Source organism: Aquibacillus halophilus (assembly GCF_009649745.1).
Taxonomy (GTDB): Bacteria; Bacillota; Bacilli; order Bacillales; family Amphibacillaceae; genus Aquibacillus; species Aquibacillus halophilus.
Window position 1 is genome coordinate 115,344 of record NZ_WJNG01000001.1, and the last position, 184,614, is coordinate 299,957.

General features: G+C 34.9%; 162 protein-coding genes, 3 pseudogenes and 1 riboswitch (1 of these 166 cut by a window edge). Of the genes and pseudogenes, 48 read left to right on the forward strand and 117 right to left on the reverse strand.

Annotated features, from left to right (window positions below; translation table 11 throughout):
• The 4 genes from GH741_RS00505 to GH741_RS00520 all read right to left on the reverse strand — a co-directional run.
• A protein-coding gene (locus GH741_RS00505) for a Gfo/Idh/MocA family protein (RefSeq protein ID WP_153734820.1) crosses the window boundary here: on the reverse strand, positions 1-108 show its 5' end (the start). It extends 999 nt beyond the left edge of the window; only the first 108 of its 1,107 coding nucleotides appear in the window; it begins with the start codon at positions 106-108; its stop codon lies off the left edge, out of view.
• Between the two features lie 113 nt (positions 109-221).
• Positions 222-1,418 carry a sugar ABC transporter substrate-binding protein gene (locus GH741_RS00510; RefSeq protein ID WP_153734821.1) on the reverse strand — a complete coding sequence of 399 codons (1,197 nt, stop codon included), beginning with the start codon at positions 1,416-1,418 and terminating at the stop codon, positions 222-224.
• A 39-nt stretch (positions 1,419-1,457) separates the two neighbouring features.
• On the reverse strand, positions 1,458-2,435 hold the full coding sequence (locus tag GH741_RS00515; protein ID WP_153734822.1) for an ABC transporter permease: 978 nt from the start codon (positions 2,433-2,435) through the stop codon (positions 1,458-1,460).
• Entirely contained in the window at positions 2,435-3,934 is a 1,500-nt protein-coding gene (locus GH741_RS00520) for a sugar ABC transporter ATP-binding protein (RefSeq protein WP_153734823.1), read from the reverse strand. The genes GH741_RS00515 and GH741_RS00520 overlap by 1 nt, the downstream gene beginning before the upstream one ends.
• A gap of 579 nt (positions 3,935-4,513) precedes the next feature.
• Here GH741_RS00520 and GH741_RS00525 point away from each other — a divergent pair.
• A complete protein-coding gene (locus tag GH741_RS00525; RefSeq protein ID WP_153734824.1) occupies positions 4,514-5,692 on the forward strand; it encodes an AraC family transcriptional regulator in 1,179 nt (392 codons plus the stop codon).
• Positions 5,693-5,970: 278 nt separating this feature from the next.
• Here the strand turns inward: GH741_RS00525 and GH741_RS00530 are convergent, their stop codons facing one another.
• The 11 genes from GH741_RS00530 to GH741_RS00575 form a co-directional block, all read right to left on the reverse strand.
• On the reverse strand, positions 5,971-6,897 hold the full coding sequence (locus GH741_RS00530) for an alpha/beta hydrolase (RefSeq protein ID WP_153734825.1): 927 nt from the start codon (positions 6,895-6,897) through the stop codon (positions 5,971-5,973).
• Between the two features lie 197 nt (positions 6,898-7,094).
• Positions 7,095-9,320, reverse strand: a complete 2,226-nt coding sequence (locus GH741_RS00535; protein WP_240795358.1) for a sensor domain-containing protein — start codon at positions 9,318-9,320, stop codon at positions 7,095-7,097.
• Between the two features lie 560 nt (positions 9,321-9,880).
• Positions 9,881-10,735 (reverse strand): MurR/RpiR family transcriptional regulator, encoded by an 855-nt coding sequence (locus GH741_RS00540; protein WP_153734826.1) that lies wholly within the window; start codon positions 10,733-10,735, stop codon positions 9,881-9,883.
• A 17-nt stretch (positions 10,736-10,752) separates the two neighbouring features.
• Positions 10,753-11,634 carry an ROK family protein gene (locus GH741_RS00545; RefSeq protein WP_153734827.1) on the reverse strand — a complete coding sequence of 294 codons (882 nt, stop codon included), beginning with the start codon at positions 11,632-11,634 and terminating at the stop codon, positions 10,753-10,755.
• A 5-nt stretch (positions 11,635-11,639) separates the two neighbouring features.
• Positions 11,640-12,347, reverse strand: a complete 708-nt coding sequence (locus GH741_RS00550) for an N-acetylmannosamine-6-phosphate 2-epimerase (RefSeq protein ID WP_153734828.1) — start codon at positions 12,345-12,347, stop codon at positions 11,640-11,642.
• 22 nt (positions 12,348-12,369) lie between these two features.
• On the reverse strand, positions 12,370-13,212 hold the full coding sequence (locus GH741_RS00555; protein WP_153734976.1) for a carbohydrate ABC transporter permease: 843 nt from the start codon (positions 13,210-13,212) through the stop codon (positions 12,370-12,372).
• A gap of 11 nt (positions 13,213-13,223) precedes the next feature.
• Positions 13,224-14,078 (reverse strand): carbohydrate ABC transporter permease, encoded by an 855-nt coding sequence (locus tag GH741_RS00560; RefSeq protein ID WP_240795359.1) that lies wholly within the window; start codon positions 14,076-14,078, stop codon positions 13,224-13,226.
• Positions 14,079-14,170: 92 nt separating this feature from the next.
• Positions 14,171-15,604, reverse strand: a complete 1,434-nt coding sequence (locus GH741_RS00565; protein WP_153734830.1) for an ABC transporter substrate-binding protein — start codon at positions 15,602-15,604, stop codon at positions 14,171-14,173.
• A gap of 46 nt (positions 15,605-15,650) precedes the next feature.
• Entirely contained in the window at positions 15,651-15,806 is a 156-nt protein-coding gene (locus GH741_RS21725) for a hypothetical protein (RefSeq protein WP_205677296.1), read from the reverse strand.
• 10 nt (positions 15,807-15,816) lie between these two features.
• Positions 15,817-16,944, reverse strand: coding sequence for a Gfo/Idh/MocA family protein (locus GH741_RS00570; protein WP_153734831.1), 1,128 nt, complete (start codon positions 16,942-16,944; stop codon positions 15,817-15,819).
• A 98-nt stretch (positions 16,945-17,042) separates the two neighbouring features.
• Entirely contained in the window at positions 17,043-17,960 is a 918-nt protein-coding gene (locus GH741_RS00575; protein WP_153734832.1) for a dihydrodipicolinate synthase family protein, read from the reverse strand.
• 711 nt (positions 17,961-18,671) lie between these two features.
• On the opposite strand from GH741_RS00575, the gene GH741_RS00580 reads away from it, so the two are divergent.
• Positions 18,672-18,899, forward strand: coding sequence for a DUF4190 domain-containing protein (locus tag GH741_RS00580; RefSeq protein WP_153734833.1), 228 nt, complete (start codon positions 18,672-18,674; stop codon positions 18,897-18,899).
• A 314-nt stretch (positions 18,900-19,213) separates the two neighbouring features.
• On the opposite strand, the gene GH741_RS00585 is transcribed toward GH741_RS00580, so the two are convergent.
• The 7 genes from GH741_RS00585 to GH741_RS00615 form a co-directional block, all read right to left on the reverse strand.
• On the reverse strand, positions 19,214-19,948 hold the full coding sequence (locus GH741_RS00585; RefSeq protein ID WP_153734834.1) for a CBS domain-containing protein: 735 nt from the start codon (positions 19,946-19,948) through the stop codon (positions 19,214-19,216).
• A gap of 94 nt (positions 19,949-20,042) precedes the next feature.
• Positions 20,043-21,968, reverse strand: coding sequence for an NAD-binding protein (locus tag GH741_RS00590; RefSeq protein ID WP_153734835.1), 1,926 nt, complete (start codon positions 21,966-21,968; stop codon positions 20,043-20,045).
• A 147-nt stretch (positions 21,969-22,115) separates the two neighbouring features.
• Positions 22,116-22,865 (reverse strand): SH3 domain-containing protein, encoded by a 750-nt coding sequence (locus GH741_RS00595; protein WP_153734836.1) that lies wholly within the window; start codon positions 22,863-22,865, stop codon positions 22,116-22,118.
• 2 nt (positions 22,866-22,867) lie between these two features.
• Complete coding sequence (locus GH741_RS00600; RefSeq protein WP_153734837.1) at positions 22,868-23,851, reverse strand: hypothetical protein; 984 nt, start codon at positions 23,849-23,851, stop codon at positions 22,868-22,870.
• A gap of 12 nt (positions 23,852-23,863) precedes the next feature.
• A complete protein-coding gene (locus GH741_RS00605) occupies positions 23,864-25,966 on the reverse strand; it encodes a hypothetical protein (protein ID WP_153734838.1) in 2,103 nt (700 codons plus the stop codon).
• A gap of 20 nt (positions 25,967-25,986) precedes the next feature.
• On the reverse strand, positions 25,987-26,934 hold the full coding sequence (locus GH741_RS00610; RefSeq protein ID WP_170287521.1) for a toll/interleukin-1 receptor domain-containing protein: 948 nt from the start codon (positions 26,932-26,934) through the stop codon (positions 25,987-25,989).
• A 527-nt stretch (positions 26,935-27,461) separates the two neighbouring features.
• Positions 27,462-28,061: a hypothetical protein gene (locus GH741_RS00615; protein ID WP_153734840.1), complete on the reverse strand. Its 600-nt coding sequence runs from the start codon at positions 28,059-28,061 to the stop codon at positions 27,462-27,464.
• A 123-nt stretch (positions 28,062-28,184) separates the two neighbouring features.
• On the opposite strand from GH741_RS00615, the gene GH741_RS00620 reads away from it, so the two are divergent.
• Positions 28,185-29,012, forward strand: a complete 828-nt coding sequence (locus GH741_RS00620; RefSeq protein ID WP_153734841.1) for a Cof-type HAD-IIB family hydrolase — start codon at positions 28,185-28,187, stop codon at positions 29,010-29,012.
• 263 nt (positions 29,013-29,275) lie between these two features.
• Here GH741_RS00620 and dat read toward each other — a convergent pair whose 3' ends face one another.
• The 4 genes from dat to GH741_RS00640 form a co-directional block, all read right to left on the reverse strand.
• Positions 29,276-30,130, reverse strand: a complete 855-nt coding sequence (gene dat, locus GH741_RS00625; protein ID WP_153734842.1) for a D-amino-acid transaminase — start codon at positions 30,128-30,130, stop codon at positions 29,276-29,278.
• 217 nt (positions 30,131-30,347) lie between these two features.
• Complete coding sequence (locus tag GH741_RS00630) at positions 30,348-31,307, reverse strand: 2-hydroxyacid dehydrogenase (protein ID WP_153734843.1); 960 nt, start codon at positions 31,305-31,307, stop codon at positions 30,348-30,350.
• 99 nt (positions 31,308-31,406) lie between these two features.
• Positions 31,407-32,552: an N-acetylglucosamine-6-phosphate deacetylase gene (gene nagA / locus GH741_RS00635; RefSeq protein WP_153734844.1), complete on the reverse strand. Its 1,146-nt coding sequence runs from the start codon at positions 32,550-32,552 to the stop codon at positions 31,407-31,409.
• A 130-nt stretch (positions 32,553-32,682) separates the two neighbouring features.
• Positions 32,683-33,798 (reverse strand): GNAT family N-acetyltransferase, encoded by a 1,116-nt coding sequence (locus tag GH741_RS00640; protein ID WP_153734845.1) that lies wholly within the window; start codon positions 33,796-33,798, stop codon positions 32,683-32,685.
• A gap of 430 nt (positions 33,799-34,228) precedes the next feature.
• On the opposite strand from GH741_RS00640, the gene GH741_RS00645 reads away from it, so the two are divergent.
• A complete protein-coding gene (locus tag GH741_RS00645) occupies positions 34,229-34,420 on the forward strand; it encodes a hypothetical protein (RefSeq protein WP_153734846.1) in 192 nt (63 codons plus the stop codon).
• A 3-nt stretch (positions 34,421-34,423) separates the two neighbouring features.
• Here GH741_RS00645 and GH741_RS00650 read toward each other — a convergent pair whose 3' ends face one another.
• On the reverse strand, positions 34,424-35,224 hold the full coding sequence (locus tag GH741_RS00650) for a serine/threonine protein kinase (RefSeq protein ID WP_153734847.1): 801 nt from the start codon (positions 35,222-35,224) through the stop codon (positions 34,424-34,426).
• Positions 35,225-35,472: 248 nt separating this feature from the next.
• Here GH741_RS00650 and GH741_RS22055 point away from each other — a divergent pair, with 248 nt between their 5' ends.
• The 9 genes and pseudogenes from GH741_RS22055 (at position 35,473) to GH741_RS00695 (ending at position 41,165) form a co-directional block, all read left to right on the forward strand.
• Entirely contained in the window at positions 35,473-35,604 is a 132-nt protein-coding gene (locus GH741_RS22055) for a hypothetical protein (protein WP_276608204.1), read from the forward strand.
• A gap of 3 nt (positions 35,605-35,607) precedes the next feature.
• Positions 35,608-36,360, forward strand: a complete 753-nt coding sequence (locus GH741_RS00660; RefSeq protein WP_153734848.1) for an RQC-minor-1 family DNA-binding protein — start codon at positions 35,608-35,610, stop codon at positions 36,358-36,360.
• Positions 36,361-36,377: 17 nt separating this feature from the next.
• Entirely contained in the window at positions 36,378-37,214 is an 837-nt protein-coding gene (locus tag GH741_RS21520) for a DUF6398 domain-containing protein (RefSeq protein WP_170287522.1), read from the forward strand.
• 237 nt (positions 37,215-37,451) lie between these two features.
• Positions 37,452-37,787: pseudogene (locus GH741_RS00670) on the forward strand (RsiV family protein); the annotation flags it as partial.
• Positions 37,788-38,257: 470 nt separating this feature from the next.
• Entirely contained in the window at positions 38,258-38,458 is a 201-nt protein-coding gene (locus tag GH741_RS00675) for a hypothetical protein (protein ID WP_205677297.1), read from the forward strand.
• A gap of 166 nt (positions 38,459-38,624) precedes the next feature.
• Positions 38,625-38,825 carry a hypothetical protein gene (locus tag GH741_RS00680; RefSeq protein WP_153734851.1) on the forward strand — a complete coding sequence of 67 codons (201 nt, stop codon included), beginning with the start codon at positions 38,625-38,627 and terminating at the stop codon, positions 38,823-38,825.
• A 371-nt stretch (positions 38,826-39,196) separates the two neighbouring features.
• Positions 39,197-39,601 (forward strand): hypothetical protein, encoded by a 405-nt coding sequence (locus tag GH741_RS00685; RefSeq protein WP_153734852.1) that lies wholly within the window; start codon positions 39,197-39,199, stop codon positions 39,599-39,601.
• Between the two features lie 92 nt (positions 39,602-39,693).
• Positions 39,694-40,110: a hypothetical protein gene (locus GH741_RS00690; RefSeq protein ID WP_153734853.1), complete on the forward strand. Its 417-nt coding sequence runs from the start codon at positions 39,694-39,696 to the stop codon at positions 40,108-40,110.
• 407 nt (positions 40,111-40,517) lie between these two features.
• Positions 40,518-41,165 carry a glycosyltransferase gene (locus tag GH741_RS00695; protein ID WP_153734854.1) on the forward strand — a complete coding sequence of 216 codons (648 nt, stop codon included), beginning with the start codon at positions 40,518-40,520 and terminating at the stop codon, positions 41,163-41,165.
• Between the two features lie 287 nt (positions 41,166-41,452).
• Here GH741_RS00695 and rpoN read toward each other — a convergent pair whose 3' ends face one another.
• The 12 genes from rpoN to GH741_RS00755 form a co-directional block, all read right to left on the reverse strand.
• Positions 41,453-42,805 (reverse strand): RNA polymerase factor sigma-54, encoded by a 1,353-nt coding sequence (gene rpoN, locus GH741_RS00700; RefSeq protein ID WP_153734855.1) that lies wholly within the window; start codon positions 42,803-42,805, stop codon positions 41,453-41,455.
• 194 nt (positions 42,806-42,999) lie between these two features.
• Positions 43,000-43,872 (reverse strand): aminotransferase class IV, encoded by an 873-nt coding sequence (locus GH741_RS00705; protein WP_153734856.1) that lies wholly within the window; start codon positions 43,870-43,872, stop codon positions 43,000-43,002.
• Position 43,873: 1 nt separating this feature from the next.
• Complete coding sequence (locus GH741_RS00710) at positions 43,874-44,770, reverse strand: acetamidase/formamidase family protein (RefSeq protein WP_153734857.1); 897 nt, start codon at positions 44,768-44,770, stop codon at positions 43,874-43,876.
• A complete protein-coding gene (locus GH741_RS00715) occupies positions 44,767-45,735 on the reverse strand; it encodes a branched-chain amino acid ABC transporter permease (RefSeq protein WP_153734858.1) in 969 nt (322 codons plus the stop codon). The genes GH741_RS00710 and GH741_RS00715 overlap by 4 nt, the downstream gene beginning before the upstream one ends.
• Positions 45,723-46,613 carry a branched-chain amino acid ABC transporter permease gene (locus tag GH741_RS00720; RefSeq protein WP_153734859.1) on the reverse strand — a complete coding sequence of 297 codons (891 nt, stop codon included), beginning with the start codon at positions 46,611-46,613 and terminating at the stop codon, positions 45,723-45,725. Before GH741_RS00720 ends, GH741_RS00715 begins: the two co-directional genes overlap by 13 nt.
• Positions 46,614-46,628: 15 nt before the next feature.
• The gene (locus tag GH741_RS00725) at positions 46,629-47,339 is read right to left on the reverse strand and encodes an ABC transporter ATP-binding protein (protein WP_153734860.1); all 711 of its coding nucleotides are present in this window, start codon (positions 47,337-47,339) and stop codon (positions 46,629-46,631) included.
• Between the two features lie 16 nt (positions 47,340-47,355).
• A complete protein-coding gene (locus GH741_RS00730; protein ID WP_153734977.1) occupies positions 47,356-48,057 on the reverse strand; it encodes an ABC transporter ATP-binding protein in 702 nt (233 codons plus the stop codon).
• 53 nt (positions 48,058-48,110) lie between these two features.
• Positions 48,111-49,346, reverse strand: a complete 1,236-nt coding sequence (locus GH741_RS00735) for an ABC transporter substrate-binding protein (protein ID WP_153734861.1) — start codon at positions 49,344-49,346, stop codon at positions 48,111-48,113.
• Between the two features lie 191 nt (positions 49,347-49,537).
• On the reverse strand, positions 49,538-50,947 hold the full coding sequence (locus GH741_RS00740; protein WP_153734862.1) for a sigma-54 interaction domain-containing protein: 1,410 nt from the start codon (positions 50,945-50,947) through the stop codon (positions 49,538-49,540).
• 324 nt (positions 50,948-51,271) lie between these two features.
• The gene (locus GH741_RS00745; protein ID WP_153734863.1) at positions 51,272-51,508 is read right to left on the reverse strand and encodes a hypothetical protein; all 237 of its coding nucleotides are present in this window, start codon (positions 51,506-51,508) and stop codon (positions 51,272-51,274) included.
• Positions 51,509-51,605: 97 nt separating this feature from the next.
• Complete coding sequence (locus tag GH741_RS00750) at positions 51,606-59,378, reverse strand: leucine-rich repeat domain-containing protein (RefSeq protein ID WP_153734864.1); 7,773 nt, start codon at positions 59,376-59,378, stop codon at positions 51,606-51,608.
• Between the two features lie 589 nt (positions 59,379-59,967).
• Positions 59,968-62,037, reverse strand: a complete 2,070-nt coding sequence (locus GH741_RS00755; RefSeq protein ID WP_153734865.1) for a S8 family serine peptidase — start codon at positions 62,035-62,037, stop codon at positions 59,968-59,970.
• 455 nt (positions 62,038-62,492) lie between these two features.
• Here GH741_RS00755 and GH741_RS00760 point away from each other — a divergent pair, with 455 nt between their 5' ends.
• A complete protein-coding gene (locus GH741_RS00760) occupies positions 62,493-65,309 on the forward strand; it encodes a C39 family peptidase (protein WP_153734866.1) in 2,817 nt (938 codons plus the stop codon).
• A gap of 262 nt (positions 65,310-65,571) precedes the next feature.
• Positions 65,572-68,394, forward strand: a complete 2,823-nt coding sequence (locus GH741_RS00765) for an N-acetylmuramoyl-L-alanine amidase (RefSeq protein WP_170287523.1) — start codon at positions 65,572-65,574, stop codon at positions 68,392-68,394.
• Between the two features lie 245 nt (positions 68,395-68,639).
• Here GH741_RS00765 and GH741_RS00770 read toward each other — a convergent pair whose 3' ends face one another.
• On the reverse strand, positions 68,640-70,043 hold the full coding sequence (locus GH741_RS00770; RefSeq protein ID WP_153734868.1) for an L-cystine transporter: 1,404 nt from the start codon (positions 70,041-70,043) through the stop codon (positions 68,640-68,642).
• A gap of 471 nt (positions 70,044-70,514) precedes the next feature.
• Here GH741_RS00770 and GH741_RS00775 point away from each other — a divergent pair, with 471 nt between their 5' ends.
• Positions 70,515-70,715: a cold-shock protein gene (locus GH741_RS00775; RefSeq protein WP_153734978.1), complete on the forward strand. Its 201-nt coding sequence runs from the start codon at positions 70,515-70,517 to the stop codon at positions 70,713-70,715.
• 412 nt (positions 70,716-71,127) lie between these two features.
• On the opposite strand, the gene GH741_RS00780 is transcribed toward GH741_RS00775, so the two are convergent.
• The 7 genes from GH741_RS00780 to GH741_RS00810 all read right to left on the reverse strand — a co-directional run bounded on the left by GH741_RS00780 (position 71,128) and on the right by GH741_RS00810 (position 79,816).
• Positions 71,128-71,325 carry a magnesium chelatase domain-containing protein gene (locus tag GH741_RS00780; protein WP_153734869.1) on the reverse strand — a complete coding sequence of 66 codons (198 nt, stop codon included), beginning with the start codon at positions 71,323-71,325 and terminating at the stop codon, positions 71,128-71,130.
• A gap of 457 nt (positions 71,326-71,782) precedes the next feature.
• Positions 71,783-73,399, reverse strand: coding sequence for a hypothetical protein (locus tag GH741_RS00785; RefSeq protein ID WP_153734870.1), 1,617 nt, complete (start codon positions 73,397-73,399; stop codon positions 71,783-71,785).
• Between the two features lie 919 nt (positions 73,400-74,318).
• Positions 74,319-76,499, reverse strand: coding sequence for a choice-of-anchor J domain-containing protein (locus tag GH741_RS00790; protein WP_153734871.1), 2,181 nt, complete (start codon positions 76,497-76,499; stop codon positions 74,319-74,321).
• A 477-nt stretch (positions 76,500-76,976) separates the two neighbouring features.
• Positions 76,977-77,189 carry a hypothetical protein gene (locus tag GH741_RS00795; RefSeq protein WP_170287524.1) on the reverse strand — a complete coding sequence of 71 codons (213 nt, stop codon included), beginning with the start codon at positions 77,187-77,189 and terminating at the stop codon, positions 76,977-76,979.
• 109 nt (positions 77,190-77,298) lie between these two features.
• On the reverse strand, positions 77,299-77,607 hold the full coding sequence (locus GH741_RS00800; protein ID WP_153734873.1) for a hypothetical protein: 309 nt from the start codon (positions 77,605-77,607) through the stop codon (positions 77,299-77,301).
• A gap of 678 nt (positions 77,608-78,285) precedes the next feature.
• Complete coding sequence (locus GH741_RS00805; RefSeq protein WP_153734874.1) at positions 78,286-78,639, reverse strand: transposase; 354 nt, start codon at positions 78,637-78,639, stop codon at positions 78,286-78,288.
• Positions 78,640-78,643: 4 nt separating this feature from the next.
• The gene (locus GH741_RS00810; RefSeq protein WP_240795360.1) at positions 78,644-79,816 is read right to left on the reverse strand and encodes a YifB family Mg chelatase-like AAA ATPase; all 1,173 of its coding nucleotides are present in this window, start codon (positions 79,814-79,816) and stop codon (positions 78,644-78,646) included.
• A 213-nt stretch (positions 79,817-80,029) separates the two neighbouring features.
• Between GH741_RS00810 and istA the strand changes: the two genes are divergently transcribed.
• The 6 genes and pseudogenes from istA to GH741_RS00830 form a co-directional block, all read left to right on the forward strand.
• Positions 80,030-80,995 (forward strand): IS21 family transposase, encoded by a 966-nt coding sequence (istA, locus tag GH741_RS00815; RefSeq protein ID WP_338079181.1) that lies wholly within the window; start codon positions 80,030-80,032, stop codon positions 80,993-80,995.
• The gene (locus tag GH741_RS22375; RefSeq protein WP_420809378.1) at positions 80,988-81,236 is read left to right on the forward strand and encodes a Mu transposase domain-containing protein; all 249 of its coding nucleotides are present in this window, start codon (positions 80,988-80,990) and stop codon (positions 81,234-81,236) included. The genes istA and GH741_RS22375 overlap by 8 nt, the downstream gene beginning before the upstream one ends.
• Entirely contained in the window at positions 81,193-81,393 is a 201-nt protein-coding gene (locus tag GH741_RS21805; RefSeq protein WP_240795361.1) for a hypothetical protein, read from the forward strand. Before GH741_RS22375 ends, GH741_RS21805 begins: the two co-directional genes overlap by 44 nt.
• 1 nt (position 81,394) lies before the next feature.
• Entirely contained in the window at positions 81,395-82,162 is a 768-nt protein-coding gene (gene istB, locus GH741_RS00820) for an IS21-like element helper ATPase IstB (RefSeq protein ID WP_153734875.1), read from the forward strand.
• Positions 82,163-82,473: 311 nt separating this feature from the next.
• The gene (locus tag GH741_RS22380) at positions 82,474-82,680 is read left to right on the forward strand and encodes a helix-turn-helix domain-containing protein (RefSeq protein WP_153734876.1); all 207 of its coding nucleotides are present in this window, start codon (positions 82,474-82,476) and stop codon (positions 82,678-82,680) included.
• Between the two features lie 15 nt (positions 82,681-82,695).
• Positions 82,696-83,226 (forward strand): annotated as a pseudogene (locus GH741_RS00830) (IS3 family transposase); the annotation flags it as partial.
• Positions 83,227-83,297: 71 nt separating this feature from the next.
• Here the strand turns inward: GH741_RS00830 and GH741_RS00835 are convergent.
• From GH741_RS00835 to GH741_RS00995, 33 genes and pseudogenes are all read right to left on the reverse strand, one after another.
• Positions 83,298-83,414, reverse strand: a pseudogene (locus GH741_RS00835) (sugar phosphate nucleotidyltransferase); the annotation flags it as partial.
• Positions 83,415-83,479: 65 nt separating this feature from the next.
• Positions 83,480-84,889, reverse strand: coding sequence for a lipopolysaccharide biosynthesis protein (locus GH741_RS00840; protein WP_153734878.1), 1,410 nt, complete (start codon positions 84,887-84,889; stop codon positions 83,480-83,482).
• Between the two features lie 341 nt (positions 84,890-85,230).
• Complete coding sequence (locus GH741_RS00845) at positions 85,231-85,956, reverse strand: SDR family NAD(P)-dependent oxidoreductase (protein WP_153734879.1); 726 nt, start codon at positions 85,954-85,956, stop codon at positions 85,231-85,233.
• On the reverse strand, positions 85,953-87,200 hold the full coding sequence (locus GH741_RS00850; RefSeq protein WP_153734880.1) for an ANL family adenylate-forming protein: 1,248 nt from the start codon (positions 87,198-87,200) through the stop codon (positions 85,953-85,955). Before GH741_RS00850 ends, GH741_RS00845 begins: the two co-directional genes overlap by 4 nt.
• 1 nt (position 87,201) lies before the next feature.
• Positions 87,202-87,429 (reverse strand): acyl carrier protein, encoded by a 228-nt coding sequence (locus GH741_RS00855; protein WP_153734881.1) that lies wholly within the window; start codon positions 87,427-87,429, stop codon positions 87,202-87,204.
• A 40-nt stretch (positions 87,430-87,469) separates the two neighbouring features.
• Complete coding sequence (locus tag GH741_RS00860) at positions 87,470-88,108, reverse strand: acetyltransferase (protein WP_153734882.1); 639 nt, start codon at positions 88,106-88,108, stop codon at positions 87,470-87,472.
• Positions 88,109-88,453: 345 nt separating this feature from the next.
• Positions 88,454-89,143, reverse strand: a complete 690-nt coding sequence (locus GH741_RS00865; protein WP_153734883.1) for an acylneuraminate cytidylyltransferase family protein — start codon at positions 89,141-89,143, stop codon at positions 88,454-88,456.
• A gap of 25 nt (positions 89,144-89,168) precedes the next feature.
• On the reverse strand, positions 89,169-90,218 hold the full coding sequence (locus tag GH741_RS00870) for an N-acetylneuraminate synthase family protein (RefSeq protein ID WP_153734884.1): 1,050 nt from the start codon (positions 90,216-90,218) through the stop codon (positions 89,169-89,171).
• On the reverse strand, positions 90,211-91,074 hold the full coding sequence (locus GH741_RS00875; RefSeq protein ID WP_153734885.1) for a glycosyltransferase: 864 nt from the start codon (positions 91,072-91,074) through the stop codon (positions 90,211-90,213). The genes GH741_RS00870 and GH741_RS00875 overlap by 8 nt, the downstream gene beginning before the upstream one ends.
• A gap of 169 nt (positions 91,075-91,243) precedes the next feature.
• Positions 91,244-92,314, reverse strand: coding sequence for a nucleotidyltransferase family protein (locus GH741_RS00880; protein ID WP_153734886.1), 1,071 nt, complete (start codon positions 92,312-92,314; stop codon positions 91,244-91,246).
• Positions 92,307-93,497 carry a LegC family aminotransferase gene (locus GH741_RS00885; protein ID WP_153734887.1) on the reverse strand — a complete coding sequence of 397 codons (1,191 nt, stop codon included), beginning with the start codon at positions 93,495-93,497 and terminating at the stop codon, positions 92,307-92,309. Before GH741_RS00885 ends, GH741_RS00880 begins: the two co-directional genes overlap by 8 nt.
• An 11-nt stretch (positions 93,498-93,508) precedes the next feature.
• Positions 93,509-94,489, reverse strand: a complete 981-nt coding sequence (locus GH741_RS00890) for an NAD-dependent 4,6-dehydratase LegB (RefSeq protein ID WP_153734888.1) — start codon at positions 94,487-94,489, stop codon at positions 93,509-93,511.
• Between the two features lie 81 nt (positions 94,490-94,570).
• Positions 94,571-96,157: a hypothetical protein gene (locus tag GH741_RS00895; RefSeq protein ID WP_153734889.1), complete on the reverse strand. Its 1,587-nt coding sequence runs from the start codon at positions 96,155-96,157 to the stop codon at positions 94,571-94,573.
• A 50-nt stretch (positions 96,158-96,207) separates the two neighbouring features.
• On the reverse strand, positions 96,208-96,918 hold the full coding sequence (locus GH741_RS00900; protein WP_153734890.1) for a DapH/DapD/GlmU-related protein: 711 nt from the start codon (positions 96,916-96,918) through the stop codon (positions 96,208-96,210).
• Positions 96,919-97,029: 111 nt separating this feature from the next.
• Positions 97,030-97,914 carry a glycosyltransferase gene (locus GH741_RS00905; RefSeq protein ID WP_205677298.1) on the reverse strand — a complete coding sequence of 295 codons (885 nt, stop codon included), beginning with the start codon at positions 97,912-97,914 and terminating at the stop codon, positions 97,030-97,032.
• 14 nt (positions 97,915-97,928) lie between these two features.
• Positions 97,929-99,032 (reverse strand): glycosyltransferase WbsX family protein, encoded by a 1,104-nt coding sequence (locus GH741_RS00910; protein WP_153734892.1) that lies wholly within the window; start codon positions 99,030-99,032, stop codon positions 97,929-97,931.
• Between the two features lie 28 nt (positions 99,033-99,060).
• Positions 99,061-100,281, reverse strand: a complete 1,221-nt coding sequence (locus GH741_RS00915) for an O-antigen ligase family protein (RefSeq protein ID WP_153734893.1) — start codon at positions 100,279-100,281, stop codon at positions 99,061-99,063.
• A gap of 68 nt (positions 100,282-100,349) precedes the next feature.
• Complete coding sequence (locus GH741_RS00920) at positions 100,350-101,366, reverse strand: glycosyltransferase (RefSeq protein ID WP_153734894.1); 1,017 nt, start codon at positions 101,364-101,366, stop codon at positions 100,350-100,352.
• A gap of 433 nt (positions 101,367-101,799) precedes the next feature.
• Positions 101,800-102,927: a non-hydrolyzing UDP-N-acetylglucosamine 2-epimerase gene (gene wecB, locus GH741_RS00925; protein WP_338079187.1), complete on the reverse strand. Its 1,128-nt coding sequence runs from the start codon at positions 102,925-102,927 to the stop codon at positions 101,800-101,802.
• Between the two features lie 19 nt (positions 102,928-102,946).
• On the reverse strand, positions 102,947-103,816 hold the full coding sequence (locus GH741_RS00930) for an SDR family oxidoreductase (RefSeq protein WP_240795362.1): 870 nt from the start codon (positions 103,814-103,816) through the stop codon (positions 102,947-102,949).
• The gene (locus tag GH741_RS00935; protein ID WP_153734896.1) at positions 103,795-104,823 is read right to left on the reverse strand and encodes a polysaccharide biosynthesis protein; all 1,029 of its coding nucleotides are present in this window, start codon (positions 104,821-104,823) and stop codon (positions 103,795-103,797) included. The genes GH741_RS00930 and GH741_RS00935 overlap by 22 nt, the downstream gene beginning before the upstream one ends.
• A gap of 24 nt (positions 104,824-104,847) precedes the next feature.
• Positions 104,848-106,065 carry a glycosyltransferase family 4 protein gene (locus GH741_RS00940; RefSeq protein ID WP_153734897.1) on the reverse strand — a complete coding sequence of 406 codons (1,218 nt, stop codon included), beginning with the start codon at positions 106,063-106,065 and terminating at the stop codon, positions 104,848-104,850.
• A complete protein-coding gene (locus GH741_RS00945; protein ID WP_153734898.1) occupies positions 106,062-106,943 on the reverse strand; it encodes an NAD-dependent epimerase/dehydratase family protein in 882 nt (293 codons plus the stop codon). Before GH741_RS00945 ends, GH741_RS00940 begins: the two co-directional genes overlap by 4 nt.
• Positions 106,940-107,563, reverse strand: a complete 624-nt coding sequence (locus GH741_RS00950) for a sugar transferase (RefSeq protein ID WP_153734899.1) — start codon at positions 107,561-107,563, stop codon at positions 106,940-106,942. Before GH741_RS00950 ends, GH741_RS00945 begins: the two co-directional genes overlap by 4 nt.
• A gap of 817 nt (positions 107,564-108,380) precedes the next feature.
• Positions 108,381-108,476, reverse strand: a complete 96-nt coding sequence (locus GH741_RS22385; RefSeq protein ID WP_153734900.1) for a prepilin-type N-terminal cleavage/methylation domain-containing protein — start codon at positions 108,474-108,476, stop codon at positions 108,381-108,383.
• A gap of 103 nt (positions 108,477-108,579) precedes the next feature.
• Entirely contained in the window at positions 108,580-108,735 is a 156-nt protein-coding gene (locus GH741_RS21730; RefSeq protein WP_153734901.1) for a hypothetical protein, read from the reverse strand.
• Between the two features lie 191 nt (positions 108,736-108,926).
• Positions 108,927-110,756 (reverse strand): polysaccharide biosynthesis protein, encoded by a 1,830-nt coding sequence (locus GH741_RS00965; RefSeq protein ID WP_153734902.1) that lies wholly within the window; start codon positions 110,754-110,756, stop codon positions 108,927-108,929.
• A gap of 51 nt (positions 110,757-110,807) precedes the next feature.
• Positions 110,808-111,686: a UTP--glucose-1-phosphate uridylyltransferase GalU gene (gene galU / locus GH741_RS00970; RefSeq protein ID WP_153734903.1), complete on the reverse strand. Its 879-nt coding sequence runs from the start codon at positions 111,684-111,686 to the stop codon at positions 110,808-110,810.
• Between the two features lie 363 nt (positions 111,687-112,049).
• Positions 112,050-112,817, reverse strand: a complete 768-nt coding sequence (locus GH741_RS00975; RefSeq protein WP_153734904.1) for a tyrosine-protein phosphatase — start codon at positions 112,815-112,817, stop codon at positions 112,050-112,052.
• Positions 112,818-112,987: 170 nt separating this feature from the next.
• Entirely contained in the window at positions 112,988-113,749 is a 762-nt protein-coding gene (locus GH741_RS00980) for a tyrosine-protein phosphatase (protein ID WP_153734905.1), read from the reverse strand.
• A 240-nt stretch (positions 113,750-113,989) separates the two neighbouring features.
• Complete coding sequence (locus tag GH741_RS00985; RefSeq protein ID WP_153734906.1) at positions 113,990-114,685, reverse strand: CpsD/CapB family tyrosine-protein kinase; 696 nt, start codon at positions 114,683-114,685, stop codon at positions 113,990-113,992.
• Positions 114,660-115,412 (reverse strand): YveK family protein, encoded by a 753-nt coding sequence (locus GH741_RS00990; protein ID WP_153734907.1) that lies wholly within the window; start codon positions 115,410-115,412, stop codon positions 114,660-114,662. The genes GH741_RS00985 and GH741_RS00990 overlap by 26 nt, the downstream gene beginning before the upstream one ends.
• A gap of 412 nt (positions 115,413-115,824) precedes the next feature.
• Positions 115,825-115,910, reverse strand: a riboswitch (cyclic di-GMP riboswitch).
• Between the two features lie 321 nt (positions 115,911-116,231).
• Entirely contained in the window at positions 116,232-116,867 is a 636-nt protein-coding gene (locus tag GH741_RS00995) for a GntR family transcriptional regulator (protein ID WP_153734908.1), read from the reverse strand.
• A 236-nt stretch (positions 116,868-117,103) separates the two neighbouring features.
• On the opposite strand from GH741_RS00995, the gene GH741_RS01000 reads away from it, so the two are divergent.
• The 9 genes from GH741_RS01000 (at position 117,104) to GH741_RS01040 (ending at position 127,687) form a co-directional block, all read left to right on the forward strand.
• The gene (locus tag GH741_RS01000; RefSeq protein ID WP_153734909.1) at positions 117,104-117,922 is read left to right on the forward strand and encodes an aspartate/glutamate racemase family protein; all 819 of its coding nucleotides are present in this window, start codon (positions 117,104-117,106) and stop codon (positions 117,920-117,922) included.
• A gap of 69 nt (positions 117,923-117,991) precedes the next feature.
• Complete coding sequence (locus GH741_RS01005) at positions 117,992-119,248, forward strand: ribulose-bisphosphate carboxylase large subunit family protein (RefSeq protein ID WP_153734910.1); 1,257 nt, start codon at positions 117,992-117,994, stop codon at positions 119,246-119,248.
• 14 nt (positions 119,249-119,262) lie between these two features.
• The gene (locus tag GH741_RS01010) at positions 119,263-120,630 is read left to right on the forward strand and encodes a four-carbon acid sugar kinase family protein (RefSeq protein WP_153734911.1); all 1,368 of its coding nucleotides are present in this window, start codon (positions 119,263-119,265) and stop codon (positions 120,628-120,630) included.
• A 92-nt stretch (positions 120,631-120,722) separates the two neighbouring features.
• Positions 120,723-121,793: a TRAP transporter substrate-binding protein gene (locus GH741_RS01015; RefSeq protein WP_240795371.1), complete on the forward strand. Its 1,071-nt coding sequence runs from the start codon at positions 120,723-120,725 to the stop codon at positions 121,791-121,793.
• 79 nt (positions 121,794-121,872) lie between these two features.
• Entirely contained in the window at positions 121,873-122,376 is a 504-nt protein-coding gene (locus GH741_RS01020) for a TRAP transporter small permease (protein ID WP_153734913.1), read from the forward strand.
• Positions 122,373-123,650, forward strand: a complete 1,278-nt coding sequence (locus GH741_RS01025; RefSeq protein WP_153734914.1) for a TRAP transporter large permease — start codon at positions 122,373-122,375, stop codon at positions 123,648-123,650. The genes GH741_RS01020 and GH741_RS01025 overlap by 4 nt, the downstream gene beginning before the upstream one ends.
• A gap of 463 nt (positions 123,651-124,113) precedes the next feature.
• Positions 124,114-125,529 (forward strand): glycolate oxidase subunit GlcD, encoded by a 1,416-nt coding sequence (gene glcD, locus GH741_RS01030; RefSeq protein WP_153734915.1) that lies wholly within the window; start codon positions 124,114-124,116, stop codon positions 125,527-125,529.
• Entirely contained in the window at positions 125,526-126,863 is a 1,338-nt protein-coding gene (locus GH741_RS01035) for a (Fe-S)-binding protein (RefSeq protein ID WP_153734916.1), read from the forward strand. Before glcD ends, GH741_RS01035 begins: the two co-directional genes overlap by 4 nt.
• A 398-nt stretch (positions 126,864-127,261) precedes the next feature.
• A complete protein-coding gene (locus GH741_RS01040) occupies positions 127,262-127,687 on the forward strand; it encodes a hypothetical protein (protein ID WP_153734917.1) in 426 nt (141 codons plus the stop codon).
• A gap of 50 nt (positions 127,688-127,737) precedes the next feature.
• Here GH741_RS01040 and GH741_RS01045 read toward each other — a convergent pair whose 3' ends face one another.
• Positions 127,738-128,877 (reverse strand): CdaR family transcriptional regulator, encoded by a 1,140-nt coding sequence (locus tag GH741_RS01045; protein WP_153734918.1) that lies wholly within the window; start codon positions 128,875-128,877, stop codon positions 127,738-127,740.
• Between the two features lie 252 nt (positions 128,878-129,129).
• On the opposite strand from GH741_RS01045, the gene GH741_RS01050 reads away from it, so the two are divergent.
• Positions 129,130-129,375 carry a hypothetical protein gene (locus GH741_RS01050; protein ID WP_153734919.1) on the forward strand — a complete coding sequence of 82 codons (246 nt, stop codon included), beginning with the start codon at positions 129,130-129,132 and terminating at the stop codon, positions 129,373-129,375.
• A gap of 253 nt (positions 129,376-129,628) precedes the next feature.
• On the opposite strand, the gene GH741_RS01055 is transcribed toward GH741_RS01050, so the two are convergent.
• The 6 genes from GH741_RS01055 to GH741_RS01080 form a co-directional block, all read right to left on the reverse strand.
• Positions 129,629-130,057, reverse strand: a complete 429-nt coding sequence (locus GH741_RS01055) for a DinB family protein (protein WP_338079182.1) — start codon at positions 130,055-130,057, stop codon at positions 129,629-129,631.
• Positions 130,058-130,322: 265 nt separating this feature from the next.
• Positions 130,323-130,895: a DJ-1/PfpI family protein gene (locus tag GH741_RS01060; RefSeq protein ID WP_153734920.1), complete on the reverse strand. Its 573-nt coding sequence runs from the start codon at positions 130,893-130,895 to the stop codon at positions 130,323-130,325.
• 444 nt (positions 130,896-131,339) lie between these two features.
• The gene (locus GH741_RS01065) at positions 131,340-131,477 is read right to left on the reverse strand and encodes a hypothetical protein (protein WP_153734921.1); all 138 of its coding nucleotides are present in this window, start codon (positions 131,475-131,477) and stop codon (positions 131,340-131,342) included.
• Positions 131,478-131,988: 511 nt separating this feature from the next.
• Positions 131,989-132,495, reverse strand: coding sequence for an acyltransferase (locus GH741_RS01070; protein ID WP_153734922.1), 507 nt, complete (start codon positions 132,493-132,495; stop codon positions 131,989-131,991).
• A gap of 168 nt (positions 132,496-132,663) precedes the next feature.
• Positions 132,664-132,840, reverse strand: coding sequence for a hypothetical protein (locus GH741_RS01075; protein WP_153734923.1), 177 nt, complete (start codon positions 132,838-132,840; stop codon positions 132,664-132,666).
• A 271-nt stretch (positions 132,841-133,111) separates the two neighbouring features.
• Positions 133,112-133,432: a hypothetical protein gene (locus tag GH741_RS01080; protein ID WP_153734924.1), complete on the reverse strand. Its 321-nt coding sequence runs from the start codon at positions 133,430-133,432 to the stop codon at positions 133,112-133,114.
• A 237-nt stretch (positions 133,433-133,669) separates the two neighbouring features.
• Here GH741_RS01080 and GH741_RS01085 point away from each other — a divergent pair, with 237 nt between their 5' ends.
• Entirely contained in the window at positions 133,670-134,077 is a 408-nt protein-coding gene (locus tag GH741_RS01085) for a hypothetical protein (protein WP_153734925.1), read from the forward strand.
• 289 nt (positions 134,078-134,366) lie between these two features.
• On the opposite strand, the gene GH741_RS01090 is transcribed toward GH741_RS01085, so the two are convergent.
• From GH741_RS01090 to nagA (GH741_RS01125), 8 genes are all read right to left on the reverse strand, one after another.
• Positions 134,367-135,224, reverse strand: a complete 858-nt coding sequence (locus GH741_RS01090; RefSeq protein ID WP_153734926.1) for a glycerophosphodiester phosphodiesterase family protein — start codon at positions 135,222-135,224, stop codon at positions 134,367-134,369.
• Between the two features lie 795 nt (positions 135,225-136,019).
• The gene (locus GH741_RS22390) at positions 136,020-136,124 is read right to left on the reverse strand and encodes a nuclease-related domain-containing protein (protein ID WP_153734927.1); all 105 of its coding nucleotides are present in this window, start codon (positions 136,122-136,124) and stop codon (positions 136,020-136,022) included.
• Between the two features lie 205 nt (positions 136,125-136,329).
• Positions 136,330-137,217 carry an MORN repeat-containing protein gene (locus GH741_RS01100; RefSeq protein ID WP_153734928.1) on the reverse strand — a complete coding sequence of 296 codons (888 nt, stop codon included), beginning with the start codon at positions 137,215-137,217 and terminating at the stop codon, positions 136,330-136,332.
• A gap of 67 nt (positions 137,218-137,284) precedes the next feature.
• Positions 137,285-137,788 (reverse strand): hypothetical protein, encoded by a 504-nt coding sequence (locus tag GH741_RS01105; protein WP_153734929.1) that lies wholly within the window; start codon positions 137,786-137,788, stop codon positions 137,285-137,287.
• Between the two features lie 638 nt (positions 137,789-138,426).
• Complete coding sequence (gene murQ, locus GH741_RS01110; RefSeq protein WP_153734930.1) at positions 138,427-139,329, reverse strand: N-acetylmuramic acid 6-phosphate etherase; 903 nt, start codon at positions 139,327-139,329, stop codon at positions 138,427-138,429.
• 22 nt (positions 139,330-139,351) lie between these two features.
• Positions 139,352-140,077, reverse strand: a complete 726-nt coding sequence (locus GH741_RS01115) for a GntR family transcriptional regulator (protein WP_153734931.1) — start codon at positions 140,075-140,077, stop codon at positions 139,352-139,354.
• A gap of 37 nt (positions 140,078-140,114) precedes the next feature.
• A complete protein-coding gene (gene nagB / locus GH741_RS01120) occupies positions 140,115-140,864 on the reverse strand; it encodes a glucosamine-6-phosphate deaminase (protein WP_153734932.1) in 750 nt (249 codons plus the stop codon).
• Positions 140,861-142,054: an N-acetylglucosamine-6-phosphate deacetylase gene (nagA, locus tag GH741_RS01125; RefSeq protein WP_153734933.1), complete on the reverse strand. Its 1,194-nt coding sequence runs from the start codon at positions 142,052-142,054 to the stop codon at positions 140,861-140,863. The genes nagB and nagA (GH741_RS01125) overlap by 4 nt, the downstream gene beginning before the upstream one ends.
• Before the next feature lie 354 nt (positions 142,055-142,408).
• Between nagA (GH741_RS01125) and nagE the strand changes: the two genes are divergently transcribed.
• Both nagE and GH741_RS01135 read left to right on the forward strand, forming a co-directional pair.
• A complete protein-coding gene (gene nagE / locus GH741_RS01130; RefSeq protein ID WP_153734934.1) occupies positions 142,409-143,860 on the forward strand; it encodes an N-acetylglucosamine-specific PTS transporter subunit IIBC in 1,452 nt (483 codons plus the stop codon).
• 116 nt (positions 143,861-143,976) lie between these two features.
• Positions 143,977-144,891 carry a DUF7916 family protein gene (locus tag GH741_RS01135; protein ID WP_153734935.1) on the forward strand — a complete coding sequence of 305 codons (915 nt, stop codon included), beginning with the start codon at positions 143,977-143,979 and terminating at the stop codon, positions 144,889-144,891.
• Between the two features lie 91 nt (positions 144,892-144,982).
• On the opposite strand, the gene GH741_RS01140 is transcribed toward GH741_RS01135, so the two are convergent.
• Positions 144,983-145,546: a nitroreductase family protein gene (locus GH741_RS01140; RefSeq protein WP_153734936.1), complete on the reverse strand. Its 564-nt coding sequence runs from the start codon at positions 145,544-145,546 to the stop codon at positions 144,983-144,985.
• A gap of 190 nt (positions 145,547-145,736) precedes the next feature.
• Here GH741_RS01140 and GH741_RS01145 point away from each other — a divergent pair, with 190 nt between their 5' ends.
• The 4 genes from GH741_RS01145 (at position 145,737) to GH741_RS01160 (ending at position 150,927) form a co-directional block, all read left to right on the forward strand.
• Entirely contained in the window at positions 145,737-146,819 is a 1,083-nt protein-coding gene (locus GH741_RS01145; protein ID WP_338079184.1) for a C40 family peptidase, read from the forward strand.
• A gap of 373 nt (positions 146,820-147,192) precedes the next feature.
• On the forward strand, positions 147,193-148,497 hold the full coding sequence (locus GH741_RS22245) for an O-antigen ligase family protein (RefSeq protein ID WP_153734937.1): 1,305 nt from the start codon (positions 147,193-147,195) through the stop codon (positions 148,495-148,497).
• 142 nt (positions 148,498-148,639) lie between these two features.
• Positions 148,640-149,605 (forward strand): nuclease-related domain-containing protein, encoded by a 966-nt coding sequence (locus tag GH741_RS01155; protein WP_153734938.1) that lies wholly within the window; start codon positions 148,640-148,642, stop codon positions 149,603-149,605.
• Positions 149,606-149,988: 383 nt separating this feature from the next.
• Positions 149,989-150,927 (forward strand): LysM peptidoglycan-binding domain-containing protein, encoded by a 939-nt coding sequence (locus GH741_RS01160; RefSeq protein ID WP_153734939.1) that lies wholly within the window; start codon positions 149,989-149,991, stop codon positions 150,925-150,927.
• Positions 150,928-150,979: 52 nt separating this feature from the next.
• On the opposite strand, the gene GH741_RS01165 is transcribed toward GH741_RS01160, so the two are convergent.
• Both GH741_RS01165 and GH741_RS01170 read right to left on the reverse strand, forming a co-directional pair.
• On the reverse strand, positions 150,980-154,762 hold the full coding sequence (locus GH741_RS01165; RefSeq protein ID WP_153734940.1) for a helix-turn-helix transcriptional regulator: 3,783 nt from the start codon (positions 154,760-154,762) through the stop codon (positions 150,980-150,982).
• A gap of 212 nt (positions 154,763-154,974) precedes the next feature.
• Entirely contained in the window at positions 154,975-155,109 is a 135-nt protein-coding gene (locus GH741_RS01170; protein ID WP_153734941.1) for an anti-repressor SinI family protein, read from the reverse strand.
• A 363-nt stretch (positions 155,110-155,472) separates the two neighbouring features.
• On the opposite strand from GH741_RS01170, the gene GH741_RS01175 reads away from it, so the two are divergent.
• Positions 155,473-155,628 (forward strand): DUF1540 domain-containing protein, encoded by a 156-nt coding sequence (locus GH741_RS01175; RefSeq protein WP_153734942.1) that lies wholly within the window; start codon positions 155,473-155,475, stop codon positions 155,626-155,628.
• Positions 155,629-155,699: 71 nt separating this feature from the next.
• On the opposite strand, the gene GH741_RS01180 is transcribed toward GH741_RS01175, so the two are convergent.
• Positions 155,700-155,987, reverse strand: a complete 288-nt coding sequence (locus tag GH741_RS01180) for a DNA-binding protein (RefSeq protein ID WP_153734943.1) — start codon at positions 155,985-155,987, stop codon at positions 155,700-155,702.
• A gap of 148 nt (positions 155,988-156,135) precedes the next feature.
• Here GH741_RS01180 and GH741_RS01185 point away from each other — a divergent pair, with 148 nt between their 5' ends.
• The 4 genes from GH741_RS01185 to GH741_RS01200 all read left to right on the forward strand — a co-directional run bounded on the left by GH741_RS01185 (position 156,136) and on the right by GH741_RS01200 (position 159,357).
• Complete coding sequence (locus GH741_RS01185; protein WP_153734944.1) at positions 156,136-156,495, forward strand: hypothetical protein; 360 nt, start codon at positions 156,136-156,138, stop codon at positions 156,493-156,495.
• Between the two features lie 109 nt (positions 156,496-156,604).
• On the forward strand, positions 156,605-157,552 hold the full coding sequence (corA, locus tag GH741_RS01190) for a magnesium/cobalt transporter CorA (RefSeq protein ID WP_153734945.1): 948 nt from the start codon (positions 156,605-156,607) through the stop codon (positions 157,550-157,552).
• Positions 157,553-157,660: 108 nt separating this feature from the next.
• Positions 157,661-157,858, forward strand: coding sequence for a hypothetical protein (locus GH741_RS01195; protein WP_153734946.1), 198 nt, complete (start codon positions 157,661-157,663; stop codon positions 157,856-157,858).
• A gap of 473 nt (positions 157,859-158,331) precedes the next feature.
• On the forward strand, positions 158,332-159,357 hold the full coding sequence (locus GH741_RS01200; protein ID WP_153734947.1) for an LCP family protein: 1,026 nt from the start codon (positions 158,332-158,334) through the stop codon (positions 159,355-159,357).
• Positions 159,358-159,404: 47 nt separating this feature from the next.
• On the opposite strand, the gene GH741_RS01205 is transcribed toward GH741_RS01200, so the two are convergent.
• From GH741_RS01205 to GH741_RS01235, 7 genes are all read right to left on the reverse strand, one after another.
• Positions 159,405-160,154 carry a WecB/TagA/CpsF family glycosyltransferase gene (locus tag GH741_RS01205; protein ID WP_240795363.1) on the reverse strand — a complete coding sequence of 250 codons (750 nt, stop codon included), beginning with the start codon at positions 160,152-160,154 and terminating at the stop codon, positions 159,405-159,407.
• Between the two features lie 166 nt (positions 160,155-160,320).
• Positions 160,321-161,097: a teichoic acids export ABC transporter ATP-binding subunit TagH gene (tagH, locus tag GH741_RS01210; RefSeq protein WP_153734949.1), complete on the reverse strand. Its 777-nt coding sequence runs from the start codon at positions 161,095-161,097 to the stop codon at positions 160,321-160,323.
• An 18-nt stretch (positions 161,098-161,115) separates the two neighbouring features.
• On the reverse strand, positions 161,116-161,937 hold the full coding sequence (locus tag GH741_RS01215; RefSeq protein WP_153734950.1) for an ABC transporter permease: 822 nt from the start codon (positions 161,935-161,937) through the stop codon (positions 161,116-161,118).
• A gap of 104 nt (positions 161,938-162,041) precedes the next feature.
• A complete protein-coding gene (locus tag GH741_RS01220; RefSeq protein WP_170287526.1) occupies positions 162,042-163,208 on the reverse strand; it encodes a CDP-glycerol glycerophosphotransferase family protein in 1,167 nt (388 codons plus the stop codon).
• Between the two features lie 62 nt (positions 163,209-163,270).
• Entirely contained in the window at positions 163,271-164,554 is a 1,284-nt protein-coding gene (locus tag GH741_RS01225) for a CDP-glycerol glycerophosphotransferase family protein (protein ID WP_153734952.1), read from the reverse strand.
• A 42-nt stretch (positions 164,555-164,596) separates the two neighbouring features.
• Positions 164,597-165,328: an SDR family NAD(P)-dependent oxidoreductase gene (locus tag GH741_RS01230; RefSeq protein WP_240795364.1), complete on the reverse strand. Its 732-nt coding sequence runs from the start codon at positions 165,326-165,328 to the stop codon at positions 164,597-164,599.
• The gene (locus GH741_RS01235) at positions 165,312-166,016 is read right to left on the reverse strand and encodes an IspD/TarI family cytidylyltransferase (RefSeq protein ID WP_240795365.1); all 705 of its coding nucleotides are present in this window, start codon (positions 166,014-166,016) and stop codon (positions 165,312-165,314) included. Before GH741_RS01235 ends, GH741_RS01230 begins: the two co-directional genes overlap by 17 nt.
• A 300-nt stretch (positions 166,017-166,316) precedes the next feature.
• Here GH741_RS01235 and tagD point away from each other — a divergent pair, with 300 nt between their 5' ends.
• Positions 166,317-166,715 (forward strand): glycerol-3-phosphate cytidylyltransferase, encoded by a 399-nt coding sequence (tagD, locus tag GH741_RS01240; RefSeq protein ID WP_153734954.1) that lies wholly within the window; start codon positions 166,317-166,319, stop codon positions 166,713-166,715.
• The gene (locus GH741_RS01245; RefSeq protein ID WP_153734983.1) at positions 166,708-167,892 is read left to right on the forward strand and encodes a CDP-glycerol glycerophosphotransferase family protein; all 1,185 of its coding nucleotides are present in this window, start codon (positions 166,708-166,710) and stop codon (positions 167,890-167,892) included. The genes tagD and GH741_RS01245 overlap by 8 nt, the downstream gene beginning before the upstream one ends.
• 206 nt (positions 167,893-168,098) lie before the next feature.
• On the opposite strand, the gene GH741_RS01250 is transcribed toward GH741_RS01245, so the two are convergent.
• The 5 genes from GH741_RS01250 to rfbA all read right to left on the reverse strand — a co-directional run bounded on the left by GH741_RS01250 (position 168,099) and on the right by rfbA (position 172,989).
• Complete coding sequence (locus GH741_RS01250) at positions 168,099-169,265, reverse strand: nucleotide sugar dehydrogenase (RefSeq protein WP_153734955.1); 1,167 nt, start codon at positions 169,263-169,265, stop codon at positions 168,099-168,101.
• Between the two features lie 385 nt (positions 169,266-169,650).
• Positions 169,651-170,673: a dTDP-glucose 4,6-dehydratase gene (gene rfbB, locus GH741_RS01255; protein WP_153734956.1), complete on the reverse strand. Its 1,023-nt coding sequence runs from the start codon at positions 170,671-170,673 to the stop codon at positions 169,651-169,653.
• Position 170,674: 1 nt separating this feature from the next.
• Entirely contained in the window at positions 170,675-171,529 is an 855-nt protein-coding gene (gene rfbD / locus GH741_RS01260; RefSeq protein ID WP_153734957.1) for a dTDP-4-dehydrorhamnose reductase, read from the reverse strand.
• Between the two features lie 4 nt (positions 171,530-171,533).
• The gene (rfbC, locus tag GH741_RS01265) at positions 171,534-172,094 is read right to left on the reverse strand and encodes a dTDP-4-dehydrorhamnose 3,5-epimerase (RefSeq protein WP_153734958.1); all 561 of its coding nucleotides are present in this window, start codon (positions 172,092-172,094) and stop codon (positions 171,534-171,536) included.
• 16 nt (positions 172,095-172,110) lie between these two features.
• A complete protein-coding gene (rfbA, locus tag GH741_RS01270; RefSeq protein ID WP_338079188.1) occupies positions 172,111-172,989 on the reverse strand; it encodes a glucose-1-phosphate thymidylyltransferase RfbA in 879 nt (292 codons plus the stop codon).
• A gap of 453 nt (positions 172,990-173,442) precedes the next feature.
• On the opposite strand from rfbA, the gene GH741_RS01275 reads away from it, so the two are divergent.
• Together GH741_RS01275 and GH741_RS01280 are read left to right on the forward strand one after the other, a co-directional pair.
• Entirely contained in the window at positions 173,443-174,387 is a 945-nt protein-coding gene (locus GH741_RS01275) for a glycosyltransferase family 2 protein (RefSeq protein ID WP_153734960.1), read from the forward strand.
• A gap of 16 nt (positions 174,388-174,403) precedes the next feature.
• On the forward strand, positions 174,404-175,501 hold the full coding sequence (locus GH741_RS01280; protein WP_153734961.1) for a glycosyltransferase family 4 protein: 1,098 nt from the start codon (positions 174,404-174,406) through the stop codon (positions 175,499-175,501).
• A 22-nt stretch (positions 175,502-175,523) separates the two neighbouring features.
• Here the strand turns inward: GH741_RS01280 and GH741_RS01285 are convergent, their stop codons facing one another.
• The 6 genes from GH741_RS01285 to GH741_RS01310 form a co-directional block, all read right to left on the reverse strand.
• Entirely contained in the window at positions 175,524-176,888 is a 1,365-nt protein-coding gene (locus GH741_RS01285) for a sugar phosphate nucleotidyltransferase (RefSeq protein ID WP_153734962.1), read from the reverse strand.
• A 308-nt stretch (positions 176,889-177,196) separates the two neighbouring features.
• Complete coding sequence (locus GH741_RS01290) at positions 177,197-178,258, reverse strand: glycosyltransferase family 4 protein (protein ID WP_153734963.1); 1,062 nt, start codon at positions 178,256-178,258, stop codon at positions 177,197-177,199.
• Positions 178,259-178,531: 273 nt separating this feature from the next.
• The gene (locus GH741_RS01295; protein ID WP_153734964.1) at positions 178,532-179,659 is read right to left on the reverse strand and encodes a glycosyltransferase; all 1,128 of its coding nucleotides are present in this window, start codon (positions 179,657-179,659) and stop codon (positions 178,532-178,534) included.
• Positions 179,652-180,593 (reverse strand): NAD-dependent epimerase/dehydratase family protein, encoded by a 942-nt coding sequence (locus GH741_RS01300; protein ID WP_170287527.1) that lies wholly within the window; start codon positions 180,591-180,593, stop codon positions 179,652-179,654. Before GH741_RS01300 ends, GH741_RS01295 begins: the two co-directional genes overlap by 8 nt.
• A 49-nt stretch (positions 180,594-180,642) precedes the next feature.
• Positions 180,643-181,530 carry a glycosyltransferase family 2 protein gene (locus GH741_RS01305; RefSeq protein ID WP_153734966.1) on the reverse strand — a complete coding sequence of 296 codons (888 nt, stop codon included), beginning with the start codon at positions 181,528-181,530 and terminating at the stop codon, positions 180,643-180,645.
• Positions 181,531-181,821: 291 nt separating this feature from the next.
• Positions 181,822-184,614, reverse strand: a 2,793-nt coding sequence (locus GH741_RS01310) for a PA14 domain-containing protein (protein WP_153734967.1), incomplete at its 5' end; no start/stop codon positions are given.

Consider the following 184,614-nt stretch of genomic DNA (forward strand, 5'->3'; position numbering starts at 1 on the left):
ACGTTGGCATATGGCTACGATTTCAGCATCCGGATGATCTTTATATATTGGAATAAATTCTGCACCAAAACCTAACCCCACAATAGCAACTTTTACTTTTTTCCCCATATCAAAACTCTCCTTCTATTCAATGTTGTAATTTTAAAGGGCCATACCCCTTTAATAAATTATGAAATTCACAATTAGGTATGGCCACTTTTTAAATGAAAGTTATTTTTATCTTAATTACTCTTAGCACCATTTAAATCCAATTGACCACTCCAATCAGGATCGGATGCACCTGCTTCTTCCATTGTGCTAATATCAATGCCTGTTTCATTATTTTTTGCCATTTCTAGATATTTTTCAGTCTCTAACCAAGGTCTGATGTCTGGTGAATCTGCAGTTTCCTCGGTTACAGGTACTGCTACATTTTTCAAGAAAACTGGATAGTCTTCACCAGCAAGATTCGCTTTAACTTGCTGGAACGCTATTTGAGCCTCTGTTGTTGGTGGGATTGAATAAGTCGCCTCTATAACACCATCAGCAACCTGTTTAACAGTTCCTTCCTGACCATTAATTGTGTAAATAGGATAATCTTTTCCAGTTGGTTGGATTGCTTTAAGAACACCATCCTTCATTGCTTCATTCATAACGAATACAAAGTCAAAATCTCCACCAGTCTTTGTAATCGCATCCTGCATTACTGTGTTAGCTTCGTCTGTCATCCATCCACCTGTTTGGTTAAAGACTACATTTTCTTCAAATACTTGTTCAGGTGTTTTATCCCATTCTTCTGCTAGTTGCTCTAAGAAGCCCAATCTGTGAAGTTCTCCGATACCCTGGCCATAAGCACCTTCGATCAATATAATCTTTGAGTCGGGTCCATGTTCCGCAGCTGCCAATTCTGCTATCCCTGCTCCACTTTCATACCAAGGACCGGATACACTACCATCAGGTACTCCTTCTCCATTTGGGTCTGGAAGTGCAGTGACGAAAAAGATCGGTACACCTGCTTCATTTGCTATCGCTGCTGCTTTTGAACCTGTTGACGAGTTTACCGTAGTAAGAACAATGGCATCTACACCTTTTGCAATCATATCTTGAACATTATTAATCTCATTTTTAGGGTCATAATCCGATGTTGTTTTAGTAACTTCCCAGCCATTTTCCTCAGCTAGGCCTTGAAAAACTTCAAAACCTTTTTGATAAAAGATATCTGATCCTGCTAATACGTATCCAACCTCCGTTGAATCATCGCTTTCCCCTGAATCTTCTGTTGTAGCCTCTGAATCTGTTCCACCTTCATTCGTACTACTTTCTGATCCGTCTGTACCATTTGAACTAGAAGTGTCTTCAGTCTCTCCTCCACCACAACCAGCTACAACTAAAGCAAGAGTGACAACCATTAAAAGTAAAATTAACAACTTTCTCTTCATACAATATCTCCCCTTTTTAATTAGTACAGCTATATATAATCAAGCGTTCTTTGAACGCAAGCTGTTAACAAGAACAGCAGCAATAATAATGCCACCTGTAACAATGTACTGAACGAAGGCTGAAACTCCCACAACATTCAGTGAGTTGGAAATGATTCCAATCCATACAGCACCCAAAAATGTACCTATAATATTTCCTTTTCCTCCGGATAAAGCTGTTCCACCAACTACGGCGGCTGCTATTGCATCTAACTCCAATCCCGTACCGAGATATGGGTTTCCAACTTCATTTCTTGACAGCATTATGATGGAAGCGAGCGCTACCAATAAACCGTTGATTCCATACACTAGTAATTTGAAATTTTTCACATTTATCCCGGCTAAAAATGCGGCTTCTGGATTATCACCTACGGCATAAAGCCTGCGACCAAATCGGGAATAACGAAAGATAAACCAGAATAGTATGTACACAGCAATCATAATGAAGATCATTAATGGAAAATTAAAAAATCTTATACTAGTCGCAAATCCCATTTCTCCCATGATTGGGAATTCTGCTCCATTCGTTGTGATAAGTGCTAACCCTTTATAAGCAATCATCATCCCTAACGTAACAATGAAAGGTTCTAGATCTGTCCTCGAAATAATAAATCCTACAAACAAATTCCCCGCCACACAAATTACAATGGCTGAAAGGATGGCAACAAATACAGAACCACCATTGTAAATGACAAAGGCCATGAAACAAGCTGCAAGTGAAAGTAAGTTACCTACAGACAGATCGATGCCCCCTGAAACCATAACCAGACACATACCAACAGCTAAGATAGCTGGAACAACCAACTGTTGTAGAACGACACTAAAGTTGTATTGAGTTGCAAAGTTTGGAGCAATCATAGAAATTACAACTATATAAAGGATTAATCCTGTTAACAAATACGTATTATCATTTTTTAATATTTTCTTTCCAATTGGAATTTTATTAATTTCTGCTTTATTTACCTGTAGTTCACTCATTAAACAGTACCCCCTAGCGCATATGATAAAATAGTCTCAGAATTTATTTTATCTTTGTCTATTTCAGCTGACTTTTTTCCTTTGTTCATGATAATAACCCGATCACTCATTGCTATTACTTCAGGCATATCGGACGATATCATGATAATCGCTTTTCCTTGGTTGCATAATTCAACCATAAGTTGATAAATTTCCTCTTTTGCTCCAATATCTACACCCCTCGTAGGCTCGTCAAAAATAAAAATATCCCCCTCTGCATAAAACCATTTGGATAAAATTACTTTTTGCTGATTTCCACCAGATAGAAATCTAACCTTTTGATCGGGTCCAGTACATTTTGTTTTAAGTTTGTCAATATACTCAGAACTCACTGAATCCTCTTTTTTTGGATCCATTATTTTAGTATCATTCTTTGATGAATGAACAAGAATAGTATTTAAAGATATCGATTGATTAAGAAACAGGCCGGATAGTTGTCGATCCTCAGTAATCATACACATGCCCGCCTTAATGGCATCTTTAGGTGTCTTAAAATTTGTCTTCTTTCCGTTAATTAGAATTTCACCGGATGTTAATTTTTTTCTAGCAAATAACAGCTCTGCTAGTTCAGTCCGTCCAGCGCCTACTAAACCGGCAAACCCAACAATTTCTCCTTTTCTAAGATTAAAAGAAACATCTTCTACACCAGGACCGGACACGTGATTCACTTCCATAACTACTTCTCCAATATCCACAGTATCTCGCTTATACATCATGGATGTGTCACGGCCGACCATATCTTTTATGATGGACGACTGATTTATCTCGTCCTTTTTATATGTTCTAATCTTTTCACCATCACGTATAACAGTAACCCTGTCGGCTATTCTAAACACTTCCTCAAGATGGTGGGAAATGTATAGCACTCCAATCCCCTGACTCTTTAAAAATCCGACAATATTTAATAACTGTTCAATTTCATGTATTCCAAAAGATGCCGTTGGTTCATCCATAATCATTATTTTGGCTTTACCAACAAAAGCTTTTGCAATTTGCACAAATTTCTGTTGTGCAGTACCAAGCTCCCTAACTGGACTTGATGGGTCAATAGTGTCAACACCAATTTCATGTAATACATCAAGAGATTGTTTATACATTTCTTCTCGATCAACGACTCCACGCTTCACAATCTCTTTTCCAACAAATAGATTCTCCATTACAGTCAGATTTTGCATAAGTGTATGCTCTTGATAAATGGTTTGCACACCTAGCTTCATGGCTATGGAAGGATTATATTTGTCATCCACTTCTTCACCATTGATTACAACTTTTCCACCGTCAGGCAGATGTGCACCAGATAGTATTTTAATAAAAGTTGATTTCCCTGCACCATTTTCTCCACAAAGACAATGTACTTCACCTTCATATATATCAAAATCAAAATCTGAAAATACGGTTACTCCTGAAAAAGATTTAGATACACCCTCTATATTTAATAGCCTTTTTGATTCAGCAACCAATTTCCTACCCCCCTGATTACGATAAAAATATTTAGAACATAAAAAACACTAAGCGCTTACATTTTTTTATTAAAGTTAAACCCAACCCCTTTCAATTTAGTTGTGTAATTTAAAAGCCGATATAAAGCGCTTCCAAAAATCTAACGAAAATCCTTGTTTTTAAATCGTTAATATACTTTTTAGACTTTTCTGCTTGTTTAAGTGAAGTATAGTACAGCAATCTGACCGAAACCATGTAATATTACGCAAACATTCTTTCATATTTCACACGGACTATGTTTTCGTCCTATAAACAATACAAAGATTATTTTTCGTGAAACTGACCGACCTTTGATAAAAAATCCTGTTAACATCCCAATAGAATAGATTTCATCGTTAACCCCCTTGTCCTAAATATATGCTATAATTTTGGTATAAATTAGGCGATTCCTAAAATTTTTAAAATTAAAAATTATTACAACTAAATTCGGCAAGCTATTTTTTTTTCCATACTTTCAAATTGACTAAAATTCAAATAAACCCTACTGAGGATGGATACTTAATGAATAAAACAATTGTGTTAGTTAGGAAGGTTTTTCTATGACGATTCCTCAAGAAGGTAGTAAGTTTAACCAAAGGAAACAGGTTGCTCTCATTATTGAAACTTCTAATGAATATGCTAGGGGAATTCTACGAGGGGTACGTAAATATATTCGAGAAAATTCAAATTGGTCCATTTTCATAGAAGAATACAGCAGAGATAACACCTCTGATTTCACTTGGCTTAAACAATGGGATGGAGACGGAATTTTAGCTCGAATCGAAAATAAACGAATAGCCAAAAGTGTAAATAATACGGGGTTACCGATTGTTGATTTAAGCGCTTTTAGATTACTACCGAAAATTCCATTCGTAGAAACAGATGATTATTCTATTGTAAAGTTAGCTAGTGAACATTTTTTAGAAAGAGGTTTTAGAAACTTTGCTTTTATCGGAAATTCCCGTTTTAACTGGTCTAAAAATCGTCATCATCATTTCTGTAATTTCACTAAAGAATTTGGGTTTCCTTTTTTTGATTACGATTTATTTTTATCACAACACGATTCCCGAATTGACGAAAGGGATGAGTTGGTGAAGTGGCTTCTATCACTTCCTAGACCCATTGCTATTATGGCAGCTTATGACAATATTGGATTACAAATTCTCGAGGCATGTCGATTTGCAAAAATTGCAGTTCCGGAAGAGGTTGCAGTAATTGGAGTTGATAACGATACATTAATTACAGAACTTTCTGATCCTCCTTTATCGAGCATCACACCTAATACAATTAAAACTGGTTATAATGCTGCATTAATCCTTGAGCAATTAATGAATGGTACAGAGATAAAACAAATTGAAAACCTTATTGAGCCTGTAGGAATTGCCACAAGACAATCATCGGATGTTCTTGCAATAGATGATCCACTCGTGGCTAAAGCTTTACATTATATTAGGGATAATGCTTTTAATAATATAAAGGTAAATGATCTATTAAAAGTAACCCCTTTGTCTAGAAGAGCACTAGAACATCGCTTTATTAAATACATTGGAAGAACACCACATGAAGAAATTACTGTTATTAAGATTAAAAAAGTTAAAGAACTTCTATTAGAAACAGATTTAACCATCGCTAACATTGGGGAAATTGCTAATTTTTCTAACACAGAATACCTAAGTGTACTCTTCAAAAAAGAAACCGGACTAACTCCCAGTGAATACCGAAAAAAAAACAAAACATAGGGACGGTTCTTTTGCTTCCTTCTCTAACTTTCGACAAGTCCAAAAAAGTTGTTGGATTAAGTGTCGAGTACTTGTTTATCAGGTTTTACAGTAATTTCTTATATGATGTATCCGTGAATTCAATTACGAAGCTCACTATTTCGAGAGGCTTTAAATCTATTAATAGTAGTTAACCAAATCTTATTAGAATAAATTCACTATCATCAAAAAATGACTGTCTCATTTAATGAGACAGTCATTTTTTGATGCAAAGGACGCAAAAGAACCGTCCCTATGCATCACTTTGAGAATGCTTTCTTTAACGCTGTTACTGCTTGTTGGGTTGCTTCTTTTGCTTTGTCTATTGTCTCTGTCATTGTGAAAAAGCCATGGATCATGCCTTTGTATCTTGTAAACACCACAGGTACACCGGCTTCTTTAAGACGTTTTGCATAGGCTTCTCCTTCATCGCGTAATGGATCATATTCTGCTGTGATCACCAATGTTGGCGGCAAACTATTCAAATCATCTGCTTGCAGTGGTGAAGCATAAGGGTGATTTCCCTCATCCTTATTATGAAGATAATGATTCCAGTACCAAATCATGCTATCCCTTGTTAACATATAACCCGTTGCATTTTCATGGTATGAATTCGAATCAAAATTATAATTTACGATAGGATAGATTAATAGTTGATATGATAGTATTGGACCAGCTTTATCTCTCGCCATCATAGCAACTACTGCAGCGAGATTGCCACCCGCACTATCACCACCAACAGCTAAACAATTTGGATTTACTTCGATGGACGATGCATTGTCTGCTACCCACCTGGTGGTTGCGTAAGCATCATTGACCGCGGCAGGAAATTTATGCTCTGGTGCCAGGCGGTAGTCAACTGATATAACCACACAATTTACTCCATTAGTTAAAAGACGGCAAGAAGTATCAGAAGAGTTTAAATCACCAAGTACCCAGCCACCACCATGAAAGTAAATTAAGGCAGGAAAAGGGCCTTGACCATGTGGCGTGTAAATTCGAACAGGTATCTCACCATCCGGACCTGGAATAGTTCGATCCTCCACTCTTCCAACTTCAGGTTTTTCTAATGGATGGTTTGTACCGGCAATTTTTCGTGCTTTCTCAGGTGAAAGCTCACTTTTTGGTGGATTGTTCGCTTTCTTTATTTGATCTAATACCAGTTTTGCTTGCGGATCAAGTGTCATAATATATTATCCTCCCACACTAGATACGAATTGAAAAATTTCAAAAGAAAGGATAATTACCTCAATTCAAATAAAATTAATGAATTATCCCATATTTAATCTCTTCTGTATTATCATACTTGTTAAACCTTTTACGACTCGTTCGTGTTCATAAAGATAGCAATACCGATATCCCATTTCCCTATATCTGAAAATTATTATTTGAGATTAATGGGGTTAATGGAGACAAAAGAACCGTCCCTATGAGTCGTGCTGGCGGATGCAAAAGAACCGTCCCCACGTGTTGTTTCAAATTTATGCAATTCGGCTGGTAGTGGTCGGCTGAAGTAATAGCCTTGTCCGTCGTCGCACTGTTCTTCTTTAAGAAATGTTAATTGGCCCTCCTCTTCTATTCCCTCTGCAATTACTCCCATATTTAATTTATGGGCTAGTGCAATAATAGTAGAAGTAATGGCCTTTCCATTTAAATCACTGCCTATATCATTAATAAAGCTACGATCAATTTTAACCCGGTCAAAGGCAAATTGTCGTAAGTAACTTAAAGAAGTATAACCGGTTCCAAAGTCATCAATTGCGATAGAGACACCAATTGCTTTTAGTTTCAGAAAACTATCTTTAAGAGCTTCATTATCTTCCATAAGAATACTTTCCGTTACTTCAAGTTCTAGCCATTTTGGATCAAGTCCAGTTTCAGCCAGTATTTCTGCTACGGTTTCAACAAAACTATGATGTTGTAGTTGAATGGTAGATATGTTTACGGCTATTTTAAATGGAGGATGGCCCAAATCCTGCCATTTTTTGTTTTGGGAACATGCTGTATGAAGGACCCATTTCCCAATCGAGACAATCTGCCCACTTTCCTCAGAAATGGAAATAAAATCGTCTGGAGATACAAGCCCAAATTTTGGATGATTCCAACGGATTAAAGCCTCCATCGTATTAAACTCGCCTGTTTTCAAGTTTACTATCGGTTGATAGTGTAGCATGAATTCCAGGTTACTTATGGCTGATTTTAAATCTCTTTCAATTGTTAATTTATAGTCAGTATTTAAGTCTAGTTCTTTTGAGTAGACCGTATAATTGTTTTTTCCATACCTTTTTGTATAATACATTGCCGTATCAGCATTTTTAATTATTTCCTCCGCACTGTCCACTTGTCTATCACCGAATGCAATGCCAATACTCGCCGAAACAGATACAGAGTGTCCCAAAATATTAAATGGTACTACAATTGCTTCATTTAATCTTTCAGCTAACATTATCGCTTCTTCCTCGTTCGTGTTGGGTAGAAGTATTGCAAATTCGTCACCGGCAAACCTTCCGATTGTATCTGTCTTACGTAGATTTTCTTTTAATCGTTTAGCAACGCTTTTCAGAAAATCATCCCCGATATGGTGCCCTAAGGAGTCATTTATAAATTTAAAACGATCTAAATCTAAAAAAAGAACTGCATAGGGATAATCATTTCCTTTTGAAAATTCAAAGACTTGTTCGAGTCGATCCTCAAATAGATTTCGGTTTGGCAAATTAGTTAATGGATCATAAAAAGCTAAATCTTCAATCTGAGTTCTATATTCAACTTTTTCAGTAATATCTTTGGCAATGCCATAGGCGCCAACTATCTCCCCTTCTACCTTCATCGGAAAACTTGCAATGTTAATATTTCTTGTTTTTCCATCTTTACGCGCAATAGTTATATCATAGTTACTTGGAATACCATTAATTGCTCCTTCAAAATTTTTAATCGCAAGGGGTAAGTCCTCCGAAAGAATTAATGGGGTAAATGACATTTCCAACAATTCATCGTTTGAATATCCGGTTATATCAACACACGCCGGATTCGCGTCAGTAAACTTACCTTCTAAATCTATTGTGAAAATGGCATCAGGATTATGGTAAAAGAGTGATTTAAATCGTTCTCTGTTCTCTTTTAATTTAATTTGAGAAATAACCTCTTCTGTCACATCAATAACCGTTCCCGTTAAGACTTTTTTTCCATTTATTACAGTTGTTGAGGAATGGATTTCAACATAAATAAGGCTCCCATCTTTTTTAAAAGCTCTTATCCGGTACCGATTAGTGGGATTCTTGCCTTCCATTCTTTCTTTCATGTTATTATGTACAATCGATAAGTCGTCAGGGTGGATGATACTTTCTAACGTCACTCTTCCAGAAGTTAAATCCTCTTCCTCATAGTCTACAAGATTGCAAAAACTAGTGTTTACATACGAGTAGGAAGAGTCCTCTATTATATACATGCTTACAGGTGCGTTATGAATCATAGATTGAAAGACTTCCTTATAAAAGGTTAAATCCTTCATATTAACCCTATCTTCTTCATTCATTAGTCTATCTATGTCATCTCGTAACGATTTTATTTTAAAAGTAGGTCTATCATTTTTAATAGTTTCGAATTGAGTCATTATTTATTACCTCCGTGGGGGTCATTTAACTATACAGTTTAATTTTTATAGGTGGCTTATGTTAATCAGAGACACTCCTTCCAATAATCAGAGATATTTCCGACAAAAATTACCAAAATTCAACAATTATAATTATACACCATGGAGCGATTCTTTTGTATCATAGGTGTATCATAGGGACGGTTCTCTTGCTTCCTTTCTTTGTCGATTAATGCTTATTTATTTTCACTTGCCAATTGACCAAATACGGCTGGACAACCATGTTCGTAGTTTGCTAATTTGGTTATTCACTAAAAAAAACTGAAGACATAAAAAAAAAAACCAACCGTGGGAGAGCCAGTTAAGAAAGTTAAAGTAAAGTAAACGAACCAAAGCCCGCACAATTATTCAAATAGAAAGCAAGAGGAAATACCCTACTGTTTTAAACAACAGAAGCAACAGTCCTCCTAAACAAACCTAGAAAGAAAAAAAGAAGCAACCTTCTTTTATCAAACTATAAGATGAGGACGGTTATCTGCTTCATAACTCAGAAAAATGGAAGCAAAAGAACCGTCCCTCTGTTACAGCAACTTTTCAATTACAGATTTTGCGGTAAGCTCGCTATTAACGATTGATTCTTTGGTTGTCCGTTTGAAATATTCTACATAAAGGACATCCAATAAGTACAACTGAGATATTTTAGCGGTAATACTTCCGCCTTGGAGCGGTCCTTCGTTGGCGCCACTTATTAACGTTATATCTGAGTAATTAGTTAGTGGTGATTTCGCGAACCTTGTAATGGAGATGATTGGTACTCCTCTTTCTTTTGCAACTTTTGCAATTTCTATTGTATCTTTAGTAGATCCTGAGTAGGAGATAATTACTGCTACTTCATTCTTACTCATTAATGAAGCAGTCATGATTTGAAGGTGGGTATCTATCGAACATTCAGTCTTATTCGTTATTCTCATGAATTTATTTTTTGCTTCCATTGCAGTTAACATCGAAGAACCAACACCGTAAAAGTGAATTTTTTCGGCATTGATCATCGTATCAATAGCTTTTGACAAATCCTTAGAATTAATAAGATTACGAGTCTCAGATAAAGCATCAACAGTTGATGATAAAATCTTTGAAGCAAGTTCGTCAATTGTATCTTGCATTGTAATTTCGCTTGATAGTTGCGGTGTTTCATCTTGCAGTGTTAAGCTATGAGCAATTGATATTTTAAACTCCTGATACCCTTTAAGGTCCATCGATCTACAAAACCTAAAAACACTAGTATCACCAACTTGACAGGCATCAGCCAAGTCAGTAATAGACATGTAAATCACTTTCTTTTTATTTTCGACAACAAATTTCGCCACTTTCTTTTCCGTATTCGTTAATGACTGAAACCTTGATTTAATTAATGTGAAAATATCTACATTAGTCATTTGCGTACTCCTTCCATCTATCCTGATAAATGAAGCGATATGGCACCCATTACTCCAGCTTTATTTCCCAGAGAAGCATTTATTATCTTGATTTCTGAAAAACTCTCAATGATTAGTTGTTTAACTCTAAAACTTACCATATTAACTATTTCCTTTCTTTCCATAATCCCACCACCAATAATAATTGCATGGGGATTAAAAGCATGAATTAAAGATATAAGTCCTATTGCTATTTCATTGATCCAATCTTCAACAACCTTTTCTAACATACTATTTCCTTGATTATAGTGATCAATAATAATTCTACCGTTATGATACAAGCCGTTAACTTCTATTGATTTTTTCACCAAAGCTGTCACAGATGCATACATTTCATAACATCCACTACCACCACAAACGCAAGGTAATCCGGAAGGGTGAGTTATTATATGACCAAATTCACCAGCAATCCTGTTTGACCCGTGATATAGTTTAGAGTCCATTACAATCGCACCACCAACCCCTGTTCCATAAGTTAAACATAGAAAATCGGTAAAATCTTTACCACTACCATAATTTTTTTCACCTAGCGCAGCAGCCTTCACATCATTCTCAACTTCAACGGGGACATGGAATCTCGACTCTAAAATTTGCTTAAGTTTCGTGCCTGTATAGTTTGGTATGTTTTCATTGGCATAGGTGATTTCACCCTTAAGATTATCTACTTGACCGGCAGTACTAATACCAATCGCATCAAAATCACTAAATTCTGAAATTATCTTAATTAGCTTCTCGACTAAGTACTTTCCACCTTTTTTACTTTCAGAATCATATTCTTTAAAAAATTCTATAACACCTTTTTCATTGGATATACAAAGTTTTATCGAAGTTCCACCAATATCTACCCCTACTAGTTTCATTGGATTCATCCTTTATGGCTATACTCTTTTATTACTTCAGAGAATCGTTTAGTTATTTCCATCGGTCTTGTAATAGCAGTTCCTACGACAGCAGCATGAACACCTACATTAAACATCGAAGTTAATTCCTCAGGAGTAGAAATTCCACCTTCTGCAATAATTGGAATAGGTATATCTTCGACGATTCGCTTGGCTAATTCCACATCTGGTAACCTTTTTCCTTTTGTAGATTCGGTATAGCCACTTAAAGTCGTACCGATACAGTCGAAACCTAATTCATATGCTTTCATTGCTTCTTCATATGTAGAGCAATCAGCCATAAACAATTGCTCTTTATATTTCTCTCTAATCATCGGAAAAATTTCACATATTGTCGTTTTATCAGGACGAGTCCTATCCGTGGCATCGATAGCTATAATTTCGACACCTTCATGATACAAAGCATCAATTTCTTTCATTGTTGGAGTAATGATAACACCAGAATCCTCATATACTCTCTTAATTATGCCAATTATAGGTAAATTTACAACCTTTTTTATTTCACTTATGTCTTCTACACTATTAGCTCTTATCCCTTTTGCTCCACCAAGCATTGCAGCATACGCCATCCGCCCCATAATAAAAGAGCTATGGAGTGGTTCTTCGGGCAGGGCCTGACAAGATACAATCAGTTGACCCTTTATATTCGCGAATAAATTTTCTTTCGTTTCCATAAAATCATCCCCAAGATCTAAATTATCCTTTTTCTGCACCAATTGTTATTCCGCTGGTGAAGTAGCGTTGAAAAACTATGAAGATTACTAACATTGGTATTGCAGCTACTGTTGCGCCAGCCATTTTGTACGCAAAGTTTGGATTTAAGTCTTGCATTAAGGTAGCTATTCCTACATTTAATGTCTTGACATGTTCTTCTTGCCCAATAACAAGTTGCCACAAATAGTCATTCCATACTTGAACGAAAAACAAGATAAATAACGCACCAATACCTGGTTTTACAATTGGAAGCATTATTTTAAAGAAAGTCCTTAGTTCACTTGCTCCATCCATCCTTGCAGATTCACGTAAAGAATCTGGGATACTATCAAAAAAACCTTTTAGTAGGAAAACTCCAAAAGCAGTTGCCACATTCGGCCAGATCATTCCATTTAACGAATTGACCATTCCTAAATCCTGAACAACTCTGTATAAAGGAACAATCATTACCTCTTTGGGTATCATTAAACTTGATATAAAAATAATAAAAATTAAATTTCTCCCTTTAAATTCCAACTTTGAGAAGGCATATGCGGCAAGAGAACTAACAATCACCAATGCAACTGTTGATACAAGAGATACAATAATACTATTAATCGCCCACCTAAATGCCGGCTGGTTACTAAACACATCAATATAATTACCATAATTAAATGTTTTCGGAATCCAATCCGGAGGCATTTTCACTACTGCTGCACTATTTTTAAAAGAACTGGTTATAAGCCAAAACAAAGGAAACAGACTTAATAAAGCAAAAAATATTACTAAAGCATTTGCTATTAGATCAAATTTTTCTAATTTGCGTTTATTTTTTCGTTTAAACATCTCTTTCACCTCTATTCCTTCTTCAACATTGATCTAAGCTGTGGGATTGCTAAGAATAATGCAATGACAAACATAATTACACCGACAGCTGAGGCTATTCCCAACTGATTGTATTTAAATGCGTTATTATAAAGGAAATACATCAGTGTTGTTGAAGCATTATTTGGGCCACCTCCGGTTAGGAGTTGGATAACTACGAATATCTTTAAAACAGCAATGATATTAATTATTATTATATATAAAGTAGTAGGCTTAACTAATGGAATTAATATCTTAAATATTACGTCTTTCCGGCTAGCTCCATCAATTTCAGCAGCTTCAAATAATTCCCTAGGAACACCAATCATTGATGCAATATATAGAATTATCGCCTGACCAACGTTGGTAGCAAATGTAACAAATATAATCACTGGTAGTACTAAATCTTTATTACCAAGAAAGTTTACCGCTGGCATTTCTAATTCTCTCATTACATAGGGTATAAGTCCGTTAGCTGGATTTAGCAAAAAACTCCATATCATACTCATTACAACCATGGACACCATCACAGGGATATAATAGCTCCCTCTAATGAAGGATACATATTTAGCATTTTTATCAAAGATGGCTGAGGAAACAAATATAGCAAATATTACTGTTAGAGCGACAATAGCAACTACGAAAATAACTGTATTAATTGTTGATTTAACAAATACAGGATCGCTAAACAACGCTTTATAATTGTCGAGTCCAACAAAAGTTGTCTCTTGATAGCTTATCTTAAATAAACTTAACCTTATCCCTTCAAAAATTGGATAGACAAGAAATACTATAAAAAAGAAGAGTTGAGGCGCTATAAAGAGATATCCTGTTATGTTTCTCTTCAAGGCGTATGGATTCACTTTCATAAACACACCCTTTTCCTTTCTAATATTCAGAGCCCCTAGTTTCGGGGCCTGAACGTATTATTAGTTGTTTTTTATTCACTATAAATAACAGAATCTTCTTTCGAGCTTTCAATTACTTCATTACCTTTTGCCTGATAATCCTCCACCACTTGTTCAGGAGTCTTCCCGCCGGTGTATAGAGCTTGTAGCTCAGGATATAGGACCTGTCTCAATTCGTTATATCCTGGTACGTTACCAGTAAAGCTAAACATATATTGGGCATTTTCATCATAGGCGGCAAACAATGGATTCTCATCCTTAAATTCTTCAGCTACGGAACTTCGTACTGGAACGCCATTTTTTGAAGCTTTCACTAACTCAGGATCAGAAGAGTAAAACTTAACAAAATCCTTACTTACCTTAATTCTTGTTTCATCACCTGTGTCAAATACAGCTGAACCTGTCACATAAGTGAAAGTTAACGGATCTCCGCTTTCAGATGGAATATTAGCTAGTCTTGCATCAAATTCAGGTGCATCGCCACTTTCCATAGCTGCTAGAGTATTGTTATATAAAACGGAGTTAGTAAAACTTATACCGAGTTGTTGATTTTGGAACATTGCATTTACGTCATTAGATGAAACGGATTCAGCACCAGGGTTTGTCAATCCCGAATCATAGATATCTTTCAACCATGCTGCAGCTTCAGCCCCGTTCTCATCACCAAGAATTATTTGACCGTTCTCATCAAAGAATTCATTACCGAACATTCTAAGGTATGCTAGGTTCCATGTATCACCTTGGTTATTCAAAGCATATAATCCCATTGGGTATGCATTTGAGTATTTATCGGTTGGAACATCTTCTTTAAGTGTGTTTAAAATTGTTTCAAACTCATCTAATTCCCACGTTTTTATCTCTTCTTCACCACCAACATAGTCTTCCAAGCCTGCATCCTTGAACATATCAGAGTTGTATACTAGTGTACCCGGCATATGTGAGAATGGATAGAAGTAAATATCATCTCCAAATGTTACTGTGTCCCAGTAATTAGAGGCTATATCACTTTTTGCTTCATCATCAACAATGTCGTTCAATGGTACTAAAGCACCTCTATGGGCATAGTCACCCATTGCAAATACACTTTCATAAAAAATATCTGGAGGTGTTCCACCATTTAAATTAACATTTAACATTTCATCTCTTTGTTCAGCTGCGATAACCTCAACATTTACTGTTACATCGTATTCTTCATACTGTGCCGCAAATTTTTCTGCTGCATGATTAAAGAAACTATCATAATCTGCTCCATCTTCTGAGGAATCTAAAACACCTTTCCACTGAGGGGTCAACCACAAAGATATTTCTACTTTCTCTTTACTTGATTCTTCAGATGATTCTGTTGTGTCAGATGGCTCTGTTGAATCTGTTGTTCCTTCAGAACTACTTCCTTCTTCACTACAAGCTCCAAGAATAAAAAGAACTAGAGCAAATCCCAAAACAATTAATAACCGCTTCCTTAACATCCTAATCCCTCCTGTTTTTATCAACCTTTACTATTTGAAGATGGACTTAATAGCCCATGGACTTCTGTACCAAATAATGCTCAAGTGTAGCAATCGATAACTTTTTTTCTGTCATTAATAAAAATAGCGGGGTTAATGGCATATTATCAAGATGGTTTCCTATTGAATTAATTTGTGTTCCTTCCCCCGACTGGAGTTGCAAAATCTTGTATTCAAATTACGGTAGTTTGAGCGACTTTTTCTATAATTTCATCGACATTTACTTTTCTATCTTCGTTCAGCGATAAAGTTAATGCATCAGCTGTTGCAACTGCAGCTCTAGCAGCTGTACCATCTAGTAATGGAATAAATTCTTCATCTACTTCTGAACCTTGTAATACATTGTGAAAATAATTTAATTCTTTTTTCATTATCGTATCTAACCACATAGGAATCTTCGTTTTTGGATCCCCATACATAATGCCACCTTCAAGGCCTTGATAGATCCTTCTTCTATCCTCGTCCTCCACTTCCGAAGCATGTAGTAAAATTCGTTCTTCTCCATCGGTGGTTTTGACTATTACATTGACGTTTTTAAGATCTATTAAAATAGCTCCCTTGGTCCCTTGAATTTTGACGTAATGTTCTCCCAACCTAAACGCTGAACCATATTGGATAGTCGCAAACTTGTTTTTCTCAAACTCTAATGAAACAAGTAATAAATCATTTTCATCACCAAATTTTTCTCCTTGGTGGGCAACATTTCCACCTACCATGCACACTCTAGTGGCCGGCCCCATTATAAATTGAATAAAGTCTAATTCATGGATATGGTGATATAAGTGACCACCAGATAATTCCTTTTTCTTTTTCCAACTCACATGTTCCTGAGCATCTTCCCAGCCAGTTCGTTCAGCATGACAGAAAAGAATGTCTCCTATTTTCCCATCATTAATTATTCGCTTCGCTTTACGTACACCATCCATAAAGTTCATGACATGCCCAGCCATAAAGACCAAATCATTTTTTTTTGTAATTTTAATCATTTGATCGCAGTCTTGGTAGGAAAGTGCAATCGGCTTTTCACAAAAAACATGCTTGTTATATTTCGCAGCATACAATACTGGTTCTTTATGGTAAGCATTTGGAGATGCTATAATCACTGCGTCAATATCTTCTCGTTTACATAAGGAATCTATATCCATTTCCTGCTCACAATTAAGTTCTCTTACAATTTCTTCAGCGTTATTTGGATCATAGACTGCAACTACCTTTCCACCTGGAACATCATCATGGATAATTTTTGCAAGTCCATAACCAAAGTAACCGCTTCCAATTACACCGTAGTTTATTCCCCTCATCCGCATTTCTCCTTTAGCTTGAAGGATAGTATTTAAGCTACTAAAACTAGCATTCTATTTAATGTTTTAATAATTGGTATGTAACTAATTCAATGAACTCAACTACTAAAATTTAATATAGCTTGATTAATGTTGTCCCTGATTTCCTCGATTTTTGCTAAATCATCTTCTATTACTGGAGACATTGGCTCTCTTACACTTCCAACATTAACTCCTTGTATTTTAAGTATTTGTTTTATAACTGCGTACATCGAACCATTGAGTGAATTTAAAGCAATAATAATGTTATTAATCTCTCTTTGAACTGCTCTAGAATCTGCAAAGCGGCCAGTTGAGACATATTCCTCAGCTATTAAAAATAATTCAGGCATTACTGCATATGTTCCGCCTATCCCTGCATCAGCTCCAATCAACCTACCCGAAACGTATTGTTCATCAGGACCGTTGAAAACGATAACATTATTGCCACCGATAGTTTTAAATCTTTCAATATCTAGCGCAGGCATCGAAGAATTTTTGACACCGATTACTTTCTTGTTTTCTAATAATCTTTCAAATAGATTGATAGATAAGTTATATCCTGTTGTTTGCGGAATGTTGTAAATGATAAACGGCAGTTCCGTTGAATCGATGATTTTCGTCCAATAGGTATATATAGAGCTTTCTGGAAGCTTATAATAAATTGGCGGTATAGCTGACAACGCATCATAACCTAATTCACTTGCGTATTTCGCTAATGCCACACTGTCTTTTGTTGACGGTGCACCTACATGTGCGATTAATGTGAGTTTCCCCTTCATTTTCTCAGCAACATACTTTAATGTTCTTTTTCTTTCTTCAATACTTTGATAAATGCATTCCCCAGAGCTCCCACCTACATATAAGCCTTTCACTCCCTTTTCATATAAATAGACTGCTAAGTTTTTTGTTCTTTCCTCTGACACTCCATCATTTTCATCATAGCAAGCATAAAAAGCTGGTATTACACCTTTATATTTATTTAGGTTTTCGTTCATAAAACCACCCCTTTTCAACTATTCAAATTTTTAATCAATTACTAATATAACAAAATATTACCACAAGATTATTTTTATGTAAATAATTTCTTTTATTTTTTTATTTTATGAAAAAAATATCCACTATTATTTCTTTGTGTTCTTCTAGGTATTTATTTCACAACAAACTAAAGATCACTATTAGGTTTCAAGGGGTTTCAAAAAGACAATTAAGAACAAACGAATAGGTTTAATTCCATTGTATAAAGTAGATAGATAGTCACAGTATTTAATTCATTATCGAAAATAGGAGTTCGTTGTTGTTTATCCTTTTTGGGTACTTGATACCAAATCCTTAGAACGGTTGATGGACTATATAAAGGGGGGGAATTGATATTTGATGATGCAGAGAATATTCTGGGAAAGATAAAATATAGGTAGGGGCCTCTATAATAAAAACTTCATCCACATATAGATAAATTTGCGGAGACACCATGTAATAAACTACTTTCGCTAGATTTACTAAGTAAGGAATACTTTGATTCCTTACTATTTTATAGAAAAGGAAAAATGCTCGGGCAATCCTGCCTCCATTACAATATGTAAACTACTATTTATTAATTAACCTATTTTTGCGCAAGATAATCTTGATCAATTTGCTGGAAACTACATCAAATTAGAAAAATCGTGGCATATAAAACTTATTTAGAAGGATTTTATAGGAGGGAATTCATGAGTGCAAATAACGATCAGCCCAAAAATGGTATTGCAGTGATTTCAGTTGTATTAGGAGCTACTTCATTTTTTACAAATCCCTTTTACCTAATTAGTATAATTGCGATTGTATTGGGATTCATAGCACTGAACAAAATAAAACAAACCAATGAAGCAGGCAAAGGAATAGCAATTACCGGCATTATCTTAGGATTTGCTAATGCATTATTGGTTATTTTAATTTAATGGAAGGTTTTTCAAAGAAAGGGATGGTAATTCATTTAAGGATAAATAACTTTTTCTGATTCTAGTTATTTAAGTACTTCATTTTCTATAAATCAGGATGTTCATTATAGTTCGGAGTTAGAGCTTGATACGAAAAAAACCCTAGTGGTTTGGTTTGTGGTCACACAAAACCATTAGGGGTTTTTCATGGTTAGACCTAGGGTTGACTCAAGTGTTCCATTTTTTCGCTTATCTCGAGATACTGGCCTACTCTGTTCAGGCATAACTATCATAAGGAAATGATAGAAAAAGAAGCAAAAGAACCGTCCCCATGTTCAAGTAGCGATTAAAGATAATGAGGAATGTTCGATTTGCACTAAATCCCATGTTGTAACAATTCCGATTGGTTTTTCACTATCTTTTCCGTTTTCCGTTATTAAAACGGCTTCTAGTTTTCTATTTTGGTTAAAATATTCTTCAAATAAGCTTTCTAACTCAAATATGTTTGTTGTTCTTTTAACGAAATGAACATTGTGTTCCATCTCAACCTTTAATATATCTGAAGCAATTGTCCCTTCAATAATAGCAAGACCTTCTTTTGAATTCTTAGAAAGCCATCGGGCAATTCCACCCTCTGTTAATAGGCCTTGAAAGCCTCCTTCGTCATAGATTGGAAATTGTGAGAATCCAGTCTCCTCTAGTTTGTCTAAGATTTCCTTTAATTCCGTACTAACACGAAAGGAATCAACCTGCCTTGAGGCAACAGATAACGCTAACGGAGGTTTGGTTAAGTTTTTATGAATACTTTCAATATCCTCGACAACATCTAAATGAGGTTCAGCTATGTATTTGATAGGGTCTAATTTATAATGCACAAGAGAGTTTCTTAGCTTAGCATACTGCTTTAATAATAGATAAAAAGGTTTAACGTGAGAGTATTTATCATTCGCTAAATTTAAAACATGGATAAAATTTTCATTTTTGCTATTCACTAAACTTTTTAATTGGTAATGAATTTGATTAAATGCCACTTCAAATCTTATCGATAAAGCATTAGATTGATTGTTCATTTTGAGTCCCCCTTATTTATATCCTTAAACGGGACAGAGAACTAGGCACATTCCTCCCCCACTTCAAGCAAAAAGCGGGACATGAAACCTGTCCCTATGTCCCACGGACTAGGCCGATTTTTTGTGCTTCGTAGTATAGGTTTAATTTTTCGATGTTATCTCGGTCATATTCTTTATAAGGTTCGTTGGCTCTTTCAGAAACGTCGTCTAATTCATCCCAAGAAACGAGACAGTTATGTAGTTTCTTAGCATCTATTACTGGATTTTCCGGATCAAAATCGACATTTTTATGCCAGCCTCTTAGATAGTAAAATGAGTTCCAGCGTTCATGCTCAACCTCTGCTAACGCTTCGACGTACGGTTTAATGTGGGCTTGATAATCGTCATTCTTCAAAATGTTCTTGTTTACATCATCTAATGGAACCTTGTTTAATCCAAGATGCATTAGTTTTGTATCATTGTGTAACATTTGATATCTACTAGATTCTTTCTTTAATGCGGAAAGTTGATCCCAGTCTTTTTGAGGCGTTAAGTTTTCATCTGTTCGTTTCTGTTGATAATTTTCATGTGCTTTTTTAGCATTTTTATAAAGCTTATCATCTAAAATGTACTCACTAGTTAACACTTCATGATAGAAAGGATACCGTTTCACGGAGCGGTATTCACCGCCTTGAGTGTCTAGCCACTCACTGACTAATTGGTCTTCCTTCATTTTTATATATATAGGTATGTCAGTGTACTTTTCAGGTAAGTCTAAACCTTCAATCATATCTAAAAAATCATCCTTTAACGAAATGAAAACATGTGTGATTTCCTGAAGTAACTCATCTGACAAATCCATTAAAAATTGACTATCCAAATTAAAGGACTTGAACGAAACATCAGCAAATTGGTCGTAGCGTTTTGCCAGTTGATCCCATTCTTTTTTTACTTTTTCCACGTCCCGGTCCAGCACGGTAATTCTAATTGTATTTCTTGTCAAAAAATGAGTTAGATGTAAGGCATGGTAAGCAATACGTTGATTTACTTTTCCAAACCCGACAAACAATAAATGCAGTCCTTTTCCTTCGACAGAATTGAGTTGCTTTTCGTAACCTTTATACAGAGGGTTCGAATCAAGGTGATTTTCAGCGATTAAATGATAGAGATTAAAGGTTCTTGGTTTAAAGAGGTTTAATTCATCATCATTATCAACTTCCGATGCTATTTTTTCAAATACTTTTTCTGATTTTGGATGTTCTATATGAACCACTGTATGCAAAAGCTTTTTCAAGTGATGTTCCTTTACAAAATTCTTTAGAGCAATAAGTGCATCTAAATTTTTAGCATCATCATCATGAAAAAAGACTGCATAGTTTGCATTTTTAATATTCGTTTTTTTATATATACCATCATCGTAATAATTACTTATGTAATATGGAATTCTTAAGTCTTGTAGAGTCGTACGCTGCTCCATAGTTAACTCCTTCGCAACTACAGCAACAGAATGTTTATCCGACAAGTTTTTTACTAATGTAGCCGACCTTTGATTATAACCAAACAAGATAATATGATCTTTTGTAAAGAAGCGTATCCTGAAACGCAAAATGGATTGGCCAAAGTACCGAAAAGCAATCATACTAACAGTCGAAACTGTATACAATCCTGCTGTCCATCTTGCTACTTCAATGGAAAGCGGTAATGCAACCAATCTACTTGGCGGATTTCCAATAACAGGATCTACATCTAACAAAAATAAACGAAAGGTCGAATACACTGCATTTTGAAGAGGGTAATTATCTACTTCCGTTAAAAAACCATATAGACCTGATATAAATGCGACAATAAATAAGATAGTTTGAAAGATGTATTGTTTTAAAAATGTATAAAGCGGTAAGCTTGCCAGTAACAATCCTAAAAGAATAACTAGGTAGGTTAATGTATGCAAATCAACCTGATTATAAAGTTCTACAAAGATAAAACTAGTAAGAACAATAATTAATACGATATGTACCGTTTTAAACAAATTCCATTTTTTCATTTGCAAAGCTCCTCTACCAACCCCATTATCTACCACTTAACGATTATATGTTCACTCCTACCGTTGTTCCTAGTTACGACTGAATGAATGTAATAAAATAGTACTATCTATCCATGTTTAGGTAATTAATAAGTAAAAAAATCATTACTATTGATGCCTTTCAACAATTTTATTACTTACCCAACCTTTTTTGCCGTTCTTCAACTCCACGTAAAGCCAGGTTATATCCTCAACCTGTTGTTCCTGATTTAAGTAAGTCGCTTGTTCACCAACCCCCAAGATTTCAAGGTCTTTTGCATCTAAGGAAGGCTTTTCTCGTATATAAACACCATCATAACCTTCTCTCAACGAAACCTTTACATTGCCCTCTTGGTTCTTCTCTTCTTTGGCACTAGTTGTTGCAGGTGTTTCCGTTAAAGAATGGCCGACAACCCAACCCTCAACGTCATCCCATTTTTTTGAAACTTCCAGTTGTGGTTGGGAATAATATAGAAATGGAAATCCTATAATGATGATTATTGCCACCCACTTATAAGTTTTTTTGAATTTTGTCTTAAATTTTGGTTTTTCTGCGACCAACCTTTTCAAACGAGTCGTTCCTTCTGTAGTCAAATCCATAATAGATTCCATAATATTTATTATTCCTGGGATACCTTTATCTCTCTTCCTCCTGCTTTTCATCCATAGGTTAAGAAACCAGCCATTAAAGTTAACCCATTGATTTAACAGAAATGAAATTAGATGAATAAGAGTTTTAATAATAAATGGAATAACTTTAATTAAAATATATCGGATGATAAACACAACCAAAAATAAAAATAAAACTTGGCGAATATATATAGGAACACCTAAAAGATGTTTCCATACATCAAATACGAGGTCATTAATTATCTCCATACTCAATTACCTTCTGTTGATTCTAAATTTTTAAGCTTCTCATTCAAGCGATCTTTGTTCGACGCAATTTTTTCTGGATTAGGTTCATCAATCTCTTTTTCCTTTTCATACCCAACACTATTTAGCAAAATCAGCTTTTCTTTAATCTCCTCAGGACTATCACCTTTATTAATTGAGCCATAGATAAAATCTTTAAGTGAATCTTGATGCTTTTGCTCGCGTTGTTCAGCTTTGTCTTTTCTATCTTGCAATTGTTGATGAATCTCTTCCAAGATAGCAGTAAGTTTGTCGTCATCCCGGAAAACTGTCTTGGCACCTAGGTATCCAGAGTCTCTATACACACCCGTAACATAATCAAGTTCCTTTAGTTTTTGTTCTCTTTCTAGTTCAATAAGCGTACTTTGACTTTCCATTTCTTTTGTTTTGTAGGCGGTAGTTTTATGTAGCGAATCATAAGACTTCAATTCTTGCTTTCTTTCCTCACTTGAGCTTACGAATGACGTTATGTCGGTTATTTCGATTCCTCTGTTTTCTAGTTTACTAGTTAAAGAATCATCATGGACAAGATCATTAAGTTGATCTTCCAACCCTAGCAATTGATAAACCGAATATCTTCTTGTTATCTTATTAATAAAAAGCTCCATGTCATTCTCTATTTTAAGTTGTGGGTCACTCAATTGAGCTTCTATAATTCTTTTTGGCTCAATAATTCGAAAACTAATATTCAGCTTGATTCTAATTTGTTCAACTTCATTTTCACTCGGGTATTCTTTCTCGAACCCAAAATCCTCGATGCCCATATTGACACAGTAAACGGTATGATAATTCCCATGTCTTATTTCTGATTTTGTTATATGATCACCATTTTTTATGACTAGTAGTTCATTCTTTCTATTCTCGTAGACTAGCGCCTTACTTTTACTAGACACAGGTGGCTTTTCAAAGACTCCTAACTTAGCGGGACTTTCCGATAAAATAAGTTTCATACATAATCACTCCTAATTAAGAATATTTTTAGCTATCGCAATCGCATGTTTTTGTTTCGAAGAAGTGATAACTCTATCAAAAATAGAAATAAGATACTCTTCGATTGGAAGATCAGACTCAACTAATAAAACCAAAAAGAAATATTCGATATATCCTTTTATCTCTGGTTCTTCATCAACTAAACGAAACCATTTCTCCAACACGTTTAACATCCGTTTACGAGTTTTACCTCGTATTATTGCTTGCTCCGTTAATTTTGTTATTGAACATCTAATTAATTCTTTGTTTTTCGAAATATTTGTAATCATTTTTGAATCTAAACTTTCCATAAAAGAAACAAAAATATGTAATGAATCAAGTACATCAAATTCATTTTTTTTATGTTCAATCCACCATTCATTCAAATAAATTAAATTCTTAAAATATATATCTTCCTCATTCCCATATTGAAACAAAAATTCCAGGCTATTATAGGTAACATCTCTGATAAATCTTTTGTCATTATACGTATAAATATCCTTCAGATCCAATAACGCCTGATGAAGCAGATTAATTCCAATTGGAGAACCATAGGCAACTGCAGCGGTCCACTTTAAATTAAAGTTTTTATTTTTGGCCCAAGAATGAACCAATTTCCCTATCTGAGCAATATGCTCTTTGTAGAAGCTTAAATAAGATAAAATTAACCCAGCTGTCAATCTATAATTTAAATTATCACTTTTGGCCCACGGTTCAATTAGTTCTCCGCGTAAAAAGTAAAAATCAGCCTCACTCTGACACATGTATGCAACAGCTTCCGCAAGACGCTCATTAACGGAAAGGGAATCCCCATCAGCAACTTCTTTAATCCAATTAAAAATGGCTTGATGCTCGTCGGGGTAGTTATTCCAAACATGATAAAGGACAGCTTCTACATTATCTGGATTTTTAAACTTTATATGTCGCGTCTTCGTGATACCATGATGCGTATTAATAGCAGCCTCAAATTCCTCTGCTTGTATTTCAGCTAACAGCTTTTCTTTATTATATTTAAATGGTGAAAGTAAGGAATTAGATCCATCTCCTATTAAATGCGATCGTAAGTGTTTAGCGGCTTCGCTTACAAGTTCATAGCTTTGTTCATTAAATACCGCTAACGCGATCTTAAAGGTAATCAAGTTAAAATCATCTTGATGTTGAAACCAGTCTTGAATTCGCTTTTGAACATTTTGCTTAAATGAGTGAAATACATCATCAAACGTTGCTTCGCCATTTATTACTGCAGATAGCTTTTCAGTGACTGTCTCTACATCACGCACTCTAATGTTACTAGTGGCCAGAAACTCCTTAAATTCATCTAGTTCTAGTATCTCTGTCATCTTTAATAACTGCTTTGGCAGTAAATCTTGTAAAAAAATATGATTTTCTACAACTTTAATCATATCTCTTGGACCTTGGGCAAAGACAGCTAGATGTTCTAAACTGTTATTTGAGATTTGACCAGTATTCTGTGTAATAATTAAATAGCTATTCGTCTCCTTCAATTTCTGCAAGATGATTTTTAAGGAAAACTCATCTAACTGATTCATGCTTCCTGTATCAAAATTATCAATTATGTAACCTGTATCCTGATTAAACGAAACGTCGATTAATTCTTTAGTGGTTATAGATGGATAAATTTGATAGATATTCTGGACTAAATTATGTAAGAGGGCAAGGCCCGTAGTGTACTTTCCAATATGTTGCGAATGGTGTATGTATAAGGCATGGTGTTGCTGCAATAGTTGAGTCATGTGGTCATAGCTTACATCAGCTTCATAAACTGCATTTATTCGAGTTAATTCTTCTGATTGAACCTCAAATAGTTGAAAGTCATCTGCCCCAATAGACACATTTCCGCTTGAGGTAAACGGAGCATTTATCGATCCTTTAAAATGATTAATAATTACGTTTTTATGGGAAAACTCTTTGAAAGTCTTTAAATCTTCCTCTAATTCTTCCTTTACTTTCTCACTATCCTCTTCAAGATCACTTGGTTTTTCATCTGGTATCTCTAAATCTTCTGGATTTGTAGAAACTGGATTCTCATCATCTTGTTTCGGCTCATCATCTGTAGTTATCTTTTCCTCATCCAATCTGACTCCTCCTCACATGCCTATTTCTTATGATTGTTTACGTTGCCCGTGATAGAAAAAGGTGCATTAACATCGCCATTAATAGTACTGTCTATTTTGGTGTAGTTGACTACTGATGTTTTTTTGTTGGATGGACTATTGTGACGGGTCTCTACTTTGCTTTCACTTTTCTCACTAGACTTTCTTTCATACCAATCTGTAATTCGCAAAAGATGATTCTGATATTTTGAAAGTTTACTAGAAGAAGAATCGTCCTCACTGCTTTGGACAAATGATAGTAAATCATATAAGGATACAGCAATTCGCTTATCTGGAACAGATGAAAAATAATTTTCATTTAGCATCTCTTCCATTTTCTCAGTAGTGATCTGCTGTTTCTTATATTCACCAAAGGAAGAGAAAATGTCAGTTAAAAACTGAAATGTTAACTCCTTAGCTTGATTCACTTTTCCATCCTCCAAGAACTTTGATATTTCACTAGCCTCTTGTTTGATTTCTATACTTAAGTCGTGATTGGACTTATCTAATTCCTTACGCAAGGAATCTCCGACTGGTAAGGACAGTACGTGTTGAACTTTTCTCATCAATTGATTAATCATCTCTTCCCGTGGCTCCGTTAGCGCCTCGAGCCAATGAAATCTTTTAACGTAATAATACATATCATCGGATAAATCTGTACCTTCAATCCTAAAAGGTATAATTACTTTACCCTCATTAGAAGCTACTTCTACTTCATTTAGCACATTATGGGATTGATTGGAAAAACTGGAGAGAACTAAAACAACTACTTTTGTTTCTTTTAAACCTTTTACAATTTCAGATGAATAAGACAGCCCAGGCGTTAAATCGGTAAGACCGCTCCGACGACCAGCATACCAACACTTTATCCCATTTTCTTCAAAAATGTGACAAATAGCATCTGCAACAGTTGAATCCTTGCTGGAATAACTAATAAATACATCATGCATGCTATTCATTCCTTTCCAAAAGTAGCATAAAATAAATCTAAGTTCTTCGACACGGTTTGACAAAGATTATTTTATATCACATCAAATGAATTCCTAAAATTTAAAATTCACTTATAATTATAAACCAAAATGGGATAAAAATGGATAATTAATTCATTTTTGTATAAATATGCATCAAATTTTTTTATAATTTTACATTGGAAATAATACTACACCTTATATTTATCTAATCTCTGATTATCTAACAGAAATGTAGAAAGAAACATGGCGAAATTGGTCGAAAGAACTGGTCAGAACGATTGAATTAGCTACAACTATTAAGTTACAAAATGCATCAAAAGAAATGAGAATAAAAAGTTATTATGGGGGACGACCTACGAGTTTTTAGGATAATTTAGGAGCAAGTAACTCGATTGGTAGCATAAATAACAAATAAAAGATTGTCTAGGCATATAACAGGTAGATTACCTCCAATAAAACGTAAAAACTATAGAGTAGACTCTGAATAAGCCTAACCTATAGTTCTTTTATTCAATAGAAAAATAGGCACCTCTAACGGTGTTTGGGTAATTCGGCGTTCTAGGCGTATGGATGACATATGTTTTTCTATTCTCTTTTTGATCTATTGATGCCATTATATGTTTGGGAAACCCCTCGATTTGCTCTCTAACGATATGTGCTGTGCCACCTTTTTTTTCTAAATCACTACGTTTATCCCATAATGCTAGTAGAATATCACTGGTCAGAGCTATATAGGCTCCAATGGAGTAATATGCATCATTTCTTGTTTCTGTCGCTTTTACAATGTCTGGTGTAAACACTTTTTCCGCTTGCAGACATAAGCTTTCAAATTCCATAATGGATGTTTCAGTTTCAAAGTCCCGGGTATAGTCTTCTTTTGCTAATGGTAGCGGGACAATTAATTTAGCACCATGAGCAAGTGCAGATTTAGCAACAAGTCGATCGGCACCTTCCGCAAGTGGACTTTTAACTATTATTATATGATTGGGATATTCCTTCTTTATATTTTCGAAAAAGAGATTCACCTCTGAAGCTACATTTGAAACAAGAGAAGAAGTTATATCTCTATGCCCCGTAACACCAATGGTAATGGTTTTTGTTTTCATTCTCTAGTTCCTTTCTCTGGTTAATTAAATTCAACTTACCATAGGGACGGTTCTTTTGCTTCCTTTACCTTACAGTCTCTAGTATAATTAAAAGCTATTATGACAACAAGAGAGGATCTAACTATGGCATACAAAATGATTGTATTAGACTTAGATGATACGTTGCTTCGTGATGACCACTCAATTTCTGATCGTACTAAGGAAGCTTTAATGAAAGCGCAGGAAAAAGGGGTAAAAGTAGTGCTTGCATCTGGAAGACCTACTTTTGGTATGAATTCAATTGCTGACGAGCTTTGTTTAGCTCAAAACGAGAGCTTTATTCTCTCCTTTAATGGTGGAAAAATTATCAACTGTCAATCTAATCAGGACATCTTTAGTAGTACGTTACCGGTTAAGGCTGTACACAGGCTGTATGAATTAAGCCGTCGTGAAGGGGTTTTTATCCACACTTATGTAGGGGAAGAAATTATTACAGAGGATGAAAATCCATTTACAACAATCGAGGCAGATATTACCGGATTACCAATAAAACTAGTTAACAATTTTGTTGAGGGCGTTACTGAACCAGTTGTTAAAGCTTTGATGGTTGGCGAGCCAGACAAGTTAAAGCTTGTCGAGTCAAAGCTCCAAGCTGAATTAGTTGAAGAGTTTAGTATCATGCGTTCGAAACCTTACTTTCTTGAGTTTACCGAAAAAGGTGTGACAAAAGGGACAAGCCTAAACCAGTTAATTCAGGCCTGTGGAATCAAACGAGAAGAAGTGATTGCTATTGGTGATAGTTACAATGACCAAGAGATGATTGAATTTGCCGGTCTTGGAGTAGCTATGGGAAATGCACCAGATGACATTAAAGAAATAGCTGATTTTGTCACAGACACCAATATGAATGATGGAGTGGCAAAGGTTGTTGAAGAATTTGTTTTTGGTAATCTAGTAGTAGTGGGTAGATGAGTGTCCTAGTTTACAAGTAGGTTTATTTCGGTCGGTCAGATCGCCATTTCAAATGATTAATATCATTTGACTCTAGCTACTTAAACCAAATTAATTTAAAGAATGTCTAACATTCATTTAGATTTTATAGAAACCGCTTAACAGTTCAATAGGATAGGTAAACAGATTAAGGAAGGTTTAAAGATTACCCTTCCTTTTTTCAGTCTAGAGGAAGTATGAATTGAGTAGCTACTCTCTTTACATGAGCCAGTCTTTTCTAGTTTTCATTCAAAGGACGCAAAAGAACCGTCCCTAAGTTTACAAAGTAAGTTATGCAATGTTTTCGTTGTTTCTCCTGGTTTTCCATTTCCAATCAATTGTTGGTTTACTGCGCGGATTGGGAGTATTTCAACGGATGTACTGGAAATAAATGCTTCATCTGCTTCTGATAAAAATTCGGGAGTGAATTTCTTTTCAATAGAGACAACATTTGCGCTTTCTGCTAATTTTAATATTGCTTCCCTTGTAATACCTGCTAGTATGTTACTAGTTAAAGGCGTTGTATATAATACTCCATTCTTCACAACGAACACATTGCTACTTGTTCCTTCAGTTACATACCCATCTTTAACTAAAATAGCTTCAAAATTACCACCCTTCGCAGCTTGATGTTTCGCTAATATATTAGGTAGTAAATTCAACGATTTTATATGACATCTTCCCCATCTCTCATCCTCTAATAATATCGTATCTATCCCTTCTTCATAGCTTTGTTTCGGAACTTTTCTAGAAGGCTTTACTGTTAAAGTAAATGAAGAAGAAACGTCTGGGAATGCATGATTTCGAGGTGCTATCCCTCTAGTTGCTTGGAAATAAACTTCTGCGTCCTTCAAACCTGATTTTTTAATAGATTCAATAACAATAGCCTTAATCTCACCTAATGAATATGGTAGCTTTATATCAATACCTGCTGCGCTTTTTTCAAGTCGATTAATATGCTCCTCAAGTAAAAAAGGAACAGAGTTATAGACTTTGACAAATTCATATACTCCATCACCAAATTGATGTCCACGTTCCTCAATTGGAATGACGGCTTGGTTAATCTCAATAAATTGCCCGTTAATAAACCCAATACTCAAAATTTTCTCCCCCTATATCCTACCTAATAACTTTTTCAAATGATCCGTATTCAAGGCCTATTGATCCCGCTACCGCTGTATTTGTAATTTGGCCACCCATTACATTTACACCTCTGCTAATGGCACTTTCATTTATTGCTTTTATCTTACTAAGTGGGATTCCATCAATCCATTGATGGACCTCTTATGGCGCATACACGCACGTACCGTCCCTACCTCATACTGGCGTTAATGGCTTCTTGCCTGTTAAAACTAGTGTTATGTTTTCGGCTGTTAATTCGGCCATTTTTAGTCTTGTTTTTTCACTAGCACTTCCGATGTGTGGGAGGGTGATGACATTAGGCAGACTTAAAAGAGGATGATCGGACGACACAGGTTCCTCCTCAAACACATCTAAACCTGCTCCCCAAATCGAGTGACTTCTCAACGCTTTATATAAGGCACGTTCATCAACAATTCCTCCACGAGCGGTATTAATAAGAATAGCTGATTCCTTCATAGTTTCTAATTCTTTTTCACCTATTAAATGATGGACTTCTGGATTATATGGAATCAGGATACAAATAAAATCTGAGTTTTTCAGGAGATCTTCCATCGTTGAATAGCTGATCCCTAATTCTTTTTCTATTTCTGGTTTACGAGATCGATTGCTATAAAACACATTCATATCAAATCCTTTAGCTCGTTTTGCAACAGCTTTACCTATTCGTCCCATTCCTATGATTCCAAGAGTCGACCCATAAATATCTCTTCCAGTTAATAACATCGGGGACCAAGTTTTCCACTTCCCCTCTTTTAGATATTCGGATGCCTCAACAATTCTTCTGGCAGTTGACATCAATAAAGCAAACGTTAAGTCTGCCGTCGTTTCTGTCAAAACATCTGGTGTATTTGTAACTATGATTCCTCTGTCAGTTGCTTCTTCGATGTCAATATTGTTGTAGCCAACAGCCATATTTGAAACGACCTTTAAATTCCTTGAATTATCGAACACTTCTGCATCAATTGTATCTGTTAACATGCTAATGATCCCATCAACATCTTTAGTTTCATTAAGCAAAACATCTCTAGGTACAGAGATGTCCTCTTCTTCCCACATATTTACATGACACGACAGTTTTATTTTGTTTACAATTGGATCCGGTAATTTTCTTGTTATGTATACTTTAGGTTTCAATTATTCAACCTCCTCATTAAAGTATTCACGGGGACGGTTCTCATGCGTCATTCCAGTCAGGGCCTTAACTTTAGTTCAAAAGGACGCAAAAGAACGTCCCTACGTAATTTGACCGTCTATCATTGTCCATTGTACGTTATACTCGGAATCTATCAATACCAGATCGGCGTCGGTTTGGTCTGATATTCTACCTTTATGGTTTAGCCCCAAAATAGTTGCAGGCGTTGTGGAAGCCATATAGACTGCATCAACGAGTGAGATACCGCTTTGAACTGTATTTTTTATTGCTTCATTCATTGTTACTGTACTAGAAGCAAGTGTGTCATCATCTAATCGCGCCACCCCATTCGTCACTGTTACTTGATGCCCTCCGAACTGATAGACACCGTCTCCCATATACATGGCCTGAAGTGCGTCGGTGATTAAAGCAACACCTTCTGGACCTTTTATCCGATGCATTAGCCGAACAATCGCTGGATGAAGGTGTACATTATCAACAATCGCTTGGAGACTAACGTGCGGTTCCTCAAAAGCTGCTACAACTAACCCTGGGTCTCTATGGTGGATTGGCCGCATCGCATTAAAACAATGGGTTACATGACTTGCTCCTGTAGCAAACGCCTCTTTCGCTTGATCATACGTTGCATCAGAGTGTGCTAGCGAAACGACAATACCTTGTTCTTTTAAAAAATGTACCATTTCCATCCCACCGGGCAACTCAGGTGCAATCGTAACCATCTTAATTAGACCATCCGCTTCTTTTAAAATTTGTTTCATTTCCTCTTTATTAGGATGACGTAAGTATTTTTCATTTTGCATTCCCTTTTTTTTAATATTAAGGTATGGGCCTTCTAAGTGGATACCAGCAATTTGGGCTCCAGGCTCTTTGCCAATCACCTTCTTCACGTTCTCAATCATTTTCATTAAGTCTTCTATAGAAGAAGTCACCGAGGTTACCAGAAATGATGTACATCCTGTCCTTGCACAGATACGCGAGACTTCTAAAATACTCTCTTCTGTACCATCCATCATATCGGATCCATTTGCACCATGTATATGTACATCAATCATTCCAGGTATTAACAGGTGACCGTCGCCATCAATTACTTGGTAATCATCAGGAATAGTTGGGCTTTCACCTTGTGCGATTTTAGTGATTTTCCCTTCTTCTATCCATATGCTTGACGGGGAGATGATTGCCGAAGGAGTAACAACTCGCGTATTTACAATTACCTTTTTGTCCATTTTTTTACCTCCAAAATTAATTCGCTCCAATAAAAAGATATAAAGACGCTTAACCTATATCCTGATCCTTTCCCTCTTGTATAGTTTTGATGGTTTTCAGAATCAACAGCAGCCTGATATTAACCTTATCCTATAAATAATTTAAACCAGCTGTATTTGGAAATGGAATAGGAAAAGCATTATTTGTTGCTTGTTGTAGCTTTACAACCGATTTATCTATTGCATCCACATTAAACAAGAATGAGATAAGCTCCTCTGGGCTCAGCGTTTCCGTTACTGTGGGTGTTATTACTTCCACGCAACCATTTTCATCAGTTTTAAAACGAACGTTGCCCTTAAATTTCTCTTTCACATACGGATAAATTTGTTGTAATAAACATTTAGCATCAATCACCTTGATTGTCCCTTGATTTTTCACTTTTTGATTTGGTAATGAACTGAGGTTTTCTAGTAGAACTTGATCTTGCCACGGGACCGGAACTTCGATTTCGTCTAGTTGATACGTTTCGACTGCATAAGCTAATAAACTCTCTAACTCATCAACTTCCCCAGCCCATTCAATTGCAATAGCAGTTCTATTTACTGATGAATGATGAGGAAGTCCAACTACTAGGAAACTACTAATCAATCCCTCACTCTTGTTAACTAGCACTTTATGACTTAACTTGATATTACTTGCGTATGCTTCAGCTTCAATTAGTTCAGAAAAATCCAGCAAACCTTGTTGATAGGCAACTTCTCGTTTTTCTGCTACCCTAACCATGCCCAGAAGATCAGACGTTTCCATTTCGCTAATATTTAAATCCTTTGACGGTATGTAACTGCTCCCTTTATATGTAAAACGCGTTAACTGCCCAAATGGAAAACAGCCCGCCTTTCGATATAATGTACGATCCCCAGAGACAAGCAGGAGAGACGCCTCTGTTTTTTGTAGAAACTCTGATATTTCCTCTAACATTTGACTCGCAATACCTTGCCCACGATAATCAATAGCTGTACAGACAGAGCCTAATGAATAAACGCTTATTTTAGCTTTTCCCAGGTTTATCACGGCTGGAAGAAGCCCCATAAAGGCAACTAACTTTCCATCAACAAATGCCCCAAATGAATGGTTAAGCATACTAGGTGTAAATATTTGTGGAAAAGCCGTTCCCATCGAAGTCCGTTCAGAATCACGAAATGTCTGATCGGATAGTCTAATAGCCGCTTCCATTTCTTCCTTTTTCAAATGCCTTACTTCGACCATAGTGTGTCTCCCCTTTTTCAGATGACCTGTTCATATTTGCTTCCTTGGTAGCTAAATTAATAATCTCGTATATTGAGGAATCTCTAATAGGATTTTTCCGTTTTGATCCCATTCATTACGAGGAATTTTCTAGTGAAAAAAAAACACCAACTTATATCACGGCAATATTCATATCAAGCTTCCACTAGCCGGTCAGATAAAACGATAAACAAAAAACAGAATTGATTGACTAACTGTTACTTCCCACCATAACAGACGCCTCAGTTTGCCTACAAGAACGTGGAAGAATGTTTAAAAAATATACTGCGTGGAAATTATTGAGTAGTAAGGAAACAAAGCTCTTGTTCAAAAAGGACGCAAAAGAACCGTCCCTTTGAAACTTTATCACCTTGAAATACGTATTCATATAATCATGAAGGGAGTTTTTTATATGTTTAATAAATTTTTAAAGAAATTGAAGCAATTCTCTGGTAGTAGTAGTAAGAAAAGGCATCGTAGTTATAAGCATAGTTCGAGTGGTCGCAAGCATAATCGCTTCAGTAGTAGTGATCGCCATAGACACTCTGGACATCAAGGAAGTCATCGGTATAAAAGAAAAGGATACGGTAGCAGCAGTAGTTAAGTCTCATTCTTCTAAACAGGCTATCGCATGATTAACATCACTCAATGCCGCTTTCGTATCTGAATAAGGTTGTCCAATACTTAATAATCTCTTAAGACAATAGGTTGTTCTGGGGTGAAGAGTTAGTTCTTCGGTCCATGAACGACCTTTCTTTACGTTAGCATCGAAATTAGAATAAAGCAGAAACAACAATAGGTCTCCTATATCAAAATAGTCTTCTCTAAGCAGACCAAGCTTTTCCTTTAGGTTATCTTTATTTATTTGCGTTGATTGGCGAAACAATTCGGCCAACCCAAAATCAATAATATAAGTTTGGTTGTTTTGAAGAATTACATTAGGTATTCTTACATCTCCATGGATCATTCCCATCGAGTGTACATAATCGACAATAGTTAATAAATCTCTTGTTAAAATTAACGATTCTCTTTCTGTAAAAGTGAGCTTATCTGCAAATAAAACATCTTCCAAATTTCGTCCTTCTATATATTCCATAGAGAAAAAGTGATATTTTCCATGCACAAAACGCTCATAAAAAGTTGGAATGTTCGGGTGATCTAGTTGTGCTAGTATTTGTGTCTCATGCTTGTATTGCTCATGCATTACTGTCTGCTTTTTACTCTTAGTCATTTGCTTTATTACACACATTTGTTCATTTTCTACGTTTTTACATAAATACGTCATTCCATAACTACCCATGCCTAACGCTAACTCAACCTGATATTTGTCAACTAACAGATCACCCTGCTTATACCGCCGGTCTGTTAGTAATCTATAAATCCGTCCAACCATCTTAAAAGCTCTCATCGATCTTTTCACCACTATTTCAATTACAATTTCTCTCTATTATACCTCAAAAAAGACGCAAAGGGACGGTTCTTTTGCCTCCAAAGGAGCAAAAGAACCGTCCCTTGCTTTCACATTTAATTTTATTTTATAATTTAAATAGATTGTTTTTATTCATGGGAAAAGGAAGGAATTAAAATGGGGAAAAAGTATAAGCCGGATTGGCAGAAGCTAAAAAATTTTGTCGATTAAACCAAGCTGATTAACAAATGGCGAAAGAACTTGGCATGCAGCCGAAAAGTTTAATTAAAAACATACCAGCCAAAAACGAACAATGGAAGGCACCAGTAAAAGTATGGCTTCGTGATTTGCATGAAAAAAAGTATGGCGAGGTGTTGTGATAAATGTCTACCAAAGCACCCCAGTTAACAGAAGCTGAGATTATGGCCATTCTTCGAGCATCCGATGAGATTATTATGGTGGGTGGAAGAACACTTCTAGCAAAAATACTGAAAGGATCACGGGAAAAAAAGATCCTACAATTAGAGTTAGACGAATGTCCTGCCTACGGTTATTTTAACGATTTTACTATCGCACAAATAACCGAAAAAATCGATTGGATGATTGATCATGATTTTCTAGAAACAGCATATAGCGGGAAACTTCCAATGATTGTGTTCACTGAGCGAGGTTGGAAGATTGAGGCTAATCAACGTGCAGATGAGCTACTTTTCGAGTGGGAGACGTACATAACAAAAAATGTTGCCAGCCCTGATATGAACTATTTAAAGGATCGAAATAGAGAGATGTTTTTTTTATTTATAGAAAAAATCAACGTAACAGGCGAGCAAAGGTATATTCCCTATCTCGAAGCATGGGAGAAAATTGATTATAAAAAAGTTAAAGCTAAAATCAGGGAAACAGTGGAAGCTCTACAAACAAGCAAACCGGTAGATCAAGAATTTATTATTACCCGTAATTTAGCTATTAATGAAGCATTACAAGGACAAGAACCACAAGATCTATTAATTAAATGTTGGGAATGTGGAGATAGATTTGTCTTTACTGTAGGTGAACAAAAGTTTTTTAAACAAAAGGGTTTTGTTCTGCCAAGAAGATGTCAAAACTGCCGTGACAAAGAGCGGTATTATTTATAATAAGAAGGATGGGGACAATGGCTAGCACAAAGGAAAAGGTAGAGGAGAAAAAATCACAATTACTGGAGCTTACACACGCTTTTAGCGATGAATTCTTAAATGAAGAATATGAAGAAATAATAGATAAATTGATCCTTAAAATGTCTAGAAAAAGAGAAGTTCCATTTTTAACGGGAAAAATTGAAATATGGGCAGCTGCAGTAATTCACGCATTAGGAACAATTAATTTTTTATTTGACAAAGACAACAAACCATATGTTTTGTCTTCACAGATCTGTGATTTTTTTGAAACAAAACAAAGTACCACTTCTCAAAAATCAAAAGTGATTAGAGACATGTTTAAAATGGGATACTTCGATAGTGATTTCTCTGTTTCAACTATACAACAGAATAATCCATTTAATCACCTAACAACAAGCAATGGGTTCGTCGTCCCTACTGAAATGGCAGCAGAACAACCTCTGACTGAATGGGAGTTGGAAATAGCCAAAATATTAGGTATTACAGATCTTGAGAAAAACAAATTTTATGATGAAGAAGAGCTGATAGATTGTTTAGAAGCAACACCGGAACGATTAACTATTTTCTATGATTATTTGCAAAGCAAAATGGAGTTCCCATTTTCAGCAACGTTAGAACAGGAAGTTGAGCCAAATAAAATCGTTGTTTATAATGTTGATTGTATTCGTTTAGACCAAGTAAAGCAATTAGATGAATATTATGGCATTCTAGTTAATGTTACCCAAGATGGAGAAAGAATCGCTATTGTTCCATTAGCAGAAATCTCCGTAGAAGAAGAGCACAATAACGCACCATTATTGGCATTGTATCACAATTGGTTTTGGACATACTAGGGACGGTTCTTTTGCTTCTTTCCTATCTAACAACAAGTTCTAAAAGCTTCCTTGAATAAAGTTAACTATTTATGTTGTCTTATTTCATAACCTTTCTTAAAGGGGCATTTGGCCTTCATTTCCAAATAGAATATCACTATTTTCGATTAGCTCTGGATCTATTAATAGTAGCTAATTAATTCCTAGTAGAATTAGACTAAATGATCGGAAGTTATGGTATAGGAACCCATTTATAGGATGACGTATATTAAATCTTTAACATTCGACCTACAAAACAGAACAAGGGTTGAACTTAAAGATTTATTCAGACCCGAAAGTAATTATATTAACCGAATTTCAACCTTGATTCGCGCGCAAATCGAGCAACGAGATATTCAGCTTCTCGGCACCTTCACATCCATCGAACCAAATCAAGACTTTTACATTGCTGACAAAGCTCTTGTTATCTATTTTGAGCTCTACGAAATAACTCCATATGTATTTGGATTCCCTATGTTTCCAATTTCCGTCTATGGATTACATGATATTATTGATGAAGATGGTCCGCTCGGTCGGATGGCTGTTAGTAATTAATTAGCCCAGTCAGATAGAAGTTGGAAATAATCTAATTTCCATAAAAATTCTTTTATATATTTCTTTAATAAATCTAACCCCAACTAATGGTATCCAATTGGGTAAAACCATTAGCTGGGGAGACGTCATTTGCTATCTTGCATTGCCTCGCGAGCCGGATTTTCCTTTTCCTCTTCTTTGCTCATCTGGTCTTTTCTTACTTGGATTCGTTGGAGTATAATTAGGCTTCTCGTCCTTATGAACAGACATGTAATATCCCTCCATCAGTTAGAATTGGCAATACCAATCCTTAATTTATCCAAACCAGATTAATTTTATGCTGGCTCATAAATACTTTCGTCCTTGTTTGTTCGATCTTCAGTTTTTTAGTGAGTAATATGCTGTCTTTCCAGTACAGAATCAGGATGGGCTGATTTTACTGGTAAATCTGTCGATATAGATTTACGATAGTAGTAATGGAAAAGAAACACATGATCAGCCAAAATCTCCCGGCAGTTTCTACGATGAAACTACTTGCTTTAGCTGGTTACACAAGGAAGTTAGGCAGCGACATTGATGATAGCGATCAAATAGTTAGTACAAAGGGTGGAGTTGCTACTCAAAAACAAGATACTAATCTAGCTTTTGTCTGTGGATTTCATACGGGTTTCCTGGTTATTCTCTATTGTTAGTGAAAGGGAAAATCTTGGATTAATTATCGATTACATCTGTTATGAGTTAAAGAATTAGTTCCACCTAAAATTATGATCAACTAAATAAGATTGTAAAGTTGCTAGCCATGCCCTGCAACTTTACAAAATAATAACGGCATACCAGTGGCTAAGAAAGGAAACTTAGATGAATCGTATAGTCAAGAACATAGGTATTATTGCTACAAGCAGTATATTGCTAGGATTAATTGGTTTTTCTATTGGTTATATTGGAGAAGATGAGCTGAAGGATTGGGTCGGAATCTTGTTTGGGGTCATTGGATTTGGAGTCGGATTTATCACTTCAATTGTTATACTAATCACTCGGTTTTTATTGAACAGTTGTTAAAAGCATTCCTGGCAAGGAAGCCTATCATTTATTGTCCTCTTATAAAGACCTGATCCGAACCTTTATAGTAGCTTAATAGTACCGGCTCTCTCCATGGCAGTAGTCACTATCAAAATTGAAAAGTCGATATAATCTATTTACTAAGAATAAGAATGTATCGGTACAAAAGTTAAAACTGCGTGCTCCTATCCTTACATAGTAACTTCAAACGGATACATACCAACATTTGTCTACGCACCTGAGCTTCCATATCCGTATCTGTTTATCTAACCTAATGCAAAATACTGATACGAAAATTTACGAGTCATTGGATCATTAAAGAGCCCCCATTATCGCTAAACCTATACAAACAAATTAGGAGGATGAATGTTATGAAAGAACTGATTTTAATAGATGACATAAGTTCGATTTCGGAAAGTGTTTTTTCTTTTAAATATAAAGGTAACGTTCTAAAAAAGGAACCTTTTACTTACAAGAAGAAGCGCGAAAAAGATGGAGAAAGTCCGTATCATTTAGATGCTGCTGATTTAGCAAAAGTTACTAAGTATTTTCCTCAAATTTTTCCCTATTCAAAGGATCGTCCCTATGGGAAATTAAAGTATCTTACAAAAAATCAGTACATTGATTTGATTAAGTATGAATTCTATCAACTAGCTCTAGACGGAAAGCTCACAAATCTTCTAGAGTGTGCTCATGACCAGACTTATACTAAATTTGATATCAATTGGGAGAAAAATAAACCAGTCAATAAGCCTTTATTTTATCAATTGTACTAAATCATTCCATCTAGACTTAGAACGTAATAGTAATTTATAACGTTGAAAATATGATAATACCATTTCTAACTTAACTGAGGGGGGGTTCTCTTATGAGTTTGATCAGTAAGACAAAAGATGATGTAATAAAATACAAGGATATGTTAAGAAACGAACAAAATCCAATTGAGAGAAAGAAAATAAAAGAACATTTAAAATTAATTAAAGAAATAAAGCGAAAAGGTATTCGCCAAAGTTCAATGAATCCTAAAATGATAGTAGCTAAGTTTTCCTACTGTACGTTCAGAGTCATTCATTTAAATGGGCTTCCTTATGTATCAAAGGGAGAAAAGATATTTTTTAATGTTGAAGAAGACCATTTATTATTTGCTGATAAAATTATCGTGAAATATAACAATATTTTAAAAGTCAATTTAGCAGAAAAACAAGGTTTTAGGCATAATACAACTGTATTATGTATTTTTTTCACTAATTCCCATGGAACTGATTCGAGTATTGAATTGAAATAACATACATCAATCCAACCCCAAGTAGTATATTTAGAAGTAAAATGAAAGATCTATATGACCTTAGTATGATAGATAATAGTTCAGTTAGAAACTAATAATAGACACCTCAGCTAATAATGGTGAGAGGATAGAAAAATACGAGCTTTGAACTGCACGAGTTTCAGTTGAAGGTACATACACAAAAGGAAGGTTCATCCTAGAAAATCCTATTTCATATATCCTATTTAATATGCGGGCCAGTTTTTGACCCTGATGGATGTGCCAACGCTATACGTTATAATGTATTTTGTGAAAAGAAAGTAATAAATAATTACACTATTACAGTAATAAGTTTGGGGAGTTAATTAAACAACTCAAATAGTTTTTTATATTCCCTTGGAAATTGTTACAAAAAGGTTGTGTCTCTCGTGTTTTATTCAATAATTATACCTGCATTCAATGAATCTAAATCTATTGCTAAAGTATTGAGAGCTCTAGTAGAGAGCTATCCTAATTCAGAAATCATAGTAGTTGATGATTACAGCACAGATGATACCGCTGAAGTGGTTGAAGATTTCTCCGAAGTTACATTAATTAAACAGCCCTATAATCAAGGGCCAATAATCGCACTTGCAACTGGCATTGCAGCTGCGTCAAATGATGTGGTCGTTACGATTGATGCTGATGGACAACACCCAATTGATTATATACCAAAACTTGTGGAACCTATTTTTACTGATCAAGCAGATATTGTTTTAGGAGTTCGCGAAAAACTACCTAGATTGGGAGAAAAAATAATAACTTTATTCTCAGGAGTAAGTGATGCAACTACAGGATTTAAAGCTATGAGGAAAACCTGTGTGGATGAGTATTACACAAATGACTTTGCTTATGGTGGGGTCTTTATATCTGTTTCAAAGAAACGTGGCTTTCGCGTACTGGAAGTTCCGGTTCCGATACAGCAAAGATTAGAAGGAGTTTCTACTCATTCCAATATTAAAATATTAACTAGATCATTTAAGTTCGTTTTGTGGAAGTTATTTAAAATGAGAAGCCTTGAAAGAATTTCAAATTAAAGGAGTGAAATCTCCAGTAATGTTGGAAACTCACTCCTTTTAATTATTCTAATATCAGTATCTTTTTTATTCAACAATCTCGAACTTTTCATCCTTTGTAAAAAAATCCTGTACAAACTTGTTTGACAAAATAAGATTTGACCAAATTTCCTTGTCATCTGATGGTTCATCGACACAATCAATTAAAGTGACGCAAAAGAACCGTCCCTGCATTATTTTTCAGACGACAAGCAGGTACAATGTTGCACCTGCTCTTTAAAATCCATACGGTTTAGTATGTTAAATATTTACTTCCACCTTTTTCTTTTAGAAGATGGTAATATTCCTAATTCTTCTCGGTATTTGGCAATCGTTCTTCGTGAGACATTGATATTTTCATTAGCAAAAATTATTGTTATCTTTTGGTCTGACAATGGTTTTTCCTTATTCTCCGTATTGATAATTTCCTCAAGCTTATCCTTTATGCTTTTGACAGATTTCATTCCACTCAGTGCCCCAAGGCCGTTCGTGAAGAAATACTTAAATTCGAAAATACCCATTGGTGTTTGGATATACTTGTTACTGGTTGCTCTACTAACCGTAGATTCATGCAAGGAAACAATTTTAGCAATATCATTTAATGTCATTGCTTTTAGTTCTGAAACACCATGCTCAAAGAAAGCAAATTGGTAATCCAAAATTGCTTTTGTTACCTCATACAATGTCGTCTTCCTATGTTCAACACCTCTTATTAATGTGACAGCATCATTCAGTTTCTCCTGTATATAGCGGTGAGCACCATTATCTTCTTCTACAAGAGCTTTATAATTGTAATTGATTGTTAAATCTGGAACTAAATAATCATTCACCTGAACTACATACCCGTTATGTTCTTTTTTAACTATTACATCTGGAATAATATAGTTAACCATTGATCTAGTAAAATCCTCACCAGGTCGAGGATTAAGCGTCTGTATGTAGTCAATCACTTCTTGAACTTCAGACATGGGAATAGAAAAAATAGCGCTGATCTTTTTATATTTTTTATTAGCTATGTCCTCTAAATAATTTTCGACTATTTCACAAGCAAGTCTGTGATGATTCTTTTTATGCCTCATTTGAATTAATAAGCAATCTTTAAGATTTTTAGCCCCTACACCGATTGGGTCAAAAGTTTGTAATAACTTAGCCATATTACCTACTTCAGCTACACTAACCCCTAGCATTAAAGCAGCTAAATTTTCATCTATTGTTAAATAACCATTTTCATTTAAGTTTCTAATTAAAAATTTAATAGTTTGCAATTCACTTTGAGTAATTGCGTCTATGAAAGAAATCTGTTCGATTAGATGCATTTCTAACGTAGTTTCATTAGATGAAGAAAGGATTTCAGCTATATCACCTGCACCAGTAGTTTTATTTCTATAAATTCCTTGCATCTCTCTCTTCCAACTAAACTCTGATTTTACATTATCTTGATAGGTACTTGAATCTGTTCTTTCTTCATATGTCTCAAGGAGAGGATTTTCGTAGATTTGTTGATTGAGAAAACCATTTAAATCGATAGCGGAATATTGAAGAATATTTATTGATTGGTATAATTCAGGAGTAAGTGCTAATTGAAGTTTCTGTTTTTGTTCTATTCTTAAGGCCATCTGCATAGCTCAATTCTCCCTTTCCCTAGTCTATCTATCATTAATAGTATTATATGCATAATACACCAACTAATGATACGATACATGTAGTTTGTGAGAAAATCTTACATCATTGAAGGTTAATTTATAATTTAATATGGACGTTTCCTTTGTTACAAGTCTTTCACTTGTAACAAAGGAAACGTCCATATTCATAAACCTTATACTTTATTAGTTCCCGCGCCACACTCTCTTATAACGTCCTCTTTATATAATCTATGAATTAAAGAAAAATTTTCGCCTAATTTACCGTTACCAATGATAAAATTATCTACTTGTGTTACCGGTATTAGTTCTTTTGTAGTACTCGTTATAAATATTTCATCTGCAACTTCTATATCTTCAATTGTTAATACTGTTTCAGATGTTAGTAATCCATTCTGACTTGCTAATGACAGCACCTTCTGCCTTGTAATACCATTAAGGATGCTTTGATCTGCTGGCGGAGTTTTTACTACTCCATCCTTAACTATAAATACATTCATTGCTGAACATTCTTTTATTTCAGCATCTCTTATAAGAAGTGCTTCATAACAACCTTTTCTCTTAGCCTTTTCTTTTGCTAAAACATTTGGCAAAAGACATGTAGATTTAATGAAACACTTTTTCCAGCGCTCGTCAGGGAAAGATTTTAACTTTACCCCTTGGTCTGGTGTGCTTATCACACCCTCATCTACTTTCCATATAGCCATTAGGTTTTGATGGGCATCTATTGGAAATTCATGGTTTCTAGATGCACTTCCTCTAGTAATTTGGAGATATATCGTCCCACTTTGCATTTGTAGCTTATCAATACCTTGAAGAACTAATTCCTCTAATTCCATCACATTTGGCGAGGCAAGCATGATACTCTCTGATGATATTAACAACCTTTGTAAATGCTCAATCAACGTATATGGCTTACCATTATATACTCTAATTACTTCATATACACTGTCACCGAACTGTAACCCCCGTTCTTCTAAAGGCATAACAGCATCATCTACTTTAATAAAATCACCATTGAAATAAGCAACTGATTTATTGATTGTCAAATCATCTTACCTCCTCAAGTCCACATGGAATTAGTTTTTTGGGTAAAACAAATTTAGCTGTTTTTAAAGGATTTACTACTTGACTGATTTTTAAATCCCCTTGGATACCAATTAATCTAATTATGTCATTGGATGCTAATTTCGGATTTTGTTTTCTTAACAGCAAAAACATGGATTCAGTAGCCAGTTCACAAGCCTCATCCATAGTCTTGGCAGATGCAATCGCATAGTAATTATCTTTATCTTCTAATACAGGCCAATCACTAAGTTTAGTTTTAATAACTTCCACTTTAATATGGACTCTTCCGCCAATTTCCACGCCACAGATAGGAACTTCCCCGTCACCCATTATTGCATGCAAGTCACCAATAGCAAGTTTTGCTCCTAATGTGAATACCGGCAAATAAATGACCGCCCCAGCAGTAATTTCCTTTGTATCCATGTTTCCACCATGTTTCCCTGGAGAAAATGTACTGATTTCTTCATCTAAGGCTACACCAATGACACCAATCATTGGCTTCAAGTCAAAACTATATTTATCATTATAAATTACTTTTTTATTTTTTATTTTTAGTTTCTTAACCTCTGGACGATCGACATACTTTTTTAATACCCCGACTCCCGGCCGAAGGTACATGGAACCCTCTTCTTCTAACTCCAATGACAATACTGAAATTTTCAAGGTATCCCCTGGTTCAGCACCATTTACATAAACTGGGCCGGTTGCAGGATTAACACCTTCTAGTTTAAAGTTTTTATCTATCGACTCTGATTTTAATTGATCCCTATAACTATCGTAAGTATGAAAAATTACTTCTTCTCCAGACTCGATAGTTTCAACTGTATCTGCATCTGGACGGAACGAATAGATGTGTTTTTCTCTAGGAATTACTTTCATTTTTGCACCTCTTTTTCCGTTGATGCACTAGTACTAACTTTCTTTTTCTTTCTATTGTGAAACTTGGTGATTAAACCTGCTATACCTTGTGGGGAAAAGCGTAACACTAAAATTAAAATTAACCCGAAAATCATTAAGTGATAGTTACCAAATTCTTTTACATACTCAGCAATTATTTCTAACGATAACCCACCGATAATTGGTCCAATAAATGTTCCTAATCCACCAATTACCGCCATTGAAATAACCATACCCATTTGAGTGATTGTTGTCATTTCTGGACTAACTAATTGGTTATAATGAGCTAAAAACCCGCCAGCCACACCGGCCATTGCAGATGAAATGGTGAAAACAATTATTTTATGACGAACAACCTTTACTCCCATGGCAGATGCCGCTATCTCATCCTCACGAATAGAACGTACAGTCAGTCCGAAATTTGAATAAACTAATCTATAGATTCCGAAGAATACCATTAAAACCACTAGACCAATTGCCGTGTAATAATAAGGAAGTTTAGAGGTTATATCTCCAAACAGTCCTGGCACACTAAGCCCCACTTTACCATTTGTCACTTTATATTCTAGGCTGATAACCAATCTAAATATCTCGGCAAATGCAATAGTTGTTAATGCTAAATAACTGTCCTTCATTCTTAAGGTTAATACTCCTAAAAATAACCCTACTAAACCAGCGACCACAGCACCGACTAGAATAGATAAAACTGGATGAATTCCTAAATGCACACTTATTAATCCAGATGTATATGCACCAGATGATGCCAATGCCATATGTGCGAAGGATACCTGTCCGGAATAACCCGCTAATAAATTCCAACTTGACGCCATCATAATAAAGAAACAAGCTAAAATTACAATATGCAAAGCATAATCATCAACAAACAGTGGAAGAAACAATGCAACGACGAGTAACACAGCTAAAATTCTTTTCTCTAGTTGTTCCATTGTGACCCTCCAAACAACCCTTTAGGTTTAACAAGTAATATTATAATCAACAGTAAAAAACTATAGCCGTCACGGTAACTAGGGGAAAGGAAAAATACTCCAAGACTTTCTACTATCCCAAGCAGTAACGACCCATAAATAGCACCTTTAATTGATCCCATTGATCCTAATATTATAATTACAAAAGATTTTATGGCTGGCACAACACCCATAATTGGGAAAACAAGAAAAACTGGCGCTAGAAGTGCTCCAGCAGCACCTGCCATTGCAGCCCCAAGACCAAAAGCAATACTACCAAGAGTCTTAGCATTTATTCCCATAATCGTACTAGCATCGCGATCTTGTGATAACGCTCTTAATGCCGTCCCAAGCCAAGTCTTATTAATAATAAACAATGTAGCAGCCATGAATATTATCGCTAATACTACGGCATAAATCCTTCCTGAACTTACGCTAAGCACTCCCAAGTCTAGTACACCACTTGCTAAAGGCTCAGGACTTTTTTGATATGGTCCAAAGACTACTAATGCACCGTTCATCAAGAAGATTGATAATCCAAAGGTTATCAATAATGCGTACTCATCTTTTCGTTCAACCTTATCTTCGTATATTGGAGTTAACAAAGCTTTCTCCATTAACATACCAATTATAAACACAACTGCGACTGCAGCAATTATACCAATTATCGGATGAAGGCCTAGCATCCGGCTAGCAATATATGAAATATATGCACCAAGCATATAAAATTCACCATGTGCAAAATTAATAACTTTCAATACACCAAAAATCAGTGTTAATCCCAACGCCATTAAAGCATAAATGAAACCGATAATTAATCCATTTGTTAGTTGTGCTAACAAAGGTACAAGAAAATCCATTTTTATCCCCCCGACTTAGAACTTTAACCAAGACTGGACAACCTCTTTTAAATTTGCCTCAACCTCAGATGCCTTGCTCTCTGATGATACACTTCCTTGTTCCAAAACATAGACATAATCTGAATAACCAATAGAGTCCCTGATATTTTGATCTACCATTAACAAAGTGATTCCATCGTCCTTTAGTCCATGTAAAATTTGATAAACCTCTTTTGCTATTTTTGGGGATAATCCAGCTGAAGGTTCGTCTATCAAAAGCATTTTAGGATTTGACATTAACATTCTAGCAATTTCGAGTGTTCTTTTTTGTCCCCCACTCATCAATCCAGCTTTTTCATTGCGTTTTTGCTTTAAAACATCGAACTTATCATACATAGCTTCTAGCTGTTGAGTAACCTTTTGTTTATCTTTCTTAAATGCCCAAGCACCCAATTTTAAATTTTCATTAATTGTAAGTTCCGGAAACACACTGACCCTCTGCAGCAAAAAGCTGATACCATGGTCTACTAGTTGATGTGAGGGCAAACTAGAAATGTCTTTTCCGTTATATTCTATTGATCCCTTTGAAGTCTTCACAAATCCAAAAATAGCTTTGAGTAAGGTCGACTTACCAGCGCCGTTTGGCCCAATTAATAGTGTTAAGTTATTCTCTCTAGCTTTTAGTGATAAATCATTTAGTATATTTATTTTTCCATAACCTGCATCTACATTTTTTACTTCTAACATGAGTGTTTATCCCCCTTTATCCAAGATACGCTTCTACAACTTTAGCATCTGAATGAACTTCTTCAGGATTACCGCTCATCAGTACCTCACCAGCTGCAATAGCAATCAACTTTGTACTAACTTCCATTATGGCGGGAATATTATGTTCAATAATGACAAAAGTTTTGCCTCGTCTATTTAATTCTAATAATGTATCGATAAATGTTTGAATCATATTGGGATGAAATCCTGCCGTTGGCTCATCTAACAATACTATTTTCGAATCCAGCATCATCGCCCGAATAAACTCTAGTAATCTCTGTTGACCAATTGATAGATTTTGCGCTTGTTCATTTTTTAAGTGTGTTAAATTAACTAGGTTTAACAACTCACTTGCCTGTTCTTCCATATCCTTTTTTGATTTTTTTAACTGTATGGCTGGGATCAACATATTTTCCCAAACTGTTAATCGTTTAAATAACCGTAAGTTTTGAAATGTTCTACCAATCCCAAGTCTTGCTCTATCTTCAAGAGGAATACTTGTAATATTCTTATCTTCGTACCAAATACTTCCCTTATCAGGTTTATGTATTCCGGTAATTGTATGAAGTAAGGTTGATTTCCCTGAACCATTGGGCCCGATAATACCAATAATCTCTTTAGGTTTAACTTCAAAATTTACATCTTTTAATGCCTGAGTCCCACCAAAGTGTTTAGACAAATTTTCTACCCTTAGCATACTTACCTCCTTAAGTTAGGAAAAGGTGGATTTCCCACCTTCCCCATATATCATTATTCTGGAATAACTATGTCACTTGTTGCTACGTTACTAGGGAAAACGATCTCTGCATCATCTGGAGCCTGATCGATTTCCGTATATTGCATGAACAATAAATCAGGTAACCAGTTATGATAGTCAGGCCCTTTTTCTAATGGGAAAGTAACTTCTCCACGTGTACCCATAAGTTTCGTTTCTTCTAATGCAGCAATGATTTCATCTGGGTCTGTGGAACCAGCTCTCTCAATAGCATCGGCTAAGATTAGAACAGTATCATAACCATGTAATGCTACGTAGGAAGGATTTCTATCAAATTCTTCTTTAAAAGCTTCCACCATTGGTTCAGTCAGATCTGTAAACTTTGCTTTTGGTGAATAAGGAGTTTGCCAGATTACATATTTAGATGCTTCACCAGTTGTTTCCCAAATTTCAGGATAAGCAGCATCAGCACCACCCATAAACATTGCAGTCTCTGCAGTTGGAGAAATACCTAATTCATGAGCTTGTTTAACTACCAAGTAAGCCCCAACACCAGTCATAATGTTTAGTAGAAGATCTGGTTCGTTATTTTCAGTTAATTCAAGTAATTGTGGTACATAATCTTTCGTTTCACGACTTACAATCGTACTATTGAATTTAATTCCCTTCTCTTCGAACTGTTGCTTCAGTAAATCAACATTACCAATACCCCAGTCACTGTCTTCGGCAATTATAGATATATTTTCATAACCAAACTCTTCGACAAATTCTACTATTCTTTTAGAGAACATCGTATTGTTTGGTGCAACACGAAATACTTGTTCGTATCCTTTTTCTGTTATCGCATCCGACCATGCTTCAGCTACAATAAACGGAACGTTGTTTCTTTTAGCTACTTCAATCTCGGCAAGTGCTGCAGAACTATGACCTTCACCTGCGATTGCTACAACATTTTCTTTTGTGATTAATTTTTCCATGGCAGATTGCCCTTTTTCCGGGGCACCTGAACTATCTTCAAAATATAATTCTAAATCTTTACCCAGAACGCCACCATCTGCATTGATTTCATCGATTGCTAACTGCATCGATTGTTGTAATTCTTCTCCGAGTTCCGGGCTACCTGGAGGGGTTAAAGGACCAATTCCACCAATTTTAATAACTTCCTCCGAAGATTCGCTACCGGTTCCTTCTGATGATGAATCCTCTGCAGAACAACCAACTATACCTACTAGCGTAAACATAAGTACCATAAAACCAAAAACTTTCTTCATAATATACCCCCTGATTTTTATTAAAAGAAAATAAATTTCCCTTGCTTATATACAAGCAATTATCATGCCAACTTTTCATAACATTAAATATTTTCGGAAAATTCAGTATCTAAAGGTAGTTAATTGGTTTTCAAATACATTTAAATATAAAAAAGGAAGTGAGTTATTCAAAATTGAATAACTCACTTCCTTTACTGAATAGAATACTTTTTAATTTTCCTACTAGCACTTGCCTGGCTAATACCCAGTACTTCAGCTATCTTTACAGTAGTACTATACTTTTTCAATGCCATTTGTACTAGTTGTCTTTCGGTTTCTTCAACCGCCTTTGGTAAATTAATAATATGATTTACTTTGATGTTAGGCGTATCTGAATCTATTGATTCGGATATTGATAACGGAATATGATCACTTGTTATGACGTCACCATTTGAGGTTACTACTAAACGCTCCACAAGGTTTTCTAATTCTCTAACATTACCTGGCCAATCATATTGTTCAAATATCTTATAACATTTCTCACTTAATTTCTTATTCAATAAATATTTTTGAGAAAAAATATCCATAAAATAACTTACCAATATTGAAATATCCTCTACCCTTTCCCTTAAAGAAGGAACTTCAATTGGAACTACAAAAATTCTATAATATAAATCTTCCCTAAAACTATTCTCAGCTACCATCTTTTTCAAATCTTTATTTGTTGCTGTAATTAAACGAATATCGATATCGATTGGTTTAGAACCACCAATACGAGTTATTTGCTTTTCCTGCAATACATTCAGTAATTTAACTTGGAGGTTGATTGGTAAGTCACCAATTTCATCTAAAAATAAAGTTCCGCCATTGGCTTTTTCAATTAACCCTAACTTACCTTTTTGGTCTGCTCCCGTGAAAGCACCTTTATTATAGCCAAAAAGTTCTGATTCAATTAGATTTTCTGGAATAGCACCACAATTAATGTGTACAAAATCTTTCTTATTCCGAAAACTATTTTCATGGATATATCTCGCTAAAACGCCTTTACCAACTCCTGATTCACCTAACAAGGTCACAGATGAATCCACTTTTGATAACCTCTTTGCTAAATCTACGGTTTGGGTCATAATTTCACTTCTGAATACTAGTGAAAGATGGGCTTCATTATTATTCTCTGTATATTTTTTGTTTATTTCTTCAAAGTACATAGAACCTAATTCTTTTACTGCTTTTAATTCATCAATTAATTTTTCTTCATTCGTAATATCGGTAGATACATTAACAACACCACTAAATTTTCCGGAGGCATCATAATATGGAAATCCCTCAACAAACAACTTACGATCATTAAAAGTATTTTGAAGTGTAGAAACTTTTTTCTTTGAACTAATAACTTGTTTGGTAATAGAAGGCTTGAAATATCCTAAATCATAAAACTCTTCGATGTTCTTCCCAATCATCTCCAAGGGGCTAATTCCGAAGAAATCTTCATAGTTATCAGAACAGTATAATGTCGTTCCCTCTTGGTCTGTAACATGAACAATGTCAAACATCGAATTGATAATAGATTTGAAATCCAGATATAATTCTTTGCCGTTAATTATAATATGATGTCGTTTCATAGTAACCCCTCTTTGTGGTGCGATATTATATCTAGTAATATATTATTTCTATTAAGGTTTGTTGTATAGTCAAATGCATGCAACACCTAAAATAAAACAGAAAGTCATCGTGATACCGTGCAGCTTAATGTCGACTAAAACAGTTTAAACACACGGGACAAATTCACGATGACTCATAAAAATTCTACCATCACTCCTTCAATTTATGCTAATATCAGTACCTCCTCCTTCAACAATCTTGTCCGCCAAAATAACGAACTAATCCAGCATGCTTGTCATCTGGTAGTTCATCGACATTCAAAAATGACGCAAAAGAACCGTCCCCTAGTTTTTTGCAACTTCTTTCTCAAGTGCTTGTACTTTTTTCTCTAATTTAGCTTTTTCGATTTTGAGTCTTCCGTTTTCTGCTTTTAGATCTTTAACTTGTTGTTGGTATTCCTCAGTTGTTGTTGTTTGTTCTGTATCTTTGGTAGTAGTTTCATTTTCATCAGATGAAGTGCAGCCTGATAATACAAGAAAACTAATAACAAATAGAATAACGATCCATTTTGTCTTTTTCATCTTTTTGCTCCTTTTACATAATCAATAATCTATTATATCAAAACATTAATACAGAGAATATCCCTCCTGTTTATAGACAAGAGGGATATTCTTGATTTTATAACTGTCTTCTTCTACTTAGAGCGTATAACAATATACCAGTTACTAGAAATAACATACTAATGAATAATAAATTAAACGTATTAGTAGCAGTATCTGGTAAGTCTCCTGATTTTGAAGAGTCTTCCTTTGATACTTCTTTGTTTGTATCTTGATCTTCAGTTTGTTCGTTATCTTCTTCTCCTACTGGGGTTTCTGTGTCCTCAGTAACTTCTTCCCCTACTGGAGTTTCAGTATCTTCGCTACCTTCTTCTCCCACTGGAGTTTCAGTTTCCTCGTTACCTTCTTCTCCCACTGGAGTTTCAGTTTCCTCACTACCTTCTTCTCCTACTGGAGTTTCGGTGTCCTCGCTACCTTCTTCTCCTGCTGGAGTTTCAATGTCCTCGGATCCTTCTTCTCCCGTCGGAGTTTCAGTTTCGTCTTGTGTTTCTTCATCTGTTTCCGCACTTAATGTCGTAAACACACTTTCAACAGAAGCTTCTAATGATTTGCCTGAATAGTCTTGGATACTTTGATCAATTACCACTTTATAAGTTTCGTTTGGATTTAGATCTGAAGCTGGATTCCAAACGATTGTTTGTGATAATTTTTTCGTTTGATCCTCTTCATAATATCCAGGTTTTCCTGGTGTTTGTTTATAGCCGTTGATACCTTCTAGCACAAATTGACCTTCAACTAGTTGATCATTGCTATTGTACACCTTAATTAAATCGTCAATAGTTGCTTCATTCATTAAACGGTCAAACTCTATTGTTACGGAACCATCTAAAGCAGCATCAGTTCCTCCATCTACTGGTGTAATAGAGTTTACTATTGGTTTAGCTATTCTAACTAATGGAACATTTAATTGTGTTTCTGCTGGTGGTACAACAACAGTTCTACTTGTATATGTTTCGTAATCAGCTTTGCTGAAGATAACACGCCAGTTTCCTTCAATAACATCCCAACCGTAACGTCCGTCTTCATCCGTTACTTGCGGGTTTATTTGGTTAAAGAATTCAGCATTCCATTGTTGCCATCTTGTGCCAACTTGCTGCTCAACAACAGCTGTCGCACCTTGTAGTCTGTTATCCATACTTCCTTCAAACACATATCCTGATGGGTCAATTAAGACGATAACTTCCATTAATGGAACGCGAATCACTTCTCCATTTACTGTGTAAGAAAGTTCTAGTAATTGTTCTCCATAAGAGCTCCAATCGCCAGGGATAATACCACCGTAGTTTTCCCCTTCTTTAGTTAACTCGTACTCTTCACCAAGGAAGTGAATAGCTGCGGAGTCAACCTCGCCAGTAAAACCAACAGTAATATCAATTGGTGTGAATTCCACAATAGCAGTCGTTACAATACCAGTGTTAGGGTTTATTGTAATGTTTTGGTTCCAACCAGCAGATATATTTACATCATTAAATTCTACAATGTCTGGTTGATAGTCTATTGTTACTGGTTTTGAATAGGATACATTTTCTCCTTGTGAAACCTTCGCAACTAATTGATGTGTACTATTTTCACCAATTGTAGTTGGTAAGGAAACATCTGCATACCACCATTTGCTGTTAGCAGTTGTTTCAGCTAACAATAAGTCACCATCATAAATTTTAACGGTTGCTCCTGGTTTCGCAGTTCCGTAAACATTGATGTCCGATTGCGCTGTTATTGCAGGCGCAGTTAACGAAACAGATAAAACATTTGTTGTCGCAGTATATGATTTTAGATTATCTTCTCCTAAAGAAAGATTCGCAGTAGAAATAATCGTTGACTGAGTTACTTCTTCACTAACGTTCACTTTAAAAGTGATTGTCCCTGCTTGTCCCACCTCTACGTTAGGAATTATAATATTTCCTCGATCTAATTGAACAACTTGGCCATTCAGTAGAACCGATTCTTCGTTTAATTCAACATTAGTAGGTAGATTAAAAGAAACCTCTACATTTTCTGCCGAACTATCGCCGTTATTTTTAAAATTCAGGCGATAATCTAACGTTTGACCAGGTACAACCGTCTGTTTAGCAGCGGTAAAACCGTTACCTTCTCCTACAAAGCTTCCTTCACCTTCTTGTTCAAGAATAATAGTGTAAGGATCTGCTATCGGAGTAACGTCCGTAACCTCTACATTAGGAAGATTATATGCTTCCGTTTCTATCCTGTATGTTCCATCTTCTACATTTCGAATTTTGAAGTAGCCCTCTGCATCAGTTCTTGCCCAAAGAGAGCTCCACTCCTCATTTTCTACAAATAGGTATACATTCACATTTTTAGCAGGACTTCCATCTTCTTTCAGAACCTTACCGTGAACATATTTTTCTGACAATAACTCGACAGTACCGAGATTAAATTCGTTATCCACAAATTCTTCAGCAGAAACCTCAATAGTTTTTGATTGGTAACCTTCCATTGATAATTCTACCATCAAATCTTCTGCTACAAGTCCATCGATAGTCAGGTCTTGTTCACTTGTTTGACCATACTCATATATGTTATTTCCACTTACATAGTAAGATACACCTACAAGTGGACTTCCTGAGTTATTTACAACATTACCAGTAATACTTGCCCCAGGGCTCATCGTTATCGTAATAACGTCACTATTTTCTTGAACTTCTACATTTGTTTGGTTATACGTAATGTAGCCAGGTGCACGTAGATTCAGTTGATACTTGTACTGGTCTGTAACAACGACATCTTCTAATAAATATTCGCCAGCTTCATTACTTTCATTCCATAGGTAATAATCACCAAACTCATAATTAAATGCATTCATGACATCGTAACTATAGAAAGATAGATCATTAATTTCTGTAACTGGTTCATCATTTTCATCTACAACTTTAATCGTTACATCTTTCGTCTCAGCTTCTAACTGATCAACAGTAATAGTGTATGCTTCTTGGTCACTTAAAATCGAGACTGTTTGTATCGTGTTTAAGTAACTATCTTCTCCGTACACAATAACCTCATAATCACCAACAGGTAATGTAACTGTTTCTGCTGAGTCATACCAGGATCTAAAGAAGCCATCCTCATCCGTCTGTCCATATAAATATACGTCTTGGTTATTTTCTCCTAGACCTTCAATTGAATATTCTAGTCCTCGATCAATAACTTGATTGTCTTTATCTTTTGCCTGTAATTTTACTTGTTTCACATCTTCTTGTGCATGTGCGGTTAGAACTTGATCACCCGCTGTAGCTATGACTACACCATCATCATTAACCGCATCAACATGAACGATATATTCCGTATTTGGATTTAGTAATTCATACGTGTAACTCTGCTCATCAGAAGATACAGTTTCAACCTTTTCACCATTGATATATAAATCAAAGTGGTCTACTGTAGTTGCATTATTCAACCACCATTCAATCTGTGCTGTAGTATCCGTCACAGATTCTACATACACATCTAAGGACGGTGCAATAACTTGATTATCATACGTTACATTTACACCAGCAGATTGTAATGTTTCAATTGCCTCTAATGATTGTGTGTTTTCAAAATCTAATGGCAAACCATTTAAAAATAGATCTGTTAAATTCGTTAATGTAGCTAAACTACTTACATCTTCGGATGGATTGTTAGCTAACCATAATGTTTCTAGGTTAGATAATCCAGCTAAAGGACTAACATCTGTAATATTATTTGTGTCTAAATCTAAATAGGTTAAGTTTTCAAGATTTGCAAGCGGACTAATATCAGAGATATTGTTCTCCCATAATATTAAGCTAGTTAAGGATGTTAATGACTCTAAAAGGCTAATATCCGAAATAGCATTATCATAGAAATCAATATTACTGAGATTAATAGCATGTTCTAGACCCGTTAAATCTTCAATACTATACCCTGATGCTGGCAAGGAGGTTAAATTTTCAAGATCACTCGTATAAAGTTCCCGATCATAAATACCTAATGCATCACCGATTGCTCTTTTAAGATTTTCATCATTAAAGGTCACCACTTCACCTGTAATTTCATCTGAATTACCAGTAAAACTAACCTCAATCGGTTGATTGATATGGTCTACCCCGTCGAGAACTTCAATCGTATAAGTCGGATCCAATAAATCACCCATAGGTGTATATATAAATAACTGATACTCACCTACTGGTAAATCAAACACAGTGTTGTCCTCAAAATTAGTCAGGAAACCCTCTTCATTCACATAACCGTTTTTCGAAACACTGACATTTGTTTGACTAATACCTTCTAAAAGAAATTCATGATAACCTTGATCAGAAGTTGGCATATCTAAAATTTGAACTTGTACTTCATTAGCAGTACCGACACCTTCTGTCCAAACTTCTGTCCAATCTCCCGCTGTATTATCATTAGGTAGATGGGCAAGAACTTCAATCGCATATCTAGTATTAGGTTCAAGCTCTGAAAATGTATAGGATGTTGTTTCTGAATCAACAAATACACTTTCACCATCTAAAATTAACTCGTACTCTTCTACAACTTCAACATAATCTGATACATACCAGTCTATCGATATGGAAGAGTCACTAATTTCAGCTATTGCAATGGATAGATCTTGTTCTTCATACCCATCATAATGCACGTTTACTCCCGCTTCCACTAGTGCTTCGGCAGTACTATAATCCGATATTGGATTATCAACTAGATACAATGTCTCAAGATTCGTTAAATCTATTAAAGGACTAATATCAACAATTTGGTTAAATTCCAAGTCTAAGTATCTCAAATTAGTCAAATTACTTAATGATGAAACATCTTCTATTTGATTGTCCCATAAGACTAATTCGTCTAAAGCAGTGAGCTCACTTAGAAGTGAAATATCAGTAATGTTATTTTTAAATAGATTTAGATTTACTAGATTAACAGCATTTTCTATGCCTGAAAGATCGTTAATTTGTCTTTCTGGTGCATTTAAAGTAGTAAGTTGTTCTAAATCCCCATTTGTTAGGTCTCTTAAATAGATCCCAAGTTCTTCACGTATGGCTTGTTCTAGATTAGAATCTGCTATTTCAACAACTTCTCCTAATACTTCACCGCCATTTGTTCTAACATTTAAATTTTTCACATCAGCTCTACCAAAAATATGTTTTGTTTCAAATCCAACTCTATACAAAGTATCTTTATCGAGAGAAGCAAAAGAATAAGAAGTCTGATCAGATTCTAGAATAACCTCTTCAACAACCTCGAAATTTTCACCATTATCAACATAAACATATAAATTAGAAGCTGAGGTGATTTCTGAATTTTCCCAAGTTAAGTCAAAAGAATTTTCAGTAACATTAGTTACATTCATCTCAAAAGGTTGAAATGATGACAATGCTTCTTCATCTAAAATTAAATTAATTGGGTTCTCCTCGTAATTGTTATCTTCCTGAATTTCAATTTCAAATTCTGCATAACGACTAAGACTCTCTTCATCATAGAATTTAATTTTATATGAACCAATAGGCAGCTGAAGTCCCATATGTTGACCCCACATTTCTAGTGAGCCTGCATAAACAGAACCAAATTCAACAAACGTACTATTTGTCTCATCCAAACCTTTAATTTGGAAAAGGTATCCATACTCAATAGGTTCTTGAGTTGGATCAACTAACTGGATTTGTACATCGACTAGTTCTTCTTCAATCCAACTCGTCTTTGTAGTAATTAATCTTCCATATAAGTTATCTGTATCTAAAGTTGGAGTTACTTCAATATCATACGACGTATAGGAGTCTAAGTTTGCAAACACATATTCTCTCGTATCCCCAGCTAAAGTATCTACTAGTTCACCATTTAATAGTACTTCGAAATCTTCAAAAGAATCTGAAGCATCCCACTGAATAGTTATTGAACTACTAGTAGAAGTTACGTCTACTAAATGTAAAAACTCATAATTATTATCATCAGGTGATTCTTCATAATAATAAACAGATACTCCCTGTGACTCTAAACTATAGATTGTTTCCTGGGTGTTTGATCCTTCACTCAAGTCTAAATCTAATTCATATAAATATAGTTCATTTAAGTTAGTAAGGGCATGTAAACTTGTAATATCTTGAACGCCCGTATAACTCAATATTAATGTGCTAAGATTTGTTAGATTGCTTAAAGGACTGATATCTTCTAACTGCGGATTATAGTCTATAGACAGATAAGATAAGTTTGGTAGACTACTTAACGGACTTACATCTGTAAATCTATTTTCCCACAATACGACACTTTCAAGATTTGTCAGGTTAGTTAATGGGGAGAGATCTTCAATATTGTTCCCTGAAAGATCGAGTCCAACTAGATTCGTTGCATATTCTAATCCTGACAAGTTTTCAATCCCTTGATCCGTTGCATGTAAGGTAGTTAAATCTTGTAAATCCTTACCTGTAAGTTCTCGATCATATACTGCTAAATGATCACGAACATTCTCTTCTAAAATTGGATCCTCGAATGAAATCACTTTAAAAATAGATGTATTAATAAATTCATAGTAATAGATAGATTCGTTATTATCATTATCTAAAAGAGAAATAGATATTTTTCCATCTCCGTTATTCGCTAATGCTTCTTTAAACTCACCTAATGTTACTTCACCCTCTAAATGAAAAAGATCATTGATTGAAATAGAGGCAAGTCCATTGTTAAACGTAATAATAGTATCTTGACCATTAAATGTAACCGTAGCTTTCGCTATATCATTAAAAGCTTCTATTGTGAGACCTGATACGATAGATTCATCATTTTCTAAAGGTGAGTCTATCGTCCATGCCGGATCAAGAAAATTAATAAAATCAAATTCAAAATATTTTTCTTGATTATAGGCACCACCAAATCCAGAACCTTCTATAGTCCACATAATATTTTCAACTATTGGTCCTTCTACTGCAGGTTCCGCTGGCTGTTCCGGTTCTGTTGGTTCTGTTGGTTCCACTGATCCATCGGTTGTATCACCTTCGTACAATGAGGTTCTCATAAACTCATAGTAATAGGTAGATACATTACCATCTTCACCTAACAGCTGAATCTTTATTTTTCCATCACCATTGTTAGCCAAAGCTTGTTTGAATTGAGCCAGTGTTGCATCTTCTTCCAAATCAAAAAGGCTCATAAGTGGTATAAATGCATTTCCATTTGTAAAGCCAAAATAGAAACTTTGACCATTATATGAAGCTGATCCCTCTAAAGCATCTATTGATGATTCGATAGAGAAACCTTCCACGTTAGCATTATTATCTTCCAAAGGAGAACCCTCATTAATTGGATCCATGAGATCCCCCATATCTAACAAGAAATAATCTTCTTGTTTAGGAGTTGCCATCGCTACACCACCAACTACAAGTCTGATGTTATCAACTAATGGCCCGTCTAAGTCAGGTGTCTCAGTCGGCTCAGATTCAACAGGTGGTTCCACTTCTCCTTCAGAAACCTCAAAGTCTGAAGTTGTTATGGTCACTTTATTACTTTCAATCTGTAAGTTACTTACTGTAACTCCAGCAGATTGATATGTATATGTAGTATTTGGTTCTACTTCAGTATCCAAATAACTGTACTGAACAAAATCGGAATCAAGTTGCTCTTTAGTAGGTTCAACGATAGAAGCTTCTCCGTTTTTCCATATGAAAAAATGAGAAAATTCCTCTCCAACCTCAGTTTCATTGATTATCCAAGTCAATTGGTTTGAAGCTTGTCCCTGTTCAACTTGTAAATTAATAGCTGTGACATCATCATTTTCCATAGCAATTGCACTCACAGGTGAAGCAATAACTGAAAAAAGTATCACAATGATAGATAAAATGTTAACGCATTTTCTAATACTCAAATTCTATATCCCCCTTTGTAATGTATAGTATAAAAGACTCCCTTTTGCCAGGAATAAAATACACATAAAAGCATTATAGCTCATTTTACCTAGTTAGTTAACAAAATTATACAAAAAATCCATTATTTTTACAAAATATGCGTAGGGACGGTTCTTTTGCGTCCGAAAACAGCAAAAAGGAAGAATGATAGTGGTTGCTTCACAGACCCGGACGCGTCTCATTAAATAACGGGCTCTTCACTCCACCATTCTCAATAAGCGAAGGTTCACTAGTTTTTATAATTGTTTAAGCCGAGTAGCATTGGGCGAAGGAGAACGATTCACACGTGGACAAATTGAAAGGATTGTTATTGTAAGAAGAATAGCTAGTAGAAGTTACGCCAAAACACGATATCTTTGAGAATTTTATAAATTAAATACTAAGTGGAGATTGTTGAGTAGGTTGGATATAATTCTCATGCTAAGAAGGACGCAAAAGAACCGTCCCTCAATTTCCACAAAGGCCGTTGAAAATCATTAGATTTTCAGCGGCCTCATTTATACCGGGATCATTTGGTTGCATCCTAGTGTCACTTTATTAGATTGTAGATCATCCTGGTGGTTGACCACCTTTTTTGACCAAGAGAATTTCTACTGCTTCTGCTCGTTTTGAGAGCCCTTGTGTTCCAGCGACTTTCCCATTTTTGGCCCAGTCTAACCACCCGAAGCTTTGGACGTGCATTCGGTAATAAACGTCATAATGATTTGCTATTGCTCCAGTTAAGTTTATTTTAATTGCTTCAACACGTTTGCTTTCTCCTGTTGTTCCACTTATTTCTCCATTAGAAACTGAACTTAACCAGCCATAGTCTTGAACATGTGTACTGTATGAAATGCCTCCATCGTATGGGGCACCTTTTAATGTGATGAGAATAGCTTCGACTCGTTTACTTTGTCCAGTTGTTCCACCTTTTTCGCCGTCAGCGACTGAATTTAACCAACCATAACTTTGTACATGGGCTGAATAAACAACAGAAGGACTTGATAAAAAATGCCTATCTGTTGATCCTGGTGGTTGACCACCTTTATCTACTAAGACAATCTGAACAGCTTCTAACCGCTTAGACAATCCCTCTGTGCCTGCAGGTTGACCATTTTTAGCCCAATCCAACCAACCAAAATTTTGAGAATGGACCCGATAATACACATCAAAATGCTCTGCCATTTCTTCAGTCAGTTTTAGCTTGATCGCTTCCATTCGCTTACTTTGACCAACAGTTCCTGAGACCTCTCCATTTACTACATCATTTGTCCACCCGTAGTCTTGTACATGTGTCGAATAAACGATGTCTCCACTATAACTGGTGTTTTTTAATTCGATTTTAATTGCTTCTAATCGTTTAGATTCTCCAGTAGTACCGCTCACCTCACCGTCGGCCACGAAATCCATCCAACCATAAGATTGAACATGTGTCGAATAACTTATAGATGGATTCACAATAGTTTCGGAAATAGGATGGTAATAAACGAATCCATAACCGTAGTAAGGATCTTGCCCAGGCACACCTAAATCTTTTGCGTTTAAACTAAGAAGCACCTTTAATTCACTATTTGTTGAATGTGGGTATTTTTCCTTCAAAAGAGCTAACATTCCCGTAACATGCGGAGTAGCTTGTGATGTTCCGCTTTGAGATGCATAAATCCCTTTGGTGAATGTACTAATAATATTTTCTCCAGGAGCTGAGAAATCGACTTCGTTCCCTGTAGAAGAAAAGTCACTTATGTTTAGTAGCTCGCTCACAGATGAAGCAGCAATAACATTTGTGAATTTTGCTGGATAATGCACGGAATTCTCTAACCCGTCATTACCACTAGCAGCCACAAGAATAATACCCTTATCATAGGCATCATTTATCATTTGTTCTAACAATTTACTATAACCAATGCTGCCTATGCTAAGGTTTAAGATATCCATTTCGTTTGCAATTGCCCAATCTAACCCCTCTAAAATATCTTGCAAATTGCCAGATCCTGTATTATCTAATATCTTTACAGCATATAGGTCAACATTAGGTGCCAACCCAACAACATCTATCCCATTGACAGTTGTAATCTCAGGCTGTGCAGCAATAATGCCAGAAACGTGTGTCCCATGTCCGTTATCATCTTCCCATGAATCAGTGTAATCAACGGTTGAAACACCACCTGCAATAGTTAACTCGTCATGGGTGGAGATACCTGTGTCAAGTACAGCTACCTTAACCCCATTTCCTGTATAACCTTGCTTCCAAGATTCTAGAATATTTGTTGCAAGAATGTTCCATTGAGTTGCTTCTGTAGTTTCACTCGTTGTTGCATTAAAAATCTCTACTTGTCCGGTTTCTATCATACTAAAGGGGATATTTTCCTCGATATAATCAATGTTAGAATTTGACTTTAACCTTACCAGTTCATCTTCTGTTGCTGATACGGCTATAGCTGGAACTGTTTTAAACTCGTAATTCACTTCTTTACTTCCTTCAATAACTATGTCTTTCCCCTTATCATTTTTATAAACAATTATGACATCTCTCTCTTGTAATCCTGATTCCTCTGCATACACATCTGGTAAATAGTTGTTGAAAAGAATAATGGTTAATAATGCAAGAAAAGCTAGAAAGATAGAATTTTTTCTTCTCATTCTATGTTCACACCCATCAGAATTTGTTGACTCATTAACTAGAGTTATGAGTTTACTAATCAATTGTTCTTTAAAATCTCGTTAAAAGTATTATATCGTATATTATATGTATTTTGTTGAGAATTGCCGAAAATACACATAGGTAGTTACTTAATATGATAAAGAAGTTCAATAGCGCTATTTGGAAAGCAAAAATACTAGATTACTAAAAGCTACGATTTAACCCTTATGAAGATTAGAACGGTGGGAAAATTCTGTCGAAAAATGGAGTTCAACCTGGATAGGCCTGGTTAATATGAACCTGTTTTTTTACAATTTTATGGTATTTCATTAAAAGTAAGTGAAATTTATTGTCGAATTTATGGTAATATTATAAAAGTTAATGCAAAATTTTACATAATTATACTTATTTTGTATTTTTTGCATTTACAAATAAGAACATAAGGATTGTGTCTATGAACAGAAAAATAATATTACTAACTGGGATGCTATTAATTGGGAGTTTTTTTCTAACAATAATAACTATTGTTGATGCGCAGGAAAATGGAGAATATTACCTCATTCACTATAATGGTGAAGAGCAACAAATTGTAATAAATGAAAAGGTAACTTTGATATTAACCGATTGGACAGATGAAACAAAAATATCTGTAAATGCTAATTTATTTGACACCAATTTGTCAGATCAAATGAATAATATAACATTAAACGTGTCCGATAATGTTAATGAATTGATCCATAATGAAGAAGAAAGTACATATTATAGATTAGTTGTTTCTGAAACATATAAAGTTGAAAAAATAAAATCTACTGAAGCAATTAATCAAGAAGAAAGTAGTAATGATGGGGATTCAGAAGAACCTTCTATAACTAACCCCTCTATTGTTTATTCTACACATGTTCAATCCTATGGCTGGATGGATTCTGTAGAAGATGGTGAAATGGCTGGAACTAGAGGCGAATCCAAGAGACTAGAGGCTATCAATATTGACTTGCAAAGTGGCCCATACACTGGAGGTTTAGTATATTCTACCCATGTAAAAGATTATGGTTGGTTAAATGAAGTCTCAAATGGAGAAATGTCAGGGACCCTTGGTGAAAGTAAGCGAATGGAAGCTATCAAAATAGATTTAACTGGTGAAATAGAAAACTACTACGATGTCTATTACCGTGTGCATACCCAAAACTTCGGATGGCTGGGCTGGACCAAAAATGGCATGAGAGCTGGTACAGAAGGATTATCAAAACGGATTGAAGCACTTGAGATTATTCTAGTAACAAAGGACGGACCTGCTCCTGGTTCTACGGATCAACCTTTTGTTGCAATCCCTTCTATTGTTTATTCAAGTCATGTTCAATCCTATGGCTGGATGGATAAAGTGAAGAATGGTCAAATTAGTGGAACGAAAGGTGAGTCAAAGCGCCTCGAAGCAATAAGGATTAACTTGGAGGATGGGCAGTATGCTGGGGAGTTGATTTATTCCACGCACGTGCAGGGTTATGGTTGGCTAAATGATGTAACCAATGGTGAAGTGTCCGGAACCCTTGGAGAAAGTAAACAAATGGAAGCTATTAAAATAAACTTGACCGGTGAAATGGCAAATCATTACGACGTGTATTATCGTGTACATTCACAAAATTATGGTTGGCTAGGTTGGGCGCGAAACGGAATGAAAGCAGGTACTGAGGGGTTATCAAAAAGGATTGAAGCACTTGAGATTGTTTTGGTGAAAAAAGGTAGAAGTGCGCCTGGTTCTATGGATCAATCTTTTGTTGCAAATCCTTCTATTGTTTATTCTAGCCACGTTCAATCCTATGGCTGGATGGATGAGGTGAAAAATGGAGAAATGACTGGAACGAAAGGCGAGTCAAAGCGGCTCGAAGCGATAAATATTAACTTGCAAGACGGGCAGTATACTGGGGGATTAGTTTATTCTACACACGTGCAAGATTATGGATGGTTAGATGATGTAACGAATGGAAAAGTGACCGGAACCCTTGGAGAAAGTAAAAGAATGGAAGCTATTAAAATAAACCTAACTGGTGAAATTGCGAAACATTACGATGTGTATTATCGTGTACATTCCCAGAATTATGGTTGGTTAGGTTGGGCACGAAATGGAATGGAAGCAGGTACAGAAGGATTATCTAAGCGGATTGAAGCGCTTGAAATTACTTTGGTAGAAAAAGGTAAAGCCGCACCTGGTTCCATGAATCAACCTTTTGTTGGAAATACATCTATTGTCTATTCTAGCCATGTTCAATCCTATGGCTGGATGGACGAAATGAAGAATGGGCAAATGAGCGGAACTAATGGTGAGTCTAAACGTCTAGAAGCTATAAAAATTAGCTTGAGGCAAGGGAAATATTCCGGAGGATTGGTCTACTCAACACATGTACAGGATTTTGGTTGGTTAAATGAAGTAACAGAAGACAATATATCTGGTAAAACCGGGCTAAACAAACGAATGGAAGCAATAAGGATAAACTTGACCGGAGAAGTAGCCAATCATTACGATGTGTATTATCGTGTACACTCCCAAAATTATGGTTGGTTAGGTTGGGCAAAGAATGGGATGAATGCTGGAACTGAAGGGTTATCAAAACGGATCGAAGCGATTGAAATCAAGTTAGTTTCGAAAGAGGAAGCAAGATTGTTCAGTGAAACTAAAGCAGCATTTAAGCGCCGGGCTAATCTGAAGATTGATGCACCGCTAATTCTTCAAAATCCATTATTACCAAGAGGTTGCGAGGTTACTAGTTTGGCTATGATGCTTCAGTATGCAGGTGTTAATGTTGATAAAATTCGATTAGCAGCAGAAGTCAAAAAGGTACCATTCCATGATGGTAGATATTATGGTCATCCCAATATCGGATTTGTCGGTAATATGTACACTTTTGATAAGCCGGGTCTAGGAGCCTTTCATTCTCCAATCGAAAACTTAGCAAAACAATATTTACCTGGTAGAATTATAAACCTAACCGGTCAATCATTTGATGCAGTTACTGCTCAAATAGACCAAGGAAAGCCCGTTTGGGTAATTGTTACATCTTGGTTCAGTTATGTTCCTGAAACCTATTGGAGCACATGGAACACCATTCACGGTGATGTTCGGATCACTTATAAAATGCACAGTGTCTTGGTAACTGGGTATGACAATGAGAATCTTTATATTAATGATCCATTCGGTGGTAAAAATAAACGTGTAAACAAGAAAAAGTTTATAGATGGCTGGAAACAGTATGGCAGTCAAGCTATCTCATATAATTAAGTCTATTAAACTATTTAGGTTTTTGAGATAGTGATTCTATATATAACACTGAGGAACCAGAAAAATTTTATTCTGGTTCCTTCTTTTACCTTTATTTACATAAAGGTATGAACTTTCACCTATTCATTTTTTGGAATATTGATTTTACCCATTTATCTATTGTCGAATTATGCTAGAATAAGACTATTAAATACATAGACATTTGGATTCTCTTAATCTCTTTTTTATGTATTAAAAATTCAATTTAGTGGGGATAATGACTATGCGTAGAAAAGTAATATTACTAATTGGTATATTGTTCATAGGATTTGTATTTCAATCAAAAGCAACTGTTGATGCTGTTGATCAAGAAAGTAATGACTATTATCTAATTCATTATAATGGTGAAGAACAAGAGATACTTGTTAGTGAGGATGTAGTTTTAAAATTAACTGGATGGACAGATGAATCTAAAACATCAGCTGATGCTGAGGTCCACTATACAGAGTCATTAAAGAATATTACGATGAATGTTACTGATAAAGTTAGTAAAGTGGAAACTATTAGTTATAGATTAGTAGCTTCAAACACATATAAAGTAGAAATTTTAAAGAATTCTGAGAAAGATAACCAAACCACTGATACTGAAAAATTAAACACTGATGAGACCAATCAATTAGTACAAAGTCAAAGTGAAGCGCCAATTCCATCCATAAATTATAATAGTTTTGTAGGTGGAATTGGTTGGCAAGAAGTAGTATCTAACGGTCAAACGTCTGGTATAGCAGGTAGTAACCTTAAGGCAATAAAAGTATCATTGGATCAAGCTCCTTACACTGGGGACGTAATTTATTCTACCTATGACCAAAGTCAAGGCTGGGCAAATTTGTTAACGGACGATCAAGTATCTGAAACAACGGAAGAAACTAATGAAATTGAAGCTATCAAAATAGATTTAAGTGGAGAGATAGCGAATTACTACGATGTTTATTACCGTGTTCTAACCAAGGATTTTGGGTGGTTAGGCTGGACAAAAAACGGGATGAAAGCCGGTTCTGAAAACTATCTGAACTTTATAGAAGCTATTGAAGTAGTTTTAGTAGCTGAGGGTGGGGTTGCACCAGGGTCCACAGATCGATCTTTTGTTTCTGGTCCATCAATTGTATATTCTAGTCATGTTCAATCGTACGGCTGGATGGATGAGATGAAGGATGGCCAGATGAGTGGAACAAAAGGCGAGTCGAAGCGCCTGGAAGCCATCAATATTAACTTACAAGACAGTCCATACTCCGGAGGTTTGGTGTACTCAACGCATGTGAAGGACTATGGTTGGTTAAATGAAGTAACAAATGGCGAAATGGCAGGAACCCTCGGAGAAAGTAAACGCATGGAAGCCATTAAAATCAACTTAACAGGCGAAATGGCTAATCATTATGATATTTATTATCGAGTACACGCTCAAAATTTCGGTTGGCTAGGCTGGGCTCAAAATGGGATGAAAGCTGGCACCGAAGGACTATCTAAACGAATTGAAGCAATTGAAGTCGTTTTGGTAGAAAAAGATGGACCTGCACCCGGGTCAATGGTTCAACCCTATGTTACGACTCCATCTGCTGTCTATTCCAGTCATGTTCAATCATACGGTTGGATGAGTGAGGTAATAGATGGGCAAATGAGTGGAACAAAAGGCCAATCGAAGCGTTTAGAAGCAGTTAAGATTAGCTTAAAAGATGGCCAATATGCCGGAGATATAGTTTATTCCACTCATGTCCAAGGTTACGGCTGGTTAAATGAAGTGCAAAATGGAGACGTTTCAGGAACTAACGGTGAAAGCAAACGAATGGAAGCTATCAAAATAGAATTAAGGGGTGAAATAGCTAATCATTATGATGTCTATTATCGAGTGCACGCCCAAAACTTTGGATGGTTAGGATGGGCTCGAAATGGAGCCAAAGCTGGCACCGCGGGATTATCAAAACGTCTTGAAGCAATAGAAGTCATCTTAATTAAAAAGGGTAAAGCTGCACCAGGCTCAATGAATTTACCTTATATCTCCAGTCCATCTATTGTCTATTCCAGCCATGTTCAATCCTATGGTTGGATGGATGAAATGAAAAATGGTCAAATGAGTGGAACAAAAGGTGAATCAAAGCGATTAGAAGCGATTAAAATTAACCTACAGGATGGCTTGTATTCTGGAGGTTTGGTTTATTCCACACATGTTCAAGGCTATGGCTGGTTAAATGAAGTGAAACCTGGCGAAGTCTCAGGAACTAACGGAGAAAGCAAACGAATGGAAGCTATCAAAATAGCATTAACCGGTGATATTGCAAATTATTATGATGTATATTATCGTGTACACGCTCAAAACTTTGGTTGGATGGGTTGGGCGAGAAACGGGATGAAAGCTGGGACCCAAGGGTTGTCTAAACGAATCGAAGCTGTTGAAATCAAGTTGGTTTCTAAAGGGAAAGGCGATCATGTCAGTCAACTAGAAGCATTTAAACGTGCCCCAACAGTATTTTTAGATCCTGGCCATGGAGGAAGAGACCCAGGAGCAGTTGCTGGTGGATATAACGAAAAGGACTTGAATTTACCTGTTTCCAAAAAAGTTAAATCTTTACTAGTTGCTAGAGGATATACTGTTCATATGTCACGTGAAAATGATACTTATTTATCCTTGTATGAGCGTGCTGAAATGGCTAACGAGTTAGAACTTGATATTTTTGTTAGTATTCATGCCAACTCAACTGGTACAGCATCAACATCGGTTCACGGTGTCGAATCTTTCTACTATAGAGTCAATCCGGACCACCCACCGAAAATCAATCATACTATGCATGACGATCCGGATAGAATGACGAAAAGTGTCGTACTTACAAACTTAGTTCATGATAGTATGCTAAGGAATACAGGTGCTTATAATCGTAGACTAGATGGACAAGCATTTGCAGTCTTACGTGAAACGGTTGTACCTGCAACTTTGATTGAAATGGGTTATATTAATAATTCTTCCGATCGACAGAAATTAATAACGAACTCTTATCAAGACAAATTAGCAAAATCAATAGCTGATGGAATAGATGATTATTTTGAAATATATTGAATAAAATAAGTTTATGAGATTTATATAAATAGGATTGCAATAGTTGTTATTGCAATCCTATTTTTTTGGCTTTTAGAAGCTAAACGAATAGAAATCACCTTTAACATAACTCCTTTCAAAAACTAATAATCTAACAAAATGAAGACCATTAATACTAAGATGAACTTAGTACTAACAGTCTTATAAAAAACATTAACGCACTTGTGAATCAAACTAATCAACAAAATGACGCAAAAGAACCGTCCCTAACTTGCTTCTGGTTCTACTTCTCTTTCGATTGCGTTGCGGTCATTGTATGTTTTTAAGTTTAGTTTTTTCATGATTCTTGATGTTAGTGTTCCTGATAGCATTGCACCATTTACGTTTAACGCGGTACGTCCCATATCAATTAATGGCTCGACAGAAATGAGTAACCCTGCTAATGCGACTGGTAGATTCATAGATGAAAGTACAATTAACGCTGCAAAGGTAGCACCACCACCGACACCAGCTACACCAAATGAAGTAATACCAATGATAAGAATTAATTGAACAATAAATCCAGGTGATAAAGGATCAATACCCTGTGATGGTGCAATCATTACTGCTAACATAGCAGGATAAATCCCGGCACAACCATTCTGTCCGATTGTTGCACCAAACGATGCTGACATGTTAGCAATTCCTTGGTTTACTCCTAAGCTATTCTTCTGTGCTTGAATATTAAGTGGAATGGTACCTGCACTTGAGCGAGATGTAAAAGCAAATCCTAATACTGGTAATACCTTACGTAGGAATGTTAATGGATTAAGTCCAAACAATCCAATTACGATTAAGTGGATAATAAACATAGCTAGTAACGCCACATAGGATGCCCCGACAAATTTACCGAGTTCAAGAATTCCAGCCACATCTGTGTTTGCTACTGTATTAGCCATTAGCCCCAAGATTCCATATGGTGTTAAGCGCAAAATCAGTGTCACAATTCTCATAACAATGGCATAGACAGCATTCACCCAATTAACGAATACTGCCGCTTGTTCTGGTTGTTTTCTCCGGACGCCAAGAACAGCAATTCCAACGATAATAGAAAAGATTACTACTGCAATCGTGGATGTAGCACGTTCACCTGTCATATCATGAAATGGATTAGACGGGACAAAACTTAAAATTTGTTGCGGTACTGTTAAATCTTCAACAGAACCTAATCGTTCCTCCAAAGCAAGTCCTCTATCACTTTCTGCTTGACCAGCTTCAATTTGACTAGCATCCAAATTAAAGATAGATGCAGCTGAAATACCAACAATTGCAGCAGCCATTGCGGTTGCCACCAAAATACCGATAATCCATGCCGTCATTTTTCCAAGTTCAGCAGATTTCTCTAAGTTAATAATCGACTGAATAATTGACACCATGATAAGTGGCATAACGATCATCATTAATAGACTGACATAACCTCTACCGACAATATTGAACCAGTCAGTCGTTGTACCAACGATTACTGAGTCAGCATTATATGCTAGTTGTAAAAATGTTCCTAGTAATATACCAAGACCTAAACCTGTGAATACACGTTTACTAAAAGAAACGTGCTTTTTTTGCATGTAAAAAAGAATACCAATAAGTGCGAGCATGATAACGATATTAATTAAAATAAATACATTATCCATTTTGTTTCTCCTCCTATCATTTTATGTAATTTTGTCAAACCCAACTTTCTTTATTCCATCAATCCTGATGAACTTACTAGGATTTAGATTATAATTATTTCTAGAATATGTCAATAATTAACTTTCAGAACAAGGATATATTTCTAAAAATAGCAATATTTCACGATATAAATTTAAAAGAGTGAGCTACTATCAAAACAATAACTCACACATTGATTGTTCTCTTGCCAGTGAGAAATATCTTAATCAGTAAGGACCTCTGCCCATTACCTCGATTCTCTCTTTATTAATATTTTTAATAAAGCTATCTATTTTCCCATTAAGTGGTATAATAGGGTTAACTTATTGATGTTCGGTTTAGCAAAACAAGATTTTTGTAATAACTTTCTAGTGATTATCATCGTCTTGAATTATTATCTTGAACCAAAAAGTAATAAACGTGCTATTAAGGCACATGGAGGATTTTTTCTTATGAATAAAGGTACAGTAAAATGGTTTAACGCAGACAAAGGTTTCGGTTTTATCGAGGTTGAAGGTGGAGAAGATGTATTCGTACATTTCTCAGCAATTCAAGGCGACGGTTTCAAATCATTAGATGAAGGTCAAGCAGTTACTTTTAACATCGAAGAAGGTAACCGTGGACAGCAAGCAGCAAATGTTGAAAAAGCATAAATAAACAGTAAAGCTCTTCTCATATGAGAAGAGCTTTTTACTTTTAGTTTGTTTAAGTAAAGACTCATAGGTGACTCATAGGGACGGTTCTTTTGTGTCATTTTAGTTTGTTTAAGCGAAACAACGATGGCTCGGTACTGAATGTGGTGGTTTGACACTCCCACACCTAAAGTTATATTTAGGTTAGATAAGCCTATCTATTAATAGGGAAAGTTATCTATCCATAGGAGATATAACATAGAAAAGCCTACCTTTTCCAAGCCAAAACCGTCGGTAACATTTAGTCGACACTTTTTATCATTCATCGAGTGACAGTACACCAAGAATACAACACAGCATCTGACGGGATTGGATCCTGAATATCTCCTGTTTCTTTCATCGCTCCGATTGCCATTGCCAAGAAGGTGATAGATTAAATTACTTTCTTATCAGGAATCTGACAATCACTCGAATACAAAGCCCTCATCATATGATTTTTCGATTCCTTTACAGATGCATCCGGTAACCCAACAATGCTCATCAACTCCACTTCGGGAATTAATTGCGCTTCCACTTGTACTTTATATCCTTCCATCCCTTTTAATCCTATACTATGAACAATTATTGCCAAAAAACTCTCCTCCTTCGGAAACTAGCAATACCAAAATTTAATATAATTTATCAAATCATTAACAAAGAGTCGAAACAAAAAATTAGAAATCACCTTTCACATAATTAAATTCTTTCAAAAACTAATAATCTAATACAAAAAGACCATTAACACTAAGATGACCCTAGTATTAACAGCCTATATAAATAATAATACCGAGTGGGGACCACTCGGCAATTGTAACTAAATGTTGAATGAAGAACGGTTAATCAAATATATGATGATTTGTTCAAGCAAGTAACCGCCTCAAAAAGAAGACGACCCATGTTCAAAACAGAAATTATTTTTTCCATGTATCTTTATGAAAAGTATAATTTATGGTTAGGAATGGTCTTTTTTGGCCTTAACTGTCCATTTTACTTATTTACATCAAGAAATACTATAAATATAAATTGAATTAAATTCAAAATAATTCACGTCATCTTGTTTCATTTTTGTTTGAGTTAGCACTTAGATCAAACATTTTTTTTGTAAGATCATGGTTAAGGTCAGGATGTTTTATAATCCAATTTCCCATCATTGGAAATTTTATTGCTTCTCTATATTTAGGGTTTATTTCTAGACATTGTGTAATATTTTTTATATATTGTGGAAGAATATTTTTTAGAAGGCTTGGGTCATTAATATCTGTTAGAAAATAGTGTTCTTCATCCAACAATCCAAATTGTTCCTCTGACAATAATACTGAAAAGCCTTCATAAGGAGTATTATCAAAAGATACCTTCTCATACCCTTTTAGTTTTACCATATGTAGCCCTTTTCCAGTCAATTGTTGCTCCACTATATTTTTAACAACCTCAATAGACAAATCACTTAATTCAAGTTGAAATAAATTTTGTTCATTTGCTCTAAGTAACCCCATTGATAACGATGCATTCCCTTTTGCGATAGTAAACACAAATGCTAAAATGTTTTTTTTAACCTCTTCCTTTTTCTTCTTAAGTTTAGTATGCCGACTTTTCAACTGGTGGCGATCTTGTCTTTCTTTATCTGTCCAATTCCTACTTCGCTTAATTCTATCTAGTTCTCCTAACTTTTGATAGATTTGTGCTTCTAGATCTAAATAGATGTCAAAAGATACCTCGTTCATATAATCATAGATTTGATTTGGAAGTCCATAAGACCTCGCTTCCTCTCTTAAATCAAATATTGTATCAAATAGATCATCCTCATCATCTAAAATGTAGCCATTTGAAGTTACTTTTAATGAGTAAGTTGCTGTAGGACTTTCATCTTTTAAAGAACTAATAAAGTTCTCAATAAGTTTCTTGGTTTCATCGTTATTATTTGTTATTGTCTCTTTTATGACTGAGCTTTGTTGTTTAAGATAATCTCTTGTTTTTTCCCCGTCTTCCTTAATCCTTGTTTCTAACTCCTTTAATATTTGATTATTTATTTTGTCAATTTCTTGTACTAAATTATCAATATATACTAATGATGAAGCTGTTATGTTTTCATACTGTTGACTTTGCAGTACTGACATTTGCGCCATGAATATGTTTCTGACTTCCTCATTATACTTAATTTCATAGGCTAAATATTTACTAACTAAATCAAAAATGTTTTGTTCGAACTTATCCCTAAATAGCAAAGAATCAACGGAAAAATGGTTAGGAAGGCTGTTAACAAGTAGTCTATTAGTCTCTTTTAACGAACTTTCTGTTGCTTTATCTGGTAAGATTAAGTAGCCTAAATGAGCAAAATCCATTGGAATATCATAATTATTTATATTTTCTAACCTTTTAATTTCTTTATTAATCATTATTATTTGGTCTTTATAAAAAGAGATAGAAAATTCATCGTCATATTCTAAAGAGTTCTCCTTCTCTTGAATACACTGATAATTCACCTCTTTAATAGCTTTTAGATAGGAACGAATAACACCTCTTTTCAGATGATGGTTTCTTAACCTATCTTCTTTTAAAGACTCTCCTTGATTTAGTCTATGTAGAATACTACGAAATTTCTCACTTTTTACTCCTGCTCCAATACTGTTTGCCGCTAAGCTTGAAAAAACACTTATTAAAAAAGACAAATTCTCACACTTCCCTTCCTCATTTTTTTGTAAACGCACTTTCCATCTTTATTAATATGAAATGAATTTTCTAGATTAACAAATATTAAAAACTAGTAAATGGAATATATTTCAAATTAATATCACCCTAATAACATGGCGTCACACCTAAAGTTCGACATGAACTGGTTTGTATCCTCCTAAATATGTAAATTATTTGAATTAGTAGTGATTTAGTACAATCTTTTATTTTCGGCTTACTTAAAAACACCCATGCATTTAGATTTTGTAATGAAGTTACGATTCTTAATGAGCAAGATGTAAGGTTGGATTGTAATACTAATCCTCAATTAAATCAATTGCGATAAATACTATTGCGGAACGGCAGAATAATTGGAGGACTTCTATTTGGGAAGAGCAACTTATTATCTCTTTTATTTTGTTAGAAGACACTTAAGAAAAAGGCACATATGTACCAAGTCACACAAGAAAAAGACCTAACCCTTTTAAACTTATGTTACTTCTCCTATTGGCACCTAATACCTAAGCCTTCAAAAACAGAATGAATAGTAATAACCAACCACCCTCACAAAATTCAGTTTCTATCGTAGTTTATCATATTCTACTTTTCATCCTATTTATCAACATTCGACATATTCGAGGGCGTCGCTGTGACCATACCTTACTTTCCATAGACAATATCCAGAATACAGAAAGTAGGTTTAATTGAGCTAAACTGTTAAGTCTTCTTTGTAAAAGTCTGTTTACTCTTATTTATTGTAAACTGTTGATTGTAGTTTAACGTTTACACCATTCCATTCTCCCTCCTTATATGACATAAGCCCTTTTACCAATTCCATTAAATATAAGATTGCAAAACTAGAACAAACAGTCGAAAGAACAAAAAGAAGCAAGGGGAAATCCCCTTGCCTCCTACTCTTTATTTACTTGGTCCTTTTTCTTTTAATATTACTTCATACGTAAAATCAACTGGAACCTTACTATCTGCCGGTGCAGCATAGGATGTAATCATATTATTCTTTCCATCTTGGAATAATTGCCTTAATGTTAATGCATCCTCTTCCGTTACGTTAAAAGGATTTACTGTGATGGCTCTATACTTTGTACCAGAACCTACTTCTCTTTCATTGATAAAAGTAACCGTATAGTTCACGTATTTACCCGTAATCTCTGCAAAAGAAGAAAATTCATCTACTGAGCTGCCATCGTGGCTATAGTTGATTTCAGGTATCTCAATATTATCGATGAACCAACCAGCATCATTATAGCCCCAGTCAGTCATGTATCGGAATGCGATTAACACCTTTTGACCAGCATATTCGCTTAAATCAAATGTTTCTGTTTGCCAGCCTTCATAATGACCAGTGAATCCTGGAAGATTTTCTTGGATTTTAGGGTAGCCTTCATCAACAATATCACTTCTTGTATTTTCATTTGCTAAGCTAGTCCACGTTTGTCCCCCGTCATTAGAAACTTGGACCACACCAAAGTCCCACTGTTCTTCAATATCAATATAGTTATCAAATTGAAGTGTTGCTGAATCTACTGCGCTAAGATCGGCTTCTACAACAATTTCGTTATCTGCCTCGTCTCCTTCATTGCCCCATAACACTTGATTGTCAGAGCCTAATGGATCAGCTACTGATTGCCAAGGAGTTGGTAGGAAATCGACACCATCAAATGAAATCGTTCTAAGCTTCTCATCAAAGTCTAATTCTTTAAAGTCCCCACCCCAAGCAGGAACACCTTCTTTTTCAAAAATTAATGCTTTTTCATAGTTGACTGTCATCCCTCGTTTCGTACCTTCATTGTCAACAGGTAGATCACGAAGGTCAATGCTATCAAAATCAAATACTCCACTAAAGTTACTATTATCACCATCAATGGCTAGTGCAGTAATAAAGTTTTGATAAATCTGTGTAAAGTCTAAAGAGGAGCCATGAGCTTTTAACACGTCATTAATACTTGCCATTCCTTGTTTTTCATTTAATGCTAAATCACGGATAAATTCACTTCCAAGCTTATCATACATATACAGAGTGAAAAGATATACCTGTCCATAATCTGCAATCGTCTCTGGACCAGTTTCTGCAGAATAATGATCATCCCAAGCAACTAATGAATTTTCCGGATGATCTAGGTAAAAGTTAATGGATCCAGTGCCATGTCCATAACCACCTAGGAACTCAGAGAATGTCGACATCCCTTCGTTAATCCATGTTTCCTCAGCACCATCATTGTCTGCATGAATAAGATGCTGTAATTCATGAATGGTCGTTGCAAAAAATGTATTTTCTAAACGAGTATCCCAACTATTTGTATCGATGGTAATGATATTTCTATCGATATAGTTTTCTAGTGTTTGCCAAAAGAATCCGGCAACAAAGAACGGATAAGTAGGATCATAATAACCTTCATCCTTAATATTATCTACGAGCATGATGACCTTGTCACTAGTCTCATAATAGCCTTCAGGGAAGTATCCCCAGTCTACAAGTGGTGAATGAGACCCATCTAGTGAATCAGGTTTACCAAAGAATTCTGTTGCCACAGGATACATATTACTATCAAACTCATCACGCAGCTTGTCTACCTGTTCTTGTGTTACCACATGAGCTGGGCGCGTATCTCCCTCTGGAAAGGATAAGTCATTTGCCACCCAAATCTCCACATTTTCTCCAACACTTCTAAGGGTAAACTCTTTAAAAGCTAAATCTCTATCAAGAAAAAACTTAGTTCCACCATCATATGCAAAATCACTGGAAGTAGATGATTCCTCAGTTCCCTGAGTTTCATCAGCATTTTGCTTTTTACCTTTTCCTGTCACCTTTTCTTTTCCATTGCCTTTCGTATTACTCTCTTGTCCAGTTATAAGTGCGGCTTGCTCCTTTATCTTCTCTTCAGCTTGTTGCTTAAAAGTTGGATCATTAGCTAAGCTGCGAAGTTGACCGTCAATGTCCACCCGATCCCCATAACGTTCGACATTCCAGCTCGAGGTAGTTTCTGCCTCTACCTCTATACTAGTAGTAAAAGCAGGCGCTAATAGAGCGACCGCCAACATACTAGCAGAAATAATAGGTAATATTTTTCTCTTCTTCAATACAATCTCTCCTTTCAATGCAAGATAATTTAATAGTACCATGTATAATTTTTGGAATAAACAAAATATTCTCGCGAAATTACGATAGATTCTTCCACTAAACTTTTCCTTATATGTCGATTACTAAAAGGAAAGATAAAAAATCCACAAACCTTTGTTTATATTTCAACAAATAAACACCTTATGTGAAATAAATAAATATAATGTCATTCGGGCGGTGTACCATATCATTCATTTTTACCTCTATTCACTTTTTCTTCTTACATAGCCATAAGGATCCACGGTGCCTTTCTCAACAATCTGATAGAAATATCAGATCGGAATTCTATCCTTTCCTTTTTCACCAGCTAGGGTCTGTAAGCCTACCCCTGTATGCTATCCTCCCACCATGGTTAAATTATCCGTTTTGTCTTTTTTGGGGGACCCATTTATAAAATGCATAAAAAAAACACCTCTTTTTCAGAAGTGCTGTGCAACCTATAGTGGATCTGTATCATGTTCACCAAAAAATATGTGTAGAGTAAAACCTGTTAAAGCAGAATAACAAGCATCAACCAATACCTTTTTATCCTTTTCAAGTACGTTATAAACCACTATGACATTGTTAATATACTCCCAATAATAACCATTGAATTCAAAATCACGGTAATCTACGACGTTATCAGCTTTTTCACGTGGTTTTACTGACAAAATACTTTTTGAATTTAGGAACACCATCTTGGGTTCAATCTTATAAGGTTTCATTTCAGCTAATTTCACTCTAGCTTTTTGTCCCTAGATTACTTCATAATGAAATTCTTTATCTATCACTGTTTATTTCATCAACTAATTTATTGAATTCCACCTCATCTCCACTATAATAAGAAAAATCACTATGTCTATTTTTCCTAGCTTCTCTTAATTGTTCCAAAACATCCTCATTGGAAAAAAACACTTTTGTCGTGTTCTTCTTCCGTTTCTCTGTTGATGCACTAAAAACATCAACCTCTTCAGATTCTGTAAGGGAAAGCTCGAATGTTTTATTTTCCGCTTTAAATTTATAAGTGTTTTCATCTACCTGGAATGCTTCATACACTTTTCCGTCGTCATTCTTTACAAATATCTTCATGAAGAACATCTCCTTCTCCTTACTATAATTCTTAGTTCTTCTGCTTCCTTACCTTTACGTGAATTATATATCTTCATTTTTTAACATAATACTAATTACATCCAAAATGCAACCGGCTGATCATTCAAACTTAATGCACGGCAGGGCATGACCCCAATGACCTCCATTTTGCCATCCAAGAATGTTGTCCCGAAATGGATCAAGTTTTTTGCTTCTTTTCTTTAAAGAAACGGCAAACAAATAAAATTCATCTGGAGACATTTTTCCGTATTCGATCACCCGTTCCTTGATATCTGTAATTTTCTAGCTTTCGCAATGTTGGAGAACCCTTCACTCCTCAGCCTGTGAACCTCGTTTTAGATCATCAGTTTTTCCATTCTCTGTTCCTCACGTCCCACAGACTATAAATCTAGTATATAGAAAATGAGCTTAATTGAGGTAAACTGTTGAATCTTATTTGTTGGAAACTGTTGATTCTATTTTAACGTTTACATTACTATTCTTATAGATTAACTCTCTCCTCGCCACTCGTCCCCCTCACGGAGAAAGTACCGACACTCGTCCACGGCATTGGTACGCTTACTGCCCCCGATATCTACGGCCTTTTGCATGGTCTATCAATCAATAAGTAATAGTCTATTAATAGGTTTAGGACTTCCGTGAACTTTGGAAGTCCTGTTATTCCTCCCTATCTACATACTCACAATAGGCCCGTTTCTTTTCTACCAGTGTGCCTGAAAAGTAATTGAGTAATACGTGTGGATTCATATATTGGCGGAAACCATAATTATTTGGTTGATAGAACTTGTAACTACTCCAAAGATGTTCTGTAGATCGGAGTTGCAAATGGAAATGGTTGGTCATGATGCAATAGGAGGCAAGCTCAAACGGATAACGGTCGAATACTTTCTGGAGGATATAGAAAAACGCTATAAAGTCACTGTCATCTCTAAATAAGGCATCTCGCCGATTTCCCCGACAAACAATATGATAATACGAGTTTGCTATCCATACTCGTTGCTTTCTTCCCATCCAATCACCTCACCATTGTCTTAGACTTATTTTCTTGATTCGTACATCTCATCGTCATGGCTTCCCATAAAGCTTCACTTGTTACCTTGCTCTCGTTTAAATCTGAAATGGTTAGGGCGATTCGACGGATTTTCATTTGGACTCTCGTGCTCCAATTGTATTTACTAGACCACTGTTGTAGCATCTTTTGTTGATCCAAATCTAGTTCACAGCTTTCCATGATCAACTCAGGAGATGCAATTGCATTGGTAATGTCACTCCCATATCTATCATATTGCTTTTGCCGAGCACTACTTACCCTGGTTCTTATAGATTGCGATGCTTCATTCTCCTCGTGTGACTTCCCATCCAGAGATTCAGACTGAAGATTGATTATGATATCCATCCGATCTTGAATCGGCCCAGAAACCCTATTCGAATAAGCTGTAATTTGTTTAGGTGTACAAGTACAATACAAATGCCGAGAACCTAAATTCCTACTGGGACATGGATTCATCGCACCTAACATAAGAAATCGAGCTGGATAGGTGACCGTTGATGCAGCTCGACTTATCGTCACTTTCCCTGTTTCAATCGGCTGCCTTAACATGTCTAGCGTTCGTTTTGGAAATTCTGCCATCTCGTCAAGAAATAATACCCCACAGTGGGCAAGTGATACTTCTCCTGGTTTTGGATTAGATCCACCACCTATAAGTGAGACCGCTGAGGATGAATGATGTGGATTTCGAAATGGAGCAAGATGATAATTTTGATTAATTAACCCAGACAGTTGATAGATACTCATCACTTCATACTGAGCATCCTGTGTCAGAAGAGGTAAGATTGAAGGGACTGTCTCAGCAAGTAAACTCCTGCCACAACCCGGTGGTCCTGACATTAAAACGTGGTGCCCTCCGGCAGCTGCAATTTCAAGGGCTTTTTTCTCTTTTCGATGCCCTATGATAGATTTAAAATCTTTATCATAAGTTATTATGGGTGGATAAGAAGCCACTGACATAGAAAATGAATCAAAAGAAAATGCTGTCAGTTGGCCAGAGAATGATTCAATAACATCACTTAAGGACCGAACAAATCGCAATTCAATTCCTTTCATCTGTTTCAGCGGAAAGTTATCTATCCATGGGAGATATAAAATAGAGAATCCTTCCTTTTGCGCAGCCAAAACCGCCGGTAACATACCATCGACACCTTTGATTGTTCCATCGAGTGACAGTACACCAAGAAATACAGCACCTGGCGGGATTGGATAATGAATATCTCCTGCTTGTAACTGCTAAACTAAAATGGACAGTTTTTGCTCGATAAAACTGAACACTTTCTGCTCGATTTTACCTCCAATCAGTTATTATTAGAAAGTATAAAAATAGCTGAGGGTTGGAGGATCAGGAAGGTGTTGAAATTAGAAGTGATTGTGGAAGTTCATCAATTGAAAAAGCAAGGTTTTAAAGTTGCTGCTATCGCTCGTAAATGCAATTTGTCGAGAACAACAGTTTATGAATATCTGGAAAGGGATTTTGAAGAAGCATGTAGGTGGGTAGATAATTTGAAGATAAGACAGAGAAAACTAGATCCTTTTCAACATCAAATATTAGGTTGGCTAAAGGAACATCCAGATTTATCAGCATCCCAAATTTCAGATTGGTTAGATGAGTGCTGCTCCTTTACCGAAGTTGATGACAGTACTGTTCGGGCTTATATCAGAGAATTACGGGAAAAATATCATATACCTAAAACAGTTACATTCCGGAATTACGAAGCAGTGGAAGAACTGCCAAAGGGAAAACAAATGCAAGTAGATTTTGGAGAAATAAAGATTAAAACGTTTGAAGGAAAATGGATAAAAATTTATGTAATTGCCTTTGTCCTTTCTCACTCACGTTATAAATATGCTGAGTGGCAGGAACGACCTTTTAATACTCGTGATGTTCTTCGTTGTTATGAAAATGCCTTTGAGTATTACGGAGGCAGGACAGACGAAATTGAATATGATCAAGATAAGTTGATGACTGTAAGTGAAAATGGAGGCGATATCATATATACGGAAGAGTTTCAAGCTTATAAACAGCAGAGAGGTTTTTTAATTTATCTATGTAAAGCAGCAGACCCAGAATCTAAAGGAAAAATTGAAAATGTTGTGAAATTCGTTAAGAACAATTTTGCGAAAAATCGAGTGTTTCATCAAATAGATAGTTGGAATGAACAGTGTCTAGCATGGCTTGAAAGAAAAGGAAACTACCAAGTTCACAATACAATAAAAAAGAGACCCTTCGAAGTGTTTGCCCTGGAAAAGCCAACTTACGAAAAATCTCCTCCCTACTCTCTTTCGAGAGTAACGTATAACAAGAACTGTGCATAAGGACAATATTATCAAATATAAATCGAATCGTTATTCGGTTCCACTTGGAACCTATAAGCCACATGGTGAGAATACGGTCTATGTTCGCATCGAAGAAGACGAAATTATTATCGAAAAGACACCTGGAGGTGTACCAATAGCTACTCATCCTCTTTCTAGGGGAAAAGGCCAGTTGATTAAAAATACACATCACTCTAGTGACAGATCAAAAGGAATTGGAGCGTATATGGAGTGCCAATGATTTTCATGATGTCGCAAAACATTTAGCAAGAACTCAAGAAGAGATTACTATTCTTCCATCTGATATTCCGACAATAGAAATGACCTCGATCCATTATAAAGATAAAGCATCTGTAAGAGAACTAGATGGATATCTTAAAATTTTAGGAGGCATGTAAGTTGGAATATTCAGTAGAGAGTTTACAAAGAAAGCTGCATCAACTAAGAATGTCAGAAACGTCAAAAGAACTTCCAGGTTTTTTAAGGAAAGCAGAATCCAACTCATGGACTTATCAGGAATTTCTTAGGGAATTACTTTCGTACGAAGAAAAGCGTCGTGAAGAAAAAATGATAGAAAAACACTTGAAGTGGGCAAAGTTCCCTTATCAAAAAGGTCTTGATGAATTTAATCTTAAAGAACTTCCATCGCTTAGTACGAGACAATTAAGACAACTCAAAGAGCTTACATGGTTGGAAGAGTCTTTCAATCTACTATTTTTGGGCCCACCTGGAGTGGGCAAAACGCATATTTCTATTGGCTTAGGATTAGAGGCAATCAATAAGGGACATCGCGTATCATTTGTATCTATGGGGGAATTAGTGCCTTTATTAAAAAGTGAGGACTTTCTTCGAAAGTCTCAACTACAGATGAAACGTATTAGAGAAGCTGATCTGGTCATAATTGATGATTTAATGTACATGGCGATGGACCAAAATGAGGCAAATTTATTTTTCCATCTTGTAAATCATCTTTATGAACGAAGTTCTATCATATTAACATCAAATAAAGGACCAGAGGAATGGGGAGAATTGTTAGGGGATCAAGGAATAACAACGGCGATTTTAGATCGCCTTCTCCACCGTTCTGAAGTCATCCATTTTGATGGATCAAGTCACAGAATTAAATATCGAGAGTCCCTTTTTCAAGCGAAAAGTGTTCAAAATTAATGAGCAGAAAGTGTTCAGAACTACTTGACGGTTACATCCCCTCATCGTGTAACTCCAATATCTTTTGATAATGGATCATAAAAAAATACCTCCATATAAAAAATGTCACACCCGAGGTGTGCCCATTAATTATACAAAGGTATAATATGGTAAATGAATGGCATTTACTGGTACATTCTTTGTCATTCGGTGGTAAAAACTATGTCAGAGGTGGTACATTTCAGTGGCCGTAATCACAATTCAAGGTTAAGTACACAATCACTTCTATTTTGTCTGCCCTAGAAGTGCCACGTTCTACATTTTATCGTTGGATGAATATCGGAATCACCTATCGGAATCCACATGAAGATCTCATTATAGAACTATGCAAAAAATACAAGTATCGATGTGGTCACCGTAATATTAAAAAGTTGTTGAAGCGCGATCATAAAATTGAATTACACCGAAATACAGTACAGAAAATCATGCAAAAACACAATGTACAGTGTAGAGTGAAACCAAAGCGAAAATGGAAATGACAAGGGGAATCTGAAGTAATAGCACCGAACATTCTACAACGTGACTTTACTGCTTCTAAACCAAATGAAAAATGGGTAACGGATATTACGTATATCCAATATGGGAGCGAAACCTTATATGTTTCATCTATTATGGACTTGTATAATAATGAAATCATTGCATATAAGCTGTATAACCATCAACAGACACCACTGGTGATTGATACGCTCGAAGAGGCATTAATTAATCGTCAATATCCAGAAGGTGTCATTCTTCATTCAGACCAGGGGAGTGTTTATACATCATATGCCTATCAGAATAACGCGAAGAAAAACCATTTTGTCAGCAGTATGTCAAGACGAGGAAATTGTTGGGATAATGCCGTAATTGAATCCTTTCATTCTAGTTTAAAGTCAGAGGAATTTCAGTATATTAAATTCAATTCTTTATCCAACTTTAATGTTGTTGAAAAAGTGGATGAATACATTAAACATTATAACAAGGAAAGAATTCAAGAAAAATTAGACTACCTTACGCCAAAAGAATTTGGCGTCGTGGCAGCCTAAAATAGGTGTTTTATATGTGTCTCATATCGCTATGTCAGTCCAATAATTACTCTTTTGGTTTAGCAGTTACATGAAAGTGGGTAGTATATCATCGGTTTGTCATAAACAGGTAATAATTGTTTACTAATTACCCTTGTTAAAGGATATAAACGCGTCCCACTTCCACCTGCTAAAACGATACCCTTCATATGGTAATTCACCTTTCTTTTTATAATTCTATTATTTACCTATTCTTAATTGTTTAAGTCACAAATTATCTTTTTAAAATTATATTTTTAATAGTATTACTTTTCCAAAAAACATACAGAGCTCCAATTAAAATTAATAATAATAGTAAATAGCGAAGCAACGCATTATCAAAAATAAGCGATATCCCTAATCCACTTAGAGTTGTAATAAGTAACGCTAAGAATATAAAAACGTTATTATATAACTTAACTTTCAATATTATTATTGTTGATAGATAGTGAAAAAGCATTAATCCAAAGTAACTTATCATTGTAGTATAAGCAGCAGCCATATATCCGTATTTTGGTATAAAAATAATATTTAATATTACATTAATGATAGATGCAATTATTGTTCCTACTGCAATTAATGATGTTTTCTTTAAATATAATTCAATATTTGAATAATGGGAATAAAGGAATTGACATAAAATACCAATAACGATTGGTGGTACAGCCCATTTACCATCTAGATAACTTTTAGTTCCTAAAATCATCAAAGCTTCGGGAGTAATAATTATACACCCAATCGCCATAAAGCAACCTAATATCACAAGTGGTTTTATTGCTTTATTTATTGCAGCAAACTCATTTAAATTAAACTTATCATAAAACCAAGGAAGCCACGCCTGATTAATTGCCCCTGTGACAATAAGCAATAATGAGGCATAAGAGTAAGCAAGGCTGTAGATACCAGTAGCTGTATCATCAATATATTCTCTGATCATTATTCTATCTGATTGGATAAGGATTATCATAGATAATGAGTGAGCTATCATTGGAACTGAAATTTTCAATGCATACTTCCAGTATTCTTTATTTATAAATGTGAATCCCTTTATTATGAACTTAAAATAAAAATATACACTTAAAACGAAAATAGGGATTAAAGTACCAAAGATTTTTCCATAATAACGATTTTCATCGAAAATACTAATCAATGAAATTGATAATACAACAGTTGAAACTGAAATGATTAATGATAATAAAATGTTCTGCTTATATTCATATTGGTACCGATAATAGCTTTGAGCATATGCTAAGGAAGGTGAGAAAATTAAAAATATAAACATTATATAGACCAATGGCTTATCAAAATTTAATGTGTTGGATACTGGTTCAATAAATATCATAACAAGAATAAATATAAGTCCTGCAAAAGAACTAGATAAAGTTTGTATGGAACAAATATAATTGTATAATCTATTAGAGTAATCAAGCTTTGCTCGCCCTAAGCTATAAACTAAACTTAACGTAACTAAAGCTGTTAGAATTTGTAGCCAAGAAGTAAATGTGTACGCAGTACCATAGTCAGAAGGTGACAACATTCTTGTGTAAATTGGAGTTGCTAATATAGAAATTGCTTGTATAAGTATACTCGATAATGTATACCATATACCTGCTTTAAATGCTTTTTCACTTATATTTTTGCTCATAATCTACCATCCACGATAATCAATATTCTTTATTTTCATACCCTCATCCTGTACCGAAATGCAATTGTAATTTCCACTTAATTCCTCTCAAAAAGAAAAAAATTTAGCAAACTCTACTACATTATCTCAAGCTTGATAATAATTTATTTATATAAATATAACTACGTAGTAATTTCGTTTTTACATTTTCAATAACGATTTTTACTAGAATAAAATATATGCGAATTTATATGCCCATTCCTAGAGATTTCCCAACTTATTGTATTTCAAAAGAATTTTTTAAAAATGATTACAATAATTTAAACAAAAGCACCGTAATATTAACCATAAAAATAGGTTTTCTATATAGTTCCATTATCAACATGAATTACTGTTCCTGTAATAGATCGTGATTTATCCGATAATAAAAACACTACAGAACTTGCAACACTCCCCACATCAGTCTCTTTTTTCATTGATGTTCTTTTATATATACGATCTTTCTGTTCATTTGAGAGAGATGCACTCATTGATGTTTCCATAAAACCTGGTACAACACAGTTTGAACGGATTCCTTTGCTTCCCCATTCTCTAGCTGTATTTTTAGAAAATGCCTCCATAGCACCTTTAGTTGCAGCATACATACTTAATCCTTTATAACCTGTATGCGCACTAACAGATGATATATGGACTATTGAACCTTCAATTTTATTAAGTAGCATATCTCTGATTGCATATTTAGTTAGATGCATTGATGAAAATACATTGACTTTAAACATACGCTCTAAGCTCTCAACATTTAAGTTAGATATAATATCATCATATGCTAATGCGGAGTTATTTACCAAACCATAAATTGGACCTATTTTACGTATGTGTTTTGTATAAAGTTCTTTTATATCCATAACTTTCTCCAAATCGAAAGATAGATGTTTAAATCTTTTTGGATACATATCTATTAATTCTAGGACTGATTGCTCATTAGATCGACTGATACCAATTACTCCATATTCACTATCTGACAATATCTGCTTAACAATTTCTTTACCAAGCCCTTTAGAATCACCTGTAACAATTATCCATTTCATTTTCTGACCTTCTTTCCCGTCCGAGTTCTAGGAATTTCTTCTATAAACTTTATTATTCTTGGAACCTTCCATTCTTGTAGATGTTTAGTTGCATATCTTTTTAAATTCTTTTTTAATTCCATTTCATCATAATTTTCATCTTTAACCACATCTACTACTAGTATTTCACCTGTTACTTTATTTTTTTTTGACTTAACTACTAAATCTATAACTCCCTCAACTTTAATTAACGTATTTTCCACTTCTAAAGGGTTTACTTTATATCCACCTACATTTACCACATCTGACTTCCTTGAAATAAAATTGAAGTGATTACTATCCAATTGATAAACAATGTCTCCCGTATTAAACCAATCACCCTCTAAAGTAAAAGAATCCGAATTACCCAATAAACTCTTATGAATTAACAATTCATTAGCTTCATTTATTCTAACAAAATCTCTAATAGATTCAGGTATTTCAAAATTTTCTCCATTAGCGACGAATAGGCTTCCAGCTTCTGTAGAAGCATAAATATTTCTAATTAATACATTGGGGAATATCATTTTAATTTTATTTTCCAAACTTGGATCGTACTTTTCTCCACCGAAGGTTACCCTTTTAACAGATTTGTATATATTACCTTGTAAATATGGAAAAACATTTCTGTAAAAAGTTGAGGTAGCAGATACATTCGTTATTTGATATTTCTGGATTAAATCCGATAAGTTTTTTTGTTGACCACTAAATGTATAGACTATAGTGTTTTGATTCAAAAGGGCTTGAAAAAACACCTGCAATCCAGCAATATGAGTAGGGTTATAAGCAAAAGCCCATACATTACATTTAAATCTTTCACCAATCTTTACATTTCTAGTTAATGTTTTCAGAGTATGGGTAACCTTTTTTGGTCTGCCAGTTGTACCTGATGTATATAAAGATAAAGACCAATCTTTTGACATTAAAATTTTATCTAGTAAGGAATTATAATCATCAATTTTCACTCTATTAGTTATATTCTCATAATTTGAGAATACTTTTGTGTCTACCCCTACCTCTTTAAGTTCTGTATCAGAAAAGTCACCATCTAATATTTCTATTGAATAATTATATATAAGGCTGTGAATAATTGATAAAAATATCCAATATGGATTATTATCATTGATATAAATATAGGGATTAAAATTTCCTTTTGTATTTATATCGTCAATTAACTGAGAATAAGTATACTCATTACCGGCACATATTAGAAATTTCTTATCCATATTACTTCCTTTCCAGCTTTTCAATTACTTCCCCAAATGTTGTTACAATTCCATCCTCAAAAATATCTACACCGAACTCATCTTCTAACCTTACAGTTAATTCTGCTAACATCAAAGAATCCAGGTTAAAATCATCACGTAAGGACATTGAAAGGTTAACATTATCAACCTTTTCTAACCCACTCTCTTCTAGCATTTCATTAATTATCATTGCTACTTTTCTAGTCATTTTACTTCCTCCTTAGTTAATAATAACCTCTATTTATATATTAGCCAAAAATCTTTTTTACCTTACCTGGAACACCATAAACAAAAGAATATGGTTTGGTATTATACATTGCAACTGAATTTGCACTAATTTTAGACTCTTTCCCTATATTTTTATGAGCAGTAATAGTTGAATGTGTTCCCATGAAAACTGCCTCTTCTAAAGTAGAGAAACCATTTACTGTTGCATAAGGTGATAATATGGAATATTTTCCAATTTTCGAATCATGACCCACCGATGAATAAAAGTTCATCATTACAAAGTCCCCAATTACAACATTGTCACTTACTGTTGCAAAGGGACCTATAACAACCCCTTCTCCAATTTTTGCAGTATTAAAGATAACTGCAGTTGGATGTATCAGAGTTAAGAATTTTGCACCTTTCTCTTTTAATATGGGAACTATTTCTTGTCTTTTTTCTATACTTCCAATAGCAAAAATAAATCGATCGTTTTCTTGAATCTCGTAAGTGTACTCATTTCCTAAGATATTTGCGTCAATATCAAAATTATCTAAATCACTTGGATTAGTTGAAAGAAAGCCTTTTATTTTATACTTGTCCTCAGAATATATACATTTTGTATATTGATATATCTCTCTTCCGAAGCCACCTGCTCCAACAATAACTACGTTATACATTTAGTAGTTCCTCCTGGTTATGTTTAAGTTATGTGAAAATTCACCTTAAGTACTTCTTCTATACCATCTTTAATCTTAATGAATAATTTTAGCTAGTCGACCTTTTTAAAATTTAAGAAAATTCTCTAATGAACTCTTAATTTAATACCTTATACTATTTAAATTAAAAGGAACATTTCACTTAATAATAATTAGTAGACTACAAACTAATACCATTTAGTTGTGTGAAAAAACATATCCTTTACTAAATATCAATGGAGCAAAAAAATACTTACTCGCATTAACATGCTTACAAATTCCTATCCTATTCAAGCCAATTAATATTCTCAAACTTTTGGCATATGCTTAGTAATTTTGACTTAATAATATTTCGGCTATCTTAAAATCAATGATAGTGTCAATATCAACTGAGAACTCTTTTTTCATAACATAAGGATATGTCCTGTCTGTATAATAGCTAGTTTGCTCTTTTAGAATACTATATTTTAATATAAAAATAGCACCATTAGGAATATAGGTCTTCTCAAATTCTTGTCTATTTAAGTTATTTTTACTATTTTCGATTAAATAGTCTACTAAAATACCTTGTTGATTGATTTTCTTATACCAATCTGGGGGATGCTCTGCTTCTGTGACTGAAATAACAGAATCAGCTCCCTTTTCATAATAAGTTTCTACTGCTTTATTAATATCATCAGTGCTCCTTAATGGCGATGTAGGTTGAAGTACTATAAAATTATCAATAGAACTTTCAGAATGCTTATTTAACTTTTCTATAGTGTAAAGGTATACATCACGAGCTTTTGCATTATCGCCAGCCAAGTTTTGGGGCCTTAAAAATGGTACCTCTGCACCGTACTTTTTTCCTATTTCAGCAATTTCTTTATCATCTGTAGATAAAATAATTCTATCTATATATTTAGATTCTCTTGCAGCCATTATTGTATAATATATTAAGGGTTTTCCGTTTAGTAACTTTACATTTTTTCGTGGTAAACCCTTAGATCCACCTCTTGCTGGAATAATTGCTATCAAAGTTCCCTACCCCTTTTTATTTTTCTTAGAAATCATTCATTTGAATAATTTCATCAAATTGGATATCTCTTTTTGCTCTTTTTCCGATTACAAAATCTTTATATTTTGGCTCAATACCTGTTCCTGGCCTTTTAAATTCAATATCTTGCTCAGTAATAATCTCCCCTTCTTTTATATTTCTTGTAGTTACGATACTTCTTCTGAACGCTGCTTTTTGTTCTGACGATTCGTTTACAGTCTTGTAATAACTTCCAAGCATTTTATATGCGCTTTTACAACCCTTTACCATTGTCTCTAATTCAACAGGATCAGCGGATACTTTATGGTCCCATCCTTCCATTTCCTTATCAAGTGTAAAGTGTTTCTCTATTACACAAGTTCCTTTTGATACGGATAGTATAGGAGCTGTTACTCCAATAGTATGGTCTGAATATCCTGTTGGTAAGGCATATAGGTCCCTTAACATATCAATATTGTTTAAATTAACCTCTTCATCCTTAGGTGGGTAAATCGATACACAATGTAATATTATTATTTGATCATTTCCTGCCGAAAGGATGGTATTTATTGCTTCATCTACTTCCGCAATAGTGCTCAAGCCAGTTGATAGAATTATCGGTTTTTTCTTTAATGCAATGTATTCCAAGAAAGGAAGATTATTCAAATCCATAGAAGCTACTTTTATAAAAGCAACATCTAATTCGTCAACCAAGAAATCAACTTCTTCCCTTGAAAAAGGAGTTGAGGAAAAGGTTACACCTACCTTATCACAATATTCTTTTAGTTTCTTTTGCTCTTCCATACCAATGCTATACGCTTCGATAATTGACTCAAGAGTATGGTCAGTTCTGCTTCTATAATCATCTGATAAAAAGTAATTATCTTCATAAACTTTTTTACTATTTATTGAATTTTTTGACCAGGATTGAAACTTGACAGCATCGACTCCTTTTTCGTTTGCAATATCAATCATCTTTTTAGCTAATTCAATATCACCATTATGATTAGCACCAATTTCTGCAATTATATATGGCTCTGAATAATTTTTAATCTCTTTCCCGTTAAATTTAATCATTCTTAAAACACTCCATTTTATTTAGATTTAACTTGCCCCACCAATAGTCATTTCCATGATCTATATAATCCATAATATTTAACTTCTTATTTTCAATATCTCTTTTTAACTTAATGTAATCTTTTAGTTTTTCACTATATATAATGTTTTTATTTTTTAATGCAAGGTAGTGTCTAATCTTAATCTCTAATTCTTTTGTAATATCCTCATAAGAATCATTACTTTTACCTGCGATATTAAGCTCATGTATCCTATAGAATGTTTTTCCACCAGTTATCTTTTTACCCTTTAATCCTAAATGTAATAACAAAGAATACATGTACCAATCAAAGACAGAATTTGTACAACCATTCAATTCATTAACTATATGTTTAGTAATATAGTTCAAGTTCAGCGCCGAGTTTGAAAGTCCAATATAGTTAGATTCTAAAATACAACCAATATCCTGAGTAATATCTGGTATTTTCGAAAAAAACTTTTTGGTTGAACCCATGTAATAAAGCTCATTATAAAAAAAGCAAAATTCGTTATCAAACTCTGCCACCATTGACGATATTCTATCTTCTGAAAAAACATCATCAAAATCCCCTAATATTAGTAAGTCGTAGTTCTCAACCTTTGCCTTCCGAATTAATTCAACTCTCAATTGGTGTGGTTTAAGTCCATTCATATTTTTAAAAATTTTAGGTTTAATTATTAAATTGTCATAAATATAACTTTCCTGTTCATTTGATAAGTTATCATTTAAGAGCAAAATATCAAAATCATTGTAGGTTTGATTATTAAGTGAACTTATATAATCTAAAACATAATCAAATCCTTCTTCATAGATAACCGTTCCAAAGGCGACTTTCATGTTTACAATACCACCTTATAAGGATTTCATACCATTTGTGCATTTGTTCAACCATAGGATCAACTATAACATTTTATTCTAGCACTATTATTTTAAGTTTTCGTTATAAATTAAAGTATTCTGAATAGTCACATTCGACATCCATATGAATATAAAAATATCCTTGTATCTATTGCTTATCCTCAATACCTAATTTCTTTATCATGTTTTCCATTTCATCGAATTGCCCCATATCTAACCATGAGTCTTCACTCACAGGATAGGTTCCTACTTTAAATCCTTTTTCAATACATAAATCTATGAGTTCTGTTATATGAAAGAACTCACTACCTGGGATATAATCAAGTAAGTCAGGTTCAACTATATACATGCCTGTGTTAATTAAATGTGTATATTCTGGTTTTTCACGTGTTTTATTAATAGTACCAGATTCGTCTAAATCAACAACTCCATATGGAATTTTAAAGTTTTTAAGTGAAGTAATCATGGTGATTTTATTTTCATTTTTTTGGTGATAGTTATAAATGTCAGAATAATTAGCATCTATTAATATATCACAATTGCTTACAAAAAAAGAAGTTTTTAAATGTTCACCCAAAAGTGATAAACTCCCTCCAGTTCCAAGAGGTTTTTCCTCTTCTATAAATTCAATATCGTATATTTTTTCAATATCTGCAAAGTAAGATTTAATCATATTCTTCTTATAATTCACAGTCATATAAAAATGCTTCACACCAAACTCAACAAACCGATTAATAATTCTTTCTACGATTGGCGTATCTCCAATTGGAACAAGAGGTTTTGGCAGTATTTTAGTATATGGATACAACCTAGTACCTTTTCCACCTGCCATTATAACCACTGGGATATCTATATCTCCATGCATTTTCAAAATACCATTTATGTTTTTATTCCAAAAAACTACATCTACAACCTTAAATTCATGGTCTACTACTGGGACTGCATCAATAAATTTGGACTTCATGATATCTAGAGCTTTCTTTTCCTCATCCCCAACACTCACCACTTTTGGACTAGTATTCATAATATAGGAAACTTCATCATTTAAATTTCCATTTTTTAGTATCCATCTTCTTACATCACCATCAGTGATTACTCCAATTAATCTGTCTTCCTCACTAGTTACGAGTAAGATTTTCTTCGAAGTGATATCCATTTGTTTAATTGCTTCAATTATTGACATGTTTTCTTTTATCATAACTTGACTAATATCAAACATTTTGATCACCCCTTTTATATAAAGAAGCTAGTTGTTTTACCACAGAATCAACATCTTGCTCACTAAGATTAGTACTACATGGCAAATTTAAAATGGACTCTAAATAGTGATTTGCTTTATCAATTTTATATGACTGATTCTTTTTATATGGCTTTTGTTCATGAATCAATCCCCAAATAGGTCGTGTTTGAATGCCTAACTTTTGTAATGAGATTAAAGCTTTATCTCTGGTCAATCCAAATACACTAGAATTTATTACTAATGAATAAAACCAAAAGTTTGGTCTTATCCCTTTATTGAATTCAAGTATTTCTATCCCGTTTAGGTGTTTTACTTTTTCTTTATATAAGTAATAATTTCTCTCTTTCACATTGATAAAATCTTCTAGTTGCTCAAGTTGAGCTAACCCGATTGCTGCTTGAACATTTGTCATTCGATAATTATAACCAACTTCATCATGTATATAGTGCAATCCATCATCTTTAGCCTGTGTAGATAAATATTTTGCTTTCGCAACTAAATTCTCATTAGTTCCAACAAGCATTCCACCGCCACCTGTTGTAATAATTTTGTTACCATTAAATGAATAAACACCAAAATCTCCAATAGTACCAGCATATTTATTTTTAAATTTGCCTTTAGTATAGAAACTGCCTAATGCTTCTGTAGAATCTTCAATTACTTTTAAATTATATTTTTTAGCTATTCCAATAACTCTTTCCATGTCTATTAAGTTTCCAAAAACATGGACTACGATTATTGCTTTTATTACATTGCCAGTTGCACTATTAATGAGTTTATTATTCTTAAATTCACATTCCTGCTCAATAAAATTTGATAATTTATTGAGGTCCATGTTTAAGGTATCATCACAATCCATAAAAACGGGCTCAGCACTACAATACTTTACCGGATTTACTGCTGCTATAAAAGTCAAAGTGGGAACAATAACCTCATCGCCATAGCCTACTTCACATAGCCTTAGCGCTAGATGTAACCCCGCCGTACCACTTTGACAAGACACAGCTTGTCCAACATTTAAATATTCTGCTATGCTTTTTTCAAACTTATCAATATGAGGTCCACCCGTTGATACCCATTCTGTTTCTATAGCCTGGGTTACATATTCTAATTCTCTTCCTTTTAAGTTTGGTACAGAAAGAGGGATGAAGTTTTTAATCATTTTTTCCCCTCCTAAATGTTGTAAATATCCGCTTTGTATTTATCTAAATTATGTTTAAAGAACTCAACTGTTTCAGCTAGGCCCTGTTGAAAAGTATACTGAGGTTTCCAATTCGTTAGACTCTTAATTTTTTCATTAGACCCGAGCAATCTATTCACTTCACTATTCTCTGGTCTTAACCTTTGTTCATCACAAATAATTCTTGCCTCTGGGTTAATTTGTTTAATTAGTTCCTCTGCAAGTTGACCTATTGATATCTCTTCTTGTGTAGCAATATTAATTTCTTCACCAATCGTATTTTCTGCCTTAGATATCTCAATAAATCCATTAACTGTGTCTTTCACAAAGTTAAAATCCCTCGTTGGAGTCAGTGATCCAAGCTCAATTTCCTTATTACCTGCCAGTAATTGAGTTATAATAGTTGGTATTACAGCCCTTGCAGACTGACGTGGACCATAAGTATTAAATGGTCTCACTATAGTTATCGGCATATTAAAGCTTCTATAAAAAGATTCAGCTAAACGATCTGCACCGATTTTCGTAGCAGAGTACGGTGACTGCCCTTGGTATGGGTGATTTTCATCAATCGGAACGTATTGAGCAGTTCCATAAACTTCTGATGTTGAAGTAATAAGTAATCTGGATATATCAAGATCCTTAGCCGCCTGTAATACGTTTAAAGTACCTTTGATGTTCGTATCAACATAAGTATCCGGAGAGTGATAGCTAAATGGTATTGCAATAAGGGCTGCGAGATGAAAAACATCATGTACTCCTTTCATTGATTCTTTCACACCATTTGGATCTCTTATATCTCCTGAAAAAACTTCTACCTCACTAATAATTTCTTTTGGAAGAGTGTCTAACCATCCCCAAGAATTGAATGAATTATAGTAGGCAAATGCTCTTACTCTATGGCCCTGCTTAACTAACTCTTCTGTCAAATGGCTGCCAATAAAACCGTCCGCACCTGTAATTAAAATATTCTTCATATTATTCTCCTTTAGTATATAAATCTTATTAACAAATTAATATTAAATTTCACATAGCTATTTAAACACTATATTGATGGTTTAGTATTTAAGGTATTGTTCATATGCTTTATTATAAAAGTCAAATAGCTTTTCTATTTCCTCTTTATATTCTTTTTTCAACTCTTTTTTGCCACTAATAATCTTGGTACCTTCATCCATTAAATATGGAATTCTAATTTTTGTACCTATATTTTTAATAGCTCTTTGGTATGCTGCACAAGAATGAATATTATCTATATTTCCATCTTCCAAATCTTTTAATAGTTTAGGTAACTCATTATATGATTTAATCCTATGAACAGTATTAATTAAACTAAAAGGAACATCTCCAAATATTAATGATTTTTTCCCCATTAAAGAAGCTTCGTATGCACTTGTACCGGTTATTGTAATTACTCCCTCTGACCTTTCTATCCAAGGTTTTGGATCGGTATAGTAATTTAACTGTACTAATTTTACGTTTGGGAACTCTTTTACCCTTTTATAAAACTTTAAACTTCTTTCACCTAACATTGCTTGGTGCTCCTTAACATATAATTTCCACCCAATAGGCAATGATTTAGAAACTTGTGCAATAACATTTAACTCATCAATATAATAAGGCGCTTTAACAAAAGTAGTAGATTCAGGTATTAAGTGCAAAGGCATGTATACATATTTATCGGTCTCTTTAGGGGTTTCAAAATATTTGTTAGGTCTAAATAATATTTGCTTTTTCATTTCAACTATTAAATAAAATAATAAGTATTTTATTGGGTTTGGATATATAATACTTTTTTTTCTCCTTAATTTAATATTTTTATTTGTAATATAAACATTCCAAAAGTATAACACTTTTCCTAGTAGCGTCTTCATCATTGCAAGTATATTACTTTGCTTATATTGACTTGTAATTGTGTTTGCAAACTCTTTCGACATTATAGTTGACTCTTCCCTTATATTCAGAACTTCCTTGTACTCATCAGACAATTTTTCCTGAGATAACTCTAAGCATTTGGAATATTCATCAATAAGAAACTTTTCATTTTTTAGTCCAAGACAAAAGGTTGGTATTTTATAATCTTTATACCTTGGGTAATTTATAGTAATATAGGGTATACTTCTTTTATAAGCAATTTCATTCAATATAGTTCTCATTAGCTCGGCATCATCTGAATCAAGTATTACATCTGGGGCGAATTCATCTAGGACATTAATAACTTTCTTATAGCTTAACTCTAACCAATACTTATTTTGCTCATCTGTAGAATAGTCAAAATAAATCCTATTATGATATTGCCTTGTAGTTAATTGGGAACTCGTCAATTGTAAATTTAAACTCTTAAAATTTGTATATTCTATTTCTATTTTTTTTAAAAACTCCATATCAATATTTGGTTTTTTATAATTTCCATTATATTCCTCACATAAATCTTCTAAACCAAACAAATCTACCTCAGTTAAATCTTCTTTGAATTTAAAAAAAGTATTCTCATTATAAATACTTTTTTTATAAAAACTTTCAATTGGATATACAAAAAAAGCACCAACAGTATTTCCTTCTTCAAGAAGCTTTTTTGCTATAAAATAAAGTGGTATAGAAAAACTTTCTTTACATATTAATAATACTTTTTTATTTTTAATCACTTTTTTTCCTCCATAATGTTAAAGAGCATTTTCTACCAAATTTAAGCTATCTATTTCTTAATCTCAATTGAATGAATATTAACTTTTTTTAAGTCAATATTAAATAAGTTTTGATTCTTTTTAAACTTTTCTTCACTCCACTCCCACCAAGTTAATTCTTCAAGAAAGTTAATTTCATCATTATTAAACCTTTTAGATTGAACTTTTGCAGGATTACCATATGCAATTGAGTATCTAGGAATGCTTTTAGTAACAACACTTCCACCACCAACTACTGATCCACGACCAATAGTTACACCAGGTAATATAAGTGTATTCGAACCAACCCAAACATCCTCTTCAATTATTACAGGCCCTTTCGTCTGTATGTCATTTAATACATCTTGTCCGAATATTTTATTATTAAAAAAACTACTGGAAATCCTATCGATTCGATGATTAAAATCAACAATACAAACATTTTGTCCTATTGATGAGAAACTTCCAATTTGAATTCCTTCTTCTAATGAATTTAAAATAGTTCCTGGGCCAGTAATTGAAACAAATCTACCTAGTGAAATTTCACCGTAACATCTTGCATCAGTTATTTTGCATCCTTCGTTCACACTGTTGAAACTACAAATAGAATTTAAAATTTTAACAGGATAAGTTGAATTTTTACTCCTATTTACTACTGAATAATTTACAGACGAATTGCTATCGACAACTATTCTTTTTTTATATTTTAATAACACATTTTTAATTGCTACTTTTAACCACATTTTATCTCCTTTAAGTGAAAGGAAGTTATTTCACCTTAATTTATATATTTAGATAGAAAATCTATAATTGTTAAAAGCAGAAAAAGGTGAAATTACCCTTTATTATATATTTTAATGCTTTTGTCTAAGTTTATAGTTAATATACTTTGACTTTGTATTATATAATTGCTTATGCAAGTTAAGACTGCATATTAAATAGAATAGAAAATTTTTCATTTTAAAACTTTCTTGAAATGATTTCTTATAGTAGCTTTTTGGATTATTCCCGCTTGCTAACATATACTCAGCTATTTTCTTATTAATTTGAGCATTTATGTCTCTATCACTTTGAATTGTTTCTAAATATATTGAATATATTTCTTTTAATGCAATTACTGCCGCATCTGAGTTCACAGATATACTATTTTCTTGTATATATGAATTCACCAAAACTCTATCCAAAAATCTCAAGTTATAATGTCGAGATAAACGTAACATTAGTTCCCAATCCTGAAAACGAGGCATCCCCGTATCAAACTTCATTGTCTTAAAAACATTTCTCTTCCCTAAAACAGTTTGTGTACTGATACAGTTTTCGAGGAGTAACTGTTTATAATAACTTTTATCATTGTCAGGTTTATATGGAGGGTATAATTCTTGGTTTTCACTAAATGACCTAGTCATAGAACAAAATACAACATCACAATTTTCTTCTTTGAGATAATTTATTTGTAATTCTAACTTTTCGGGTAACCACTCGTCATCACTGTCTTGAAATGCAATATACTCTCCTTGAGACATTTCTATACCATAATTACGTGATGCACACGCGCCTAAATTTTCTTTATTCTTAAAATATAAAATACGTTTATCATCTAATTCAGAAATTATGGCTTGAGTATTATCTTTAGAGCAATCATCTATAACTATAACTTCAATATTTCTATATGTTTGATTTAAAACACTTTCAATAGAACGTTTAATAGTTTTTTCTCTGTTATAAGTCGGTATTATCACAGAAATCATTTCTCTTATTCCCTCACTTCATTTTCCCCAACGGCTTTTTTAACTGCTTCCAAATTTTTATATCTATTGTTCTTATCAGGTTCAAGGTAGCAACCTTCGCCCCATTCGTTCCAAGCATTTAAATATACAAAATTCAAATCGTCATCATCTAAAGTACTTTTAATCTTTATTAAAGTTTCGTAAAGCAGATCCGGAGAAGTATTCTTATATACTAACCCCTTATAAGATCTTCTTGGAGTGTTGTCCCACATTACATAGGCGCCTTTGAAAACAGGTTTTGTTGTGTTTTCAATTCTTTTTAACATCATTTGGTTTATCTTCTTTGCATCTATGATCCGCTCAAGTAATTTAACTTTTAATATTCTGTTTGTTTCTTGCCGCAATAGAACATTAATATTATATTTTAGTTTTTGTAACATGTTTAATTTGTGCTTTAAGGTATAGCCAGGCTCAAAATTATAGTAAGCATCAATCAGATTTTCTCTTTTTTCAAGCTCACCATTGTTATTAGCGGAGACAATGTATATACCGTCAAACCCATTTTCTACTGCTAATTCATTCCAAAAATCTAGCATTTCTTCTAGTTTATTAATATCACTGCTTCTATAAATATTTAACATTGGTTTATTATTTACTTTGATATACCTCTTATCTTTAAAGAATTTTAGTAAGTATATAAAGTGTTCTTTCCAATCAGATCTATTTCCATATTCTTGTTTCATTAACACTTCTTTTTCAAGACCATACCATGTTCTTGTCCAAGACTCATTAGCCCAGCAGATGCAATAATTGATATCTATTTGAGGATTGTTTAAAAGAATTTCTAAGGGTTTTTGTAATAATTGCTTTCCTTTAAACCAATAATGGTATACACAAAAACCATATATATTATATCTTTTTGCGAGTTCCGCTTGCCACTTCCAAGTATCGGCACTTTCATCTGATAAGTCATAATAGTTTTCATTTAATGGAACTTTAGGCTGTTCATGCCCGCGAAATAATGGGAAAGCATTCTTTGTAGCTGTCCATTCAGTATAACCTTCTCCCCACCATTCATTGTTTTCTTCAATTTCATGATATTGAGGTAAATACATACATAATATTTTCATTAAAATCCTCCTATAGTTCTTAGGTGTTTCATTTACTATTTCTTAAATCGGCTAGACCTTTATTGTCTTGCTTAGAAATACATCGTCCTATAGAGTACCAAAAGATAGGTGCCAAGAGCTGAAATACCAAGACATTAGAACCAGTTGCTTGAAACAACAATAGTAGAATTATACCTAGCTCAATAATCTTAGACCGTGCTTCAAACAAGCCTCTTAGGATAGCTATAGTAACAATTGCTAAAAAAATTCCTACCCCAATAATTCCAATTTCTACATACATTCTCACTATCGATCCATCATGAACAGCGGGAAATCCATATGCACCTGCAGTATGACTCACAGCACCCAGCCCTAATCCTATTAAGTGATTTGTTACTAATCCTAATCCTAATTCCCATTGATCCGATCTACTACTTACTGCTGTAGAAAACATTTCTATTCTAGTAACTAACATTTCGAATTGGAGTGGAAATAACCACCACCCTAAAATAAGAGTACCAATAACAATCAATAACTCATATATAAAATGAGTTGCTTTTAAACGTCTCCATTTCACATATAGAAAAAAATGTAAAATAATTATTATTATAAATGAACCTAGCAAAGCAGACCTTCGGAGACCAAGAATAAGTGCGATCATACTTACTATAAGGTATAACCAGTATAACCACTTTTCTTTACTACCCTTTTGTGCTAGTCCCATGAAACTATAAAAAAACAACATTGTAGCAAAACTTGAAGCTATCGTAGCTCCGTAAATGCTATATAGGCTGCTTCTTATCCATGAAGGTTGATTATTACTTGAGTAACCTATTTCAACTAGGTAATTACCATACCACATAGGGGCCCAAATATAAAAAATAATTCCTACTATTAAACTAAGGCAAATCGCTTTAAAAAAATTCGGTAAGAAAGAGGCAGACTTGTCTACTTTTCCATAAAAGTAAAAGCAAATTGGTAATATCCCATAGGTTATTTCTACTACATATGCTTGAATTGGTATTTTACCTATTGGATACCAAAGCAGAGAAATTATTGAGAAAAAAACATATGCAAGTATCAATAAATCAAAATATCTTTGAATTATTATGCCTTTTCGAAACAAATCAATCACAAGAATCATCATATAAGTAGTCGCTAGAATACCTACTGGAATATTTGTATAGAATACAGCCAGTAAATACCCTAACAGAACAACAAAATAATATACGTTCCACACTTCATCACTAGCTATCTTTCTAAATTTCATTTATTACTTTCTCCTCTGAATTAAAAAATATGATTAGCCTTAATTATATTATCCAAGGTAATGAAAACTTAAGAATTATATAATTCTTGTTTTTGGGATATAAGATGCTTTTTCATTAACCTCTCCAATGCTTTGGGATCATCATACGGGAAATAGTCTACTTTCTCATAACCATTGAGAACCTCTTTAGAAAAGCTAGTGTGAGACGCTATTATTGGCGTTTTATGCATCTTTGCTTCAAGCATAGGCAAACCAAAAGTTTCTATGTAAGATGGAAAAATCAAAATAGATTTGGAGTAATAATCATAAACTTCATTAATACTCAATGAACCGATAAACTTAATTGGTAGCGAATTATTGTATATAATTTTTTGGAGTTCTTGAATGTGTTTATTCTCGTCTCCTTTTAATGTGAAAATAACCTCACACTTATCTAAAAAAACATTTGATAAATTTCTTATCGCTTCAACCACTACTTTATGATTTTTATATTCCAATCCACTTGAAGGGTAAAAGAAAATAACTTTCTCATTATCTTGCTTACTATAAAATTTTTTAACTTTCACATTAAATTCTGGCTGCTTTAGTATAAATTTTTCTTTCTCAACATTTGCATTTCTTATTGCAGCATTCATAATCCATTTAGTCTGAACAATTACTTTATCAGCTTTCCTTATCGATTTATATATCATCTTATTGACTACATTTTGATAAACCCAAAATTTAAAATTTTCGGTGATACCATACTGTTTCTCAACAAATGGTAATGGTTGATGTAGATATAATGTTTGCTTTACTTGAACTTTAGGTACAAGAACATTTTGTAAAGATAACACTTCATTAACCTCATACTTATTCACTAGTTTATGTGCTACAAATTTATCAAAATACAGTCTATGAAACCAACTCTTTTTTATCCAGGGATAGTTTAAAACTCTAACATTTTTTTGCTCTTTTAATTTTGGATTACTGACAACAAAAATCCACTCTATTTTAGTATTATTTAATGCAGCATCATAATATTGATTTAATATAGTTAATGCTCCCCCACTTTCAGCCGGAACATCAAACACCATTATTCTCATAAAATTAGTTCCTCCAATTACTCTGTTTGGACTAATACTTTATCAGCTTTTTCTGTTGAACAAAATATCATTTCACCTGTTAAATCCGAAGTCTTGGGTTTTCATAAATACTGTACCTTATCTGAATAAACGGTAATGGTTGATATAAGTACAAAGTCTGCTTAACTATTACTTTATTAATAAAGAGATAGTACTTCACCCGCATTAGCTCTACAACTATTTTATGGGATATTACCATTTCAAAGTAAAATCTGTGAAACAAGCTCTTTTTTACCCAAGGGTTGATTTTAACTTTTACATTTTTAGTTTCCTTTAGAATAGGAGTGCTAACCATAAAAAACATTTATTATTTCAATTTTAAATTGCCTTTTTGGGTATTCTTTACTGTATTCAATGCACCAGCTTTTCAGCTGGAACATTAAAGACAATTTATTCATAGTTTCCTCCACACCATTTTATTAACAATTCCAGTATAGCTTTGAATTAGCTTTACTATTTTTAAACTTACATTTTCATCTGTATAATTTGGAACATTAACACCAAAATCACCATTAGCCTTCATTTTTACAGCTATATCAACTGATTGCAATACTTGCTCAGTAGTAATACTACCTATAATCATGTTACCTTTATCAAAAACTTCAGGTCTTTCAGTACTAGTCCTTACTGATACAGCTGGAAATTTAAAGTAAGATGCTTCTTCTGCCACAGTTCCACTATCTGAAACTACACAGAATGCGTTTAGTTGCAAGTTATTATAATCACAGAAACCGAATGGCTGCATACTTTTCACATTTTTATGAAACTTAAACCCACGCTGTTCTATAATCTTTTTACTTCGTGGATGAGTACTATAAATCACTGGCATGTCATATGTTTCTGCCATAGCATTTACCGCATTCATTAATTCCATAAAATTTTGCTCGTTATCAATATTCTCTTCACGGTGTGCAGATAACAGAATATATTTCCCAATTTCTAACTCGAGACATTCTAGAACCTTACTACTTTTAATCCTTTCTGAGTTAACCTTAAAAATTTCTGCCATAGGCGATCCCACTACATAGGTTCTTTCTTTAGGCACACCTTCAGCATTCAAATATCGTCTTGCATGCTCTGTATAACAAAGGTTAACATCACTAGTATGATCGACAATTCTTCTATTAATTTCCTCAGGCAAATTTTCATCAAAACACCTGTTACCTGCTTCCATATGAAAGATTGGAATTTTTAATCTTTTAGCAGATATAACACTTAAACATGAGTTTGTATCACCCAGAACTAAAATTGCATCTGGTTTTTTTTCAACCATTAATTCATAAGACTTTGCAAGAACATTCCCCATAGTTTGTCCTAAGTTATCTCCTACAACCCCTAGATAATGATCTGGTTCCCTTAATCCCAATTCCTCAAAAAACACTTGATTAAGGTTATAATCATAATTTTGTCCTGTGTGCACCAATATATGTTCAAAATATTTATCGCATTTTTTTATCGTTTCTGATAGTTTAATAATTTCTGGGCGTGTACCCACAATTGTCATAACTTTTAACTTTTGCACCATTTTGCCCATCCTTTATCTAATAATAATGTTTATAAAGTTCTCTATGATCCTCAATCCAATATTTCATCTCTATAACCATTTGTTCATAACTAGGAACCACAAAAGAAAAATCATTTCTATTATTAATAAGCGATTTATCAACTTTTATTTTGTTACTAGGTAAAATATGAATAGATTTATTCTTCATGTGTTTGTTAAAAAGTTGAAGCAAGTCATATTTACTGATGCTTTTGTTATTTACTAGGTTATATAAACCTGTTAAGTTTTCTTTTAATGCCTTTTCCATGGCTTTTGCTAATGTCAGAGTAGTTACTCCAGTCCAAATAGCTTTTGTAAAGCCATCGATTTTCCCATCCTGCCTCATAAACCAATTAAAAAGACCTATCCCATTTTGATTTATATCCGGACCAATAATTGAGTTTCTAAAAGTTAAATCTTTACCATTTTCTAATTCACCTAAAGTTTTTGATCTGTCGTAGAAAGTTTCCCCATCCCTTAATGAATTCTCATTATAATTTCCAGCCTTACCTGAGAAAACACAATCTGTACTCATATGGATAATTCTTGTTTTAGATTCTCTAGTTATATAACTAAGATAATGAGGTAAATAGCTGTTTAAAAATACTGCTTGATGTTTATTTTCCTCTGCATATTGATTCAGTATTCCTATACAATTTATAACAGCATCATATTTACCTTTTTTTACAGTTTCAGTTACTAAAGGTATGTCGGATACATCAGCAATAATATTATCGGTGTATGGAAAAGTCCTCCTAGTTAAAGCTGTTACTTCATGTCCTTGCTCTTTCAGATATATAGCTATCACATGACCAGCCATACCGGTAGCACCTAGTATTAAAAACCTCATGCAAACACCTTCATCCATTTATCAAGCTCTTCTTTTATATAATCAAGTTTCATTAATTTCTCTTTAATTTGCTCGATATTCAGACGGTGCGTATTATGAGAATTATATTCTTGTTCAATAGAAAGTTTTTCATTTCCTTGTTCAAAGTATTTTTCATAGTTTAGATCACGTATATCCGCCGGTACTCTAAAGAATCCAACCATATCCTCTGCTACTACATACTCTTCTCTTGTTAAAAGAGTCTCATACAGCTTTTCTCCATGACGAGTACCAATAACTTTTATTTCATTATCTGCCTCAAAAAGTTCTTTTAAAGCTATAGCTAAATCTCCTATTAGACAAGCCGGTGCTTTCTGAACCATGATATCTCCAGCTATAGCATTCTGGAATGCAAATACGACCAATTCAACTGCTTCTTCAAGACTCATTAGATATCTAGTCATATTTGGGTCGGTAACCGTTAATGGCTGACCATTTTTAATTTGTTCAATAAATAAGGGAATTACTGAACCACGTGATGCCATTACATTACCATATCTCGTTCCACATATAAGCGTCCTATCTGGATCCACAGTTTTGGATTTAGCAACAAATACTTTTTCCATCATCGCCTTTGATATACCCATTGCATTAATTGGATAAGCAGCTTTATCTGTTGATAGGCAAATCACCTTTTTTACTCCAAAATCTATAGCTGCAGTCAATACATTATCTGTTCCCAATATATTTGTTTTTACAGCTTCAAGAGGGAAGAATTCACATGAAGGCACTTGTTTAAGTGCTGCTGCATGAAATACATAATCAACCCCGTGCATTGCATTTTTCACACCTGCCAAATCTCTTACGTCCCCTATATAGAACTTTAACTTGTCATTATTATATAATTTACGCATGTCATCTTGCTTTTTTTCATCTCTTGAAAATATACGTATTTCTTTTATATCACTATCTAAGAACCTTTCCATAACAGCATTACCGAAAGAACCGGTCCCGCCTGTTATCAATAAAGTTTTGTTTTCAAACATATCTATTAGCTCCAATCTATAAAGTTAGTTTATACTAAACCATTCGTCCATTCTTTCCAATAACTTATTTTTATCAAAGTTCCTTTTATAGTAATCAAGTGCACTATCCGACATACTTTGTAAATCATCGGAAGACATAACAACAAATTCTTGAATATTATCTGCAAGTGTCTTGGCATCTCCGGCATCACTGCAAATACCAGCATTTGCTTCATTTATAACCTGCTGTATTTCTCCATCAGCTGAAACTAATACAGGGATCCCACATGCTAGACATGATTGTGTTTTGGCGGGTAAAGTTATTGAAAAAACCTTGCTTTTTGAAAGGCTTATTAATGTAGCGTCACATACTGCCATGAACTCAGGGATTCTAGTAGCAGGCTGCTTGTCCACGAAATTAAACATTTCAGAAACATCATATTTTTTCACTAGATTAATTAACTCATTTTTATAACGTCCATCACCAACTATATTAAAACGAACTTTCTTACTATTTTGTTTTAATATATGAGCTGCTTCGGGTAGGATATTTAATCCTTGTGCTACTCCAATATTGCCTGCGAAAATAATGTTAAAACTGTCATCTTGAGGAATCTCTGGAAGTATTACCGTTTCTTTGTCAACAGGGGTATAAAAATCCTCTGCATATTGAGGCCAAAATTCTAATTTACTAAGATTCACACCACGCTGATTTATGACATCGATGAAACTTCTAGAAGAAGTAAAAATTCTATCACAACGGCTATATATATAGTCAACCATTACTCCAATTGCATTTAAAATATGTTTATTTTTGATACCTGCTACAATTTCTACATTTTCAGGCCACAAGTCAGTAACGTACAAATAACATGGTATCCGTCTCTTTTGTGCATACCAAACTCCTGGTAATGCTTGTGTCATTGGGGATACTTCATATATGAAAACATAATCTGCTTTAATTCTTGTAAATAAGTTCCAGAAGAAACCAGACACTACAAAGGATAAATAATTTAACGCAAGCATAATTGAATTATTTCCTCTTGGTATGAGTGGTATCCTAATTATCTCAATGCCGTTATATGTTTCTTTTCTTTTCTTAAATAGTCCATGCCCATCATAGTATTTACCTTGTGGGTAATTTGGAATACCAGTTATAACCGTTACTTTGTATCCCCTTTTCACCCATTCAATACAAATATTATTAATACGAAATTGTTCAGGGTAGAAATACTGTGCAATAACTAAAATATGTTTTTTCAATTTTCTTTCCACCCTTCCTCTTTATTCTCCGTCAATTCAATTGTTTTCCGAAAATTCCTTATTTGGTAATTTACTTTATATTCGCTCATACTTTTCTCATATACTAAATTACCAAACACTTTATCAATAATTCCTAACCTCAATCCCACGATTTTTAATATAGGATTAAAAACTTTTGTCAATGTAATCTTCTTTCCATAAACATCAGCAATCAATCTAACCATTTCACTTGTTCTAACATACTCGGTATTTTGCGGAAAGAACATTCCACTCTCTTCATTATCAATTATAAGTTTTAGAAACTCGCAAAGATTATCAATGTGAAGCATACTTCTTTGATTTTCTATATCTGGAAAAACAGGTAACTTTCGAGCCGCTTTTGCAAGCTTAGGATAATTCCCTTTAGATCCTTTACCGTAAATCATTGGGGGGCGAATAATAGCAATTTTAAAATTATCATTTTCTAGAGGGTTGATCCCCTCTTCAGCCTTCAATTTGCTATTTCCATAGAAATTACTCGGTGTAGGCACAGTATTTTTATTGATGACCTTCTTACTGCTACTACTCTCCCCATATACAATAATACTACTCATAAAAATAAACTGCTTAACACCCTCTGCTTTGGCTTTTTCAGCAGTCTTTATTGTAAGATCCCGGTTAACTTTATAGTACATTTCTTCCATTTTAGGATTTGATGATACGTGTGCTATCCCAGCCATATGAAGTACAACATCATATCCTGTGAAATCTTTTTCTTTCCAATTGTTATTTCTCAAACTAATGGATTCCACAGAATATTTATCAGGGTAATTCCCAAGCCACTTCACCATGTTCTTTCCTACATAGCTGTTTACACCTGTTATCAATATTTTTTTCATTTAGAAATGCTCTCCTTGCTACTCGTAACTTCCTTATTAGTTCCACCTTCGACAACACCGTCACTTTTAACAACACTAACGATGGTACCAAAAAAGCACTTTACATCCATTCCGAGGCTAATCTTTTCAACATACTCTCCATCTAACTTAGCCTTAACTTCAATGGGAAGTTCATCCCTACCATTAATCTGAGCCCACCCAGTCAGCCCTGGTGGAACATCATTGGCACCAAATTTATCCCGTTCATCGATCAAATCATATTGATTCCATAGTGCTGGCCTCGGCCCAATAATACTCATCTGCCCAACAAAGATATTCCATATCTGCGGTAGTTCATCAAGAGATGTTTTTCTTAAAAATTTACCCATTTTAGTAATGTATTGTTCTGGGTTCTCTAATAAATGAGTTGGAGTATCCTTAGGTGTATCTATGCGCATAGTACGAAACTTTAATATATTGAAATGTGTTCTGTTTATTCCAACACGCTTTTGTTTAAACAGAACCGGACCTCTTGAGTCAATCTTAATAGCAATAATTAAAACTAAATAAATCGGTGATAAAACTATAAGTCCAATTAATGAAAGAATGATATCTATCAGTCTTTTAATTTTCATATTCATGTCTTTAACACTCCTTGAAAAGTTATTTAGTAAGTTAGGACTTAATTGGAAACCTCATCTTCCAACCAACTTCTAAACCACTAAAATTTGTTATCCACTTCTGATAGTCACCTCGCATTTTATATTCAATATGCGAAACAGATGAAAAAATCAACATGTAGTGTGTTTGTCGTTAAGATATGGTTTTCAATACTATATACTGCACTTGGTTATCTTATTATGATACTCACCTCGTAATATCTATTCAATCTAACAAACAAATACAAAATAGATAATCTTGCGTTTGTCACCATAAACCGAGTTTCTTCCTAATTAAATAACCACTCAATCAATCTATAAATCTCACAAAAAACGCCTCAAACCCTTATACGGCAAGGTTTCTAGCGTTCAATCTAACCATGATAGTCAGTTCCCCCACGTCATTCAATCTCAACATTAGATTCCATAGAACAATAATGGGAACTGATGTATTAACAACAGACATTGACTCTCCCAATTTAATGAAATCTTCTAGCTATAAAAAAGGCACATCACCATCATCGTTCTCTTCTTCATCTTGTGGCTTATCACCTCTTGGATGAATGCTACACTGAACTTCTCCGTCAAATATAAGAAAGAACTGCTTTATCAGAGTGCATATTCCCACCCACTTTTTTCACATACTGATCGAAGATCAATGTTGAATGATCTAATTCTTCAGTTATTAAATAAGTTTCATACATCCTTCCCACAAGTTCACTGTTAGAATAACACGCTTCCTTCTCACTATTATCAAGGATTTTCCCTATAGACGGAACAGCTATCGTAACAATAATACCTAGATAGCGATAACAGCCAGTAACTCTAGTAAAGTAAAACCCTGATTATTAGACTTGATTCTTTCATTGAAAATCTGACACCTATAATTAGACATATATGATAGCTCCTATTCATGTAAGGTCACCATCTCTACCTGCCAATAATCATAGAAGATTCAAAAATAAAATAAAAATTAAAACAGGGCATTCAACCCAACCTCACGCCGCTCCACTGACAACAAATGTGTCTAAGGTAAACGAAAGTTTACCCACAGAACAACCGAGTGCCTCCATTGGTAGTGGTAAGGAGACATCACCAAAATACTCTTGCGTAAATACAAGTCGTAAGACTTGCCAATTATATAAATTAAGCACAATCGTTTAAGTCGCCAGACTTAAACTTGAACCCACTCATCTAACTCAAGAAAAGCCTAAACAACAACCCATTCAAACCTTTCCTCAACCAATGAATGACATCCAGATAATCAGGAAAGCCGCAAGGCTTCCCCATTCTGTTTTTCACATTTCACCAAGCTCCGCAAGGATCCAAGGAAACGAGCTTATTCTCAAGACCCCTTCGCCACCAATTCCTGCTCCGCATAAACAATCCCCATCAGCGCATCCTTCAACTCAACAGCACCATAGCCATTAAATCGTTCAATCAATTCTAGTAGCCTATCAGAATCAACCTCTACAGTTCGACCAACATAGATTTTCTCATAAACCTCGCCAGGTAGAACCTCTTTTTCATTCAGAAGTTCCTCAAACATCTTTTCACCAGGTCTAATTCCTGCAAACTCAATTGAAATCTCATCTTCTGTATAGCCTGACAGTTTGATAAGGTTACGCGCTAAATCTACTATCTTAACCGGCTCACCCATATCAAGGACAAATATTTCTCCACCCTTAGCAAGTGTTCCTGCTTGAATCACGAGTCGAGAAGCTTCAGGAATTGTCATGAAGTAACGAGTCATATCAGGGTGTGTAACTGTAACTGGTCCACCCTTTTCAATTTGCTTTTTAAACAACGGAATTACACTACCACGGCTTCCGAGCACATTACCGAATCTTACGGCAACTATTTTCGTTTTGCTGCGTTGTGCTAGGTCTTGAATAACCATTTCTGCAATCCGTTTTGTCGCCCCCATGACATTTGTTGGGTTAACTGCTTTATCGGTTGATACAAGTACAAAGGTTTTTACTCCATATGTATCGGCAGCTTCGGCAACATTTTTCGTACCTATTACATTGTTTTTAACCGCTTCATGTGGGTTATACTCCATCAGTGGTACGTGTTTATGTGCCGCTGCATGATAGACAATCGTAGGTTTATGCTCTTCTACTATGTTAAACACCCGCATGCGGTCCTGTACATCCCCAATTACTGGAACAATCTCAATCGCTGTTTTTCCGTACTTATCACGGAGTTCCATGTCAATCATATAGATACTATATTCGCCATGGCCAACAAGGATAATTTTACTAGGCGAAAACCTCATTAGTTGACGGCATATTTCTGAACCAATCGATCCACCAGCACCAGTTACCATCACTGTATTACCTGTAACGTACTCTGATATCGTAGTAATATCAAGTTCAACAGTGTCACGCCCAAGTACGTCCTCGACTTCGACATTTTTCAGTGTGTTAACTGAGACTTTACCTGACATAATATCTTCAATTTTCGGAAGCATCTGTACTTTGGCGTTTGTTTCATTACATTTTGACACTACTGCAGTTAACTCACCATTTTGAAGTGACGGGATAGCAATAACGATATGTTCGATTGTTAGCTCTTTAACTAACCGAGGAATATCCTTAACACTGCCTGCAACTGGTAAGTTGTATAATTGCATTTTTTGTTTAGATAGATCATCATCTACAAAAGCAATCGGTAATAAATCCGCATTTTTTTGTTCATTTTTAAGTTGACGTGCAATCATTGCTCCAGCAGCACCTGCTCCGACGATCAGTGTTCGTTTTTGGTTTAAATCGCTCGCAATGTAGCGATCCCGAAAGATCCGCCACATAAACCTCGATCCACCTATCAAGATAATGTGGAGCATCCAGGTAACAAGCAAGGCTCTACGGTAAATCGAAAAATCATTGTATAAGAACTGAACGAATCCTGCTGCCAGTACAGAAAAGGTGATTGCTTTTACAATCGCTACCAGTTCCCCAACACTTGCGTATGCCCAAACCTTATTGTATAGCTTATAAAGAATAGCAAATAGATGATGAAAGAATAAAAGTGCAATAGCGCTAACTATAATAACATCTACTTGTAGTAATGCAGCGGTACTTGGATAAGCAACCCATAAGGCTATGAAGATTGCCGAACTAACGATTAGGGAATCAAGAATAACAAGTAATGTGAGCCTCTTTTGATACGTCATCTAATGGACTCCTTTCTTGGATTTTCATCTTTTCTTAGTCAGACAAAAAGTTTAACCTTTCACTTCCTGTGTTAATAACTCTCTAAGAATCTTTTCTACATCTGGTCCTAATTCCTTATCATTTAATGCAAATTCAATTGTAGTTCGAATAAATCCTAACTTCTCACCTACGTCATAGCGTTTACCTTCAAAGTCATAGGCAAATACACCATGGTCATTGTTCAGCTTTTCGATTGCATCGGTAAGTTGGATTTCTCCACCAGCACCAATATCTTTTGCTTCTAAAAAGTTAAATATTTTTGGCGAAAGAATATACCTACCCATTATTGCTAGATTAGACGGTGCCGTTCCCTTTTCAGGTTTCTCAACAAGGTGCTTTACCTGGTAACGACGACCTTTCTGACTGCTTGGATCTACAATGCCGTAGCGATGCGTTTCATCCTCTGGCACTTGCTGAACCCCAATAACTGATCCACCAGTTTCTTCATATTGATTGATCAGTTGCTTCAAACAAGGTGTTTCTGCTTGGACAATATCATCACCTAATAACACTGCAAATGGTTCATCACCAATAAATTTACGCGCACACCAGACAGCATGACCTAAACCAAGAGGCTCTTTTTGCCTAATGTAATGGATTTCAACCTTTGCCGGATGCTTCGCTTTTTCAAGCAGTTCAAACTTCCCTTTTTTTATTAGGTTATCTTCTAGCTCAAAATTGTTGTCGAAGTGATCCTCAATCGCACGCTTGCCTTTTCCTGTAACAATGATGATATCTTCAATTCCGGAAGCAACTGCTTCTTCCACTATATACTGAATTGTAGGCTTATCTACAATCGGTAGCATTTCCTTTGGCATTGCCTTCGTTGCTGGTAAAAACCTTGTCCCTAATCCAGCTGCTGGAATAATTGCTTTTCTTACTTTTTTCATACTTATTTTCCTCCAGTTTGTTACAAATAGTAAGTAGTCATAATAAATAACTAGTGAAAAGATACAAATAAGTTTAGTTTATATCTCTTCACTAGTTGTTTAAGGTTCAATTTACTTCCATTTTTCTTCCATATAATTAATCATATAGTACTTTAAACAGATAGTAAATAATATTCTGTCAATTTAGCTTGTAAAACAACAACTTTCGCAATCAGTACCCCGGATTGTTCTGAGCCTAAGTTTCTAATGAAGTGCACATTTCACATATAAAATTCCCATAAACTCAGTTTAAAAGTGACTCGTGGGACTATGGATGCACTATTAGCCGAAAGGCTTAATTTTAAAAAAAGTGGCCCTCACCCATCAAAACAACCCTAAAAACTTCTTCTTCGCTATCCGCTCTGGCACATCCCCAACAACTGTACCTGCATCAATCAAATACTGTGAATTTTCCCTAAAGAAATAAACAAATGAGTTTCCATAGTTTTCTTCTATATTTTGATATGCTTCTTGCATACAAAAACCACGAGTCGTGGTGTTGTGTGCATCCGATGCAATAAAATGCGTTAGATTGGCTTCAATCAACCGATGTGTAAATTTTTGTATTTTCTTCCCAAATTTACCAGTTACACTCGCAGCTGTAACCTGTGTCAGCGTACCATTCTTAACGAATTCATATAATTGGTCTGGGTCTTCTATTAGCTCTTTATTTCGTTCAGGGTGAACAATGATTGGTTTATATCCTTGAACTTGCAAATCAAAAAGGAGTTTACTTGTGTAACGAGGAACACTGTTTGAAGGTAGTTCCACAAATAAATATCCACTTGTCTCATTAAGTGGTAGTAGGTGTCCTTGCTCTAAGTCGTTAGTCATCTGTCCATTTATTCGTGTTTCTTGACCTGGTAGGACTGTTAAGGGGATGTTTTCTTCTAGCAATCTTTCATTTAACGATTTAACTTGTGATATTATGTCAGTTTTATAGTTTTCATATCTGCCATTTAAATGATGGGGTGTTGCTATAATCGTATGAATACCTTGAGATACAGCTTCCTTAGCCATGGCTACACTTTCTTCTGTGTGACTAGCTCCATCATCTAGGTGCGGTAGAATATGACTATGTATATCAATCATTTTGAACATCCCCCTTACTTCTCTATTAACAATAGTACTAGTATAACAGGGTAGTGTTGGAAATAAAATAGCATTAAATGTCGATTTTTGTCGTTTTTAAGAAATTATATAGTAAGAAGGACACAAATAACCAATAAAGCGTTCTCAGCTTTATTGGTTATTTAGACTCACTATATTATTCCGAAGATTTTGTTCTTTTTAATTCGGTGCGGTTCTTGCCCAATCACCGGATCCCCACTCTTCAACATTTTAGTATTTTGAATAAAATAATCCATAGTAGCTCTTCCGAATGTTTTATTTATCTCCTTGTAAGCTTCCTTCAAACAGACCATTTCTTTATTTTTTGCTGCCGTTGCAACAAAGTGAACTAAATCAGCTTCTATCAGTTGATGACTGAATTTTTGTACTTTTTTGCCAAATTGTCCAACAATACTGCCTGCCGTAATCGATGCAAACGCCCCATTTTTCACTAAGTTGTAAAGCTGATTCGGACTTTCAATTAATGTTCGATTGCGTTCAGGATGAGCCAAAATTGGCCGATATCCTCCCATCTGTAATTCAAATACGAGTTGACTAGCATAACGGGGTACATGATTCGTAGGTAGTTCCAATAAAAGATACCCACTGATTTCATCGAGCGGAAGCAAGTTACCTTGTTCTAGACTGCTCATCAGCTCCCCATTCATCCGGGTCTCTTGACCTGATAATACGGTCACAGGGATATTTTCTTTAACTAGCCTTTCGTTAAATGCTTTCACATTTTCAATTACTTCCATTTTAAAATTATGATACCTACCATCCATATGATGAGGAGCTGCAATAATCGTATGGATACCTTGATCAGCAGCTGTTCTTGCCATTGCCAAACTTTCCTCCATATGTTTTGCACCATCATCGATCGCTGGTAGTATATGGCTATGTATATCGATCAACTTCCCCACACCTCTCTGTACGCTATATAGAACAAAAATGTCTAAATAGAGTATAACAAAAGAAATTTGAAGATGTATGGGAGGTTTTGTCGAATGTATTTTTTTACAACACTTTATTACCATTTCAATTAAAGGGTCAACTTATAAAAGCAAAAATAGAGATTCCCCTCTTCGCGAGTTGGGGAATCTCTACTAACTTGTCTATATCAATCCGATCAAATGTTTCCTAGGAAGGAATTCCTATTTTGTACCATAATAGTAATAATAATTATCTTTCTTTTGCTCAACATCATTTAAGACAACACCAAGCAACTTGGCTTTAGCAGATTTTAGAAGGTCTCTTGCCTTTTGAGCTGCTTCATACTCTGTTTGTTTGCTACGAACAACCATTAGTACACCATCACAAATGTTAGCTAAGATTGGCGCATCGGTAACTGCTAGAACTGGTGGTGTATCAAATATAATCATATCGTATTGCGCTGATGCATCTCGGATCATTTTTTCCATAGCCTTCGAACCTAATAACTCCGACGGATTTGGTGGGATTGGCCCACAGGTTAGAATATCTAAGTCTTTTATGTCTGTCGCAATCACTGAATCCACTAAAAGTCTTTCACCAACAAGTACATTACTCAACCCAATTCGATTATCTGCTCGAAAGGTATAATGAATGGTTGGCTTTCTTAAATCCGCATCAACCAGTAACACCTTTTTTCCTTGTTGCGCAAAGACAACAGCTAAATTGGCCGTCACTGATGACTTACCTTCTGAAGGTCCTGCAGAAGTTACGAGCATTGTTTTCAATTCGCCATCGATATGAGAGAACTGCAGATTAGTCCTTACGGTACGGTATTGTTCCGATATTGGGGAATGAGGGCTTAATTTTGTAATTAGATGCCTGACATTATTCTTAAACTGTTTTTTTCTTTTGACCATCAAAATCTCCCCTTCCTCTTCGCTTCTTTACCGCTGGATTAAACTGACTAGTTATAATATCATCTTCCTTTATATGAGGAATTACTCCAAGTACCGGAAGCTCTAATTTATTTTCTATATCCGTTTGGTTTTTAATTGTATTATCCAGATACTCAAGTAAGAATGCTAAACCAACACCAACCATTAGCCCTAATACAAGTCCAATAGCGATATTTAAAAGTGGTTTTGGATTGACAGGCTGCGGATTAGCCGGAACAACTGCTTCAGTTAAAATATTAACATTATTCACGTTTAGTAGAATTGGCACTTCATCTTGAAAGACTTCAACTGTTGTATTAGCAATCTCCGCTGCCATGCTAGGGTCTGTGTCTGTGACTGTTACTGTTACAACCTGAGAATTCTGACCACTAGATATTTGGATTGCTTCAGATGATAACGGAGCACCGATTTCCTCGGCAACCACATCTAAAATCCTTGGACTTTTTATAATATCGTTATACGTATTTATAAGTTCTAAACTAGTTCGAATATCTGCAGAATTATATTCCATATTTGCTTGGGCATCTTGTTTTACTAGAAACTGTGAACTAGCTTCATAGGTTGGCGTTAAGATAAAGAAGCTTACTATAGCACTAATACCAGCAGCACCTACCATGAGCAAGATAATTAGTAGCAAACGCTTTTTAATTACTTCAAATATTTCCTTCAGTGAAATCGTTTCTTCCATGCAAGTACCTCCGGTTGATTTTTTCATTTAAATTAAATTAAGTAAGTAGTTTAATAGATTTAAATACACAAACGAAATTATATCATAAGTTTACATTGTTTAGGTGACAAATTTCTGGTAATAATCTTTTATTTTAAAATAAAAGGAGTATCCTTGTTTTAATGATCGACAAGGATACTCCTTTATCTAGCATATTTTACGTTCTCACATATAACTTAGTTGCAAATCAACTTAAACTAACTTAAAGTTTTCGTTTGGTGATAGGACATTCTGTTTCTTAACCTGCCTTTGATTTCTTCATCAAGACAGCTTGGATAAATAGTTGAGTAATAGTTAAATAGTATTTGATGTATTAATTTCAACAAAAAAACCTCCAGAAAATAATTTAATCGCACGGAGGTGTATGTAAGTATTCGGTAACTGGCTAGCTTTGTCTGGAAGACTTTAGCTCCTATAGTTTTGCGTCCTCACCTTTCAATGAGTTTGCCCTTTCGTACGATTATTCAGTTGTCTTTAATATAACACACTTTAATTAGACCATGAAGCGACAAATTAACTATTTTTAAGACATCACTTAACCACTAATGGTACTTAATAGTTCATCAAATAGGAGTAATTTCTTGCAAATTTATCCTTTATAGGTAATTTGTACTAAATCCCTAACACCGATAGCCAGATCTGCTAGGCCCGTACCGGCTATAAAAGCGCAATTGGCTAGTGGTTCGGCGCATTTTTTCCGGATTCAGCGCATTTAACCTTGGCGGAACAATCCAAATTGTTAAAACCACAACACCGATCTACTTAAACGTTAATACATTCCTAGGAAATTAATATTAGTTTCCCTTTCACAAAATGCTCAGTTAACTCGCTTGCTGCTTTTTCACCATTTCCGGCAAAAATATGATCTACTATTAATAAATGTTCCTCATAAGCAATGTTGATTCTTGTTTTCTTCTTTTTCATAACGGTAATTGCTATAAAACGAAGCTTATCTCCAATTTGATCGAGTATGTGAATTATTTCTTTGTTATCATATATTTCAGCTAATGCCCGGTGGAATTCAAAATCTTTAATAGAGAAGTTATAAAAATCATCTTGTTCCATATATAATTTTTGCTGTTCTAGTATTTGTTTAATTCTTGCTTTTTCATCTTTATCGATTTCTCGTTCAGCCAGTTGTTTTACTACGTATGATTCTAGTGCACTTCTTAAATCGTAAATATTTATTGCCTTTTCAATTGACATACTTTCTACCATAATACCCTGCTTTGGAGACTGCCTTACAAACCCCTCAACTTCAAGTTTCTCCAAAGCTGAACGTATCGGTGTCCTACTCATTTCTAATTTCTCAACTAATAATCTTTCCGTCAAAAATTCTCCTGCCTTGAGTTCTCCAGTAAGAATTAAACCTTTTAGTTCCTGATATGCTTTTTCTTTTAGTGTTAAAGTTTCCAACTTGTCTCATCCCTTTTCGTTTTCGACTGTATATAATACATTTTTAGCGATTTGCTTCTAAATGTCAATAAACTTATATACAATTCGTATACCTAATGTATATTATGTTGGATTTATATTGACACTCACAAAGAAAAGATGTAATATTCAAAATAATTAATCAGTATATATATGGTATACAACATGTATATCAGATGTTGGTTAAATTTTAAGTTGCTAAGAAATGGAGGGATTAAATGAAGAGTTACTTAGATTTCAATGCTTTGGAGATGTTTGAGAACTATATGAAGATGGTAGGCACCCCACTACTAAGTGATGAAGAAACTGAAGAAAAAAGGCTGTACGGCAAAAAAATTGGATTAGTTAACGCTGCTTCCTGGATACAGCTCTGGTGTTACTATTTTGGTAGATTACATCTCCCAGGAGTTAAGTTAATTAATGTAGGAAATGAAGCCGTTCAGTTGCATTTTATGAAAGCGTTTCAACAAGGGGAACAATGCCCCCCTCAACGGAATATAGAGATCTTTTCTAACTATGCCACAGAGGTTGCAGAACTTAATGGTGGTGTAGATGCAATTATGGTAACTTGCTCTACGATGAACCGGAGTTATCCTGCCGTTAAAAAGGCCGTTGAACCCTATGGCATACCAGTTATTACAATCGACCAGCCTTTAATGGAAAGCGCGGTACGAATTGGCGGAAAAATTTTAATCATCGCAACGGTTCAGACGACGGTAGACAATACCAAAAAACTCTTAGAGGAAACAGCAATGGCATTTGGTAAATCTGAATCACTTGAGTATTCCGGGGCTGTTGTTGAGGAAGCATTTTCCTTATTAGGGGAAGGACGAATTACTGATCATAATGAGCTAATTGCTAATGAAATTAGAAAAGCTCAGGAAAAAGATGCTATTGACCAAGTAGTATTAGCCCAACTATCAATGAGCGTCTTTAAGCTTTCTTATCCAAATCCAGAGTCTAGTTTTGGAATACCTGTTTTAACTAGTGGTGATGAGGGCTTTAAAAAACTTAAAGAGATTCTGCTGGAACAGTAACCTCTTAACAAATTTATTATTTGGTGTAATGCAAATCGGATTAACTTTTACAAGACTGGAGGTTACGTAATGAAAAAACAAGTTATTGCTACTTACCTTATTGAAACAGCCTATTCATTAGAACATGCTGCTCAAGTAATGGCAGGTGAACAATCAACTGGTACTTTTTTAGCATTGCCGGGGGAAACAGAAAAAATTAAGCAAGAACACGGCGCAGAGATAATAAGTATCAAAGAAATAGAAACCGTTTCTTCCCCTTCTCTTCCTGGCGCTAAAGTTCCTGATGGAAGTATAGCAAACTATCATCGCGGAGAAGTTATCCTGTCCTTTCCATACCATAACTTCGGACCATCAATTCCTAATTTATTAGCTACCATTACTGGTAATCTCTATGAATTAGAGGAATTTTCTGGACTAAGACTTATGGATATTGATTTACCAATTGATTTTACTGAAAATTACCTAGGTCCTCAATTCGGCATAGAAGGAACACGGAGTTTAACAGGTGTTACCGAGCGTCCAATTATTGGTACGATAATTAAACCTAATATAGGGTTAAAACCTGAAGAATTGCGTCCTTTAGTAAGAGAACTAGCTTTAGCAGGAATTGATTTTATTAAAGATGATGAAATCAATGGTAATCCACCTTTTGCTCCTTTAAAAGACAGAATTAAAGTTGTAATGGAAGAAATTGAAAGAGCCGCAGACATAACTGGAAAGAAAACAATGTATGCCTTCAATATTACTGATGACATCGAAAATTTACATCATAATCATGATCTTGTCGTTGAGGCAGGTGGTAACTGTGTCATGGTTAGTATAAACAGTATTGGATACTCTGGTCTTTCCTATTTAAGGAAGCATAGTCAAGTACCCATTCACGGTCACAGAAATCAGTGGGGGCTTATGACCCGTCATCCCTATTTGGGTATCGATTTCACAGCATACCAAAAGTTATGCAGATTAGTTGGTGTTGACCATTTACATGTTAATGGACTAAATAGTAAATTTTATGATTCGAACGAGTCAGTAATCAAATCCGTAAGTGATTGCCTTAAGCCAATGTTTAATGGATACGAAGCTTTGCCAGTACTTTCTTCCAAACAGTGGGCAGGGCAAGCACCTGTAACATATGAAAAACTTAAGACAATTGACATAATGAATATTGCTGGAGGTGGAATTCACGCTCATCCAAGTGGACCGGCTGCAGGATTCAGAAGTATGATTCAGGGATGGGAAGCAGCAATGGCTGGAATCCCACTTAACAAATATGCTGAAAAAAATCAGGAACTTAAGGAAGCCCTGATTAAATTTGGTAAAGGTTAAGGAGGGAAACTGTCATGCAATTACCTAATCTAAAACTATGTTTCTATGGAGATGACTTCACTGGATCAACGGATTCCATGGAAGCTTTAACAAATAGCGGACTAAGGACTGTCCTTTTTTTACAGGTTCCTTCACCAGATTTATTAAATAATAAATTCTCTGATGTTCAATGTTTTGGGGTTGCTGGAGTCAGTCGTCAAATGGACACGACTGAAATGGAAAATGATCTGCGCCCCATCTTAGAAAAATTGATGACTTTTGATACTCAGATAGTACATTACAAAACCTGTTCTACTTTCGACTCTTCACCTAAAGTTGGAAGTATAGGGAAAGTCATCGATATGGGTAAAGAAATTTTCCCATATCAAAAATTTATTCCTTTACTGGTAGGGGTCCCTTTACTTAAACGATACACAGTGTTTGGTAATTTGTTTGTTGGTGTAGATGACACAACATATCGGTTAGACCGACACCCAACCATGTCTAGACATCCTGTTACTCCAATGAATGAATCTGACTTACGCCTACACTTAGCACAACAGACAACTAGTTTTATAGAGCTTCTAGATATTAACGACATGACTGGGGATATGGATACAGTAAACAAAAACTATCAAAAACGCATAGAAATGAAACCAGATGTACTATTGTATGACACCCTAGAAGATGCGCATTTGTTAAAGGCTGGAGAACTGATTTGGAATGAGTCACTGGAAACCCAACAATTCGTGGTTGGTTCATCAGGTGTAGAGTATGCACTCGGGAAGTACTGGAACAGTATAGGCATTGCTAAACAATTAACTAAAAAGCAATTGAATTGTAAAAAAACTAATCAACTATTGGTAGCATCAGGCAGTTGTTCACCAGTTACCCATAAACAGATTGAATGGGCATTAAATAATGGCTTTGAAGGCATAAAAATTCCTAGCCAAGATTTAGTACATCCCGAAAAAAAGGATGCTGTTAAACGTAGGGTGCACAAAGAAGCATCCGATATTTTAAAGACAGGAAAAAGTCTTATTATCTATACTGCACTTGGTCCAGATGATCCTTCAATAACGCAAACAAAAGAACTAATGTTATCACTAAATCTAAATACCCATAGTTCAGGAAAAATTATTGGTCAACAGCTTGGCGAAATTATTAAAGACATATTATTAGAAAGAGATTTGCAAAGAATTGTAATAGCCGGCGGAGATACATCAGGATTTTTGACACAAGAACTTGAAGTATATGGTTTAGAAATGACTAAACCAATTGATCCTGGCGGGCCATTATGTCGAATTTATTCAGAAAATGAAAGATTCGATGGTCTAGAAATAGCACTTAAAGGTGGCCAAGTTGGAGAAGAAGATTATCTTGGAAAATGCTTAACTATTTAGATCATAAGTGTTTTAATAAAACATTTTATTGAAAACGTTTGCAGTTATTGCTAATTTATAATAATAGAAAAGGGGTTTTTCTTTTGAAAAAAATGATAATGTTTTTAATGATTGTATTGGCTTCATTCCTGGTATTGGCAGGATGCTCAGAAGATTCATCAGGTCAAGATACGAGTGGCGACCAAACAAATGGGGATGAAACAAGTGAGCAAAATGAAGAGGAAGAGCAGTCAACTGATGAGCCGATCGAAATCCAATATTCACACCCTAATGCACCAGAAAGTGTTGCTGGGAGACAAGCTCAACAATTTGCCGATCTAGTAAGCGAAAAAACTGATGGTCGAGTAACTATTCAAGTTTTTCCATCTGGCCAATTAGGTAACTTACAAGAGATAACAGAAGGCGTAAAACTAGGTACGATTCCTATTAGCCATAATACGATGGCTGCCAACGGTTCTCTATTTTCCGACCTCGCTGCGTTAGATACACCATACTTATTTAAGGATGTCGATCACATGTCACGGGTTATGGATATGGATTCACCTCTTATGGAAACATTAAATGAAAGGTTTGTTGAAGAAAGTGGTGTTCGATTATTATATACCTTCTACTTTGGAACACGTCACCTAACTGCCGATCAACCAATTAAGCATCCAGATGATTTAAGTAATGTTAAAATCCGTTCGATTCCTTGGGATATTTATACTACCACTGTAGAGGGTATGGGAGCTGAGGCTACTCCAGTTGATTGGTCAGAAGTACCTACCGCCCTACAAACTGGTGTTGTAAATGGCCAAGAAAATCCTCTTGATGTTGTGGTGTCCAATAGCCTCTATGAATTACAAGACTATCTGATGCTAACCGGACATATCATTGCAAGCTCGGGGGTTATTATTAATGAAGAAACATGGCAGAGTATACCCACAGATGATCAAGAGTTAATTATGGAAGCTGCTAATGAAGCAAGAGACAGTGCCATCGAATGGAATAAAGAAATAGAATCTAGTGCATTAACTGAAATTAAAGAAAAAGGTATGGAAGTTATCGGTGAAGAAGAAGGTCTAGATGTCGATGCATTTGAACAACAGATTACCGAATTAATTCAAGAAAGATTTTCAGATGAGTATGGCTATATTTATGATGAAGTAAACAGTATTGAATAAGGTTTAAACAACCTATCATTTAGTAGCCAAGCACATGCTTGGCTACTAAATTGGTAGTCTCTGGGATGGAGGAAGTTTGATGAACAAAACGCATAATAACACATTCGATAGTTTAATTGATTTGATAAATAACATTTATGAAAAATTAAGTCTATTTTCCTTACTTGGCTTAACCATTGTTGTATTACTTCAAATCTTTTTTAGGAATGTTTTAAACTATAGTTTCTCTTGGGGTGGAGAATTAGCTATATATATGAATTTTTGGTTAGTATTTTTAGGCGCAGCTGTAGTTTTTAGGGAACATGGGCATGTGAAAATGGATTTTTTAATTAACAAAGCAAGCGCAAAACTCCAAAAAGGTGTTGAGTTATTTAATTATTTAGTTACACTGTTTTTTATTCTATTCTTCTTGTACAGCTCAATAAAACTGACGAATCAATTAAGTGATGTAGTAACACCTGCAATGGGTATGCCTTACATTATCTTTGTTATCCCCCCTATCCTTGGTTTTACTTTAATGTTGCTAATTATAATTAAACAATTCATTGTGTTTTTCACAAGGGAAGCGAGGGATAATAGATGAGCGGTATTTGGATTATAGTCCTTTTTGCATTTTTCATCATAATTAGGCTTCCTTTAGCTTTCAGCATGGCTATTCCAGCTGTTATTTATTTATCAATAGAAGGTATCCCAATCCATTCACTATCTCATAGGATGATAAATGCGGTAAATTCATATACGTTATTAGCAGTTCCATTGTTTATTTTTGCTGGTAACTTGATGAACTCATCCGGGCTTACCGATCGAATATTTAAATTTATTCTTCTCATAGTAGGAAATATACGTGGAGGCTTAGCTCAAGTAAATGTACTTGCGAGTCTTGTATTTTCAGGGATATCTGGTTCAGCTTTAGCTGATATTGGCGGAATTGGCAAAGTGCTTATTCATACGATGAATAGTTCGGGCTACAACCAAAGAACATCCGCTGGTATTACAGCTGCATCGGCAACTATTGGCCCAATTTTCCCACCGAGTATACCGTTAATAATCTTTGCTGTAGTAGCTCAAACTTCGGCGGTACATTTACTGATAGCTGGAATAATACCTGCATTATTGTTAACTGGATTACTAATGCTCCAAATAGCATACATGGCCAAGAAGTATAAATATCCTAAAAATGAAAGTAAGACAAACTTTAAAGAGTTGTCTAGCGCATTCTTATTTGCAATCCCCGCTATTATGACACCAGTCATTCTAATTGGAGGATTACTGTTTGGTTTTTTTGGACCTACAGAATTAGCAGCCTTCACCGTTTTATACATTGTAGTGTTAGGTAAATTTGTTTATAAAAAATTAACTATGACTAATTTACTAGATTCATTTAAAGAAACTGTTAGATCTACGGCAATTATTATGTTTATTATTTCTGCCGCATCGATTTTTGCATGGACACTAACTGTTTCTCAAATTTCATTACAAGTTACACAGCTGTTTTTAGGAATTACTACTAATCCTATCCTAATGCTTCTAATTACAGCAGTACTGTTATTACTAATTGGCACGATTTTTGAATCAATGGCAGCAATTTTAGTATTTACTCCAATTTTACTGCCACCACTGACGGCTGCAGGAGTTGATCCAATTCATTTTGGTATAGTGATGATTTTTACACTTATGTTGGGACTACTGACACCACCGGTTGGAATGAGCTTATATCTTGTTAGTAGTATAACGAATTTACCAATGGAAGAAGTAATCAAAGGAGTCCTTCCTTATTTCATTGTTCTTTCCATTACATTGCTATTAATTATACTTTTTCCACAATTATCTTTATGGCTTCCCACACTATTTTACTAGTTGATATTAACTCTAGCCCAATAACAAATATATAGACCTAAATTTCTGCAACAACTCACTCTATAGATTAATCTATTATTTTAGCCATGCCAATCACATCCTACACAAGATATCACTGAAGATTATCGTACATTATTAGGGGTTAAAGTGGGAATTAATCCTCCAATAATGTTTGATGATGTAGTAGGGGTGATTGGCTTACAGGTATCCTATAAAGGTTAAAACAACAAGGAATTGAGTATCTATATTAGTACTATTTATTATTGTCTTAAAAAGGATAAATGAAATTATTTTATTAGATCAAAACAAACCAAAACACTTTATATGCAGAACCCCCTTTTTAGATGAAAACACAAATAATCATTAAATTATACTTATGTTATTGTATTTTCATACATATATTTTTGGGAGTAATATATTCAAAATATAGATAAATAGATTTTTACATGAAAGGTGGCTCCCCATGTTATCAACTGCCATTAAAGAAAAATTAATTCAAATCGTTGGAAACCAAAATTTTCAGGACTCAAAGGCTAGTCAGCTTGTCTATTCCTTTGATGCAACCCCACAATTCCAGACGCTGCCTGATGCGATAGTTTCTCCTCACAATACTGGTGAAATATCAGAGATTGTTAAGATCTGTAATGAATATAAAATTCCAATTGTTCCAAGAGGTTCCGGAACGAATCTAAGTGCGGGCACGACTCCTGTTGAGGGTGGTATTGTGCTTTTGTTCAAGCACATGAATCAAATTCTTGAAATTGATGAAGAGAATTTAACAATTACTACCCAGCCTGGGGTGATTACTTTAGATTTGATGAATCGCGTCGAAGCTAAGGGGTTATTTTATCCGCCAGATCCTAGTTCAATGAAGATTTCGCAAATTGGTGGCAACATTAATGAGAATTCTGGTGGATTGCGGGGACTTAAGTATGGTGTCACGAGGGACTATGTGATGGGGCTTGAGATTGTCATGCCGAACGGAGACATTATACGTACTGGCGGAAAGCTTGCCAAAGATGTGGCTGGCTATGATTTGACTCGGTTATTTGTTGGTTCGGAGGGGACGCTCGGTATCATTACCGAGGCAACACTGAAGCTTTTGCCAATGCCAAAGGCCAAGAAAACCATCCTCGCATTGTATGAGGATCTTGATGCAGCTGCCCAAACGGTATCAAAAATTATTGCAAACCGAATTATTCCGATTACATTGGAATTTTTGGATCAAAAGACAATCCAAGCTGTCGAGGATTTTGCCAAGATTGGATTGCCTACCGATGTGAAGGCTGTTCTATTAATAGAGCAGGATGGTGAACCAGAAACTGTCGAAAAAGATATTGAAAAAATTGCTGAGTTGTGTAAGCAAAATCATGCTGTTGAAGTTAAGATTGCTGCATCAGAGGAAGAAGCTGACGCACTTAGAACAGCAAGAAGGTCTGCTCTATCCGCACTAGCACGACTGAAGCCAACTACTATCCTAGAGGATGCGACGGTACCAAGGTCTGAGATTGCTAAAATGGTAAGCGCCATCAACCAAATAGCCGAAAAGTATGACGTCGAGATATGTACGTTCGGTCATGCTGGTGATGGCAATCTGCACCCTACCTGTTTAACGGACGTTAGAAATGAAGAAGAAATTGAGAGAGTTGAAAAAGCATTTGAAGAGATTTTCAAGAAAGCTGTTGAGCTTGGTGGGACGATTACTGGCGAGCATGGGGTCGGTGCAATGAAGGCTCCCTACTTACATTTAAAGCTTGGTGAGGCTGGTATTGCTGCGATGTACGGCATTAAACAAGCGTTTGATCAAAACAACATTATGAACCCTGGTAAGATTTTCACCAAGTCGACCCGTAAAAGAGTGGTGGTGAGCGAGTCATGAAGCAAATTGAAAAGACGAGAATTCAAGAGCAGTTTAAGGAAAAAATGGATTATGATGAATTGTTAAATTGTATGCGATGTGGCTTTTGTTTGCCAAGCTGCCCAACCTACATTGAGTCAGGCCAGGATGAGGCTCACTCCCCTAGAGGACGAATTGCCTTGATGAAAGGTGTCGTTGACGGAATAATTGAACCCGATGATGATGTTAAGCGCTCGCTAGATATGTGTCTTGGCTGTCGAGCCTGTGAGCCAGTATGTCCAGCCGACGTTAACTATGGCCATTTACTTGAGCAAGCTAGAGACATTATCTACCAGAATAAAAAAACCTCAATGCCGGTCAAAGCATTGAGAAGAGTAGTATTTAATGATCTTTTCCCCCATCCAAACCGGATGATTGGAGTAACAGGAGTATTAGGATTTTATCAACGAACTGGCATGCAAAAGGTTGTCCATAAATCTGGCTTTATGAAGTTATTTCCTGATTCCTTACAATCAATGGAGAAAGTATTACCTAAGGTTGCCTCAAAGAAAGAAATGAAGAACAGACCAAGGCATTTTGAAGCGATTGCTCCCCAGAAGAAGAAGGTTGCCTTTTTTTCTGGTTGTCTTATGGATACGATGTTTCTGGAAACAAATAACTCAACGACAAAGCTGTTACAATATGCAGGATGTGAGATTGTTGTTCCCAGTAGTCAAGCTTGCTGTGGTGCCTTGCATGGACATGGTGGAGAAAAAGACAAAGCCAAACAGATGGCCAAGAGAAATATAGCTGCATTTGAGGATGCAGAGGTTGATTACATCATCACCAATGCCGGTGGCTGCGGAGCTTTTCTAGTAGACTACGATCATTTATTGAAGGATGATGTTGAATGGAAGCAACGTGCAGAGGATTTTTCCAAAAAGATTAAAGACGTGACAAGTGTTTTAGTAGAGTTGGATTTCCATAAACAACCCCTCTCTTTAGATGGACAGATTATAACCTACCAGGATTCCTGTCATTTGAAAAATGGTCAAAAGACTTTTATGGAACCAAGAACATTGCTGGAATCGATTGAGGGCTCAACCTATGTTGAGATGAAGGATGCCGGCAGATGCTGTGGCTCTGCTGGGATATACAATATCGTAGAATCAGAGATGTCGATGCAAATACTAGATTACAAGATGGAACAAACCAAGGCAACCAACGCCAAAACCGTAGTAACAACAAACCCCGGCTGCCTCTTACAAATGAAGATTGGGATTGAAAGAGAAGGCTTTTCTGATCAAGTTCAGGCAGTGCATATAGTTGATCTACTGCTGGAGGCGTATGAGAGAGCGCATACCGTGACGGAGTAAGCACATAAAAGTTAATAAAGGGCGCATATATATTAAGGTTTGGCGCATTCCAAGTGTTGGAGAGGGCACTCAAGCCGGATAAGAGCGCATTTCCACCGAAGAGTAGCGTATATAACATGAGATTGGCGTATACCTGGTGGCGGAAGACGCATAACCATTAATTTTTAGCGCATTTCAAATATTGGGTGCGCGTTTATGTTAGCTTCAAGTGTATTTAACCCAGTACTGTATGAGTTTCAATTCACATTTGGGAGATAGCATTTGCTTTCTCCAATTGAATCTACAATAATATTCAAATTATTATTTGCCATTTTTTTACTGATTTATGGTAAAATCATATTATTTACTAGTAGGTCTTTCTATTCAGTACACTAAATAAGTAGGAGGGGGTGTGAAAATTGTATAAATCACTTAAGATTTTTGGTCTTATACTTATTCTGTCTATTGTATCCGGTTGTGGTTTAATTACTGATGCGTTTAGTGAGTCACCTAATGAAGAAATAGTTTTTGGAACAGGTACATTTGAAGAAGGAATTGCAGAACAGAAATCTACCTTCAGTCAGGAAGAAGATTTTTTGTTGGATGCAGTCTTTAGTGAGCCTTTTGAAACTACAGAAATTCAATTCAGTGTATTAAAAGAAAGCAATGGTAGTGAAGAAATTTACCAACAATGGTCTGATACGGTGGATCCAACGTGGGAAACATTACTCTATGAATTTCAAAGAGTTGAAGCAGATGGACAATTCGATAAAGGGAATTATATATTACGTATGTACAAAAATGATTCTGAACTTATCGGAGAAGGAAATTTTACCATTGAATAGTAGGTAAACCAATTAGGACGTGTAGCTCCATTTAAGAGTACACGTCCCTTCTAATTTAACAGAGCAGAGCTTCCACCTGTTTCACTAAGGTAACAAAGCGCTACGAAAAATAAGGTGATTCCCTCTGTAGTTCTTGGGTCGATGCCAGTTAATTCTTTAATCTGCTTTAAGCGATAATGGAGTGTGTTGGAATGTATGTGTAGGGAGGCTGCTGTTACTTTTATTGATTGATTTTTCAGCAGGTATGTTCTCAGAGTTTCTATTAATTGTTTGTCGTCTTCCATGCCCGTTAGTACTCTCTCAGTAAATTCCCTTCGTGTTTGATCACTTACCTCCTCCAAAATAATATCCAAAAACAAATCCTCATAGAAAACAATTCCACCTTTATTTTTTGCTACTTTTAATGCTTTTTCTGCTTCTGCATAGGCTACGTTAATATCATATTTTACTACTGAGCTACTAATTCCAATCGAGCACTTAGACTCATATTTCTTTTCAAAATATCCCTTCCATCTTTTGTATTCGGTTTTTAAATAGGATTTAGAGGTTTGTTCATCATATTTTTTTAATAACAAAAAACGTCCTTCTCCCCATCTAATGAAGAAATCATCGGGGGTGCTAGCAAATTGTTTATTCATCCAATTGGTCTTTTCAGACTTTATCGATTGCTGCTCAAGCTTAGACTCTATTTGCATAAGCACACAAAGGTATGAGATGCCTATCGGTATTCCGAGCATTTGCCCTTGGTGAATAAAAGCTTCGTCTACTTCCTTGGTAATCACCCACTCATAAAAAAATGCCTCTAACCCTCTCATTTCCCATTCCTTTTGTTCAAAATGATAGGCCTCTCTAATCATTAATTCAGTCATTTTCCTCAGCAAGTCTGCATATCCTTCAATTTCAGAGGGGATACCAGTTATCCCGATGACACCAATTACATTACCATCAAAAAAAATAGGCAAGTTGATTCCAGCCTTAACTCCCTTTAAAACTTTAGCACTTTCTTCAGTGATGTGGAGCTTTTTCTTTGTCTTCATGACAAGCCTGGCACCTTCGTGGAAAGTCCCAATCCGATTTTTATCAGTAGATGCAATAATGATTGCCTTTTGATCAACAACAATCACATGCTCCTTCATGATGACTTGAACTTCATCGACAATCTTCTTCGCAAGCTGTGGTAATAACTGCATCCGTTCCACCCACTTTCATTACTTAATGATTCCATATGTAATGAAAGTAATCCTTCTTTATAACGAAAAATCGCTAAAAGGATTGAGGGTGTTCAGTTCTCGGGGGAATTATTGCAGATCAGGTTGGGTTAATCATTAATTTTAGCAAACATTAGTCAAGAAAGAATAGCCACAAAAAAACTGCAATTTAATGTTAGAATTGTGTTATTAATAAACAATACATGAGAATCTATTGAAAAAAGGGTGTACGCTATGTCGAAGGTTTATTGTGATAAGTGCTTACAAGAAATCAAGATAAGAGATGACTTGGTAACTTCAACATTAGCTTTTGAGGTCGTCCCATATCATGAGGATTGCTATGATAAAGACTTGAAAGGAGCCAAAACATTCTTCTTATCTAATAAACCTCTTAATGGTTTTTCCGGAAACTTTAGTTTTATTCTTGCCATTATTTTGGCTATCGGATGGTTACTATTTGCTAGCGACACGACTAAATAGTTAACAATTCTTGCAATCATTCCAGTTGGTTACAGACTTTATTCTTATTTAAACAATGAAAGATATACAGAAAAATAGTGAAATCTGTTTTGGCAACTGTCTAGCAGATGACACACGTGCAAAATGAAAAACGCACCAAAATTCACATGATTTTCCGCAATTTATTTCACATTGTAAATCGCATTAAAAGGGCTTAGAGATAAATTCTCTTAGCCCTAAACTTAGTTACTTTAGGTGCATTTTTTACCATACTCTACAAATTCCAGTCCAGAACCCACTTTTTAGGTAAAGCAATGCCTGACTGTTTAAATGCCACATAGTATTGTCCTTGATGAACACCCTCGTGATGTATTGTTGTACCTTGTAGTTCAACGATTGACAAATAATTTGAACCCAATTTTATTTGTTTAAATTTTGTTTGTCTAAATGTTGAAACTAACTCTTCCATACTTCTTTCCAATTCGTCAATTATATTTTCATTCGATGGTAATGTACCGGGAAATTCAACTGTTCCAGTTCTAAGACCATCACTATATACATCACTTACCCGAACCATATGTAAAAACAGTTTTCTCAATGTACCTAACTCTGGAATCAATTGAATATCCCATTTACTCTCTGGAACCTCAATCGCTAAAGCATTTGTCAATTTTGCCGAATATACAAATCCATTTACATCCACACTCTCAATCCTCCATATACATTAATATATGTACTTATTTATTTTTAATATAAAACTTTAGCATTCCTGTAGTGCAAAATATCACAATCTCTGTTTTATCTCTATTATCATTTGAACACATAATAAAAATACCGCAGTGAATTCTATAACGAATATCACTGCGGTAATATTGGAGAATGAGTTATTTGCACCTCTTAAGTGAACCCGTCAACAAAATTTCTGAGTGTTTTTGCTTCAGGATAATATGAATCTTTAAAGGTTAAAGTTATACCGTTACATTCTTTTCTACATTTAAAACCTTGAAGAACTCTTTCATGAATCCCGGCAAATCTGGCCATGCATGACCGGATACAATGTTTCCATCTACATGCAGCATTTTTTCCATGTAAATTCCACCAGCAGCCTCTACTTCAGGTCGGCATGCGCCATAAGCAGTAACTTCACGACCTTGAATATACTGTCTAACGGTAGTTAGCACTAGCATCCCGTGACAGATGACCCCAAGTGGCTTATCCTCACTAAGGAAATGTGCGGCAATTTCCTGCACTTTTTCATTCATACGGATGTATTCTGGTGCACGACCGCCTGGGATAATCAAACCGTCAAAATCAGCAGGATCAATATCAGCTACTGCAGCATGAGAATCAAGTTTATAGCCAAGCTTCTCCGTATAAGTTTCTACCTCTGGAATAAAGTCATGGACAACTGTTTGCAGACTTTTCTTCGTTGGGGATGCGATCGTAACATCAATACCCTCTTCCAATAGTCGATAGTAAGGATAATAGATTTCCAAGGACTCTACTGCATCACCGGTTAAAATAAGTACTTTTTTGCTCATTCACATCACCTTTTCTATATTATTTTAGTTAATAACACTCTTTAAATCTACTAGTAAACTTGCGGAGTTAATAGATTCACTAAATTTGCTGTTATACTAGTTTTCTAATTAACGTAAGCGTTTGCAATTTACCTTTAGAAGTTAGTCCCTCCTCCCAATCGAACTGGAAATGACCCACTATTAAGTAATTCACTAACAATTATAGATTCAGGACAAAGCCAAAACTATATATGAAAGTATGAAAATAACCCAAGTATTTCCAGTATTTTTTGTATCATAACACAATGTTAGTAAATTAAAGTATGGTATTTTTGCAGAGGACTTAAACAAGAGTAAACATGGATCCCGAAAATTATACTAGTGGGAGAAACTCAACAAACGACCTCCGTTAGTTGGGTGTTGTTAATTCAGATTATAAAGTAAAAAGCCCACAGACTAGTGGGCTTACAATCTAGAAAATATTTCACTTTTACTAACACCAAATCTTTCTGAAGCCTTACTAACAGCATCTGACTTAGACATACCTTCAGCAAGAAGTAAAAATACATGAGCAATGATAATCAGCCAACTTGTCGCTCCCATAAGTATCACCCTTTTTACTTTTACTATCTTTATGGTCAAAAAAAGCGACATTTATACATCGACACTAGGCATAATCTTCGTTAATCGCCTTATCAAAAAAATTAGTACCACCTCATTTTTTTAAGCTACTACCTTAACTAATATTTATTTAGGGAAGTCTCCTCCCCGTTAAAGCCGGGATTTTTTTATGTAAATGGAGTAATTCAGGAACAAATCATGTGGGTTGATGGCTGGTTTGTCAGCTAGCGGATTGTTTTACAAAAGCAAGGTAACTAAAAGGGGGTTAAATAATGGTATTTACAGTTGCAATTGAAGCAGAAAATGGAAAAAATACACTAGGTAAAACGTATTCCCGAAATGAATATGAGTAGGTGTTTAATTTACCAAACCTAACGCAGGGTAAATAGATGTAAATTTTTCGGGAAACTCTCGTCTTTTACAAGCTTGCTTCAATGACTGAACCCTCCAAGGAATAAAAAAAGACACTCAGTTAAGAGTATCTTATTAAAATTTATTCAATTTCTTTAATTCTTTTAGCAGGAACCCCAGCATATATTCCGTTTGGTTCGCAATCTTTATTCACCACTGAACCTGCAGCGATAATACAGCCATGACCGATTGTAACTCCCGGTAAAATGGTTGCACGAGCACCAACCCAACATCCCTGTCCTAATTTGATAGGCTGACCTACCCCTTTGCCTGCTCTTTTATCACTATTGCCCATTTCATGAGATGAAGTACAAAACAATACATCCATTGCGATTGAACAATTTTTTTCTATCTCAATCTTTCCTGCGTTATCAAAGAAGCAATTATAATTAATAAAAGAATTTTCACCGATGGAAATATTATTACCTCCAAAAAAACAACCAGGAGATATATTTTTGGTTTTCGTTTTAATTCCGTACCATTTATAGATGATATGCCTGATTACCGTAGGAACAACATAAGATGAAGCAATTTTATTAATGATAAGATCCCTTTTTAATGTTCTTACAAAATGTTTTATTTTCCCCATTTTCAACTTTCTCCCAACATCCATTTTAATCCCTATATTATCATAGAATGGAGTTAGATTACATCGGAACTTTGATTGTGACATTGCTGACAATAAACTATAGACCTCCGCTAGTTGAATGTTTCTTAGATCGTAATTTCTTCCAACTTAGATACTGTGACCCAACACTCAAAACGGCATTGTCCTTGTGGTCGCTCTTGTTTTACTTTTTAAAACTCTGAATATAAGGTTGTAAAACTGGTGATTAATTAATGATAAATCTGTTTCTGTGAATACCTTCTTTGCCCCTACCTGTATTGAACTAGGAGTAGCTTGTAAATCTAAAATAGTTTCTCCCGTTTTCATACATCATGCAAATTTTCAACCAATACCATTCTTTTTTGTGTTTTTGTAACATCAAATACCTGAGGTAACACCGTTCGAAGTGGTGTAGTTTACCAAAAATGTATGTAATCATAATTTATTAATATGTCTATTTTCTCTTTTACAGCCTACCGGAAACAACATGCTATATCGAGGTAATGTTCTCATGTGATTTAAATTGTCATTTCGTCGGATAGAAATTGCTTTGTCTTCTAATCGAATAAAAGTTAAATCAGCCCTAGGCAAAAAAACTTTATTCCTCCACACTTGTATCTTTTTTAAAAATACCAATAAGTAATAAAATAAGACCGACCACAAAAAGAACAGGTGTTAAATAAAATAATGATATGACCATCATCCAGCCCCCTCCTGCACCCAGAGAAAGAAGTTCTATAATCGCACCTACTACCAACGCTGTGAATGGCGACAAGACGATCAAAGTTATTCCCCTAATGATATACTTTGTTCTCTTTGGTTTTCCTTTTGCTTTACGTTTTGCAAAAATAAATCCAAACACTACGACCAGTGCACATGCAATAATGAATAATGTAGTTCCCAACATTTCCATGTTCATGTCTATCACTCCTTTTTACAGAAATAATTATAAGAATTTTCAATTAATTAACCTTATCAATTATAACACTGCATGAGTTATATTACCTAGGTTTGGGAATTTAGGGTAATAGCTTGTCACTTTCTGGCGATTTTTCCAAACTGCATGAATGTAAATGGTTACCTTTCTTGTAAACTCTATTTCAGACGAAACCTTATTATATTTAATACGACTATCATGATAAGGGAGGCGAATTTTGTGAAGAAATTTATCATTGTGCTATTATTTCTATTCATTGTCGGGTGTAGTAGTCAGACCGATGAATTAACTGATTTCAAACAGCCACCATCTATGTTTGCTGTAATTAATGACAAAGAATACAAAATGGAAACAGGAGGATTTAGGTGGGAGTTTAAACAAGGATTAACCACACAGGTGACACAAACTGATGCAGCATCGCCAAATCAAATAGCTGAAGATTTCGAGCCAATAGTATTGGGAGAAGATAACAGGATTGAGGTTGTCACAAAAGGTAACCCTGAAATCACTGCTTATTTATGGAACGAAGAAGAAAGAGTAAGAGAAATCACTATTAAAAATGATCAATTCCACGTTCCTGCGGAAAAAGGAAAATATATATATGAAGTTATTGGGGGAATGGGATAATGGTGAGGCATCCTATACATTTGTTGTGGAAGTTCAATAGCCATACTATGGAGGTGGGCGCTTAAAGTAGCGCATTTAATCCGGTGAACGGCGCATAATTGATGGATATAGTGCATTTAGACCGGAGAACGGCGCAATTCCCATGGATAGCAGCGCATTCAGTACGGAGAACAGCGCATTTCCCATGGATAACGGCTCATCCATCAATTAAAACAAACAATTAACAATGACTGGTTACCAAATAATGGACCTGACATTGTTAATTAATGAAAACTCATTATGAAGTTGTCTAATAGGTAAACGACAAGCTTAACTCCAATAGAACATCAGGTTTATTTGTAAACATTCCATCGACGCCAAGTTCCAACATTTCATTCATAACTTTTAATTGATTAACTGTATATGCATGTACCAGCAGGTTATTGTTATGGGCTAGATCCACAAAATCTTTCGTAACAGCCTTATAATTCACACCTACTCCTGCTGCATAGGAGGTAATTTCCTTGAGCTTCTGTTCAGTTAAATTTAGTGCATTTTCGTCTTCTAATAACTTTATAAGAGGAATTCTGACATTTAGGCTTTTCATTCTCAGCAAGCTATCCTGACTGAATGATTGGATGATGACTTGTCCGTTAGACAAATTAAGATCGTATTTTAATAAAAGGTCGTAAACGGTCTTTTCTACACCTTTATTCGTTTTCTTCAATTCAATATAGTAGTTTGTGTCTGTTCCAAATCGTTTAAAAATTTCTTCTAATGTTAAAATTTTAGCACCTTGAAAATCTTCACCAAACCACTTACCAATATCAATTTGTTTGATTTCATCTAATCTGTATTGTTCTATTTCTCCCTTCCAATCTGTTTTATCATCAAGTTTGTGATCATGATAAGCAATTGGAACGCCATCTTTTGTCATTTGTACATCAATTTCCAGATAATCAGCATTCATTTCCTTTGCTAACTTATAGGATTGCATCGTATGCTCCGGTGCATAAGCAGAAGCACCACGATGTGCTATCGTTATAAATTCACCTTTTTCAATCTTAAGCTTCTCTTCCCCACTTACCACATGAGTTATTGTCATAAAAGATAATAATAAAAGCATTACTTTCTTTTTCATAGTAATCACCATAGTGAACTCTTTCATTTTGATGAGGATCCTGGTTGCTATGCATTAAAGGGATTTTGCTATTGATATAAGTATTTCCTGTTCTTACTATATTTATTGTTTTTTTATTCTATAACGGATTAACTTTTAAATCAGGATGCTCACTTTTTTGCTGATGGTGTATTTTATTTTTTGGTTGCTGTATATGTATATTCGTCAAATATCTCTATTCCATCTGCCATTTTTTTACTTATTTCCCAGGGAATATTTCAAATTGCAACATAATAAGTGCTATTGTAAACTATATTTGGATTAGGCTGGTTATTAGGAGGATTTCCTCGTGTACTTACATTTCGGGAAATTATACGTACTCCCCTTTTCTTTCAACCATTACCGAACTACATTTTGGACAAGCTGAAGATTCTTCTGTTGTTATGTCCTGACTCACTATTTTTTTTGATGGCTTATCACGTAGTTGCTTTTCTTTATCCTGAAGGTTTTTTCTATGTCATTAGAATGTCCTGATATACTCACTACTTTATTTTGGGAGGATCTACTTTTCGTTCTTGTCTTCGCTTTTACTGAGTTAATATGATTCTTTCGTACAACCTTTAATTCTTTTCGATCAGTAATAATTAAATTTTCTGCTTTTTTGTTAATGTTATGAAGGTCAAAATTACTATATACCGATGTTGCTTTTCCCGAGAAAGCAACAATGGAGTAAAAGTAGTGTTTGTCCTCCTCTTGTAGGTAGTTAGATAATGCTTGTATGTGTCCTGAATTCTGCTAAATTGGATTACATAACTTTGACTTTTTCAATTACTTGTGTCAGTATCATTGTTTTTCATTTCCAAATATCCAACCATCATAATGCTTCGTTTCGATAAAAAAGATACCATTCGGTGAGGTAACGACTTGATCAACTTGTGTGCCCCCCATTTTCAGTTGGTACGTATAAGTCTTTAAAAATTGTGTGTTTCTCTGAATCCAGTTTCTTTAGCTTGTTGCTAATATAACTTTCACCAATATACCCTTTAATTTTCGGATAGTTCAGTCGAAAAGTGACCAACAGAATAATTGCAGAAATAAATAGAAACCACATGAAAGGACACGCCCATACATTTATTTAAGTAGAGAAAAGGCTTTATTCAACCAACTCATTATCGACCCATTCACCTTCCATTACTGTTCCATCTTTTAGTGTTGCTTTTCCATAACCATGTCTCGTCCAGCCGTTTACTTGACCTACATACTTCTCACCGTTAGTCAGAATCATTTCTCCTTCACCATATGGTAAGTCATCTTTCCATTCTCCTTGATAAATATTACCTTTTCTATCTATATACTTTCCGTAGCCGTCTCTTAATCCGTTCTTGTACTCTCCTTCATAGATGACATCTATCCAGAGAATTTTTCCTGTTTCTGTACCCTGTCCGTGCTTTCTATCGTCTTTCCAGTTACCTTCATACTTATAATTTACTGCTAACCCAAGGTCAACAACTTCTGTTCCAAATCCATTTCGCTGATCATTTGCCCAGCTACCTTCATAGGATGTTGAACTATTTGCAATTTTCCCTTCACCGTGCTTTATTTCCCCTTGACGTTCTCCCGCATATTCTCCGGAAAGCACTCGTTCATCTATTTCCTCATCGGCCATGCCAACTCCCACTATTACTCCCAATCCCACTAAAATGAGTACCAGCAAACCGCTATATTGTAAAAGCACTCCTTTTCTTGTTTGTTTTCCTAAAATAACTATTTTTGTCGGTGCAATAAGCCCAACGAACAAACTAATTAGAGCGATACACCCCAGAAATAAAAATAATATCATTGCTGATATAATCCAGGCAAAGCCAAGCCCAATCAGTAAGATTGCAGAACCTGAAATAGTTAGTCCAAAGTACACGAACACCTTTTTCCTAGTTCTCTTTTCCGGAGTATCCCATAACACGATCCATTTAGGTTTAATAAATCCTATGATTAATGCTAATCCTGATAAAAATAATAAAATAAACAGTAATAAAGTTAACATGTTATATTCCCCTTAAGATGGTTTTCTGAAGCTAATTATTTATCAAGCTATCGAGTACTAAGTGTTATTAACCCCACCAAATAACAAAAAACTTACGATCTAAAATCCAACCTATAATGCGAAAAGGTAATTTTATTACCCACCAGATTGCAAGAAATGTATATTTGATTGTCCACCAAATTAATAAGAATAGGAACCTGATTAAATACAACGGTGACATAAACAAATAAAACCAGAATGATCGGTTATCTTTTTTGTTTTGCTTATTTTGTTTTATGGCAATTCCTTCACGAATCATGAGTTCTTTAGTAAAAAAATAGAATAAATCATTTATCGTACTATTGTCTTTCAGAAAACTCTCTCCATCATATGGGATTTTTATATCTAACTCAGTTTCTAGTGAAGATAACAGCTGTTGTTCTCTTTCTATGTTGTTGCCAAGTAATTCACCTATATTTTCATCACCTTTAAATAAACGTGTATCCCCTCCTCTTACCTGAAATAAAACTGTGGTAACAGATTGTACAACTTGCCCTCTGATTCTTTTCATTTCCTTTTTCCTATTTGGCATTGTTTTAGCTCCTTACCTAGATTATTGGATAATATGTAATTGAATTAATGGATCCATATATATAGCCCCAAGTGAATTACTCATCTCTTGTTCACCTTTCACTTCCCCATAAACGGTGGTTGTTGATTCGCTTATTTCCCGCTTAAAAAAACAACTTTAAAAAAAGCAGTAAAGAGAAAATTTTTCTTTTAAAAAGACCTCTCCTGACAACATAGTTGACAAGACTAATTTCGAAAATTATGTATTCCTACAAGGCTAACTATATTATTGATTTATCCGATTACATAAAATTCCTATTATTACCATTATAGAATAAATTACGACAATTTTATAGGGATTTCGACCTAAAATTACAAAAATATACTCAAATAAAGAGGGACTGCTGAAAAACTAACATTTTTGAAACAAGCGAGTTAAGGTTAGCGCATATTATCTAGGGATGAGCGCATTCTCGGTCTACTAGAGCGCATATATCTCAGGGGTGGCGCATTTTCGGTTGACTTGAGCGCATACATCTGTGGATAAGAGCATTCCATCTTGATTTCAGCGCATTCAGCACCGTGATTGACGCATTCTTCAGATGAATCAGTTCTGTTTTTTTTTCCATAAAAAAACTTCTACTAATCAAAGTAGAAGAATTAATTGTTTTTCGCATTATAATAAGCTTTTATGGCATTTTTTAAATGTCCGTTTTCTTCATTAAGATAGACCTGCGCTTCGCTGAGATCTGCTTCAGTAATACTCATAAAGATGGCAGATTTCAAGTCTTGTCCACTATCATTCATAAGCTGTTGGGCTTCAGTTTCTGACACATTTACTACTTCCATTAATGTCTGTTTAGCCCGCTTTACTAATTTTTTGTTAATCAGTTGCATGTCGACCATTTGGTTTTGATAGATTTTTCCTAATCGGATCATTGTAGCAGTGGATAGCATATTAAGAACCATTTTTTGTGCAGTTCCTGCTTTAAGTCTTGTTGATCCTCGGATTACCTCTGGTCCAACGACAACCTCGATGCCACAATCACTTAAATCTGTTGAGATCGTATCATGGTTACAGCTTATTGAAATAGCAGTGGCATCTAAGCTTTTTGCATACTTAATAGCTGATACAGAATATGGGGTTGAGCCACTGGCACTAATGCCAACAACTACATCCTTTTGATTAAAAGAATATGATTTTAGTTCATTTATTACAACTGCTTCATCATCTTCGTGTTGTTCAAGTGGACTCCACATCGCTTCTTTTCCACCTGCTACTAACCCAATCCAGCGATCATCTTCAATTGAAAATGTTGGACCTAGCTCGACAGCATCAAGTACCCCTAGCCTTCCACTAGTGCCAGCACCTACTATAAATACACGTCCACCTTGCTTCCATTGTTCAACAATTAATTCAATTGCTTTGGCGATCTGAGGCAATGCCTGTCTTACGCCTTGATCGATTGCTTTGTCTTCATTTAGCATAAGTGTAACAATATCGATCGGTTCCATTTCATCTATTGTTAAGCTATTTTTATTTAGTGTTTCTGTTACGTTCATCTTCCACACTCCAACCCTTGAATTAGCCTCTTTTTAAGTCAATCATAAATTTGTACCTGTCAGCGCGATAGGATGATTTTACTATTTCAAAAATACGATTATCTTCTAATCTAGATGTTCGTTGCATGATCATAACTGGAGATAGTTCGGGTATCTCAAGTAGTTTTAATTCTTCCTTATTTGCAATTGAAGCTTCAATCACTTGTGTTCCACTCCCGATGTTCATATGCAACGTACCCTCGATATATTTATATAATGAATCCTGTACAATTTCAGTTGTTAAGCCTTGAACTAAGTTTGCTGAAATGTAGGTTCTCTCTAACGCCATTGGTATATCCTCAGCTAAACGAATTCGTTTAATTTCATATACAGGTCCGTGTTCAGGAACATTTAGTTGATTTGCTAACTTAATGTCAGCTGGAATGATTTCAAAACTGACTAGTTTGCTACTAGCCTTCATTCCTCTAGCTTTCATATCTTCCGTAAAGCTGGTTAATCCTTGAAGGTTCTGTTCAAACTTTTGTTCCGTAACGAAGGTACCTTTCCCTTTGATTCTATATAAATATCGTTCATTAACCAGATTAATAATCGCTTGTCTAACTGTCATCCTGCTAATGCCATATTTTTCGGAGTACTCTCGTTCAGATGGAAGGGAATCACCGGGCTTTAGTTGATTACTTTCAATCAATTGTTTGATTGATTCTTCTAACTGATGATATATAGGTATGGGGGAATTTTTATCAATCATCATTTGTTCTCCCTCTCTCACTTAGGTTTCGTTCTTTTTATCGTATCATTGATGATGATATATCTACATACTTAAGTGCTTCATTATCGGCAATAATTGTTACATTTTTGTGTTGATTAAGAATTGATGCAGGAAATGACGTGTCTATTTCACCATGAAGTAATTTTTCTAACGCTCTACTTTTTCTTTCCCCCGACACTAAAAGCAATATCTCTTTACTTTCCAAAATTGTAGCAATACCCATTGTAATCGCTTGTGTTGGAACTTCGTCGATGTTATCAAAGTATCTTGCATTTGCTTTACGCGTTGCACTCGACAAATCAACAATATGTGTACGAGTATCAAAGGCTGTACCTGGTTCATTAAAACCGATATGCCCATTACTTCCAAGTCCGAGTATCTGTAAATCAACGCCATTGTGTTCTGCAATCTTTTGCTCGTAAGTCTTACATTCCAGTTCAAAATCATCGGCTGCACCATTTGGGAGGTGTGTTTGATTGTTAGGAATATCAATATGCTCAAAAAGATTTTTTTCCATATAATAATGATAGCTATTTGGATTAGTTGGTTTCATACCTGTATACTCGTCAAGATTAAAGGTTACTACATGTTGGTACGAGGTTTTGTTATTTTTATAATCATTAATTAAATAGTTATATGTTTTAACTGGAGTCCCGCCAGTAGCTAATCCTAGCGTTATTTTCGATGACTGCTTAACCCTCTCCAATATGGTAGAGGCAGCAATTTCACTCATATTTGAATAATCTTTTGCAGTTATAATTTTCATATCTGTTCATCTCCTTTTGCGAATGCAAGCTGTCCCTTACAAAATGTCATGTACACATCATTATGATCGTCTAATATAACAATGTCAGCATCTTTTCCAATCGCAATACTTCCTTTTCGATCAAACAATCCTAGTTCTTTTGCAGCATTGGTTGATGACATGGTAATTGCTTCAGCTACGGAACAATTGGTGTATTCCATTATATTCTTAAACGCTTGCCCCATTTTTAACACACTACCTGCTAATGTACCGTCGGCTAGGAATGCCTTGTTACCTGTAACTGTTACTTCCTGTCCACCTAAGTCATAGGTGCCATTTTTAAGGCATTTTGCTCGCATAGCATCAGTTATTAGTACAAGTCGATCTGCTGTTTTTTGACGATAAGCAAGGTCAACTGCTTGAGGGGTAGAATGGATTCCATCAGAAATAATCTCAACCATCAATTCATCCTTTAGTAATGCGGCTCCTACTACACCAGGCTCGCGGTGATGGAACTCTCTCATCTGATTGTATAGATGAGTAACATGAGACAATCCTTGTTCAATTGCAACATCAACTTGGTCTGCCGTTGCATTGGAATGACCAATTGATGCAATAATTTTATTTTCTTTTAAATAACGAATGAGTTCTTCTGACCCTGGTAGCTCCGGCGCTAACGTAACTAGTTTAATTTTACTATTACAAAGGATTTGCCACTTTTTAAATAACAATAAATCAGGGTCAGTAATATGACCTAATGGCTGTGCGCCGGCTTTATCCTTATTTATAAACGGTCCTTCTAGGTGAATACCAATAATCTCTGCATCGCCTGGTTGTTGATGATTCCTAATGTAGTCGCCCGCATTTTTAAGTGCTGCTTCAATTGTCGATCTATCTTGAGTAATCGTTGTAGCCAAAAAACTCGTCGTTCCCTCACTTGGTACAGAAGCAGCCATGTTTTGTAGTGCTTCAGTCGTAGCATCCATTGTATCCGAACCGTTTATACCGTGAATATGAACGTCAATCATACCCGGTATTATTTTATAATTACTTGGAAGATCAATTATTTCAAATCCTTCATAAGAAGTTAAGGTTTCTATGGAGCCTATACAAGAAATATAGCCATTTACCAATTTAATATAAGCATTTTCAACTAATCCATTCTCTGAATAAAGACTTGCGTTTCTTATTAATACATTATTTTTTTTCATTTTCACACCACACCATACTTTTATTTGGTTACGTTCAGAATATCATTTTAGTGTATAGTTGTCTATACATATTAGCCCATACTGGTTTGTTCTATACCATTATACCCATCGGCTACTTATTTTAGTGTAATGTAAGCATTTTCTTTTTATAATAAACATAAGCATAATTGGTATAGACAACTATATTGTTACTGTGCTAAAATACGTTTGAAGATCAAATATTCACAAAAATGAGTATGAAAGGAGGAACAAAAGTCAGGCTATGCAGATGACTGCCTAGATAGTATTTCGTACTTATTTTAGTGATTATGTTTTGCACTATTTTTATTAATTATTGATAGGAGGTTTTTTAAAATGATGAATTATTTTCAAAAATTAGGACGCTCATTAATGCTACCGGTAGCTGTCTTACCAGCTGCAGCGATCTTAATGGGTATTGGTTATTGGATTGACCCTTCAGGTTGGGGCGCTGGAAGTGCGATTGCAGCATTTCTAATTAAAGCAGGTGCTTCGATTATTGACAACATCCCAATTCTTTTTGCTGTCGGTGTGGCTCTCGGGATGTCAAAAGATCGAGATGGTTCTGCTGCGTTAAGTGGTCTAGTTGCATTTCTCGTAACGACAACGCTACTTTCAACAAGTACAGTTGCCTTGTTACAGGGCATTGACCCAGCAACAGTTGATCCCGCTTTCGGAAAAATTGGAAACGCTTTTGTAGGTATTATCTCAGGTATTATTGCTGCGATTATGTACAACCGCTTCAGTCATGTTAAGCTACCTGACGCTCTCGCTTTCTTTAGTGGAAAACGACTTGTGCCAATTATGACTGCTGGTTCTATGATCGTAGTTTCAGCTGTATTATTCTTCGTTTGGCCATTAGTTTATTCTGGCCTTGTATCATTCGGTACTTCAATTAGTAATTTAGGATCAGCAGGAGCAGGTCTATATGGTTTCTTCAATAGACTTTTAATCCCAACTGGGTTGCACCATGCTTTGAACTCTGTGTTCTGGTTTGATGTAGCTGGAATTAATGATATTGGTAAGTTCTGGTCAGGTGAAGGTGAAAAAGGTGTAACTGGTATGTATCAAGCAGGTTTCTTCCCTATTATGATGTTTGGTCTACCGGCTGCAGGTTTAGCAATGTATCATACCGCTAAAACAGCGAAGAAGAAACAAGTTGCATCATTGATGTTAGCTGCAGGTTTTGCTTCTTTCTTTACCGGCGTTACAGAGCCACTTGAATTCGCATTTATGTTCGTAGCACCGTTTCTTTATGTAGTTCACGCTGCATTAACAGGTCTTTCTTTATTCATTGCTTCTATGTTTGATTGGACAGCAGGTTTTGGTTTCAGCGCAGGTTTTGTTGACTTTGTACTAAGTTCAAGACTTCCATTGGCTAACATGCCTTATATGCTACTTGTTCAAGGACTAGTATTTGGTGTTATCTACTACTTCTTGTTCCGTTTCTTGATTACTAAGTTCAACATCGCTACTCCAGGTCGTGAGGATGAAGATCTTGACGCAGTAGCTGGAGAAGAGAAAGTTGTAAGTGGTAAAGATAAAATAGCTGTAATGGCAACTGAAATTTATGCTGGATTAGGTGGAGACGAAAACGTCGTTTCTGTCGATAATTGTGTTACACGTCTACGGTTAGAAGTTAAAGATATGGACGCAGTAGATCAGAAAAAGATTAAGGATACAGGCGTTCCAGGAATTAATGTTGTTGGAAAAAACAATATTCAGGTTATTGTCGGAACACAAGTTCAATTCGTTGCAGATGAAATTCATAAAATACGAAAAGGATGACAATAAGCACTTTTGCAATTTGTAGATTTTTTTAATCCCTGTTTTATTGAAGTTCCTTAATCACTTTGTGGTTAAGGAATTTCTTGTTCAATTAAATGAATGGAGGCTTAGTTAGTATGAAACGAATACTTAACTGTTTTGCATCAGATTTTAAAGAATTAAAAGGGAAAGATTTGTTGGACTCGATCCAAGCAAGTGAAGGAAGAACCATCGTCTCAGAAATTGTTGTTCCGGTACAACCTCTATACCCAGAAATATCCAATCCTGAAATTGTGTCAGCATTTGGTGCAGATCTTCTACTACTGAATATGTTTGACGTCAATAACCCAGCCATCGCAGGCATTGATAGTGAAGGGTCTCAAGTAATCAAAAAGTTAAAAGAACTGACAGGAAGACCAATTGGCATTAACCTTGAGCCTGTTGACCCAGCGGCTGAAGCAGCCGAGGAGCTCCTGACATTACCAGTTGGTCGCACGGCTACTACTGAATCGTTATTAAAAGTAAAAGAACTAGGCATTGATTTTGTTTGTTTAACTGGTAATCCTAAAACAGGTGTAACAAATGACGAAATTTTAAAAGCTATTAGTAATGCCAAAACTATTCTTGGTGATGATGTCTCCATTATTGCAGGAAAAATGCATGGTGCAGGTGTTAAAGGAGAAGCAGGACACTCCATTTTAAATGACGAGATAATTGAAAAGTTTATCCATGCAGGTGCAAGTGTTATATTAATTCCGTCTCCAGGAACGGTCCCTGGAATTACCGTTGAACGCGCCAACCAATGGGTATCGACGGTTCATCAAAACGGCGCCCTAGCCATGCTGACAATAGGTACGAGTCAAGAAGGTGCTGATTCCACTACAATCAAACAAATAGCCCTGCAAAATAAGATGGTTGGTGCTGATCTACATCATATCGGTGATGCCGGTTATACAGGAATTGCTATTCCAGAAAATATCATGGATTATTCGATTGCTATTAGAGGAAAGCGTCATACCTATATTCGGATGGCCGCTTCTATTAACCGATAAAAAGTTACATGTGGATTTGAACAAGGTTGCAAATCCACTGAAAATTTCACTTTAAAAGCAGACCGCTTAGCGATCTGCTTTTTTCTACTATCTATTTAAAGGTTCCCTCATAAATGGATTCTTCCACTGGTCTCCGATCTGAGATCTTTTCTTTTTCCTGGATATCTTCAGGCAGTGCCTCTTTATCACCTTGATAACCAATTGCGACGACTGCATGAATGGCAAACTCTTCCGGTATATTCAACACTTCTCTTGCTTGATCTTTATCGAATCCTCCCATTGGGTGGGTGATCAAACCATTTCGGATTGCTTGTAAAGATAGGAATCCCCAAGCAGCTCCAGTGTCGAATGCATGTGGGCCTTTCTTTTCAGAAATAATCAATGCTAACACAGGTGCCTTTTCACACCATTTTCTGTTCCCTTTCATAATAAAAGAATGAAATTTTTCACGTTCATCTTTCGAACGGGCAATAATAAATCTCCATGGCTGGTTATTCATTGATGATGGTGCCCAACGAGCCGCTTCAAACAGACTCATTAATAGGTCCTCGGGTACTTCTTTTTCCAAAAAGGACCTCGGCGACCAGCGTTCTAAATAGATAGCATCTATATCATAATCGGGTTGGCGTACTTGTGTTGAACCGGTAGTGTCCATTTATTAAATTCCTCCTTCACTTGAAAATTAAAAATCCTGCATTGTCTAATTATACCTTTCCCTAGTTTGTGTCGCATTAAAACAGTTTGCTGTTTTCGGCCTTGCAAGACAAAATGTATGATTTTTCCACAAATTAGTGTGCTATAATCAGGATAATTAGACTGACCATTTAGAAAAGGGGACTGATCGAGTGAAAAAAAAGTTGTTGTCGATTACCGCCGGGGCTGTTATAGCCTCATCACTTGGTGTTTCTGTTGCTGAGGCTGCCACCTACAAAGTACAAAAAGGGGACTCGTTATGGCTGATTGCACAAAAACATCAAACTAGTGTAGATAATTTACGGACTATTAATAGTCTTTCTAGTGCAACAATTTTTCCCAACCAAATGCTAAAGATTGTTTTAGAACCGGCGCCATCTAAACCGACAGTTAAACCCGAGCAGATTCCAAAAGCTACTGCTACTTATACTGTAAAATCAGGAGATTCACTAAGTAAAATTGCAGCTGCCCATAAAACTTCAATATCGAACTTAATTGAGTGGAACAAACTTTCATCCACATTAATTTATCCTGGTGATGTATTTACCGTTACGAAACCAGGAAGCTCAACTACAACTAGTGAATCAAACAAACAGGCTCCACCTGTTAAAAATTCTGATTCTAAACCAGAGACAAATACTCCAAAACCAACAACAAGCACAACTACATACAAGGTTAAGTCTGGGGATTCTCTATGGAAGATTAGCAATAATTTAAATGTTACCATTGCTAATCTAAAAAAATGGAACAAGCTCACAACCGATGTCATCCAGATTGGACAAGTATTGCAACTCGAAAAGACACCAGTTGAGAAAATTGAGCAACCTAAAACACCGACTAAAGTAGAGCCACCTACCGAACAGGTAGACTATGATATTACTAAGCTTATAGATGAGGCGAACCAGTTACTCGGGACAGCTTATCTTTTTGGCGGATCAAGTCTGAACACTGGGTTTGATTGTAGTGGATTTATTCACTATGCATATAACAAAGCAGGCAAATCGATTGGAAGATATTCGAGTGATGGATACTATAACCGTTCATTCTATGTTAATAACCCTCAAATTGGTGACCTGGTGTTTTTTGAGAATACCTATCGTAAAGGCATCTCTCACTTAGGTATTTTCATAGGGAACAACAACTTTATCCACGCAGCATCTAGTGGCGTACAGATTACTAGTTTAGATGATTCTTATTGGAAAAAGCACTTTGAAGGATTTAAGAGGTTTTATTAAAAGTAATCCATAGAAATACCAGCTGAACCATTTGAGTTCAGCTGGTACTTTTTTTCATTTCGGCTTTTAAAAAGTATAACTCCAATAGATTAACTTAATAATTTTTAAAATTGTTTTATTACAACACAAGCGAAATAAACTGTCTTCATTCTACCTTATCGTTCTCGACTATTTATTAATACTTTTTAGCAGTCATATATAAGATTATGTTATATATTGTTATACTTTTCTGTAATCTATGAAACTTCTGTTTGTTCTTTATATCGAAATTAGATATAATTACCTAAATGTTGGAATTTAGGTTGTCTTACAAAAAATCTGGAATTCCTTTCCAGAATACTAGTAATATCAATCGTGGAAGTAGGTTAGAGACGTGAAACTAACAAGCAAAAAAATCTATCCTAATTATTATTTGCTCTTAATTTTTATCATCGCATTTCCTTTTTTAGTTTTACCATGGTGGAATATCTACTATAGTACACTTACCAAATTGGTTTATTTAACTTTATTTACAATTGTACTTTGGTCCTTTTTGCTACTTCAATGGGTTAAACAAAGACGGCTGCCTCAGTTTCCTCAGTCTCGGGCGGAAAAGCTACTAATCATCTTTTTCTTCGTGATCTGTTTATCGACTCTGTTCGCTCAAGATATCATGGTCTCTTTCTGGGGAAGTCTGCATAAACTTCATGGATTTATTGCTTGGTTTGGTTACATATCTCTTTTTCTTTTTAGCTATAGACTTATTCCTGTTAATAAAGTAATCAAGATCGTTCGTTTAATGGTTTTTGCCTCTTTTTTTGTCTCGATATATGGCATAATCCAACACTTTTACCTTGATAGATTAGTAGCTGAACCCATAGAAAGAGTTTTTGTTAGAAGCTGGGCATTCTTTGACAACTCAAATCATTTTGGAACTTATCTTGTCATTATGATGCTTAGTGCAATGACTTTTTATCTTATGGCTGATAACGTAAAAGAATTTTCGGTATATTGGGTAATTATTAGCACCCTCTACATAGCAGTTTTATACACGTTTACACGTGGTGCATGGCTAGCTATTTTGGGTGGTATGATAGTTCTTACAATTTTTGTCGTTTGGAAAAACAGACAAGCTTGGAAAAGGTGGGTGCTTTTACTTGTTAGTTTAGTTCTCTTGCTTATCCTTGTTAATATATCGGAGGATAATTTCTTATTTTACCGATTGTTCAGTATTGGTGAGGATGTTAACTCTGTTTTTTTAGAAGAAGATGGGGACATGGCTGGAGCAGGTCGTTGGGGAATATGGGCAACGACTGTGCCTTTAGTAAAGGATTATTATCTACTGGGGTCAGGACCAAGTAGTTTTTCAATAGTTTTTCCATATACAGAGTACTGGAAAGAACATGGTCTAGATAACTCTCACAACGAATTTCTTGAAATTGCTTTTAGTATGGGGATACCCGCTTTACTTCTGTATATAGCCTTTCTGTTTACTATTATAAAACAGGGATTTATAGCTGCCAGGCAAGTTAATGGGGATAAGCAAATATTTTTATATGGTTTACTGGCTACAATTATTGGTTATCTAATAAAAACCCTATTCAATATTAGTGTCATCCCAGTCGCACCGCTTTTCTGGGTATTATTAGCGATGTGCTATGCTTTTTCTTTGAACATTATGAATAAGAGGATTGAGTAGATTTTTGATGGTGGTCAGATTAGATTGTAATCTGACCACCATTTTTTTGGTTGAAGAAATAAGCTTCTAACTTTATTAATAGCTACTTAAAATTTTCTAAAATAAAGGAAATGGAGGACCTGATTTGAAAAGGAGTGAAGCCATGATAATAAAGAATCGAAAAGTACCTATGATAATTGAATTAGAACAAGCAGTATTGCGAAGACTTCTTCCACCTGACCATCCAAAGCGGACTTTAATTAAAAATGACCTCGCTAAATGGGAATCCGGCTTTATGGGAGAAGAAAGTTTAAATTACTATGTTGATCGACTACCCCAGAAACATCTCCACATCTTTAATGACCTCAGATTGAAAAATGGAATGTACCATTTTCAAAATGATTGCCTTTTATTAACCCCTCACTTCACTCTTATTATTGAAGTTAAGAACTATTCTGGCACCCTATATTTTGATACCATCTCTAAACAATTCATACGAACCATTGGTGGTAGAGAGGATAGTTTTGATGATCCGATTATCCAAGTGGAAGAGCAACAGGAACAACTACTTGATTGGTTAATGACGCGCAACATTACTTCACTTCCTGTTGACTTCATCATTGGTATAATTAATCCGAAAACAATAGTAGAAGCACATCCTGACAGCCAGCACATTTTTCAGTTCATTCTTCACCTTCCGCATATTAAAAATGAATTTTTGGAAGTGAAGAGTAATTACAATGAAGAATGTTTAACATTAAGGGAATTAAGTGAAATTAGTGGGCAGCTCGTTCGTAGCCATTCACCTAAAGTTCCGGATATCCACACACCTTTTGGATTAAAAAGATCCGATTTTCAAAGAGGAGTTCAATGTCCTAATTGCCTTTTCCTTGGCATGAATCGTGAAAACCGCAAGTGGCATTGTCCACGTTGTTATACTGTATCTAAAACCGCACATCTACAAGCTATCGATGACTATCTTTTGTTAATAAACCCCTCTATTACAAACCAACAGTGCAAGGAATTACTTTTATTAAAAGACCGACATATTTCATATAAACTACTATCTCGGTCTGGCCTACCTTTTTCCGGTACTAACCGGGGTAGAGTTTATTATCGTGCCGATTGAGTTAGTTTGAGCTGAGGGATATGGGATGAGCGCATTCTACGTTGGATTTGGCGCATATCTTGTACGATGTGGCTCATTGTATTCCAAGAATGGCGCATTGTTATTTATATGGATGGCAATTGGCAAATATGCGCTCACCTTACGTGGAATGCGCTCCAACCCAACATATATGCGCCCCGCCAACGCAAGCAAATCCAGTTCTTCCACATTTATCCTCTATTATGTCAGCAATATTAAGTAGGGTTACAAGTCGATAACATTCGATGTTTTTCGCGAAATCCATGCTATACTCGTCTCATAAATCATGAAAGCGCCTAATAAAAAACATCAGCATAATTTATATTTTATTGACCAAACTAATACATCGAGGAGAGTGAAACAACATGAAGAAAACGAATAAGACGTTATTAACGGTGGTTGCTACTTTGGCTATTGCAACTGGATTTTCGACGAAAGCAGAGGCAGCATCTTATACGGTACAATCAGGAGATTCACTTTGGTCGATTGCACAAAAGCACAATACATCTGTTGCTAACTTGAAATCAATCAACAACCTTTCTACGAATAATATCTATATTAATCAACGACTAGAAACTAGTAGAACAGCTACAACTGGTTCTTACTACACAGTTAAATATGGTGATTCATTATGGGCTATTGCTAGTAAACATGGTGTGTCTGTAGCCAACTTAAAATCATGGAACAACAAATCTACTAACACTTTATATGTTGGTGAAACACTTGCAGTCTCAGGTTCAACTACTAGCCAACCAGTCCAAAAGATTACAGCTTACAAAGTAAGCTCTGGAGACTCTTTATTCTTCATTGCTAAGCGTTACAGCGTTTCAGTATCAAATTTGAAGTCATGGAATAGCCTTTCTTCTAATACGATTTATGCTGGACAAGTATTACAAATGCAGGAAGCTAGCCAATCGGCTCCTGCTCCAGTAAAACAAGAGGCCTCTTATGCAGAAAAACTTGTTGCTGAAGCAAAAAGCCATGTAGGAACGCCATATTTGTGGGCAGGAACGGCTCCAGGTGGATTTGATTGTAGTGGGTTTATCTACTATGTCCATAACAAAGTAGGGGAAACTATTTCTCGCACGTCAGCTGCGAATTATTATAACCAAGCAACAAAGGTAAGTAACCCAGAGGTTGGCGATTTAGTTTTCTTTAGTGACACATATAAGCCGGGAATTAGTCACATGGGTATTTATGTGGGCAATGGCGAATTTGTTCACGCTAGTTCAAGTGGGGTAACTGTATCAAAAGTAAACAGCTCATACTGGGGTAAATACTTTACTGGATATGGTAAATTCTAATATAAGCTCAAAACAGTCAACCTAGATCCTTAGGTTGACTGTTTTTGTTTAACTATCTTTCAAGCAAGTTCAATTCCTTCGCCCTGACAATTGCTTTTGTCCGATGCTTGACGTCGAGCTTGGAGAAAATGTTGTGGTTATGGACTTTGACTGTACCAACCTTTAGTCCCAGCTCTTGGGCTATTTCTTGATTGGTCATTCCTGATGCAATGTGCTTCAATATTTCTAGCTCTCTATCTGTCATTTCATCTAGGAGCACATGTTGACTATCGCTGATTGAATCCTCAGTAGTAATCGTGAATGTGTCCATTAGCTTGAGTACAAATATGGCTTGAATCGCTAGTAGCTGAATAACCTGTATATGTTCTTCTTTAAATACGTTTGGTAAAGGTTTATTCTCGAGATAAATTAACCCTCTGAATTTACCTTGTATAAATAACGGAATGCATAAGAGTGAATGAATTGTGTTATCGATAATATAGGAATCCGTCATAAATCTACAGTCTTTACTTGCATCCCGTAAGTTAACACTCGTATGCGTTCGTGCCACATATCTGGCTATACCTTTCGATAGTTCAGCACTATCATCCATTGGCTCAGAACGAATTTCGCTCCGTTCTTCATCAACGACTGCCTTAACGACTAACTGCCCCTCAACACTTCTAACCAGTATCCCTTTTCCAGCACCAGAACGTTGCACGACTAACGTAATTAATTTTAATAATATTTCTTCCAAATCAATCTTTTCTGACACCGTTTGTACTGTCTTCATAACTGTTGCTAGATCGAAATTAAAAGAATTGATTTTATCATTTGATGAGATCATCACTGAATTAGTAACTGATTCTTCAAGTTTTTTGAAGAAAGATGGGTAATCAACTTTTAGTTGATCTACTTTCAGTTTAGCTCCCCAATTTTGATACAATTGAACCGCTTCTTCTAAATATGCCTTTCCCACTCTATCTTTTCCTAATGACAGATAGAATACCCCAGCAAGTTCATTGGCTAGCGCTTCATTCCGCTCATATCCGGAGCTTTTAGCCTCCGAAATAGCTTGATCATACAAATCCATTGCTTGATATTTTTTTCCATTTAACCTAGCTCGTTCGGCTTGAAGCAATAAGACTTTATGCCAGAATCCTGCTTTACTAGATTTGGACCATTTTGACAGAACATTAATTGAATTAATGATTTCTTTTCGGTGGATTTTATCGCCTAGTCTTAGCATTGCTAGTCCACTATAAAAATAATACTCCCCTAGATATGGCATGTGGTCGGCATATGGGATAAAAGGTCTAGTTCTTGCTGCCATGATCATCGCTATCTTGTCTTCACCATATAAATAATGGAGCTGTGTTTTGTATGTATAATATTGAAAATAAGTGATGTTACTAATTTGATCTAGAGCAATATCTTCAAAAAAAGTCGTTTCATCGAAATCAGCATCACTAAGCGATAGACGATTTTCAGTATGACCTTCTAGACAACGTGAAAACTGCATAAACAGTCTTGTATTTCTTGTGATAAAGTCATCTCTTGTTTGCTCTAAAACTTCTTGGTATTGTCTATTTTTTTCAGCAATATAATCTAAGCTTTCTCTCGTGTAAATTGAGTTAATATGCGCACCCATCGCCATGTTGGTGTAGACGAAATCACCGGTGCTTAAGCATAATTCCAATCCCTCTTCTAAATAAGTATCCCATTTTTTGGGGTTATCAATCCACTGTCCGATTACCCCACCAAACACGACATATACCTTACCTTTTACTGATGGAAGATTCGAATCATTCGCTAGATCTACTGCAACTTTGCCAATTTTAAAGCTTTTTTCGAACTGACTGAAACCGGTACAGAGTAACACGCCATAAATTGCTATAACTGCCGGGGCCATTGGGGACCGACCATACTTAACCATTAATCGCATGTATTTACAGATAAGAATTGCAAAGACCTCTTTGTTGTAAAAAAAGGTAGCAGGAAGAATGGTGGACATTAGCTCCATCATTGCTTCGATTTTCTCATCAGAAACCTCTGGTAGTTCCTTAAGCAATGCTGGATCATTCGGAAGACGCAGCTTTGTTAATAGTAGTTCTTTCGCAACTACTGACTTGCTCGGTCTAGAGCTAATCGAAATACCAATTTCACTTAACGCGTGTAATCCTTGAGTAATTGCTTCACTGTAGTTAACTTGGTTTGTGTACTGAATGATTATTTGACTGTAAACTTTAGTTTTTTCGGTAGTGCACCTTGCTTTTTTCAATAGTTCTTTATAAAGTTGCTCTGAACGTGCATAGTTCCCACAAAGATATTCCGTTTCCGCTAGCTCTAAAAAAAGATTGTAATGAAAATCAAACGCTTCGTTCCATCCATTTTCCCCCTGTAAAGCTACAGCTTTATCCAAATAAAACTTAGATAACTGGTAGGCAGCAGAACGTTTTGCCTTTAAGCCTACTAGTAAATTGTAAAGCTGCAATTGGTTTCTTTCACTTGCTTCCTTAATTAACAATCCCCCTCTATTTAAATGATTAACTATTTCAAATGAAATTTGATGGGGGTGATCCAATTCTCCAATTAAAAAATTGCCATAGTCGTAATGGATTTGCTGCTTCTCCTGTATATCCAGTAACTGATAGGCAGCCTGTTGTATTCGATCATGAAAGAATTGATAGTTAATTTTATTATTATCCTGAAAGGCAGTGAAAAGTCGCTCCTCTACGGCGTGTTGAACTGCCTCAGTAACAACTTCAACTGGTAGATCAAACAACCTGTACAAAGCCGTTTCACTAAATGTATTTCCTAGACAGGATGCTCTCAGTACTACTTCCCTTACCATAACTGGAAGACGGGTGATTTTTTCTACCATATAGTCAATTATATCGTCTGGCCCGTTGATTTGATCAATAACTTGTACATCCCAAGTCCAAGCTAGTTCTTGCTCGGAATAATAAAGCCAACCTTTATGGTGAATTAACTGTAGTAATTGCTTTAAATAAAACGGATTTCCTGCTGTCTTAGTGAATAAGAGTCGGGCTAAAGAGCGGGATGACTTAGGTTCAATACGTAGCGAGTCAGATACAAAATGGATGACGTCATTTGTAGATAAATAGTCTAGTGCTATATCTGTGACATTTACCCCTTCGTTCTTATAGTTAGACGGATCAATATCCGGAAAATCTTTTTTGTTCCACTCATTATCTCGATACGACACAATCACAACAAAGCCCTGACTGCTTGGATCAGTAATTAAATTATTAACTAAACGAAGTGAAGCATCATCTGCCCATTGAATATCATCTAAAAATAATACAAACGACTGGTCTGTGGTTGTAAATACCTGTGCAAATTTGCGAGCTGCAAATTCAAATCTATTTTCTGAATCATTTGCTGAAACTTTCTCAACTACTGGTTGTTTTCCAATAATTAATTCTAACTCGGGAATAATATCGGTAATTACCGCGCCATTCCTACCTACCGCTTCCATGATTTTCCGTTTCCAATTAGTGACCTGTTCATCAGGCAAGGTGAGAATTTGACGAACTAAGTCTTTAAACGCATGAATAAACGACTCGTATGGGGTATGTTGTTTTAGTTGATCGAACTTTCCAGCTATATAAAAACCTTTACCAAATCTATTTAACTTCATTACTTGGTTTACTAACGAAGTTTTTCCAATACCAGGTGGACCATGCAGAAAAATAAACTCATTAGAGCCAATAGTTGCCTTTTCAATAACACGACCTAGTACCGCCGATTCATCTTCTCTCCCGTAAAGCTTGGCTGGTATCTCAGGTTTTCTAGATGACCTTTTGTTCTCTTCTAAAAAAAGTTCACTCAAGAAACACACACCCCTTTAACAAGCCTGTTCAGTAAAGTCATTATAGCAAAAATTGACTAAGTAAACTCCAATTTTTTACATATATATACCTAGGTATATACTCAAAAACGAATTTCCCTATAAAAAAGGACAAAAAAAAGACCAAATCATGATGATTTGATGCTTCTTCGGGCTATGTTTTGTTGTATTGCTACTACCGGTTATATTGAAATCTATTTGATTGGATTATTATCTTTTAAGTACTGCTCTACCTCATCTTTTGTTATTCCGATCCCCCTTGCCTCCACCATTAGTGCAAGCCACTCTTTTTCATGCGATTCTGTCGATAATTCCTCTACCTTTTCCATCCTGTTAAATCCCCCATTCCAAAATGTAATCAATTCACTCCTGAACCTAGACCTATAGAAACAGGTTTTTATAGCCTTTATGTAATTTGAAAATCCGTCCGCATGAAATATGATACAGAATCTTCTCGAAATTTACATATATCTAAAGTTATACTTCTGTCTGATTTTAAGTTTCCCGCTTTGTTGAAACTTGTAGGAAGTCAGTAGCAGGAATCGTTTGAGCTTTCTATATAATTTTAAATGATTCATAAAGTTTTCATGATAAATTGGATTTAATTTCCAAACAGTAGTTAACTTTTTGCTACATATTGATGAATGTTTTTGAGAAGAATCGGAACTCTATAGCTATAGGGGGTGTGAAGCATGGCTCAAGATGTATTATGCGAGGTAAAAAACTGTCATTATTGGGCAAAAGGCAATAAGTGCACTGCGGATGCCATTTACGTGGTCAGCCACAGCGGCAAGGAAGCGTCTAACCAAGAAGAAACAGATTGCCAAACATTCGAGCCACAAATCTAACTCACCTTCTTAATGGACCTGGCCTCAGCAGCGCCGATGGGTGGGGCCAGGTCTAGCTTAAAAATGCAGTTTTAGAAATCCTCTTTCTTAGCTAACCATTCCAGCAATTTTTTATAAGGAAAGTATGTATTGCTATTCAACTCTGTAGAAGGCAAGTCTGGGTATTTCTGTAGAAAAGCTTCGACATCCTGTTTATCAATAGCTAAATATCGATGCAGGTCCTTCTGTTTTATGAATTGAGGGTGTTCTTCATCATCTTTCCATAGAGACGTTTCAGGTTGTGCAAAGTTTTTTAAACCTTCTCCAATGAAATATCCAAATGCAGCTAACCCGGCTGCTATCCAAAAGAAACTAATCATAATAATTCACTCCCTTTCAAGTAATTTATTTTAATCTTATCATTATATGTTATAGTTTTCAGAATACATTGACATTTCCCTGCCTTTAGAGTAAGTTGTACATAGTATTGTAAAGTTTTTTGATCGGATAACTAGGGGGGGCTAGTATATGGAACGCCGTGATCGAGCTAGGTTAAAAGCAAAGCAACCACCTTCTGCAAACGCCACTATTTTTTCGACAACCGGAAGTATGATGTCACATAATACTACGGTAGTAAAACTTCATAATTTTGGCCTTGAGGGTTTAAGCTTCACATCTGAATTAGAATTTTCTATTCATGAATACTTAGCAATGCACTTAGATTTATTTTCTCCTAAAACTCAGGTATGTGGAGAGATTGTTTGGAAAAAGGAAGCCAATAATTCCTTTATATATGGGTTGAATATTCATACTGCTGATTTTACTTATCATCAGTACATGCACTCTTACGAAAAATACTTAGAAAATAGAGATAAAGGATTAGCTTAGGTGGGCGACAATTAATTGTCGTCTTTTTTATTTTTTAGCCATTTTGGTTGAACTTTTCCATTAGTTTCAGATAAACTGCACTATATGATGAAGTAAAAGGGGCAGAACTATGATTAAGATAATTGCAGTTACAGCTGAAAACAAATGTATCGAGTTTGATAATATAGATGACTTACAAACGATTGATTATAGCTGGTATTGGATTGACTTTAGCCAGCCTACGAGCGAGGAAATTAAGGAAATGGATGAAAAGCTACACTTTCATCCATTAGCGATTGAGGATTGTATTCAAAGCTTACAACGACCAAAGCTGGATTATTATGACGACTTCACTTTTTTTGTTATGCATGCGATTAATCCTAAGGACCTATCCAAACAAGAGCATGACTTCTTTATTGGTGAGGATTTCATTGTAACCTACCATAACAGTGAGTCTAAAGAAATCAATCAAGTACAAAAAAGATTCCTTAAGCTTCCTGACACAAACAATTGGGATAAGTATCGAATTTTTTATGAGGTTTTAGATAAGATTGTTGATCATTACTTCCCAATCATTTACGAAATAGAAGATGAATTAGATGCAGTTGAAGAAAATCCTGATAATAAACCAATGAACGTCTTGCTTGATGACTTGTTCGATATCAGGCATGAACTATTAAGACTACGGCACACCATCAACCCAGTCCGTGATCTTTTTTACCGGATGCTGAATTCTAGTCGGTTAGAGGGGATACATGAGCGGAAGGAATATTTTGCTGATATCTATGACCACTTGTTGAAGTTATCGGAAATGGTATCATCTAACCGCGAGATTACCAATGATATCAGGGACAACTATTTATCAGTAAACTCGCATCAGACAAATGAAGTGATGAAAGTCTTAACTATCATCACCTCGATTTTCGCACCCTTAACATTTATCGCTGGTATTTACGGCATGAATTTTCTGTTTATGCCCGAGCTAGAATGGCGTTATGGCTATTTTATTGTGCTAGGCCTGATGGTCGTGATTTCTGCAGCCATGTATGTGTGGTTTAAGCGTAAGGGCTGGTTTTAGTGGTTCTTAGCTTTTTATAGGTATAAAATCGTAACTATTCAGTAATAATGAAAATAACTATGGCAATTATTCTGAAAATAACTTACAATACTCCTTTGGAGGTGTTTTATGAAATACGTATATTTAGCGATATTTTCTATTGTTATTTTTTGGGAAACAGACAGTTTTCAACAAATCTACGAATTCCATAACTATTGGCAATACCTTGCTAATATAGTACTTGTAGGGTACTTTGCGTTTCTCTTAGAAATCTCAATTCCAGTTAAAAAGATATTTAACTTAGGATCAACCAAAACAAACATATAGTTCATATATAGAGATAGGTCCGTAACTAAATGGGACAAGCAAAAGCGTTAAATAACTTAACGACTTTGCTTGTCCCATTATTTTAGTAACTAATTACTAATTTATTTATTATAATTTTGGGTAGTTCAATCTTTCATTCATGACATCCTCTAAAGACGCTCCACTATAGCCTTTGTTAAATACATTTGTGAGTACTTTTAGCTACTCTCTTTCATTGGTTTTAGTTTCTGCATTCCGCTCCTTTTAGTTTTGTAAAATATAATAGTCAAAAAAATAACAAACTGATCAATTATCAATACCTAATTTCTATTAATCAATGATAAAGTTAATAATATGATACATATTATCATAAAATTTACAATGGTTATAAACAACTTTTCCTACCACCAATAAAAAGAAAATTTACCAATTTATTCTTCCATAGTACAATTATAATGGAATTATATGTAATTACATGAGGAGATAGCTACTTTATGAAAAACCAAAATGAATCTCGAACTGGAAAGTTAACAGTTAAGAAAAGAAAGAAAATTATTCTAATTTGGACTCCCTTCTTACTATTGCTAGTAACCGGAATTGTTTATGCAACAATGTTATATAACATAGCAGAAAATGTTGCTATTAAATCATACGAAAATGACGGGCGAGAGAAATCACAGCTACGGGATGAGCAAGTTAATCCTGATATTGACAATGTCTCTGTTTTATTTATAGGTGTAGATGATAGCAGTAAAAGAGATTTTGAGACTTCAAGATCAGACGCACTGATTCTAGCTACTCTTAATAACGAAGCAAAAAGCGTTAAACTGTTAAGTATCCCAAGAGACTCTTATGTATTTGTTCCAGAGGTTGGCTACTATACGAAAGTCAATCATGCTCACGCCTATGGTGGACCTCAAGCTACTATCGAAACCCTAGAGCAATTCATTGATATACCTATTGACTATTATGTACGACTGAATTTTGATGCATTTATTGATGTAGTTGAAGCGTTAAATGGCATAACTCTTAACGTTCCCTATGAGCTATCCGAACAAAACTCTAATGATAAACAGGGTGCCATTCATCTTATGCCGGGTGAACAACTATTAGATGGTGAAGAGGCATTAGCATTTGCCAGAACAAGAAAATTAGATGGTGATATTGAACGAGGAGGTCGACACCAAGAAATCATTAAGTCGATTATGGATCGTGCTACATCCATAAATTCCATCCTCAAATATGATGATGTATTAGAAGCGGTCGGGGCTAATATGAAGACAAACATGACATTCTCTCAAATGAAAAGCTTTGCTTCTTACGTAACTAGTAGAGATTTAAGTCTTGAAACTATTCAGTTAGACGGTATCGGCACCTATATTGATAACCTCTGGTACTATCAGATTGATGAAAAGAGTCTGACACTGGTCAAACGAAAACTTAAAGATAATCTCGAAATTTCGGGTCAAACATCAGGGGAGTCTTTAGAATTAGACAACACTGCAGTAAATCAAAATTAAAAGCCTGCTCATCTATGTATCTGTAGATTTGCAGGCTTTCATATGAATTAGTATCTTTTCAACTGAATCCTTATGATAAATTCAATTGCCTTTAGTATTCTTTTCCATCTAAAAGGCTGCTTTAACAACCTATATAACCACTCTAAATTCAATTTAATCCAACTATCAGGTGCTCGTTTGACTTCACCAGCAAGTACATCAAAACAGCCTCCAACTCCCATAAATAAGCCTTTATCAAATTCATGATAATGCTTAGTAATCCAATTTTCTTGTCTAGGAAATCCTAACGCAACAAATACAAGGTCGGCTTGTGCATTTTTTACACTATTAACAATGAAACGATCATCCATATCGAAATATCCATGGTGATTACCTGCAATAGTTAGATTTGGATGTTTTTCCTTCAGCTTGCCAATCATTTTTGAATTAACCTCTTCCTTTGCTCCTAGCATATAGCAGCTCAAGGAGTGGATCTCCGCATACGCAATTAAATCATTCATTAAATCAAATCCTGGGACTCTTTCAATGATAGGGGTTTTTAACAGTCTTGAAGCAACAATAATTCCAGCTCCATCCGGAATAATATAGTCAGCTCTCGTTATCGCCTCTTTATATGCTTGATCTTCCCTGGCTCGCATTACTATTTCAGGATTGGCAGTGACAATGAATGATTTCACTTTATTGTGAAGGATTGGGTATATATGATGATTTAAGAGATCTTGCTTGCTTTTATTCAGGAAATTTATATCCATAATAGAGGTGGTGTACGGATTACTAATAGGTATATTAACAGGCAATTTAAAACAACCTTTCATAAGGTGAAGTTTCTATTAGTCTATTTTAAAAAACAGGTATTTATTACTAGTAGATAATAGATTACCTTATGATTTATTATGTCACTATTCTTTATAAAGAACAATAGAATATTTTTAAAAGAACAAAAATATAGGGTTTTACTTCTTCTTATTCTCGTTCTTTTAATCGGTATTGTTGTTTTTCTGCTTTTGACATTCTCTTAAATCGATTGATAAAATCCTCGTATTTAGGAAGTACAACATCTGTAGTTCCAAATTCCTTTACTCGGCCATATTCAAGCCATAAAATCTTCTCGCAAAATTCTTTCATCTGCGGAATAGAATGACTTACGAAGATCATCGTCTTTCCTTTTTGCTTAAACTCTTTCATTTTGTCAAGACTTTTGGCAGAAAAGGCTTTATCACCAACCGAAAGTGCTTCATCAATGATTAAGACATCCGGATCTATATTTACTGAAATAGAAAAGCCAAGTCTTGATTTCATACCGCTAGAATACGACTTTACTGGTTGATCAATGAACTTTTCTAGCTCCGCAAACTCAATTATTAATGGTTCCAATTCTTGAATTTGCTTTTTTGTGAAGCCGAGCATTAAGCATTTCAACTCAATGTTTTCTCGACCTGACAGACTAGGTTTTAAACCGGACTCTACTGCAATTAATGCGGAATCTCCTTCAATTTTCACGCTTCCGGATGTTTCAGGTACAATTCTAGCAACGATGTTTGATAACGTTGACTTTCCTGAACCATTGATTCCAACAAAACCGATGACATCTCCCTTTTCCGCTTCAAAGCTAACATTACTAAGAGCGTAAAAGTCTTCCCCATAGCTCTTGGGTAGAATAATGTCTAGGGCCCTCTGCTTTTGACTACTATACAATTTGTATTTTTTTGATACGTTGTTTACAAGAATTGATTTATCCATGTCATTTCCCTTCCATAATTAAAGAAAATCAATAAAATGTTTTCTGAATTTAAGATGAAGACTTGAGCCAATCAAGAATAGGATAATCGTTAACGACCAAAAGTATAACGTATAATCCCAGTGTTCAATAAAGTACCAACCTAGCCCTAGGAATCCTGCTCGATAGCCTTCAATAATGTAGTAAAGTGGATTAATCTTCATAATAATTTGTAACGCCTCTGGCAAAGTTGATAACTGCCAGAGTATCGGCGATAGGTATAATAACAACCGTAACGTAGCCTGCAAGAACATCTGCACATCTCGAATAATCGTTGATAATGTAGATGTAATTAAAGCTAGTGAATACGTAAAGGCAAATGTTGCAAAGATAAAATAAATGATTTGTAAGTAATAAATATTAAGAAAATATCCAGATATCTGCATGACGATAATCGTAATGCTCAATAATACTAAATGAATATAAAATTGCGAAAAAACAATTACATTCGGTATCACACTCATCGGAAAATTCATTTTTGATAACATTTTTAGTCTAGTATAAATCGACTTAGAGCCTTTAATGGTTGATTGGTAGAAAAAAAACCAAACAATGATCCCTGAAAGCATCCATTGAAAAAATACAATCTCAGTTCCATTTTCGAGTACGATTGGACTACGTTGTCTAATTCCATAACCAAATACAAACCAGTATATCCCGATTTGTATAAGTGGATTGATGATTTCCCAGGCCATTCCAAGTAGATTACTATAGTTAGAACTTTTTAACTCATATAAAGATAATCTTCGTATAAGATAAAAATGCTTTACTTGCTCCTCTAATACTGCTATGGCAGATCTCATATAGATGTCCTTCCTAATTGAATATACCTACATTTGTACTTCTATTTGAAACAGTGTGATTTATTTATCTACAGTTATTACAGACAACTGTTGTAAAATACCCATCATTTCCCTACCAGTTTCTGAACAATTCGTTCTGTTGCCTTCCCGTCCTGATAGTCAAAAAAACGATTTTTAAAATCGTTTACTCTCTCCAAATCAAAGGCACTATTTTTTATAGTTTCAATTAATTGTGTTGTATTAGTACACAGAGGACCAGGTATTAATTGATGATAATCATAATAAAAATCGCGATCTTTGACGTACTCATCTACATCGTCCGCAAAAAAAATGATTGGTCTTTTTAATAAACTATAGTCAAAAAAGACAGTCGAGAAATCAGTAATCAACATATCACTAATCAATAGTAACTCTTGTATGTTAAATTCCTTCTGAACGTTATACAAAAAGCTCCCATTCTTACCATTAAGGTTTTTTCCAGCTTTCATATACGGATGAAGGTGAACAACCAAAACGTACCCTTCCTCTAACAAGTCGGCTTCCATTCGTTCCAAATCCATTGGGATAGAATACTCTTCTTGATAATGACTCTTTCCTCGATAGGTTGGTGCATATAAAATCATCTTCTTTTTTCTCAATTCCGGGAATTTTTCATATAGTTTTGATTTTGTTTCACTTTCAAATTCAGAAGAAAACATGATATCCGTTCTAGGTACACCTGATGCAAAGATACGTTCAGAAGGCATATTAAATGCCTCAGCATAGTACGGAATCACTTCGGAAGAACTAACAAACACCTTAGAATAATTTGAGTGAATTTTCACATGTTTTAGATATTCCCTACTTGGTCCAAATGATTTACCGACTGTACTATATCCAAATTTCTTCAGTGCACCAGCTGCATGCCAAAGCTGTATGATATCTGTATTCTTTCTTGGCTTAATCATGTAGACAGGCAAATAAAAATCATCAATAATAAAGTACCTAGATGTCGCTAGATGGTAGGATGATTTCATCATATGCATAACGTAATCAAGCTTGCCCCAAAATGAGCTGTGGAATTTTTTTATAGCAAAATGACAGCTATACTCTGGATAATTTTCACTAACTTCCTTCCATACAAAGTAGAGATTACCAGATAGTTTTTCTGAACGATAGGAGGCAAAGGTTATTTTTTGGGGATCTACTTTTAAGAATAATCTCATGGTTGCATAGATTGTTTTCATAAATAACTTCACTGTTATCGTTAAAGTCAGCCCCGCTAAATTCACACCGTACCGCACCCTTTACAAATAAATTAATGCATTACCTTAAGATAATGGTGTCTTTAATATTAGGATTTTATTTTCAATAGATTTTCATATATATAATTAACTTGTTTCTCTAAAACCATATTTTGATTTTCTTTGGAATAAAAAATGTCCAGGACACGACTTCTTTCTTGCTGATAGAGTGATAGATCATTCATTGACTCTTCAATAGCTACAAGTAAATCTTGAAAATTCATTGGTCTGGGTCCAGGAGTCACATCAAAGTAATCATGATACATTTCATTTGAACTTTGTAAATATAATTTTAAATCATAGCAATAAAAGACTACTGGTCTATCTAATAATAAATAGTCCGTATAGCAACTAGAATAATCAGTTACTAACAAATCAGCGTATTTTAAGAGAAATTGGGGATCATAGGATTCATTGCTTATATCAATAATATGTTTATAATTGGTTGGAACCTTACCATCACTATACATATGCCGCTTAATAACAAAAGTATAATTATTTTTTTCACAGAACTGATTTAATGATTCAAAGTCCATGACCTCATTAATATTATTGTCCAATTTCCCTTTACTTCTATGGGTGGGCATGTAGAGAAGCACTGTTCCATTCTTATACCACTCTGGAATTTGTTCATCCTCTTCTGATTCTCTGAAAAATACATCATTACGTACTTGACCAAGCTCAAGGATGTGGTCTTTACTAGTTAAAAAAGTTTCTGGATAATAGGAAGACACTTTTTGACTTGTCGAAACAACATAACTTTCTTTACCTTGGTTAGTCCGAATTACTAACTTTCCAAAGGTCCGCTTCAACCAACTTTTTTCGCGCATCACTTTAAAAGAAAAGGTGTTCCTGTTAGCACCCCATACCTTTTTTAACCCTACACCATGCCAAGTATTGTAAGAGATAACTCCGCCTATGAATTTATTATTAAAATCATCATTAGCAGCATGAGAATGAATCGCTAATTTTGCTTTTAACTGAAAATAAATTCCTTTTCGTGAATTATGCAAATAACATTCATATCCCAAGTCACTTATTTCACTAACTAAACTATTTGACTTTGCAATCCATATACAGCGGATGTCAGGATTTTTCATCATCTCAAGAAAAATATATTTGGGATTACCTCTAAACCCAACTCCATTTTCAGCACCAAATATGACAATCCGTTTTGATTTAGGAAACAGTTTGGATAGTCCATGAATAGATATAAAAAGCATTCTCTTAAAGTATTTTGTTAACCCCTTGTATTTAATCGATAGCACGACCAACAAAATGATACTGAGTAAAATTGTCTGAATTACATTTAATTGATAATCACTTATATACATTAGCTATTAATGCCCCTTGAGTCATTTTCTAGAAACTGAATGCTACGACGTACTCGATACTTTAAACATTTGTTTACGGACTGTAATATCTTGACCATCTAAACAAATGCCATTATCAGATAGTAAATTGTCAACAACCTCTCCTACATGCTCAGGTTGCATGATGGTGCTTTGGTCCTCATCAGGCGCAAGCTTACGTCTTAACTCCGTTGCACAACGACCTGGTGAAATACAATAAACTAAAATACCATACTCTGCTAGTTCATCCGAAAGTGTTTTTGACATACTTATTAGTGCCGCTTTGGATGAGGAGTATGATAGCCATCCTGGACGAGGACTGCTTCCAGCCGTGGATGCTACGTTAAGAATTTTACCGCCAGTCTTTTTCATAAATCTAACCACTTCTTTGGTAATATAAAAAATGGAGTGCACATTTACTTTGTAAGTTGTTTCCCAGTTCTCCACTGAAGTTTCTAATAAAGACTTTGGTTCTGCATAGCCTGCCACGTTTAGCAGATAATCAATGCTTCCGTATCGTTCACCAACTGTTTCAATAAGTTCTTTTACTGCTTGATAATCCGTTAAATCCATCGCATAATAAACAACATTTTTAGAAGGATTCATAAGTTCGGCTGTTTCTCGTAATCCTTGCTCAGTCCTTGAAATGATTATAAAGTTAGTAATATCATCTCTTTCACTTAGGGCTACAGCAATTGACCTTCCAATTCCTCTGCTTGCTCCAGTTACAATACAAGTCTTAGACATTGTAGACATTGCCATCCCCCCCCAATATGTACTCTGTGTATATAATTTCCGCTAATTTTCGATCAATGGGATTGGTAATTTTAAAATTATATTCACTACCTTTTAACACTTTTACTTTTGATTTATGAAAATCAAAGTATAAGCTAGCATCTTCAGTAAAGGATAACCCATTTAATTCTGCATGCTGATGAGCTATTAGCAATTTTGCAGTGGGAAATTTTTGTGGCAGTTGTACATTTATCAAGTAATTACGTTCTAAATTCTCCTCAATATAATCATTACCACCTAATACTGTAAATGGTATATCTAAGCCAAAAATAGCAGCTTCATCTGGATTTTGAATTAACTCAACAAATTCTTCTCTAGTCACAAAGGGCCTCACCGCTTCATGAATAACCGTTTGTTCATTTGAAGCTTCTAATAAACCCTTATAGGCTGATTCTTGTCTAGTTGCTCCACCTTCTATACAATGAATCGTTGTACTAAATCCAAAATTACTTATTATTTCTTCAGTTTTTTCAATAAACTCTTTTGGTGATGGGATAATTATTTCTTTAATCTCTTTAATTGTATCAATACGCTCAAGAACATGGACTAAAATTGGTTTTCCTCCAACTAATAAGAACTGCTTAGGTGTTGCTAACTTCATTCGAGCTCCAATACCACCAGATAACAAAATACAACTAACATTACTCATTAAATCACCTCTTCTATTCTTTCTGCTCATCATGCCTAGCGTCGGTAGTCGGTTCTTTAAATCATCGATACATACTCATCATACATTCTTTATAAAGAACTGTAAACTTATTATTTACTTAATAAAGAACAATAATTGATATAATAATTGCTGTTTTTTTAGTTAATTAGCTTGTTTGTACCTTGTAAATTAAACATATTAAAGGTAAGCTTATTGTAAATATAGTGTAAATTTTCTGTTAATTAACTTCAGAAGAAAATTTATCTTCATCTTATATTGAAGAATGAAGGGGGATTAACATTGGTTAACATAATTACCTACGGAACCTTTGATTTAATTCATAACGGTCACATTAACCTTCTTCGCCGTGCCAAAGAATATGGTGACCATTTAACCGTTGCTTTATCATCTGATACATTTAATAAAATTAAAGATAAAGATTCCTACTATAAGTATGAAATACGAAAGATGATTTTAGAGTCAATCCGATATGTGGATAATGTTATACAAGAAGATAATTGGGAGCAGAAAATACAGGATATTATTGATCACAATATTGATATATTCATTATGGGAGATGATTGGGAAGGTAAGTTCGACTATTTAAACGAGTACTGTAAAGTTATATACTTGCCTAGGACAGTTGGTATCTCTTCAACACAAATAAAAAGTGATTTTTCAAAGGCCAACGATGGGTAGAGAGATACTAATTTCCATTTACCTTTCTTTTTTTCATGTATTTTTTTCTATATGTAATTTTTTACCCCAACAAAATAAAACAACCTTTGTCGCTTCTTTTGGTGATAATGTTTTTTATACAGCACGAGCACTAGCTTCAACGGACACTTCAGAAATAGTAATCCTCAAAACTACCAATTGTAAAATTGATTTTCAGGCTATCACCGAGGCTAAAGTAATAACCTTTAAAGCTATGAATCCATTTAACTTTTTAAAATCTATTTACCATCTCGCGACAGCCGAGACAGTTATGGTCGATAACTACTTCGGTTTTTTATCCGCTGTTAGCTTTAGAAGTAATGTAACTTGTGTTCAACTTTGGCATGCTGCAGGAGCCATCAAAAAGTTCGGTTTGCTTGATCCTTCTGTTAAATACAGAAGTAAAAGAGCGCTTAAACGTTTCCTTGAAGTTTACAGCCGCTTTCATTATGTTGTTGTTGGTTCAGAAAAAATGGCTAGTATTTTCAAAAAAAGTTTCGGTTTAACAAATGAAAATATATTACGGACTGGAATCCCCAGAACTGATATGTTTTTTGATCAGCAATATAAAATCGAAACCAAAAATTGTTTAAGAAAACATATACCTATAACTGCAGATAAGAAAGTAATTATGTTTGCTCCTACATTTAGAGATGAACAACTGAGCATGACCAGTCTTCCTTTGAACGTTGAAAAAATGTATAAGGAATTGAGTAATGATTATGTGCTATTATTAAGACTACATCCTGCAGTAAAGTACACTTTTAAGAATGAGTTCCCTGATTTTCTCATCGATGTGTCTAGCTATCCAAATATAAATGATTTACTACTAATCACTGATTATTTGATAACCGATTACTCGTCTATCCCGTTTGAGTTTTCTCTTTTACAAAAACCCATGATTTTCTTAGCATATGATTTTGAGGAATACACAAAGACTAGAGGTTTCTGGGAAGATTATAAATTAGATATTCCGGGTCCTTTAGTTAAAAATACAACCGAGGTCATTAATACCATCCAATTGGATAAGTTCAATATGAAAAAAATAAAAGACTATGCCGCAAAATGGAACCAGTATTCGAAAGGCCTCTCTAGCGAAAATCTAGTAAATACCTTATACAGAAAACAAAGTCAACATAGCATTGATAAAGTGAAATAGTATCCATACTTACATGGTTTAAATTTAAAACGAATCCAGAGTACAAATAACCTACTACTTTTCTATAGATTTGAATTTATTATTGATCAATGAAAAAACCTCACAAATTGTGAGGTTTTAAAGTAAAATAAACTCTTGATAGGTATAAGTTCATAGTGAAACTTCATCTTTCTTTTATCAACTGTTTATAATCTTGCAAATTAAAATTAATCTCTATTATACAGGTCTCTCGTATAAACTTTTTCTCTCACATCCATTAAATCGGAATCTAGTCTATTCGATACAATCACATCTGAGATCTTCTTGAATTCCTCTAAATCCCTGATTACTTTAGAATTGTAAAACGATTCATCTTCGAGTACAGGTTCGTATATGACCACCTCTACACCTTTAGCTTTAATTCGTTTCATAATTCCTTGAATTGCAGATGCTCTAAAATTATCAGAATTGGTTTTCATTGTAAGGCGATATATTCCAACAATCGAAGGATTTTTCTCTACAATTTTTGATGCAAGAAAATCTTTTCTTGTAGTATTGGCATCCACAATTGCCCCAATTAAATTATTAGGAACATCCTCGTAGTTTGCTTTTAATTGTTTTGTGTCCTTTGGCAAGCAATAGCCACCATATCCAAATGATGGGTTGTTGTAATGATCTCCTATTCTTGGGTCTAAGCCAACCCCCTCAATAATTTGCTTCGCATTTAATCCTTTCATCTCTGCATACGTATCAAGTTCATTAAAATAAGCAACTCTAAGCGCCAAGTATGTGTTTGAAAAAAGTTTTACTGCTTCGGCCTCTGTTGAATCAGTAAATAGGACAGGTATATCCGTTTTAATTGCTCCCTGCACCAATAAATCCGCAAACCTTTCTGCTCGTTCGGAACGCTCGCCAACAACTATTCTTGATGGGTATAGGTTGTCATGTAAGGCTTGTCCTTCTCTTAAGAATTCTGGGGAGAAGATAATGTTATCCGTTTGGAGCTTTTCTTTAATGTCTCTAGTATATCCTACTGGAACCGTTGACTTTATTACCATTACTGCATCTGGATTAATTGTCAGGACATCGTCTATAACACTTTCAACCGTTTTTGTGTTGAAAAAGTTTTTTTCCGGGTCATAATCGGTTGGTGTTGCAATAATAACAAATTCAGCGTCCTTATAAGCTTTTTCTTTATCTGTTGTCGCAACAAGGTTTAACTCTTTTGTAGTTAAAAACTCCTCGATTTCTTTATCTACAATCGGGGATTCTTTTTTATTAATCATGTCTACCTTTTCTTCAATAATATCAACTGCAACAACTTCATTATGTTGTGAAAGTAATACTGCATTTGATAAACCTACATATCCTGTACCTGCTATTGCTATTTTCATTATTTAAGACATCTCCATTATAAACATAGTTTGTTATTTATTTTATCATACCATTAAAGAATTAAAAACATTTGTTGAATACGGGACTGTGATTGAAAATCATGGCTTAATCTACTATTTAACAGAGGAAAATAATCAAAAACCAGTTATTACGAAGGAAAAATATTTAACCTTTACTGCTCTGTGTTAATTGTCTAGAACATCATTTGTACCGATCTCTACAGATTTTGTGTAATACCAATCCCGCTTAAGAAGATTGTACAATTGATAAGTCCAAAAACAGACTATAATTTTATTTGTAACCTTTTTTCTAGACACAAATGACCATAATAAAAACCCCACTAATATGAGGTTTTATTATGGTCTACCATAATAGCAAAAGATACTATTTTATAGAGTACTGGCTAGCAAAGTAATTTTTATATTCACCGCTAATTATTTGCTCCCACCACTCTTTATTATCTAGATACCACTGAATAGTATTTGCTATACCAGAATCAAAGTCATAGATTGGAGTCCAACCTAGTTTCTCTAATTTGGTTGGATCAATGGCATAGCGTTTATCATGGCCTAATCGATCTTCTACAAATTCAATTAACTCTTCTGATTTTTCTAGCGTATTAATAATCGTTTTAACTACTTCTAAGTTCGTTTTTTCGTTATGGCCACCGACATTATAAACTTCTCCACTCTTTGCATTATGAAGTACTAAGTCAATTGCCGAACAATGATCTTGCACATGTAACCAATCTCGGATATTTTTCCCATCACCGTAAACAGGTACTCTTTCATCGTTTAACACCCTAGAAATTGTTAATGGAATTAACTTCTCAGGAAAGTGATATGGTCCATAATTGTTAGAGCACCTAGTAATATTAACTGGTAAACCATATGTTTCGTGATAAGCACGAACTAATAAGTCAGAAGATGCTTTACTTGCACTATATGGACTATTAGGTTGTAATGGCGTGTCTTCAGTAAAGAAAGTCTTAGGATCAAAATCCAATTCACCGTATACTTCATCTGTAGAGACATGAACGAACTTCTTAACATTAATCTCTTTAGCAGCATCCAGCAATACCTGGGTTCCTAAAACATTGGTTCGAATAAAAATTTCAGGATTTGTAATAGATCGATCAACATGGCTTTCTGCTGCAAAGTGGACAACATAATCAAACTTTTCTTTTTTAAACAATGACATAATCGTCTTTCGATCAGCTATATCTGCTTTAACAAAATAATAATTATCTTTAGATTGAATTCTCTTGTGTTTAATTAAATCCCCTGCATAAGTTAGCTCATCCAAATTATATATATCATAATCGGGATACTTATCGATCATATATTGGACAAAATTACCCCCAATAAATCCTGCTCCACCTGTTACCAATACTTTCTTTTTTGACATTCTAGTTCACCTCTTCATTTAACTGCTTTAAATAATGTTGTAGAGCATCTTCCCAACTTCGCAAGCGACTAAAGCCATTATCTTCAAGCTTATCCTTGCTCATACGTGAGTTTTTTGGTCGCACAGCTCTCGTAGGATATTCCTCAGTTGTAATAGGATGTACCGTTACCATCTTATTACTCTGCTTAAAAATTTCTTTTGCAAAATCAGCCCACGTACAGTAACCCTCGTTTGACACATGATAAACACCATATTTTTGTGTTTGAATCATATCGATCAATAGTTTTGCTAAATCAAATGTATAGGTTGGGGAGCCATATTGGTCACCCACGACATTCAATTCATCACGGGTTTCGGCCAACCGTAACATTGTCTTAACGAAATTATTACCGTTGATTCCAAATACCCAAGAAATTCTCACAATGAACCAGTTATCTAATGTTTCCTGTACGACTTTTTCACCTTCAAATTTTGTAAGTCCATAATAACCAATTGGATCTGTCTGATCTATTTCACTATAGGGAACAATGCCTTTACCCTCAAATACATAGTCTGTACTTATATAAATGAATTTAGCACCAATTGCTTTAGCTGCGTTGACCAAATGCTTTGTACCATTAACATTTACATCCCAACACGTATCTTTATCATCTTCAGCCTTATCCACTGCTGTAAATGCCGCACAGTGAATAATAGCATCTGGATATAGTGTTTCTACATATTGGTTTACTTCTTTTTCATTCGTTATATCTAAATTATTCCGGCCAGTACCATGCATGTCGAGGCCATGTTTTAAACCTTCCTCAACAACGTCATATCCAAGCTGGCCTGTATAACCAGTCACTAAAATTTTCATCCAATTACTCCCCATATAAAAAATTCTTTTCAGCGTCTTTTAAAAGTGGAGCCTTTTCGTCTTTCTCCGATAGAACTGGCTTAATATCCAAGGGCCAATTAATACCGATTTCTGGATCATTCCAAATAATACCCCGATCACATTCTGGTTCATAAAATTGGTCCACTTTATATTGAACTTCGGTGTCTTCCCGTAATGTTATAAACCCATGCGCAAATCCTTGTGGAACAAGTAATTGTTTTTTGTTCTCGGCTGTCAATTCGATGCCAAACCACTCACCATATGTAGGACTATTTTGTCTTATATCAACTGCAACATCATAAAGTGCCCCACGTGTACAACGAACAAGTTTTGTTTGTGCTTTTGGATTCAATTGATAATGAAGTCCACGTAATGTACCTTTTATCGCAGAGAATGATTGATTATCCTGTACAAATGCAACATCTATGCCTTCTTCTTTAAAATTCAATTCACTGTAAGTTTCCATGAACCAACCACGATGGTCCCCAAAAACCTTTGGTTCAATTACTTTAACTCCAGGAAGTCGTGTGTCTTTAATATTCATCCAATTACCCCTTACCCTAGTATTTTATAGCTCCATTAGCTACTTTTAATAGGTATTGTCCGTATCCAGTTTTAGAGAATAACTCTGCTGACTCCATTAATTTTTCTTTATCTATCCAGCCATTGATATAAGCAATCTCTTCCAATGCCGAAATTTTAATGCCTTGATGATCCTCAACCGTTTTCACAAAGTTAGTTGCAGATACCAAACTTTCATGTGTTCCTGTATCTAACCACGTATATCCACGGCCTAATAATTCTACTTCCAATTCGCCACTCTTAAGATAAGCTTCATTAATTGAAGTAATCTCCAGCTCTCCTCGATCCGAAGGCTTAACATTTTTCGCAATATCAACAACACGATTATCATAAAAATATAACCCCGTAACTGCATAATTGGATTTTGGATTCTTTGGTTTTTCTTCTACACTTAATACTTTACCACTATTATCAAATTCAACCACACCAAATCTCTCAGGGTCTGTTACATGGTATCCGAACACTGTCGCACCTTTTTCCTTTTCTGCAGCACGCTTTAGGATTTTTGTTAACCCACTACCATAATAAATATTATCCCCTAAGACCATCGCAACTGAATCACTTCCAATAAACTCTTCTCCGATGATAAATGCTTGCGCTAATCCATCAGGACTAGGTTGAATCTTATATTCCAAATTGATTCCGTACTGAGAACCATCTCCTAAAAGTGCGCTAAAACGAGGGGTATCCTCTGGTGTAGAAATAATTAAGATATCTTTTATTCCGGCCAACATTAATGTGGATAACGGATAGTATATCATTGGCTTATCGTAGATTGGCAACAATTGTTTGCTCGTTACCATTGTTAATGGATATAAACGTGTTCCGCTTCCTCCAGCTAAAATAATTCCTTTAATTTGAACCAAACCCTTTCCTATTCAATTAGTTACCTATTTTTCATTAAAATTAGTGATATTTATCGTAATTTAGCATAAATGTACTTCATTATTAATATTACATTTTTCGCACTACACTTTCAAAGTATTTTCATAAATATTTATTATTTATTGGATAAGATAACCTATTAGGATATCCTGGGCTTTTTATTTAAAGACTCTCTTCTTCTTCATTTTAACAACTTAAGGATGATAATCAAAATCTCTTGTCGTATAATAGACTTTATGAGTCATCCAGCAAGCTGTTATTACTGGACATTACTCATAAATTAACAAATCACTAAGATTTAATAGTGCTAACATAACTACAAATACTTTAACTCGCTAATCAAACTGATTAGAATGGTAGAAGAGGCATAAATACAAATCATATTTTTGTTTAATTTGTTCAATATATAATTGAGGTGGATTTTCATGGCTAAAACTAACGTTACCGAGGTAGCTATCATTTTGCTAAATTGGAACAGTTACGATGACATAGTTGACTGTTTAGAATCGCTTAAAACACAAGAGTATAAAGACTTCGAAGTTTTTATTGTAGATAACTGTTCTCGAGATAATTCATACGAACTTCTTAAGGACCATTATTCCGAAGGGAACTTCGACTTTAATGTTAATTTCAAAAAAGCCGAGGAAAATCTAGGTTTTGCTGGCGGAAACAACATTGCAATTAAGGATGCGTACAGTAGGAACTTCAACTATATGTGGCTTCTTAATAGTGATACGATAGTTACACCCACTACCCTAAGTGAGTTGATACATACCGTTTCAAGCGATTCACAGATCGGTATCGTAGGATCGAAAATCTATTATTATGATTCCAAGGTCCTCTGGTTTGCCGGTGGAGAGTTGGACTTACAGAAAGGCATTTCACCACATATTGGGCAACATGAAATAGATAAAGGTCAATACGATGAGCAAAGAGAAGTTGAGTTTATAACTGGTTGTAGTTTGTTAGTTAGAAGAGAAGTGATAGAAACAGTTGGATACATGAGAGAAGACTACTTTTTATATTATGAAGACTCCGATTACAATGTAAGAGTTAAAGATAACGGATGGAAAATTTTTTATGTTCCTAGTTCAATTGTCTATCATAAAGTTTCACATTCCTCGGGTGGAGAAGAATCGTTGGCACCTTATGTCGCTTATTATAATATGAGAAATTCCTATGTAATGATGAGAAGAAATAGAAGCGCAAGAAAGTTGATACCATTTTCGATATTATTTTGGAAATTGTTTAAGAAACATGTAAAAATCCTTGTCAAAAATCAGGATAAAAAGGTGTTAAGAAGTAAATATATTTTTTATGGATTGATAGATGCACTTAGACAAAGGATGGGGAAGCATCCAGATCTTTAACTGAAGGAGATATAATATGAACACGTTATACGTTTTACACGAGCATGGTGCACCACGTCATTTTGAAGCTATAACTTACTTGAATAACGAAAAAAAACTGTACGATCGCGTCATACATTTGGAGTTCGCCGTTATTCATCAGTTTGTAAAAGGTATCGTTAAGAGAAAACCAAAATTACTATTTAAGTCTTTATACAATGTAATGCACTTGTTATTTTTTTTGTTTTCTAGAGATAAAAAAATTGTTATTGGAGCAGCTCCTTTTGATATATTTGTCTATTATTTACTAGCACTAAAGAAAAGGCACGATATTATTTATTACTCTTCTTGGCCTTATTGGGATGGGAGTTTTCATCCCAGAAAAATCTTAATTAAACACCAACAGAAAATGTGGCGTGAATTTTTGGACAATACGAAAGTAGTTGCTGTAACTTCAGCTGTCAAGGACGGACTAGTAAGCTTTACGGATCAGGTAACAGTTATTCCACACTGTATTAATCCTGATATCTTCCATAGTCACAATCGTAAAGAAGATAACTTTCGTGTGATTTATGTAGGACGAATTCTTGAACAAAAGGGAATTAAATTAATTTTAGAGCTCATACAAGAAATAAAGATGGATATTGATTGGTGGTTTGTTGGTGAGGGTGATGAAGAGTTAAAGAAACAAATTAGAAAATTGGAAGCTGGACAGGATAATGTCAAATATTTTGGCAGTATCAAAGATCAAAATAAATTAGCAGAATTATATAGAAGTAGTCAAATTCTTTTATTACCATCCTATAAAACAAAAGGTTGGGAAGAACTTTTTGGCATCGTAATTATTGAAGCTATGGCTAGTGGGGTGATTCCTATCTCGACCAACGCCATTGGTCCGAATACAATTATTACCGACTCATTAAATGGATATTTAATTGAACAAGGAGATAAAAAAGCAATTAAAGAAAGAATACTTAAGCTATACCGTGACCGGGATTATTCAAACAAAATGTCCGCTGAAGCAGGTGTTACTGTCGAACGAAATTATACGATTGCTAGTACCGCAAAGCTTTGGGAAGAAGTATTAAATTCAAGTGAGTTAGAGAATGACAAAAAGGCAGTGAGTACTAATTAAAGGTACTCACTGCCTTTTTGTATTAAATACGTGCTAATTGTTCTATATCAGCCCAATTTGTCGTTAAGCGGATTATATCTTCTTCTATCAACTCCGAACCAGTTTGCACTTCGATGATTTCCATATCCGTTGCAGCTTTTATTGCATGCTTCATACCTAAAGGGATGTGAACAACATCCCCTTCCCGTATATGGCTTAACTTATTATTGACTATGTATACACCTTGTCCCTTTACTATCGTCCATATCTCACTTCTCTTATAATGTACCTGGTAGCTTAAGTTTTTACCAGCTCTAATACCTATTCGCTTCGTTAAAACTTCATTTCCTTCAGGATACTTGACATAGTCTAATACCTTGTACCATCCCCATCTTCTTTCTTCGTACATAGGACGGTCGCTGATGCGATCTACATACTCCTTAATTTTAGGACTGGTTTCACTATCAGTTACCAAAATACCATCTGGGCTAGCCGCGACAACTGCATTCTTTATTCCCAATAAGACAATCGGAATATCTAATTCGTTAATAATGTAGGAATTATCAACACCTTCTCCCATAATACCTTTACCAATTTGTTGTGAACCCATTTCCTCTGTAAGAGTGTTCCATGTGCCAAGGTCCTTCCAGTAACCATCATAGGAAAGCGCAACAATATCGTTAGCTTTTTCAACCACCTCATAGTCAAAGCTGTTTTTATGTAATGTATGATATTGCTCTAATAACTCGTTGTATTGAGTTGGTAAACCTTTATCTTCTAGCATTTTGATAATATATTCTAGCTTAAAAGCAAATACACCACTATTCCATAATGCCTGCTTAGACATTAATTCTTCTGCTGTTTTTATATCGGGTTTTTCCTTAAAATAATCGACTTTTAAAATATTGCCATCATCACTTAATTTAGGTACGATGTACCCATATTTCTCAGATGGATAGGTCGGATTTATACCAATTAGAGCTAGCTCTGCATTGGTTGAATTAAGGGCAAGTTCTAGGTCCTTGACACGTTGGAAAAACTTATCTTCTACATAAGGATCGACAGGTAGCATTCCAACAACTTCGTCCAGGCTACACTTTTCAATGGAGTATAGGTAGACAGCTGCTAGTGCAATCGCCGGGAATGTGTCCCTTCGTTCTGGCTCAGTTACAATAGTTACATTTGAACCGAGCTGGTTCGTAATCATATCTACTTGTGATTTACTTGTGGCTATTATCGCCTTATTTACTAAATCATTCTTCCTTAGTTGCCCCCAAACACGCTGTACCATTGACTCAAATTCCCCTTCTGAGTTGGATAGTACTTTTAGAAATTGTTTGGATCTTGAATCATTAGAAAGTGGCCAAAGCCTTTTCCCGGATCCGCCTGACAAAAGAACTAATCTCATCGTTACCCCTCCAAATACTGTAAGTTTGTTTGTAATTTGCAATTAATAATAATGGGTTTATCTAGGTGAAATGGGCGATCACTTAAAAAGGATTCATTATATAAAATAACAAGAATAAGACATTAGACACTTCTATTATTTTCTATCGTTCTTCTGTACATCTTTTCCAAATTGCTAATCCTTAAACTAACCTCAAATAAGATGAAACCTCTTTAAAGATTTTCCATATAACTTCCCAATAGAAAAAAGTTGACTAAGATGGCCATTATGAAAAGACACCACTTAGTCAACTATATTCATGTTTAAATCTATTTTTTAACTCTAGATTCAAATCCATAAATTAAGTTTAATATTGGGCGGTATTTACTACCGACTAAACCTGTTAATTCAACAATAATTTCGATACAAACCATTAATGCTATTAAAGTTAATGTTGAACCCCACATGGTTGCCCTTGTGAATATAATAGCTGCTAGACTGAACACTCCACTCATTGCATAGATTAATAGAACTGTTTGTCTATGACTGTACCCGAGTCTTAATAAACAATGATGAAGGTGAAGCTTATCAGGAGCCGATATAGGTGTTCGATGTAAAATTCTACGGATGATAGCAAACAACGTATCAAGAATAGGAACCCCTAAAATAATAATAGGAATTAATAATGAAAACAATGTTACATTTTTAAACAATCCCATAATTGAAAGAATACTGATCATATAACCTAAGAACAAAGCACCAGTATCTCCCATAAAAATCTTTGCTGGATGAAAATTATACAGTAAGAAACCAATTGTACTTCCAAGTAACATAAATCCAATCAACGCAACAAAACCGTCTCCAAGCGCAATCGCCATTCCTGAAATAGTAATTAAAGCAATGGATGATACTCCTGCTGCCAAACCATCAAGACCATCGATTAAATTAATGGCATTTGTAACTCCAACGATCCAAATAATAGTGATTGGGATACTTAAAAGTCCTATATCAATTCTGTCAGCAAATCCAAAAGGAAGAGTGATAAAATCAATCTGGATTCCGCCAAGGACAGTAATTAATGCAACTACAAATTGTCCGCTAAACTTAACCTTTGCTGATAACTGATATTTATCATCCAAGGCACCAATCAGTGTAATTAGTGATGCACCAACTACAACTGGCCAAATCTTTTGACCCTCTGGTGAGAAGATAATAAAACCAATGATAAAGCTTACAAATATTGCAAGTCCGCCAAGTCGAGGCATTATTTTAGTGTGTACTTTTCTAGAATCTGGTTGGTCTGTAGCACCAACTTTTAACGCTAGTTTTTTCACATAAGGTGTGATTGCCATAGAGATAAGAAAACACACTATTAGCGCAAGATAAACCATTTATATCCCCCTACATTCTTTGTGTCTTTATAAAAAACTTTAATCACATTATTAGACGAGCGATTACGGTTAAATGTTTCAAAATAGTATATAAAAATAGTAAACTTATATATATATTTATACACATTGTTACCATTATATAAAAAGATAATCTAATTCAATATAATTTCATCGAAGTTTAGCATAATTAATAGTAATACAGAAAGTATTGTAGGTCAACAAAATAAAAGTGAGTACGACTTTAGCTCACATTAAATTAACTTTTTTTCTTAATTAAAGCGAACGGTAGATGTCTAGCAACTTCTTACCTTGGTGTTTTACATTAAATTCATCTTCTACTTTTTTTCTGCCATTCTCGACTAACTTTTGATAAAAATCAAAATCATTTAAACAATTTTCTACCTCTTCTGCTAGAGACTTATAGTCATGTTCTTGTACTAGTATTCCACTTTTATTGTGATCAATAATCTCCGGAATGTCACTATGGAATGTAGATAAGACAACCGTTCCCATTGCCATCGAATTAAGAATCGTAATGGGTGTGCCTTCTTGATTACCACTTTCATCTGTTACACTCGGGTGTAATAGAAAATGAGCTTGTTGCATCATATCACCAAGTTGTTTATATGGTACATACCCCAATAAATTAATTGTATCTTTTGCTGGTGAGTTCCTTATTAAATCCAATATTTCCTGTTTCAAAGCAAGGTTACTTGGTGACTGTGTTTGAATATCCCCTATGATGTTCAACTCTACATTTTGATGATTTTTAAAGATTTCTAAATATGATTTTATTGCATCTGGAATTCCTTTCTTTTTATTAAAGCTTGAGGCAATAATAAATTTGATTGTTTTATCTGATGTTGGCATTAAAGGGTTAAATGTTAATTTATCCACTTCAACCCCTAAATGAAATATTTCAATTTTCTCTTGTGGAATTCCAATATTAATCATTTTCTCTTGCATATTTTTTCCTAATACCAAGAACTTGTCGATATGATTAGCTAGATCCTGATATTTGGCTATCCACTTTGGATCATCCAAATATATGCTTGCATCATACCCGTATAAGCTAATTACATGTTTAAATTTACCTCTAGATAATTTTAGCATTGAGCTATCTATATATCCTTTATCACCAAAATGGGAGTGTAAAACAATTGGTTCTTTGCTTTGCTTTATGATCTTATTTAATTCTCTATAGTAACGGATTTTCTTCTCAATCTTCCCTAACATTCCAGGTAGTCTTGATGTTATAGTTGTTAATTTGTCATATGGAAAAAGGTCAGAGTTACTTGCTTGTAGACTGTACACAGGAGGCTTATCCATTGAATTAAACAAGTCATAAAGCCAATTTTCAGTAATTTTCATAAATGTACTGACCAACTGGATATTACGCATTTTCCTCCCCACCCCTCATAATTTGCAAGTAATCTTTTAATTTAAATTGTGGTGTAAAACCAATTTGACTATATAATGCGGAACTATCTAAAACCATATCCCCTGTTTCAATTCTTTCAAGTTCTTTCGTCCAATTTATTTTATTCACATTAGTACCAAACTTGTTTGCAACTAAATCTGCAATTTCACCAACTGAAATAACTTCCGTACCACCAAGATTGAGTATGTTATTCCTTAATTTAAACTCATGAACAGATTTATAAAGGATTGATACAAGATCTTGGATATAGATAATATCCCTTTTTTGTGTACCATCACCGTATATTTGAATTGGATCACCATTAAGAGCACGGTTAATAAAATAATTAATGAAACCATAATTCCCTGAAGTTTCCTTTGTGTCAAATAAACCATAAGGAATTGATATTCTAAAAATCAAATATGGAATATCAAATAAATTAGAGTAAGATTGAAGGTAATTTTCGGCAGCTAGTTTATTGGAACCATAAATGGTATTTGGCTGGGGTGTAAACAATTCATTTACTTTTTCAGATGTTGTGTGACCATATACTAACCGTGTACTTGGAAAGACAATTAATGGCTTGTTTTCAAAATCCTTAACAGTATCAAGAATATTTAACATGCCTCGACAATTAACTTCCAAATTTTGATTATAATTATAAAAACTAGAAAGCGCTCCGGAATGTCCTGCAAAATTGTAAATCACATCATATCCCGATAAAAGTGGTTGAAGATGCTTCTTGTCTAAAACATCTAATTCAATTGCATGGATGTGGTCAGAATGCAAATCAACTGTAGATATGTCCCTGCAAGCCAGTGTTATACTATACTCATTATCGTTATGTTTGCTGTAATACCTTGCTAAATGGGAACCAATAAACCCGTTTGCTCCAATGATTAAAATTTTTTTCAATGCTATTACTCCTATCAGTTTAAACTCAGTCCATTTATGTAACAGAAATTCATCGTATTATTTTCAAAATAACCTTAACTGTTCGTTTATCGAAAACAATACTGGGATTCATCTTGAAGCTTTTTTTATAAAAAGAAGATGCGTTTTTTCTGTCTTTTTTAACAGCGTGGGATAAAGCTAAATTTAAATAAAGATCTGCAAGTTTTTGCTTTTTAAAAGGTACATTCAAATCTATTTGACTGAATATACTTTCGATCAACTCCAACTTTGCTTGTTCCATTACTATTCGGTTATAGCTATTATTAGATTCATGTAGACGATAGCCTACTAACTTTTCTTTATTATATATAATCTTCTTGTTAGCTAATTTAACCCTTAACCAAAGCCCCCAATCATCCGGACCACTTCCAACCTTAGACTCGTAGAATTTCCCTACATCCAACACAGCTGACAACTTAGCTAATACTTGGGAAGGTGATATTATAAAATTATGGGTGATTAAGTTCTCAATATTATCCACATGCGTATAATTATCTTCATATATCTCTCTTGATACTTTATTATCTTTATCAATAATGGATCCATTGGCATAAATCAAATCACCATTTGTTTCCTCTAATATGTTCACTTGTTTCTCTAGGTAGTTATTTTCCCATAGATCATCTTGGTCTAAGAAAGCGACAAAATGTCCACTACATAAGTCTAACCCCATGTTTCTTGTTTTTGCCACACCCGTATTTTTTTTATCAATAATTTGAACTCTAGGATCTCGTTTGTATTCTGATATAATCACTAAACTATCATCTTTAGAACCATCATTTAGGATCAGTAGTTCAAAATTTTTATGTGTTTGACTTAATACTGATTGGATGGTTTGCTGAACATAATTTTCTCCATTATATACTGGCATTACAATACTTATTAATTTATTTGTCATATTCACTCACCACTTTGGCTTATTGCTATTTAGGCTTGTCTATTGGCACATTGATTTATCTATTAGGATTACCATTAATTAACCCAATAATAACATGTAAAATACCTTTAATGTAAAGCCTACACGGCATTATATCATATATTTATTGATGAAAACAGGCTCCATTAAAAAAATGAACCAACTAAGGATGTTATGCTACTTATTACTAACAAGAATTCAAAGAATTGAGAAGAATCAAAGTAAGACTTCCAAAAAAAAATGCCCCGTATTGGGGCATTTTCGAGTTTAACATTATTTTTCTATTGCGTAATCGCTGTGGATCCAAGCTTCAGATCCTTTGTAGTTAATCTTATACCACTTCTTTGTGGCGTCATCTTTTATTAATTGATTGTTACTATCTAAGAATCCTGATACATAATAGCCATTGTATAAGTCGCCAGCAACCTCATAGGTTGTACCTGGGCCTTGTCTTACGTGTAGAGTTCCAGATACACTAATTTGTAGTAAGTTTAACGGATCAACGTATGTTGCATATAACCAGCCTTCCTTATCTCCTACCTTCACTTGATACCAACCACTTGCGTATCCAATTAATTGGAGTTTTGTACCTTTAGGTATTGTAGAAATAAGTGTTGATGAATCTATTATAGGTTCTGATCTAAAATTCACAGCTTCTGTTGTTACACCTATAACTCCACTAGGGTAAAGATTCAATAATTCACTAGCTGGAGGCTGCTCTAAGAACTTAGGTTCATCGAACGACATTGAATAATTATCTAGAAGTTTATAGATATTATCAATCCTTTTAGTTTGACTAAGCGCCCAACTTACATGTGTGGCATATTGATGTGTTGCTGGTTTTGCAGGATTCCACTTCATTTTATATAACGTATTTTGACCAACTTGGATATAGTTCACAGACACAAATTGTGCCCCACCTTTGATAGCTGCACTCGGGTTAAACCAACCTTGACTGTATGCAAATTGGGCTCCACAATCATTTGGATTGGCATCATATGCACCAATCCCATACATGTTATAAACCTTTTCCGGCGCGATATCCGTTATGACTGGATTTCCGCTACTATCCTTTACAATTTTCCCATCTGAACATGTCTTCCACTGGCTCATTCCACTAGCTAACGTTGAAGAACCATTACCAGTTTCATGTAGAGCATGTGCAATTAGGTAAACTTCGTTAATACTATACAGCTTACCAGCATCAACAAATGCCTGTCCTTCTCTAGTTAACGTACCTTTATTAGCTAGAATTTTCGTGTTGATTTCATTAACATTTAATCCTGCTGAATCTGAAAGCTTAAGGAATTGTAAATAACTAACAGTATCTTTTGAGAAATTGGTAGGGTTGGCATAGTATTCTACCTCAAATCTTTCAGCAGGAATTAAGCCTGCACCATCAGATTTAGGACTACCATAAGCCATCTGTTTATCTACCATTTCGTTAAACGTATAGTTATAGTTTGTAGAGTTATAGGTTTTGATTGGACCAATGTAAGGTAAAATTTCTACGTTTACTTCAGCTGGACCGGTTTCTTCAAAATACTCTACGTCAATCCAATGCACATTAGAACCATCTTTATCATTGATTTGTACCTGAATCGATTCCTGGTTTTGAACACCAGAACTCCAACGATCTACAACCAAATTACCATCTACTGACACCCGTACTCCATCGTCAGATGATGTCCGGATAATGTAGCTCCCAGCAGGAAGTCGCTTCGCTGTTGAATATTTAGCTGAGAATTGATCAGCTGGTATTCCTTGAGCAGGGCTTGCTGTTCCAAAATTCTCAGTCAGCTTATTAGCACTTGAGATTACTTTCGCTGCTTTTGGCAAACCGTTCAGCGTTTTGTTGTCGTAATAATATGCCAACCATGAACCAAATGGAACAACATCGGTAAAAACACCAGCATTGTTACTAATCTCTTGGTATTCAGTAGTAATAGAATGAGTTCCAGCAGGTGCATTTAGCCACAAAGCTCGGTCTATTTTAGTACTGAACGAAGTCAAACGATCAATTATAGTCTGATCATCTACTTTTACCCTTACGCCATCATCTGCGAAAGATTGGATAAAGTAATCTCCTTTAGCAAACTGTCGTGAACTTTCAAACAGACCAGTAAAATTATCAGCCGGTAAGTCTGAATTAGGTTGACCAATTCCCCAATTATAATGAACATCCCCATTAAATTGGTAATAGATTTTATTATCACTAATTTTCTTATGTTCTAAATTTATCCATGCATTCCGAAGGATTTCCTTATATTCAACTACTACTGAATAAGAACCTTTTTGTAGATAAATGGCATTCTTTCGCAATCTATCAGAAGTACTTGCAAGTGAATCAATTAATGTTTGTCCATCTACTGTTACCCGAACACCATCATCTGCATTTGCCTCAAAAACGTAGGTTCCAGTTTCCGCTATGTTAATTTTTCTTGTAAACCTAGCGCTGAAGTTATCGACAGGAATTGAAGGATGTGGTGATTCTTGTGCCCAGTTGTAATTAAGCGATGTAATAAGTGAATAACCATTATTTCCGCCCATTACTATTGGATTTCCACTATATTGTTCATTAGGGAAGAACTCAGCTATCCAAGTAGTCGAAGTTGAAATTGCATCTTCATAAGGCTCTAGGAAGACGTCCACAGAACTTGTAGCACTTGCTTCGCGATACTGCACTTCAATCAAGTGAATATCTTTTTCATTTGCTGGGACATCGTTACGGTCCCAAACACTCATTTGAATTGCTTCACCTGCATGTGCGCCTTCGTTCCAACGATCTAAAATTAGTTTACCATCAAGATATACTCGTACACCATCATCTGCTTTTGTTCGTAGAATATAGTTTCCTGCTGTAATCCGCTTCGCAGTGGTATACTTAGCAGAAAAATTATCGACAGGTATTCCTGAAGCAGGGCTTCCGGTTCCATTATCCTCTGATAGTTTCCCAAACTGACCTGTTGGTGCTATTACCTTAGACTTCTTTGGTAAACCCTTTAGACTGGTGTTGTCATAATAGTAAGCTAACCAAGAACCGAATGGAACAACGTTAGAAAATAC

Coding starts and splice junctions, on each gene's coding strand:
- GH741_RS00510 (WP_153734821.1), bottom strand. CDS start 1,418: ATGAAGAGAAAGTTGTTAATTTTACTTTTAATGGTTGTCACTCTTGCT.
- GH741_RS00515 (WP_153734822.1), bottom strand. CDS start 2,435: ATGAGTGAACTACAGGTAAATAAAGCAGAAATTAATAAAATTCCAATT.
- GH741_RS00525 (WP_153734824.1), top strand. CDS start 4,514: ATGACGATTCCTCAAGAAGGTAGTAAGTTTAACCAAAGGAAACAGGTT.
- GH741_RS00530 (WP_153734825.1), bottom strand. CDS start 6,897: ATGACACTTGATCCGCAAGCAAAACTGGTATTAGATCAAATAAAGAAA.
- GH741_RS00535 (WP_240795358.1), bottom strand. CDS start 9,320: ATGACTCAATTCGAAACTATTAAAAATGATAGACCTACTTTTAAAATA.
- GH741_RS00540 (WP_153734826.1), bottom strand. CDS start 10,735: ATGACTAATGTAGATATTTTCACATTAATTAAATCAAGGTTTCAGTCA.
- GH741_RS00545 (WP_153734827.1), bottom strand. CDS start 11,634: ATGAAACTAGTAGGGGTAGATATTGGTGGAACTTCGATAAAACTTTGT.
- GH741_RS00550 (WP_153734828.1), bottom strand. CDS start 12,347: ATGGAAACGAAAGAAAATTTATTCGCGAATATAAAGGGTCAACTGATT.
- GH741_RS00555 (WP_153734976.1), bottom strand. CDS start 13,212: ATGTTTAAACGAAAAAATAAACGCAAATTAGAAAAATTTGATCTAATA.
- GH741_RS00565 (WP_153734830.1), bottom strand. CDS start 15,604: ATGTTAAGGAAGCGGTTATTAATTGTTTTGGGATTTGCTCTAGTTCTT.
- GH741_RS00570 (WP_153734831.1), bottom strand. CDS start 16,944: ATGAGGGGAATAAACTACGGTGTAATTGGAAGCGGTTACTTTGGTTAT.
- GH741_RS00575 (WP_153734832.1), bottom strand. CDS start 17,960: ATGAACGAAAACCTAAATAAATATAAAGGTGTAATACCAGCTTTTTAT.
- GH741_RS00580 (WP_153734833.1), top strand. CDS start 18,672: ATGAGTGCAAATAACGATCAGCCCAAAAATGGTATTGCAGTGATTTCA.
- GH741_RS00585 (WP_153734834.1), bottom strand. CDS start 19,948: ATGAACAATCAATCTAATGCTTTATCGATAAGATTTGAAGTGGCATTT.
- GH741_RS00590 (WP_153734835.1), bottom strand. CDS start 21,968: ATGAAAAAATGGAATTTGTTTAAAACGGTACATATCGTATTAATTATT.
- GH741_RS00595 (WP_153734836.1), bottom strand. CDS start 22,865: ATGGAGATAATTAATGACCTCGTATTTGATGTATGGAAACATCTTTTA.
- GH741_RS00600 (WP_153734837.1), bottom strand. CDS start 23,851: ATGAAACTTATTTTATCGGAAAGTCCCGCTAAGTTAGGAGTCTTTGAA.
- GH741_RS00610 (WP_170287521.1), bottom strand. CDS start 26,934: ATGCATGATGTATTTATTAGTTATTCCAGCAAGGATTCAACTGTTGCA.
- GH741_RS00615 (WP_153734840.1), bottom strand. CDS start 28,061: ATGAAAACAAAAACCATTACCATTGGTGTTACGGGGCATAGAGATATA.
- GH741_RS00620 (WP_153734841.1), top strand. CDS start 28,185: ATGGCATACAAAATGATTGTATTAGACTTAGATGATACGTTGCTTCGT.
- nagA (WP_153734844.1), bottom strand. CDS start 32,552: ATGGACAAAAAGGTAATTGTAAATACGCGAGTTGTTACTCCTTCGGCA.
- GH741_RS00640 (WP_153734845.1), bottom strand. CDS start 33,798: ATGGTCGAAGTAAGGCATTTGAAAAAGGAAGAAATGGAAGCGGCTATT.
- GH741_RS00645 (WP_153734846.1), top strand. CDS start 34,229: ATGTTTAATAAATTTTTAAAGAAATTGAAGCAATTCTCTGGTAGTAGT.
- GH741_RS00650 (WP_153734847.1), bottom strand. CDS start 35,224: ATGAGAGCTTTTAAGATGGTTGGACGGATTTATAGATTACTAACAGAC.
- GH741_RS22055 (WP_276608204.1), top strand. CDS start 35,473: ATGGCGAAAGAACTTGGCATGCAGCCGAAAAGTTTAATTAAAAACATA.
- GH741_RS00660 (WP_153734848.1), top strand. CDS start 35,608: ATGTCTACCAAAGCACCCCAGTTAACAGAAGCTGAGATTATGGCCATT.
- GH741_RS21520 (WP_170287522.1), top strand. CDS start 36,378: ATGGCTAGCACAAAGGAAAAGGTAGAGGAGAAAAAATCACAATTACTG.
- GH741_RS00675 (WP_205677297.1), top strand. CDS start 38,258: ATGATCAGCCAAAATCTCCCGGCAGTTTCTACGATGAAACTACTTGCT.
- GH741_RS00680 (WP_153734851.1), top strand. CDS start 38,625: ATGAATCGTATAGTCAAGAACATAGGTATTATTGCTACAAGCAGTATA.
- GH741_RS00685 (WP_153734852.1), top strand. CDS start 39,197: ATGAAAGAACTGATTTTAATAGATGACATAAGTTCGATTTCGGAAAGT.
- GH741_RS00690 (WP_153734853.1), top strand. CDS start 39,694: ATGAGTTTGATCAGTAAGACAAAAGATGATGTAATAAAATACAAGGAT.
- rpoN (WP_153734855.1), bottom strand. CDS start 42,805: ATGCAGATGGCCTTAAGAATAGAACAAAAACAGAAACTTCAATTAGCA.
- GH741_RS00710 (WP_153734857.1), bottom strand. CDS start 44,770: ATGAAAGTAATTCCTAGAGAAAAACACATCTATTCGTTCCGTCCAGAT.
- GH741_RS00715 (WP_153734858.1), bottom strand. CDS start 45,735: ATGGAACAACTAGAGAAAAGAATTTTAGCTGTGTTACTCGTCGTTGCA.
- GH741_RS00720 (WP_153734859.1), bottom strand. CDS start 46,613: ATGGATTTTCTTGTACCTTTGTTAGCACAACTAACAAATGGATTAATT.
- GH741_RS00725 (WP_153734860.1), bottom strand. CDS start 47,339: ATGTTAGAAGTAAAAAATGTAGATGCAGGTTATGGAAAAATAAATATA.
- GH741_RS00730 (WP_153734977.1), bottom strand. CDS start 48,057: ATGCTAAGGGTAGAAAATTTGTCTAAACACTTTGGTGGGACTCAGGCA.
- GH741_RS00735 (WP_153734861.1), bottom strand. CDS start 49,346: ATGAAGAAAGTTTTTGGTTTTATGGTACTTATGTTTACGCTAGTAGGT.
- GH741_RS00740 (WP_153734862.1), bottom strand. CDS start 50,947: ATGAAACGACATCATATTATAATTAACGGCAAAGAATTATATCTGGAT.
- GH741_RS00745 (WP_153734863.1), bottom strand. CDS start 51,508: ATGAAAAAGACAAAATGGATCGTTATTCTATTTGTTATTAGTTTTCTT.
- GH741_RS00755 (WP_153734865.1), bottom strand. CDS start 62,037: ATGAGAAGAAAAAATTCTATCTTTCTAGCTTTTCTTGCATTATTAACC.
- GH741_RS00760 (WP_153734866.1), top strand. CDS start 62,493: ATGAACAGAAAAATAATATTACTAACTGGGATGCTATTAATTGGGAGT.
- GH741_RS00765 (WP_170287523.1), top strand. CDS start 65,572: ATGCGTAGAAAAGTAATATTACTAATTGGTATATTGTTCATAGGATTT.
- GH741_RS00770 (WP_153734868.1), bottom strand. CDS start 70,043: ATGGATAATGTATTTATTTTAATTAATATCGTTATCATGCTCGCACTT.
- GH741_RS00775 (WP_153734978.1), top strand. CDS start 70,515: ATGAATAAAGGTACAGTAAAATGGTTTAACGCAGACAAAGGTTTCGGT.
- GH741_RS00800 (WP_153734873.1), bottom strand. CDS start 77,607: ATGAAGATATTTGTAAAGAATGACGACGGAAAAGTGTATGAAGCATTC.
- GH741_RS00805 (WP_153734874.1), bottom strand. CDS start 78,639: ATGGGAAGAAAGCAACGAGTATGGATAGCAAACTCGTATTATCATATT.
- GH741_RS00810 (WP_240795360.1), bottom strand. CDS start 79,816: ATGTTACCGGCGGTTTTGGCTGCGCAAAAGGAAGGATTCTCTATTTTA.
- GH741_RS22380 (WP_153734876.1), top strand. CDS start 82,474: ATGAATATCGGAATCACCTATCGGAATCCACATGAAGATCTCATTATA.
- GH741_RS00840 (WP_153734878.1), bottom strand. CDS start 84,889: ATGAGCAAAAATATAAGTGAAAAAGCATTTAAAGCAGGTATATGGTAT.
- GH741_RS00845 (WP_153734879.1), bottom strand. CDS start 85,956: ATGAAATGGATAATTGTTACAGGTGATTCTAAAGGGCTTGGTAAAGAA.
- GH741_RS00850 (WP_153734880.1), bottom strand. CDS start 87,200: ATGGATAAGAAATTTCTAATATGTGCCGGTAATGAGTATACTTATTCT.
- GH741_RS00855 (WP_153734881.1), bottom strand. CDS start 87,429: ATGACTAGAAAAGTAGCAATGATAATTAATGAAATGCTAGAAGAGAGT.
- GH741_RS00860 (WP_153734882.1), bottom strand. CDS start 88,108: ATGTATAACGTAGTTATTGTTGGAGCAGGTGGCTTCGGAAGAGAGATA.
- GH741_RS00870 (WP_153734884.1), bottom strand. CDS start 90,218: ATGATTAAATTTAACGGGAAAGAGATTAAAAATTATTCAGAGCCATAT.
- GH741_RS00875 (WP_153734885.1), bottom strand. CDS start 91,074: ATGAAAGTCGCCTTTGGAACGGTTATCTATGAAGAAGGATTTGATTAT.
- GH741_RS00880 (WP_153734886.1), bottom strand. CDS start 92,314: ATGTTTGATATTAGTCAAGTTATGATAAAAGAAAACATGTCAATAATT.
- GH741_RS00885 (WP_153734887.1), bottom strand. CDS start 93,497: ATGATTAAAAACTTCATCCCTCTTTCTGTACCAAACTTAAAAGGAAGA.
- GH741_RS00890 (WP_153734888.1), bottom strand. CDS start 94,489: ATGAAGAATATTTTAATTACAGGTGCGGACGGTTTTATTGGCAGCCAT.
- GH741_RS00900 (WP_153734890.1), bottom strand. CDS start 96,918: ATGTGGTTAAAAGTAGCAATTAAAAATGTGTTATTAAAATATAAAAAA.
- GH741_RS00910 (WP_153734892.1), bottom strand. CDS start 99,032: ATGAAAATATTATGTATGTATTTACCTCAATATCATGAAATTGAAGAA.
- GH741_RS00915 (WP_153734893.1), bottom strand. CDS start 100,281: ATGAAATTTAGAAAGATAGCTAGTGATGAAGTGTGGAACGTATATTAT.
- GH741_RS00920 (WP_153734894.1), bottom strand. CDS start 101,366: ATGAGAATAATGGTGTTTGATGTTCCGGCTGAAAGTGGGGGAGCATTA.
- GH741_RS00930 (WP_240795362.1), bottom strand. CDS start 103,816: ATGGATGAAGGTGTTTGCATGAGGTTTTTAATACTAGGTGCTACCGGT.
- GH741_RS00935 (WP_153734896.1), bottom strand. CDS start 104,823: ATGTTTGAAAACAAAACTTTATTGATAACAGGCGGGACCGGTTCTTTC.
- GH741_RS00945 (WP_153734898.1), bottom strand. CDS start 106,943: ATGAAAAAAATATTGATAACAGGTGTAAACAGCTATGTAGGAAAGAAC.
- GH741_RS00950 (WP_153734899.1), bottom strand. CDS start 107,563: ATGAATATGAAAATTAAAAGACTGATAGATATCATTCTTTCATTAATT.
- GH741_RS22385 (WP_153734900.1), bottom strand. CDS start 108,476: ATGTCTAATTATAGGTGTCAGATTTTCAATGAAAGAATCAAGTCTAAT.
- GH741_RS00965 (WP_153734902.1), bottom strand. CDS start 110,756: ATGACGTATCAAAAGAGGCTCACATTACTTGTTATTCTTGATTCCCTA.
- galU (WP_153734903.1), bottom strand. CDS start 111,686: ATGAAAAAAGTAAGAAAAGCAATTATTCCAGCAGCTGGATTAGGGACA.
- GH741_RS00975 (WP_153734904.1), bottom strand. CDS start 112,817: ATGATTGATATACATAGTCATATTCTACCGCACCTAGATGATGGAGCT.
- GH741_RS00985 (WP_153734906.1), bottom strand. CDS start 114,685: ATGGTCAAAAGAAAAAAACAGTTTAAGAATAATGTCAGGCATCTAATT.
- GH741_RS00990 (WP_153734907.1), bottom strand. CDS start 115,412: ATGGAAGAAACGATTTCACTGAAGGAAATATTTGAAGTAATTAAAAAG.
- GH741_RS01000 (WP_153734909.1), top strand. CDS start 117,104: ATGAAGAGTTACTTAGATTTCAATGCTTTGGAGATGTTTGAGAACTAT.
- GH741_RS01005 (WP_153734910.1), top strand. CDS start 117,992: ATGAAAAAACAAGTTATTGCTACTTACCTTATTGAAACAGCCTATTCA.
- GH741_RS01010 (WP_153734911.1), top strand. CDS start 119,263: ATGCAATTACCTAATCTAAAACTATGTTTCTATGGAGATGACTTCACT.
- GH741_RS01015 (WP_240795371.1), top strand. CDS start 120,723: ATGATAATGTTTTTAATGATTGTATTGGCTTCATTCCTGGTATTGGCA.
- GH741_RS01020 (WP_153734913.1), top strand. CDS start 121,873: ATGAACAAAACGCATAATAACACATTCGATAGTTTAATTGATTTGATA.
- GH741_RS01025 (WP_153734914.1), top strand. CDS start 122,373: ATGAGCGGTATTTGGATTATAGTCCTTTTTGCATTTTTCATCATAATT.
- glcD (WP_153734915.1), top strand. CDS start 124,114: ATGTTATCAACTGCCATTAAAGAAAAATTAATTCAAATCGTTGGAAAC.
- GH741_RS01035 (WP_153734916.1), top strand. CDS start 125,526: ATGAAGCAAATTGAAAAGACGAGAATTCAAGAGCAGTTTAAGGAAAAA.
- GH741_RS01045 (WP_153734918.1), bottom strand. CDS start 128,877: ATGCAGTTATTACCACAGCTTGCGAAGAAGATTGTCGATGAAGTTCAA.
- GH741_RS01050 (WP_153734919.1), top strand. CDS start 129,130: ATGTCGAAGGTTTATTGTGATAAGTGCTTACAAGAAATCAAGATAAGA.
- GH741_RS01060 (WP_153734920.1), bottom strand. CDS start 130,895: ATGAGCAAAAAAGTACTTATTTTAACCGGTGATGCAGTAGAGTCCTTG.
- GH741_RS01065 (WP_153734921.1), bottom strand. CDS start 131,477: ATGGGAGCGACAAGTTGGCTGATTATCATTGCTCATGTATTTTTACTT.
- GH741_RS01070 (WP_153734922.1), bottom strand. CDS start 132,495: ATGGGGAAAATAAAACATTTTGTAAGAACATTAAAAAGGGATCTTATC.
- GH741_RS01075 (WP_153734923.1), bottom strand. CDS start 132,840: ATGAAAACGGGAGAAACTATTTTAGATTTACAAGCTACTCCTAGTTCA.
- GH741_RS01080 (WP_153734924.1), bottom strand. CDS start 133,432: ATGAACATGGAAATGTTGGGAACTACATTATTCATTATTGCATGTGCA.
- GH741_RS01090 (WP_153734926.1), bottom strand. CDS start 135,224: ATGAAAGAGTTCACTATGGTGATTACTATGAAAAAGAAAGTAATGCTT.
- GH741_RS22390 (WP_153734927.1), bottom strand. CDS start 136,124: ATGGGGGGCACACAAGTTGATCAAGTCGTTACCTCACCGAATGGTATC.
- GH741_RS01100 (WP_153734928.1), bottom strand. CDS start 137,217: ATGTTAACTTTATTACTGTTTATTTTATTATTTTTATCAGGATTAGCA.
- GH741_RS01105 (WP_153734929.1), bottom strand. CDS start 137,788: ATGCCAAATAGGAAAAAGGAAATGAAAAGAATCAGAGGGCAAGTTGTA.
- murQ (WP_153734930.1), bottom strand. CDS start 139,329: ATGAACGTAACAGAAACACTAAATAAAAATAGCTTAACAATAGATGAA.
- GH741_RS01115 (WP_153734931.1), bottom strand. CDS start 140,077: ATGATTGATAAAAATTCCCCCATACCTATATATCATCAGTTAGAAGAA.
- nagB (WP_153734932.1), bottom strand. CDS start 140,864: ATGAAAATTATAACTGCAAAAGATTATTCAAATATGAGTGAAATTGCT.
- nagA (WP_153734933.1), bottom strand. CDS start 142,054: ATGAAAAAAAATAATGTATTAATAAGAAACGCAAGTCTTTATTCAGAG.
- nagE (WP_153734934.1), top strand. CDS start 142,409: ATGATGAATTATTTTCAAAAATTAGGACGCTCATTAATGCTACCGGTA.
- GH741_RS01135 (WP_153734935.1), top strand. CDS start 143,977: ATGAAACGAATACTTAACTGTTTTGCATCAGATTTTAAAGAATTAAAA.
- GH741_RS01140 (WP_153734936.1), bottom strand. CDS start 145,546: ATGGACACTACCGGTTCAACACAAGTACGCCAACCCGATTATGATATA.
- GH741_RS01155 (WP_153734938.1), top strand. CDS start 148,640: ATGATAATAAAGAATCGAAAAGTACCTATGATAATTGAATTAGAACAA.
- GH741_RS01160 (WP_153734939.1), top strand. CDS start 149,989: ATGAAGAAAACGAATAAGACGTTATTAACGGTGGTTGCTACTTTGGCT.
- GH741_RS01170 (WP_153734941.1), bottom strand. CDS start 155,109: ATGGAAAAGGTAGAGGAATTATCGACAGAATCGCATGAAAAAGAGTGG.
- GH741_RS01175 (WP_153734942.1), top strand. CDS start 155,473: ATGGCTCAAGATGTATTATGCGAGGTAAAAAACTGTCATTATTGGGCA.
- GH741_RS01180 (WP_153734943.1), bottom strand. CDS start 155,987: ATGATTAGTTTCTTTTGGATAGCAGCCGGGTTAGCTGCATTTGGATAT.
- GH741_RS01185 (WP_153734944.1), top strand. CDS start 156,136: ATGGAACGCCGTGATCGAGCTAGGTTAAAAGCAAAGCAACCACCTTCT.
- corA (WP_153734945.1), top strand. CDS start 156,605: ATGATTAAGATAATTGCAGTTACAGCTGAAAACAAATGTATCGAGTTT.
- GH741_RS01195 (WP_153734946.1), top strand. CDS start 157,661: ATGAAATACGTATATTTAGCGATATTTTCTATTGTTATTTTTTGGGAA.
- GH741_RS01200 (WP_153734947.1), top strand. CDS start 158,332: ATGAAAAACCAAAATGAATCTCGAACTGGAAAGTTAACAGTTAAGAAA.
- tagH (WP_153734949.1), bottom strand. CDS start 161,097: ATGGATAAATCAATTCTTGTAAACAACGTATCAAAAAAATACAAATTG.
- GH741_RS01215 (WP_153734950.1), bottom strand. CDS start 161,937: ATGAGATCTGCCATAGCAGTATTAGAGGAGCAAGTAAAGCATTTTTAT.
- GH741_RS01225 (WP_153734952.1), bottom strand. CDS start 164,554: ATGTATATAAGTGATTATCAATTAAATGTAATTCAGACAATTTTACTC.
- GH741_RS01230 (WP_240795364.1), bottom strand. CDS start 165,328: ATGTCTACAATGTCTAAGACTTGTATTGTAACTGGAGCAAGCAGAGGA.
- GH741_RS01235 (WP_240795365.1), bottom strand. CDS start 166,016: ATGAGTAATGTTAGTTGTATTTTGTTATCTGGTGGTATTGGAGCTCGA.
- GH741_RS01245 (WP_153734983.1), top strand. CDS start 166,708: ATGGGTAGAGAGATACTAATTTCCATTTACCTTTCTTTTTTTCATGTA.
- GH741_RS01250 (WP_153734955.1), bottom strand. CDS start 169,265: ATGAAAATAGCAATAGCAGGTACAGGATATGTAGGTTTATCAAATGCA.
- rfbB (WP_153734956.1), bottom strand. CDS start 170,673: ATGTCAAAAAAGAAAGTATTGGTAACAGGTGGAGCAGGATTTATTGGG.
- rfbD (WP_153734957.1), bottom strand. CDS start 171,529: ATGAAAATTTTAGTGACTGGTTATACAGGCCAGCTTGGATATGACGTT.
- rfbC (WP_153734958.1), bottom strand. CDS start 172,094: ATGAATATTAAAGACACACGACTTCCTGGAGTTAAAGTAATTGAACCA.
- GH741_RS01275 (WP_153734960.1), top strand. CDS start 173,443: ATGGCTAAAACTAACGTTACCGAGGTAGCTATCATTTTGCTAAATTGG.
- GH741_RS01280 (WP_153734961.1), top strand. CDS start 174,404: ATGAACACGTTATACGTTTTACACGAGCATGGTGCACCACGTCATTTT.
- GH741_RS01285 (WP_153734962.1), bottom strand. CDS start 176,888: ATGAGATTAGTTCTTTTGTCAGGCGGATCCGGGAAAAGGCTTTGGCCA.
- GH741_RS01290 (WP_153734963.1), bottom strand. CDS start 178,258: ATGGTTTATCTTGCGCTAATAGTGTGTTTTCTTATCTCTATGGCAATC.
- GH741_RS01295 (WP_153734964.1), bottom strand. CDS start 179,659: ATGCGTAATATCCAGTTGGTCAGTACATTTATGAAAATTACTGAAAAT.
- GH741_RS01305 (WP_153734966.1), bottom strand. CDS start 181,530: ATGACAAATAAATTAATAAGTATTGTAATGCCAGTATATAATGGAGAA.